We start from the raw sequence: 230,686 nt of genomic DNA, 5'->3' as shown, positions 1-230,686 counted from the left end.
AACCCTCGAAACACTAATTCTTCTGTGAATCCAATCCAAACTCCTAATAAAAGAGTCGGCACACTCGCTGAAATCCATTTGCGCCAGTTCTCGAACTTCCAATGCAGCCAACCGAGTGCCGTTTGAATGCCAAATAGAATTAAGATTCCAACGACTCCGATCGCGAATCCAGTTCCAACCGAGGCGAAAAGATTCGCATTCAAATTAATTCCAAAACTAGAAAATGGAACTCGTTTGAGAATCGCAACGCCCCATAGAATCAGTGGAGCAAGAATATAAAGTGAAGCGACTAATGGTAATTTCTGTTGTAACTCTAGCGGATTAAACGGCTTCCATTTGACCCAGATCGAAATCGGAATTGCGATCGGCAACCAGATCAAACCCCAAGCCAAAAAGAAGATTCCTATCTGAACAAATGCAGGAGTTTGTGAGAAAGCGTTAACAAACTGAACTGCATCGATCGAGATAGGAAACTGGAGATTCAAAAGAGGAGCGATCATTCGGTCTCTTCTACTTCGACTGCGCCATTTTTACTGGCTTTATCACCTGTAAGTTGAACCAAGTGAATGTGCTTATAACCGAGCTTAATTTCAAACTCATCGCCGGGTTTTAGACCCATTGCTTTTGTATAAGCGGCTCCAATGACAATTTGCCCATTCTGATGGACACTCACGCGATAAGTCGGTTCACGTCCGCGACCGTCTTTTGTCCCTTCGGGATCGAGAGGAAGCCCTTTCGCCACCAGCAAGGCATCATAAAATTCGGTCAAATTGACGCGGGTTTGATTGTTCTTCGTAACAGTGTAATAGCCACATCGCTTTGCCGTTTCTCGGCGGGGCAAATGTGACAGTTCTTTTACTTTTTGAAGTAATGCCTTCCCAGTTAAAGGGGCGGTTGCAGGTTCGCTCATCTGCTACAGAATATCCCTACGATTTCTGAAATGGGTATTAGCGTCAATCTTTAAGTTTGACTTAGTAAAATATATCCCTAAACGCTTGTTTTTGCACAGTGATTTTGAAGAATTCTGTTTAAGATTAATCTTTTCGATTAAATCTTACACTTCGTCAATGAACGGCTTCTCGATCGCAATTTCGTTTGTAAAAGATCGATCAATCCTTCATCGTCAATGTGCGAAAACAGCAAAACTTATCAAGAAGAAGTCGCAGGATTTTTCAATTGATTTCCACACGTTCAGCTATAAAGCGCAATGTTAAACTAAGGGTCAGTCGATGTAGCTCTTTTTGGGTGGATGATCCATGCAGGTCGTATTTAAGATTGTTCGGCAGAACGAAAATGCTGTGCCACGAGTCGAATCGTACTCGCTGGATGTGGAACCGGGAAATACGATTCTGGACTGTCTTAACCGGATTAAATGGGAGCAAGATGGGACGCTGGCATATCGAAAAAATTGTCGGAATACGATTTGCGGAAGCTGCTCGATGCGAATTAATGGTCGATCGGCACTTGCTTGTAAGGAAAATATTGGCAGCGAAGTGGCTCGATTTGCTCCGGATGCGGAGATTCCAGAAATTACGATCGCACCGCTCGGAAATATGCCCGTGATCAAAGATTTGGTCGTGGATATGTCGAGCTTCTGGGCGAATTTGAAAGCGGTTGATCCGTATGTGAGTACTGCATCTCGTCAAGTTCCAGAACGCGAGTTTCTTCAGTCCCCAGAAGAGCGCGACAAGCTGAATCAGACTGGAAACTGTATTATGTGCGGCGCGTGTTATTCGGAGTGCAATGCGCGTGAAGTGAATCCGAATTTTGTCGGACCTCATGCACTCGCGAAAGCGTATCGGATGGTCACGGATTCGCGGGATGATTCCACAGTCGATCGATTAGAAAAATACAACGAAGGAACGAGCGGAGTCTGGGGCTGTACTCGCTGCTATTACTGCAATTCGGTCTGTCCGATGGAAGTCGCGCCGATGGATCAAATTGGCAAAATTAAGAACGAGATTTTGCATAGCGATATTGTGGATGAAAGTCGATCGATTCGTCACCGCAGAACTTTGATCAATCTGGTGAAACAAGGGGGCTGGATCGATGAACGGCTCTTTGGCTTGAAAGTTGTTGCAAATAACTTCAGAGATTTACAAGGCTTGTTTAGTCTTGCGCCGCTGGGAATTCGGATGATTCAGCGACGGAAATTTCCGCTCTCGTTTGAGAAATCAGAGGGAACAGATACGGTACGATCGCTAATCGAATCTGTCCAAGCTTTTGAAGCACAATCGAAGAAATAAACTTATGACTGCTGAAACTCCGAAACCCGAAACTCAAGAACCCAATGAGAAGCAACCTGCTTTTGGTTGGACACCTTACGCTGAATTGATCAATGGACGTTTTGCCATGATCGGATTTGTGGCACTGCTAATTTTGCAGTTTGTCACTCGCCAGGACTTCTTTACTTGGCTTGGATTCTAAACTCTGTATCTCTCGAAATCTGTGAGTTTATCAAGGTAAGCACCAAGCTCGGACAGGGCAGACAGCTTTGGATCTCGTCGGCAAATCGCATGATATTGGCGATCGAGCTTGCCTTCAACTAACCAAGCTGTGCCATCAAAGCAGCCTTCAAGCGGGTCATCCTGGATGGGTAACGAAAAGAAGAGCGACTTCAATTTTTGAATCAGCGACTCTAGCTTGTGTGCCTTGCGACCTGTGAGCAAATACGCTGAGTGGTGGAGTCGGGGAGGATCGAAGAAGGTCTGAGTACGATCGTGTTCAGACCATTGACTGTGCTGTTGCCACTTGTGCTGTAGCCACCAGCATTTCTCGGTTCTTTTGACCAGGAATGAATACGGCGAACTACCCAAGGCGGGGCACATCAGCAGTCGAAAGACTTCAGCCGATTCGATCGACAATAGAGGCAGTTCTCCAAGAGCTTGCAAATCCGCTCCATATTTAGCAGTAGCGCGATCGCCAAACCAAGACTCCGGAAAGTAATTCAACGCTGACATAAAACTCGCATCTCCTTTGTTCACGAAGCACTATCTCTATTAGATAAGTCGGCAATCGTGAGACTGAATCATGACCTATAAGCATTGCCTCAGTTGTTTAGGAACACTCATTGGATCGCTGATCCTCTTGATGTACGGATTTGCTGCTTACCAGGCTGCAAATTGGGGGATAGCAGTGGAGACTCGACCTGATTTTGCCAAGCAGACAACGAACGTGATTACTGTCTCAGGCAATGATGGTCTTGCCAGTTCGATGTTCGTATTGACTGTTGTAATTCTATGGATTTGTAGCCTCTCCATTGGTAATGTACGGTTTTCTGAAAGGATTTGGAGAACTCCGCGATCTCGCCCGCTGACCATTAGCGTTGCGTTGCTGATCTCTTCAGGGGGCTTTGTGTACTTTGGGCATAATGCCGATTTTAGTTGTGAGCGTAGCAAATCGATTTGTACCCTGACTAAGACTGGGTATTGGTGGTCAGAAACACAGTCATTCTCGCTGCAAGAACTGAAGGGCGCTTATATCAAAACGACAACAACGCAAGATAGCGAAGGCAATCAGAACAATACCTATGATGTTGCTGTTGTGATTGCTCAGACAGAGATTCGCTTTCCTCATCATACAAACCTGCCTGAAGCACAAGAGATAAGTGAGCAAGTCAATCAATTTATTCAACAGTCCACACAGGAATCGTTGCAGGTGAATCGACGCGATCGATCCGGCGCGATTGCTATTGCGATCGCGCTTGTGATAGTTAGTTTTATTACGTTTCGACTCGGCAGCAAATCAGGAAATGCAATCAACTAAATCGCCCTGTCCAACATCGCTAAGAGGGTGTTTGAAAAGTATAGAAAGTCTTCTCGCTTCGTTCTCGTTCGCCCCGGACTGGAAGTCTACTGTGTACACACAAGTCCTTTTCGCTTCGATTGAATCGGCTAGTGCCCCCTAAATCCCCCATTCTGGGGTAGGGCTAATTCATTATCTCAGCACGCTAGTTGAAACTACCCACTTTAGTGGGAGACTTTAGTTGCTACCCACCTCCCGATAGCTGGAAAAGGGAGGCGTGATAGGTTTGAAAGAAAAACCATCATGAGTGACCAACCCGCCCGGCAACCACACAGTCACCCGCTTAAATGCCCATCTGGTGTGGGTGACGAAATATCGATATCCGGTACTCAAAGGTGAGATCCAGAAGCGGTGTCGAGAATTGATCATCCAGATTTGTGATGCGGAGGACGTGAAGATCCTCAAGGGGTGGTGAGTAAGGATCATGTGCAGATGCACATCGAGTATCCGCCGTCAAAATCTATCAGTGACATCGTGAGGCGGATCAAGGGTTGCACGTCGCGATTGCTACAGCAGGAGTATCCAGAATTGGAGAAACGATACTGGGGCAAGCACTTTTGGGCGATTGGATATAGGGCATGGAGTACGGGTAATCTGACGGAAGAGCTAGTGCCGGAGTATCTGGAACATCATCGAAATCCATCAAATCAGGATCACGACAATTTCATGCTGGAATGAGTTAACTTGGGCTTTCAGCCCTAGAGGAACCTATGCACTGAAAGTGCGTAGTTGTTTAGTCTGCAAGAGCGATCGACATATTTCCACTCTTGATTTTTAGCCAATGTGAATACAAGAACATCCTTTATTAAAACAGATCGATTTGTGGCGGATTGATTCAATTCAACCTGGATGACTAGATTTATAAAACTTAGAATATTTCAATCAGAATTCTCAGAACAATGGGCTTCTACTCTATCGGTAACGTCACAATTCCTAACCAAAAATCTTTCACTCGTTGAACCCCTTGATGCAGTTGCTCTTGATTCTGCGGTTTGATCACGTAACCATTACCTTGCAGCGCATAGCTATTAAAAATATCTTCCTCAATTTCTGATTCGTTCAGCAACACAATCGGAATTCTTCTAAGCTGTGAACTAGAACTTAATTCTTCTAAAACTCTACGACTTTTTTCTGTCGGCAAACTGAGCAACACAAGATTCGGACGTTCAGCCTGTGCATACTTGCCACGGCGATGGAGAAAGTTCAAAGCTTCTGTGTCATCTGAGATCGCTTCCACTCGACACAATACAGAATCAGATTGCAGCGCAGTTTGAATCAGAACAACCTGCTCCTGGTTTTCTTCGATGATCAGGATAAAGGCTTCTGCTGAAGAGGGTTCCATGTTGAATTTGTCGATCGCTAACTTTCTTATTGTGTGGCTAAAAGTGCCAATCTACGGAAACGCAGTATTCTAGTTAAGTTTTCTAGCTTAATGAATTCGAGATGGCGATCGAAAAACCCTCCAGACGAATCCAGAGGGTTCTTAATCTATTTCACCTTAAGGCTTAGAAGACTAGATCTTACGAGTAGACGCATCATCGATCACAGGGCGCCCTTGGGTATCGATATCCAATTCCTCACGACGGATTTGCTCTTCAGAGCTAACCACATCTTGATCAACGACCTTCTTCACGCGGACTTCTTCACGGACAAAGGCTTCTTTGTGGATATCGGGAGTTTCTTCATAGACTTCCATGCGAGCAACTTCACCTTCATGGAACGCATCTGCGCCCACCGGAGTTGCTGTCATATCGGTCGAAGCAACACGCTCCACTACGACGCGCTCTTTCTCGATCGGCACAGACACACGAGCCGTTTCGGTCTCTACATGCTTAGCAACCGTGACTTCACCTGCTTTCATCCGACGCTTGTTCGCGATCAGACGCTCTTCGTACAAACGAATGCGATCGTCATGGTGATCCATCTTGTACAGGTCACGATCCAAGTCGTAGTTGTAATCGGTTTCGGTGTACATCGGAGTTGCTGCTGCTGCACCCGTTTCAACGGTTCCCATCGAAGCTGCTCCCATCGAAGAACCTGTGTATGCAGTTCCTTCAGCGTCTAATGCAGCCGAATTTTCGAGTGGTGCAGTGGTGTAAGGATCAACCGCCATACCTGATGCTACGCCGCTGGTTGCACCAGAACGATATACGTTCCGGACTTGCTCTTCACCGTGATAATCCATTTTCAGATCATCCGTGAACTCAGGCAGTTGTTCCACTTGTGATTTCGTCAAACCTTGAGCATAAACGCGACGAGCACTGTAATCAATCTGAGCACGACCAATCGGCAACAAGACTTTCTTACCGAAAATCCAAGCGCCAGTGCTGATTACGAGATAGCGAAAACGCCCTTCTTCGTCAACAAGCACATCGTTCACAGAACCGATCTTATCGTCGCCGTTGTACAGATCTAAATCCTTGACATCATCGCCATCGAAATGATTGCGGTAGTCGGGATCGAAATCTTTAATTCTGTATAAAGCCATCTTTTTATCTCCAAGTTTGGTGACAGCTTTAGCATAGAAAGTTAAATATTCTTTTCCCTCTTTCCAATGACTGAAACGGCGACTCTTTCTAATGAGGTAAATCCGCTACAATTATTTTTCTTGAGTTACAGAAAACGGTTTATTTTTTGATGAAAGATGATGTTTGGTTGAGCGCAATTAAAGAAGAAAAAGCGATCGCAATTCTCCGCGCTCCAAATCTGGAAATCGGCACTCAGATGGCAAAAACCGCGATCGAGGGCGGCATCTCACTGATTGAGGTTTCTTGGAACACCGATTGCGCTCCCAAATTAATTGAACACTTAAGATCTGTATTTCCGAATTCCACAATTGGGGTCGGTACAATTCTCTCGGTAGCAGATATGAAAAACGCGATCGCAGCAGGCGCACAATTCGCGTTTATGCCCCACACCGATTTTGATTTAATCGCAGTTGCGAAACGCCGAGAAATTCCAATTATTCCGGGTGCATTAACTCCAACGGAAATTTTAACGGCTTGGAATGCGAAATCTTCCTGCGTCAAAGTGTTTCCAATTCAGTCGGTCGGCTATGCAGACTATCTCAGAGCGCTACAAACTCCATTAGGTCATATTCCAATGATTCCGACTGGAGGAGTGACGATCGACAATGCTCGTTCTCTGATTCAAGCAGGCGCGATCGCGGTTGGAATCGGAGGCAGTTTGTTTACAAAAGATGCGATCGCATCTGAAAATTGGTCGCTGATTCAACAACAGATTCAAACATTGATGAACCGCTTACATTCTTAGTTGGATAGATTATGAACCACAAATGGATTGCTCCTTGTCTGATTGCGATGATGACTATCGCGAGTTCAGTTCGATCGCAAACTACTCCCCAAACTATCAAAATCGATTGCAATAATGCTCAAACTCAATCTGTGATGAATATCTGCGCGGCTCAACAAGCAAGCGCCGCCGATCGCAAATTAAACCAGGTCTATCAGAAAGCGATCGCAAAATTCAAGGGCACTCCGAACGAAAAACAGTTAGTGACGGCTCAACAGGCGTGGATTCAATTTCGCGATGCCAGTTGTACGTTTGAGCGCGATCGCTTTAAAGGAGGCTCGATCGCGCCTTTGATGTATTCAAGCTGCGTCACCGAATTGACTCAGGAGCGAACGAAAGCACTCGAACGCTACCTCACAGAATAAGCCCCTCGATCGCGCCACAATCCGTCAGAATGGCAATAGGGAACTCACAGGATTACCAGGCATGGACATTAAGCATGGATTTGTTGGCGCGATCGGAAATACTCCATTAATTCGCCTCAATAGTTTTAGTGATGAAACCGGGTGCGAAATTCTCGGTAAAGCCGAATTCTTAAATCCAGGTGGCTCTGTCAAAGACCGGGCTGCACTCTACATTATCGAAGAAGCGGAACGCCAAGGCTTACTCAAACCGGGCGGAACCGTGGTCGAAGGAACCGCAGGCAATACGGGCATCGGACTCGCGCATATCTGTAACGCGAAGGGCTACAAATGCCTGATTATCATTCCTGAAACGCAGTCTCAAGAAAAAATCGACTTACTTCGGACACTTGGAGCAGAAGTTCGGACTGTCCCTGCTGTTCCCTACAAAGATCCGAATAACTATGTGAGATTGTCAGGCAGAGTCGCTTCGGAAATGGAGAATGCGATCTGGGCGAATCAGTTCGATAATTTGGCAAATCGTCGCGCTCATTACGAAACCACTGCCCCAGAAATGTGGGCGCAAACCGATGGCAAAATTGATGCGTGGACAACTGCCACTGGAACGGGTGGAACGTATGCGGGTGTTGCACTGTATCTGAAGGAAAAGAATCCAAACATCAAATGTGTTCTGGCTGATCCGATGGGAAGTGCCCTCTATAGCTATGTCAAAACCGGGGAGACCAAATCCGAAGGGAACTCAATCACAGAAGGAATTGGGAACAGTCGCGTGACTGCCAATATGGAAGGTGCGCCTGCGGATGATGCGATTCGAGTAGACGATCGAGAAGCCCTCCGTGTCTTGTATCAACTACTCGAAAAAGACGGACTCTTTATGGGTGGATCGGTTGGAATCAATGTTGCAGCGGCGGTTGCACTCGCGAAGCAAATGGGACCCGGACATACGATCGTGACGATTCTTTGTGATGGCGGCAGCCGTTACCAATCGAAGTTATACAACCGCGAATGGTTAGCAACCAAAGGACTTTTACCGGATTAATCATGGAGCCTTGTCGCTTCGATGCAGTCCGCCCGGAAATGAATCTCCGGGCTAATGGGAGAAAGGAGGCTGAAGCCCCCTAAGAGTGCGATTTCAGCCCTCTTCAGAGGGGTTCCTTCCATTAGCCCGGAGATTCATTTCCGGGCGAAATCGCGGGTAAACGAACACACCAAAATTCACAAACTCCAATCGAATTTGTCAGCATCGCGGGTAAACGAACACACCAAAATTCACAACCCTCAATCATGACCACAGTGCGAATCTGCCAGCACAACTCGTGTCGAAAACAGGGTGCAGCAAAAGTCCTCAAAGCTTTTCAAACGCTTGCACCCAATGAAATGTCGATCGAGCCTTCTCAATGTCTAGGACAATGCGGCAATGGTTCAATGGTACTCGTCCTACCGGATCAAGTCTGGTATTGCCGCGTTTTACCCGAGGAAGTCGCCGCGATCGTCGATCGACATTTGATCCACGGTCAACCGATCAAACCTATGCTCTATCGCAAGTTTCACCCCGATCAAAACTAATTCCGTAATCTCACCAACGGTTTGATTGCACCAGAATTTCAAATCTTCGGCATAATGAACAAGCTGTTTTCAATCGACTCATGGATCGCTCTCTACCTCTGATTAAGTTTCCGGTTTCCTGGACATTAGTGTTTGTGATCACGATGGCACTGTTGTTCAATACACCGATCGCTCGAACGACAAAACCCTTGAGCGAACTCAAAATTACTTTGCAAATTTCAGAATCGACAGCAAACGGAGGTCGATCGAGACGTTGGCTCACACTGCCACTTTTGAGATAGTACAATCGAACAGCGCTGAGTTTTTCGGGCTGTATGCCTTACCGCTATCTTCTGTTTTACAAACCGTACAATGTGCTGAGTCAGTTCACGAATGATTCACCCACGGAACGATCGACCTTAAAAGACTTTATTCCCGTTCAGAATGTCTATCCGGTCGGACGGCTTGATCACGATAGTGAAGGCTTAATGTTGCTGACCGACAATGGAGCATTGCAACATCGACTCAGCGATCCGAAATTTCACCACAGTAAAACCTATTGGGTACAAGTCGAGAACATTCCGACAGAAAGCGCGATCGCACAATTACGAAAAGGCGTAACGATTCAAAATTACCGAACTCGACCTGCGATCGTTGATCGACTGGATGAGCCAGATTTACCACCGCGTAATCCACCGATTCGATTTCGTAAAAACATTCCAACCGCTTGGCTAGAGATTACTTTAACCGAAGGCAAAAATCGTCAAGTGCGACGGATGACCGCTGCGGTAGGATTTCCGACGCTGAGATTAGTTAGAGTTGCGATCGCGAAACTGCAACTCACGGGATTATCCCCAGGGCAATGGCGGGATTTAACCGATGAAGAAATACGTTTGCTCAGGCATATCTAAAGGAAGTGCAGGGAATATCTTCTGTATAATTAGCAATCAGAAACGGATTCGGCGCTGAGTGTCCTTCGCGGCAAACTGCTCATGAGTAAACCTGTAGTCATCTGTGTGGATGACGAACCTCTAGTTTTAGAAAGCCTCAAAATCGAGCTAAAGCGCGTTCTTGGAGATGCTTGCCTAATCGAGACCGCAGAAGGCAGCGAAGAAGCGTTAGAAATCTTTGATGAGCTTCAAAATAGCGGAGAATATGAAGTTGCTCTAGTGCTGGCAGACTACATTATGCCAGGACTCAAAGGCGATGAATTGCTAGAACATATTCACGATCGCTCTCCGCAAACATTAAATATCATGATTAGCGGACAAGCTGATCTAGAAGCTGTGAGCCATGCGCTACGAAGTGCAAGGTTATATCGCTACATTTCTAAACCTTGGACACCAGAGGATATTAATTTAACGATCGTTGAAGCAGTTCAGCGCTATCTCCAAGACCGCAAGATTGAAACCCAAGCAGAACAACTCTTTTCGCTCAATCAGTCTCTAGAGCAGCAAATCCAAGCAAGGACTCAAGAACTTGAACAGAAAATGCAAGAACTTGAGCAATTGAGTCGATTAAAAGATGAATTTCTCCATGCAGTTACTCATGATTTAAGAACGCCTGTAATGGGTAGCTTGCTAGTTTTTCGCAGATTACAGAACCAAGTTTCTGATCCGGTTGAACTGTCTCGCATCATGATCGATCGCATTATTGAGAGCAATCAGCGTCAGCTTAAACTTTTAGATTCTTTGTTAGCAGTTCAGCTAAATGAACATGGATTTACATTGTCGTGCGAACCGCTTGATCTGGCGAAATTGGTATGTGAAATTGAATTGGATTTAGAGCCGATTTTGTCAGAGAACCAAGTCACGATCGAGCATTCCATTCCATCTAATTTACCGCTGATTCAGGTTGACGGGTTCCAATTAAGACGAGTATTTGAGAACTTGATCACCAATGCAATCAAACATAATCCACCTGGAATCACTTTGAACCTTAGTGCAACTGTAGAAGATCAATTTCTCATTTGCAAAGTTGAAGACAATGGCATGGGGATTCCTGAGCAAGACTGTGAACGGATGTTTGAGCGATATCAGCAAGGGAGTCGATCGCGTCGATCGCTGGGTGTTGGACTTGGACTCTATCTCTGTCGGCAAATCATTCAAGCTCACGGCGGACAAATTGGGGTCATGAGTGCCCTAAATGAAGGTGCAAAGTTCTGGTTTACTCTGCCAATCTATGAAACATCCTCGACTTAGTACTGTTCTGATTGTTGCTTTTATTGTGCAGATTGCAAGTACAGTCGGGCTTGTAAGCTATTTCTCGTATCGGAATAGTCAGCGGTCAGTGAATGATCTGGCTACGCAATTGATGAATGAGAAGAGCGATCGCATTCAAACGTATCTCAAAACTTACACAGAAACACCACCGATCGTTACTCAACTTACAGCCAATGCAATCCAGAGCGGCGATCTTAAACTGAATAACTTAGAAGGCTGGAATACTTACCTATTCCAACAAGGTCAACGATTTGAAACCTTGTCTTATGTTTACTTCGGTTCAGTGCAAGGAGAATATGTTGAGTATCGGGGCTTTGGTAATCGACAGTTCAAATTTAATCAGCGTCGCGGCAAAACGCTTCCACCCGTAAAGATTTTTGACCTCAATGCTCAAGGAAAACCTCAGCGGCTCAGTTCTCAACGAGTTTTTGATCCACGTCCGCGTCCGTGGTACACCCAAGCTGCAAAAACCGGAAAACCAGGCTGGACGGACATTTATACCTTTGTCGATGTTCCACCCACTTTAGGCATTAGCTTTGTCCGTCCCTACTACGAAAATCAACAACTCAAAGGAGTCTTAGGAGCCGATTTTGTTTTACTAGGCATCAATGATTTCTTGCACCAAATCCAACCTAATGATGCAAGTCGAGTCTTCATTATGGAGCGCGATGGAAATCTAGTTGCATCTTCCTCCAAAGAACAGCCATTTGATGCGGAAGGTCGAAGATTAAATGCAAACGCGATCGCTGATCCTCTCACTCGCACCACTGCCCAACAATTACAGCAGTCTTTTAGTAACTTATCAGCGATTCGCGATCGTCAACACTTTGACATTAACTTCGAGCAAAAGCCTCACATTGTCGAAGTTACTCCAGTTACAGATGCTTATGGATTAGATTGGCTCATTGTTCTAGTCACTCCACAATCAAGCTTCATGGGACAGATTGAAGCAAACAATCGCACCACTGCAATTCTGTCTATGATTGCATTGTTAGCTTCGGTTGCAACTAGCACTCTAATGGCGCGATGGCTGTCTCGTCCTGTAAAGCGTTTGAGTGATGCCAGTCAAGATATGGCGAAAGGAAACTATGAACAGCAAGTAACAATTCGAGGGAGTCAAGAACTTGTTAAGTTAGCCCGATCGTTCAATTTGATGAGTCAGGAAATTCAGCGATCGCATCAGGAATTAGAAACTTATGCTCGATCGCTTGAAGCGAAAGTAAAAGAACGAACTCAGCAACTTGAACAAGAAGTCGAAGAACGTCAACGCACCAATGCCGAACTAGAAGCAGTGTTTAGTGCAATGGATCAGTTAATCTTTGTATTTGATCAAGATGGAAGACATCTAAAAATTCCTGCAAGTCGCGCCGCACACATTCTCTACAAACCTTTAGAGGGTCGGATCGGACGAACCTTGCACGATGTTTTTCCACAAGAGACTGCGGATCACTTTCTCAAACACATTCGACAAGCATTAGAAACACGATCGACCGTTGACATTGAGTATATGCTCAATGTTGAAGAACACCAAATTTGGTCGGATGCCAGCATTTCACCGATCGATGATAAAACAGTGATTTGGGTGTCCAGGGATGTCACGGAGCGCAAACAGGCTGAACAACAATTGAAGCAAAGTCATGATGAACTAAAGCAAACTTTAGATGAACTACGATCGACGCAAGCTAAACTCATCGAAGCTGAGAAACTCGCTGCATTAGGTCAACTGGTCGCAGGTGTAGCACATGAGATGAATACACCACTTGGAGCAATGCGATCGTCAATTGAAAATGTCTCACACTTCATGGAACATGATCTAGAAGCGATGCAAGCTCTTCCGCTAGACTATCAAAGCGATTTTTCTGCTTTAATTCAGCGTTCTAACGAAACAGCTTCAACCTTAGTCCATCTCTCTAGCCGCGAAAAGCGACAACTAAAACGAGCATTAACCAGAACATTAGAACAACACCAGATTAGTCCATCTGACTCGATCGCAGATACTTTAATCGATATTGGTGTCGTCGATCGCATCGAACCTTTCCTAACATTGCTCAAAGATCCGCATCGCGATCTAATTCTCAAAACTGCCTATCAATTTACCAGTGTTCAGCGCAGTGTTCAAACGTTGTCGATCGCATCGAATCAAGCCGCTCATGTCGTTCGTGCGCTAAAAACTTATGCCCGTCAGAACGTCGAAACTAAGCCAGTAATAGCAAATATCATAGATGGAATTGAAACGGCTTTAACGCTTTATCGCAATCAACTCAAACGCGGAATCGAAGTAGTTCAACACTATGATGAGATTCCTTTAATTGAGTGCTATGCGGATGAACTAAACCAAGTTTGGATGAATCTGATCCACAATGCAATTCAAGCAATGGACTATCAAGGACAACTCACGATCGCAGTTCATTCCGAAATGGATCAAATCCGAGTTGAAATCACAGACACCGGAGCCGGAATTCCGCCAGAGATTCAAGCCCGAATTTTTTCGCCCTTCTTCACCACCAAGCCAATGGGAGAAGGCAACGGGTTGGGATTATCGATCGTTCAACAAGTTATCGACAAGCATCATGGCTCAATCGATTTTGAAAGCAAGCCAGGGCTTACAATGTTCATAGTTTTATTGCCAATTCGACTCGATCGCTAAACAGAGTTATTAGACGCTTGGTATGACTACTTTGACGCTTGAAACAGAACCGTGTGCAGAACAAGTTACCGTGACTCGCGATCGTCTCATCGTCGATCTGGCAGATGGTCGAACTCTGAGCGTTCCACTCGCTTGGTATCCACGTTTGATGTATGCCTCTGAAGCCGAACGCCAAAACTGGGAAATTCTTGGCGATGGATATGCGATCGAGTGGTCTGATTTAGATGAGCATATCGGCATTGAAGGCTTACTTGCAGGACGACGTAGCGGCGAAAGCGAGAAATCTTTCCAACGCTGGCTCTCTAGCCGCTCTTCGGCAAATTAGCCTATATTCCTAAATTTTTCCGTAAAAAGTGTGGACAATCTTGAATTACACTTGTAGTATGTGATCAGCAGAATTTTACTGAGGACTATGACTCGTCTCATCTCGTCGCGCCATTCCAATCCGTCACCCTCGCACAGACCCCTGTGTGCGGCGTTGTCGCGGTTATGGATGGTCACGGGATTTGGACTGAGCGGACAAGCGATCCAGGTCTATGGCGCGATCGAGATTGATAGCCGCGAAGACGAAAAATTTAATCTAGACAACATAAAAAGCGGGTGGTGTTACCGTCTGACACCAATGTAAAGCAGCACATCAAGCCTTCGAGGTTCTGATAACCCCCGCTCAAACAAACTGAGACGGGGGTTCATTTTTTTGCCAATTTCAAGCAGGAGCAACGCATGTTAAAGCTCACCTACACCGAATTTGGACTGCACTTGGAGCGCGTCACCGTCTCTCTAGAAACTTTGGTGTCTCAAAGAGTGGTCTTAGCGCTACGAACCGGACAAACGCTGCATGTCGAGCCGAGCCGAGCCGCGTTCTTATTGTCGATCGAGGTTCCCGGTTTTGGCGAATTGGAAAAACTGATCCGGTTAGAGCGCGTCGCCTCTGTGTCGATCGCTCCTGTCGATGATCAGTTCGTCGAAGTCAGCGTTCAAGGTCATTGGGTGGCTGATTCGGTCGAGGCTCACTCTGGAATGTTTGTCACCGTGTTGGGCGATCGGACTGAGTTCTTCGTTTACAAATTATGGGAAGCAACTCAGTTACAAGCCTCCCCACTGGTGTGATCGTAAGTGGAAGTTCTAGCGCCCGATTCCTTTTGGTGTGATCTGAAGTTCCACTCTGCCATCTTCATTTCCTTTCACTGCAACTTGCTGAGTATCCAATTGTCCAGAAGCTTGAGGTCCAGCAATACTAAACGGTGGATTGTTTTGTTGATAGCTAACATTTCCATTGGCTTCAAATTGCTGAGTCGCAAGAAACCATTTCACGCGATCGGCACTCAATCGCGACTGATTTTTCTCCCCAACTCCCCGAACATTTCCGCTCAAATTCGCGACTTGCTGATCGATCTGCATATCACCTTGATTTGCGGTTAATGTCACTTGTTGGACAGAATTCACGATCGTAATCGGTTCACTCGCGGATAGTGTTTTCTGATCAATATTCCAAGCGAGTGCATTTCCGTTAATCTGCGTGTTCGATTGTTTTAGAGCAATTCGCGCATTCTGGCGAAGTGTCACAATTTTGGCTTTAAGATCAACTTCCGATTGATCCGCACTGCCCCGATCGGTAACTTGCTTGTTTTCGTAGCGATCGACTTGAATCGGTCGATCGCTATTAATTTTCTGGTCTTGAATCCGCCAGGTTAATCGTTCTCCTCGCATCTGAAGCGAAGGCTCTTTCACTTGTGCAACCACTTGCCCTGAAACTTCCACCCGACGCGCGCGAGTCAAGAATCTTCCTTCTTTGGCTGCGAGTTGAACTTGTTTATGATCGCCGTTAAATCCGTTCCGAATGATAAGGACATCTTCGGTCGGTCGCCATTCCACTTCATTTCCTTTCAGAACCGAATTGTCGCGAACATCGATCGCGGTAATTTGTCCCTTTAAAACGATCGATTTTCCGTCTTGCTGAATCTCGCTGCGTTGAGCTTCAATTTTGAACACAGGCTTTCCATCTTGGAAAAGCTCACCTCTCGGCTCTTGAACAGTCGCGTTTTTCTGATCTTTTGCATACACAGCCTGTTTCGCTGTCACCCGCCACCAAAGCTGCCCTTTATCATTGGCTTGCTCCAGGGTGACATTATTAAACGTCAGATTGTTATCAAACTTCTGTGCTTGAGTGTCTTTAGTTAATTGTTCAGCGGCGCGATTACCGCGATTTCCACAACCGCTTGCACCGATTAAAAGTGTAATTAGAGCGAGATTCAATAAAAGTGAGCGACGCAAGATAAAATCCCTCAAACCTGAGAACCAAAGAAGCATATCGAGATAAACCAGACGAAATTTATCTCGATATTGCTCCCGACTACTCTACTTTAAGGCGAATGCTCGTCGTCGTGTTCATCCATCAATCCGATCGTAGTTAACGGACGATACGTATAGCTCCGAGGCGTTTTCTGAATGTCGTCTTTGATCGTGTCGAGATCAATATAGCGATCGGCAACATTGATTAAGCTGTCACTGGTCATCGATCGTAAACTCACGACTTCCACGCGAACGCCGCGATAGCTGACTGCATTCACCGCGTATGCCAAGTCACCATCGCCGCTCACCAAAACGGCTGTATCGTAAGAACCGACAAGCGACATCATATCGACTGCAATTTCGACATCCAGATTCGCTTTTTTCGAGCCGTCTGGCAGTTGAACAAGATCTTTTGAAATGACGCGATATCCATTTCGTCGCATCCAAAGAAGAAACCCTTGCTGTTTTTCATTGGTGCGATCGACACCCGTATAGAAGAACGATCGCAGCAATCGAGAACCGGAAGTTAGGCGGACTAAAAGCTTGGTGTAATCGATTTCGATACCGAGTTGTAGCGCGGCATAAAACAGATTTGAGCCATCAATAAAAATGGCAACACGACCACGATTTTCTAGCACTTGTTCCGGCGAAAACACCGTCTCTGTTTCGTGATTCAAATGGTTCAACACAGTTGCTATCCTCAGATATTTTATGAAAGGTTTTGAACAAGAAAAAAGGAACGAACATTCTTTGCGCTCAGGTTGAACTTTCGACCGGGAGTTCGAGTTTTTGGAAGACAGGTTGAGGCTTTTGAAGTGCTTGTTTAGCTCGCAGTATTCCCCATCTTGATTGATTGGGGAAGGTGATCGAAACATCAATTAAACTAGCGTTATTAAAATCAACATCTAGTCCTAATTGTTGATAAACTGCACTGCTTGTCCGAGGAATAATCGGTGCTAAAAGATACGCAGCCAATCGGACAGATTCAAGTACTGCGTACAAAACTTCTTCAGCCTCTTGTTTTTTGCCTGCTTTATAGAGCGACCACGGCGCTTGTTCGTTGATAAATTTATTACCCAGCCGAATCAGTGTTAAAACTTCCTCGCACGCAGTATTAAATGCAAGAGAGTCGTAAGCTTTTGAAACTCGATCGCCTAATTCTTCTGCTACAGATCGAAGCGGATGATCTTCTGCAATTTCAACATCGGGAACCACACCCCCACTATTTTTATGAATCAGTCCCAAACTCCGATTCAATAAATTTCCAAATCCGTCTGCGAGGTCGGCGTTACACATATCGACAAAGCGTGTTTTATCAAACACGCCATCGCGCCCGAATTCAATTCCTTTAAGGAAATAGTATCGAAAAGCATCCACTCCATATCGATCGACGAGTGCAACCGGGTCGATCGCATTTCCGCTACTTTTTCCCATCTTCACGCCATCTTGCACGAGAAATCCATGCCCAAAAACTTTGTGCGGCAGTGGCAATCCTGCTGACATTAACATCGCAGGAAAATAAACCGCATGAAATCGCAAAATATCCTTACCAATGATGTGAACATTGAACGGATACCATTTAGAGATTGCATTTTCTAAAGTCGGTTCTTGGTCGGGATCTAACAGTGCCGTGATATATCCAAGCAGCGCATCAAACCAAACATAAATGGTATGTTTCGGATCGGCTGGAATCGGAAATCCCCAATCAAAATTCACTCGCGAGACAGAAAAATCTCTCAGCCCTTGACTGACAAAACTTAAGACTTCATTTCGACGAATATCAGGTTGGATAAAATCCGGTTGTTCTGCGTAAAGCTTTTCCAATTTTTCTTGATAGTTAGAAAGTCGAAAGAAATAATTCTCTTCGTCGCGCCATTCCACTTCTTTATTCGTGTGAATCGGGCAGCGATGATTTTCTAACAGTTCGCGCTCTTCTTTGAACTCTTCACATGAAACGCAATACCAGCCCTGTTGCTGACTGAGATAGATATCGCCGTTCTCCCAAACGCGCTGGAAAAATTCTTTAACGATCGCATGATGCCGTTCTTCGGTCGTGCGAATAAAGCGATCGTACTTGATATCCAATTGCGTCCACAGCCGTTTAAACCCGTCTACGACTAAATCACAATGCTCTTGTGGCTTGCGTCCTAAACTCTCGGCAGTCCGCTGAATTTTTTGTCCATGCTCATCGCTTCCCGTGACAAATCTCACAGGCTTCCCTAACAACCGCTGAAATCGAGCAACCGCATCCGCCGCGATCGTCGGATAAGCACTGCCGATATGGGGCAAATCATTGACGTAATAAAGCGGTGTCGTGAGAGCAAACGTAGATTTCTCTGAAGATAAACTCATAAATATGATGAAAATGACCCCTGTAAATTAATACATCAATCCGGGTAGGGGTTTAATGGATTTCTCGAAACTATCAGATTGAAAACCGCGATCCAAGGTAGAACACGTCTCTCATTCTAACCAGCAACGTTGTGCAAACGTCGCTCTGAAATCTTAAATTTGTCGTCCCGAAAACCAATTTTTCCAAGACTGCCTCCGTGTCTTCCACAATCTTGCCCTCTCTGAGAAACTGCCTGAATTTCTGTACCGATCAGGTCAAACCCAGCATTCAAGCTTGAGTAAGGTCACGAGATGAAAGATGAAGCTCCAATGAACTAGATGAATGAACGCTAAAAAGTACCGTAATTCTATGCAAGTCTTCTCAGCAATTCAAGCCAAATATACGGAGCATTCGTGCAAGTCTTGATTCGCAGTTCACAAACTGGACATACCAGAAAGTTCCGTACTTTTCCTCAAATCTTTGCCGTGATTCAGAACGAATAATGCAGGCATAGAGTTAGTCTGCAAGACAACAATCATGAAATTCATCAAAGGTTTCTGTTCAGTCGTCGCGATTTCTACGATCGCGGCTCTCAGCCAGGCTGGTTCCGCCCAAGCGATCTCGTTCAGTATCACTCGTGGGATTGCAGGTCCGAATGGTGTGATCAATCAAGGCGCATATTCCGATTTCTTGAACAAGCCTGGAACCAGAACAATCGATTTCAATTCCGGTTCTGCTCCTACTTCGGGTTTTGCCAAGTACACGTTTGAAAATTCCAGCATCAGCACTGTTCGTAAAGACAGATGGGCACCCGCAGGCGCGAATGGAGAGGTGAACGACAGTAGCTATCTCGCAGTTTTCCAAGGCGGCAAAGTGACGATCGACCTGAAGGAATCGCTGAACTACTTCGGCATGAACTGGGGTGCAATCAGTCCTGGAAACGTCTTCTCGTTCTTCAAAGGCGATCGCTTGATTCGATCGTTCTCGACCGCCGATGTGAATCCGGTGGCTCCCGTGAGAGCGCAACAGCATGGCGGTGAAGGAAATGGCTACCTGCATTTCTACGCAGACAACAAAGCGGACATCTTCGATCGCATTGTGATTACCCAAACGGGTGGCGGCGGCTTTGAGTCGGATAACCACTCGTTCCACATTGCCAGCTACGGTGATCCGAGAAAAGTGCCTGAGCCGACTGCGGTTCTGGGCTTGATGGCTGCGGGTGGTGCGTTGTTGCTGAAGCGTCGGACGCAAGCCCAAGTCGAAGAATAATTGCAATGGCTCGACAGATTTAGTGGCATTTAGAAACTCCCGTCGGTTGCACCTCTTGGTTTAAGGGGTGCTTTTTTACGTTGGGAAGTTGAAACGACCGCTTTACAATAAGGGTAATTTCCTAATGTGATTTGTATCTTTAGACGATGGTTGGCGGGAGCCGATCTAATTCATAAATAAAAAGAGATTGTTCTGCAATTGAGTGTCATAGAGTTCATGCCAGGTTTGAGTCCCCTTCAGGTTTCCCAGTTGATGCTGATGAGCGTGGGTACGCGGACGTATTCGTATCACTGCGATCGCGTTCCGAGAAATACTGCGTTGCTGGTCGTCAGCAATCATCGGAGCGTCATGGATGCAATGCTTCTCATGAGCGCGATTGATCGTCCGATTCGGTTTGCGTGTCATCACTATATGGGACAGGTTCCAGTGATGCGTGAGATCGTGTCGCAGTTGGGATGTTTTCCCTTGGAAAGCGATAAACATCGACAGAGTAGCTTTTTCCATCAGGCGATTAATTTACTGAAATCGCGGCAGGCTGTGGGCGTTTTTCCAGAGGGAACTTTGCCAATGGTGCAGCCACCACAGCCCAATCGAATGGGCGAATTTCATCGGGGATTTGCTCATCTGGCACTAAGAGCGCCGATCGACGAATTAGCGATTTTGCCTGTCGCGATTTCGCCGCAGCAAGAAACAATTAATTCTGCGATCCCGCTGAAAGTCTTAAGCTTCTTTGATCCCTCGGAGCCATTATTTGACCAAGAGGGCTGGCATCCGCTAGTTTTGTATCAGAGAGTAAATATACTCATTGGACACCCAATTTGGATCACGTCGGCTCAACGATCGGATTATCAAGGAAAATTCGCCAAGAAAGCGGTCGTTGAATTGGTCGATCGTGCCCAAACTGAAATTAAGACGCTGTTAGACCAAGGCTCTTTTTAGATCATGATTCAAAGTTCTCCTTGCTTCCTCACGCCAAAATCGCTCCGCCCTCAGTTCCCCTTGTTTGTGTTTTTGCCGGGAATGGATGGCACAGGGCAACTATTGAGAGCGCAAACGGCTGGATTAGAGTCAGGTTTCGATGTGCGGTGTTTGGCAATTCCGCCCGATGATTTGACGAATTGGGAAGATTTGGCGCAGCACGTGATCAATCTGGTTAAGGCTGAGGTGAAAGGAGATCCAGAACGATCGATTTATCTCTGTGGTGAATCGTTCGGGGGCTGTTTGGCGATGAAAGTGGCATCAATGGCTCCCGATTTGTTCGATCGATTAATTCTGGTGAATGCGGCTTCGTCCTTTAATCGCAGACCTTGGATCGGTTGGGGTGCAGCGATTAGCCGCCATTTGCCTCAGTTGCTTTATCAGTTGTCGTCGGTTTCTTTTCTCCCGTTGTTGGCTGCGTTTGACAAGATTGCGCCAATCGATCGACAAGCTTTAGTGGAAGCTGTCAAATCTGTTCCGCAAGCAACTTCGATTTGGCGAATGAACTTGCTGCATGAGTTTGAAGTTCCGATCGAAAAACTGCGATCGCTGACAATTCCAACTTTGATTTTGGCAAGCAGCAAAGATCGATTATTGCCCTCGTTAGTGGAAGGGTATCGGCTCAAAGCGGCATTTCAAAATGCTGAAGTCGTGGTCTTACCAGAGAGTGGACACACCTGCTTGTTAGAAACGGACGTGAACTTGTATCAGATTTTGAAAGAGCATGAGTTTCTGATTGAGCAATCATAATTTCGCGATCGCTTTGAGAACTTGAAGCAGTTGAATTACTCGATCGTCCTGGAACAAATCCAAGGTCGGCATATATTGATACGTAAATCCCTCCTGTTTGAGCAAATAGAAAAACTGATACGTTGCGCCGTTTGTGACTAATCCCCAAACTGAAGTCTGACGCTCTAAACTCTGATAAGCATACGCCAGCATTTGAGCAATTCCGGAAACTTCGGAGGCTTCGCCGTTTTTACTTTCGACCACGAGAACCCAGAGAGGAATGCGATCGAGCTTATTCACGGCAACAATGTCGAATCGCCCAGTGATATGAGTGTCTTCGTCTTCGATGTAAATGCGATCGATGTCTTCTTCAACGTTCAATCGGATCGGAGACTCGTTATATCCTGCCAATCGCAGCAACGGAGCGACAGAGAGAAAGCGAATTTGCCCTTCTGAAACTCGGTCTTCTGATAAGTAAGTTCTAAATTCGGTTTGAATCTTCGCTAACTCAGCCTGCTCGAATTCGGTTAGCGGCTCTAGTTCCAATAAAGGCGTGAACGAGCCGTTATACAGCGGTTGAAAGCCCAACAGTCGATGAACTTCCCCGCGAGATAAATTTCGAGCCTTTAAAACGGTCATTGCTTTTCCCTTTTTCAAATAGGAGCGCGATCGCGAATCTTACGATCGCGCTTCTATTCTTTATGATCCCTCAGACCGCAGTTTTTCTAAGACACCGCGATCCTCAAGTGTGGAAGTATCACCAGAGATCTCATTACCAGCCGCAAGATCGCGCAAGAGTCGGCGCATGATTTTGCCCGATCGAGTTTTCGGGAGTGCATCCGCAAATCGAATTTCACCCGGACGAGCGATCGCGCCAATTTCGTTGACGACGTGTTTTTTCAACTCTTTCGCCAAATCTTCACTCGGTTGATGCGTTCCTTCCAGAGTCACAAAAGCGACGATATCTTGCCCTTTAATTTCATCTGGCTTGCCAACGACTGCGGCTTCCGCAACAGCCGGGTGAGACACCAAAGCCGATTCGACTTCCATCGTGCCCAAACGGTGTCCAGCGACGTTGATCACATCATCAACGCGACCCATCACCCAGAAGTAGCCATCTTGATCGCGTCTTGCCCCGTCCCCTGCGAAATAGATGTAATTACCGTCTTTCGGTGGGATATGTTCCCAGTACGTTTTGCGGAATCGATCGGGATCTTTATAAACGGTTCGCATCATTCCAGGCCAAGGATGTCGAACGGCTAAATAACCGCCTTCATTCGCTGGCACAGAATTGCCATCTAGATCGACTACATCCGCCAGAATTCCAGGGAATGGCAGTGTCGCAGATCCGGGTTTTGTCGGAGTTGCACCCGGAAGCGGCGTGATCATGACTCCGCCCGTTTCGGTTTGCCACCAAGTATCTACGATCGGGCAATGTTCCTTCCCAATCACGCTGTGATACCACATCCAAGCTTCAGGGTTAATCGGTTCGCCTACGGTTCCAAGCAGTCGCAACGAAGACAAATCACGCGAGTTCGGATGGTCATCGCCCATTTTGATAAAGGCACGAATCGCGGTTGGAGCCGTGTAGAACACGGAGACTTTATGCTTTTGAATCACGTCCCAGAAGCAGCCCGGATTCGATCCGCGTGGCGCACCTTCATACATGACAGTCGTTGCACCATTTGAGAGCGGACCATAAACGACATAGCTATGCCCCGTGATCCAGCCCACATCCGCAGTACACCAATACACATCATCCTCTTGCAGATCAAAGATCCACTGAGCCGTCATGTGAGCGTAGAGATTGTAGCCGCCTGTGGTGTGAACAACGCCTTTCGGTTTGCCAGTACTGCCAGAAGTGTAGAGAATGAACAGCATCTCTTCACTGTCCATCGGTTCAGCAGGACAGTCGGTGGAAGCGTCTTTTTCGAGATCATGCCACCAAAGATCACGATCGCTGTTCATTGCAATTTCTTGCTCTGTCCGTTTTACTACCACGACTTTCTCAACCGCAGTCGTTCCTTCAGCCAAAGCCTTATCAACTTGTGGCTTCAAAGGCACGATCGCATCTTTTCGCCATCCGCCATCCGCTGTGACAACGACTTTCACTTCGGCATCAACTAATCGATCGCGTAATGCCTCTGCGCTAAATCCACCAAACACAACAGAGTGAGGCGCACCAATTCGGGCACAGGCTAACATCGCGATCGCGGCTTCTGGAATCATCGGCATATAAATGCCAACTCCGTCGCCCTTCTTGACTCCCAAGCTTTTCAGCACGTTCGCGAACTTACAAACTTCTTGATGCAGTTCGGCATACGTTAGAGTCTTCGAGTCTCCGGGTTCGCCTTCCCAAACGATCGCGGGTTTATTGCCCTTGGTTTCTAAATGTCGATCGAGGCAGTTATAAGAAAGATTAGTCTTGCCATTGACAAACCATTTCGCGAATGGCGGAGTGTTCCAGTCGAGAACGGTATCCCATTTCTCAAACCAGTGGAGTTCTTGTTCTGCCAATTCTGACCAGAACTTGAGCGGATCGGCTTTTGCACGATCGTAAAGCGCCTGATATTCTTCTAAACTCTTGATTCGGGCGCGTTGTGAAAATTCCGCACTCGGTGGAAACTGGCGGTCTTCATGTAGGATTGATTCGATCGTCGGTTGTGACATCGTTTGTATTTCAAAGTATCTAAGACAGAATCGGAGAGGTCTCCTTTCCAAACGATACTGGGTTCGCGAGCACGATCGATACAAATCAAGATTGAATTTCATTAAGAGAGCGATCGACAAGACCACTCTCTGACAGATTACGCTCTTCGTCGAATAAAGTGCGCCCAAACTTGCCCGTCAGGACCACAGACGCGATTCGTATAGTTATAGGGGTAAAGCAACTTGCGTCCCTCAGTGTTGGCATATCCGGTCAAAGCATCCCCCCAAGGATCATTCACAATAAATCCATCGGGCGTGTAACCAATCACGGTAACAATGTGACCATACGAGGTAAACCATCCACAGAGCACAACTGGACGACCATTGATCAACTCTTCTCGGACATCTCTAAATGTCCAGGTTGTACTAAAAGTGCCGTCATAACCGTAAGCATTGATCAGATTGGTCAAGGTATTGTGATTGATCTGCGACCCTTCCCCATCTTTGTTGAAGCACCACTGCAAGAGTTCATCCTCTAGTTGACCTCCCGATCGAGCGCGAGTGCCGAGATAATACATGCACATCGCGATCGCAGTCACATTACAAGTAGACCAATAAAATCGCGGATTATCCCGCTGCGAGAAGTACGGCACATTCAATTCAACCGTACCTGGAATCGGATTGAATGCACGATTGCCCCGACTCATTCTGACAAAATCCGGAAACACAAATCCTGTATTCCCAAAGTTCGGGAGTTCTTCATTGAGTGACACTTTGATATGTCCGCCTTGGATCATATAGCTCGACACACCATAGAACTGATTCGCGTTAAAGGTCGATCGCTCATCCGATTGAAGCTGCGATGAATCCACTGGACGCTTTTTGAAAATCGTATCCCGCAAGGCTGTGACAGTTAGCGCACTTGAATCATACGGAATTTCTCGACCATTGCGCTTGATCTGAGCATATTGCCAGAAAACAAACCCACGATTGCCAAATCCAGGAATCGGATCTTTCAACGTCACGCGAAAATGTCCATTCGTGCAGGCATATCCGGTAATTTGGAACACCTGACCTTCTAACACGTTCGTTCTCTGATTGGCTGCCAGCGTGGAAGAATCGGCGGGTGAAGTCTTCAGAAAATTGGTTTTTGTAATGAGAAGCTGTGCCGCTAAAGGAATATCAGGAACATCATCAAGTGAAAATCTGAGGATTTGAGGACCTTTGGAAAGCTGAACGTGATCCTCGAAGAAATAGCCGAAGTTCCCGATCGGTGCGATCGCATTTCCCAACTCTAATTTCAAATGCCCGTCGATAAACCCGTACCGTCTCACCGGATAGGTTTGCCCCGCTTTGATCAAGATTTTCTGCTGATTGTTTAAGCGAGCAGAATCATCGGTCGAAACTTTGAAAAAAGTATCCCGTAGGACTTTGAGCGTTAACTCTTGTCCAACTGTTAACGGATCGCGGCTCACCGTAATGTAAAACACGCGATTTTCGATCAGTTTATTGCTGGCATCAAATCCTCGCAGTCTGAGCCAACGCGCTCCGGGTGTGCTGAATCCTCGCGGCATTGAAACTTGCCACGTTCCATTATTCAGCGTCACTCCCAGATTCACTTTATCTTCTGCCATGACCGTGATGCGTCTGATGCGGCTGGCATTGTAACTACCCTTCAGCACGACAGGCTTATTCACTAAGACTTCCAAAGGTCCGGCATACGTTGGAGGCGCAGTGCCACCTCCAGAAGTGAGTTCGCTGATTTCGATCGTCGTATCAGTCATGCGTATTCCCTCATCGATCGTGAGCAAAGGTTGAAGCACACGGACGCACCCTAGTGTCCAAATGTGCCTCCAATATACTCTTGCTCCTTCGGCTGAAAAAAAGAATCTCCGATCGACAGACTTTTATTTTTGAACTCAAGGTTGCTGTAGTTTCCACAGTAACGGTGGCTCGATCGGTTGAAGCCGATGGTTTGCCGTTAGTGCTTTTTGCAGTGATTCTGAAGGACGGTACAAGAACACATCGCTAAAGCCCTGGGGAATGTTCGGTGCAGCATTCGATAAAACTTGAACCCGAACATCAGGGGCGAGTGAATGACTAAACGAAAGCAGTTTCACAAAATAATCGTCGGTGATCACAATGGGCTTTGTCGATCGATTCACGATCGATGCAAGCTGCCGTTCTGAATTCGCATCCGCTTTGTTCCACCAAAATTCCGAAGTTGTCATCAATCCGCAAGACATTAGCCCGATCGATAAAATAAATCCCATCAGACCAATCCAAACTTTGCGAAACCGCGCTGAATCATCCGCAATCCGAGTCGTGAATATATACGCAGTCGCAAGCTGGATTCCAACGTAAGCCAAGATCAGATAACGAGCTGCTCCAGAACGTGCCGCCCCAAACGCAAGATCTGACCCAAGCAGTAAAACGTATGGAACGGCGATCATTGCGAAAACGAACTGTTTTGGGGATTTCGGAGCCGATCGATAAAAGAAGAAAAGTACTAAACCAACAAAGACTAAAACACTCAGAAACACTGCTAAAAACATCAGAAAATACAAGCGTGGACTCCGCTCATCCAAACTAAAGTCAACAAACACTAAGCTGACGCTACGCAGTAGAGAGCGAATCAGTGCAGGAAGCGGCATCGGTAAACTTTGACCCGCCATTGATGGATGATGAGTCACTAACCCGAACCAAATCCAAGGAACAAAGAATAGCCATCCTGCGATCGAAGCGATTCCGAATGAGATCAAATTTTTGCTCAGTCGAAATCGCTCTTGTAGCAACACGTACACCGCATGAGCGATCGACACAAACGTAGTGAACAAATGCCCATACAACCCAACCGCGATCGATAACCCATACCAGAGCCAATTTAGTTTTGTCTGAGTTCGCAGTGCCCGCAATAACAGAGCAGACGAGAGCAACAAAGTCAGAAGCCATAAGCTAGTTGGACGCGCTTCTTTGGCATACAGGAGATGAAGCGGAGAAACAGACATAACCGCGATCGACATCCAGGCAATCTGACGAGACTCAAACAGTTCCAAACACAACCAATACAAGCAGGGAAAAGCCAACACACTAAAAATGGCGGACAAACTCCGAATCGTTGCGATCGAACTCCCGAAACTTTGTGTCCAAGCCCGCAGTAACACGAAATAGAGGGGAGTGAGTTGAGGTTCTTGGGTGGCTAATTGTTCGATCGTATGGAAGCTAGTATTTTCCGGTGCAGGCTGTTGATATTTTTGCAACTCTCGAACGGGGATCACTCGATTTCCTATTTGTTGCATCACTGCTGCATTACTGTATCCAGAAAGACGAAAAGAAGTAAACGCTTCATCTAACCAGTAAGGCTTAAGATCTAGATTGGTGAAGCGAAACAAAATACCGATAACGACGAGACAAATTGCGACGAACTTAATAATTTGTTTAAAGGTCGAGGAAATGGATTCCTCTGCAATCCATAAAATCTTTTGCGGACCTTGTTCTTCTTGAGGGTTAAAAGCCATTGATCTAACTTCCCGCTAATCGTTGATTCTCTCTACTTCGCGTCTATTACAGCACCCATCAGCTACTTATAATTTACGTGAATTCAACGAGTTTTCCGGAGCGGGAAAACGCAATGAAGTCCCTTTCAAACCTTAAGGTCTGGAAGGGACTATCAGATCAAACGACTAGCTCCTGAAGTAACCTGACTTAAACGCCTAACTGCTGCAAGATATCTGCCGCATGCGTATCCGTCTGAATCGTTGTGTAAACCTGAGCGATTTTGCCATCTGAACCAACCACATAAGTGACGCGCTTAGAATAGCCACCGCCATCAACATCATAAGATTTGGTCAAGGTTCCATTTGTATCCGCCAACAAGGGGAAGGGCAGATTGAACTTCTCGGTAAAGCGCTGGTGGGATGCCTCATCATCCATGCTCACGCCAAAGACGGGAATGCCTTTGCTCGTGTATTGAGCGTAATTATCGCGGAAACTGCAAGCCTCCTTGGTGCAGCCCGGTGTGTCGTCCTTGGGATAAAAATAGAGAACTACAGTTTGCCCCGCATAATCAGAAAGCTTGACTGTATTGCCATTCGTGTCTTTAACCGTGAAATCGGGGGCAGTGTCGCCTACATTCAGGGGCATAACGATGACTCCTAGAGAGTGTATTGAGCGTGTATTGAGATCGCGTTCCGTCACAAATTGTAATCTTTCTTCCTCTATGTTTTAACCATAAAGAATTCTAGGTGGATTTTTCGGATTTTTTCTTGGGGATTATCTTCATATAGCGAAAGAAATTAGATCCTTGCGTATAATCTGAGCAGGAAAGTTTATAAATTCTTGAGCTTCTGCTCTCAATCAACCTCCCTTTAGCAAGAAGAGATTAACCATGCCCAGAATTCTGGTGATCGATGACGATCCGGCGATCGCTGAACTTGTTGCCGTCAATCTAGAGATGGCTGGCTATGATGTCAGTCAAGCCGCAGATGGCACACGCGGACAAGCGCTTGCACTCCAACTCCAACCCGATCTGATCCTATTAGACTTGATGCTACCTCAAGTCGATGGCTTCACAATCTGCCAAAGAATTCGTCGCGATGAGCGGACTGCCGATATTCCGGTTCTGATGCTTACTGCATTAAGCCAGACTTCAAATAAAGTAGAAGGCTTTAATGCAGGCGCGGACGATTACTTGACGAAGCCGTTTGAAGTCGAGGAAATGCTGGCGCGAGTTCGAGCGCTGTTAAGACGAACCGATCGCATTCCTCAAGCCGCGAAACATTCGGAGATTCTCAGTTACGGTCCTTTAATTCTGGTTCCAGAACGCTTTGAGGCGATCTGGTTCGCTAAAACCGTCAAACTGACCCATTTAGAATTTGAACTGCTGCATTGTCTCCTTCAGCGGCATGGACAAACGGTTTCACCCAGCGAAATTCTCAAAGAAGTGTGGGGCTACGATCCCGATGACGATATCGAAACGATTCGGGTTCATGTCCGCCACTTGCGAACGAAGCTCGAACCCGATCCCCGGCATCCGAAATATATCAAAACGGTATACGGCGCGGGATATTGTCTGGAATTACCGAGTGAAAGCGTCTCGATCGAAGACGTGCAACTTGCAGGCTAATCATTTTTCGAGCCGAATCGCGTACCACTGCAAATACTCACCCGGAGCCATTCCAAGCTCACAGGTCGTGTCGATCAGATAGCGAACTTGGGCATCAATTTCGCCTGCTTGCTTTATATCTGGAGGTAAGTCATCCTGTCGCGTTGTGAGAATCGATCGTAGTTTCTCACTCAGTTCCGCCGCTGTTAAGATTTCTTCAGGTTGATTCGTTTCGAGGACAACAAAATGCTCCTCATCGTACATAGTTGCCGCAGACATGAGACTGTTAAAGGGAGGTCAAGGACATTCTCATTCTGGCACTCTTGCGACTCATTGAAGAGAAAAATCATCCAGAAGTCAGACCCCGATCGCTTCATGTGCGTGATATCCAAGAAGTATTCTATTTCTTGAATTTCTATGCAAACGGCGCATTTAATCTTTAATCCGGTGGCGGGTCAGGGAAACGCAGAGCAGGAACTTGATTTGATTCAACGCCGCTTAAGTGAAAAATTTGATTTAAAAACAAAACTAACTTCTCCCGATCGCGATGCCGATGAACTGGCAGCAGAATCCGTCAAAGAAGGTGCAGAAGCGATTTTCGTTTCAGGGGGAGATGGAACCGTTTCGGCTGCTGCCAATGCTGTGATTCGCACTGGAATTCCTTTAGGTGTGATTGCGCGAGGAACTGCGAATGCGTTTGCAAATGCGCTCTCGATTCCGACCACGGTCGAGGCTGCCTGTGAAACGATCTTGAATCAGCAAACGAAAAGTGTTGATGTCGCTTTTTGTAATGGTCGCCCGATGGTCTTGCTGGCTGGAATTGGATTTGAGGCGGAAACGGTTCGATTGGCGAATCGAGAAGCTAAAGATCGATTTGGAATTTTGGCGTATGTGATTGCAGGTCTGCGTCAATTGCGAAATCTGGATCACTTTGAAGCAGAAGTTGAAACCGACGATAAAATTCTTTCCTTTACCGCTTCAGCGTTGACGGTAGCGAATGCAGCTCCAGCGACTTCGGTTCTCGCTCAAGGTCCCGCTGGATTAGTGGTTGATGACGGCTTGTTGGATTTAACGATCGTCGCTCCCTCGAATCGCACGAGCGCGATCGCAGCGACGTATCATCTTCTGCAATCTGCCCTGAGTGGCAATCCGGCTGAACGGGACGACATTGGATATCTACGATCGAGACGGTTCAAAATCACGACCAATCCAGCGCAGCGAGTCGTTGTTGATGGGGAAATGGTTGGGACAACGCCGATCGAGGTTGAATGCGTTCCATCCGGTCTCACTGTGTTTATGGAAGATCCAGAAGCGAATATTCCGACGGAAAAAATTGACGGTTTGCCAGATTTGGTCGTTGAAACTAAAGATTCGGCAGTGTAACGATCAACAAGCCAATTTAATCCTTTATAAAGAAAGAGGGAATTGCTGTGCAGCGATTCTGAAAAATTCGTAATTTTGGCTGTTTTTACTTGCCGAACTACGAATTACGAATTACGGATTGGCAAATCACATGGCGGTGAGTCTCGAATGGATTGTCGGAGGTACGGCGCTGATTGCAGCGATCGCGCACTGTGTTGCGGTTTGGCAGCGTTGGCGATCGTCTATCGATCTGGAATCAGACCAAGCGATGCAAGAAGCGCTCTGGCGACAATCGATCGCCGTGGAAGCCGCGCTGGATGGAATTGCGATTCTCAGTGAGAACGGAAGACTGCTGTATCTCAACGATGCTCACTTAAAAATGTTTGGGTATAGCCGCACCGAACTGATCGGGAAAAGTTGGGAAGTGCTGTACTATCCCGAAGAAATCGAGCGTATCGATCGAGAAATTCGTCCTATTCTGAAGCAAACCGGACAATGGCGCGGTCAAGTCGTCGCCAAACGTCGAGATGGCAGTACCTTTTTTGAAGAAGTTTCGCTGACTCGTACCGAAAAAGGGATTATTTCAGTTTGTCGAGACATCACCGAAACAAAACAAACTGAGATTCGTCTGCGGATTTTGGAACGTGCGATTAGTGCCAGCAGCAACGGAATCATCATCACTGACCCCACGCAGTTGGATAATCCGATGGTCTTCGTTAATCCAGGATTTGAGCGCATGACAGGCTATTGTGCTTCTGATGTCATCGGAAAAAATAGCCGAATGTTGCAAGGGGCAGAAACCGAGCAAGATGCGCTCGATCGATTACGTGGCGCATTTAATGAAGGCGAAGATTGTACGGTCACACTCCGCAACTATCGCAAAGATGGGTCGTTGTTTTGGAATGAACTCTCGATTTCGCCTGTGCTAGATGCCGAAGGACGAGTCACGCACTATGTTGGGATTCAAACCGATGTGACTGAGCGAATTCGCACTGAACAAGCCCTTCAGCTTCAGATTCAACGCGCTTATTTACTCAAACAAATCACGCAAGATATTCGCCAAAGTTTAGACACACAGGAAATTTTCCAAACCACGGTAACGCAGATTGGGCGAACCTTTGGTGTAAATCGCTGTTTATTACACACTTATTTAGAAAGTGCGGAAGATGCGATCGTGTCTGAATCCTCGCAGCTTAGTCCGACTTTTCCCCAAATCCCGATCGTGGCGGAATTCCTCGAACCCGGTTGGGATTCGATGCAAGGCGCTCACATTCCGATTCGGGGCAATCTGCACGTTGAAGAATTGCTGAAGAGCGATCGAGCCATTTCCTCTCCGGATGTCTATACCGATTCCCGTCTCTCGCTCGCGGCTCCTCTATGCGAACAAGCACAATTGAAATCGATGTTAGCGGTTCGCACCTCGTATCAAGGTGTTCCAAACGGGATTATTGCGCTCCAGCAATGTGATGCGATTCGAGACTGGACGAGCGATGAGATTGAACTGCTCGAAGCAGTCGCGGATCAGGTGGGAATTGCGATCGCTCAAGCTCGGTTACTCCGACAAGAACGGCTCCAACGGGAACAACTGACTGAGAAAAATGTCGCGCTCGAACAAGCGAAACACACCGCTGAAACTGCCAATCGTGCCAAGAGCGAATTTCTTGCAACCGTGAGCCACGAAATTCGGACTCCGATGAATGCAGTGATCGGTTTGACCGGACTCTTGCTCGATATGGACTTGACGGATCAACAGCGCGATTTTGTCGAAACGATTCGCAGTAGCGGCGATTCTTTGCTAACGATTATCAACGACATTCTCGACTTCTCGAAAATCGAATCTGGAAAGCTTGATCTTGAACAGCAACCGTTTGATTTAAGAGCTTGTGTGCGGGATGCGATCGAGCTTTTGAATGCCGAAGCGATCGAGAAAAATCTCACAGTGACCTCGCAGATCGATCCAATGATTCCAGATACGATCGTGGGTGATGTCACTCGACTGCGGCAAATTCTCGTCAATCTCATCAGCAATGCAATCAAGTTCACACCACAAGGAGCAATTTCAGTCAGTGTTAAACTGAGTTCCTCGAATCCGGGTAACTGTCAAACGACTGGACTTGCTCACTGTTCCAGGCTTTCAAGACAGACCTTTAAGCTCCTATTCACTGTGAGAGATACTGGAATCGGCATTCCTCCAGCGCGGATGGAACGACTGTTTAAATCGTTTAGTCAAGTGGATTCCTCTACCAGTCGGCAATATGGCGGTACAGGATTGGGACTGGCGATCAGTCGGCGGCTGAGTGAAATGATGGGCGGTACGATGTGGGTCGAAAGCCAAGGCGCGATCGGCGGTTGTCCTCCGAAAGAGTTTTATCCAACACAATTGACCAATTCTGGTTCAACGTTTTACTTTACGCTGTGTGCTAGTGCGGCTGAACTGAAATCACCTACGATCGAGCCAACTTTATCGATCGAAGAAACCAACTTTCATCCATTGCGAATTTTGCTGGCTGAAGATAATGCTGTCAATCAAAAGGTCGCGCTCCATCTGCTTTCACGGTTGGGATACCGGGCGGATGTTGCTGGCAACGGTTTAGAAGTCTTAGCGGCACTAGATCGCCAAGATTACGACGTGATCTTGATGGATGTGCAAATGCCCGAAATGGATGGACTAGAAGCGACTCGGCAGATTGTCCAAAAATTAAATCATCCCCACATCATCGCCATGACTGCGAACGCGATGGAAGGCGATCGACAACTCTGCCTAAATGCCGGAATGAACGATTATTTAAGCAAGCCGATCCGGATCGATGCGTTAAAATCTGTTCTCAGTAAATGTAGCCCTGTTGTACGAACAGTACACTCAAGCAACGCCGATCCAATAGAGTTGCCCCCTGCTCTAACACGATCGTCCGTAAGCGTTGCTGCTGGATTTTCGACCGTGCGTGACTTTACCCACGATCGCGGTTGTTCTGCCTTGATTCAGCGATACCTCAGCGATACCCGCATCTGGCTCGACCAGCTTAAAAGCGCGATCGATCCACTCAACGAGCAGGCTTTACATCAAGCCCTGCAAGCTTTGCGATCGAGCAGTCTTCAAATCGGACTGAGCGCGATTGCTTCTTCCTGCGATGCGTTGGAAACCTGCCTACGTCTGGGAACGCTAGATCAAGTCCCTCACCAAGTCCATCAACTCGAAGCCGAATACGATCGCGTTCAAGCTTCGCTACACCTGGAACTTCAGCAATGTCAGAGATAACGCCCTCTTTCCATAATCCTCCCCTGATTCTCGTCGCGGATGATGATAAGACGATGCGCCTCAGTGTGCGTCAAGCGATGGAGCAAGATGGGTATCAAGTGATTGAGGCAAATGATGGAGAATCGTGTCTGGCGACGTTTGCACGATCGCGTCCTGATGTCGTGTTATTGGATGCGATTATGCCTGCGATCGATGGTTTTACGTGCTGTCGGCGTATCCAAGAATTGAGCGGAGCAAGACGAACTCCAGTGCTGATGATTACGGGGCTTGAAGATCAAGATTCGGTCGATCAGGCGTTCGCAGTCGGAGCCGTAGATTACATTACCAAGCCGATTCACTGGGGCGTGTTGCGGCAGCGCGTGAAACGACTCATTCAGCAAGTCAGACTATATCAGCAGCTTGAAACGGCGAATCATGAATTGCAGCGGTTAGCCGCGATCGATGGATTGACTCAGTTAGCAAACCGTCGCCGCTTTGATGAATATCTCCAACAAGAATGGCAGCGGATGTTGCGCGAACAATTATCGCTGTCGCTGATTCTCTGTGATATCGATTTCTTCAAGGCTTATAACGATACCTATGGGCATCAGGTGGGCGATGATTGCCTCAGACAAGTGGCGCAAGTGATTCAAAGTTCAGCAAAACGAGCGATCGATTTAGCAGCGCGATATGGCGGTGAAGAATTTGCGATCGTCTTACCGAATACTGACCAAGAAGGCGCGATCTTAGTCGCACAAGACATTCAGACCGGAGTGAACCAGCTTGGAATTGCTCACGCTGGGTCTAAAGTGTGCGATACGGTGAGTGTCAGTTTAGGCGTATCGAGCACGATTCCAAGCATCATCACTTCGCCAGAGATGCTAATCAATGCCGCAGATAAAGCACTGTATCAAGCGAAAGCTGAAGGACGCGATCGCTATTGTGTATGTCTCAGTTAGCCTTCCTTAGAGGGTGTTTGAAAAGTATAAAAAGCGGTTTTGCTGCGTTGCCAGTCCGCCCGGAGATTCATTTCCGGGCTAATGGAAGAAACCCCGCTGAAGCGGACTGGGAGAATCATTCGGAGTTCTTAGCCCAGTTGAGTGGGCTTCCCACGATTAGCCCGGAGATTCATTTCCGGGCGGGTGAATGCGATCAACGATTACTTCTCAAACACCCTCTTAGGATCGTGAATTAAATCAGTCCGGCGAATAGAATTCGCGACGATACAAACGAAGTCCGCCCCACGCGGACTAACAGCCAGTTTCTTAACCCGCAACGGCGGGTTTTGTCTGTGTAGCTGTGAATTCTATTCGCCAAGCAAACGTTCGGAGTGATTAAATTCACATTCCTTATGATAAGAATCGCGAATTTGCTTCAATTCACTTAATTGCTGTTCAACGATTTGCAGCACTTGATTGAGTGCTGGAACCATGTCAGGCTGAAATTGATCCACCATGAGCGGTGTCGTGGTTTGGGTATGACTGTGAAGCTCGTCCATTTTTTGTCGCAACTTCTGAGCAATACCGAGCGCATCACGGCTGAGAGTCGTTAATTGCTGTTTTTGGTAAAACTTCAGGGCTGCACCTCGAAGAACTTGCAGAGTCGCATATTCGCCATCGGGAGAGGGCATGATTCGCAATCGCAGGAGAACTCGATCGCGCTGATACGATCGCTCAATTTCCACCTGCTGCACTTGAGTGACTGGAGCAAGCGGCAAATGTGTGAGTTGTTTTAATTCGTCTAAAAGGGCTTGAAATTTTGAAAGTGGAACGGATTCGATCGCAGCTTGCAGCACTCCATTTTGGCTCCAGAGAATACGACCGTATTTTTCTTGTCGCTCAAAAAAGAGCCGTCCAATTCCGTTTCCGAGTACTCGTCCTAGAAGTTCTTGAATGAGGCGAGAAGGTGGAAGTTGACTCAAAAGTGCGATCGGTTCTTCAGCATAACGAGTGCTAACTGATAGACATGGAAGGGTGCTGTGAGGATCGCTGATGGTGTCTTGAAGCGATCGCGCTTCCGGTTTGTGGCATTCTTCCCACTCTAATTCGTCTGGACTTTCGACGACTAAGGTTTCCTTGCTGTGCAAATCTGGTTTTTTCTGTGGCTCTGACGGTTTCGGAGGAGTCGGAGTGGGACGATTTTGACTGTAATTTAAGTAAGTGGTGAGAGTTGTGTGGTGTGTTTCTGAAGAGAGACTTTGAGGCGCAAGCGAATAGTTTTGATAGCCGACCATTCGACGAGCGTAATCGAGTGCCGCCACATCATCGAGCATCACCATGCCTAACTGTAGAGTAGTTCCTTCGATCGATAATGGCAGAATCTGATGATACAAACAGGCTTCAAACGGCAAAACGCGATCGATTAGTTGAAAGATTTTTTCTGTGTCCATGTGCGGTGCTAACCTCTGGGATCAAGTGTTTACCACTGATCCCCACTTCAGAGCGAGATGTTGATAGTATTCCCATCGGTGAAAATCTCTGTGCATGAAAAATAAATTGGCATTCAACTTAACGCATCGAAAAGATTCAATGATCGTGGTGTTTCTGCATGGTTTTCTGGGAAGTCGTGCAGAGTTTGATGAGATCGTGGATCAGTTCTCGTTTTCCTGTCTCATGGTCGATCTTCCGGGTCATGGCGAAACTCGTTTCTCTGATGAGTACACAATGGAAAATACGGCAACTGCGATCGTGGATTTGCTAAACGAGTTGGAAATTTCTCAAGTTAATTTAGTCGGCTATTCAATGGGAGGACGATTAGGACTGTATTTGGCGTTGAATTATCCAGAGCGATTCTCAAAAGCAGTAATCGAATCGAGTTCGCCTGGATTGAAGACTGAGCAGGAACGCTTAGAAAGAATTGAGTGCGATCGCATTTTAGCAACGCAAATCGAAACAAATTTCGATCAGTTTTTAATCAATTGGTACAATCAGCCGCTATTTCAATCGATCAAAGCGCATCCGAAGTTTGATCAAATGCTAAAAGAACGATTGCGAAATGATCCGATTGAAGTAGCGCGATCGCTACGAGAAATGGGAACGGGAATGCAGCCGAATTTATGGGAGAAACTGCGATCGCATCAGAATCCGTTGTTGCTGATGGTTGGAGAATACGATCGAAAATTTGTCGCGTTGAATCAAGAAATGGTGTCGCTGTGTGGAACGGCAGAATTATCGATCGTGCCTGATGCGGGGCATAACATTCACTTTGAGGAACCGGAAGCGTTTGTCGATCGGATTACGAGTTTCTTTCAAGCATCGTAACCCCTCGCTCTAAGCCACACGCTGATTTTAACCACAAAAAAGCAGCCCCATTCCTGAGACTGCTATCAGACCACACAGTAAACTTTTTCGCGTTAGCACCACGCTGCTTCCAAATCTGTTTCCGGCAGCAGAATCATCGTCTCAAAGCCGATTCTGCCCATTTCCGGTTCTTCTCCCATTTCCATCTCAACCAAATACGACCAGCGACCCGCATCCGCGTGAAACTCTCGTACTTTTCCCTCACCCCCAATGAAGCGAACAAACTGATCGGGGCTAAATCTCGGCATCGTCATTACAGAAACCATAATCCTGTGTTCCTTGCACTTGCTTCTTTTCCTTACTTCAACGATCGCTGATCCAATTGCAGACAGAATAACTAAAGCTTTGATTAAGATATCTCCCCCATTCGGGTAAATCTCAGGGTGAAATCCGTCTTCCTTGAGAATTAGCGCGATCGGTTGTTTGGTATGATGCAACGAAACGAACAATGCGAAGGGAAACGCTACAGTCAATGCTGACAACCCTACTTTCAACACTCAGTATTTGGGATAAAACAAGCGGAACTTGGATCAATGTGGCAACAGTTTTAATGGGTTGCACACTCGGATTGCTGTTACAAGGCAGTTTGCCAACTCGAATGCAGCGCATCATTACACAAGGATTGGGATTGTTAACGCTGTTTCTTGGGGTGACGATGGCATCGAGCTTACTCAAGGTCAAAATCGGCGTGATTGATGGCGTGATTATTGGACTGTTCGCGATCGTCATCGGTGGCTTGCTGGGTGAATGGTGGCAGATTGAAGCTCGATTACATTCCATTGGCGATCGAATTAAACGAATGGTAAAAGGGGGCGGCAGTTTTACTGAGGGATTTGTCGCGGCAAGTTTACTGTTTTGCGTGGGACCGCTCGCGATCGTCGGAAGTTTGAACAATGGATTGGCAGGAAACAATACACTGTTATCGATTAAATCGGCAATGGATGGATTGGCATCGATCGCATTTAGTAGCAGTTACGGAATTGGCGTTGTGTTTTCGATTTTGCCGATCGTACTTTACCAAGGAGGATTGTCGATCGCGGCAGGATTACTTGCTCAGTCATTACCCGATCCAGCAACGGCTCCAGCGGTTCTCTTAACTTCTGGCGTAGGCGGATTAATGGTAATGGGATTGGGTTTGAACCTGTTAGAAATTGCACGATTAAGCGTTGCTGCATTTTTGCCGGGATTGCTGCTTGCACCGTTGTTTTGTGCAATCATCGAACGATTGGCGTAATCAGAAACGGTAATATATCCGTTCATATAAAAGATTCGCTATCTTTACATTTTGAGAATTTGATCTAATTTTTTTAAGATTTGCTACCAAATCTGAAAATGTCTCTATAATTAACGACGATAGTGATAACAGCATCGATATCACTACTATTGCAATCAGATGAGCATCAGATCGATCACGGTTAAACGTCGATCGATTCGCCGAAAGTTTTTGTTTCAAATCCCAGAATTGGGAACACATAAACAAAGTCTGCATCCTGTAATTTGATTAGGAGGAACATAATGGCAGGAACGAAAAGAAGATCACCCACATCAACGCTAGTTTCCAAAGATTCAATCAGCAGCGCATCGACTGCACTTCAAGATTTGCCCGAAAAACCGAAGGAAATTTGGTCGCTGAGAGAAGCCATTCATCTGCTCAAAGATCAAATTACTCAAGCGCTCGATCGCGGTTACAGCTATAGCGAAGTTTCCCAAATGCTGTCATCGAAGGGCGTTGAAATTAGCCCCTCGACGCTGAAGTATTATCTGTCCTCAGCCCGTAAAGAAGATGGAACGAAATCTCGCCGTCGTCGCCGCACGTTAACCATGACCGCTGAGGCACTTCAGAACGGTTCGGATGCACTGGAAACCGAAACGCCAGAGAAAGAAGACAAGCCGAAGAGAACGCGATCGGCTGCAAAATCCAAAACGGATACAAAGTCACCCGCAAAATCGAAGGCAAAAGCAACCACTAGCCGGAAAAAAGCTGTTAGTTAGAGACATTTCTGAATTCGATCGACATTCGTGCTTGGGTTGATTCGGGTGTCGATCGTGCTTTTACTGCGATAATGAGCGCAGATTTTTTGCTGTGTTCAAACTATGGTTCTAGATATTTCCCTGCCAGAGAGCTTGGATGCTTTCTGGATGCCGTTTACTGCAAATCGTCAGTTCAAATCCCAGCCGCGTTTGATGGCATCTGCCAAGGATATGCACTATACGACTGTCGATGGTCGAGAGGTGCTGGACGGAACAGCGGGACTTTGGTGCGTGAATGCGGGACATTGCCGCGATCGAATTGTGCAAGCGATCCACGAGCAAGCCGCAACACTGGATTTTTCGCCCACGTTTCAAATGGGGCATCCTGGACCGTTTGCATTAGCCGATCGATTGGCAAAAATGCTTCCCGGAGACCTTGATCATGTCTTCTTTGCGAATTCTGGCTCAGAGGCAGTCGATACCGCGTTGAAGATTGCGCTCTCCTATCATCGAGTGCGGGGAGAGGCAAGTCGGACTCGATTGATTGGGCGAGAACGGGGATATCACGGGGTTGGATTTGGCGGAATTTCGGTTGGGGGAATTGCACCGAATCGGAAGTTTTTTGGCAGTCTGTTGCCGGGAGTGGATCATCTGCCGCACACGCATAATTTGGAGCAGAATGCGTTTAGTCGGGGACAGCCGAACTGGGGCGCACATTTGGCAGATGAATTAGAGCGAATCGTTACCTTACATGATCCTTCTACTATTGCCGCTGTGATTGTCGAACCTGTTGCGGGATCGACGGGGGTACTGATTCCACCTGTGGGATATTTGGAGAAATTACGATCGGTTTGCGATAAGTACGGCATTCTGCTGATCTTTGATGAGGTAATCACCGGATTTGGCAGATTGGGACGAGGATTTGCTGCGGAATATTTTGGCGTGATGCCGGATCTGATCTGTGTGGCGAAAGGGATTACAAATGCAGCGGTTCCGATGGGAGCGGTGTTTGCCCGATCGTATATTTACGATGCGTTTATGCACGGACAGGAAAACGCGATCGAGCTATTTCACGGTTATACCTATTCGGGGCATCCGTTAGCGTGTGCGGCAGCGATGGCGACGTTGGATATTTACGAAGAGGAGCAATTATTCGATCGAGCACGTGATTTATCGCCGTATTGGGAAGAGGCGATGCACTCGTTAAAAGAATTTCCTCATGTGATTGATGTGCGGAATTTGGGAATTGTGGCGGGAATTGAACTGGCATCGATTCCAGGACAGGTGGGAGTTCGGGCTTACAATGCGCTGGTGAAATGTTTTGAACAGGGATTGCTGATTAGAACAACCGGAGACATTATTGCGTTATCACCGCCGTTAATTCTGGAGAAACAGCATATCGATCAGATGGTCGATCGATTAGGTAGTGTTTTGAAACAATTAGCGTGATCACACAACTTGATACAAAAATCGGAATGTTGCCCAACTTGCCATATCTAAAGCGAATAGATCAGGTGTGTTAATTGATGTATTACTCGCTTGATGCAAATCCTGTAGAACAGCTTGGGCAACATCAAGAAAATTCGGAAGCGATCGCACAAATCCCGCACTCGTTCCAAGTAATGCCTGTGTTTGCTGAAATGGAGCGCGGCTGCAAATCAGGTAAATTTCGGACAATCCCGCAGGGGCTTGAACAATCCAATCAGTCAGCAATCGCGGAATCGTTACAGTTTCATTTGCCGCGATCGCGGTTTGCGATTGATCGTTTTGCATTGAATTAAATACAACTCCCGATCCCCGATTATCAAATCCTAAAATCACATAATGAATTGGAGCCAAATCACGATTTTCAACGCGAAGTCGAATCGGAGTGCCAATCGGAAACGATAATAATTTTCCATCTGATGGAATCACTTTGATCGAATCAGGAGGAATCTTCTCGGTTTGTTGAACGATCGCATTAGAATCTGCAATCTCGATCGAAGCCTGAATCGCCAACTCAGAAGTCGTGGAATTGCTCGTTAGATTCAGAAGTTTCGCACCTAAAAGCGTTTGCAGGCGAGGAGTTAACCGACGAACTGCTAATTTCACCGCTTCACCAGATTCGCCTGCGGTTCGTGGAATAGCATCTCGCCCTTGCGAAAATAATCCATAGCCAGCAGGCGGAATTGTGCCCTTCATCGCATCAGGATTGAGGGCTGCAACTTGAGTCGTTTCTTCTACTTTGCTGAATAAATAATCTGCGGGTTGTTCTCCCGCGATCGCAGCAGAAATTTTCGGCAATCCTGATAAGGCACTAATCGCATCCACGCGCTCGACTCGATTTAAGTTTGCATCAACCGCGATCGCTAATCGAACATCTTTTGGGAATGCGCGAATCTTTTCTCGAACTCGTTGTCCGATTTGTAAATTTGGCGATTCAGTCAGCGATCGCGCTTTTGCAACTAATCCATTCCGCTCGAAGATTTGCAACAGTTGATCAGAATTTTCAACTTTGAGAACTGCACCAGAGCTATAGGTTTCTAGCACTTCGGGAGGGATGCCTCCGAGCCAGAGTTGCGCGATTTTGCCACTGTCCTCGATCGCGGTAATCACGCCATCCGCAGCGGATTGAATCGCTGCAACTTGATACGGTTTCAAGGTCGGTATCTTCGACCCAGGCTCCGCCTGACCGCGGCTTTTTTGTCCCATTAAAACGGGCTGTTGTTTCGAGTCAACGCGCTTGGCGATCAATTCCGAAGCTTGGCGTAAATTTACTCGCAGTGTCGTAGACGGAATCGCTTGCCACAATTGTTGAGTTAACGCATACGTGAACAATCCCGCAGTAAATCCATTCCAAGGCGATTCCGTGGCGAACTGTTGATCGTTTGCAGCCGAGAGAACGACTCCGGGAAATTGTCCCGATCGCCATTGCACTCGTGTTTGAATGCGATCGAGTCCAGTTTTTGCAAGTAATTTCTCTTGAAATTCAAGCTCACTCGGAATCAATTGGGAAGCTGGATCACTAGAACGCGATCGCAATCTCAAATTTCCACGCTGAGAATAACCGGGATAGAAGTATCCTGCATCGAGAACGGTTGTTACTTGAGAAGTCGAAAGCGATCGCAGCAATAACAGTAACGTGTCTTGAGAAATTGCATTTGCGATCGCGCCAGCGTGTGCCAGAGGCATCGCGTCTTCTTTGGGATCATCTGCTGTTAATAAAACAGGCTGAACATCGTCTGGAGTTGTTCCTAGTTTTTGCAAACTACCGAAACCGCTGAAGTGAAACACGACAATATCGTTTGATTTCGCTTGTTGGATCAGATGTTCTGTAAAAATTGTTTCGATTTGCGATCGTGTTGCTTGTTGATTTGTGAGAGTAATAATGTCACTCGGCTGAAATCCAAACCGATGGATCAACAATTCTTTCTGTAATTCAACATCTGTAATACAACCACTCAAACTAGCGTTGTGATATTGATTGATTCCGACGAGAAAAGCGAGTTTGCGAGAAGTCGGTTCTGCCAGAACTTGAGACGCACGAGACAGGAGGAGTTGATTCGCTCCCCAGGCTCCGCAAAACATTCCGGCTGCTTGTAATAGCGATCGACGTTTCATATCCCGATCCCGCGTCTCCCTTGTTCAGATTAGCAGGTGAAGAATCTTACCGCATAGTCAATCCCGACACTTATATTTTGTTTAATTTTTCCGAGTTCGAGAGAATTCAATCGGTACACTTCCGGTGGCGTGTGTATCATGATAGTCGCTTACGGGTGTTAGGGAGAATATTGAATGAATTTACCTTTCGTTTTAGATGTCGCAATTGGTTTAGTTTTTACCTATCTAATCTTGAGTTTATTAGCTTCCGAGTTGCAGGAATTGATCGCCACAGTCCTGCAATGGAGAGCAAAACATCTAAGAGACTCGATCGAGGTCTTGCTTGGTGGTGGCATCAACACACCCGAAGAACAGCGCGTCAAAGATTTAGTGGGGCGATTGTATGATGATCCACTGCTGAGAAATGTAAATCAGGAAGCTAAAGGTATCGTGGCGCAAGGGTTTCGTCGCATTACCCGCGTTCTGTTTCCTGGCAATCGTCCTGGATCATTTGGCAATCAAGCGTCTGGTCCTTCTTACATTGCGCCAGAAACATTCGCGACTTCTTTGATCGAACAATTGGGAGTTACTTCGATGGTCGATAAACTCTCTCAAGTGCGATTTGAGAAGTTTGTAAACCGGATTGTCGGTCACTATTGGGTGAATGAATTTGGAGAGGTCGGATTGCCTGCTGATGATATGTTCGAGAGCGGTTGGGAACGAGGCGCGATTCGAGAGATTGCTGCAAAATCGAATCAAGTCAGCCTGGGCGCGGATCAGAACTTTCGTGTGTTAGTGGAAGACTATCATGACATTCTCAGATCCTATCAGTCTGGGGAAGCCAGTTTAGCAACCAGCATTGAACGCCTCGGAGAAGGGTTAGACGCTTACATTGCAGCTTGTACCAACCTCGATCAAACTTCACCCGATACAGTGCTGTATGTACGACGCTTGCAATCTTATAAAGCGAGTGTGTTTGGACAGAACAACGATCGAGCCGCGCTCTCTGGAGGTCTAAAGCCGAGTGTTGCTGAAATTGCTGAACTGGTAAATCAGGGAACATCAACCCATCAAGAAGTTGCGGGAGCTTACGATCGAGTCGCAAATCAAGCCCGTCCGATTGATGCTCAAGTGACTGCTTCTCTGCAATCTCAGATCGAAGATTACCGCATGGGACTTGATCCGAATGCTCCAGATCAGCCGACAAAATTTGAAGACTTAGACTATGATTTGCAGCAAATTTTCCTTGCTAATGCACTAAAAGATCTCACCACCGAAGAGCGGCAACTCTACGAAGAGTATCAATCCTACAAAAAGATTCGCAATGGATTGAGCCGACTGCCGGATTCTGTGAAGGAGAGTATGTCGATTTTGGCAAGACGAGCACAATCGCGAGTTGAAAGAACAGAAAACGAAGTGAATCAGTTTCGCGATGAAGTTGCAGTTTGGTTTGATCGATCGATGTCTCGCGCTTCGGGTGTGTACAAACGGAATGCCAAAGGAGTCGCGATTTTGATGGGATTGTTCTTAGCGGCGACCACAAATTCCGATACCTTCCATATTTTCAATCGGCTTTCTAGTGATGATAGTTTGCGGCGAATTGTGACAGAACGAGCCAGTCAACTGAATCTAAATGCTGAGAATTCGCCTCGATTTTCTGCCCAGCTTGAGAACTTGAAAAACGAAACGGATGCGGTTCTGCGTGAGATTTCCTTTCCGATTAGTTGGAATTCCAGCAACATTGGACGACAGTTAGGCTGTCCAAGTAGTGCGATTTCTGCAACTCCTCTACAGGGTGAAGCTCCGACCGAGGCGAATCAACTCAAAGCACAGTGGGACAATTTATATCGAGGCTGTCTTAATACAGATCAGGCTCCCACGGCTCCAATTCCCGTACAAGTCGCGCAAATTATGGCGAATCGTCCATTGGGTGTGCTGCGGATGTTTTCAGGTTGGGCAGTGAGTGGAATTGCGATCGCGATGGGTGCGCCGTTCTGGTTTGATTTGCTCGGTAAGCTGGTGAATGTTCGGAATTCGGGTGGAAAACCGAGACCAGCGGGGGGAGAAGAACAGAGAACGAATTAGGCTGAATGGGATCGGATAATCGATCCCATTACAAAATCATTTTTTCCATTGCGGTTTGCAACTCTTGTGTCAAGTCAGAAACCGCTTGTTTTGCAGCCCGACGATTACTTTGATAAATGGGAAAGCGATCGCTAACCGAAATCGGATCGCCAACGGTGACTAAAACCGATTGCTTTCCTAATTTTGGTCGTTTAAACGCATTGCCGCCTTTGATTCGGGCAATCATATCCCAGAGTAAAAGCGTCGTTTCAGAAAAGCGATCGATAGACGGTTTCTCGATCACATATTTGCCAGTCACTGCGACAAAACTTTCGACTAATCTCATGTGCCAAATTCTCAGGCGGGCTTCTTCAGCAACGCGATCGGCAAGTCCTCGATCGACAGGCGATAATTCATCCAATTTTAGATCTTCCCGGAAAATCAAATCCCAAGCGGCTTGTTCTAATCGACGACAGCGATCGATCACGTTGCCTTTCGGCGGCGAGTTGAAATACTGTTCAGCTACAGTCAAAGCTGAATTGAGAAGAATCTCAAGCCGTAGCGCTAATCTAGCGTTCGGTTCAGCGTGTTCAACGGATGGTAGATCTTGGTGATAGAACTTTCGATAGAATGATTCCATTACCGTTAACATGTGTTCTGCGATCGCATAAAGTCTTCCATAGCGATCTGGATTCTGCGGTTTGATTCCAGCATCTACTTCAAGTGAATGCAAAAGTTGATCGACTTGTTTCCAAGTTTGTTTCACATACTGATATTGAATTCCAACTGGAACAATCACAACTTGTTCATTTCGGTTTTCTTTTTGTAAGTCTTCTGCACACCAAAATCCCATTTGTGCGATTCCAGGTTCTAATGGGCTGACAATCTCGTTATGTCCATTCGTTGCACCTTCTGGGGCTGCCATGAGTGGAAATTGTCCATGTGCCAGAAGGTTTCGAGCCGACTTCAAGCCTGTTCGATCGAGCTTTCCCCGATGAATTGGAGTGCCGCCTAGTTTCGAGTACATCCAGCCGATCGACTCACCTGCCCAGAGCGGAATTCCGCGATCGTACATGAAGTGAGCGTGAGTCGGAGAGTTCAGCCGAATTCCCATCCGTCGAGCCGTTCGCGGTAACAGATAGTGCATCAGATACATCATGCTAAACGGATCATCCGCGCTGGGATGACGAAACGCCAGCAGCAATCGGATTTTTCCCGCTTGGAATTGCTGGTATAGTTCTGCAAGTTGTTCAACGTTCACCGCTTCAATTCGAGCGATCGAGGTTTTCCGCCGCATCCAGACCGGGAGAATTGATCGGGCAACTCTCAGAACGTTGGGATTGAAATCGGGCGGGATAAATTCGAGCGGGGGTTGAACGAATTGAGAAGGGCGCGGCACGATGAGAAGCTCCAGAAACGTGAGAGATGTCAGTATCTTAAAGTCGAATTTTTAGGTTGATCACGATCGCGTTACAGATTGAAAAGCGGATCAGAAAATAAAATTCAATTTCAGTTCCCATCCGGTTTCGGTGTGAATTAGCTCGATTTGACGGATAAATTCCCTAAAGTAAAAGCGGCGTTCTGCTTCAGATAAATCGAGCCAAAATTGCGGGATCGAAACGGTTTGTGCGATCGCTTTGAGATTCACGGGTGGCAATTGAGAAAGCTTAGTTTGTAATTCTGCAATTTCGCTGCGGAGTTTGTACGATCGTAAATCTGCTGTTTCTGTATCAAGAATTCCGGTTTCGATCAGGGGCGGAATTTGTTCTAAGACTGATTGTTTTTGTGCGACCGCGTTCTGAATATTTGATTTAATTGCATCAATATCAGGGGTTCCAGCTTCCGAAACGGCACGAGGTAAGTCTTCGCAAATTTTATCGATCGTGCATTGTAAAATTTCTTCGTAAGCGATTGATTTACATTGTTTCGGGCATTGCATCGGACGTAGATATAAGTATTCTTTTTTGCTTTTCTTTCGCGATGTCACTCGTGTAATGGTCATGCCTGAATTACATTCGCTGCAACTTACTAAACCTGCCAGAGATCGGGGCGCACTCGCAGTTCGTGAGGGTAAACGACGATTTCGACGCAGTAATCGATCGATTTGTGCAGCTTCATCGCGTGACAAAATTGCGGGATGAGTATCGGGAATCGTTTCGCCTGTCTGATACTCCAAATCGCCCCGATAAACGGGATTTGTGAGCCAACGTTGTCCAGTTGAAACAGAGATTTTTTTAGCGTATTTCTTTTCTAGAAATCGAACTGCACCGCGTAGAGATCCATAAAGTAGGAAATGATCGAAGAATTCTTTGACTACCGGAGCAGTAGATCGATCGAGAATATATCGATTTCGACTGCGACGATATCCGTAAGGAGCTTTTCCTGGTGGTGCAAGGGTTTTAATCCGATTTCGGGCATGACCTTGACGGATTTTTCTACTTTTTTGATTGTGTTGTAATTCTTGTAATTGTTGAAGTGTGATTGCTGATAGTTCTTCTGATCCTGTTGTGATCACTTCAATATTGCGAGATTCGAGTTGAGATAAGCGATCGTGAATTTCTGTGATCGAGTCTCCCAGGTCTTCCAATCGTCGAATCTGCAATTGAACGGATTCATTTTCGCTGATCAATTGTTTTAATTGAACGCGATCGCTGCCAAAATCTTGATAAACGCGATCGACTTTCAAATCCGTTGTATCTGGTGTTATTTCCAGCAATGGATCACTGTAGAGATAAGCAATCACGTTCATGTTGTGATTTACGCTTCCCCTAGTTCAATAATATTATTGTCAGGATCTTTCACGAACAATGCAGCCCGACCCGATGCGCTTAATTGAAACTCACAGTTGTGCATGATGAGTTGCTGTTTTGCTGCTTCCAAATCTGCGACCGAGAAAGCTAAATGTCGATTGCGTCCCCATTTTTGTTGGTTCTGAACTTCTGAGGATTGAGCAGAATCAGCAATGAGATGAATTTGAAACGATCCAAGTTCGTACCAAGCCCCTGGAAATTTCAAAACTCGATCGATCTTTTGCAATCCCAAAACTGTTCCATAGAAATGCTCGGACTTGTCTAAATTAGAAACGACGATCGCGGCGTGTAAAAATTGCGTGAGTTGCATGATTGCACGTCATTCAATGTTTCGTTTCAGTCTAGCGCACACCCCCAGACAGAAGTTAACCCGCAAACAAAGCGATATATTACATTCCGCTGATACTAAATCGTCCTATGAATCCTCTCAAACATAAAGAACTTCTACGAGGCATTCTCGCTGTTGCATTAGTTATTGTTGGGACTACGCACTTTCTCGCACCTCAAGAATACGCCAAGATTGTGCCGCCTATCTTTCCAGCATTTGCTTCTGTATATGTCAGCGGATTCTTTGAGATTTTAGGCGGTATTGGTTTGTGTATTCCTTATGCCAGTGTTGTAGCAGCTTGGGGATTAATTTCGCTATTCATCGCGGTGTTTCCTGCAAATATCTATTTAGCTTTGCATAGTGATATTACGCTGAATAATATTCCTCACAGCCCATTGTTTTACTGGTTGCGATTACCGTTTCAGCCCGTATTAATTGCGTGGGCATATTGGTATACTCGCAACCCGCAAGATCAAAGAGGGGCAGAGAAAATCGCGAATCAATGGCAAACGCTCGATCGATTAGTTGAAAAGAAATAGTTTAAAGAATCTTCTCCAATCCATAAATAAGCGATTTCAAGGGAATCACTTTCCGAATCGAAAGCAACACTCCGGGCATATAACAAGTGCGATCGGTTGCATCGTGTCGCAGAGTATAAATCTGTCCTTGTGCCCCAAAAATAATCTCCTGATGCGCGACGAGTCCTGGCAATCGAATACTGTGAATCCGAATTCCTTCTTCCGCCTGTGCGCCTCTTGCCCCAGTAATTTTCTCGGTTTCAGACACGATCGCTTCGTTATACGTCTTGCCCATTTCCGCTAACATCTGCGCTGTTTGTACTGCGGTTCCACTCGGTGCATCGGCTTTCTGATTGTGATGCAACTCAATAATTTCAACGTGATCGAAATATTGTGAAGCTTGAATCGCGGCTTGCTGCATTAGAACAACCCCGATCGAGAAATTCGGCACAATCAAACAGCCCGTACTTGCTTTATCTGCGAATTCTGCCAAATCTTGAATCTGTCCTGCGCTTAACCCCGTTGTTCCAACCACCGGACGAACTCCGTAAGCGATCGCAGAACGGACATTTCCATAAACCGCATCTGGATGCGTCACATCTACAACAACGCCCAGTTCTTTTTCCTGAGACAGCATCGCCATCATCGACTCATACTCATTGGTGACAGGCACTTCGAGCGCCCCACAGCCGATAATTTCGCCAATATCCTCCCCCTGATAATCGGGATTTCTTGCGATCGCGCCAATCAGATTCATGTCTGGCGATTGTGACACCGCTTTAATAATTTCCCGACCCATTTTGCCCGTCGCACCATTGACCACGACTGGAATTCGACCTGCCATCGCTCGTCCCCAAATTCAGCTTCTCTATTCTGCCACTCCCGCTTCATGTCACAATAGTAAACGCGAATTAAAACAGCTTTACAGTTTCAGGACGACCCGTGACCTTTACGACACAACCCACATCACAAAACGGACGATCGACCACCGCTCCCGCTCGACGGCGGGCAGTATTTCCCTTTACTGCGATCGTTGGACAAGAAGAAATGAAATTGGCGCTTTTGCTCAATATCATCGACCCCAAGATTGGCGGCGTGATGATTATGGGCGATCGCGGAACTGGAAAATCGACCACGATTCGCGCTCTGGCGGATTTGCTGCCGGAGATCGATGTGGTTGCTGATGATCCATTTAACAGCCATCCGAATGATCCGGAATTGATGGGCGATTCAGTGCGGCAATTGCTTGAGCAAAATGCTGATGTGCCTGTTGTGAAGAAAAAAGTGATGATGGTCGATTTGCCGCTGGGTGCGACTGAAGATCGCGTGTGCGGCACGATCGATATTGAGAAAGCTTTGTCTGAAGGTGTGAAAGCCTTTGAACCGGGACTGTTAGCGAAAGCAAATCGCGGCATTCTCTATGTCGATGAAGTGAACTTGTTAGATGATCACTTGGTCGATGTTCTGCTCGATTCCGCTGCTTCTGGCTGGAATACCGTTGAGCGGGAAGGAATTTCGATTCGACATCCAGCAAGATTTGTTCTGGTTGGATCAGGCAACCCGGAAGAAGGTGAGCTTCGTCCGCAATTGCTCGATCGATTCGGAATGCACGCCGAAATTCGCACTGTAAAAGAGCCTGTGCTGCGAGTTCAAATCGTGGAACAGCGCACCGAATTCGATCAAGATCCTGTACCGTTCTTAGAGAAGTACGAGCCGCAGCAAAACGATCTTCAGCGTCAGATTGTGGATGCTCAGGAACGCTTGAAAGGAATTGCGATCGACTATGATTTGCGGGTCAAAATTTCGCAAATGTGTTCTGAACTTGATGTCGATGGATTGCGTGGTGACATTGTGACAAATCGGGCTGCGAAAGCGTTAGCGGCTTTAGAAGGTCGGACTGAAGTGACCGTTGATGAGATTCGTCGCATTGCGCCTTTGTGTTTGCGTCACCGTTTGCGGAAAGACCCGATGGAATCGATCGATTCTGGCTACAAGGTTGAGAAAGTCTTCGATCAAGTGTTTGGAATGGAAGCGTAGTTAAGAAGGTGTTTGAGAAGTATAAAAAGCGGCTTTGCTTCGTTGCCAGTCCGCCCGGAAATGAATCTCCGGGCTAATGGAGGAAACTCCGCTGAAGCGGACTCAGAACACAATCCGAAGTTCTTAGAGGGCGTTTGAAAAGTATCGTTTCTTGCGCTCATCCGCCCCTCGACTGAAAGTCGGGACTAATCGAACGAAGTCCGCGCTCCGGGACTAAAATCGAGTCAGAGCAGGGTTTCCAGTCCTTTTCAAAGGACTTCGCACTGTTAGCCCGGACTTGCAGTCACGGGCGGGTGAATGCCACGATCGATACTCTTCAAACATTCTCTTAGCCCAGTTTAGTGGGCTTCCCGCGATTAGCCCGGAAATTCATTTCCGGGCGGGTGAATGCGATCAACAATTACTTCTCAAACACTTTCTAAAAAAATGCCGAGTTCTAAATTCCTCGGCATTTCTAGTAAAGTCGCTTCGATCGAGAGGATAGTCATCTTGACTGTCCCTGCTCCTCTAAACGGTTTGAAACTTACAAACTAGCGGTCTTTCCAGTTTGAGCCTGAGATGGAATCGCCTGAACTCCGGTATATCCCATCTCACTCGCCAATTCCCGCAGCAACGAAATCTGTTGCTCAAACTCCAATCCCTCAATCCGCTTCAACAGATTACTAATACCCTCCGAAGCTTCATATTCCGCAGGCATTCCCACCACAGATTCGCCCATCGCGACTGCCCACACATACCACACCAATAACTGATTATTTTCTTTCAGCGCACCATAAGCACGAGAATATTCAGTATCCGTCCGATTTACAATATCGCGCATCACTTGAAGCTGATCCTGATGCGACAAGTTATAAAAATCACCCAACAAAATTGGTGCTAACTCTGGTTCTGCTGCCTGTGGAGCCGCAGGCGTGATCGAGTCGCCCATCTTCTCATAAACGTAATACAGCAGTGCCAACTGATCATCGGCAGAAAGCTTCTTAAAATCATCGATCGTACTCTGAATGTCTTCGCCCAAATACTCGGACGGATCGACGTTCTGACTTGCAGACTGGGGCATCGAACTTTCTCCATAAAAAACGCCATACAAGACGTATCAGGCTTTACAGATTAAAAGCGCCCGTCTCCAGACCGACTTCGAGATCTAACCTCTGGATGAACGGCTAAATCTGTCTTTCGATCGCTGATCCCCAAGGAAAAAACCAGTAAGGTAACAGCACAAAAGATAGGAGAAATTATTATGTCTGAAATTAATACAGAAGCTCAAACGCATGATGCTCAGTTAGTCGCTGAAGAGATTGCAGCAGGCGATCGACCCGCTCCGAAAGTGGATGTGTCGGCTGACTACGAAGCGGCTCAAGAATTCAGTACGAGCAGCATTGATGACACCGGAAAAGGTCAAGAACTCGCAGAAGCTGCAACTGCTCCACAATTTGAAGTGCATTCCGCAGAAGAAACAGAACTCCCCGCTGATCATCTTGCATCAGAGCCGACAGGCGATCCAGACCTCTACCGCGATATGGCGAAAGAAGTGACTCATGGTTCAGGTGCAACTGGAAATGTCGATGATGACCTGATGAAAAAAGCACTGGAACTAGGAAAACCGGGAGAACATTAAGCTCGATCGAGGTTTTTGATCGCCCGATCGCTGTTGAGTGTAAACAATGCCAACACCGATCGAGACTGTTACCACGATCGCGAAAATGATTCCAACAATCCAAGGAAGCTGATTGTTCGGCGATTTTGCTGGAACAATCAGCGCTTTGATTTGATTAATGTTGTGTGTTGTGAAATCAATTGCCGTTTGCTCTTTTAGCTCAGTTCTCAACACTAAAGCGTCTCTGAGTGTGTCGTATCCGGTTGTCACTTCTTGCTGACAGAAAGCGAGCGTGCCTAATTGATGAAGTGCCCAAGCTTCAGTCGTTTCGTCTTCAAGTGCCCAAGATGCAGACAAACTCCAGCGTAAAAGCTTTGACCAACTTGCCCAGAGTTTTGCACTTGCAAATGCACCTTCTATCGATCGAACAATTTCAATGACTTCTGAAAATCGCCGCTGATTAGCTGCCCATTGCACTGTCACCATTAACAGTTCGCGTTCCTCAACAATTCGGTCGGGTTTAGATCGAATCCAATCAAGAACATACGCAAGAATTTTTTCCATCCAGCTTTCCGAAATTCGATACTGTTTCCAAAGCTTGTATCGTCCCTGATCGACTTGAATAAATGCTAAATCTGAAACATTTGTAATCGCTGTAATCTGTTCTGCTGTTAGCGAAATTCCAACTGTTGCTAACAATTCAAAAACAGCATTCTCTTGTTCAGAAACAGAGCCAAGATTTGCTTCAGGATCAGAAAGCTCGATCGCAGAATTCGCTTGAGAAAACCGCCGCACCACAGACGCGATCGCAAATCGACTTTCTGGTAAAACTCGCTGAAGTTGCTCTAGTTCTGCTGCCGTTAAGTTTGGATGATTGAGCAGAATTAAGGCTTGTCGATCGCTTAATTTCGATCGAATTTCTGCTCTGGAAGGCTTTACATCAGATGGAACGTGATACAACTGTTCAAAGATAATTTGTAGAAGATCTTCCAGCGGATCAGATTGTTCTAGATACAGAATTCCATCTGGATAAATTGCTTGAAGTTCAGATTGTTGAGACAGCGATCGTAACAATTCGATTTTGGCAAATCCCAATCCATAAACCTCGATCGATTGTTTTGCCATCAAAGCTGATAGCGCTTGAGAAATAGATACTTCTGGATTTGAGAAAGACGAGTTTGGAGAAATTAACTCAAACGATCGTTCTTTTACTGGAATGCCTTGCAAAATCGCGCCATACTCAGAGCCGATCAGCAATTCGCACTCCTCAAGAATCAAGCGAACTACGATCGTCTCGCCCAGTGCCGTCTCAATTGTGCTGAAAAATGCAGAATGAGACATAACCAGCACCGTCAACTCTGCGATCGAACTTCAAACTTTTCCCAAGGCGAACTTATGATAAGCCAACCCAGTAAACCCTGTCCAGCGTAGAAATCCTCTTTAATTCAACGATCGAGATTGTGCCACAGCGAACTCGATCGAATTCGAGGGATTTGCCGGATCAGAATTGACTCGTGCCAACGTCGCCAAAAATTCTGTAATGTTCTCAAACTGACAATAAACTGAGGCATATCGAATACAAGCGGCTTCACTTAACGGTTGCAATTCTTGTAAGACTAATTCACTAATTTCGCTGCTTAAGATTTCCCGATTCGTGCGCTGTTGAAGTGCAGATTCGATCGTACTCACCATCGTTTCAACTTGTGCAGTTCCGATCGCGGTTCGTTCACAAATTCTTGTCAGCGATCGCACCAGTTTTTCTCGATCGAATCCTTCACGATTGCCATTTTCTTTCACCACTACGAGCGGCGCAAATTCCACCCGTTCATAAGTTGTAAACCGATGATTACACTTGAGACATTCTCGCCGCCGCCGCACACTTTGACCGCTATCAGCAGCCCGCGACTCCAAGACCCGGTTTTCCATGTTATGACAAGCAGGACAACGCATAAATTTTGTCGGTGAAGATCAGACACATCATACAGCTAGTGTAGCAGCTCTGATTATTTTTTTCTTCTGCGCTACAGGCAGGGGAAAGCGGGGTACTCTTTACCTAAACTTCATCATATCGCGCAAAACTGATCGATCGCACACCTCGAACTGATCACGATCGTGTCTTGCTGCGATCCAAATCACATAAATTCTGGGCACTCCCGTTAGAAATCCAGTGATCCGGGGCAACTTTACTAAAGCGAACCTTGTTAGTTTGTTCCCTGAACTCGCATCGGTTCCAGCCCAAACATGAAGTCTCTGTAAGTTTGTGTCTGGGCAAATTTCACCATAGGTTGGCAACTGGCGCATGAAATCTCGTGATACTCAGAAGCAAAAATTGCTGGTCGTCGATGATGAACCGGATAATCTCGACCTCCTCTATCGCACATTTTATCGAGAGTTTAAAGTACTGAGGGCAGAGAACGGTCCATCAGCACTCGATATTCTTGCTCAAGAAGGCGATGTGGCAGTCATCATCTCTGACCAGAGAATGCCGATGATGAGCGGTACAGAGTTTCTCAGCCTCACTGCCTCTAAATATCCAGATATTATTCGGATTATTTTGACGGGTTATACCGATGTTGAGGATTTGGTCGAAGCGATCAACGCCGGGAAAGTTTTTAAATATGTGACGAAACCTTGGAGTGATAGCGAATTGCGCGACGTGGTAAAAAGCGCGATCGATACTCACACGCTTTTGAGAACCCGCACTGAAGAACTTCGCCGCACTCTACAACGCGAATCGCTCCTGAATGCGGTCACAAGTACGATCCGAAGCGCTCTCAGCTACGACGAAATTCTGCAAACGATCGTCGAAACGATCGGCAAAAATTTCGAGGTCAGTGGCGCGATCGTTTGTCCGTTCCGCGATGGTGAAATCCAGGATCAAACCTTTACCTATTGGAACGCTGCAACTCCTCAGCCTGATTTGGCTTCAACGATTTGGGAAACGTACCAAGTCGAAGCAATTCCAGATGTGCAACAGTACGATCGCATTCAACAATTTGACGATCGACAAGCCGCATACTCTACGGCAGATATTCGATCGACCTTAATGGTTCCACTGATCTGTCAGCAGGAACTGATCGCGATTCTCGCTCTGCATGAATCTGGAAAAAGTCGCACTTGGCAACAAGAAGAAATCGATCTAATTCATACTGTTGCGGATCAAGCTGCACTCGCACTTTCTCAAGCTCACAACTACGAGCAAGTTCGCGCCCTGGCAAAGCGGGAAGCTTTGATTAATACGATCACGACTGCAATTCGATCGAGCCTTGATCCCCAAGAAATTTTTGCCGCAATTACTCAGCAACTTGGACAAGGCTTACAGGTCGATGGCTGTGCGCTTTCGCTCTGGACAGAGGACGATAGTTTTGTTCAATGTGTGGGTCTGCACGATTCGAGTTGGGGCGATCAAAAACCTGCTGAGGCACTCTTACCGCAATCCAGTGTGCCGATCGAAGGCAATCCCGTTCTAAAACAATTAGTCGCGACTCAACAACCGATTGTCTTAAACGATCTCACTCAACACACAGAGTTCAATGTTTCAGAGTTTCGCACTCCCGCCCGCGCTTTATTAGTGGTTCCGCTGATTACAGACGGCAAAATTATCGGTAGCATCTCGCTCAGACAAAATCACCAAGCGCGAAACTGGCAAGCTTCAGAAATTCAATTAGCTCAATCAGTAGCGGCTCAAGCAGCGATCGCGGTTCAACAATCGCGCCTGTACCAAACCACCCGCCAACAAGCTGAGAAACTCTTACAACTTGATCGACAAAAAACCGAATTCTTCCAAAACATTTCCCACGAGTTCCGCACACCATTAACGCTGATGGTGGGTCCACTCGAAGGAGCCGTTTCTTCTGGTCAAGGATTATCTCTAGAACAATCGACGATCGCGCTTCGCAATTCTCGTCGTCTACTGCGATTAGTGAATCAATTACTCGATCTACAGCGCTTAGATGCAGGAAGAATGCAGCCCAAATTCCAATCGTGCAACCTAGCAGAATTTGTCAATCAAATCGTTGAAACCTTCCGCCCCTACTGTGAAAAGAAAGGCTTAACTCTGATTACACAGTTGGAAGCCTGCCCAGATGTCTATCTAGATTTAGAGAAATTTGACAAGGTTCTCTACAACTTGCTCTCGAATGCAATGAAGTTCACGCCTGCGGGTCAAACGATCAGCATCGCACTTGAAGCGATCGACGATCGATGCTGCCTGAAAGTTCGAGATACTGGAATTGGAATTCGTGCAGATCAATTGCCGCATCTATTTGAGCGATTCCGTCAAGCTGAAGGCTCTGAAAACCGCAGCTTTGAAGGAACGGGGCTGGGATTGGCGCTCGTGAAGGAACTTGTCGAACTTCATAGCGGCGAAATCAACGTCGAATCGACTTATGGACACGGCACAACGTTTACGATCGATCTAAAACTTGGTGCGGCTCACTTACCTTCTGATCAAGTGGTCGATGCTCAAAGTGAAGTTCAGACCAGTCGAGCAGCAGTGGAACTGGCAGATTTAGAAGTCGAATTGCAAGACGATCGCGAGTCTGACCCTGCACCCGCGATCGAATTTTCGATTCACGAAAATCAACCTAGAATCCTCGTCGTTGATGACAATCCAGATTTACGCTCTTATGTCTCTGGAGTCCTGAAACAACAGGGTTATTTAGTTTGGACGGCTCGCAATGGTGCAGAAGGATTTGAACAAGCGAAAGCCCACCATCCTTCTTTAATCGTGACCGATTTAATGATGCCGATCGTATCGGGTTTAGATATGATCCGCATGATCCGCGCTCAAGAAGACCTCAAAGGAACCCCAGTTATCTTACTGACTGCAAAAGCGGATGAAGATACTCGCCTCGAAGGAGTCGAACGGGGAGCAGATGCGTACTTAGCAAAACCGTTTAACGATCGAGAATTACTGGCAGAAGTTCGCAATCTACTTTCACTCAAAGAAAACGAGCAGCGAGTTTCCCGAATCAATACCTATCTCACAGAATCAGTCCTGAGTCGATTCCTCCCGCCCACTTTAGTAAAACGGGCGGCTCAAGGTCAACTCACGCTTGATCTGCGTCCTGAACCTCGGATGATTACGGTGCTGTTCAGCGATATTGTCGGCTTCACTCAGCTTTCAAACACTTTACGATCGCGCCGTGTTGCCGAGCTATTAAATGAATACCTCAATGCGATGACCCGCTGCGTATTCGATAACGGTGGCACAGTCGATAAATTCATGGGCGATGCGATTTTGGCACTCTTTGGCGCACCCGAAGAATTGTCTCCCAATGAGCAGGTGAGACGTGCGATCGCGACCGCCCGTCACATGTATCGCACACTCGATCAACTGAACGCCCATTGGGAAAGTCAGGGCATTGATCGGGTTTCTTTCCGCTGTGGCATTCACCAAGGAACGGCAGTGGTTGGAATGTTTGGGGGTGAAGAGCGATCGGATTACACAGCGATCGGTCCGAGTGTGAATATTGCGGCACGATTGCAGGAGGCGGCGGCTCCCGGATCGATTTTGATTTCTGCGGCAGTGGCGGATTATGTGGATGAGGACAATATTACTAAGGAGAGTCCGTTGAAGTTGAAAGGGGTTGATGAAACGGTTCTGACGTTTTCGGTTAGCCCGTATTTGGATCAGGTTCTCACTCGGCAATAATTAACGCAGTTCGGGTTAAGAGGATGTTTGAGAAGGATAAAAAGCGGCTTTGCTGCGTTGCGAGTCCGCCCGGAGATTTATTTCCGGGCGGGTGAATGCGATGAACGATTGCTTTTCAAAAACCCGCTAAGAAGCGCTTGACGAAACAAGGCAATTTCTTATTCCGAACTTGTGTTATTTCAAATCCAATAATCCTTCTTCTTTCAATTTCGGATTAAATCGAATTTCGGCTTGAACATTTCGTGCTTTCAGTTGAGCCATAATTTCAGCCTCGACACGACGAGCAACGTTTTTTAGTGTCTTGATTTGGGTGAGTTCGTCTGGAGCCTTCTCGTAAGTCGATCGCTCTTCATCGGTCATCAACGGTTTCACCTGAATCGGTTGTGTCCACTTTGATTCATCCTCCAGGGGTGAGCCATTTTCGGTGAGCCAAGTGGTGCGAATCGTTTCGAGAATTGTGCGGCTGGGTCGATCGACAATTTGAACTTTCACCCAGTAACAATCGGAAACGCATCGAACTAAATGCTGTCTCAAACTCAGAAAGACATCTCTTGAAAAGCCAATATATTTTAAGGTTTGAGTTTGATCAAAGATGGCGTAAATTCCAACTTTGCCTTGAAATTGTTCAAGAAGTTGTCCCTCTGGATTGATAAAAGGCAGGAATTCCAAATCGGTTAAGGCGGGAATGTCAGTCATGAAAATCGGCGAGTGCAGTGGATCGATCGTAGTATATTGGGCATTGCCGATGCTTGCACCGCGCTCCGCGTTCGCCAAACTTAACGATGAGTCACTCGAATTCTGTTCAAATTCCCGCTTGTGCTTGGAAACGTTCGATCGGGCAAGGTTGGGAAAAGCCTTATACGGTGAGATATCCGAGCAATTTGGATGATGGAGCGTGGCATGGTGCGCCCCTTGGCGGATTTGGGGCAGGATGTATTGGTCGATCGTCAAAAGGTGATTTTAATCTGTGGCACATTGATGGCGGCGAACATATTTTTGAGTCGATGCCTGCTTGTCAGTTTAGTGTGTTTGAACAGGTTGGAGAACAATCACAAGCTTATGCACTGACGACTGATCAAACATTGGAGAATTGGCGATCGTATCCTGAAAATTCTGGAACTTACAGCGCATTGTATCCGCGTAGTTGGTTTCAGTATGAGAATGTCTTTCAAGCTCAATTAACGTGTGAACAATTTTCCCCGATCGTTGCCAATAACTATCAAGAAACAAGCTATCCGGTTGCAGTGTTTCAATGGACAGCACACAATCCCACAAATCAGCCCATTACGCTGAGTATTCTGCTGACTTGGGAAAATATGGTCGGATGGTTTACGAATGTACTCAAATCGCCGGAAATTCGCATCAGAGAGGATGGTAGTCCGGTGTATGAATATCAGCCCCGACTGTATGAAAGTGCTGGTAACTTCAATCAACTAACTGGCAATGAGCAACAGTTAGCGATCGTCATGTCTCGCACTGTTGAACAACCAAAAGAAGGCGATGGACAATGGGCGATCGCAACTTCGCTCAATCCGTATCTTTGGGAAGTTTTCTACAACACTCGCTGGAATCCTGAAGATGGTTCTGAACTCTGGGAAAGCTTCTCGCGGGATGGATCATTGCTCGATCGAGACGACGAAACACCATCAACCGGAGAACGAATTGGAAGTGCGATCGCTGTTCGATTCACGCTTAAACCGGGTCAAACTCTACAAATTCCCTTTGTTCTGAGTTGGGACTTTCCGATCACAGAATTTGCTGAAGGGGTGGAATATTTTCGTCGCTACACCGATTTCTTTGGTCGCACTGGTCAGAATGCTTGGTCGATCGCTCGAACTGCTCTGAAGCATCATCGAACCTGGCAAGAAAAGATCCAAGCTTGGCAAGCTCCGATTCTCGATCGAACTGATCTACAAGATTGGTTCAAGATGGCATTGTTCAATGAACTCTATGATCTCACTCAAGGGGGAACGCTGTGGAGTGCTGCCGATGAGCGCGATCCAGTCGGTCAGTTTGCGGTGTTGGAGTGCATTGATTATCGCTGGTATGAAAGCTTAGATGTGCGACTCTACGGTTCTTTTGGATTGTTAATGCTCTGGGCAGAACTAGAAAAATCGGTGATGCGATCGTTTGCTCGTGCCATTCCTCAACAGGACAATCGTACTCGTGTGATTGGTTACTACTATACGATCGGTGCAGAAAGTCCGATGGCGTTGCGGAAAGTCAAAGGTGCAACTCCGCACGATTTGGGCGCACCGAATGAGCACGTCTGGGAGAAAACGAACTATACCGCTTATCAAGATTGCAATCTGTGGAAAGATTTGGGATCTGATTTTGTGCTGCAAGTCTATCGGGACTATCTACTAACAGGTGCAACTGATACCGAATTTTTAGCAGAATGCTGGGACGCGATCGCAGAAACATTACTCTATCTCAAACAGTTTGATTTAGATGGTGATGGCATTCCCGAAAATTCAGGCGCACCTGATCAAACCTTTGATGATTGGCGCTTACAAGGCGTGAGTGCTTACTGTGGAGGACTCTGGATTGCAGCACTCGAAAGCGCGATCGCGATTGGCAAAATTCTCGATCGACCCATTGATCTCTATCAGTCTTGGTTAGCTCAATCTCGCACCATCTATCAAGAGAAACTTTGGAATGGAACTTACTATCGATTAGATAGTGGTAGCGGTTCTGATGTTGTCATGGCGGATCAACTGTGCGGACAGTTCTATGCTGGATTGTTGAACTTACCTGATATTGTTCCGATCGAGTGTGCTGAATCTGCTCTGAATACGGTTTACAATGCCTGTTTTGTGCGATTTAGCGAAAAAATGGGCGTTCAGATTGGAGCCGCAAACGGCGTTCGTCCGGATGGCTCACCCGAAAATCCGAATGCGACTCACCCACTAGAAGTTTGGACAGGAATTAACTTTGGGATTGCGGCATTTTTAATGCAAATGGGAATGAAAACGCAAGCTTGGACACTAACGGAATCCGTTGTCGATCAGATTTATGGTCACGGATTGCAATTTAGAACACCAGAAGCGATTACGGCAGCAGGAACCTTCCGAGCGAGTCACTATTTAAGAGCGATGGCAATTTGGGCGATTCTGTTGATCTATGATCAACCTTGACATGAAACTGCCATGTCAAATTCGGGCAATCCGTGTACACTCAACAGACGGAATTAAAAATATCTTAAATTCCGATCAACGTGCGATTCGCAAGATAGTATCGATCGAATCCCTTGTGTTCCAATGAGTAACGCTCCCACAATCTCACGTAAGTAGAACGACACGAATGAAACGAATATCGCGATTCCTGGCTTTTCTGTTAGGGTTCATGTTAGTCATGTTACCTATGAGCAGCGATTGGGTAATGCCCGGAATTGCTCAATCGAAACCCGCTCAACGCCCAAATGCTGAAGTTGACAGATCGCAGCTTCGCCCTTTTGATGAGGTGATCAAAGACATGAAGCCCCTCAAAGGCTTGTTCACGCTCTATCAGAACGAGAAAACGGGAAGAGTGCTGATGGAAATTTTGCCGGGTCAACTCGATCGCAATTTCTTCGCAGCAATGACGCTCGAATCTGGAGTGGGGGAGCGCGGAATCTATAGCGGTTTGCCGCTTGGCGATTTTCTCTTTACTCTGCGTCGTGTTAACAATGGGATTCAGTTTGTGGTTCCAAATCTGTTCTTCCGAGCGGATCAAGGAATTCCGATCGAGCGATCGATTCAGCGATCGTTTAGTGATTCAGTTCTAGAAACGTTGCCGATTCGCAGTATTCACGCAGAGCGCAAGAGCTTTCTCGTTGAACTCAATCCGCTGTTGCTTTCTGACCTACCTGGATTGATGCCGACTCTATCCGAATCTCTGGGCGGCTCGTACAATCTGGAGACAGGTAGTTCTTACTTCGATCGCATTAAAGCCTTTCCAGAAAACGTTGAAGTAGAATCAGTCTTTGCATTCACGGGTAGCGGCAACGGCGATAGTATGCCGACCTATATTGCAACCCTGCCGGATAGTCGAGCTTTTAGCTTGAAAGTGCGCTATAGCTTGTCTCAATTGCCCGAAAATAATGGGTATCGTCCTCGATTAGCAGACGATCGCATTGGTTACTTTATCACCGCTTACAAAGACTATACGACGGACACTTCCAGACGACCGTTTGTTCGCTACATCAATCGCTGGAACTTGCAGAAGAAAGACCCATCTGCCCCACTTTCGGAGCCTGTAAAACCGATTGTTTTCTGGATTGAGAACAGTGTGCCGCTAGAGTACCGGGATGCGGTTCGCGAAGGGACTTTACTGTGGAATCGTGCCTTTGAAAAGATTGGGTTTAAGAATGCGATCGAAGTGAAACAAATGCCGGATAAAGCCGATTGGGACCCGGCAGATGTCCGCTACAACACGATTCGCTGGTTCAATACGAATGATGCCATCTTTGCAATGGGACCTTCGCGAGTGAATCCGCTCACAGGCGAAATTCTCGATGCAGATATCATTGTTTCCGCTGACTTTGCTAGAGCATTGAAAGAAGACTATCGCACCTTGGTGGAACAGAACCAAATGCGCTCGGCTCCCTTTGTTGCTCAACTCACGGGCAATCCGAACCTCTGTAACTATGGGATGGCGGCTCAAGCAATTCGCAAACAAGCAAAGACTGAGCAGAAAAAAGCCGCTCCTCGATTGCGGTTTGGTTCGCATCTAGGGAACTATCAAGACCTTTGTTTTGGAGTGGATACTGCCAAGCAATTTGCAGTCGGGAATATGTCCATGTCCCTGATGCAGAATGTTTTACCCAGTAGTCCTGAGATGAAAGCTTTTGCTCAGGAATTTATGCGGAATCTGATTGCTCATGAAGTGGGACATACATTAGGATTGCGGCATAATTTCCGGGCAAGTTCAATGCTCAAACCTGAAGAGCTAAACGATACTTCGATTACTCAGAGCAAAGGACTGACTGGATCAGTCATGGACTATGCTCCAGTAAATTTAGCACCGCAGGGAACTAAGCAAGGAGACTATTTCTCGCACGTGATCGGACCTTACGATGAATGGGCGATCGAATACGGCTACACGACTCTCGATGCTAGAGTTCCTCAGGCTGAACGTCGCGAACTCGATAAAATTGCTCAACGCGCTCCGCAACCTGAACTGACTTATGCAACCGATGAAGATCTAACTTACCTTGATCCGAAAACTAATGTCTTTGACATGAGCGGCGATTTGCTGACTTATACAGAATGGCAGCTAAAGAATGCTCGTGAAATGTGGAATCGCGTTGATCAACGGTTCCCATTCCAAGGGGATAGCTTCAATGAAGTTCGGGTCGCGTTTAATGCAGTGTTCGATTACTACTTCCAGTATTCAACTTTTCTGAGTGAATACATTGGGGGACAGTTCTTTAATCGCTTCAAAGCGGGCGATGCTCAAGGACGATTGCCATTTGAATCTGTGCCGATCGATCAACAGCGTCGTGCTCTAGGACTCATTCAGCAGTATGTGTTCAGCGAAACCCCTTTCCGCTTTTCACCAGACTTTCTGAATAAGTTAGCACCGTCTCGCTGGTCACACTGGGGAACGAATCCAACCGCGAATCTAGACTATCCGATTCACGATAACATTCTATTTTTGCAAAGCTTTGCGCTGTATTCGCTGCTGGACTACGATCGTTTAGCACGTTTACGAGATTCAGAACTGAGAACACAAGCTGGGCAAGGATTAACCATTCCCGAACTGTTTGATAGTCTGCAGTCAAGCATTTGGGGCGATGTGATCACTCCACAGGACAACCTCAAACTATCGGGTTTACGGCGTGCCTTACAGCGGCAATACATGGAAGCAATGATTTCGATGATGTTGCGGCAAGCCGATGTTCCTGAAGATGCTCGAACGGTGGCAAGATATGAACTAAAACAGCTTCAAAAATCTATCGATCGAGCTTTACGCCGAGTCAATGAGAAGGAGGTTTACACCAAGGCGCATCTGGAAGAAGCTCGCGATCGGATTGGAAAGGCATTGGAGGCACAATTACAGTCGCAATAGGTCGAGTGCTAGGTGTAGGGCTAATCTCTTAGTTCTCTACTAAGGATCGTGAATTAAATCAGTCCGGCGAATAGAATTCGCGACGATACAAACGAAGTCTGCCCCACGCGGACTAACAGCCAATTTCTTAACCCGCAACGGCGGGTTTTGTTTGTGTAGCTGCGAATTCGATTCGCCAAGCAAATGTTCGGAGTGATTAAATTCACATTCCTAAGCAAGTTTATTGCGGTGATTGCCTTCCTGCTCTTACCGCCGTGTTAATAAACAGTAGGCTTGAGCAAATCAATCTTTGATTCCTCCCCTATCTGGAAAAACTCCCTGTACACACAAGTCTGAATTGCCTCGTTTGAGTCGGCTTGTGTGGACACGGTAGCTCATCGCGCAGAGGCTGAAGCGCTTGTCCTAGCTCAAAGTGATACTGAGGACTTAAGCCAGGTTGAATGGAGCGATCGAGCGTTGAGCCGCACACATCATCACCAGTGCCCCCTCTGCTGAATTCGGATTGACCCCACTTAGCCACTGCGCCAAACGAATGTTCCACGAAGAGCGTCCCCACTTGCCTTGCAGCACCTCTGCTCCAACTGTGCGGTTATGTGGAAAGAGCTTGATGCTAAAGCCCATCGGCTCCAAGGTGCTGTAGAAAAACTCAGGGGTGACACCATCACCTGGACTGTGATGCACCTCGGTCGCCACCATCCACCGTTGTTCCTCGCTCGTCGCATGTCCACCTCGCTTTATCCAGCGATACAACGGCAGACGAACCTTCCAGAGCCAGTGCGCGATCGCGGTGTTCCTCCACATCGTTTGCTGTAGATCATGGTCCGTGATCAACAATCCACCTGGGCGCACAATTCGAGCCGCCTCTCGTAACACTTGCTGCATATCATCACAGTGATGCAGCGTACCGTTAATCACAACAATATCGGCAAATTCAGAGATAAACGGAAGATGTTGAGCATCAGCAAGAACAGGTGTATAGCCAAGTTCAGCCGCAATCTTTAGTCCGCCGTGAGCAACATCCACCCCAATTAATTGATTCGGTACTCCACAGCGATCGCGTAATGCTGCGAACACATTTCCTGGACCACATCCAATATCGACTACAGTTTTATGCTGCCAAGAACCTGTTATGGCAAACCAACGGTCTTGAAATTCGCGATCGCGATGCACTGCGTCTAAATAGCTCTTTGCCCATTCGGGCTGTCCGAAATAGTAAGCATTCGCTTCGAGTCCGGGTGAAGGATGGTCAATCGGGAACGATAAAATCCCGTCTTTCCAGGTTGCAAAGAGGTGTTGATCAGCAGTGATAAAGGAAGCCAAACTGTTCTTGGTCAGCATAATCTGAGTTGTTCAAGCAATCATTAAGGACAGGCGATTTGAGTAAAGCAAGGTTCTTTCGGTAAAGGTTGCTTTGCAGCGATCGTCGTATAGGCGGGAATTAATTGTTGTGCGATCGCGCTCCAGGAATAGCGTTCTTGAGCAAGTTGATGTCCATTGTTGCCCAGTTTCTCGCGAAGTGTGGGTTGCACTAACAATTGCTCGATTGCCCAGGCTAAAGGCTCAACTGCACCTTCTACGACGAGTCCTGCATCGGCTGCTTCAATCTCTGGTGCAATTTGAATACCAGGTGTAACCACGACAGGTAATCGAGCACTCATCGCTTCAGCAACCGCAATTCCAAAGTTCTCGGAGAACGATGGTAAGACAAACAAATCTGCACCCTGCAATAAGCAATGTTTCGGTTCACCTAATACTAGACCAGCGAAAGTGATTCGATCGTTTAATTCTAAAGATTCAGCCAGTTCGCGTAGCTTTCTCACGTATGCTGGATCTCCATCGCCTGCAAAAATTACATGAAACTGTGATCCCTGCGCCGCAAGCGAATAAAGCGATCGCAACAGTAATTCAGGGCGCTTTTTGGGATGTAGACGCGATAGAAATAAGATAATTGGGGTTTGTTGCGGAATTTGGTATTTCTGATGCAGCTTTGATCGAGCATCTTTAATTTCCCGCATTGAATTCACGCCGAGTGGAAGCGTGAGGGTCGGTGATTTAATTCCAAAATTCCGCACGTCTTCGACTTCAGAAGACGCAGTACAATGAATTGCAGCGGCTCGATCGAGGTTATGTCTTTCAATGAGTGCGCTGTAAACTTGCTTTTTTACTCGGCGTTGTGCCAATGCCCAAGGGGTTAGCTGTCCCATTGTGCGAACTGTATAAGGCACATGATACCAACGTGCGATCGCGGCGGCACAAGTTGGCGCATAGCAAAATAGGTAGTGATTATCTAGCACATCATAGTTCGGAATATGCTGCCATAGCCAGCTCGTTGCAGCAGGTGAGAATAAAAACTCTTTTAGTGCTGGACGTTTGAACGGCATAAACCAAACCGGAACCGTTGCTCCATCTTCTCGAAAGCGGTAGTTGACTCGTTGATTGACTGGAACATCAAGCTCAGTTGCGCCATCATGGTTTGTAGTCATAATCTCAGCTTCCACCCCTAATTGCTGCAATGCCCAAACTAAATTCATTGCAACCTGTGGTGGACCCCCCATGCTTGGACTCAGTGAGGGGATCACGTGCAGAATCTTCATTTTGTTTAACCGGGTCTAGAAGTTAACGACGATCGAGCATCAATCTGATTACCGAATTAGCCCGCTTTTGCGAGCAACAATTAGCCCAATCACAGGCAACATGGCAGTTGTGAGCCAGAACATACTCCGCATTGTGATTGAACCAGCAAAAAAACCGAGCGCGTAAACGACCATTGCATAGTCCGACTGTCGTTGTAATACCAGCCGATTCCACCAATTTGCCAGCGCTCCCAAGAACAAAGAAGTGCCAATCACTCCCAGAACGCCTGCCATCATATAAGCTTCGCCAATGTAGGTAGTAGCAAGCGTATAGCCTTCTGCTCCTGCAATTTCTTCAATGCTCACGCTTAGTCCTTCTGGCTTACTCGGCAGAAACACTCTAGGAATCGGTTTGATGAGCGACCAAACAAGAATTTCACCGCCAAGATAGTCATGACTTGAAGGAATTGCATCTGCAACGATACCGAGAGAACCTAAGTTATAGTCTACTGAAAGGGTTTGTCGAACAGTATCACTGGCGTAGACTCGATTATCAAGATAGTTTCGCAAGCCGATCGTTCTAAATTCCAGCATATGATAAGAACCATAGGCTGCAATCCAGAAGGTAAGAATGAGCGGGAGAATTGTATTAATGAAATTGTATCGCGGTAGCGTTAGCAAATAACCAACAATGAAGGTCGCAAGATAGGCGACAAAAACATTTCGAGTTCCCCCAGAGAAGCCTTGAAACATCGTTAACGCAAAAACCGCAAGCAGTATAGTCTGTTGGTAGAGCGGTATGGAGCGACGACGATTCAGCAATACGCCGAACAACGGTGGAATTGCGTATCGGAGTAAGCCTAGCTCAATAATCAGACTATTTGCACCGCCTAGCCTTCCTCGACCCCACGGTTCAGTAAATCGCGCCCCCATCATCGCATTGATCATTTTGAAGATATCAAACTGAACGGACAGAAGCATATAGAAATAGCCCAGTGTCGCTGAGATCATTACCACTCGAAAGAGAGTACCAGTCGAGATATCTTCAAAGTTGAGCCACGGCGATCGCATCGGTTGCGGTTTGATCAGATGACGACCGATCGCAAAAGACGCAAAGGCAACTAAGACGAGGGAGAGCGCATGACGAGTTTGAGCAATCGTTAGGAAGGTATTGAACTCTTCTTGAGGAAAGAGGAATTCAGCCAGAATGAGGTAGTAGAGGGAAATTAGGCAAAGCAAATCGGTGCGAAAAAGATTTCGCAGTCCTCGGTTGCTGTCAAGATAGACACTAGCAATTAGTCCTACTGCAACCGGGATCGCTGCGGCTCTCGCAATTAAGGCAGGTTGATCCGATGGCGATTGCATTCCCATGAATCCCAGTGCTATGCCACCCAGCAAAGCTAAAGTTGCTGCACTAGAAGCAGAGGGTGGAAAATGTTCTGCTTCTGAGTAGAGGTCTTCCGAAAGATCGCGAGAGAGTGACATAGAACAGAACTCAAGCAGGAGTGTGTGTGAGTACGGGAGTTGGGGGATGGGGGACGACCTGCTCTAAGAGTTGAACAAGTTCTGCGGCTTTGACAGTCCAAGTTAACTGATGCTGAATCAAGTGTTGGGCTTGTTGTCCCATTTTGAGTCGTGTATCATTTTCGCTGAGCATCCGATCGAGCGCGATCGCAGTTTCCTCAAGATTTTTTGGTGGTACCGAATAGCCGTGAACAGTGTTGATCATGACATCATTAATGCCACCATCGTTGCAGCAGATAATCGGTTTCCCGGCTGCCATTGCTTCTAGATAGACCGTCGCAAAAGGTTCATCCCACCCGACTAAAGCAAAACAATCTGCCCAAACCATTTCTTGCAGCACTTCGGCATGGGGCTTTCTTCCAACCAGTTGAACTTGGTTGGTGACATCGTATTGATCGATCGCTTGTTGCACTTTCTCGGCATCTGGACCATTTCCAATAATCCGCAGGACTGCATCTGGATGTTTAGCAGCAATTCGGCAAAAGGCTTCGATTAACAATGGAACCCCTTTTCGTTCAGCGAACAGTGCACAAGCAAGAAGCACTTTTTTGTCTTGAAGTGCGGTCGGGCGGGGAGTGTTTAGAATCTGTTTTGATGGAAGATTCACGCCGTTGTGGAGAGTCAGAACGCAAGTTCGAGGAAAAAGCGATTGTAAGTCCTGCTGCATCGGGTTGGAAACAGCAAGTAGCAGTGTTGCTCGATCGGCTGCCGTTTGCATCGCAGCTTTGCGCTGTGGATAACAATCAGCATCACGAATTTCATCGAAGTCATGGTCGAGCGTGACGATCGGGGGACGAATTGCTTCGGGAAGTTGGGCAGCAATCCAACCGTTTGGTAACGTTTGATGGCAAAGCAACACATCGGGCTGAAAGTCTTGCACGAGGCGACACAGGTTGTGCTGAATTGACTTCCAGGCAAGTTTTAGATAGGGTCCGGGATTGCGATGTGCCCACGTTTTGAAGGGCGGCACTGGATAGTAGAGCCAGCGAGGATAGACGGCACGAACCGAGTTTGACCAAACGAAAGTATCGGGACAGTTAGCGTAGGCTTTTGCACCAGGAGTCAGTGCGATCGCGCTTGGTAGCCAAGAGGTCGGAGAAACAACTAAGAGTTCGATGTTTTGCTGGGATAGTGCTTCGGCTTGAGAGAGCGCCCAAGTTCCCATGACAGGATTATCGGGTTTGGGGAAGTAGGAGGCGAGTAGGAGAACGCGCAGACGGGGGGTAGTCATGCTAGGACTGCGATCGAGAAGCAGTTGAGAAACGTTAGAAGTCGGGCAGTTTGAGCGAACGTAGTCTTTCTGAATAAAGACTCATTCTATGTATATTTAACGACACCAATTTTAAGAATCAGGACGATTTGAATACTCGACCTCAATTTTTTTTGCTTAGTCAAAAAGTCTATATTCAGTCTAATCAGCCCAGGGAGGAGAACCGAAGACACACGCTCTCCGTTTCCGTGTTCAAGACGGTAGTTCTAGGTAAATGGGTGTGATTAAATACAAGTTCGGTGAGTCTTCTAGCTGCAATCAAGCGGGTAAAAAACTACTCAAATTGTGCCGCTAAATTAGATATGCAACCGTTTGTTTTAAAGAGAAGAATCGGTTGCAAATGCAATTAGCGGCACAAAGATCGGAGATCAGCCAAGAGGCTAAATTAGCCTACCGCCTGAGCTTTCTTGCGTTTACGGAAGGTGACAACACCCATTCCAATTAATCCAGGCAATAGTGCAGGAGTCGGAACTGGGGTTGCGTCCTGAATGTAGTAGACAGAAGCGTGAGAAAGAGCCTGTGCTTCTTCTTTACCCTGTGCTTCTCCTTTACCCTTTCCTTGACTCTTTCCTTTATCACTTCCTTTGTCGTTGACACTAACACCAAGAGTATTCCAATCAATACTACTCAAGCTTCCAACACCCTTCGGAATGTAGTAAATGCTGAACCTTGTGCTTGCCTTTAAGCTAATTGCCAAGGCTGTTCTCGCCCGATCGATAGGACTTCCAAAAGTAATCCGCCCTGATGTTGTGTTGAGACCACCTGCATTAAACTTTAATGCTCCTACAACAGTATTAGCTGTTTGGTCATCTTTTCCACCGAACTGCCACTTTGTGAGTCCATCAAACACACCTGTTGCCAAAAGTTTAGTCGCTAAATCCCCAATTCCTCCATTCGTGACATCGTTGTTGTAATTGGATTTCTGCAAATCGTAGGAGCCGATACAGAGCGTAGCTCCAGTAACTGTTCCAGCCGCACAAGAAGGAGAAGTTTGTCCAGGAGCCGCAGGCGTGAGAGATCCTACTGAACTACTCCAGTTGGTGATGCCTAAAGCGTAGGCAGGCGAAACATGCGAAAGGGAGCCAGTAAGTGCTCCTACTACGAGAAGACCGATTAATTTTTTCATCGAGCGATTCAATCTCAAGAACAACAATTGTGGTAGAGCGCCAGAATTGTGTTCAACTCATTGGCAATCTTGCTGAGTCAAACAAGTTGCCGCATTTGATTTAACTGTCCTGAAATCCCTGATTGCGATACAGAGCTAAACTCGATTATTTCTTTGAAAATGCGAGTCAGCCTATATGTAATATATTTTACATGAACTACTAAAAAGTAGCCAAGAATTTCCGTAGAAAAGTGGAACAAACAAAAGCAGGAGGACTTGCATTGCTCTAGATGAAACCTAAATCGAGAGCTGTGAAAAGACATTACACCACTGTTTTGCTCCTGCCTCCGGAGTCCAATCTACAGCTTTGCGTCGAGAACTATCACTGGCTTGCTGAATTAGATCTGGCGATCGTACATACGTTTCAAGGGCATTGTAAAGCGCGATCGCATCTCCCGCTGGAACAATCACACCATTGATCCCTGGTTCAACTAAATCAACCGCTGCTCCCACCGCATCGGAACAGATAATTGGCAATCCCGCACCTAATGCTTGATTGACGACCACCCCCCAACCGTCATAGCGGCTCGGCAGCACAAATAAATCCGCTTGCTCAAAAAACTGTGGCAAAAATTCAGGATCATGAAAGCCTGCATATTCAACAGCTTGTTTTGCTTCAGAAGAGAGCGATCGCATCATTTCAGGCAGTTCCGCTTCTCGTCCAACAAGCAATAATCGTGCTTGAGCGCCAGATTGAATTAATCGATCGAAGGCTTGCAGCAATAGATCGACTCCTTTGCGCTCGATCATCTGACCGCAGAAAAGAATCGTGATCGGTTGGCGAGGGCGCTCGATCGAACTTTGAAACGCTGACAGATTGCAGTAGTACGGAATGTTGAAAATCGGATGCTTAGGAAAGCGATGTTTGTAGTCTTGTTGGGCGCGAGAACCAATTGCCGCGATCGCACGACATCGATTCAATGCGGCTGAAAAAGTTTGCTGCAATTGTCCTTTGATGCCACTAGACTCTCCGACCATCTTTTCACCCCAAAAAATGCAGGGAACTCGATCGGCATAAAACCGCAGAATCAGTTGCGACATCAGGTTTTGATAGCCATTCAGAACAACAACATCAACATCTTTCAATCTTGGAAGATGCCAATTAAGATGGAATCGCGACAGTCCCCAAGTTAGATGAAATCCTGGAAGTACAGCTTCGTAAGCTTGAATCGGCTTCTCAGTCCAGGGCGAATCTGCACAGCCAGATTCAAGATAGTACACCTGTAAATCAATCTCTGGACAGCAAGACAGAGCATAAAACAAATCGCGCTGATACGGAGAAGGCACGATCGAATAAACAACAACCTTAAGCAAATCCAAGTTTACTGCTCCTTCGCGTCGAGAATCTGTTTGATCATTGGATAGCCGCTGAGATACATTCGGTGGCGCACATTGCCTACAAAATGCCGGATCTTGATCAGTCGATAATCGGCATCCTTCTCCCAAAACAACATGCCTTGATTGTTCACTACATACGATTCCGTCGGTAAGGGATTCGCATTCGCCGCTGTCATCAACACATCACAAATCGTTTGTTCAGGAAAATAGTCAGGAACATCCAACGACCAACCTTCAAGCAAAGTATTGCACAACTCAAGCGACAAAGAGTTCTGAGGAATAAAGAGCACTCCGGCATTGAAATTTTTGGTGAGTGACAGAGAAAGTTGCTTTGCTCGTTTTGCGATCCAGTCAGATACACAGAAGGCATTCTTCTCTACAAAATAGCAACCCGATCGAGCCTTGATTTGCTCAATGATTTCGTCGGGAGTTTGGAACACAAGCACATCCGGATCAGAAAAAAGGATATCCCGCTCGTATTGCAGCGCGAGTTTTAGCATGAGCAGCTTACCAAATTTGTGCAATCGGTAAAAGTTATCGATCGCACGATAAGACCGGACAGCAGAATATTGAACACAGGCTTCGACACTCTCGATCGTTCCATTCGGAAATAACTTAGAAAATCTTCTGCGCTCAACTTGGGTCACGTCACCATCCATCACCACTCGGAGGGCTGGTTTTTCTGCCAGAAATTTGAGCCAGCTATAAGCAGTCCACAGGGCTTCAACAAAGGTTTTATGCTGCGTCAGGATCACTAACAGTGTACCTTCGGTGGGTGTGTGAATCGGCGGTAAGCAATGAATGTAGTTTTTAATCGGATAGGGAAAGTTTCGCTGAACTCGCATGACTTGAGTTCCGAGTTGCTTTCTCACAGCGGGTGGGATGGTCTGAATCATGAGTGCGTTCCGAGTAAGGTTGGATTGAGCGATTTGAGTTGATGTGAAAGTTGAGTGAATGTCTGTTCAGGATTAGACCGTGTAGCTTGAGATAAGGTAGCAAGCTGTGAAGGTCGATCAAGAAACGATTCCAACACAGTGGCGATAGCAGTTCCCGACACTTCAGGCAAGACTTTTCCACTGATGCCATCGCTCACGACTTCTCCACAGAACTTTGAGACAATCAGCGGAAGTTTCCAAGCTTGGGCTTCGAGCTGTGTCAGTCCAAACCCATCCGAAAGTGTCGGAAACAAAAACACATCTGCTTGCTGATAGTATCGATCGGTCAGACTGCGAGGAACGCCATTGATCCAGCGAATGTTTAGCTGTTCGGTGGCAGGTGGCTTAATTTCAGAAGCTCCCACAATCAAAAATTCAACGGGTCGATCGCGCAATTGTTCCGCTGCTTCTAAAATGGCTGCAATTCCTTTGCGTAAAATGACTCGTCCGAGAAATAACACGCGCAAGGGACGCTCTGAGGAAAACCGAGTCGGATAAGTTCGCTGAAACGATTGAGCTTCGAGCGTAGGACGATACACTAATGGAACGACTCTAATCTTGTCTGCGTTGATTCCTGCTTGGATGAGAGCTTGCCGCGACCACTCCGAATTCACCAGAATACAATCTGCGATCGCACATTCTTCTCGCCAATTGTCCCAATACGAAGGCGGCACAGGACTCCAACTTGGAGAGAGTGCTGGATATCGCTGCTGTTCTGCTTTCACGATTTGTTCTTCAACGATTCCAGGATCAATCTGTCCTAAAACTGTGTACCAACCTTTAGATTTTGCATATTTCAGCAAGTCGAGAGCGGCATAGCTATACGCAAAAAAGATCGGGCGAGCTCCCTGCGGTGGATGCTTGCGAAGCTGTTGTAAGATTTGATGCTGAAACCAATGATTTCGAGCAATCATGTCATCCCAGGACGTTGTTTTTTTCAGTTTTTGCCTGAGTTCAAATTGAATCAGCGAAGTCGTCATCGAATCAATCGCCGCATCTGATAAATCGGGATGATAGCGATCGCGCAAACTCCGCAATTGTGGAATCGGGATGGACTGAATCCTCGATCGTGGAGTCACCCAAGCATCGGTAATCAATCTCGCTAACTGTCCAGACTGATGCAGAGCGCGAGGAATAGCATAATGCTCACGTGCACCGAGTTGGCAGCAAATCCAGGGGGAAGGATTCATAGTGTCCGGTTTGGCGAAGATGAAGGTAAGAACTGAGCGATTGAGCAGAAACCGTTTGACGGTGCTGTTGATGCTGATAAAGCGTCTGAGGGATGGCGATCAAGCCTGCTAAAATTCCGGCAAATCGTTGATGTCGAATCAGCCACAAGACGCGATTTAAGGATTGTGCGATCGCAAATCCCCAATAGTTCGACGGATAGCGCAGATAAGCCAGCAATGCCCGATTGGTAATACTCGCTGCTGTAATTCTTGGATTGAGATGATGCCCTAAAGCGGTGTTGTGAAACACTCGCAACCAAGGACTTCTGAGAATTCGCCATCCCAAATCGTGCAACCGTAGCGATAGATCAACTTCTTCCATGTCGTAAGCAACCGGAAGCTGAACATATCCCCCAGTTTGAAGAAACACAGATTTGCGATAGGCGCAACCACACCCCACGAAATCTGCAACCCACTGAGCAACAGAATCATCAGGCGCGATCGTTTCATTTTGATGATAGATAGCTGATCCAATCACCGCGACATCAGGAAATCGATCGAACAATTGCAGCAAGCGACTGAAGTAGTCTGTGTCGATCGGATAAGAATCATCATCAAAACTGGCGACAATTTCGTGTTTTGCTTGGGAGATTGCGCGATTGCGTCCACCACCGGGACCGACTTGGCTTGGACTGCGAATAATTTTAATGTTCTGAAGATGTGCGATCGCGGGTTCTGTGACGGCATCATCTCCATCAATATGAACAATAATTTCGCTCGGTCTAGGCTGACAAGCTGAAATTTTTTCGAGTGCTTCGATCAACTGATCCACACGATTGTAGGTTGGAATCACCGCCGTGACCGGACAAGACTCTAGATTTAGCACTGTTTTATGGGTTCTGAAGGTTGTCGATATCGAATCACTTTTGCTGGAACTCCAACCGCGATCGCGTTTGCTGGAATGTCTTTAGTCACAACACTTCCCGCACCGATCACGGCTCCATTCCCGATCGTGACTCCTTTGAGAATCGTCGCATTCGCTCCGATCCAAACGCGATCGCCAATGTAAGTTGGTTGAGAAATTAAAGGCTGTGCCAGTGGGGGCAGGTTCGCATCAATGCCGTGATCATGATCGGTGATATAGCAACCGGGACCGATCGCGCAATCTTGCCCGACTACGATCGACATCGAAGCATCTAGCATGGTGTGGCGATTGATATAAGTTCTCGCACCAATGTAGATTTTGGGTCGCTCCAAATTCTCGCCGCTACACAGTAAGGTGACTCCCCGATCGATCGAACATTCTGGCTCGAATTCTATCTGGTCAAAATTGCGGGGAATCTCGATTTGATTCAGCCAAACATAGCCTTGGAATTTCACACCCAGGCAGCGGTAGTAAAGATTGCGCCAGCGGCTTCTCAGTGCGCTAGTGATACGTTGGATCATGTCGATCGTTCCACAAGATTTCTACCAATCCACTCCATTTCCCACCCAGTAACGCAGGCAGCGATCGCCATCCTTGTCGAGTTGAAAGCGATGCCGCAATTTCAAATAGCTGAAGAACGGTCAGTTTAAGATAGTCCTGAAACTGTCGCCGCTCTAGAATTTGCGTCATTACATAATGGCGGTTAATCAACTCCATTCGCGCAAGAACACCCCGATCGCTTTTATGATCTCCAGGCTGACTATCATGAAAAATTCTCGCAGTCCGCGCGTTCACTAACTTCCACTGCCTTCCCACATGTAGCGAAAGGGTGACATCTTCCATCAATGAGTAGCCTGTGAACAATGATGCAAACAAAGGATTCGGCAGGGCAGCACGACGATAAAGCGTACAAGTTGTATTGAGCCATTCAACGGGGACAATCTCTGGCAATGTGGGATCATCTTCGGGCAGAAGATTCAACGCAGGACCAATACACCGACCTGCATAGCTCTTTTGCGCCTCACCGTTGAGAAATTCAAACAATGTGCGACTAATTCGACCTGGAGGTAAGTAGCGCTGATTTGTGATCATTGCATTTACACCGCCGATCGTAGGAGCGCTTTGCAAAGCTGCCCACAGTCGCGCCAAGCAATCCGGTTCCAGCAAAATATCATCATCCATCAACCAAATCACGTCTTTGGTAGCATGAACGATCGCTTGATTGCGTTGGGTTGCGGCTCCAATTTCGGTCGCTTTGTAGTAGCGAATTTGAGTGTTTAATCCTGGAATCTGACTCGTACATAACTGTTGAGTTTGATCATCGATCGAGCCATCAACCACGATCATTTCGACGGGTTGAACCGATTGTTGAGCCAAACTATGTAAGGTTTGAGAAAAGGCAGCCGCCCGATGACGAGTGGGAACGATCGCGGAAATGGGCAATAACATGGTTAAGAAGGATTCGGGGTGAGCGTTCGACGGAGATGAGCAATCCTTTCTGCGATCGCAAATCCAAATCGCTGATAGATCCATTGATAGTTTCTCGGTGCTGCCTGTCCGGTCGGGATAAAACTGCGATCGATGCGCTTAATTTTGGCAATGACTTGATTCGCCCAAGCTCGATCGGAAAGCCAGATAGTTCGTGCACATTCAAACCGCGCCTGATTGATTGCATTTTGTCTTAAAGCCGTCAGCTCTCTGGTGCTCTGTAAATGAGCTTCAGCCGCATCGAGAATTGCAAAACGCTGTCGAAACACTTCGGACTTATCTTTTTTGCAAACGGTGGTTTCGCTCCATTGCCGATAGATTGATCCTGCTGTGGAACAGTATTGAAAGCGCTTTCCAGCTTTTAACAATCGCAGATAGAGTTCATGTTCTTGGCAACAAGGCTGATCGATCTTCCAGCCGCCGACTTCAACGATCGCGCTTTTTTTCCACAACGGGCTTCCGGTTTGCGGTAAGTACCATCGAGCTAACAAAACCCAAGGATCATGCGGTTCAGGAATCGGCACTATCTCTTGTCGTGGCGGTTGACTGTCCCAAAACTCAAAGATGCTCGGACTATAAATAATGTCCGAATCAGCAATTTGAGCTACTTGGTCCGCGACCTTATTCGGCTGCAAATAATCATCAGCATCAAGATATTGCAGCCATTCCCCGGTACTGAGTTCTAACAATCGATTCCGAGCCGCATTGCCGCCCCGATTCGGTTGTGTCTCCCATCGAATGAGATCGCCATAACTTTGAATGATCTCCAAGCTGCGATCGCTCGATCCATCATCGACCACGATCACTTCGATGTGCGGATAAGTTTGGCTGAGAGCGCTCTCGATCGCGCTATCAATCCAGCGATCGGCGTTATAGCAGGGAATGAGAATGCTAACTTTGGGAAGCATCATTACAAATCCGTTGATTACACACAAGCTTGATTGACTCGATCGAGCTTAAACTGCTCTAACTTGAGCATCACTTTTTCAGTGAGTTCATTTTGTTTTGATACAGAACTCAACTGCGGTTTAGCGGCTTGTTTTAGATATGCCATCTGCATCCGAATCAACTGATAATCGCAGTATCGCAGAACTCCTTCTTTACCCGGACGACTTGCAAATCGCTGAATCGTAAATGGGCTGTAGGAAAGGCTAACAGTGCTTAACCAATCGTGCCACTTAAAGTCGAGAATGTCTTTTTTGGTTTTTACAGCAACCCAGGGCACTCGAATTGCATCGGCAACGATCGCACCGTGCATCGCCTCAGTTAAAAGAACTTCTGAACGATCGATGTCTGACAGAATTTGCTCGATCGGAGCAGTCGGACTAATGTAGCGAATTCCTAAGCTTTCGCAAATCTCTTGCCAAATCGCTCCATTAAAAATCGCTTCGTGATAGTGCGGCATATAAGACCAGCTAAAGGTCTTTTGCTCAGACGGAGTGTAGAAATTGCGAACTAAGATTGCAGGGTCGGTTAACGCAAAAGTTGAATCAATCTCTAGCGCTTTAGCTGACAGCAAGCCGCGTACAAAGTAAATCTTCCAAGACGAATCTACGATCGGTGATTCACCATATCCCACGCCAGAGCCAAACACAACTTTGAAAGCATTTGGAAACCGCCGATGGAGACGCTCATTTAACAGCGTCCCAATTCCTACGAAAAGTGTGTCATCATTCCTATCGAGAACATCAGGTAACAATCGATCCCACAACCAAGGATTGAGATCATCACCAAAATTTCCGATCTGATGTTCTCTCGACTTGCCATCAAAATAGTAAAGTTTCATTGTTGCTAGAGATGATAAAGCCTTTAAAGCCACGCTTCTAACTGTAAGTCGTAGTCTCCCACCTGTTCTGAGGGATAGCGACCTGCTTCAACTCGCTGAATAATCTGCGGCAAGGCTTGAATAAACGCAGCACCATGATCGGCAGGGTGAACTGTCCAAGCTTGAGAAGAACTGAGATCGGCTCGGATGTATTCGGTTTCTTTCATCCGATTCGACACCATAATCTCAAAGTTCTGTAGTGCACTCTTTTTGGTGTAATAGCTCAGAAGTCGGCGCTTCCAAGAGAGCCACTCTGGTTTGAGCGGTAAAAGTTGAGCAAGACGACGACGATCGACTAAAAACTTCCGGCTGGTAAAATCTTTAAATCTGTAGAACCCACGCGGGTCATGCTGATACTCGACTCCCCGCTGCTTGAGACTTCCATCTGGAGTGGGTGGACCGGATAACGGCGATACAAATACGATGCTCGGATCTTGCTCAAAAACATTAACGGCTTCTTGTATCCAGCTAAACTGCGGTTCTTGGTGCAATAGCATATCACTGTCAAAGTGCAGCACATAATCGCCTTTGACTTGTTCTAGAGAGAACATATAGCCATAAATGGGTGCTCCACGGTGATTGTGAGTTTCGCGCAACAGTCGCCCAAAGTATTTTTGGTATAGCGGCTTGCGAATCGACATCGAGTAGTCAATCTCAACGATGCGATCGATGATGCCCATTTGCAAAAGCTGATTCGCCCGATCGCGCAGGTCTTCAAATGAACCAATCCCCGGACGATGACGAAACAAGCTAGACAACGGAGCAGTTTCGAGAAATAACACTCGTTCAACAAACTCAAACTGACAAGATCTCACCAGATGCGGAATGGTCTGCATCATGAACGGAATATCGGTTCGAGCAACGGTAATCGAGAGTGAGCAAGTCGGTAAATTCATAATTCAGCTAGAAAGAGAAGGATTGCAATGGTGTTATTTGAGCGTTCCACTCGCTTGTTTCAATTTCATTCCAGTCGAGCGACCTGCTAAAAAGACCGAGCGTTGCAGGCGAGATTGCTGACACCATGTTTCATATTCAGGTACAACATGATTGTTTAGCACTTCTAGCCATCGTTTCAGGACAGCGGGAGCATCGATTTCGGTACTCCGAAGTTTGCCGTTATCAATCATTTGTTGTCGAAAGGTTGAATCGTCTCGAAGCTGTTTCAGCGCAGTCAAAACTTCTGCGGGAGAACTTGCTTTGAGATAGTCAAGATCGCTTTTCCATTCTTGTCGAAAGGCTGAATCTTGTCCGACGATCGCAGGCACTCCAGCCATCCAAGCATTATGCAGCTTACTGGTGGGTTTGGAAGGATGACCTTGCTGATCAAAGCTCCAAATTGCAACGATCGCATCAATTTGGCTGTAATCATGCCATTGTTCGGGATCAGCGATGGTCCGCCAGTTTAATCCCATCGATCGCAGTTCTGCTTCCCAATCTTCAGTGCGTAACTCTGCTGCTAAATTATGTGCCCGTCCCACATAAGCAATATTTTCAAACCGATCACCTCGATTGCGATCTCGCTGAATTAAACCGGGTTGAGACCAATGCTGAATGTAGACGCTTTTGCCAGGAAAGAAGAATCGATCTGTTCGTGGGATATTTTGCGAAGCCGTATGCTGAAGATTTTGAACAATATGTAACTGAGCAAAAGGATGCCGCGCAACATCAGAAACGATCGCTACAACGAGTTGATTTCTGCTTGGTATCAGATTGAGCGGAAGATAGTTACTGACTGCGATTACTATTCCTTCCTTTGGCACTTCATTTACCAGTTGACAAGGAAACCCTGTCTGTTTGAGATAGAGATAAGTTTGTAAAATCCAGCTATGTTCCCCTCCACCGTTGTGAACTGATGGCAGCGCATCGAGTTCGGGGATCACTGCTGGATAGTTTTTAGGACTGAGATAGAAGTAAATCGGCGGCATTCCCATAGTTCTGGCTTCAGTTTGGTACGGTTTAGAATCTGCGAACAGGACATTGATAAAACTGCTTCGTACTCCGACCGATCTCGTTCCAATCTAATCGATCGCAGGCTTCTATCGTGTTTTGACTCAACTGCTCTAAATCAGTATGAAGGCTTTGCTGCATCGCTTTGAGCAATCCTTGTTTTTCATCAGGACAAAACAGAAGTGAATTCGCATCGCCTAAATACTCGGAGATGCTACCGATGCCTGGAGCAATCACCGGGACACCGTAGGACATTGCTAGAATGAGACTGCCTGAGTTCAGAATTTTCTTGTAGGGTAAAACGACGATCGAGGCTGCACTAAAGAATAAATGAATACGATCGTCTTCGATAAATTCGGGAATCAACACCACATTTGGAAGCTCTGCAATCATGTGCTGTAGCTTCTCGGCATACGCTGGGCTTGCTTTTCCTGCAATCACAAGCGTACAGTTGGCAAAGATTGATTGATTCTCCCGCCAGGTTTCTAGCAGCGTTTCAATGCCTTTGTAGGCTCGTAACAATCCCAAAGTTAGAAAGAGCCGTCCATGCGTTGGTAAGTTGAGCTTTTTTCGTGCTTCAAGCTGGCAAATTGCAGGTGGGTAAACATCTCGATAATGCCCATGAGCAATCATGACAGCTTTGGACTGATCAAAATGAAACTCCTGAGCCAAATCCTTGAGGGTTGCCTGGTTTAACACAATGATTCGATCGACTAAGCTGGCTAATTTTCGCCGCACCCATTGTTCTAAATTGGGAAAAGCTGCCTCATGGCTCAACCGATTGTGAATCGTCCAAACTACTCGAATACCTGATCGTTTGACCAGCATCACATCAATCAGAAATTTCGCTGCGTAGAGAGTGCGGATAAAGCGAGACTTACCTTTGATAAACGGCGAAATCCAGTGCAGATGCAGGACATCAATCTCTGAGGAAGGTTGAATCGTTTCGCGAAACAATGGCAAAATCCGTCGATAGCCTTGCGAAAAAAACACTTTCGTTCCCTGCACCTCTAGCGATCGAGCAAGAAGATCTTGATAGGGATTCACCGATCGACAATCTGGAACTATTAGAACGCGAAGTGCTTTCTGTCCAGAAGTTAATTTGAGAGTAACGGATTTAGTGTTTAAGGAAGTCATGCTGAACCAACTGGCGAATCCCTTCGGAATACATTAAGTGGCGAATTTTACCGACGTAGTGGCGGCAAGGAGAATTTCCGATGTCTCCTTCTAGATGCACCGCATATTCGGCAGGTAGAAGCTCTGTCCCAAACCGAGAGCTACAAAGGGCATACAAAGTTTGTTCAATCCGCCAAAAATGTCCGATCGCATCGGGTAATCCCAAAAATTCCTCGATCCAGTCAAAATTGAGAGAGGCTTTATGAATCAATCCAAGACCGGAATTAAAGCGATCGATAAGTTGGACGTTACAGTGTTCTAGAACCGTTTTCGGTTCAACCGTGTAAGCGCTTGCAGTATCTGCATTCACACTATTGAGCGAGTAATCCGGATCTTCAATTCGCCTTAACAGTTCTGTTGGCTCTTCAAAAAATAGAACATCGCTATCGAGCAGTAACATACGATCGCTTTCTAAGTACGATGCAAAATCAAAGACTTTAGGCGATAGCTGATTGGTTTTGCGAAACTCTAGACAGCGGGGATAGGCAGCTAATTCTTGTAAGATTCGTCGATCGGCACTGGAACGATCGATTAATCGAGCATTCGGAAAGTGTTGTTTAAGTGCTGTGATCTGTTCAGTTCCTAAAGTTCCATCATCGTGAATACAAAGCGCATAGCGGCGATGTGAAGCTGCATAAAACGACTTCAACGCCCACACGAGATTGAGCCAATCTTTTGCCGAAGTTAGGACATGAATTTCGCACTGGAGATCATCGGTTTGAACGATCGCTTCAGTTTGCAGGATCTTCGGACGAACCACATCGCGCCAATATGCTGTTCCTAGCCCATGCTCATATTTCTGTCTTAGATTGAGAACTAAACCGCCAATTGACATCATGATTCCCTTATCCTGCTGTTGTTGTCCCGACCATTTGTTTGAGGAAGCGTGCAACCTGCTGTTTGACCGTTTTGGGTGAGTTTGAGCGTGCTGCATTCACGGTTGCGGTGAGTTGGATTCTCAATTGTTCACCTTCGGATCGAAGTCGATCGCTGACTTGAAGAATTCTTGTAGTAACTAACGCCTGATCTTGCATCAACTTTTGTAGCTTCTCTTCGAGTTGATCAAACTGGTCAAACTCAAGCCCTAAGTCTTCTAGATTGTGATCAGCGAGTAGTCTTCTTACTTTGTCGTCGTACAAAATGGCGATAAAAGGAACACCAATTTGTAGAGCAAAAATCGCAGCATGAAACCGAGTTGCAATCAAACATCGACAGCGGTAAAGCGGCTCGATCGAGAATTCTTGAGGCACAGGATGAAATCCCAAGGTGCGAAAAAGATCCGCATCGTGATTTTTACCAAATCTCAGCGGGAATGGAACAAGATTCTCGATCGCGCTAAACGCCTCTTGCCAATCAAGCGGGTCGTAACCTTGTGGATGCTTCGATGCAATGCTCAGCGCGATCGATTGATCCATTTGTGCTGAATCTCTCAATGGATAAGGAATCATCCAAGTCAGATCCGGCATTACTTTCGCTTTGGGATGACAGTCGAGAAGAGCATGACTTTTGCGATCGCGCACTGCAAAAATTTCAGCATGCTCAACCATCCACATTAATGCTGGCTTCAGATTGGCGTTGAGTTCATTAATTCCCAATCCCACCACACCAAACGGTTTGTTGCTTTTGGTGAGCCAGTGAATTGTATCTGCCCAAATTCCAACTTCTGCCCAAACCAGTCCACCTCCCCCGATTAAGACAAAATCAAACCAGTCTAGATCCGGCGGAGTCTGGTTGTGCGGCAGTAGCACTACCGTATGAGGATACAAAGCGTGAACTAAAGCTTGTCCTAAGCGATCGTCTCCATAGTTGAGATGATGGTAGTAACCAAAAACGGCAATTTTCATCCAATTATTTTCATCCAATTAACTGTGAGGGCTAGGTGAACTCAGACGACGATGTTTGATCGCAAGCAGCCAATTCCAACAAGTAGCAGCGGTTTTTTCACCCACCAAGACGATGATGAGCGCCCAGTAGCTTTTCGGAGTGAGAGGATGGCTAAATAGGACTCTGAACAGATATTTCAAGCTCGATCGCCAAAATCCGGAACGATGTGCCAAAATTAACCATCGACAATAGGATTCATACGGAGAGTAGTAGACAGATGCGATCGGACAAGTCGGTGCAGGCTGCATTACACTACCTGGGTAGGTTTGGCAAAGCTTGTCCTGGATCGCTCTAATTTTCGCCTGATTGCGAGTGTGCGTGATGCTGCTTAAGTGCCACCGATAGTTTAATAATCGCTCCGGCAAGTTAGCTAAAGTTCCGATCTGCGAGAGTTTCAAGAACAAATCAATGTCTTCGTAATGATAGTCTTGAGTGTATCCGTCCACTGCTTTGACGCTCTCGGTTCGCATCATAACGGTAGGATGACACAATCGAGGACCAGTCCAACTTAGAAGCTCTGCCAAAATGGTGTCATGGTCTTGGCTAACTTGCGGTAAATCGATCTTGTCATTTTCTGGGTCAATGACGGTAATGGCAGTCCCCAGCACAACACAAGTCGGATGCGCCTCTAAATAGGCAACTTGTCGTTCAAATCGTTCTGGATGAGCAATATCATCAGCATCCATTCGTGCAATGTACTTGCCTTGAGCGAGACTCACGCCTTTTTGCAAGGTACGACACAATCCCATATTGACGTGATGCGAGAGTTGAACTCTCGCATCTTGCTGAGCAAATTGAGACGCGATCGCGAAACTTTGATCAGTCGAACCATCATCGAGCAGAATTAGTTCAAAATTCGAGTAGGTTTGTTTGAGGATGCTGTCGATCGCAGATTTTAGATATTTTTCTGCGTTGTAGACCGGAAATAACACAGAAACCAAGGGGGGCTGAATGCTCATAGCGTTTCGCCAATCTTTGCTAACGTTAGTTCTGAAAGCGCAAGAAAATCACGGCTGAGGTAAGGAAGCAAAGGCTTTACACAGGTTGCGGTCTGAGTTCCATAAATTGACCTGAGATAGAACAAAGAACTACTCAACGTCGAACAACAAAGCGCAATGTTTCCGTTTGCAAGTAGTAGCTCGATCGGGAATTTTTGCTCTGCGGTAAGCGCGATAATGTGATCCGAAGAAATCTGATCGGTGATATCTGGCAGGAGTGGATGACGCGATCGTGGATGTTCTTTCCAAAGAATCATATAGCCTTGATCTCTGGCTTGCTGCATTGCTTCAGCGAAAACATTCACTTCCGCTTCTTTTGGAAACGAAGAGAGATGGCTTAGATTCGACCCCAGAAACAATGCAACTTTTCGATCGGGTTTATCTTGGTAAAAATTGCAGTTGAGCGTGTGATAAAGATGTGAAAAAACTTGCTGGAGCAGTTCAGGTTGAAAATATTCGGTTGGAACTTGCCGGAATGGTTCTGAGACTTCAAGCTGTTGTCCGAGAACCGAATAGAAGGTTTTCACTCGACTGAGATGCGATCGCTTTACACCCGTCATCCAGTTTAATTCTCCTGAAACAAGCTGCTGCATCCAAAACAGCGAAGTCAAGCATGATTTTTTGGGGGCATCAAGCTGAATTTTAGGCAAATTGAGCAGATATTGAGCAGGCGCATAGGTATGCAGTCCATCTTCGTACAGAACTAATTGAGCCGATGAAAATAAGTCAGCAAACAATCGCTCATCTAGAAACTGAAGCTTACACAGCCAAAGTTCATCGACTTGAGCAGAATATGCGAGACCCAATGCGTTCAGAATCGGTGAGATTGAGGATTGTGAACGCTGCCGCTCTTCAGCATTCCAAGAACCGGGCGACCATTCAATCGCGATCGCACTTTTCCAGTTCCAAAAGTTTTGACATTGCTTCAGTACGAAATCTGCGAGTTCAAAATTACCTGTTTTGCGAGTGTAAACCACAAGGAAATCTTGATACTCTGAACCGGGATGTTGCGATCGTTCTTGCCACATCCCAGCCGTCACCATACAGAGTTGCCAGATACCATTCACCAATGCAATTCGCGTTTTCATAGCCAAGGCTCTAACTGCTCAAGTGCGAACCAAAAGCCCTCACCTTCGTTTTTGTGTCCTTGCCAAATTTCTGGAATAAATGATGCTTGGGGAGCCGTTTTATTGAGATCTTCAGCTAAGGCTGGAAAATCAATCTCGCCTTCGTGAATTTGAAGTCCTTCCCCATCAATCCCTTGAGCATCGGCAACATGAAGATGAGCGACATAGGGACCGACTTGCTCGACAAATTGCTTAAACGACCATTTGTGATGGGTGCAAGCAAGCTTAGAGTGGGACACATCTAGACAGATTCGATAGTTGTGCGTTTGGCAAAATTCAGCAATGTCTTCAGGGGCAACAAACAAATTGTGGTGGCGTTGCCCTCCAAAGTGCCACGGGAACGGCGGCATGGTTTGAGGAATGATTTCGACACCCGTTGCATCGAGTTGAGCAAGACTGTCTTGTAGGAGATCATATCGCTGTTGGCGCTGCGATCGCGCCAGTGGTGCATCGATCGTAAAGCCGCCCACATTGGTCACAATACAAGGACGAGTGGCACGTTTGAAATAAGGTTTCAGCGATCGCGTAATGTCGATGACTCGTTGAAGTTCCGCGATCGACTGTTGCCGATAGTCCGAATCAAGCGAACAGAGATCGAGCAAATGATCCCCAGCAAAGAGTTCCGGCGCATGAACAACAAAGTCTAAGTCGTGGGGAGCATCAAAGTATTGATTGATGTCTTGTTCTAAGTCTTTGTAGCTAAGATGAAACTCTAGCAGCGTGAGGTTCGTTTTTCCAATCAGGCGTTTGAAGTCGTGATAGCGCACAGGAAGACCCCAGGGACGCTTAAAATCATACGATCGAGCTTCAACCCGAATCGCATCCAAGTCGCTTGGGAAAAAGAAATCTCCGGGTTTGAACGATCGACGCGCTGTTTGACCAATCAATTCCGATTTGCGATTCGGTTGTAGTCCCCGCCCTGGACTTTTAACTTCGATCATGTCTGCTGTGATTACTTGCCCTGGTTCTATAGCACAATTGATCACAAGGCTTTTGGCTAACGTTTCCCGGTTCATCAGTTCCCCTTGACTGAGGTGACGTTCTGAACCATTACCCATCGAAGACTCAACTTGACGAATGCCTTCCACTAGCATCGCAAACTCATCTGGAAGCAAACTAACCTTGTGATCGTTGCCTTCCATGTTTTTATCTAGCGTGAAGTGCTTTTCGATTACTTTTGCACCTTTCGCCACTGCCGCGATCGCGACATAAATGCCGCGCTCGTGACCGGAATAACCGATCAGACAATCACCGATTTCTTTTAAGCGATCGAGATAGTTCAGATGCACGTCTTTGAATGGAGCCGGATACGTCGAATTACAGTGCAATAGAACATACATCGCTCCCAGACGCTTCAATAAAGCAGCGGCTTGAACAATTTCTGCTTCGTCTGACATTCCTGTGGAGCAAATCAACGGCTTTCCAGTTTTTGCTAGCGCCGTTAATAAATCATGATTTGTCAAATCTGCCGAAGCCACTTTATAAGCTTCCATGCCATAGTCTTCGAGCACAGCAAGACTTTCTAAATCCCACGGCGTACACATTGGGATAATGCTCTTAGCTTTGCAATAGTCGAAAGCCTCGAACATTTCTGCGGGTGTGAGTTGAAAGCGCGAGAGTAAATCGAGCGTATACTGTGAGCCTAAATCTTCACTCACATCATTCGCGTTTCCAGCGTTGTGATAGAGCGCTTTCATGTCGCGCATTTGGAACTTGGCGCAGTTCGCACCTGCCAAGACTGCTTCATCGATTAACTGTTTGGCTAGATCTAAGCTGCCATTGTGATTGTTGCCGATCTCAGCAATGATGAACGCTGGGGAATTGGCATCGATCGTGAAGTCGCCGATTTGAATGCTGTCTTGTTTGCGACACGCGATCGCAACTAAACGCCGATTCTGATCCAGCAGCGGAATGAATTCGATATCCTTAGAAAAGTAAGACTGTATCTTTGCTGGATCTTCGGTGTGGTCGGCAAACTTAAACGTCTTATTGGTAATGCGGGAAATCGGTTGATTGAGGTTGATATTGTCTTGCGTGACTAACCAGCGGCGAAAATCACCATCAGTTAATACGCCCTCTAGCTCACCGGATTCTGTAACTGAAAAGATAATGCGGCTTTTGTTGTCGCTGATTTTCTTCAGCGCGTTAATGATATCGTCTTCCGCGAAGACAATATACTTGGACAGATTTCTATCGATGATCATTGGGGTTGTAACTGTTGGGTGAGCAGAAATTCGATGTATTCAAAATCAGCGATCGAGTCAATCTCCCAGCTTTGCTCTTCACGCATCACAAACAGGGAAATTTTGCCGCCTAAACGATTCCCTAGTTCTTTCAACACCCACGGCTTGAAGATGTAGATCGAACCGTTCTCCATAAACTGCGGATTCATGTCTTGGCGACGTTGACGGTTGCGATAGTCATAATTAATCGATTTTGCGACACCATCCACTTGCTCCCAGAGAAATCGATGGGTTGGAGTGACCGATAGCAATGAGTCCGATTGCTCAGAGCGTAATTGCTCGATCGCTCTGTCTAAATCGGCTCCCGTTCTCAAGGGCGAAGTGCATTGCAGAAAAACAATCAGTTCGGGTTGAACTCCTGATTGTTCAATTTTGGTTAAAGCGTGTAACAATGCCGATTCTGAAGAAGCAGTATCCCCAGCAATTTCAGCAGGACGATCGATAATTTCTGCACCGTACTTTGAGGAAATTTCTGCAATCTCTGGATCATCAGTGGAAACATAAACGCGATCGACAAGCTTTGATTCTTTTGCATCTAGGATTGAATGAGCAATCAAAGGAACATTCATCAAACAACGAACATTCTTTCTGGGAACTCCCTTTGATCCTCCACGGGCTGGAATAATTGCTATGTTCGTCACTGAACTACCTCGTTTATCTGAGCGCTTCATCGATCAAGTGTTGCCAGCACTTCTGTGGGTGAGCAAGTAATATTCTTGAGGACTCGAAACACATCAGGGCGAAGATGCTGGTTTTTGATTTCTTGCCGAAGCAAACTTGCAGGAATACATCTCTTCTCAAGACCTGCTTTTAATAATGAGAAGAAAAACAATTCCTGCTTTGGATCGGGATGCTTCTGATAAAGTTCAGGTTCGCCATGAAGCAGAATGTTTTTCATTCTTCCCAACATCTTTCTTCGGCTGTTTTGGTTTCTGACCTTGAGTAGTTTTTGCAGCCGTCTCTCTTGGATTTCATCTTTTCTAATGTTGTCCATGTTCTTAGCTTTGAAAGGTAGCCCAGTCTTCCAAGGCTGTGTAATTTGCCGCGTGTTGTGCAGTAGCTTAGTTTGCTTGGTCAACGTATCATAATCATTCCAGACTTCATCTAATACGCCGATGCTGCTTGGATCTTCTGTTTTCAGAGCAATACAGTCCTGAATATCAACTTCAGCATTAAATATCTGATCGACCAGATTTTCCCATTTCCAATGCTTTAGTTTCTCGCAATCCAGCAGCATTACACTAGAGTTGTATCCTTTCTCTCTACCGAATTTTCGACTTAAAATTGCTTTGTCGCCCATGTCTTGAATGAACAGTTCATAGATATCTGAAGTGGCGAAAATGTCTGGGTCAGTCAAAATTGCTTTTCCTTGGTAACCCATCAACTGAGGGACTAAGAACCGAAGCGGAAGAAACGACTGAGGAACATCTTTATACCATGCGGCTTCTTTGCCAAATCGAATACAGGTTTTTCCGTGTTTTTGCAATAAATGGGGGTAATCTTCTAGCTGAATGATGCGAATATCAAACTGTTCGAGATGGGTTGAGGCATAGATATGGGAAAACGCTGCAACTTGAGCAGATACAATCTCATGAGCGCTGGTGTGGATGAATAGAACAGGTTTCATTGGATCAACATTGAATCGAAGTATAGATCGAACTGCTTAGGAGATTTATCGAAAACAAATTACCCGCTGTCTTCGGCTTCGCTCAGTCAGCTAGAGATCGCGCCCTGAGCGAAGCCGAAGGGCAGTCTTTCAAGCGGTAAGCTCTTTCGTAGAAATCTCCTTAGTCGCTCACAATATCCCAGGACCTTGGTTGATAAAAGGCAGAGCGATTCATTGGATACTGACTCTCTACAACAAAATGAAAGCTCTCAACAAAATCTAAGGTTGAAAGCAAATTTTGCTTGATGATAATCTTTGCGATGTAAACACCTGGTTTTAGACAAAGAAACGGCATCTTAATCTGTAGCTCATGCGTTCCTGGATGGATCGTGAAAAACTTGTCTTCAGCAGCACTATCGATCGATAAAACAATGTCGCCTTCTCCGCCTTGCTCAGAAATCAGCAGGTACAGATTCACTTGTTCGAGTTTCTGGTGCGCTTGACATTTAACACAGAAACTCATTTCCATTCCAGTCATCAAAGTTTGTAAGATTTTCCCTGCTGAGTTCTTGAAAAAGAGCGACGTGATATCTAGTCCGTAGCTATTTTGCCGAGATTTTGCCGGGAGATGAATGCAGTTAATTTGTGTTGGGGTTGATTCAACAAATAAGTCTCGCTCATATTGATTGATAATTGAACTCACACTACCTTGATCAACCAATTTTCCGCCTGATAGATAGACCGCAGTTTTACAAGAGGTAAAAATAACTTGAGAATTATGAGCAACTAGAATAAAAGACACACCTTTCTCACGGAGTTTCGCAAGTCTTCGGTGGCACTTTTGGCGAAATCTAATGTCTCCGACCGCTAACACTTCATCAATTAGCAAAATCTCCGGTTCTGTATGAATTGCACTGGCAAATCCTAACCTAGCTGCCATTCCAGAACTATAAGTCTGCACCGGAGAATCGATCGCATCTCCAATTTCTGCAAACTCAACCACACGATCGAACCGTTGATCAATCTCTTCTTTGGAAAGCCCCAAGATCGACATATTCGCATAGATATTTTCGCGCCCCGTCAAGATCGGGTTAAATCCTGCTCCCAATGCAATCAGCGGTGCAACTCGTCCTTTGACGTTAACAGACCCAGCATCCGGTTTAATCAGACCTGCAATGATGCGAAGCAAGGTTGATTTTCCGCTGCCATTTTTTCCCACGAGTCCCAAGGCTTCACCGCGTCGGAGTTGGAAGCTAACATCTTTGAGTGCCCAAAACTCTTTGGGTCTTAGCTGGTGGCTTTCTTCACGAAATCCAAGCAGATCGCTCGTCATATCCTGAACACCATAAAGCAACGATCGCTTTAAGTCCCGACAAAATCGCTTCGATACATTATTGACTGAGAGCACAACATCGCGATCTCGCACTTGAGATTGTTCTGGAACCACTTTTTCGATAGCTTTCATGCTGAGTTATGAGCTAATTCTTTCAACAACATAGGGAAGAGCAACGCGATACATCACCCAAGCGAGTAGTAATCCCACGATCGCAATTCCACTCACAATCCAAAAGCCTTGGGGATTTGACAAAATGCCTGTGGTTGCTAACTCTCGTATCGTCACTAACAAGGGCGTAACCGGATTCAGATTCACGATCGTGGCAAAGTTACCGGAAGTCGGAACTGGATAGACCACAGGCGTTAGAAATAACCAAGGTCCAGCGATGAGCGGAATGATTTTGGCAAAGTCGCTGTAGAGTGCCGCCAAAGGAGCGAGAAATAGCCCGATCGCGGTTCCGAGGCATACCAAATGAATCAGTGCAACCGGAGCAATCAACACGCTCCAACTGACCGGAATCCGAAACCAGAGAAAGACTCCGATCAATAAGATGAGCTTGATGCCGAAGTTGAAGAAGACTTCACCAAGTTTGGAAAGCACGATCGCTTCACGCGGAAAGTTGATTCGAGCCATCATTGATTTTGAAGCGGAGACGGCTTGAATCGGTCCGTTTAGAGCTTCTAGAAAGGTTTGCCAAAGCGCCGTACTCAGCATCACATAGGCAGGATAAGGAATGTCTGTTGTGCCAATGTTGAGGACTTTAGAGTTTGCCGCGAAGGTGAATCCTAAAGCAACAATAATCGGGGGGATAAATGCCCAAGCAATACCAAGAAAGGATTGACGATATTGAGCGCTGATGTCTCGGACCAAGAGCCGCCATGCTAACTCTCGTGAGGCAAGTAGGTCATACCACATCTTTTGCAGAAAGATCGGTCCGGGTTGGCGAATCCAACTGCTCGATGTGTAAGTGATATCGAATCGATCGCGGATTGAGGATTTAGAGGAACGCGGTTTGGTGCGCTTCATTGAGAGGGATAAAGAGAGGGGCAAAGACGGGTAAGAGTGGAATCAGGTGTGATGTCAATTTAGTCACACGTTCTCTGTCATTCGACCTTCTAGGAGCCAAAAAACTGACGAGAAGGTTACGGTGGAGAGGCTGAGATCAAGCTGACCATCAAAGCCCACTCCTGGAAATGAACGTTAGCTAATTGTTTGAGCAGATTTCGTAACTTACAACATCCATGTATTCTTTACAACTTCGTAGACTCGGATCAGGAGGAAAATTGAGATTTTCTAAGCAATATTGCGATCGACATTGCTAAGTTTTTTACACGTCGCCTTCAGTCTTAGCTTGCAGATTTGCGTTTCACGATCGCCATTGCAATGTAGTAATAGATCGTGAACAGAATCGTCGAAAAGATTTGTCCTCCCCAAGGACCATGCCAAAACTCAAACGAAGATCGTCCCCAATAAGCCTCAGATGCTGCAAGTAACATAATTCGAGGTACATTTGCGACGAATGCTAGAACAATCCCGATCGCAATCATTAGTGTGATTTTGATTGGACTTTGTTTAAGAAACAATCCCAGCACGAAACTAGCAACCGCTAAAATCGATGCCATGTCAAAGCCGCTACAGCCCCAATTCACATCGACCGTTTTACCTGCCAGTGTGATAAAGGTTCCGTTCTGAATCGCAGGATGACCGATCAAATTGAGTCCCCCAGATCCCCCCCATGCCATAAAGTTTTCGAGCATTCTGGGCGGGGTGAACACTTGCCACAGGGATTTTGCAACCGCAGTCGGTTGGGGAAATAGTCCGAGTCCAATCAGCGCGATCGGTAATGGATAGCGACGAAAGAAAGGCAGTCCCCAACTGCTTAGCGCAATTCCAATCAGAATCAGGATGAGGATCAATCGCTGTGCCCATTCCGAGAAAAAGCCCAACGGGGATAAAACCATTCCACAGCCGATTAGAATGTGTCCGAGTAAGCGATCGTCTTCAGAGGCTTCGAGAACTTTAATTTGCTTTCGTTGTTGCCAAAGACGATAGCCACCAAGTCCAAGCATGATTGCCATCAAACTACTTGCTGAACCGTGAAAGGATCGAACAATTAAGTTGAACAACCAGACCGGAAAATAAGCAACGCCAACCAGTATTCCTCCTGCAACGAGACGAGTATGTGCGGTCTTATTACTGATTCGCCAGAGATCATGCGCGATCGCTTTTATCTTCAAAGAGTTGATCGCGCTTGCTTTTTGCCAGTTCATGATGATACCTTCAAACCGCAATTAATTCTTGCGGCTGAGTTGCAGTCCAATTCGCCCTAAACCGAGTAATCCTAAACCGACCACAGCTAAGTTTCCAACGGTCGAAGCGCCTGTTTTGATTACCGTTCGTTTAGCATTTTGCTTGATGGTTGAAGCTTGCCCGTTCAGTTGATTGGAGACTCGCTTAATGTCTTCTAAGGTGACATTTGCACCGAGCGCAGTTGGATTGGCTTGAGCATTTCGCAGTTGGGTTTGCAGTTGGGAGGCTTGGGAATCGATCGTGGAAACGGCTTGCTGTTGTAAGGACAAGGTATCGCTGATCGCAAGAAAGCAAGACAGTAGATAGATCACACCGATCGCTAAACTAAAGGTCGATAACTGTCTGAGCCGACGACGTGCGCCAATGCTGCCAAAAATGGTCAGTGCAACTCCCAGAATGAGAATTAGACTTCGATCGCTAAATTGTTGCAGAAAGCCGACGCGCCATTCGATGTTGCCAAGTTGGGGAGGAAGTAGCACGATCAGCATATCGATCGCGAATCCAACCAAGCAGACAAGCCCTACAACTTGAGCGATACCTTTACCTGTGGGAGCCGATGAAAGTTTCTGAGGTGCGGTGGAAAGAGAAGCCATAAGAGATGAAACCGATAAACAGTGGAGTGTGAAGAGACGAACTTTGATAGTGCCGCTCTGAGAAATGCAGAAGATTTGTACATTCTCAGAGCAGCAAATTAGAAGAAGACTAGACGAATTAAGCCTTGACTTCTACCGTTTCTGGTTCTGCTTCAGTCGATGCTTCACCTTTGCGTTTGCGAAGAGCAGCAACACCGAAGCCAATCACACCCGGTAAGAGTGCTGGAGTCGGAACCGTTTGCACCTGAACGTTAGCCGTCCCTTGCAAAGACTGACTGACTTTGAGAGTACTAACCGTCGCTGTGCCAATGGTCTCATTCGTATTGTTAATCCCAACAGCACGTAATGTTCCAGTCAGCGGCGATTCAGTCGTTCCAGCAAAGTTGAACACATTGTTTCCTGTAAAGCTACCTGTGAAAGTGGCAGCATCTAAGTCAAAGAACACGGATCGACCGGCTAAAGTCAATCCACGGATGAACTCAGAAGTCGCAACAGAGGTAAATGTAGAGGTACTGCTTACCCGATTCAGAGTCAAGTTTTTGAGAATTGGAGTTCCCGCTAAGTCAGTCAATTCACCTTGTTGTCCCGACAGCGTGAATGTGCCTGTGTCAAACTTGACTGTAAATGTGTTGTTATTGATCCGTTGTCCGGTGATTCCTGTCCCGTTGACGACAAAGCCACCAGGAGCGAGACTGAGCGCATGAGCAGGTGCTGTGAAAGCAGGCATCGCTACAGCACCACCGATCGCAAGCACGCCTGCAACCGCAGCATTTAAACTAATGGATTTGAGACTCATTATTTTTGCTTACCTTAGTTGTGAAAGGTTTCCGTGAATGACTAAGTGAACTAAATTCGCTATCAAAGATCGAAGGAGTAGAGGTCTACTTCTATTCAGGTCAACGAAGGCAATTGATCGAAATCATGTTTCACCTTCGACTCCAGGCAGAGTAACTGAGTTACTGAATCTCGATAGCGTGATGCACGGGTGGTAGAAACAAAACACCTGATCCTCTGGGTGGAAACCACGAAGCGTTGCTGATTTCCTTGCCTGAATTCTAATCAAAAATTTTACATAGATCTAAGTTAAGCCATCCCTGAATTTACTGAGCTACTTGTTGCAAAAGACGATCGCACAATGATGTAGTCGTTCAACCTCAAGAATGCTTGAACTCGTCACGAAACCAACCATCCTGAGCGCTTTGGTGATATTGCTCCGATCGTCCAAGCAGTCATTACCGTGACAACACTGAAAGACACGAGCGTAATTTCACTGAAACGAATTACGCGCTTCATCAAGTCAATCCGGACAAACTGAGCGGCGTAGCGTAAAAAATTTGACCGTTGTTGCCTGAGTTCGAGCAGCTTCACAGAGGAGCTGACCCAAGACTGTAGAATCGATCGTATTAGCAAATCAAACCAACGTGAAATCATGAGAGTTCGGGGGCGAGAATCGACAACGTTAAATACCCTGAAACTCGATCGTAAAACCGCTTTGTCGAGTGGTAATATGCTGGACTCTAAAGAGCTTGACGAGCGGATAGATGCTTGACAGAAGGCACTGCACCAAGTTGAAAAATCCCAAGATTTTCTAAAGTCACGATCGCAGGAAATCATCTAATTTCAATTCAGTATAAAGGAAATTATTTGATACTGCTGATGACGAGAGAAAATTTTATCCAGATTTTTCGCTCCGTGATTTCACAAGTGCCAACTGAAACCAGTATACGGATAACCCCTCGAAGTGATCCACGATCGTGTTTTTACACACTCTTTCTTTATTTTTGCCCAGTCTTTGTAAGCAATCAGTGAAGAGACAGCGATTCTACGTGGCTAAACCGCATTACAGCAGGAATCTTCATCACTCACCCACAACGGCTCTACGCCAATTCCAATCAGGATTTTCAGCAAAAAAATCTCCGTATCCGTATTGATCACGACTCATGTTTTTACGTAGGGAGTCCTGATTCTATCAGCAAAGGATGTATAGATTAGGTAGTGACTTGCTGTTATCCTCTTTGCCCTGATACCCCGATGCGCCTCCTCACTCTGATACAGCTTTCTACCGCCGCAACCTGCCCGGTTTTGTTGCTCACTCTTTCTAAGGTAGAGAGCCAGCCTGTCAATTCTGCCGATTCCTCAAATCCTAAGCCCGATCAACCGATTCAAGCCAAACGTCCTGCTCCAACGATCGCAACTCCAATTCCGACGTTTGCCACCCTGACTCCGTTTACCATTCCGCAATTTAGCTCACCACGCATCACTCCAGCGCCCAAAGTGCAAGCAGATTCGCCTCAAACAAAATCCGCTGCAAAACCCACTGATCCATTAATTCGGACGAATTTTACCTGGGATGAACTGGTTGAGCGCTCTTTACCTGCCTCAGTGTTAAACCGCCCTGCCTCCAAGCCGAAACAGACTCAAACTCCAAAGCGCGTCGCAGCCCCATTACCCACCCTAACGCCCCCTGCGATCGCAACTCCAGTCGAAACCCCAATCCCGATCGAGACTCCCTACGTACTCGGAACCGGAGACACAATTCAACTCACCGTCGTGAACGTGCCAGAGTTCAGTGGACAGCAGCAAGTCGGAACCGATGGCTCAATCATGCTTCCGGTGATCGGTCGAGTCGGAATTGCAGGAATGAGTGTCCTAGAAGCCGAAGCCACGATCGCCAAACAACTCTCCCGCGAACTGCGTCGTCCTCGAATCTTGCTCACGGTGCTCAAATCGCGACCGCTGCGAGTGGGCATTGCTGGAGAGATTAAGCAGCCCGGATTCTATACCATGTCAGCCGCAGATGCGATTCAAGCTCCGAGTATTGCACAGGCGATTCAGCAAGCAGGAGGAGTAACGCTCTCAGCCAATCTGCAACGGGTTGAAATTCGGAGACGCGATCGCGAAAAAGGCGTACAGAAAATCGTTGTCAATCTTTCAGACATTGCTCAAACCGGAGATCTCAGTCAAAACCTTGCACTGCGCGATGGGGACTCGATCTTTATTCCGACTGCGGATAGTATCGATTTAGCCGCAATGGGACAACTTGCAGAATCGAATCTTGCCACCACCGGACAAGTAATCAATGTAGCGCTAGTGGGTGAAATTCTGCGACCTGGAGCTTACAAGATGGAAGGCAAAGAGGGCGGCAGTCGTCCAACCCTAACGCAAGCAATTCAGCAAGCAGGTGGAATCACAACCGATGCAGATTTACGCCAAGTCCAAGTGCGACGGCTCACCCGCAGCGGCAAACCTCAGTTGATCACGCTGAATCTGTGGCAATTGATTCAACAAGGCGATCTCAGCCAAGACTTACTCCTGCAACCTGGAGATACGATCCGTCTAGCAAAAGCGCCAGAAATGAGCGCTGAAGAACTGATTCAACAAGGAAATGCAAACCTTTCACCGACCGCAATTCGCGTCAATATCATCGGTGAAGTCAAAGGAGGCGGAGCCGCGCAACTTCCGCCAAACTCCACATTGAATCAAGCGATCTTGGCGGCGGGTGGACTCGATCGACGTTCCGCCAAAACTGTAGAACTCATTCGCCTTAATCCCAATGGAACCGTTATGCGTCGATCGATTCGCATTGATCTCAGTCGGGGCATTGATCCGGTCAACAATCCGGTACTGCGAAACAATGACGTGATCGTTGTCGGTCGATCTGGTTTAGCAAGGTTCTCAGATGGGGTTTCTGATCTGTTATCACCGATTTTCCGTCTGCTTCCACTCCAATTCCTGTTCTGACATGATGCACCCTTCCCAGTCGAACTCGCTATCTACCACACGCAACGGCAGCACCCCTGTTAAACCTCCTGCGGTTTCCCCACCGGGTTCTGATCCGAACAAAGATGAAAAAGATTTTCGGCAGTATCTTCAAATGGTACGGAGACGATGGCTTGCGATGTCTACGGTCGGCATCGCTGCCTTGTCGTTTTTTGTTTGGAGAACTTTAACTACTCCGTCAGTCTATCAAGGTGGCTTTCGATTGTTAGTCGAGCCGATCAATCAACCGAACCGCAATATCTCGAATCTCACAGGCGATCGACCTGCTTCTGAAGACTATGACTATGACACTCAGATTCAGATTTTGCAAAGCCCTGACCTGCTGGCTAAAACAGTCGAACAGTTAAAACCGTTGCAGCCTCAGCTTAGCTATGGACTGCTTCGGAGTGGGTTAACCATTAAGCGCGTTCCTCGAACCAAGATTCTCGAAATTCAGTACCAAAGCGGCGATCCGGGTGAAATTCGTGCAGTTTTAGAACAGTTAGTCAAAGACTATTTAGCTTACAGCGTCAACGAACGGCAAACCGATCTCAATCTAGGACTAAAGTTTGTTGAATCGCAAGTCACGACGGCTCAAGGTCGAGTTGATCAATTGCAGCGACAACTTCAGGCATTTCGCCAAAGCTATCAGTTAATCGAGCCAGATAGTGCGGGGAGTCGAGTGGTCGAACAGAGCGACCAGGTTAAACAACGTCGATCGACCTTAGAGCAAGAAATTAGAGGGGTCAGATCTTCGATCGAGAGTTTACGCGGCGAAACAGGTGCCATCTTAGCCCTGCAAAACAGCCCGACCTATCAAGCTCTAGTTCAGCAACTCCAAGGAATCGAATCGAAAATTGCTTTAGATACGACTCGGTTTGGCAATGAAAGTGCTGCGATTCAGGATCTCAAAGACAAGCGAGAAAATCTACGGGTATTGTTGCGGGAAGAGGCAAAGAAAGCCGTTGGACTGAAAGCAGCAGAACTGCTCACCCAACTTCAAGGATTAGAAACCCAGCAGCAAGCTCTGATTACCTCAGAACGATCTTTGAATCAAGAGTTTCAGCAACTTCCGATCCTTTCACGACAGTACACCGATCTGCAACGAGAATTGAAGATTGCAACTGCGAGCTTAGAGCGATTTTTAGAGACTCGTGAAAAGCTACAAGTTGAATCTTCTCAGAAAAAGCTTCCTTGGCAAGTAACGCAACCGCCCTCTACTCAAGCAAGTTTAGTGTCTCCAAATGTGAGTCAAGATTTAGCCACTGGTGTAGGAATGAGTGTAGCACTGGCGATCGGGGCTGCTTTGCTTTTAGAAAAGATTGATACGAGCTATCGCAATCTTGGCGATCTGAGAAAAGCCTCTAGTGTGCCGATTCTCGGTCAGATTCCGCATGAGCCAATGATTCAGACTGAGCGTGAATGGCAACTATTCCCGAAGAGGGGAATTAAAAAGTCGAAAAAAGGCAAAAAGAAGCGGCTCAAACGCCTCGAAGATCGAGGAACGGTTCTGTCTCTGCCGATTACTTCTTTTCATGAAGATGCTGATCCAGAAGATGTTTCTGAGTTTTCAGAAGCGTTTAGGATTCTCAGAGCCAATCTCCAGCAATTGAATCCAAGCCATCCTGTAAAGTCGATCGTGATTAGTTCTCCGGTTGTGGGCGATGGTAAATCGACGGTAGCGCTTTATCTTGCACAAACGATCGCGGAGATGGGGCAGCGGGTGTTGCTGGTAGACGGAGATTTTCGTCGATCGCAGCTTCAGAAAGGATTGCAATTACCTAGCGCTCAAGGTCTGAGTGAAGTCTTGCTTGAGAATGTCGAGTTGCAAGAACTGATTCAACAACCGTTTGCCGATCTGCCCTTTCATGTGTTGACGAAAGGCAGCAACGTTTCTAATCCGGTGCGGGTATTGACTTCTCCTCGAATGCCTGAGCTAAAACAGGACTTAATGCAGTCGTTTGATTTTGTGATTTATGATGCGCCGCCCCTGGATGACATTGCGGATGCAATGTTACTCACGCCGCATACCGATGGCTTGCTTTTAGTGGTTCGGCTCCAAAGAACAGAGCGAATGCTTGTCACCAAGACTTTGGACAATCTTACGGTTTCTGGCATTCCTGTTCTAGGAATTGTCGTTAATGACATCTAACCCGAATCCTTTATCGGGTGAATGCGTAATATATCTGTACTTATTTCAGTTAGGACACTTCGAGATCGCCCCCCAGCCCCCAAGTTTCTACCGTGTACACATAAGTCTCTTGCACTTCGTTGTGGTCAGATCGTGCCCCCCAAATCCCCCATTCTGGGGGACTTTGAGCCAGAGAAATTTCTAGAATTCTAAAGCGTTTTCTATCTTCAAAGTCCCCCAAATTTGGGGGATTTAGGGGGCTGAAGCCGATTCAACCGAAGCAAAAACGACTTGTGTATACACAGTAGACCCCCAAATTTGGGGGAGCAAGAGTCTTAAGCCCCCAAATTTGGGGGTTTGGGGGCGACTTCGAGGATGTCTTAATCTAAACTTCTACTGCTATACCAAATCAATCTTTGATTGCAACACAGAATGCCCAAGCGAATTCTATTCGCCAAGGCATTCGTAGCAGATATTTTTCACTCTGGTATCAGAGACATCACTGTATGTTTTCTACCGTAGTGCGATCGCTCTCCCAAAACAGGAACTGTTGCCCACCAATCAGGAAATCGCTTTCAAAAATTAGGAAATCGCTCTCCCAAATGAGGAACTGTTGCTCACCAATCAGGAAATCGCTTCCAAAAATTTGGGAATTGCCTTCCAAAATGAGGAACTGTTGCTCACCAATCAGGAAATCACTTTCAAAAATCAGGGAATTGTCTTCCAAAATGAGGAACTGTTGCCCACCAATCAGGAAATGATGCTCCAAAACGGTTAATTGTTGGCTCGAATTAGTCCTCACCCTCATTCACAGGGTTTGAGAGCAGGTCGTATAAAAGCGCGATCGCTGCATTATCTAATTCCCCTTTGCCCTGAGCAATCAGCGAATCCATTAACGCGGTCACTTGACCACTCCCCAGTAAAGGCACTCCCACTTCTCGCCCAGTCTGCAACACAATGTTCATATCTTTTCGGTGCAAATCGAGCTTAAATCCAGGCTGAAAAGTTCCGTCTAAAATTCGCTGCCCGTGAACCTCTAACACTCGGCTTTGAGCGAATCCACCAAGCAAAGCATCTCGAACTTTTGCAGGATCAACCCCTGATTTTTTCGCTAGTGTGAGCGCTTCTGCAACAGCTTGAACGGTCATTGCGACAACAATTTGATTGCAAGCTTTAGTGACTTGTCCGGCTCCTGCTTCTCCGATGTGAACAATGTTTTTTCCCATTGCTTGCAGGACGGGTAATGCTCGATCGAAGGCTGATTTCTCTCCGCCTACCATGATCGATAACGTTCCTTGTTGTGCGCCAATATCACCTCCAGAAACCGGAGCATCAAGCGATTGAATTTCGTGTTTTTGAAGTTCCGAGTAGATTTTTTTGGAGGTCGCAGGCGCGATCGTAGACATATCGATGAACAACATTCCCGATCGCGCTCCAGATAAAACGCCGTTCTCGCCTAATACAACCGACTCCACATCGGGAGAATCGGGAAGGCAGGTGATCACAATATCGGATTGTTCAGCAACTTGTTTGGGAGAGATTGCGGGCGTTGCGCCTTGGGTAGCGAGTTCGTCGATCGCAGTTATCGATCGATTAAACACAGTCACGCTATATCCCGCTTTTAACAAGTTTTGCACCATTGGTTTCCCCATGATGCCAAGTCCGATGAATCCGATACGTTCCATGTGATTAAATGTGTTGGTTTAAGCGATCGTAAACAGTTGCAAGAGCGGTTTCATCCCCAACATTTCCAGGAAATAGAACGACAGGCAAATTCGGGAATTGAGGATGGTCTTCTGCGGTTCTGACCATCGAAACGCCCGCTAAAACTTGCCCCAAGAGTCGAGCCGTTCTGAGTGCTAGTCCTTTACTGAGAGTATCGTTTGAAGTGATGCCCCCTTTGCTGATCAGAAAACCAATATCGGCTGGAAGACCTTGCAGAATATCCATTAATAATGTTGAAACGGATTCGCCAAAGTTCAATCGAGTTTGGGCATCTTCAAAAGTTAGCTCTTTGCGACTGGTATAAACGACAGGCGTTTTTCCAGCGTTGTGAATTTCGTTGATTTTGTCGATCGCACTCTTTAACAATTCATCATGAGCCGCATCTGATCCAACCAATTGCGCGACTTCGATTTCAACGCCAACCGTTCCCGGAGCTTCGAGCAATTTCTGTAATTGTTCAGTCGTTTTCTTCACATGAGAACCAACGATTACGGCTCCAGGCTTACCTTCTCGCACATATCTTGCCATTTCTGCTTGTGCGATCGGTTGCGCTCCCAAGTTCGCCAGTGAAGTTAATAAACTTGCGGCACTTCTAAATAAAAATCGTTTCCCTTCGGCTGCAACTGTCATCACATCAGATGCAAACCGATCCATATCTGTTTGCGTTTCCGAATCAACCACGCAGCATTGGTTATCGTGTAGCTTTTCTAATCTGGATTGAATGCTCGATCGAATATCGGAGAGCAAAAATCGCTCAACCTGATCCGCCCGAATTCGACCCTGCGTTTTCTCTTCAACGTAATCCGGTAAATAACTGTGCTGATAGCCAAACACCGAATCTTTTGCAAACTCAGTTTCGTGAACCGGAGTATCAACCCCGTTAACCTTTAAATAGTGAATGCTGTCGCGTGTCGTGCGTCCACCTTCAAAAAATGCAGGAACAAGGAAATGAGCATCGAACGAACCGAGTTCTTCCGCGATCGCATCGGTTTCGATCGGGTAATGTCCTCTCAAAGTCGAATCCGATCGACTCACCACCAGAAAATCTTGAACCGATTCTGCCGCGATCGCACTTTTCAAATTACGGCAAACTTCCTGAGTCACCGATTTTGCAGCTTCGGGAGTCATCGCTCTCGTATTTGTTAGCACAAAGAAAATCGGCGCTTCATCTCGCAATCCAATTCTCAAAGTCTCAACATCCCACTGCATGAGAAGCAGGCAACTATGAACCGTTTGCGACCCCGTTGGATCATCATCAAGCACAATGATTTTTGGTTGCATCGTTCCTGCCTCTCAGCGCTATACATCGCTCAATCTACCAGGAAACGGCGATCATGAACGATACGACATTACCGCTGAAGCTGTCTAAGCCCATTGATAGCATTTTGATGCAGTCGAGAATTTCCTGAGTTGCGAGTTAAGTCGATCGCTTTTTGATAATCCGCGATCGCATTCGTCCGATCCCCCATTGCGGCTCTCACTCGCGCCCGATTGTAGTAAGCGATCGGATCATTGGCATTGATTTGCAAAACCTGGTTGTAATCGTCGATCGCGCCTTGCCTATCTCCCATATCAAAGCGAAGATTGCCGCGATTTCCATAGGCTCCAATGTATTCGGGATCAAGTTCGATCGTTTTAGTGTAGTCCGCGATCGCGCCTTTCTTGTCGCCTGTTGCCGCTCGATCGATGCCGCGATTGTAGTACGCATCTGCATAATCGGGCTTCAATCGAATCGCTTGTGTGTAGTCTGCAATTGCACCTTTCCTGTCTCCTAACCCCGATCGCGCATCGCCTCGATTCAAATAAGCCAGCGGATCATTCGGATTCAGCTTCAAAACCTGCTCATAATCTGCGATCGCGCCTCGATAATCGCCCAGTCTCGATCTTGAATTGCCTCGATTCCCGTAAGCTGCAAGAAAATCGGGCTTCAACCGAATCGCTTGAGTGTAATCTGCGATCGCGCCGCGATAATCACCTCTCTGCTGTTTTGCATACGCTCGATCGAACAACTCACTTGGACTCAGTTGAGAAGCAGAAATCGGAGAAGTGGCTGCAATTGTGGGAAATGAAGGAGCTACCGCAAATACCCCGATCGCGAAGATGAATGGAATCGATTTTTTGAGAGTCATCAGTCTTAAGTATGTAATTTACGCACAGCCTAACTCACGTACATCGAAATCCCATTAAGTACGTTTTCCTAATCGCAAAAAATCCCCAGCCTTCGAGAGACTAGGGATTTAAGAAACGAAAAGAACTCAACTATTTGCGAATATCTTTCGCCATCTTACGGAACATATCCATATCTGAAGCTGCTTTTCGACGTTGAGCCGCAGCATCCTCGATCGGAGTCGTCGATTCCGATTCAGGCTTCGGAGCCACAATTTCGACTTTCGCTTGTCCTGGAACCACTCGACCCATTGCCGAAAGCTCTTGGATGTACTCCTTCTCTTCTGGGCTATCTAAAGTTTTAGGAAACGTGCGGCGAATCTTCTTGGAAGCCTTCATGTACTCCAGATTGCCATACGTTTGAGCATCAGTCGCATCTAAAAAGAAAGCAGAATTTTCCTTGGGGGCACGAGCAGGTTTCTCTCTTTTCTCCTGTTTTGGAGGTTCTACAGAAGCGGAATTCGTTGCCTCGTCAGTTGATTTCGATTTTGAAAATAGTCCTCGGATGAATCCGGTCATAAGTCTCCTAACCGCTGCGCGTCGCATTAATCTTAATGATGTTAAATTTTATCAAATTTATGAGTCCCATAGTGTTGTTTTTATTGCGCTTTCGATTGTTAGAAAAAGTTGAGAGATTCTGCTCCCACAAAGAAAATCTGTGACAATAAAAACAGATAGGAACTCTCATCAAGTTCAACAAAACTTAGAGGAGATTTGAAAAGTAGTCGCTCATCGCCTCAATCGCTCCTCGAATGGAATTCGGGGCTATCGGTACAAAATCGATTAAAACCGACTGAAAAGGGTTCTATTCCTCGCTTCCAGTCCCCTTTAGTGGACTTTTTCCCGATAGACCGTGATTTCCAATCACGGGCGGAATGAGATCGCAGCGAAGAGTCTTTCTATACGTTTCAAACATTCTCTTAGGACTCGCCACAAATCAGACCTTCTTTCGATCGAACGATATCCAGAGACCGAGGTTTTCTGGAATCGCCTTCCATACAGTTGAAGCTATTAATACAACACCTTGTTGATCGACCCGCTCCGCTTATTATCTGCTGGAGGATACTTTTATGTTTGCAAAAGTTGGAATCACCCTTGCTTGTCTCGCTACCGTTTCGCTCGCAACTCCAATTCGAGCCGAAAATCCGCAGCACGTTCAACGACTCATCACCACGGGCGAATGTTCCGGGTGTAATCTCGCGGGTGCAAATTTGAAGGAGATCCATGTTCTGGGGGCTGACCTGCGGAACGCAAATCTCGAAGGCGCAAATCTTACGGGTGCAAACTTAGAAGGTGCAGATTTAACGGGCGCGAATTTGAAGAACGCTAATCTCACAGCCGCTTACCTGACCAATGCGACGCTCGATCAGGCAAATCTGACAAACGCAAATCTGTCTGCCGCAAGTTTGATCAATGCTCAAACTTTGGGGGCGATTCTAGATGGCGTTAACATCCAGAATGCAGAAGTCTATGGGAGTGGAATCGCTGCGGGTGGCGAAGATCGTTAACCGCCCCAAACACGATCGAGCACCATTTGCGGTGTGATATCTGCCATTTTTCCAGTGGGAGATTTGATTGCTGTAACTCGATCGCTCTTCGGTAACAGTTTCTCTGGATCAGTTGCGCCAAAGAGTGCAAGCGTAAACGTTTGAGCCGCGATCGCAATGTGCATCGGTGCACTATCGGTACACATCATCAAGCTTGCACCTGCAATCATTGAAACTAACTGACCAATATTTTCGGGTGAAGTCACTTTAATTCCAGGACATAACGCCGCGATTTGAGACACGATCGCGGAATCTTCTTCACCTCGGATTAGCACGATCGGTAAATCTGGCTGCTTCTGCTGAAAGTCCTGAACAATCTTCTGCCAATTTTCTGCGGGGTAAATCTTGTCGATTCCTTTGCGTTGCGAGAGTTGGCTTGCACCTGGATGAATCAGAACATAGCGACCATCTTGCAATCCGAGGCGTTTCCGTTCCGCGTCTGACCATTCAAGATCTTTAGCTGGAACACTAATCGCAACATCAGAAAGCGCTCGTTTGATACCCAATCCTTTCAGCAGATCGTGATACATCGCTGCTGCATATTGATCAGAATTGAGCGGAACAGTTTTAGTAAAGAACGTTTCAGCCGCAGAACCACTCGCATATCCGATTCGAGTACCGATTCCAGAAAGCCACAGCAAGAAGCCAATTCCCCAACGTTGACCGAGTGCGATCGCAATATCGTATTCTCGATCGCGCAAAACTCCGAGCAGATTACTCCAATCGGACAAGCTATTTCTACCTTTGAAATCAAACAAAATCGTATCATTCACCGATTTAGAAATCCGGTATGCGCCCTTTGCTCTAGGTTCAACCACCACATCGATTTGAGCATCAGGATAAGTGGCTTTTAGATCGTCCAGGGTCGGAAAAAAAAGGATTTGATCGCCGATTCCACCTGGAACGAGGGCAAGAATTCTCATAAGACTTAAATATTACGACGCTGCAATTCCGCCCTTATTTTAAGGGAAGAAATCCGCCAAAGAAACTCCGCAATGATGATAAATTCTGTTCGATCGACGAATTTTGAGCAAAAACCAAATAAAAAGCCCTCAGTAGAGAGTTTCTACCAAGGGCAATTTCGCTCAAATCAGGTTCTAGCCGACTGCGGTTGCAGAAAGCGCAGATTCCTTCAACAGAGTCGCCTTATCGGTTTGTTCCCAAGGCAGTTCCAGATCGGGACGACCAAAGTGACCATAAGCCGCCACGTCTTGATAGAAGCGACCACCACGATCGCCGGGAAGCGTCCGCAGTCCGAAAGTTTGAATGATTCCCGCTGGGCGCAGTTCAAAATGCTTCTGAACCAACTCCAACAGAATGTCATCGCCAACCTTTCCAGTGCCGAAGGTTTCGATCATGATGCTGACCGGACGCGCAACGCCGATCGCATAACTCAACTGCACTTCGCACTTGTCCGCCAAACCTGCTGCGACAATGTTTTTCGCGGCGTATCTTGCGGCATAAGCAGCACTGCGATCGACTTTCGTGGGATCTTTTCCAGAGAACGCGCCGCCACCGTGACGGGAATATCCACCGTAGGTATCAACGATGATTTTCCGTCCGGTCAGCCCCGAATCTCCTTGAGGTCCACCGATCACAAATTTTCCAGTCGGGTTGACTAAGAAACGAGTTTCGCTATCGGGTTTGATGTCGATATCCGCGAAACAAGGCTCGACAACGAGCGCCCAAAGATCCGATTTGATCTTTTCTTGAATCGCAGCATCGTCGGTGATATCCCCGATCGTTGCGGTGTGCTGAGTCGAAACCAGAATCGTATCAATTCCCACAGGTCGATCGTCTTCGTAGAGGACGGTGACTTGCGTTTTGCCATCTGGACGTAAGTAGGACAGTTGACCCGTTTTACGAACGGCAGCGAGTTTACGAGAAATGCGGTGAGCCAAACAGATTGGCAACGGCATGAACTCCGGAGTTTCGTTGCAGGCAAACCCAAACATAATGCCTTGGTCGCCAGCCCCGATCGCGTCGAGTGCTTCTGAGCTAAGATGTTCGCGGCTTTCTTGAGCGGTATCAACGCCTTGAGCGATGTCCGGGGATTGTTCATCAAGCGCGACCATCACAGCACAGCTATTCGAGCTAAACCCGTTTTCTGCACCTGTATAGCCAATTTCAGCAATTTTCTTCCGAGCGAGGTCGATGTAGTTGACGTTTGCTTTCGTGGTGATCTCACCTGTAATGAGAACCAATCCAGTGTTTACAACTACTTCCGCCGCCACCCGACTGCTCGGATCTTGGCTTAACAACGCATCCAAAATCGTATCCGAAATCTGATCACAAATCTTGTCTGGGTGTCCTTCAGTGACGGACTCAGACGTAAAGAAATAACGACGGGACAAGGGCAATCTCCTTTAATCTCGTGATTTGACCTGTAACAGTTAGCCTGCAATACAGTTGCCGGAATTATATCACTCGGCTTCCGGCGGCAACTTCAACGTCAGACGGAGATTAAACCAAAGGATGATTTTTTTCTTCCACCTCACGAAGGGAATGCCGAGGATCTTGATGCTGATCTACGAGCGGCATCCTAGCAATATTACGGAGGCAAAGACTATTTTCTTGGAGACATCTTCACCGAGTCTTTGAAATTCCAGTCTTTGTTTTGGTTTTAGCTTATTCTTCCGGGTCGTTTAGTTGCTCACCGAGGAGTCGATCGAATTCCGTTTTCACCAGTCGATAACACTCACACGAGGCATTTTCCAAGCCTTGTCGATCGAGAATCCGAATCCGTCCGCGACTATACGTAATCAATCCCGCTTTTTGCAGAATCGCCGCGACGACGCTGACACTCGCACGACGGACACCGAGCATTTGAGACAGCAGTTCTTGAGTGAGAAAAAACTCATTGGTCGTGACGCGATCGTGACACATCAATAGCCACCGACAGCAGCGCTCTTCCACAGAATGCAAGCGATTACAGGCAACCGTTTGAGAGAGTTGGCTAATTAGCGCTTGGGTGTAGCACAAGAGCAATCCGTACAGTTGCGTTCCAGGGGTCACTTCCCGTCGAAAAGCATCCACCCTCATCCGCATTCCATCCCCTGCGACTTGAGCAATTACTTGCAGAGAAACCTGCTCCACTCCTAGCAAGACGTGAATGCCTGCCATGCCTTCATTTCCGAGTGTCGCTGCCTCGACCGTTTCGCCCTCCTCTGTGATCGTCACCATTGAAATTACGCCGTGATTGAGGAAATAAACATAATCGACAGGTTGATTCGGCTCGTACAAGACGAACTTGAACGGCAAAGTGACAAACTCCAAATGTGGCGAAAGTCGATCGTACTCTTCCTGAGATAGGGCGCGGAGGAGCTTATTTTGAGTAGGACGAGAACGATTTTGAGGCATGAAAGCCAAGAGACCCAGGCGACACAAACCCACTCAGACCGAATCCGAATGCGGTTTCTAAGGTATAAGTCTTGTGTCACCGTTGTCTGTCCCTTACCGTACATAGGGTCTAGGGGGCTTCGTCGAACGGTCGATCGAACTGCGATCGCAAAATTTGATAACACTCACACGCCGCTGATTCCAATCCAGCACGATCAAGCAGCGTAACCCGTCCCCGCTGGTGATGAATCAGTCCCGCTCGTTCCAATGTCGTGACGATTTCACCGATACGATCGCGTCTCACTCCGACCATCCGAGCCAGTAATTCTTGCGTCAACGATAGCTCTGGAGTGCCGACGCGATCTTGCAAGAGCAGCAACAAGTAACAGCAGCGTTCTTGCGTCGAATGCAGATGAGTACAGGTCAGATTTTGAGCAATCTGGCTCATCAGCGTCTGAACATATCGCAGCAGGAAGGTTTGCAGCGATCGGTTGATGACGAGTTCAGCTTGCAAAGTCGTTGCCGAGATGCGAAGGGCAATTCCGGGAATCTGCACGATCGATCGCATGGGAATGCGTTCTGTGCCCAAAACCAGCGGAATGCCAATCATGCCTTCATTGCCGATGACAGCGGTTTCCACTTCTCGCCCGCCTTCCATCAGATTTAGATGAGCAATGACCGCTGTGGTGGGGAAATAGGCGTATTCGATCGCTTGGTTCGGCTCATAAAGGATTTGTCCAAAGGTTAGCGTAACGGGTTCTAGTAGCGGAGTCAGACGCTCGTAATCGCCTGAAGGAAGTGCGGTTAGGAGTTGGTTTTTAGGCGGGGACATGGCTTGCAGGAGCCGCCGTAGACTGTTTGCCGAATGGCAAGAAACAGAATCGGAGAAGTCTCTGGTCATGGGTTAAGGCTCAACAAGAGATGCTCGAACGGTCGCCCAGAATAATCTGGAAGCAGAGCGTTTTGCGCCTGTTGTTTACAAAAAATGCTTCAGTGAATCTGCCCGCTATCGTATCGCAATCTCTCTACCCAAACGCTCTATAGTTGGGCAGAATTGGAGCATAAAGGGGAATTTACCCTTCTGTCTTTTGGTAGTGATTGAGACCTTCACGAAGTGGATTGCGGAATTAGCTCCGTAATGGTGCTGTAGAGTAGTTCAAGGTCGATCGGTTTGGGTAAATGGCGCTGAAATCCAGCATCAAAGGCTTGTTTGCGTTCGTCTTCATCGGCTGATCCAGTGACCGCGATCGCAGGAATGGTAATGGAGCGCGATCGAAGTTCCTGCAAAAAACTAAACCCATCTGAGTCGGGCATGCGAATATCACTAATTACCAAATCAGGCTGCCAAGTGGACAAAGCAGCAAAGGCAGATCGAACATCTTCCGTCGCAACGACTTCTGCTCCTTCAGCTTCGAGCGCAACGATCATCATGTCACGAGAATCTCGATCGTCTTCAACCAGTAAAATTCGCAAACCTTGCAGGGGCAGAGCTTCCATACCAATATTTGAGCCAATAAGGGGAACCCACAAAAGAGAAAGAGCCGAAGTCCGATAGACCTTTTGCACGGATCGAGGATGCCCACCGAATTCTATTCGCCAAGGCATTCATGCAGAAAGTCCATAAGGAGTAAGGCAAACTTGCTGCCATCTGATAAACCCTATCGAGCCAGCCGAATTCTTGTCTGTACGGTTTCGTACACAAGCTCTAGAAATCCGTCTATTGACGGATGGAAAGGTAAAAAGTACGTGAACTACGGAATTGCAACAATCACTACAGTGATATTGTCTCGACCTCCGTGATCTTTAGCAGCATTAATTAAAGCAGTGGCTGCTTTTTCACAGGCTCGAATGCCTTTTAAGTGAGTCGCAATAATTTGATCTGTCAGTTCTTCTGTGAGTCCATCGCTACATAGTAATAAGCGATCGCCGGACTGTACGGAGAGCGATCGAATCTCAACTGAATCTAAATCAGGTCGCCCTAGACACTGTGCCAAAACGTGTCGCATCGGATGAACTCGTGCCTGATCCGGGGTCAGTTCGCCCAGTCTCATTGCCCGCGCCACCCAGGTATGATCTTCGGTAATTTGCTCTAATTTGGCTCCCCGCAAGCGATACAGCCTCGAATCGCCAATGTGAGTGTAAAGCGGCTGTTCATCGCGGAAAATTACTGCCACTGCGGTCGTTCCCATGTCTGCCCGCTCTGGATTCATCCGCTGATCTTTCAGGATCGCCTGATTCGCCTCTAACACAGCTTGTTTGAGCAGCGTTTCCGAATCAATATCGGTCTCCCACTGCTGCATGAGAAAGGCTTGCATCGTCTCGATCGCGATGCGACTGGCTTCCTGTCCGCCAGCATGACCACCCATGCCGTCTGCAACGATGAAAAATCGTTCATCTGGATCGACAGCATAAGCATCTTGGTTAACCGATCGGATCAATCCCGTGTCAGTCATCCCAGCGGTAAAAAAGCGTTTCATGAGTGTTAAGCGAATCGGGGTAGACAGCGTTGAAGCCGAATTACATCTGCTTTAAATTCAATTATTCACATCTCACTCGAAATCACACCAGAATTTAAGGCATTCGATCGTATCGATCGAGTTTCATCATTAATCGAATCAGTGCAATTCCACTCACTACAGCCGCGATCGCAACAATTCCGGCAACCCAAAAAAGTTGATTAACCAGCAAAATTGTCGAGGAAATTGTAAAAGCGCAAGTGAGCAGGGTGTAATTCGTTCCCATGTTCACGCCGCTCATTTTGCGAAGAATGCGATCAGTTTCGGTCGATCGAACTCTCACGCGCAAGTCTCCCCGCTCCAACTTATCCAAGGTGTCTTCGATTCGACGCGGCAAGCCGAAGGCAGTACTACTGACTTGCACAGCTTGTCGGCTCAATTCGTTTAACAATCCACCATCCGGGGAGTTTCCACTATTCGTCATAAGCTGCATTGCAAATGGTTTTGCAACCTCCATAAAGTTAAATTCTGGGTCTAGCCCTTTGCCGACTCCTTCCAGCGTTGAGAAAGCTCTCATCACAAACGTGAATGTTGCGGGGAATCGGAACGGTTGATCATACGCGATTTCGTACAAATCGTCACTAATCGCGTTCACAGACTGGTCTTCAAAGGGTTTGTCCATGAAGTTGTCCAGCATGAACTGAACAGATCGACGAACCGGACCCATATCATCGGTTGGAGCCAGCGCACCCAGTTCGACAAGGGATTTAACGACGCGATCGCCATCTTTTTGAGCAATTCCAAAAAACGTATCGAGTAATCGATCGCGGGTGATGGGTTTAATCTGTCCCATCATGCCGAAATCGTAGAAAATCAGCCCACCATCTGGATTGACGGCAATATTTCCTGGATGCGGATCAGCGTGAAAGAATCCGTCATCTAAAAGCTGATGGAGATATGCTCTTGCACCGAGTTGAGCGAGATTTTTGCGATCGAGTCCCGCCGCTTCCAATGCTTCATAGTGACTAATCTTGATTCCCGGCATATATTCCAGCGTCAGAACACGCGGAGAGGCATAGCGCCAATACACTCTCGGCACGTGAATCCAATCGAATCCCCGGAAATTTCGTCGAAACGTATCCGCGTTTCGTCCTTCATTCAGATAGTCGATTTCTTCCCACAGAATCTTACAGCACTCTTCGTAAATCCCAATCCAGTCGCGCCCTTTGCCCCACTCTGGATGGTTTTGAAAATAGCGAGTAATCCCTTTGAGAATCTGTAAATCGATTTCAAATAACTGTTTCAGTGCGGGGCGTTGAACTTTTACGACAACTTCCTCACCGGAGTGCAATTGAGCGCGGTGAACCTGTCCCAAACTCGCAGCCGCCAGCGGAATCGGATCGAAACTGCGATAAAGTTCCTCGATCGATTTGCCTAGATCCACATGAATGATGTGCGCGACCTGCTCGTAACTAAATGCAGGCACACGGTCTTGGAGTTTCGTCAATTCCTCGACGAACTCGCTGGCGAACAGATCTGCCCGTGTCGAAAAGAGTTGTCCCAGCTTAATAAAAGTCGGACCTAAATCGAGCAGCGTTTCTCGAATCCAAATCGCTAACGATCGTCGTCGAGCCGCCTTTTTCGCATCACTAATGCCGCCTTTGTAGCTCCAAGGTTTGTTGTAGAGCCACCGCGATCCCATTAATTTCAGCACAAACGACCAGATATCAAAGAATCGGCGGTTGCGCGAATATTTCTCCTGATTCCAGCGATACGACTTATTGGAATATAAAGTTTCAGGAGCTTTCCGCCGCCGAGGAACAGTTCGGGGCGCTCCATTCAACTCAGATTCATGCGGGTCAGTATGCTCAGGAAGACGCAAGGGATTCACCTTTTCGGGATCGTTCACAGGTTCGGAGACAGAATGCTCTGTTGATGCCGCTGGGCTGGAGTCATTGGAAGAAACAGACACGCGATTTCTCAACTAAAACTGAATTTAAAACTTTAGAAATAGAAAACTTATTGGCTCGATCGTAGTCGGTAGCGCTGAAGTTCAGACCGCAATTGGGCAATTTCGGCTCTCAAATCATCGATCGTCGCTTGCAGATCGCCCCCGGTTTGTAAATCCAACGGCACGATCGTGGTTGTCGTCGTCGTTTGGGTCTGAGTCGAGACCGAGGCTTCTCGTTCTGCTCGTTCCATCACTTCTTCGACGAACTGACGTAGGTTTTCCCGCTGTTCCGCATCAAACTTGCCCAACTCGCTCAGAGCATCAGTGACCCCGGCTTCCAGCTTTTCATAAGCAATTTCAGCGATCGCTCGACCCACAAAAAAGGCATGAACTAATGGAGTACTCATAAAATCTTTACCTAGCGCTGCCTGAATTATAGCGTGAGCCGCCCAGAGGACAAGTCAGCCGCAAGCGGAATATTCATTAGGGCGTTGAAATGGGCGGAGTGGGTTCGATCTCACGAGTACTCGGTCTAGTGGGAGCAGGAGTCACCGGAACAGGAGTTACAACAGGGGGCGCGATCGATTCAGGCGGTTCGATTGGGGCAAGCTCGATCGGGGGTTCAACTTCTGGAGACGGTTTCACAGGTCTTATCGGTTGAATCGGCTCAACTGGCTCAACGACTTGCCGACGAGGGCGAGTGTAATTCGGCAGGGGTTCTTCAACTTTGGGCAGAATGTCACGAGGTCGATCGACTTCAGGTTCGATCAAAGGCTGCGGTACTTTGTCGGTTTTTGCACTGCCCGATTCTAGGGGCAGATCCTTCAAGGTGTTGTCACTCGGACTGAGTGTGCCCTTCCATTCCTTTTCTGAAAAAGACTGGATCGGTTGCAATATCGTGGTTCCACCAGGAGATTTGGCAGCACTGATTCGTAGCGCCATACCAAAACCGAGTCCGATCGCACCCGCAGCCGCCATCGTGAGCATCAAAACTTTCGGCAGTCGGGGACGGGGAGTGACGATCGAGACTTGGGCAGGAGGCGTGGAAAGTTTCGGGGGCGGCGTAGGCGCTGGCGCGGGTGGATTCGTCGATCGTCCATTTTGAGTCACTGGAAAGGGCGCAAGTGCAGGTTCTACAGATTTCGATCGACCGTTTTGTGCAGGCGCGGGAGGAACACTCTGCACAATATTGTTAGCTGGCACTAAATGATTCGCTGCCATCAACGGCAAAGTCGTATTTGGCAACAGACGCAGCCAATCATCGACGGTTTGAAGTTGCCATTCTGGATCGCTTGTCAATCCTCGGAAAATGGCTTGCTTGGTGGCAGGACTCCAAGAATATTGCTCGAACGAAAGAGAGCCATCTGGCGGCTGTCCGGTGAGCAGAAAATGAAGGGTTGCGGCTAGGGAATAAAGGTCGATCGAGAATCGGTTCTCTCGGTTCCAATCCGGATTCGGTGGCAGAAATCGATTGGATTCATTAGGAGTTGCTACTGCCAAATCATGCGCGAATCCGAATCCAACTAAGATTCCTAAATTGGTTCCTTGACGACGCACGATCGTTTCCGGTCGAATATTGCGATGAATCAGTCCATTGCGATGCGCGACACTCAAGGCTGAAGCGACTTGGCGCATATAGTGAATGGCTTCAGCTTCGGTGAGATTTGGAGCGTTGCGGGTGGAAACGCGATCGTACAAAGTTTGACCCGGTATATAGTCCATGACTAAAAACGGCAGTCCGTCTTCCTGGAAAAAGTCGAGGACGCGAACAATACTGGGGTGCTGACAGCGAGCGAGAAGGCGAGTTTCTTCAGTGAAGCGGGTTTTGAGTTGGGGAAAGCTTTGGGTGATTTGTAGAGAAGGATCGATCGTTTTAATCACGATAGGTTGCTGGAGCAGCGTTTGAGTTGCGAGATAGGTTGCTCCCAGGCTTTCCTGCCCTAGCACTTGATTCAGTTGGTATTTCCCATTCTGAAGGGTCGCTCCCATCTGTAGTTTCATCCTGGCGGCTCCTGCACACGATCCAGATTATGCTAACCCCTTCGCGACACTTTCCCAACATTCCGGATAGGTTTAAGGGATAGAAAATTCAAATCTATGCAGTTAGATTGAATCGTGACCAGTGAAAAGCTTCGAGTTGAGAATCAGGTTTTCCAGTGAGAACCAGTTGTGCGATCGCATTCGCCGTGATTGGAGCTAATAAAATTCCATTTCGGTAGTGTCCCGTTGCTAAAGTCAAATTCGCAAATGGACTAGATCCAAGAATCGGTAACTCGTCTGGAGTTGCGGGACGAAACCCGTACCAGGTTTCCTCTAGTGTAAATCCTTGAATTGCAGGATAAAGACGAATGGCAGCAGATAGTAATTGATGAACGCCGATCGCGGTATTGCCTGCTTGAAATCCAACAGTCTCACTCGTTGCACCAATCACAATTCGTCCATCTTGGCGTGGCACAATGTACGATTCTTCACCATATAGAACTTGTTTGAGCGGTAAATCTTCAGAGCTAACCGATAGCATTTGTCCTTTTCTCGGAAATACCGGGATTGGTATTAGATCCTCCGACCAAGCTCCGGTTGCCAAAATGTAGCGCTCGGCTTTCCAACTGCCTTGATTCGTTTCAAGCTGCACAATGTTGGAATCTGAAACAAATCGATTGACGTGAATTCCAGTTTGAATTTCAACGCCTAGTTCTTGTGCTGCCATCCATAGCACTTTTGCTAATGCGCGATTATCGACTTGAGCATCTTCGGGAAACCAAAATCCGCCGACCACTTCATCGCTCAAATCGGGCTGATAAGTTAGTAAAGAAGCTCGATCGAGCATTCCTTGAGCAATCTGATACCGAGGCGCGAGAATTCCACACGCCCAATAGCCCGCATGCATTCCGGTGAGCGATTCTAACTTGTGAATCCAATCCGGATAAAGAGCGCGACTTGCAAGACACAGATCGAGCATCGGACTCGGTGGAATCTCTTCAGCTTGAGGGGCGATCATTCCCGCAGCAGCGTGGGTGGCGGCTTCAGAGAAATCGCGAGACAGAATCGTGACGGGAACGCCTTGGGATTTTAGCTCGATCGCGATCGAGAGACCGATGATTCCGCCGCCGATAATCAAGATCTCGCGCATCTCGGTCATGTTCTACCAAGCTCCCGGCACAACTGGGGCAGCAGGTCGAGTGGACGCTCCAGATCCGGCTCCAGATCCGTTTCCAGCGCCCGTTCCAGGATTTTGAGCAACTGTTCCGGTTCCAGTGCCCGTTCCAGGTGTGCCAAGGTTTTCGGTTCCGGTTCCGCCACCCGTCTCAGGATTGAAATTGGCAATGCTGGTCCGGGTTTCATCAAAATTGGTGATCAGGGGACGATCGGGGGGAATTTGGGCATTGGCTTGGTTGCCAATTTGGTTCGTTGTGCGATCGCTAAACGGCAATGCTCCTAAAGTTCGTAACAACCAGAGAAGCGCAATCCCCACTAATACGCCGCCAACAAGTCTTCCATTTCGATTCATAACAGTTTGCCTGATAACGTTCTGATGTTAGAAAGCCCGATAAGATCGCCTTTTTCGTCAAGTATACCGATTAGGTTTCAGGTTTCCACTGTACTGTATCCTCTTGTCCCCAAAATCCTCCATATTTTGTCACGCGAATATTATCTAAAACGCGCACCTGGCAAGCTAAGCGGCGAGATTTTTCCGAGTTGTGCGGTGGCAAAGAGAGTCGAGCCTTTTCGCGCCAGTCCATTTCAGAAACATCGCCTTCGATTTCGACAGAACAAGTGCCACAAGTGCCAATCCCTCGGCAGTTAATCACGGTTGCATTACCGTTGTACAAATCGATTCCATTTTTCAGCAAAACTTGACGTAAATTTGCACCCGATTCACATTCGATCGTTTTTCCCTGAGCTGTAATTGTCGGCATTCCTGCACCTCATCATTACGATTTGCGAATTGCGATCGCGTTGTTTCCCTCAATCTTTCACAATGAAAGACTGTCTTAATTTCTACAATAAAGCTTTAGAGTCAATCGCATCATGGCTCCGATTTTTTTGTCAATTTACGATACAACGCTGCGAGATGGCGCTCAACGGGAAGGCATTTCTTTCTCGGTTGAAGACAAAGTTCGGATCGCACGTCAATTAGACCAGTTAGGCATTCCGTTTATCGAGGGCGGATGGCCCGGAGCAAATCCCAAAGATGTACAGTTTTTCTGGCATCTGAAAGAGCAACCTCTGAGCCAAGCCGAAATTGTCGCGTTCTGCTTCACTCGCCGTCCGGGAAAAACTGCCGCAACTGATCCAATGTTGCAGCCGATTTTGGCAGCGGGAACAACCTGGATCACGATCGTTGGAAAGTCCTGGGATTTGCACGTGACCGAAGGACTGCAAACAACGCTGGATGAGAATCTAGCAATGATTCAAGATACGATCGCTTATCTCAAACAGCACGATCGACGAATTATTTACGATGCTGAACATTGGTTTGATGGCTACAAGCACAATCCAGAGTACGCGCTGAGAACTTTAGAAGCCGCGATTTCAGCGGGTGCAGAATGGATCACACTCTGCGATACCAATGGGGGAACACTGCCGCATGAAGTCGATCGAGTTGTTCGTGAAGTGATCGAAGCCGTTCCCCCAACTCAGCTTGGCATTCACACGCACAATGATTGTGAACTAGCAGTTGCCAATGCGATCGCGGCTGTGAATGCGGGCGCAACAATGGTTCAAGGAACGATCAACGGCTACGGGGAACGCTGCGGAAATGCAAATCTCTGCTCTGTCATTCCCAATCTGCAATTGAAACTGGGCTACCAATGTTTACCCAGTGAGCAGCTAGCGACTTTAACTCAAGTCAGCCGAGTCGTCAGCGAAGTCGCGAACCTTGCACCCGATGATCATGCTCCATTCGTAGGATTGTCTGCATTTGCTCACAAAGGAGGGCTACACGTTTCAGCCGTTCAGCGCAATCCGATCACTTATGAACATTTGCAGCCAGAGTTAGTTGGCAACAATCGGCGAATTGTCATTTCAGAACAGTCCGGAATGAGTAACATTCTGGCAAAAGCTCGATCGCTTGGTTTCAATCTCGATAAGCACGATCCAACTTGTCGGCAGATTTTAGAATCGCTCAAACATTTGGAGCAAGATGGCTATCAGTTTGAAGCCGCAGAAGCGAGTTTTGAACTTTTAATCCGAGACGCATTAGGCGAAAGAACTGCTCCATTTGAAGTGCGCGGTTTCCAAGTGCATTACGACATGATGGCTGAATCGGCTCCGACTCGGAGCTATTGTGGAACGGCTCGATCGCTTGCCACGGTGAAAGTTGCGATCGCACATCAGGAAATTCTCGAAGCCGCTGAAGGGAATGGTCCTGTTTCTGCGTTAGATGCCGCTCTAAGAAAAGCCCTGATCAATGCGTATCCTGAAATTGCAACCTTCTATTTGACCGACTACAAGGTGCGAATTCTCGACGGTGCGGCTGGGACTTCCGCTAAAACTCGTGTGCTGGTTGAGTCAAGTAACAGTGTACAACGTTGGGCAACTGTGGGAGTCTCAGGAAATATCCTAGAAGCATCTTACCAAGCGGTCGTGGAAAGTTTAGAGTATGGGCTATTGTTGCAGCACTGTGCAAAAACAATGCAACCCTGCTAGAAATTCATTTGTAAATTGTTTGCACTGTTTAGATACATTTGGGGGCTATCTATAAAATTGACATATCGACGACAAGGAAATGCAACTCGATTAATGCAAACTACGATCGAGTCTCTTACTTTATACTTCTCAGTCAGGGCAGCCCGTCTACGAAAAACTCAGCTTTCGGATCAGCAATGAAATGTCCCTCAAGATTGACGAAATTCGATCGATTTAGCTTGTAGAAATAGATTAATAATTCATCCTGATCAAGGTACGGCAATCCGAATCAATGAAATGATGAAACGACTTGTTAAAAACAGAGAGAAGTACGCTAACATTAGGAACTGAAACGGCAGAGTACCGTAAGAGACAGACACCTCCACAGTGACATGTGTTCGATCCGGTCGGTTGCAAGAAACATTTCCACAATTAATTCACAATCTAAATTTTGGTAGATGAATGGTATGAACCTACAGGTCGCCCATCCGATGGAAAAGTTGCAGCGTCAAGTCCAAAAATTGGTGGACTCGAAACTGCTGAAACCTACTGACAGTCTTTGGAAGATTGCGCTGCTGTATGGCGATGATTGGAGCTACTGGAAGCAAGAACTCGAAGCGTTTGAGTTCTCGATGAAAGATCCGGTCAGCGAACTGTTAGCAGTCGATAGCTGGGAAGAAGATTAAGTCACAGAACCGGGGGATTTCTCCCGGTTTTTGCCATGATGATTTCGCAGATTGCAGATCAAGTTCGATCGCATTCTCATTTCCTAATTGCGATCGCTGGTTTCGGTGGTTCAGGAAAGAGTACGCTTGCCAAACAGCTTGCTCAAGCATTGGGACAGACTGAGATTGTCTCGATCGACGAATTTTGGCTTCCCGATTGCAATGTGCTTTCTGAAGACTGGATCGTGTTCGATCGCGATCGCTTAAAGCATCAAGTTCTGATTCCAGCGAGCCAGCGACAAGACATTTCTTATCAAGTGTTTGATTGGCAAACAGGCAAGTTAGGAGACTGGAAATCGCTTCCTCGATCGAACTATCTCATCATTGAAGGCATTAGTATTCTGCATCCGGATTTGCTGCCTTATTATGATTTCAAAATCTGGGTTGATTGTTCTTTAGAATTGGCTCAAGCGCGAGGACTGAACCGGGGAAAAACCGAATACCAGATTGATGAATCCGAGATTTGGATCAATTGCTGGACACCCAACGATCGAGCTTATTTTGAGAAGTATCGACCTGACTTGCAAGCCGATTACCTCTACTTCAACTGATCGAGATTCGGGCGAACCTTGGCGCGGATTGCGATCGCGGTAATGTTGTCATGTCCGTTGTACTGATTTGCCAAATCGATCAAATTACTCACACTCTGATCCAAATTGTTCTGCGAACTCAGCATCGGATCAACATGACTTTGCCAATAAGTTTCAAGCAAATCATTATCAGTCAGTCCATCTGATGCTAGTAACAGCACCATATCTTCGTTAATTTCAAAAAATTGCACATCTGGATTGACAAAGTATTCATCACGCGGACCCAATGCCTGTGTGAGTTGATAAGCGTCCGGACGACCATAAGCAATATCCGGTTCTACACCACGTAGAATCTCACGCTGTCCTACTTCATGATCGAGCGTCACTTGCTCCAATCCCTGCTTGCGAGTGTAGCGGTAGAGGCGACTATCTCCCACATGAGCAACCGCAGCCTCAGTATCGTGAATCAAAACCATCACTAAAGTCGTCCCCATTCTGCCACTGCCCGATCGCAGTCCTTCCTGATTCACGTTATAAATGGCTTTGTTCGCCTGTTGAATCGCATTCCGAATTACATCAGCAGAAGGCAGCTTTGCGGGATGAATTCCCCCATCCATATCGCGCCAGTACTGCCGAAAATAGGTTCTCAGCGTATCGAGTGCCATTTGGCTGGCAACTTCGCCACCTGCATGACCGCCCATTCCATCACAAAGCACATACAAGCCTCGTGCCTGAATCACTCGATTGGAAGGAGATTGCACTTTATCAATTTGCGTATCAATCCCAAAACAATCTTCATTATGATCGCGCTGTCGTCCAATATCCGTCCGTCCAGCCTCTTCAAGACTGAACAACTGCATCGGTAACACAACAGTCGGCATATCGTCGCTGTCGTGATCCGGTTCAGCAATCACCGTCACAACTTGTTCAGGGGATGATTCGGAAATAGGGGCACTGGGAATTTCGGGCGATTGCGGGTCAGACATGATCTCAGAGTCAGTAAAGTCGGTTTGGGTATCGTAAGCGATCGCTTTGAGTCGCGATCGAAGTTCGTCAAGGGTGGAAACAGATTCAGACCGCAGATCAGCGATCAATATGTGTAAAGATGCAGATTGCGTTTGAGACAGTTGAGCGAGAAGGTTCTGCCAGATTGTACCCAAGTTTTTTAGCGTGGGCGCAGTGGTTTGGTGGGGAATCAATCGCTCTAAGCACAGGAGTTGATCTTCGTCTAATCGCAAATTGCGAGACTCTATTAGACTGTGACAGAGGTTGTAGGGTTCCAGCGCTTCCCAAATATCGATCATTTCGTAAAACCAGTGGAGAATTTGCAGCAGTGGGATGCTTTTACTGGTTTTGAGAAAGTCGCTCAGAATTGTGAAGTGCGATCGATCTTCGAGAATCAAGATATCTCGATCTTCGTCCTGCCACGCATTCAACAACAGCGGCAAAATCTGGAGTAAGTAAGGCTCTAATTCGAGATAAGGAACGGCGCTATCCGGTGGCGTGTCAATAATTGCAGGTTTAAGCGGTTCTCGATCAAGGACTTGCCAAAGTGCGCCAGACGAGTCGAGGACTTGATAGCGGGGATCGATCTGGAGGGCATCAGACGGCTTCGACATCCAGAGCGATCGAGTCGTGCCCGTGATCGTTCCGCAGTTCGAGCATTTGTACGCACTCCAATCGACCAGATCACCACAATTTGCACAGGGTTTCTCAAAGAGCGAAGTTCCGCAACTCTGACAAAATCTATGATCTTCTGGATTCTCAAATTGGCATTGAGGGCAGACCAACATTCCAACTTCCTCAGTTCCCGATCGGGGAGTTTTCACAATGTTACGCAGATTCAGCAAGACGATCGCAATCTTTTCAGGCGGTGTAGCAATCTTAGCTCAGGATTGGGGGTTTGAAGAGTGGGGAGTGGGGGGTAGGGAGTGGGGGGTAGGTTGACTTCTAGTGCTTTTTCGATTTCTACTTCCCACTCTTCAAATCCTACTCCCCACTCCCCACTCCCCACTCACTTTTCCCTTAATCCTTTAAAATGTAATCCAGCTTTTTCACAGGCGATTAGATTTCATGACTACTGCTGCTCCCGCTAAAACTCAGTACGAAGCGATTATCGGTCTCGAAACTCACTGTCAGTTGAATACCGAGACGAAGATTTTTTCGGATAGCTCAACTCAGTTTACGACCGATCCCAATGTCCATATCGATCCGGTGTGCATGGGGATGCCGGGAGTCTTGCCTGTTCTCAATCAAAAGGTATTGGAATATGCAGTCAAGGCAGGACTCGCCCTAAATTGCCAAATTGCCCCCTATAGTAAGTTCGATCGCAAACAATATTTCTATCCAGACCTTCCGAAGAATTACCAAATTTCGCAATACGATTTACCGATCGCTGAACACGGCTGGCTAGAAATCGAAATCACCGACGATAAAGGGAAGCCTTTGTTGGATGAAAACGGCAAAGCCAGAACGAAACGCATCGGTATCACTCGCCTGCACATGGAAGAAGATGCAGGCAAACTCGTACATGGAGGCAGCGATCGACTGTCAGGTTCGACTTATTCGCTAGTCGATTACAACCGGGCTGGCGTTCCTCTGTGCGAAATCGTGTCAGAACCGGATATGCGAACCGGACAAGAAGCCGCTGAATACGCTCAAGAGTTGCGCCGAATCATGCTCTATTTGGGTGTGAGTGACGGCAACATGCAAGAAGGCTCACTTCGTTGTGATGTCAACGTCTCAGTGCGTCCGGTTGGGCAAGAAGAATTCGGTGTCAAGGTCGAGATCAAAAATATGAACTCGTTTAGTGCGATCCAAAAAGCGATCGACTACGAGATCGAACGGCAAACTGCTGCGATCGAGAATGGTGAAAAAATCATTCAAGAGACGCGCCTCTGGGAAGAAGGAGCGCAACGCACGATCAGTATGCGAATCAAGGAAGGATCGAGCGATTACCGTTATTTTCCTGAACCGGATTTGGGACCGATCGAGGTTGCTCCAGAACAATTAGAAGAATGGCGATCGCAGCTTCCCGAATTGCCCTACCAAAAGCGTCATCGCTATGAGGAAGAGTTGGGATTATCCGCCTACGATGCGCGAATTTTGACCGACGATCGAGCCATTGCCGAATACTTTGAAGCCACGATCACCGCGAAAGCGAATCCGAAACTGGCTGCAAACTGGATCATGGGCGATATCAGCGCTTATTTGAACAATGAGAGGCTGAGTATTACTCAACTGGCACTCAAGCCTGAAACGTTGGCAGAACTGATTGGATTAATCGAAGACGGTACGATCAGCAACAAGATCGGGAAAGATGTCTTGCCAGAATTGCTGCAAACGGGCGGATCAGCGAAGGAATTGATCGAGAAGAAAGGCTTGATTCAAATTTCCGATGTGGGCGCGATCGAATCTGCGATCGATGCCGTTCTTGCTGCCAATCCAACCGAGCTAGAACAGTATCGAGGGGGCAAGACCAAGCTCCTTGGATTCTTTGTGGGTAAGGTGATGAAAGAAACCGGAGGACGGGCAGATCCGAAACTCACGAATCAATTGTTGGCGAAAAAATTGAACGGTTAATGTAATTGGGTTGGGCGATTTGCTCAACCCAATTTTGATTCCATGAAAGTTGCATTTTGGCTGATTCCATCCGATCGCGATTTCTATCAATCTCTAATTCACGATCTTGCTCAACGCTACAATGCGCCGATCTTTCAGCCGCACGTAACGCTTTACAGCGGCAATTTTGAGCGCGATCGAATCCTGGAATTTGTTCAAACATCGATCGACATCACCCTAGAAATCGATCGCATTCAATATTCTGATCAATTCACCAAAACGCTGTTTATTCAGCTTGTCCCGAATCCACAATTAGAGCAATTAAGCCAATCGATTCAAGCATTTTTCGGCTCATCGTATTCACTTGATCCGCATTTGAGTTTGATTTATGCACGATTAGACGAAGCGGAACAGCGATCGCTTTCTCAACAAATCCAACTACAGGATCAAGCCATTCACTTCGATCGATTCACTTTGATCGAGATTCCATCCAAGCCCCAAACCCGCGAAGATGTCGAAGCTTGGCGCGAAATCACGTTATAGGAGCTTCTTGCGAGTCCGCTTCGGAACGGATAAATTGTAAGACGAATGAAAATCTTCCTGAACCTTGTGAGTTAAACGGCGCGACACTTGACGAACCACTTGGCGAAGAATGCGATCGCCCGTCTTTTGAACTAGCGACTCCGGAAGAGCATGAATAAATCTCGGAAACTGAATCGCCACCTTCAAATCAAGTTGCCACTGAACTTGAGTCATTTTTGCTGTGGGATTGCTCTGGCTTGCGTGTTCCACCAACTCTAGGGCAGCCTGAAAATCGACCTCATATCCCTGAGTCACATCCCCTGGAACCGGAACCGTTTCAATTCGATACACGCCTTCTTGCTGCGGCAATAGATCTAATCCAATCTTTGGCTCGACATCGTACCCGAACGCACCGAAGTGACCAATGATCAGCGCATAGCTATTTAGCCCGATCGATTCTACGTGCATCGGATGAGCGCACCGATGAAACCAGTCCTGATGCACATCAAGGTACTGCGCCACGGTTTTGGCATCCGCATTCATTTCCATAGAGTCAATGAATTGACTAGAGAAAATCGTTGGCTCATTCAGCAGACTCTCGACAGGCTGATGAGGCGTTCCACTCGGATGAGCGGCATCCGGGCGAACAAGATTAGAACTAGCGAAATCCGAAGGATCGGTCGGTTGCGATTGCATTCACTCTCTTCCGTTTGCCGTGGTCTAGGTCAAGGTTCCCTAAAGGATACAGATTGGCTCCAAATTCAGCAGAGGGGACTACTGAAAGTTTATTGAATCAATATCTTTCTGCGGAAGGTTTGAGGGTTGTATTTTATGTTACAAAAGTTAAAATAGCTTCGTCTTGTATCTTACTCTGTACAGCCTGATTCTGGAAAGTTATAGCAAAAAATTTCAGCGATCGAGCGGGATCAGTTCTTTCTTGTGCGGGATGTAAAGTGAAAAGAAAGCACGAAAACTGTAAACACTGATTTTTAGGGATCGCGTATGAAAGCATTTGTCGCAGGGGCAACGGGTGAGACAGGTCGGCGGATTGTTCAACAACTAGTCGATCGAGGAATTCCTGTCCGGGCATTGGTGCGGAATGTGGAAACGGCTCGATCGATTTTGCCAACAGAAGTCGAGTTAGTTCAGGGCGATGTTTTGCAAGGATCACAGCTAATCGGTGCAATGGGCGATTCGACGGTCGTGTTTTGTGCAACCGGAGCAAGACCGAGTTTTGATCCCACTCAGCCGTACAAAGTCGATTACGAAGGCACAAAGAATTTAGTCGATGCCGCAAAAGCGAAAGGGATCGAGCATTTCGTTTTGGTTACTTCGCTTTGTACTTCGCAACTTTTTCACCCGCTGAATTTGTTTTGGCTGATTCTGGTCTGGAAGAAGCAAGCAGAGGGATATCTTCAGAAGAGTGGATTGACTTATACGATCGTGCGTCCGGGTGGCTTGAAAAACGAAGAAAACGAGAATGCGATCGTCATGTCTTCGGCTGATACGTTGTCTGAAGGCAGCATTCCCCGCACGAAAGTGGCTCAAGTCTGTGTCGAATCGGTATTTGATGCAAACGCACGAAACAAAGTCGTGGAAATTGTTGCGAAACCCGACGCGGCTCCTAAACCGTTCTCTGAACTATTTGCACAAGTCGCTTAAGAGGATGTTTGAGAAGCAATCGTTCATCGCATTCACCCGCCCGGAAATGAATCTCCGGGCTAATCGGGGAAAGCCCACTAAACTGGGCTAAGAACTCCGTGTTGTGCTCCTAGTCCGCTTTAGCGGAGTTTCCTCCATTGACCCGGAGATTCATTTCCGGGCGAACTCGCAACGAAGCAAAGCCGCTTTTACCCTTCCCAAACATCCTCTTAGGAGATTTCTACGAAAGAGCTTACCGCTTGAAAGACTGCCCTTCGGCTTCGCTCAGGGCGCGATCTCTAGCTGACTGAGCGAAGCCGAAGACAGCGGGTAATTTGTTTTCGATAAATCTCCTTAAGGCAAAAACCGATCGAGTGCCGCCTTTAATTCTTCGATCTCTGCATCGATATTGCCTTCTTGGGCGGCACGAGCCACACATTGTGATAAGTGCTCATCTAAAATCATTCGCGCTACTCGATCGAGTGCTCCTCGAACCGCTGCAACTTGAACCAACACATCTGGGCAAGCTCGATCGCTTTGTACCATCGTTTTGATACCGCGAATATGCCCCTCAATCCGTGACAACCGATTGATCACTCGGCGGACCGATTCTTCGCTGTGAACGTGCGGATGAGCCGGATCGTGCTCATGTTCGTGAATCGGCTCAAGGTCGCGAGGTAGATCTGAAGTTGCCATCGTCTCGATCGTGCTTAGGTGAGTGTTACTGATCTTAGTGCTTTCTTACCGAAGGTGGGGAAATGTCGGGAAATCTCTACAGAGCAAGTTTTTGTTTTCACCCGTAGGATAGGAATAATGGCTAAACAACAAGGCTATGCGGCATTTCCACGGGTGATGATTTATGCAACGCTCTAAGATTTTCAATCATTTTCGCCGACTGCAATTCGCGATCGTCACAGTTGCGATGTTGTTCGGTTTGATGGCTTCCCCAAAAATGGCTTCAGCAGAATCGACCGCTGAAATTGCTCAGGCTCCAAAAGTGATCGAGCGCGGAAGTTTTGTCGCTGAAGCCGTTCGGAAGATGGGAACAGCAGTCGTGAGAATCGATACAGAAAAAACGGTAACTCGACGGGCAAATCCGATGCTCGAAGATCCCTTGTTCCGGCAGTTCTTTGGAGAGGACTTTTCCACGATGCCGCGATCGGAAACTTTGCGCGGTCAAGGTTCAGGATTTTTGATTGATAAAAGCGGCGTGATTTTAACCAATTCGCATGTGGTGAATGGCGCGGATAGAGTGACCGTGACGCTGAAAGATGGGCGTGTACTTGAAGGAAAAGTGCGCGGATTTGATGAAGTGACGGATTTAGCAGTGGTGAAAATTGACGGGAAAGATTTACCTGTTGCGCCATTGGGTGATTCGGATCAGGTAAATGTCGGAGATTGGGCGATCGCGGTTGGAAATCCGCTCGGACTCGATAACACCGTCACTTTGGGAATCGTGAGTACCCTTCATCGATCGAGTGCCCAAGTTGGTTTAAGCGATAAGCGATTGGACTTTCTGCAAACCGATGCGGCAATTAATCCAGGGAATTCAGGTGGTCCATTGTTAAACGATCGAGGTGAAGTGATCGGGATTAACACCGCAATTCGCGCAGATGCAATGGGAATTGGATTTGCTATTCCGATTAATAAAGCGAAATCGATTAAAGATGCTCTAGCGCGAGGTGAAAAGATTTCGCATCCATATCTAGGCGTTCAGATGACGACACTTACGCCTGAGATTGCAAGACAGAACAATAGTGATCCGAATTCTGCATTTGAAGTACCCGAAGTAAATGGCGTGATTGTCGTGCGAGTGTTACCGAATTCGCCTGCTGCGATCGCGGGAATTCGTCGTGGTGATGTGATTACAGAAATCGATGGCAAACCAATCACAAAAGCAGAGCAGCTTCAGGAATTGGTTGAAAGCACGAAGCTTGGTCAATCTCTGAAAGTTCAAGTTCGACGCAATGGACAAGTGCAGCAATTAGCGGTGAAGCCTGCGGAATTGCAAAACGCAAGCTAAGGTGAACTCTCAGGAATTAGGCGGAATATTGCTGTCTAATTCCTAACTCTGCAAGCTAAAACCAAAATGGGCGTGAGATTAGAAAAACTCAGCCTTGTTTATTAAGAATATGAAAATTGCTCATCTGAATGCTTAAGAAAAATTACAGTCAATCTATCGATCGACAGAGAACCGGAGTGCTGACTAGGTTCTGAATTAAGATTTGTTAGAAAGTCTTAACTTACATTACTTTATAATTTGAATCTGAGAGAGGCTGATACTGTTAAGAAACTCCAATCATATAGATAAGGAAACAGTAGTATGCAGACCTCTAAAAAGCACTTGGGTGAATCGTTTGCGCTGGTGATGTTGTTGGCGACTGCTTGCGCTGGATTGGTCGCGATGATGTCGCACATGCAGTAGTTTCTGAAGTTTCACTTTACTTAATTTCATAAAAAATGGGCAGAAGCATTTTCAAGTTGCTTCTGCCCTTTGCTTTTTTCAGCATGAATAAGGACGATCGCAGATTCACGATCGTCCAGTACCAGAGATTTCATTACGCCATGCTATTTTCGATCGCCCAGCGAGCTAATTCAGTGCGGTTATGCAATCCGGTTTTACCAAGCATATTACTGACGTGACTCTCGATCGTTCTTTGACTTACATTTAATTCTTCTGCAATTTCACGGTTCGCCATGCCCCGCGCTACAAACTGAACCACTCTTAATTCAGTCGGCGTTAACTCCACATCGAATGGGACTTGAATCTTTGGTGCATTATCGCCGCCTTTGGCATCCTTATGTTGGATGAGTCGGGAGGCTTGCTTGAGCGAAGATTCCACCTGTGCGACTAATTCTTCTGGCTCGAACGGTTTCACCATGTAAACATCCGCGCCGATATTCAAACCCTTGACGCGATCTTGGCTTTGACCCTTCGCGGAAAGAAACAATACTGGAATCCAGCTTGTCTTGGGATCTTGACGGATATTGCTTACGAGTTGATAACCGTCCATTTCTGGCATCATCACATCGCAAATAATCATGTCTGGCACATCTTGCTCCAGAACCTCCAGCGCCTCCCGCCCATTTTCTGCGGTTACGACTTCATACCCTCGAAACTCCAGATAATCTTTAACCAACAGAATTAGGTTAGGGTCATCATCAATCAGCAGCAATCGTCTGTGATTCCCTGAACTGGTTTCCTTCATGCTGTGCTACTCGCTCTGCCTGAATCTAAATCAACGTTGACACATGACTTAAGCTATTCTACGGATTCTGAGGGGTCAGAGTCTCGTATTTTGGCTTGATTGGACGGGTTACTCCGGATTACCAGACCTGAATTTGATTCAAGAACTGGAAGAATCCAGATTTCTGTCTATAGGTCACGAGTCATTATATCCGACTCGTCAAGAAGTTAAACTTTTTTCAGATGAAGTTGAGACATTTTACTTCGACAAGTTTCAAAGAATAGTTACCTATTGAGTTTGACAGTGTTTAAACAAGGACAGAAATTACGCGGGAGTCATTGGTTTTGGCGATTATAAACCGTTAATTCTGTGGACATTTGTTCAGATCACTCTATCTGAGATTTAATGGATTTTTAGTCAGAAATAATACGATCTTTGTCTTTTTCAGAGTTGATTTGGGGTTCAGGTAGCGGGTGTCTCAAGAAGGCAAACTCTTCCACAATTTGATTGCCAATCAGATGCTCTTGGATGATGCGTTCCATCACCTCCGAGGTGACGGAATGATACCAAACGCCATCTGGGTAAACGACGAGAACGGGACCGCGATCGCAAACTCTTAAACAATTTGCTTTGGTACGAAAGATACAGCTAGGACGCTCGGTAGTGGGGGTGTCTAGCTTTAATTCGCGCAGTCGTTTCTTGAGATAGTCCCAAGCTTCAAGTCCTTGTTCTTGACTGCAACACAAAGGTTTTGTTGGGTCAGCGCAAATGAATAGATGTCGATCAATGCGATCGAGTCCCAAGGTTTTAACACACTTAGAAAATGAGTCGGAGGCAGTCATAAATACACGAGATACGGAGAAATTGCGATCGCGAAACTTCTACTAAAAGTCAGATGCAAATAGAACCCTGAATCAGCAGGATAGAAGCCATCTCAATCCGATTAGAAAACTTCTGAATCAATGCTACACCGTAAAACTATCCACCCACCGAAACGTATTTACCCACACGATCCTTGGCGTTGGGTTGAGACGCAATTCTATCCGGAGTGTCTCGCTCAGATGGAGACGCTGTTTTCTACGGCGAATGGTTATTTAGGAATGCGGGGGGTGTGCGAAGAAGGTGATCCGGTCGCGCAGAATGGCACATTTATTAATGGCTTTTACGAGTCGTACAAGATCGAGTACGCGGAAGAAGCGTTCGGATATGCGAAGACCGGACAAACGATCGTGAATGTAACGGACAGTAAAATTATTAAGCTCTATGTAGATGATGAACTGTTCTATTTACCGACTGCGAAATTATTAAAGTTCGAGCGGGCGTTGAATATGAAGACCGGAACGCTCGATCGAGAAATCATCTGGGAGACTCCTGCCGGGAAGCAATTGAGAATCCGATCGCAGCGATTAGTTTCTTTTGTCGATCGTCATGTAGCTGCAATTGACTATGAAGTAACTTTGCTTAAAGGTAATGCTCCGATTATTCTTTCTTCTGAAGTGCGGTATGAAGCAGAAAATAGTCAAGGTAGCAGCGATCCACGAAAAGCAAAGACGTTTAGTGAACGAGTTTTATTACCGCAGAATCATGAAGAACTTGAGCAGCGATTGATTCTCAGCCACAAGACTCGGAATAGTGGAATGACGATCGCGTGTGGTATCGATCATCAGTTTGAATCCGATTGTGAGTACAGCTACACCCATGAATGCTCTGAAGACTTGGGCAAAGTAGTCTTTAGTGTTGGAGCGAAAGAAGGTGCAACGATTCGACTAACGAAGTACATGACTTATCATGCTTCGGATCGGTATGAAAGTGAAGAATTGCACGATCGTGCTCGTCGAACGCTCGATCGAACAATGAAACGCGGCTTTGATGCACTATTAAAGAACCAGCGTGAGTTCCTAGATGATTTCTGGTATCGCAGTGATATCGAGATTGATGGTGAGCCAGATCATCCCGACGAAACACCGGAGCTATTACAGCAAGCTCTGAGATTTAATCTGTTTCATATCTTGCAAGCTTCAGCACGATCGGAAGGAGCAGGAATTCCATCAAAAGGATTGACCAGCCAAGCTTATGATGGTCACTATTTCTGGGATGCAGAGATTTATGTCATGCCATTTTTGACTTATACGGCTCCGTCTACTGCAAAGAACCTCCTAATGTTCCGCTACAGAATGTTAGATAGAGCAAGAGAACGTGCCAAAGAAGTCAGCCAGGAAGGTGCATTGTTCCCGTGGAGAACGATTAATGGTGAAGAAGCTTCTGCGTACTATGCAGCAGGGACAGCACAATATCACATTGATGCGGATATCATGTATGCTCTGAAAAAATACATGAAAGCGACTCAGGACGATGAGTTTCTGTGTGATGCTGGAGCAGAAATGCTGGTGGAAACAGCGCGAATGTGGTTTAGCTTGGGATTTTTCTCGAAGCGCTCAAACAATCGATTCTGCATTCATGCTGTCACTGGACCTGATGAATATAACACTGTAGTTGATAACAATACTTACACGAATTTAATGGCGCGGGAGAATCTTTGGTATGCTGCCAAAGCCGTTCGAGAACTATCTGAGAACTATCCCGATCGCTTTGAAGCCCTAGTCACTAAAACAAAGCTTAAACTATCCGAAGCAGACAGTTGGCAACGAGCCGCCGACAATATGTATTTTGCATTTGATGAACAATTAGGAGTTCATTTACAGCACGATGGCTTTTTAGAGCAGGAACCTTGGGATTTTGAGAATGTACCTGCCGATAAGTATCCCTTGTTATTGCATTTTCATCCCTTAGTCATCTATCGGCATCAAGTGATCAAGCAGGCGGATATTGTACTTGCAATGTTCTTGTTAGGTCATGAGTTTTCCCGCGAACAAAAGCTGCGAAACTTTGAATACTATGATCCGCTGACTACCGGAGACTCTTCGTTATCAGCTTGTATTCAAGCGATCGTAGCAGCAGAAATTGGCAAGACAGAAGAAGCGATCGACTATGCTCGATATGCGACTCTCATGGATTTAGCAGATGTAGCAGGCAATGTTAAAGATGGCTGTCACATTGCTTCAATGGGCGGAACTTGGATGATTCTGGTCTATGGATTTGCAGGATTACGAGATTCTGATGGTAGTTTTGAATTCCATCCACGCCTCCCAAAAACTCTAAAGCGTATGAAATTTGCCTTGATTGTACAAGGACAGCGCTTAGAGATTGAGATGACTCATGACAAAGCGACTTACTTGCTCAAAGAAGGCGAGAAATTGTCGATCGAACACCAAGGCGAAGAGATTATCCTCCATTCTGGTGAACCGATCGTGTGTGACATCAAGCAATTTGATCAAGTCGAAACCTGTATTGAGGATCAGACTATGTAAACAGAGACGCGATCGACATCTTAAATCCAGGTAGAAGCGAGCTTGTAATTTCATCTTCTGAAAACAAGGTTGCAACCAGAGACAATGCTGCCGATTCTCGACGGTAAACTTCCATCTGTTGAGCTTGCCAATCGATAATCCAGTACTCCCGCACACCGCGAGAAGAGTAAAGACGGAGTTTAAGTTCGCGATCGCGTCTAGCATTCTCTGCTCCAGGCGAAACTACTTCTACAACTAACTCTGGAGCAGCTATTAAATGTCCTGATTGATCTAATCCTGCTGCCAGCCGTTCATGGCTAATCCATACAACATCAGGAATTACATTATCAGCCTCTCCAAAAATCAGTCCAGGCGTAAAAGATGCTTCCCCTAACTGAGTTTCTAAAGACCACTGATCAAGTCTTGCATAAGCTCGACCCGCTGCTTTCTGATGTCCCCAATGCGGCGCACGTGTCACAAGCAATTCTCCATCAATGATTTCATACCGTCGATCGTCGAACGGCAGTAACTCTAAATCCGCGATCGTCCAACGCATCCGCTCTGTGATTGGCTGGTTCATACTGTACCTCGCAGGTCGCATTAGTTTGATTGTAGCAAGCACCTAAAACAAAAAATATCGCTGCGCCATCGGTAGAACGGTCGCAGGTTCACAGGTTAGAAGTTCTCCGTCCGCCCGAACCTGATAAGTTTCGGAGTCTACTTCCATGTGAGGCATCGCGTCGTTTAACTTCATGTCACGTTTGGTCAAGCTGCGAATTCCAGATACAGGAACTAATTGCCGCTTGAGATTGAGCGAATCGAATCCACCTTTTTTCAGAGAGACTTGGGAAACGAAGGTTAGAGAGATTGGCGCGATCGCATTTCCAAAGCTACCAAACATCGGACGCATGTGAACGGGCTGCGGTGTTGGAATACTTGCATTTGCATCCCCCATCTGCGACCAAGCAATCATTCCACCTTTGATCACCATTTCTGGCTTCACGCCAAACATCGCAGGTCGCCACAAACATAGGTCTGCTAACTTACCAACCTCTACAGAGCCAACATGATTCGCAATTCCATGCGTGATTGCTGGATTGATCGTGTACTTAGCAACATAGCGTTTTGCTCTGAAATTATCATTACGATCGCTATCTTCCGACAATGCTCCCCGCTGCACTTTCATTTTGTGCCCAGTCTGCCACGTCCGAATAATCACTTCCCCAATGCGTCCCATCGCTTGAGAGTCAGAAGACAACATACTAAACGCACCAATATCATGCAGAATATCTTCTGCCGCGATCGTTTCCCGTCGAATCCGCGACTCTGCAAACGCCACATCTTCAGGAATGCTCGGATCGAGATGGTGACAGACCATCAACATATCTAAGTGTTCATCCAACGTATTCAAGGTGTAAGGTCGCGTTGGATTGGTCGAAGAAGGAAGCACATTCGCTTCACCGCAGACTTTGATGATATCTGGAGCGTGTCCGCCACCTGCACCTTCCGTATGATAAGTGTGAATCACACGATTCTTGAAAGCTGCGATCGTATCTTCCACAAAGCCCGCTTCATTCAAAGTATCAGTGTGAATTGCAACTTGCACATCATAGTCATCGGCAACACTGAGGCAAGTATCGATCGCGGCAGGTGTCGTTCCCCAATCTTCGTGCAGCTTCAAGCCCATTGCACCCGCTTTAATCTGTTCTTCGAGCGCATCTGGTTGACTAGCATTTCCTTTGCCTAAAAAACCTAAGTTCATCGGGAAAGCTTCAGCCGCTTGTAGCATCCGATGAATGTACCAAGGTCCTGGAGTACAAGTCGTTGCATTTGTTCCGTCAGCGGGTCCCGTTCCACCACCAATCATCGTAGTAACACCGGATGCGATCGCAACTTCAATCTGCTGTGGACAGATAAAGTGAATGTGCGTATCAATTCCACCTGCTGTGAGAATCATTCCTTCACCTGCGATCGCTTCGGTTCCCGGTCCAATAATGATGGTTACATTATCTTGAATGTAAGGATTTCCAGCTTTCCCGATCGCGCAAATTTTTCCCTCTTTAATTCCAACATCAGCTTTAACAATCCCCCACCAATCGAGAATCAGCGCATTGGTAATCACTGCATCGACCGCGCCATCTTCATTCGTAATCGGAGACTGTCCCATCCCATCGCGAATCACCTTACCGCCGCCAAATTTGACTTCATCGCCGTAAGTAGTCAAGTCTTGTTCAACTTCGATGATCAGTTCAGTATCAGCAAGACGAACTCGATCGCCCACTGTCGGACCAAAAGTTTCGGCATAAGCGCGGCGATTCATGCGATAGCTCATAAGGCAACCTCGGAAAATTCTCGGTTGTTTATTATCAGATGAATTTTGATGAGTTGCGGGAGGCTTTAGGATTTTGACGGATTTTGGAATTGTCGATTATGAGATAATTACAGTAATTACAAGTTACTAAATCTCATGGCGCGAATCTTTGAGGGATTGCTGGACGTTGCATTCCACATTATTTTCATTGAGCCTTACATTGATCCAAACGAATACGAAGGCGTTGACTTAGAAGCTGCTTTTCGGGGTCAGATAAACGGAATTTGTGGCGCAGCTTCTCTAAGTAAGATGCTCTTGATGACAGGTCTGCATACAGGACCCGTGAGGTTTACGAAGATTATTGACTTACTTGCGGAAGTGCAATTGGCGGGAGAAGATGCCGCAATCCTGATTCACATTGAGGCGCAAGCTTCAGCCGAGGCTAATTTCACAAGGCGAATGTTTTTCTACTTCGCAAGGTTGTACCAGAAGTATCTTCAGCGAGTGTACCCAATTGTAGTCTTTTCGTTTGATGATCCTTACCGTGAAGAACCCCATCACCATATTGTGGAGTTTCCGAATCTGAAAGTTTTAGAGTTCAATTTTGCTTCTGTACAACTCAACCGCCTGAATTGGCGGGATTTTCTCAATCAACCAAATCCAGTTGCAGCAGCATTAATGTCTAAGATGCGAATTGCTGTTGAAGATCGTCCCAGAGTAAAGGCTGAGTGTCTTCGAGTGTTGGCGACTTTAAGGCTTGATCCGGCTCGTATACGTTTGATTTCTGGGTTTGTTGATACTTATCTGAAATTGAACGCTCAGGAGCAGCAAGCTTTTCAATCTGAGATTGCTAGAATTGAACCAGTTGAGCGCGAGGAAATTATGGAAATTGTCACGAGTTGGATGCAAGAAGGAATTGAGCAAGGGAAACGAGAAGGTGAACTTTCGCTTGTGAGCAGACAGCTAAATAGCTTGTTTGGTGAAACCCCTACCGCACTTCAAAACACGATCGACAATCTCTCTGTTGAACAATTGGAATCGCTTGGGTTAGCACTAATACGATTCACAAAGTTAGAGGATCTAGAAATCTGGCTACAAGAACATCAAGACTAAGGCACAATCAATGATCAAAATAAAATCTGCTGCATGAATTCCCTCTGAAGAGAACCATCCATGCAGCAGAAAGTCGATCGATGAATAAGGTTATTCGCGAACTGCTAACATTGCAAGACCGAGAGCCAGTAGTGCATTTACGCCTAAATAGCTTCGAGCGACAATGCTAGTACCGAACCATTGCATCTCTGGAGCAACGACAGCACTCACCGCTAAACAAGCTGCAACTCCGAAACCAGAACCGATCGCGAACCATTTCAAAGAGGGATGCCCCAAGAAAATCGCCAATAGCAGGAATGGAATCAGCACACTCGCAGAAATTGGATTGAGCGCATCAGAATTTAGCAGCGTTCCAACCAATTCGGGAATCGAGCTACCGAGAAGCCGTAACGGGAACTGAGGCAGATTCGCGACAAAGATGCCACGGAAGAAGAACAATCCACAACTGCCAAAGAGCAAGCCCCAGAACAGCGACCCGCCACCTTGAGACGGATTGCAGAACACAAAAGCAAGTCCAACTGCAACTCCAAACATTAAGAGCTTTAATCCAAGGTTGAAGGCAGCACCATCAAACCAGATGCGGGTTCCGAGAAAACCGCTCCAAAGTTTGGGCGAGAACCACCAGAAGAAAGAGCGTTCTTTGAGCGCTAAGGTTACTGCACCTTTCGCATCCAGCTTGCCTGCACCAAAGAAATTTTGCGGATCATCTTTGACTGGGATTGCAGATTTCTTCAAGACTTGCTCGATTTGGTCTGGCTTATGCACCCCGATCGAATGAATCAAAGCCGCGACACCCGCCACGTGTGGGGAAGCCATACTGGTTCCTTGCAGATATTTGAACACCGACTCACCAGAATCAGGGGCGATCGTGTTTTGCAAAATTCCACCCGGAAGCTGTGCATAAAGCACATACGATCCGCCTGGGGCTGCAATATCAACTCCGCCACCGTAGTTCGAGTAGAAGGTTTTCGCTTGTAACGCATCATAAGCAGAGACCGCAATCACATGCGGGTAAAGTGCGGGATATTCTGCTGTGCTCCGATTCGCGTTTCCAGCCGCCGCAACGATCGTGACATCTTTGCTGTGAGCATAGTCGATCGCTTCTCGCATCAATTTACTATCGCCGCCACCTCCCAAACTCATATTGATCACGTTTGCGCCATTGTCTGCCGCCCAGCGAATCGCTTCGGCAATGTCCGCTGTGGTTCCACCTCCACGGGCTGAGAGGACTTTCAGCGGCATTAAGCTAGCTTGATATGCGATTCCTGCGACTCCAATTCCGTTGTTTGTCGATTGAGCGATCGTACCTGCAACATGAGTTCCATGTCCGTTATCGTCGATCGCTTCAGATCGATCGTTGACGAAATCATAGCCTTCAACAAATTTGGTTTGCTTGAGATCGAGCACTTGACTGATACCCGTGTCGATTACAGCAACGATCGTGCCTTTCCCTTTGCTATGTTTCCAAGCCTCCTCGACGTTGATCGTTTTGAAATTCCATTGTTTCTCGTAGTCTGGATCGTTCGGTGTCGCGGTTGTTTTGTAGATGTAGTTTGGTTCAATGAATTCGGTGTACTTCTTGAGTTCCGAATTTTGCAGTTTGCGAAGCGTTGTACGATCGCCTTTCAAGATGAAAACGTGATCCGCTTCAGAGAATTTGCTGTTAAATTGAGCAGCGGCGTTGTAGGTAGATTTGATTTCGCCCAATTCACGATCGAGTTGTGCTGCACTCAGATCGTCGCGAAAGTCGAGCACGATCGAGTCGAATGCGCCTTGTTCGGCAGCAAACGTCTGAAAGGTCAGGACTGAAAACAAAAAGCTACACACGCAAAGTCCAACGAACAATAGACGGCGCATCATAGGCAGGTGAAAATTGTAGGATAGATTCTCCTAAAGTTCCCTGTACGGTGCTTAGAATTTGCTTTGAGCTTGTTGGTAGTTGATCAACGCTTTGGTGTATCGAGCCGTTGGATGCTCTGTGTTTGGCGCAATCTTAGAATATTTCTGTAAACAGAGTTGAGCCTCTTTCAGATTGCGAGTCATTGCGAATACCCAGGAGAGTTCAGCGTATATATCAGCGGTACATTTACGATCGTGTTTCACCAGCGTCAATACATGGCGGTAAATGTCGATCGCGCCTGTGAAATTTCCTTGAAATTGCAATAGATCCGCGTGAGCACAGTGGCGTTTTACAGCAATCATTGGCTCGTCAGCGGGTGGAACTTGATAAGATGCGATCGCTTGCTCTAGACTATCGCGCCACGGTGGGAGCAGGATCAGCGTATATGTATCGGCTCCAGTATTTCGTCCAGCGGGGCAAGACGTTCCATAAGTCTCAATTTCTTGTTCGTGCGAACCTTGAGATTCAAAGACGATCGCTAAATTTGTTCGGGCTGCCCAGTAGCTTGGTGCAAGTTGTAGAGCGGTTTGGAAAGAGTCGATCGCATCAGAGAATTGCTGTTGTTGATAGTAAATCACTCCCAGATTGTTATAAGCTTCTGCACAGAATGAATCGAGCAGTAGAATTGCCTTAAACAAGGTTGCTGCTTGCTCCGGTTGATTGTCCTTGTACTCGATCATTCCTTGCTGAAACAAGAGATCAAAAGCTGCAAGTTTGGTATTTTGTTGTTGCTCTGAATGTTCTTGTGATTGTTGCTCAAGGCGTTGTTTTGCAGATTGAATAAAGGTTTGAAGTTCATGAACAAGCCAGCGCTGCTCTGCACTTGAAAGATGTTTGCCAAATCTGAAGTAATCTCTGGTTATTGTTTTGATGAAAACGATCGACTGTCCTTGCCAATCTTTTCCAAGCGCAACCGTCTCAATTTGAGGAATTTCATGAGTCACAGTTTGATAGAACTCAAATGCTTTTGTCGTTCCTTGTAGTGATGTGATTTGATCGACGATCGTTAAAGTTCCTCGAAGCGTTATTGATCGATCAGTAATGGCAATCAAGGTAGGCTTTAAGAACAAATGAAACTCTTGAATCAGAAAAGCAGCAACTAAGGGAATTGTGCCAACCAGTGCCAACATGAACCAGGCATACAATAATGAACCGCCGTGATTTAATTGACTATTGGAAATGAATTGAAAGATTGTTAGTGCAGCAATCACATAACCGCTGGATAGAGCGATATTGCGGCGGAGTGTTTTCAGTTTCTCAGGCTGGTAACTATCGCTTGAGAAGTAGATTTGCAGAGTACGATCGCTTTTCAACAACGAAATCTTAGAGTTGCGCGGACGTTGAGGAGTACGATCGACATTCCGATCAACGGTTGTCCGACCCTGTAGCGCGAGTAATGCCGCTGAAGCATTCGGAAATCGATCTTCTTCTGCGGATTCAATACAGCGCTTTAGCCAGCGTTTGAAGTTTGCAGAGAGTTCTAAATTGTTCGGAATTTGTAGCTCAAGATCGTCGGTTTGCTGTAATTGAATCGGATCTTTGCCTGTGAGTAGAAACAGTAACGTGGTTCCTAACGCATAGAGATCAGTCGCGAGGGTTGCTTTACCTCGGAACTGTTCGGGAGCCATATAACCGAGTGTTCCGACCACTGTACTACCCCCTGTTACAGTTTGGCGATAGGTATCTTGAACTGCACCAAAATCTACGAGATAGATGTTTCCAGCGCGATCGCGCAAAATATTCTGAGGTTTGATATCTCGATGCAAAATCGGCGGCAAAAAGGTTTGTAGATACATCAAAATGTCGAGAAGTTGAGCCGCGATTGCACTCACGGTTTCCTCATTCGGTCGCCAACCTTTAGCAATCCATTCAGCCAATGTTTTACCCGGAGCAAGCGCTTGAACAATACAAAATAAGCGATCGTCTTCGGTATCAACCTCAAACGAATCCAAATATTGCGGGATTCCAGGATGATTCAATTGTTTGAGCACCCGCACTTCTCTTTCAAACAAATCCAATGTTTTCCAATCAGAAGTTTGGCGGAGTGAAACCACTTTCACAGCAACGCATTGTTTCGTTTCAAGGTCTTCAGCTTTGTAAGTTGTTCCAATGCCGCCCTGTCCTAATGTTTCTAGAATCTTGTAGCGCGGATGAATGATAGTTGTGATGGTCATCTCTTATTTGGCTCCTCGTTGTAGCAGTTCTTGACGAATCCGGGGTCGCTCCGCAGCAAACATCAATCCAGATAAATTCCGTCTCGCTTCACCAGGGGCGCGATAACTTAGATCCGCTTGTTGAATTAATGCGATCGCAACTTCTTCTCGCGCCTGTTCCATCCCGACAAATCCACCAAAGCTTAAACAGCCTAAAAGTGGAGTAATTCCTTTCGTATTCGGTTGATTGACGTTTGCTCCTAGCCGTATCAGTTGCCAAATCACTTGAACATCATTGTTTGATTCCACTCGGCTTGATAGAAAATTAATCAGTGTATCGCCACCTTGATCCATGACATTAACGTGCGGTATCAATTGAAAAATTTCCTGCGGTGATAGATACGCAAGCGCAAGCTGATAAAAATGAATTTTGCTAAATGTTTCAGAACTGAGCTTTTGTTTGTTCGCGATCATTGTCCGAAAAATTGCTGGATTTCTAGCTTCTAGTGCTCTGCGGGTGATCTCGAATGAAGCACTATCATCAATGGGAACATTGCCCGAAAGAGTGTGAGCAAAACTAAGCCAACCTTTCTCGGTCGCTTGCTGAACTAATGTTTGGAGCAATTCCTGTTTTTGATTTTCGGGAAGCGATCGACGATTGACATAGCTCACAAAAATCCGAGCATTCTCCTCAGAACTCACATAGTTCAATGCAGTCTTACCCGCTTTATCTTTGAGGTTGATATCAATCCGATTCAGCGAAAGTAAGTATTCGAGAACTTCGGGTTTTCCTTGTGCTGCACTATGTAGCGGAGATTGACCTAATCGATCGACAACTTGTAACCTTCCACCTTTTGCAAGAACGGATTTAAGCTGCTTTAAATCACCGATCGCATAGTAAACCAATGTTCTACCTGCGGAATCTTTGGCGTTTGGGCTGCCTCCTTTGGTTAGATAAACTTCAAGAGTTAGTTCTCTTAAACCGATCGCATTGTAAGCCGATTGAGTTAGTCCCAATAGATTCACAACTCGGTAGCGTTGATGATCTGCAAATGCAGATAGTAAGAGAACGCTTAAACCTGTAACCGCGATCGCACCAAGCAATTTCTTTTGAGAGTATTGTATGGCAGGCTTTTGGAGTTGAGCGATCGCAATTCCCGCAGATGGAAATCGATCTTTCGTTGCAGGCTCTAATAGTTTCTCTAACCAATCTGCAAAATGATTCGAGAGTTGAAGCTGCGATCGAAAATCAATTTTTAGCTTATGAACAGGTAAATCTGTGGGCGATCGACGAGTCAGCAAAAATAGCAAAGTTGCACCTAATCCATACAAATCAGTCCCAGCAACCACTTGCCCCCGAAATTGTTCTGGAGCCATATAGCCATAAGTTCCAACAACAGTACTTCCTCGCATCAAAGTATTGTGATAGGTACTTCCAACTGAGCCAAAATCAACTAAAAAGATCTGACCATCTGCACGACGAATCAAGTTCTGAGGCTTCAAATCGCGATGAAACACAGGCGGATTCAGTTGATGCAAGTAATCGAGAATGTTCAGAACCTGAAGCGCGATCGCACTAATTTCAACTTCCGTACAACGCCCCCCTTTTTGCACCCAATCAAACAATGATTGTCCATTTGCAAGTTCTTGAACCAGATAAAAACTACGATCGTGCTTTCGATCAACAACGAAATAGTTCAAGTACTTCGGGATACTCGGATGATCTAATCGTTGAAGAATCTCCGCTTCCCGTTCAAAAAGCTCGATCGCTTTCCAGCTTTCCGCCTGCCTAAGAATCAGCGTTTTAATCGCCACTTGTTTCTGTGTTTTCTGATCTTTCGCTCGATAGGTGATTCCCGTCCCACCTTTACCCAAGCACCCTAAAATCTGATATCGCTGCTGAAGAATCTCACCGGGCTGATGAACCATAGCCAAAACCGTAACACTAAAGCGATCTCAGAATTCCCATCCAATCGAGTGCAATACCTTGTCAAGTGATTTTAGGCTGAAGGGCACACTATAAGCGTTCTTCACCTGATAACCCGATGAACGATAGTGTTAGCGTAATTTTAATGACGATCGCGGCTTTTGTGATTGTTCTATTGATCGGTACGATCGCAGTTGCAATTACAATTTGGTCAATTCACAACGGATTAGTTGCAAAAAAGAATGATGTTGAAAAAGCATTTTCTAGCATTGATGTGTTGCTCAAAAAACGGATTGATTTGATTCCAAATTTAGTGGCATCCGTTCAAACCTACATGAAGTTTGAGCAGCAGATTTTAACCGAAGTGACTCGGCTGCGATCGCAAGTCATGACAGGCGGAGCGACGCGCACCGATCGAATGGAATTAGAAAATCAGATTTCTCGATCGCTAAATAACATTCTAGTCACGGCTGAGAACTATCCTGAACTCAAATCCAACAGTCAATTTGTGCAACTCCAAGCCGCAATTTACGAAACCGAGGAGCAACTTTCGGCAGCAAGACGCTTTTACAATTCCGCTGTCACTGAATACAACAATGCGATCGAGATGTTCCCTAGCAGCTTAATTGCATCCTCAATGAACTATCAACCCAGACGTTTATTTGTCGCAACAGAACAAGAGCGTCGAAATGTGAATGTCAATGAATTATTCAACCGATAATCACATGACAGACCCCAATTTTCCACGGCAAAGGCAAGCCAAGCGCTTATCACCTGAAGAAGCTCAATCAATTTTTGCACAAGCTAACAAGCTCACCAGACTACGACAATACGAAGAAGCAATTCCAATTTTGGAGCTATTTTGCACTCAAACGGATGAGACGTATCCTAATCACTATCAAGCAAAAATGCTGTTAGTGAAAGCGTATCAACATCATCACAGCTTGGAACAAGCGATCGCACTTTGCCAAGAGCTTCTCAACTCCGATCACACGGTTGCTCAACTTTGGGCACGAAGTTATTTACCAACGATCGCGCCTGAGCCTGTTAAATCAGAGCCAGAACAAGCGGAAGTTCAAGAAAAAGATTGGAGATTACCGAAGCGATCGCTACAAGATTTCAAAGAGTTCTGCCGCCAATATTTGGTTGCTTACTTGCAAGAAGTTGAAAAAACGAGAAAGGCTGTTATACAACCGCTACAGATTGTGACGGTAATGCTAGCGTTCGTAATTGGACTTGTGGTGAGATTCACACCTGCTGCGCTGGATAATGCGATCGTGTCAAGTCAACGCTATTGCGCTCCAGTTGTACAAACAGCACCAACACGCCAAAGTGACAAGGAAAAGATAAACATTGGAGAAGCAACTAATGATTTTGTCGCTAAACTCGATGGCTATTCTCGACAAAGCGTAAAAAGGTGTAAAAACGACTTTATTCCACTCTGGTTACAGAACGGAGTCCGGATCATGTCATTTGCTTTGCTCGTGGTTGGAGTCGCTTGCTTTTTGTGGGTTGCATTCTACACTTCTTCTACTGAAGCCTATGGACGAGGATTTCAACGGGCAATTATCGAAAGTATTATCTATTTTCTTGATCCGCAAGAAAACCTTAATTATTTTCGAGGAAGTAACGATGCTGCTGTTTTATCTGCACTTCAACAAAGTCGCTTGTTTAATGGCATCGGTAAGTCGGTTTACATGAAACAAGATCACTGTGTTGCTGGGAAATTGGGGCAAATCAGTTTGTTTTTCTCAGAGGTTACGTTTCAGAAAGAACTTCCTCACACTTGGATTACGCAAGGATACGATTTTCTCTGTGGGCTTGGTCGTCCGGGTGGCTCTATCTTTTCAATTTCAACGTTAATCTTTTTGCTTTTATCGATCGTGCGCGGTACACCTTACTGTCTGGGTCGAATTGCAAAAGGACAACGCATCGATTTTGAGCATTTTCGTACTGAAATTGTTCTGAATGCTGTCTCTCGCCAACCTATTTTTAAGGGAATGTTTTTCATTTCCGACTTCAATAAGTCATTTCGCGGAAAAACCATCATTCTTCCAAATAATCTCATTTCAAAAGTGAAATTTCTGAATCAACATCACGGTCAATCTGTAAAACTCGAAGACCCTGAATTTAACAAATTCTTTTCGGTTTACAGCAATGACCAAGTTGGAGCAAGATATGTTCTTTCAACTTCGATGATGCGTCGAATTGTTGATTTTAGAAAGAAGGCAAACCGAGACATTTTGATTTCGCTAGTCGATAGTCAGCTTTATGTCGGCGTGCCTTCTGAAGAGGATTTATTTGAGCCGCGATTGTTCAAAACTATGCTCAGTTTTAATCCAATGCGGGAGTATTTTGAAATGCTGCAATTGATGATGTCGATCGTTGAAGATCTCAACCTCAATCAACGCATTTGGAAACTCTAAACTCTCGCCGGATCGCTAAATCGAATTTTGAGATAGTCGTCTTCCATCTTCGCGCCACTCGGCTGCAACGCTGCTAATGCCTGCGGTAGAACCAAATTGCGGCGGTGATTACCAATTCGGACATTCAACTCATCGCCCGTTTTACTTAATTCGATTTGAGTCTTTTCGATTCCCGGCAGATATAGCTCTAAGCTGTACTGATTCTGCTCTTGAACTACGCGCAAAGTCGTTTCTTTGTAGTACACCTGCGACGGATCTTCACCGTTCGCATAGAGCGTTTCTTTTAATCGATCGAGCGCTTCCAATCCACACATCTCTTGCGAATACAACGGCACTTCTTTGATCGGCAACGGCGAGAAATTATCATGAATTTCCTGACGATATTGCCGCTGATTCTCTTTCCATTGTTGGAAAAATGGATCAGAAACCGAATCCGGAATAATCCGATTTGCAACGACTAAATCAGTTGCAACATTGTACAAACTCAAATAAGCATGGGCGCGAAGGGATTCTTTAATCACCATCTTTTCAGGATTCATCACCAGCCGCACTGTGGTTTGAGTCGGATCGGTGAGAACTTTCTCCAAAGCTTCAATCTGTTCATAGAATTCGTAAGGCGCGTCCATCACTTCTTTGTCTGGAAGTGAAAAACCAGCGATCGGGCGAAAAATCGGTTCAACCAACGGACGCAATGCAACCGAAATTCCCTGAAACGGCTTATAGAATTTCCGCATATACCAGCCGCCCACTTCCGGCAAACTCAGCAATCGTAACGCCGTTCCCGTCGGAGCCGAATCAATAATCAGCACATCAAATTCGCCTTCGTCATAGTGCCGCTTCATCCGCACCAATCCGAAAATCTCATCCATTCCCGGCAAAATCGCCAATTCTTCCGCCTGCACCCCTTCCAATCCCCGCGCCTGCAAAACCTGAGTAATGTAGCGCTTCACCGCTCCCCAGTTCCCCTCAAGTTCCATCAGCGCATCGAGTTCAGCCCCCCAAAGATTCGGGCGAACCTGTTTCGGCTCATGTCCCAGTTCCAAATCGAAACTATCTGCTAGTGAATGTGCTGGATCAGTACTCAGAACCAGCGTTCGGTATCCTAATTCAGCACAGCGGAGTCCGGTTGCAGCCGCCACCGAGGTTTTACCGACACCGCCTTTTCCCGTCATTAGAATTACGCGCATGGTCATCGAGTCCTACCTGAGAATTGCTTTACATTCGTTAACTTGATTCTAGCGTTTTTAGATATTAAAAACCCCCGAATCGGTAATCGATCGAGGGTCACACCAAGGCAGTTCTTTGAGGGTAGGCGTAGAAATTCCCGCAAATTCCTATGTCTGTAATTATACGATCCTTTCTGTAGATTTACGCAATCTACACATTAAATCGGAACAGCATTACATCGCCATCCTGCACAACATATTCTTTTCCTTCACTGCGAACTAAGCCTTTTTCCTTCGCCGCGTTCATCGATCCATTATTAACTAGATCTTTATAGGCAACCGTTTCTGCCCGAATAAAGCCCCGCTCAAAATCGCTGTGAATCACTCCAGCCGCTTGAGGAGCCACCATTCCAATTTTGATCGTCCAAGCGCGAGTTTCTTTGGGTCCAGTTGTGAAGTACGTTTGAAGCCCTAGAAGATTATACGTAGCACGAATCAGAGATTTTAATCCGCCTTCTTCCACTCCCAAAGAAGCCAGAAAATCTGCTCGATCGTCTTCCGGTAATTCCACTAATTCGGATTCTACTTGAGCAGAAATCACGACGACTTGAGCATTTTCTTGAGCGGCAACGGCTCGAACTTGCTCAACCCATTCATTTCCCGTTGCCAAGTCTTCTTCTGAAACGTTGCAAGCATAGATTACAGGCTTCCGAGACAACAAGCCTAGAGGTTTGATCAAGATTTCCTCTTCTTCGCTCATTGAAACTTGACGAGCAGACTTACCTTCATTCAATGCAGCACTGAGACGCTCTAGAACTTCAACTTCTTGTTGAGCCTCTTTATTCGATCGAGCTTGTTTCCGGCTGCGATCGATTCGCCGATCGATTTGATCCAGATCCGCCAATCCAAGTTCTAAATTAATTATTTCAATATCGCGGACTGGATCAACTGAACCCGCAACGTGAATAATGTCATCATTCTCAAAACAGCGAACGACATGAACGATCGCATCCACTTCTCGAATGTTCGCTAAAAACTGGTTTCCTAAGCCTTCACCCTTTGAGGCTCCCTTTACTAAACCTGCAATATCGACGAATTCGACTCGTGCAGGAATCGTTTCGGCAGATTTCGAGATTCCGGTTAGGACGTTTAAGCGATCGTCAGGAACCGCAACCGTTCCCACATTTGGCTCGATCGTACAAAAGGGATAGTTGGCGGCTTGCGCTTTGGCATTGGCGACAACCGCATTAAATAAAGTAGATTTTCCAACATTTGGCAAGCCAACAATCCCAGCTCTTAGCATGGTCAATTATTACGGGTAAAGGTTAAGGTACACAGGAACCGGAGTCGCGATCGCCTTGGATTCTAGAATCGTGTAAACCATAGATTATCCTAGCTAATTATTTGACCTTCTTAAGCCAGAAACTCGATCTCGCCTTGACCTCTGTTTCTAGACAGCCCTAAAAAGACAGCGAAACCGCTTTGCAGAGAAATCCGTAATTTAAACAATTCTCTTCAGTCTCGCCGTTATCCATCTATTTAGGAGCCGATCGATGATGACCTCCCCCCGCTCAACTTGGACACCGACATCGACTGTAACCGGGCACACCGGAGAATCCCTCCCCTCAAATCTTGTTTTCTTTGTGCCACCGCCGCCCGAAATTGGTCAAATTCGCAGCGCCTACTCGACGCTCGAAACTGGCAAATCCCCGATGCAAATTGACTGGTACTACATTCAGAACACGCTATTTTCAGGACTGTGTTTTGCCTTTCTTGCAGGACTGTTTACGTGGCTTCCGATCGCGCTTTTGTTGCCAAGATCGATGCGGGAACAAAGTTCAACGTATGCGACGATCGCAGCCCTAATTGTAAGCGGAATTGTACTTTGGCTGATGCTACGTGGCGGATTTAAACTGCCCGTGGAATGTTCCTATGTGGGTGAACAGGGGGTTGCTCTTTATTTTTGGAATACGAAACGATCGGGCAATCAAAATAGCGTTCTGGTGTTTCGTCAAGCCTCTGAACTGCGAACAGGCGGACTACGCCAATACTACGGTAATACTTATATGCACACGCTCTTCTGGTTCAAGTGGACAAATGAACAGAATCAGCCTGTGTTCGAGATGTCTGGGGTGCATCAAACCAAAGAGGGCAATCCGCCTCTGAAGAACCGCTATCATTTTGCGATCGCGGCTGAAGCAGCTTGGAGTCTGTTTGCACTTGAACGTGCGAAAGCGACTTTAGCTCACGGTGGCGCAGTCCGGTTCCCCCTGCTTGGCACTAATGCGTTAACCGTGGGAAATGGCTTTTTAGAAATTGTTCAACAAGAAATGACGGAGAGAGTGACCACCTCAGAAATTGACCGATTAAGCATTTCTCAAGGAGTCGTCACCCTGAGATTAAAGGATGCTAAGTCAGGATTTTTTGGGTTGGGGTCAAGCGGAATTTATCGCTTTGACTACACAGATATTGCAAATGCAAAACTATTTCTTCTGCTGTTCGGGGCACTAGTTGGAGTGGAATCGTAAATCGCGATTCAAAGCGATTGGGTGAGAGAAATCAAAGCATACTGGATCAGTATCATTGGGAACCTCCGAGAAACCCTGCCGTTCCACGGCGGGGAGGTAGAGGAGCGTCAAGCAAACCGCTCGATGCGGTGCAGGTTGACAATCTCACAGAACCAGCGCGACAATGTGAGACATGGTAGAACAAGCGTTCCGATACCGATTTTATCCAACGACTGAGCAAGAACCTTTGCTGCGTCGCACGTTGGGCTGTGTGAGGCTTGTCTACAACCGCGCTCTGAATGCGAGAAGCGAAGCTTGGTATGAGCGACAAGAAAGCCTTGACTATGTTCAAACCTCTGCTTTGTTGACTGGGTGGAAAAAGCAAGATGACCTCCAATTTCTGAATGAAGTGAGTTGCGTTCCCTTGCAGCAAGGATTGAGACATTTGCAAAAAGCGTTCTCGAACTTTTTTGCTGGACGGGCAAAGTACCCGAACTTCAAGAAGAAGCGGAATGGGGGAAGTGCCGAGTTCACCAAGTCTGCGTTCAAGTGGAAAGAGGGACAGGTGTTTTTGGCAAAGTGCAAAGATGCCTTGCCGATTCGCTGGAGCCGTCAACTTCCCCAAGGGTGCGAACCCTCGACCATTACCGTTCGTTTGAGTCCAAATGGGCGATGGCACGTTTCGTTGTTGGTGGACAATCCCCATGTCAAACCACTGACACAGGTTCAGAAATCGGTCGGGCTGGATCTCGGAATCACCAGCCTGATTGCGACCAGTGACGGCGAAAAGATTACCAATCCTAAGCATTTTGAGCGACTGAGAAAGAAGCTCAAACGAGTCCAGAAAGCGCTTTCTCGCAAGCAGAAAGGCTCGAATAATCGAGACAAAGCGCGGTTGCAGGTTGCACGAGTGCAAGCCAAAATCGCGGATTCTCGCAAAGATTTTCTCCATAAACTGACCACTCAACTGATTCGTGAAAATCAAACGATTGCGGTTGAAGATTTGGCGGTGAAGAACATGGTGAAGAACCCGAAGCTGGCGTGGCAGATTGCCGATGCCGCATGGGGAGAGTTGGTGCGCCAACTCGAATACAAAGCCAAGTGGTATGGTCGGAACTTGGTGAAGATTGACCGTTGGTTTCCTAGCTCGAAACGCTGTGGAAGCTGCGGTCACGTTCTCAATTCGTTGCCGTTGAACGTGCGGGAATGGGATTGTCTCAACTGTGGGACACACCATGACCGGGATATCAACGCTGCACGAAACATTTTGGCGGTGGGACACACCGTTGCAGTCTGTGGAGCGAACGTAAGACCTAATCAGCATGAGTTGAAAGGGCAGTTGCGAAAAACCAGCAATGGAAGGAAGCAGAAACCTAAGTCGTGAGTCTTAGGAATCACCGTGGCTTCAGCCCGGTGAGGATGTCAACAAGTCTCGTCGCCAGCGTTAAAAGGAATGATTCACGATCGACCGCTATTTAAGATGTTGAAGCGGTGTGCTCAACGCGGAAATGCTGCTTTTCATACACCCGGACACAAACAAGGACGAGGAAGCCCGATCGAGTTACGAGAATTGTTAGGCGATCGGGCTTTACGAGCGGATTTACCCGAATTGCCCGAACTCGATAATTTATTTGCGCCTCAAGGTGCGATCGACGAAGCCCAAAAACTCGCAGCAAAAACCTTTGGAGCCGAGCAAACTTGGTTTCTAGCAAATGGCTCGACCTGCGGAATCATTGCGGCAATTCTCGCCACTTGTAATTCAGGCGATAAGATTCTTCTGCCTCGAAACGTCCATCAATCCGCGATCTCTGGATTAATTCTGTCGGGCGCAGTTCCGGTATTTTTGCCGCCTGAGTACGATCCGATTCTTGATATTGCTCACAGTGTTACGCCTGAAACGGTTGAAACTGCTTTAAAACAGCATTCAGATGCCAAAGCAGTTTTGGTGATTCATCCGACGTATTACGGCGTTTGTGGAGATTTGAGCGCGATCGCAGATCTGACTCATGCCGCTGGAATTCCGCTGTTAGTTGATGAAGCTCACGGCGCACATTTCGCCTTTCATTCCGATTTTCCAATTTCTGCGATGTCAGCGGGTGCAGACCTTACTGTTCAATCGACGCATAAAACGTTATCAGCGCTTACACAGGCTTCAATGCTGCACGTTCAGGGGATGCGGATTGATCGCGATCGCATTTCTCGTTCTCTTCAGTTGGTTCAATCCACTAGCCCAAATTATCTTCTCCTTGCGTCCCTTGATGCTGCCTGTGCACAAATGGCAACTGAAGGCAAAGATCTGATGAGTCGAACCTTAGAACTTGCCGATCGAGCTAGATCCCAGATCGAATCTGTTTTAGAATTTCCAGGCTTTGCTATCGATCGAACTCGTGTCACCGTTACCGTTTCTCATCTCGGTATGGATGGATTTACTGCTGATGAATTGCTGCAAACCTTTGGAGTGACAGCGGAATTTCCATCGCTTCAGCATCTAACATTTATTGTAAGTTTGGGAAATACAGAGACGGATATCGATCGACTCGTTGAAGCAATCGATCGTCTTCCAACAAGCGATCCAATTCCTCAAATTCCAGCAAAATTCGAGCAATCTTTCTCAATTCCGCCCCTTTCGCCGCGAGAAGCGTTTTTTGCCGCATCTCAATCTGTGCCGATCGAGAGCGCGATCGACAAAATTAGCGCTGAACTGATCTGCCCATATCCGCCCGGAATTCCAGTTCTACTACCAGGGGAAAAAATTACGAAAACCGCGATCGCACAACTTCGATCGGTTCTCGAAGCAGGCGGATTCATCAGCGGGTGCAGCGATCCGACTTTGAATCGATTAAAAATCGTTTCCTGAACCACAATAGAAATAAGCCCCTGTTCCGCTGAATTGTCTATGCCTTCTCCTCTTTGGTCGTATGTCACTCCTGGAATTCCTGATGATTTGTTTGAGAATCTGCCTGGAATTCCGATGAGTCAGCGTGAAATTCGGTTACTGCTCCTGTGCCAATTGCGACTCAAATCGAATTCAGTGCTGTGGGACATTGGAGCGGGAACGGGAACGATTCCAGTCGAAGCGGGGCTGCTTTGTCCTCAAGGAAAAATTGTCGCGATCGAACGAGATGAAGAGGTCGCCTCGCTGATTCAACGGAACTGCGATCGCTTTGGAGTCAAAAACGTCGAAATCATTGAAGGCAGCGCTCCGGAGTGTTTGAAAAATCTGAAGCAAATGCCCGATCGCGTTTGTATCGAAGGAGGTCGATCGGTGAAAGAAATCCTCGCGGAAGTTTGGCGATATCTCAAACCTCAAGGTCGAATCGTCGCGACTGCGGCAAACTTAGAGAATCTGTACAAAATTTCCGAAGGTTTTGCAGAGCTTCAAGCTCGGAATATTGAAGTCGTACAATCTGCGATTAATCGGCTCGAAACCCGTGGTACTAGCCAATCCTTTGTTGCAGTCGATCCAATCTTTGTCCTCAGTGGTGAAAAGCTAGAGTGAAAATTCATGCGGCACTCTGATAAAGTGATCCAAATGACGCTTAACCTTCTTAACCTGAATCTAACTTTGAGCCATGCGTTTTCAGTCGCGGGTTGAGAAAAGGACAGTTAGACCAAGTTTCTCGTTATGAACTCTGAAAACTCTATGCCTTGGTCTCGGATTCTCAGTGGCATTATCGCGATCGCCGTCGCTCTGATCGTGTTCTTACTTGGCGGCTGGTATTTCACAGCCTTCTTTGCTGTGATCATTTATCTTGGACAGCTAGAGTATTTCGAGCTTGTCCGCGCCAAAGGAATCGCTCCCGCTGCGAAAACGACGCTCGTGGTGACACAGATTCTGCTCTTCGTCTCGAATCTTAATCCCGATTTGGCGGATGCGATCTTCCCAGTTGCGGGCACGTTAATTTGTTTCTACCTTCTATTTCAGCCAAAATTTGCCACGATCGCAGATATTTCCGCCTCGATTATGGGTCTGTTCTATGTCGGATATTTGCCCAGCTTTTGGATTCGACTGCGATCGCTAGAACAAGCCGACATGAGCAATCTTCCGCTCGATGGCTTCTGGATTACGTCCTGGCAAGGATTGAACGCGCTTCCTCAAGGTTTGACACATACTTTACTTGCGTTCGTGTGTATGTGGGCAGCCGATATTGGAGCCTACACGGTCGGGCGTTGGATTGGTCGAACTCGCCTGTCTGATATCAGCCCGAAAAAGACCGTCGAAGGCGCAGTATTTGGAGTGTCTGCTAGTGTCACAGTTGCCGTGGTCGGTTCGTGGTATCTCGATTGGTCAGGATGGCCCATCACTGGGGTTTCACTCGGCTTGCTGGTCGGAATTGCCAGTTTGCTTGGAGATTTAACCGAATCGATGATGAAGCGCGATGCAGGGGTCAAAGATTCAGGGCAGTTGATTCCGGGACATGGCGGCATTCTCGATCGAGCAGACAGCTATGTATTTACCGCACCGCTGGTGTATTACTTTGTAACTTTGGTTCTGCCGTTACTGCCGCATTCTTGAAAAACTGAGGCGTTCCGTCGTAGAACTCAAGCTCGACTTGTCCAAAACTGAGACGATCGCCCGAATGCAGTCGCGAAATCTCTCGAACTCGTCGATCGTTAATAAACGACCCGTTATAGCTGTTCAAGTCCACGAGATAAAACTCACCCGGTTCGAGGAGTTGGATAGCGGCGTGATAGCGCGACACACAGTGATCAGATAACACGATGTCACAATCTGTGCTGCGCCCAATTCGCCAATTCTGTTGATTCTGTAGCCAGAAGTGAACCATGCCGTCCGGAAGATGCAATACCAAATGAGGGCGACAATCGATCGCGGTTGGAATGTCGTCGTCCGATCGTTCCGAAACACGCTGTGAAATCAGTTGTCTCGATCGTAGCGCGGCAAATTGAACGTAGGATTTCCAAGGAATCATAGCGGGATTTAGATCGTGAGAAGTCATGATGCGAGAAAGTTCCAGTGCGCTTGGGGAAGGATCGTCGCCATTTTTCGGGAGAGCTACTTTATTGGGTAGTGTACCGACTTGGGGTTGGATTTCTCGATCGTCACGCTAGAGAATTCAGCGAAATTTCGCCAATTGGCAACGGCTCCCAAAGATTTTACTCTGGAAGTTAGTAAATCGTTTAAGTTGGGTACGCTTCTCGGACTTTAAGCAGGCAGAACGATGAGTTTCCCTTGGCAGGTGACTTTTTCGGGATCGATCGCTAATTCATGAATTTCCGTCTCATCGCCCAAATTAAAGGTATAGCCATCCAAATCTGAGAGCGGCAATCCTCTTTTTGCTGTGGCATGAGGCAACCATTGAGGATTGACTAACTTTAATAAGTTCGGAGCCGCGAGAGCGAATCCGGTGCGAATTGCGATCGGCGTTTCATTCCCACTATCCGAAACCAGTGTTGCGCCTAAAACAACTTGCTGCGATCGCAATTGAATCGTGAGATTTTGCAAATTGAGATCGCGATCGCTACTGATCCCTGCTGCCCCCGATCGCAAAAGTGTTTGGAGAAATTCCGTCACGCCTGCTTTTAGTAACGGTGCTTTGAGCGAGGTGTTTAAGTCAGATTCCTCTAACAAGACTGATCCCTGAATTCGGATGGGTTCTAATAGCTGGAGCGGTTTACCCCGCACGATTTGACCCGCATTCACTCGAATATTTTGTCCCGTCAGTTGAATCTGATTTAGCGCTAAGCCTTGATAAATCGCGTTTTTGGCAGAAATCTCAAGCTGTTCGATGTAGCCCGATAAGATTTGTCGATCGCCCGCTGTAATTTCGACGTGCAAATCTTCCACGTGTTCGACCTGGGATCGCAGCCACAACCGAACTGCGGGCGCGAGTACTTTACTAATCAATCCACTTCTTCTGCCTGTCGATTCTTCCAATTCAGTCGGTTCTCGATCGCCCAAAGTCATACGTCGTTCGTGAAGGATAGTTTACAGAAGTGTACAGGAAACCGATTGCTTCTCCTAATGTTAGGAAATCTTGATATAAAGCCTCAAGACGATCCCAACAGGCGATCCCAGATTGCTAAAATTGTCATGAAAACATGACACAATGATCCCTGAATAACCTGAAAATTCGTAGAAACTTGATTAATCAAGCCTTTTGACCCCTTGATCGATTTGAAAGTTTCCTGCACGATATGAAGCATCTTGCGATCCCCAAACTTCAGGAAAGCTTGGAGTTGGTGATCCCCTGACCGCGAAATGCGATCGTTCAAGATGCCAACCGCTTGAGAACGGACACACGAATCACGGAGAAGTGATATGGCTACAGAACGTCCCCCTCTCACTGAAATGACGCTTCGCCAGCTACGTCGAGTGGCAAGTGAATATGGCGTATCTCGCTATAGCCGGATGCGGAAAGATCAACTGCTCGCATCGATTCAGGAGATTGAACGGACTCGATTTTCAACCCCGACCCCGACCCGTACCATAGAGGCACAAGAAGCTGTGGAAGCAACCAAATTCGACGTTGGACAAGATGACCCTCAATTAGACACAGTTGGTAGCGCAAACGTACTCGCGACTGTGGATGCTGACTTGATCGATCTCCCGGAAGGATACGGAGAAAGTCGGATCGTTTTGATGCCTCGCGATCCCCAATGGGCATATACATACTGGGATATCCCGAACGAACACAAGCAAGAGTTACGCCGCCAGGGTGGACAGCAGTTAGCCCTCCGCGTTTATGACGTGACGGATATTAACTCCGACACTCAAGCTCCACACAGTGTGCAGGAATACCCCTGTGATGAGATGGCGCGGGAATGGTATTTGCCCGTTCCGGTAAGCGATCGCGATTATGCGATCGAAGTTGGGTATCGTACCGCTGATGGTCGCTGGCTCGTGTTAGCTCGATCGGCTCCGGTGCGCGTTCCTCCGGTCTACCCTTCTGACTGGATTGAAGATCATTTCATCACTTTGGCTTGGGAAGAAGACCTGCGCGGAAAGACTGTTGCCGAACTGGTTCCTCCAAGCCGCAAATCCACGATGGCAACGGGCGGCATCCAAGGCGGAAACGCGATTTACGACGAAATCTTTGGTATGGCGCAAACTACCGAAGCAATGCGAATCGCGGGATCACTTTACGGTTCGATGCAACAGTCTGCCGCAGCACCGCATCTCGAAACGATTAGTTCCTATGTGTTCCCGTCGGGTGTCGGGATGTGGGCACTACCAACGGCTTCAGGTCTAAATATGTCGGGTGTCGGATTCTCAGCTTCTGCACCTCCCATTCGTCCTCGTAAGTTCTGGTTGATCGCGGATGCGGAACTGATTGTTTATGGTGCAACCGAACCAGATGCAACAGTCACGATCGGCGGTCGTCCGATTAAGCTCAACCCGGATGGAACCTTCCGTTTCCAAATGTCATTCCAGGATGGATTGATCGACTTCCCGATCATGGCAGTAGCGGCGGATGGCGAACAGAATCGCGAGATTCACATGAAGTTCGAGCGGGAAACGCCTGCACGTCGGACGAATAGCAAAGAAGAAGCTGTAGAAGAATGGCTGGCTTAAATTAATCGGTGTCAGATGAGATGAAATCGAGCGTCTCATCCTACATTTGAGTTCTCCCTTCCATCCTGATCAAGCAATTGGTCAGGTTTTTTTTGGGATTGATGGGATTAAATTAAAGTTGGGGTAGCGAGTTTTACAGTCGGTTCACCCACTAATGATTTGTGCTCTATAGATTACGATTATGACTTTAGAAGAATTAACTTCGACGCTGAGTGAATTTTTCGGTGAGCAGGTTCAGACGTTGGGGGCAGGTTCGTTTCAGGTGGAAACACCGCAGTTTCGATTGCTGATCTTGTTATCGGATGATCAATCTTGGTTACGAGTCTTGTTGCCGATCGCACCTGCTCAGGATGCGGAACCGTATTGGGAACAGCTTTTAGAAGCAAATTTTGATCTGACTCAAGAAACTCGCTATGGGCTGCATCAAGGCGTACTCTGGACGGTGTTTCAGCATTCGATGAGCGGTTTGTCGACCAAGGATCTCCAATCCGCAATTCAAAGACTGCTTTCATTGCAGCAAAACGGATTAGATGAAGTTTTTAATGCGTTTGTGGAAAAGCGAATTCGTCAAATTGTTCAAGCCGCAAAACGACAAGGACAATCTTTAGAGGCAACGATGCAAACGCTCGATCGCTTTTATCAAGAGGGAATCATGGGCGATTTGGCGATGGGATCACAATCTCGATCGGAAACAATGGAGGCTTGGCAACGACAGTTAAGACGACTTTGGGATGAGGTGGAACCGTGAATTTAGTCGAAGCACTGCGCGAAGATTATGCGCGATTTCCGAAGAATCAGAGTTATGACTTGTATGCGGCGGATGTTTTTTTTCAAGACCCGATGAATCGGTTTCGGGGAGTCGATCGATATCGCGGCATGATCAAGTTTATTGAGACAGGATTTCTGAATGTGCAAATGGATCTTCACTCGATCGAGCAAATCGGTGATCAAATTCAGACTCGTTGGACATTGAGTTGGAATGCCCCTCTACCTTGGAAGCCACGAATGGCGATTTCAGGTCGGAGTGAATTGACGGTGAATTCTGAGGGGCTAATTTCTTCGCACATCGATTACTGGGACTGTTCACGATTGGATGTGGTGAAACAGATTTTTAATTCGAGTCAAGGGTAAGGAGCGATCGCTTACTCGAAATCGTCTGCGGCTCCTGGTTGATTCAGAAAATCTTCAGGTGATTTTGCGGCAGGTGGAGCAGGAGATGGATTAAAATCTGGTGCTTTCGATTTTGGCGTTTCCGATTCTGTTGGTTTTTGTGTGTCTGTGACCGTTGTTGCTGTCGTAGCTGTTGGCGTTGGAGTTTTTGCCTCCGCAACGTTGATGATGCGTTGCCAGTTGATATCTCCAGACGGTTGAATCGTGACTTGAATTGTATCGTTTGGTTTTGTGGTGGGTTTTGTGGAATCAGCAGAGATAGGTTTTTCTGTAGCTTTGGGTTTGTTTGCAGATTTGAGATCGCGTTTAATCAATTGGCACTCAAAGGTTTCGCCGGGTTTTACCGATCGATAAGTAGTCGCTTTGCCACAATCGATCGAGGCTTGTCCAATTTCTTTTGTCAGTCCTTGCTCGAATTCGGTTTGAAGCTGCGCCATATTAATCAAACCTTTGACACTGGTGGCTTCCCAGAAAATGCTGCCTTGGGCATCTTGTTGTTTGACTGAAATCGGGAATCCTGCACCCGAATCGAGAACGCCAACACACTCAAATTCTTTGCCTGCTTCGGGCTTGATATTGTCTGGGCAGATTACCGATTTAATCAAAGTTCCGCCTTGTTTGGTGATGCCGTCTTTAATCGTAGCTTCAATGTTAGCGGCATCGAGTGATTTGCCGCAGCCGACTAAGGAAATGAGAACGAGCGGGAGAATGAATTTGGATGGATTGAGATAACGCATACGCTAACGTTTGGGTAAACCGATTCGGGAATCTAGATTTAGAGATTGGGAAAGTCTCAACAAAATGATTTCTGTATTGTCGATGCCTGGGGGTCGTGCGATCGAGAACGGATAATTGTTATCGTTCGCCACCAAAATGGTATTGGAATTGACCACGAGAACATCCTCGATCGTTTGAAATGGAAATCGAAACTGTGTCTTTTCATCTCGGTAAAGATCGTTTGGATCTTGGATATTGAGAAGATCGACGATTTCTTGTTTCTCGATCGTTTGATCTCTGTCTTTCTTAGTCAGATCAATTTTGTATATCTTTTTGAATTTCGCTTCATCACCTTGTTTATTATCTCGCTCAATTACTAAATATTCATTCTCGTTAATCACAGTCATGTCACCTGTAGCATTGTTCGGGTCTTCTAATTTGTAATATCCGGCAATGCCTTGAAATTCTCCAGTCGTTGCATTCACCTTATAAATTCTGAGTAATCCATTTGGATCGCCTTTGACTGAGCCTTCGAGCATTAAATACAGGATTGTACGATCGGGATTAATTGCCATCGATTCAAATCCTCTTGAACCCGCTAAATTTGGCTCACCATTCGGATTTTGAGGCGATCGTACAGTGCCACCGCTCGGATTCGGAGTCGCGATCGGGGCTTGCAGTAATTTTCCATCGCGATCGAAATGCAGCAAATACGGACCGAATTCATCCCCGATCCAAAACGATCGATCCTTAGCAATCACAAACGATTCGGGGTCAAAATCTGCGCCTGTTAAAGTGCGATCGCTCTTCGTTAGCTTAAAGGGAACTTTGCGATCGGGATCGGCAAGCTGAACCAGGCTGATCAATTTCATCGTTCCATCTCCACCTTGACCGCGAAAACTCGGTTCCACGCGATAGAGCCTGAGTAAGAAATCTGAGCTATTGTCTTTCGAGCCGAAACCGTTGTCGGCTAAGAACCAGAACGAAGAGCGATCGGCAAATTGAACGCCGCTAAATCCTTGAAGCGGTTGTCCCTTGAATGGACCTGTGCGACCGTTCGCAGAAATTCCTGCACCTGCATCACTGCCCGGAGCAAAACTATCCGCAGCTAATGAAGCAAATCCGATCAATGTTGCTTGACTTGGATTTGCAGAGAGTTGGAGCGCGAAAAAGACGCTTAACAATGCAATTGCTAAACATCCGATCCAGCTTTGGTAAAACGGTTTTCTCATGTCGATAGCATTCCATAACAACGTTAAGATATGACGATCGAACAGGAAACAAATGGTTAAGCGTCACTAGACTTCTTACATGAATCCGAGATGCCAACCGAACAGAATTCGGAACTAAACAGACAAAATGTGCTGCTCAACTCCCTACGGTGAGAAACTCGCTTGCATAAAGGCATTCACGCAAGCAATCTATTGTTCGGCATTCAGGAACTGTTTTAACTTGTCTAGCATTTCCACAAGCTGCGAAATTAGTATTGCTGCTTGTGATAGGTCGTCTTTGAGCGCTTGTTGCTCTAGGGTTGAAGCGATCGCTTGCATTTCGTATAATCCGACATTCGCACTTGAACCTTTTATATGATGGGCAGAGCGCGAAATAGAGATTGCATTTCCTGACTCTAAAGCTGTTTTTGCGGAGCTTAAATGCTGTTGGGTATCTTCCCAGAAGATCTGCAATAATTCGCGTTCAAAATCTGTATTTCCATCGGAAATTTGATGGAGATGTTTCCAATCGATCGCTAAATTCATCTGTTGTTTTACCGCTTGCTGCTCTAACAATTCACTCCAATAGGTTAACTTCTCACTCAGCTTTTCTTTTGAGATTGGCTTACTTAAATAATCATCCATTCCCGCTGCTAAACATCGCTCTCGATCTTCTAGCATTGCATTTGCTGTGAGTGCAATGATCACACTCTGACGCTGAGATTGTTGTTCTCGAATCGCTCTTGTGGCGGCATACCCATCTAGAATCGGCATCTGGCAATCCATCAAAACGAGATTATAGGGAATTTGATCTAGCATCTCGATCGCTTCTTTGCCATTCGCCGCAACATCCGCAGTGTAGCCTAAATGTTTCAACTGGTTTAAGGTGACTTTTTGATTCACAATATTGTCTTCAACCAATAGAATTTTTAGCTTTGAATTTGCTGGATTTGAGACGGTTTGAACTGGAGTAATTGTTGATTTTGTAGGCTCAGTTGGGGACATCGTACTCATGATGCAATCGAGCAATCTTGACTGTTTCACGGGCTTGATCAGATACGCAGAAAACCCTAATTCTGCCATCCGTTTCGCGCCACCCCAGCGATGAACCGAAGTCATCATGATTAATTTGGTCGAAGCTAAATCGGGATCGGATTTAATTTGAGAACCGAGCGTTTCGCCATCGACTTCGGGCATTTGCATATCGAGAATTGCCAGATCGTAAGGTCTTCCTGAACGGGCACGATCGCGTAATTTTTCTAATGCGATCGCAGCATTTTCCGCTTCATCGACTTCGATTCCCCAAGCTGAAACTTGGTAACGAACGATCGTGCGATTCGTTTCATTATCGTCAACGACTAATAATCTTAATTGGCTTAGATCGAGTTCGATGGCGGATTTTGGTTGAGGCAAAACGCGATCGAGTTGCTTTTCAAAGGTGAGCGTAAACCAGAATTTTGATCCGGCTTTTGGTCTACTTTCAACACCAATTTCACCGCCCATTAATTCAACTAACTGACGCGAAATTGCTAATCCTAATCCGGTTCCACCATATCGACGAGTCATCGACGCATCCACTTGAGCGAACGGATGGAATAAGCGAGATTGCGCGTCTTCGGGAATGCCGATTCCGGTATCGGTTACAGAAAATGCGATCGTGGCTGAGGTCTGCGTTTCAGACTCTAAAACTGCTTCGATGATTACTTCGCCGCGTTTAGTGAATTTAATTGCATTGCCGACGAGATTGGTGAGAATTTGCCGCAATCGACTGACATCACCGCGAAGGTCGATCGGTAAACCGTGGTGAATTAAAGTGCCAATCTCTAAGCCTTTCGCAAATGCCGCAGGTGCAAACAAATCCGCCACTTCTTCAATGCAGGAAGCCAAATTAAAATCGAGCGCTTCTAGCTCCATTTCTCGCGCTTCAAGTTTTGAGAAATCGAGAATCTGATTGATCAACGTCAGCAAATTATCGCCACTTGTACGAATCGTTTCAACAAAATCTCGCTGCGTCGAATTCAGTTCAGTATCGAGCAATAATCCGGTCATGCCTAACACTGCATTCATCGGAGTCCGAATCTCGTGGCTCATTGTCGCTAGAAAAGTACTCTTCATCTGAGAAGCCCGTTCTGCTTCGGCTCTGGCTTGCTCTAGTGCTAGATTCTGTTCGGCTAACGTCGATCGCTGTTCTCGTTCTTGATCGAGTAATCGAGCTTGCATTAGCGCGATCGCAACCTGATCCGCCAACTGCGTCAGAAATTCAACTTCAAAACTTTGCCATTGACGCGGACTCTCACACTGATGCGCGATTAAGAGTCCCCAAAGCTGCGGTTCTGTCTCATTGTCCTGATTTTGGAGAATGGGAACAACGAGATTGGCTTTGACCTGAAATTGTCTGAGTAATCTTTGATGACAAGGAGTTAATGGTGTAATTTCAACATCATCGATCGCGGTTGTTTCGCCTTGCTGATAACGTCTCCAGGAACCTTCCTTGAAGCAAGTATCTTCGATGTGTTCACCTAGAGCCGAAATCCAACCTGCTTGCACTGATTCGACTTCAACGACTCCATTCCACTCTTCATCAAAGCGGTAAATCACCACACGATCGGCTTGCAAAAACTGGCGCACTTCTGCCACGGTCGTTTCGAGAATTTCTCTGATGTGCAGCGATCGACGAATTCGTAAAGTAATTGCTGCGAGTAACTGCGATCGAGCATTCTGTCTTTGCGATTCTTCTTCTGCTTGTTTGCGCTCGATAAATTGTCCGACTTGAGCCGCGATCGCGACCATCATCGTTGTCATCATTTCTTCATCGGGCGGCTGCACTCGGTGACTAAATAAAGCAATTACGCCAACCGTTCCATCGCAGCTAATGATCGGACAACCCATTGCGGCATGAAGTCCAACCTTGGCGGCAATGTGCGATCGTAAAAACAATTTGTCGTACACCACATCGCTCATCCACAGCGGCTCACCACTGCTCCAAACTCGTCCCGGCAAGCCATATCCAGGCGCAAAAACCCACGATTGCGAGGAGCTTTCAAACTCAGTAAATTGTCCTGCCAACCTGCTCCAATGCGCCGTACAGCGAATCACATTAGCAGTTCGATCGGCAAGCCATAGTTCGCCAAAATCCCAGTTCGCATGTTCACAAATGGTTTGCAATAGTCGGGGAGTGGCTTCGTCTAAAGTGGCAGATTCGGCTAAAACTCGTGTCACAACGTGTTGAAGCTGTAACTGGAGTTGCATTCCGGTCGATCGCAGTTGTCCTGCTGATTGTTCTAGCTCTCGAATCTGGCGACGTTGTTCGAGTAGACTAATCGCTTGCTGACAGAGCGATCGTAATGCGGTTTTCTGAGCCGTATCTAAGCTTTGTGGCACGTAATCCATCATGCACAATGTTCCAAGTGCGTACCCATCGGAATCGATCAATGCCATGCCTGCATAGAACCGAATCGGGGGCAGATTAGATCCCAGGGGATGCGTGATAAATCGCTCTTCTCCAGATGCATCTACGACGACTAAAACATCAGATTGCGTCAGCGTGTGATTGCACATCGATTTGCGGCGGGGCATTTCGACCACATCGAGACCGACTTTGGCTTTGAAAAATTGTCGATCGACATCGATAAAACCGAGAAGCGCGATCGGAACCTCACAAATCTGAGCGGCTAACTGCACCAAACTATCAAATGCCGCTTCGGGTGGGGTGTCAAGAATGCCGTACCCATAGAGGGTCGTCAGCCTTGCTGCTTCTTGTTCAGGTGATGCCATCATAGAATTCTACTGGGGGCAACAGGCATTCCTTTTCTTCATAGCAGGTCTAACACTGCTCGATTGTATTAATCGTTGCACCGCTGATTCATTTTAGTCCCGCAATAACCAGGTCAGGATGCCCAAGAGAGCGATCCAAAATGCCCAGGTGGGAACCTGAAGATAGGTCAATACTTCTGAAGGAAATAAGACAAGCCGCACGGTGAGTAATCCCAGAAATAGTAGCACAGTCAAGATTCCGATTAGCATATTGCCCGCTGTTGATGTTGAGATCTCACGAAAGTCAGTTTCACGAAGCGGACACTTTATCTAGTGCGCCAACGTCTTCGATCCTACAATACGATTTTATAGCCGTACTTATTTCAGTTAGGACACTTCGAGATCGCCCCCCAGCCCCCAAGTTTGGGGGAGCAAGAGTCTTAAGCCCCCAGAATTGGGGGTTTGGGGGCAACTCCGAGGAGGTCTTAATCTAAGCTTCTACTGCTATAGATCGATAAAACATAAGTTTTTTCAACAGAAATTAGGTTCGATTGGAGAGGGGTTTCTAAATGATTCGATATATACAATCACTAACAATTTGGGGAATCGGATTATCAATGGCAATTTCGCTTCCTGCCATTGCACAACCCGGCAACTTTAAGAGTATGACACTGGATAATCAAACGACTTCAGGCATGATGATGGGATCGACTGGAGGAACAACTTCGCTGCCTGCGATCGTGGGGAATAGCGATCGACAAAAACAGAAGTGTCTTGGCTTTGGTGATCCGTCTCCGGATCATACGTTGGTGCTGAAACGTCCGTTTTCTTCGTTGTCGCTTCGGGTGGATAGTGGGGGAGCCGATACGACTCTGCTGATTTCGGGACCGGGGGGAGTTCGCTGTGCGGATGCGGGCGATGCTGGCGGCGATGTGCGATTGCAGCAAGACACTTGGGAACCGGGAACTTATCAGATTTGGGTGGGAACAGTTAGCCCCAATACGAATCGAGATTACCGCCTGATTGTGCGGGGAAATTAGCGATCGCGTTCATCACTTTGGCGACACTTTGCTCGATCGATTCGGCTGCGGTCGAGCAGATAATTTCTGGATTTAATGGCGCTTCATACGGATCATCAATTCCGGTGAATCGCTGAATTTCTCCGCTTCTTGCTTTTCGGTAAAGTCCTTTTACGTCGCGCTGTTCACAGACGGATAAAGGTGCATCGACAAAGACTTCGACAAATGAGCCGATCTGCTGTCGGACTGCTTGCCGTGCGGTGCGATACGGTGAAATTGCAGAGACGAGAACAATCACATCGTTGCGGGTGAGTAGATGCGCCACGAATCCGATGCGCCGAATATTTTCGATACGATCGCTTTCGCTAAATCCCAGTCCTTTCGTCAAACTTTGCCGCACTAGATCGCCATCTAAATGTTCAACTTTCAAATCTTGCTCAATTAGGTTCTGATAGACAGCTTGGCTGATTGTAGTTTTGCCTGCGCCGCTCAATCCTGTAAACCAAACCGTTAAACCTTTCTGAGCGATCCGCGATTCAATGAATTCAATCGGTTGAAGCATATTAATTTCTAGCGTAGTTCTGATAATCGATCGTGGAAACCGTGTGAGATCTCAGTCTTTGATAGTATTCGTCGATCAAAGCTACACCTGTTTCGGTCATGGCTTGGTGATGATGGTGAGAGGGATCAATCACAGCCGCAGCTTGATCAATCAAAGTTCGATCGAGATTAAAGTGTTCCGCTAATTTCTCGGTTTCGGAGTGCGGATTGATCATCAAATCTTCGTAGCTCAAGAAATAGACTGGCAGATCGCGAGTGAAATAGGTCGCTGCTAAGTTCAACTGCAACCAGAATCGTAAATGTCGATCGACCGTCCAACCTTCCCAATTGAGAAACAGCGATTGATTCGATTTGAGAAAGCTAGACGGAGAGCGAAACGCAAGAATCACATTCAAGCTGTAACCGAGTTCAGTCAAAACGCGCTGCCAAACTGGAAATGTTAGGGAAAAGCGGGGATCTTTTAGACCGATCGAGGTTGAATTGCCCCATTCTTGAAGGATTTGGGATTTTAGATTTTGCTCAAATTCGGTGAACTGATTGCCTTCCCAATCTTGTTCAATCGGTAGAAAGAAGTCTGTATATCGATGCCCTAGAGCTTGAATCAATTGATTATTCGCGTCGTTAATCCATTTCAGTTCAAAGAAAATTGGATTGTGTCCCGCTTGGAGAAAGTGTTGCTCTGAGCCGAAATCGATGCCAAATTTTGAGAGAACGTGACTGGTGACGGATGTACCGCTGCGTTGTGCGCCGAGAATGAGAAACGCTGTTTTCATGGGTCAGAGCGATCGCAAAACTGATTTTCTCTCAATATTGGGCACTGCTGGAATCTCTACCTCACTCTGTGGGATTAAATTTTATGCCCTGAGTGCAAATATGATTGAAAATTTTGCGTTGATGAAAGTCTGTCGCTGCGATTCAGTCCGCCCGGAGGTAAACGCTCCGGGCTAACAGGAGAAAGGAGGCTGAAGCCCCCTAAGAGTGCAGTTTCAGCCCACTTCAGTGGGGTTTCTTCGATTAGCCCGGAGCGTTTACCTCCGGGCGAGATAGCGGATGAACAAACACGCCAAAATCCACAAGCACTAAAATTAGTTCCCTGATCCGATCGCATCTTTCAAACTCGAAAAGTTCGATCGCTCTAACCGTTCTTCTAATCCCTGCAAAATTCGCTTTACCATTGTTGGACCTTCATAAATCCAACCCGTGTAAACCTGAACTAAACTGGCTCCAGCGGTGATTTTTTCCCAAGCGTCGTCAGCAGAAAACACTCCTCCCACTCCGATGATTGGTAAGCTGCCTCCCGTTTGTTTCCAGATCGATCGAATTACCTCCGTTGATCGCGCTCTCACAGGAGCACCACTAATCCCGCCTGCTTCTTCGCTGATTGGATTACCGCGAACCGTTTGCGTTTTTAATCCATCTCTGCGGATTGTGGTGTTCGTTGCAATGATTCCAGAGAGTTGATAACGCTGGGCGAGATCGACGATCGCAGAAATATCTTCCCATTCCAAATCGGGTGCAATCTTGACCAGAAGCGGCTTTTCGGATTGATTCTCAGTTTGAAGTGCTGAGAGAATTGGCTCTAATTGATCCGTGGCTTGAAGCGATCGCAATCCGGGCGTATTCGGAGAACTCACGTTTACGACGAAGTAATCACCGAATGATTTCAACAATCGGAAACTACCCAAGTAATCGTCTGCGGCTTCTTCAAGTGGAGTAATCTTCGACTTGCCTAGATTGATCCCGATCGGGATTCCTGAATTTCGATGTTCGAGACGCGATCGTAATGCAGCCGCGCCCTGATTGTTAAATCCCATTCGATTCAGGGCTGCAAGATCTTCTGTCAATCGGAACAATCGAGGCTGAGGATTTCCGGGCTGTGCATGAAACGTCACCGTTCCCAATTCTGCAAATCCAAAGCCAAAACTTGACCAAATATCTGCTGCGACTCCATCTTTATCGAATCCTGCTGCAAGTCCGATCGGGTTCGGAAATGATAGCCCCCAAAGGGATTGAGCCAATTTTGGAGACTCATAACCGTAGAGATGATCCACTTGCGATCGCAACCAGTCGAGCGAATTCAACCAAGAGAGCGATCGTAAAGTCTGAACGTGCAGCCACTCCGGGTCAGCCTTCAAACCCGAAAACAGCACCGGACGAAGAATCGATCGATAAAAATCTGACACAGGAAAAATCAAAGAATCACAAGGGAGCATCGCTACAGTAGCGTATTTTGAGCCGCGATGACCGAATTCAACTCGTGCGAAACTCAATCCCTCCGGGCACTCTAAAAAACGAGTCGGCATGTCCGCCTGACACAAAAGAGCTATTCCCCCGGCTGGTTAAATGGGTCACTCGAAAGAGACAACGCAATCTGAACAACAACTTATTGCCCTCGGTCGCGTCCTGCAACGTCTGCGAGAGGGCGATACTCCTGCGATCGAATGTATCTACGCTTATTTCACGACTTGTTTTGGCTTTGATCTCGTTTGGATTGGATTGTACGATCGCTCTGAACATCGCTTGTTTGGGAAAGGCGGTAAAAGTCCGATCAAAGATGCACCCTTGCTTAAACAAAGATTTTTACTCACCCCAGGCGATGTTCTCGAACAAGTTGTGATTCAGCAGAACCCTTTAACGCTGCCTGATCTGCGGGAAGAACAACGGGCAAATGAATGGCGAAAATTTGCCGAAAAAGCGAACATTCAAGGCACGATGATTTTCCCGATTTTGCTGAAAGATCGGTGTTATGGAGTCGCAATGCTTGGCTCAAAATTGTGGGCAAATTTTCCGAAACCGGAAGAGCAAGCATTAATTTCAATCGCTTTAGGAGAATTTGCGGCAACGCTAGAACTCGCAGAAAAAGAATGGAAGCGGCAACAGATCAAACCACTCGATCGACCAATGCTCTCAATGTTGTCAGAACTGCGATCGCTTCCTAATTTTGATCGTCGTCTCGATCGGGTGATTGATCAAACTCAGGCTTTTGTTCAACCTGCTCGAACGAGTGTGTATTGGTTTGAACGATCGCGGCGGTACTTTTGGCGCAGAGCAACGAATCAGAAAGGGACTCGATTGATCGATGATTCATCGGGCTTAACCGTTCAGGAAATGAGCGGCTTTTATCAAGCACTACAAGCGGATCAGGTTATCGCGATCGGGGAATCGATGGGCATGATCAAAGCCGAGATTACCGTTCGAGTGATGGAATATATTCGTGCTCGATCGCTGATTGCGGCTCCGATTTTGTACCAGAATGAACTACTGGGATTTTTGGCAGCCGAAAGTGATGAGCCGAAAGGTTGGCAAGACGAAGATAAGCAATTTATCAAAGCGGCGGCACAACTGATTGCGCTCGTGTCACCGCTCGAAGGCATGGAAGACACGATCGGACAAGTCAAACTCGATCAGGCACTCACCGCGAAAATTGCTCAAGCCATTTACAGTACAGGCGATGGAGTTTCTGCGCTTCAGAATGCCGCGAATTTGTTGAACCAGCGATTGAATGTCGATCGTGTTCTCGCGCTAGTGTATGACACGGATCATGATGCGTTTGAAGTTCGATATCAAAGCCAGCCAAAATACAAGCGCCCGTTACCTGCTTGGTTTGCTTCACTCAGTCCGATCGACTGGCAAATGTTGGAAAAACAATCGAACGCGATCGCAATCGAGAACTTAGAAGATGATCTGCGGTTTGCAGCTTGGCGAACTCCACTTTTAGAAATGGGAGTGCGATCGCTGTTGGTGTGCAACACTGCCCCGGAGAAATCCGTGGAAAGCTTGATCATTTTGGCAAATGAAGCGCCTCGATCGTGGAACCATTCGGAAGCAGAATTTACGAAAATTGCCGCCCAGCAGATTGGGATAGTGCTTAGACAGTGGCGACTTCAGCAACAAAACGACCAACAACAGAAGGTTTATCAAACCATTCAATGGGGCTTAAACACAATTCAGCAGACTCAACATTTAGATCTGTTGGAAAAATCTGCATTGCAGTACATCGCCCAAATTTTAGAAGCACCGATGGCAGTTTTAGTGGCTTGGTCAGCAGGGCGACGAGTCGGACGAATTGTGCAATCAAATAGTGAGCGAAAATTCAACATTGATCCAGTTTTGAAAGTCTCGATCGAGACGGATATCTTTCTGCATCGCGTTCTGGGTCATGAGGGAATTTTGTCTATGTCGATCGATGAAATCCCGATCGAAACTCGCCAATGGTTGAACGCTCCTGGAATTGGTCAACTTTTAGCCATCACCCTCAGAACCGCTCCTGAACATGAACCGACTGCGGTTCTACTTGTTGCAGACAGTTTGGGACGACAATGGCTCGATCGACATCTCACCGTTTTGAATACGCTCGTGGCTCAACTTGCTTGGTCACGACGGCATCTGATGGTTTCCGAAGCATTGAAACGCGATCGCGATCGATTAGAACGACTCAGTTGGTACAAGCACCGACGCTTAGAAGATATGTATCGATCAGTAAAATTCAGCGTTTCTAAACTGAGCGAACTTTCACAAGACGCGAAACAAGCTCAATTCGTGCGGCAGATCGACGACGCGATCGAACCTGTCCGTCAAGTCATTCGCGATGAACAATGGCAATTAACCGTTAGAAACGAAACTGTTCAAATGATCGGACTCGTGAGACGCGCACTCGATCGCATCGATCACTTACTCAAACAGCGGCAACTCTGGTCACAAGTGCATCACGAAATCAATCCCATGATTTTTGGAGACATTACCAAAATTGAACTGGTCTTGTACGAACTACTACTGATTGCCTGCCAGAGAGCAAAGCCAGGAGGACGAATCGATATCTGGTGTCGGCAATTAGACGAGCAATGGATGGAGATCGCGATCACCGATGATGGCACGATCGAGCCTCGGTTAATCGAAGACCTAGAAGCCGGACGAGCCGTAGATCTACTAGCTCCATCGACTTTGGATAAACCCCCCGGACTGCACCTTGCGATCTGTCAAGCCCTAATGCAGCAAATGGGATCGGAATTCAACCTTTACAAACTCGACGATGGGCGCATTATGAGCCGATTAGTACTACCGATCGGGTGAGATCACGGAAATTCGATACTTTCGTCTTCACAACCTAAAACAACCGATACAATGTTCGCTTAAAGGACGAATCGGTGCGTTCAAATCGTGTGAGGGTGATATGTCAGCGGCACTTAATTCCAAACGATCGAGAAAACCAGCAGTTTCGGTGCGGCAATTACCGAATCGAGAACAGCCGCCTCAGTGGTTACGATCGCTGCTCCTGACTCAGCAAGTTTCCGTATTTGCCACATTTGTACTAGCCGGAGCCGTTCTTGCGGTCTATGGCTGGACGGTTTATGCTCAACAGCTTTGGGGCAAAGAATACAGCCGTCTCGAACAATTACGCCGCAACGAGCGTCAAATCACAGCGAGCGGAGAAGTCCTGAAAAACCAAATCGCGAATCAGTCCAATCGTCCGGGTTCCACGCTAGTTCCACAAAATCCCGATAGTCTGATTTTCCTCAAACCTGCTCCCGCTCGTCCCGAAAAGCCCGTTAGTGCATCTTCGCAATCCTCGCCCGTTGCGCCTCTAGGATATTAATCATGTCAAAACGAGGAAAGCCCACCTCCTCACCGCGTCGTCCTGTCGCCAGTTCTACCCGTCCTGTGAGTCGATCGAACTATTTATCGATCGTGGAACAGTTTCGCGATCGACTGTTTTCTGCTCCAATGACCGCGCAATTAATCGAGCGATTTCGGACTGCACAAGCGAAACCAAGCGCTCGTCGGCTTTTTCTCGTTTGGGTGATTCTAGTTAGCGCGATCGTACTTCTAACGCTGAATTTGGTTCGCCTGCAAGTCTTTCAATCAGCGGATCTGCTCAAACAAGCTCGTGCCCAACAGACGACTTTTTTGCGTCCATTCGTGCCGCGTCGTCCGATTACCGATCGCAGCGGGAATGTTCTCGCGATCGATCGTCCGGTCTACACGCTTTATGCTCACCCGATCGCATTCAAAGAACCCAAAACCGAGATTGCAACCCAACTTTCTGAAATTCTGGGTAAGTCTGCGGGTGAATTACTAGAACGATTCAACTCAGCCGAAAGCGGAGTCCGAGTGGAATATGCTGTCCCTGAAACCGCAGCCGATCGCATTCAGAACTTACAAATTGATGGGCTAGAACTCGCTCAACAACAACAACGACTTTACCCGCAGCAGAATCTAGTTGCAGATGTCGTTGGATATTTAGATGTCGATCGCGTTGGGCAAGCGGGAGTCGAATACACGCACAAGAATCTATTAGAACGATCGGTAAAATCGGTGCGCCTCAGTCGGACGGGAGCGGGAGTGATGATGCCCGATCGACTTCCGGGTGGATTTTTACAGATGGATAACTTGCATTTGCAATTGTCGATCGACAATCGGGTTCAACGAGCCGCGCTTGATGCACTTCAACCGCAACTGAAAAAATTCAACGCGAAACGAGGTGTCGTGATTGCGATGGATGCGAAAACCGGAGAAATTCGGGCAATGGCATCTGATCCCTCTTACGATCCGAATCATTTCTATAAAGCCAATGTTGAGCAGTTTAAGAATTGGGCATTGACGGATTTGTATGAACCCGGATCGACGTTCAAACCGCTCAATATTGCGATCGCGCTTGAAGCAGGAGCAATCAAACCGGATCAAGTCATCAATGATGAAGGTGCAATTCAAATTGACGGATGGCCGATTCAGAACTTTGATTATTCGACCGCAGGCGCACGCGGACCCAGCACAATTACTCAAATCATGGAGCATTCGAGTAACGTCGGGATGGTGCGAATTATTCAGCAAATGTCCCGTCCGACCTATTATTCCTGGTTAGAAAAGATCGGATTAGGCAAGCCAACGGGAATCGATTTACCATTTGAAACTGCTGGACAGTTAAAGGATCAGAAGACTTTTGCAGAATCTCCGGTGGATGCGGCAACCAGTTCTTTTGGTCAAGGTTTTTCGTTAACAGCACTACAACTGGTTCAACTTCAGGGCATTCTTGCAAGTGGCGGTAAACTGCTCACGCCGCATGTCGTTCAAGGCTTGTTTGATGAGAACGGACAACCTTACTGGCAAGCAAACTCATCCGACTTTAAGCAAATCTTTTCACCGCAGACCGCTCAAACCGTTCTACAAATGATGGAATCGGTGGTAAAAAATGGAACTGGAAAAGTAGCTCAGATTCCGAACTATCGAATCGGTGGGAAAACTGGAACTGCACAGAAAGCAGGACCTAACGGCGGCTATATCGAAGGCGCGAAGATTACCAGTTTCGTGAGCATTTTCCCGATCGACAATCCCAAATACGTAGTGGCAGCCGTGATCGATGAACCGAAAGGCGAAGATGCGTTTGGATCGACTGTGGCAGCTCCGATCGTCAAAGCGGTCATGGAAGCTTTGATCGTTGCCGATAAGATTCCGCCAAGTGTAACTGAACCTGTTGCATCTCCGAGTCCAACTCCATAAATCGATTCATATTATCTCGGATTCAGACTGCACTAATGCTCAAACACATTCTGATACTGCAAAATATCAAGTTGAGCAAACACAGGTAAAGCTTGAAAACACTGTTCTGCCAGTTCCAATCGTTCCTCACGCTCTAGCATTTGAATGAGTTTCGATCGAGCTTCGATCAGATACCGCACATCATTCGCCGCATACTTGAGTTGTGCCTCAGATAAGTTCATTGCGTTGCCCCAATCTGAGCTTTGAGCGCTCTTATCCAGTTCCACCCCAGATAATTCCTGAACCAAATCTTTTAATCCGTGACGGGGCGAATAAGTGCGAATCAGCTTACTCGCAAGCTTGGTACAGAAAATCGGAGTGACGTGAATTCCCAAGTGGTAGCGTAGCGTTGTGATATCGAATCGGGCGAAGTGAAAAATTTTCGTAACCTTCAGAGTTTCAAACAACTGTTTCAGGTTTGGCGCTTCAGTTTGTCCTCGCTCGATTCTCACAACGGTCACACGATCGCGTTCATCACAAATTTGAACTAAACATAAACGATCGCGGATTGGTAGAAGCCCCATCGTTTCCGTATCGACCGCGATCGCGCTCATCGATTGGTACTGCTCAAGAAATTCGGGAGTGAGATCGCGATCGCAAATCTGAAATTCACGCGGCTGCATAGCAAGTGAGTCATTCTACAACTCACGTATCTTACACCTGCGGTTTATTTACGAACAAAATCTTGCGTGAAGTAATATTCGCCCATTGCGCTGATTCCGATGCCGATTCCGGTCATGCTGAAATCGCCTTCGATATTTTCACGATGCTTTTGGCTTCTGATCCACGCATCGATCACTTTTCCAGCCGGATCACGTTTGCTGATGATCCAGCCCACATTTTCTCCCGTTCCACGAGATTGAATCGCAGCACTGAGGGCTTTGGCGCGTTTCTCGAATCCTTGGTGTCCGAATGGAACAATTTTCTTCGCCATGTTGCGGCTGTGTTCGCGGGCTTGGTGGGCGATCTCGTCGTTCCACACCATCGGACGCAAGCCTTTGGAGGCGCGATATTGGTTGATTCGGTTGAAGACGGCACGTTCCATTTCAACGATCGAACTTGCATCTGCCATCTGGAATGAAGGCGTTCGAGTTGTAGTCAGTCCTGGAGATGCAGTCTGGGCTTGGATTGGAATCGTGCTGCCGATGAGTCCGGCAAATACAATGCCAAGCGACATTGCCAAGGTTTGCACGGATTTGCTGGATGTTTGTTTCAGCATTACGTATCTCTCCTGGGTGTGAAGTCTCGATGAAGACGTTAACCCGATCTCGCGAGATACGCAAGTCATGTTCGATACTATTTTTTCAGATAAATTACGTAGAAAATTCTATATACCCCAGTGTGCTTAGTTTTTAGCTGCTTTAAAAAAAATCTAATTACGTCCTAATTTCTTTACAAATCCCGGCTTATCTGTATTTTCTGGCAGAATTCTATTCCATAAATGGTGAAATATCGGTGAAATCGCAAATAGAGATTTTCGTTTATTAGTAGTTTGAATAATTAGGCTAAATCGCTAAATCGACATATAAATTTAGCAACGTGTCATTCCTGACTCAGTACGGACGTGGGAACGGGTTCAAAAGATTCGTTCCTTGGAACACGTGAATACGATCGACGATCACGCCTCCCCGTTGCAGCGGAATTTCTCCCAACTTGGTGAATTTTTCAAAGTACGGTGCGAATTCTGCGGCGGAATCTTCGCGAGTCTGAAATTCGTCTGTAGTTATATAGAGCGCAGTTTTGCTAATCCATTGTTCTGCGGTTGACCAGTAAGCGAAGCCGCGTAAATCTTTGCGATCGAAACAAGTAATCGGAACTGAATCGATCGGCATGATTGACATTGCAATATGTCCAGCCAGATGGAATCGATTGCTGAAAACGAAATCCGCGTTTTTGAGAGCGGTGACTAATTCGGGCGATCGATTCAATTCTCGTCTCAGTTGCCCGACATCGATTAGCTGAATTGAAGCATCATTTTTAGGAGCAACGACACCACCAAGGATTGCATATTGACTCGGTTTTTGCAGGGTTCCAAGTACGATGTGGGACAAAGCAAGCAGCATTAAAGCGGTGACTGCGATCGTTGATCCATTCAGCCAGCGTTTGAGAGTTGTCGATCGCCAACGAGACGCATATAAACCGAGTAATGGCGTAACCGCAAAGAATCCCGGCATTGTCCAACCGGGTAGAATCTGCTGATAACCGCCAATGATCGTAAAAATGAGAAATACCGGAGCAGAATTCCAAAGAATGAATGAGTGAATAGAATTCGAGAACTTCGATCGAATAACCGCAATGATTTCTCGAATGCTGATGAACCAAAGTGGGAATCCAAACGTTGGAAATAAATATAGTGAAGCCATTAATGCAACGTTAAACGCGCTTGAAACGCTATAAGTGCGATCGGGAACGCTGCGATTTCCCTGAAACACGAACGAAACCCACTCGTGCTGGCTATTCCAATACAGTACAGGTGAGAATGCAATTAGAAATAGTAGGAAACTTAGAATTGTCCAAGGCGATCGGAACACTTTCCAATGCCGCCGACTGGTGAGACAAAATCCGAGCAATCCAAATCCGAGTAGAAATCCGTGATACTTTCCTAAACACGCTAAACCGACGAGCAAACCGATTAGAGCAATTCTGTACGTGGGCTTGTATTCGGAGTTTCGAGGGAAAAACTCGATCGCACCAACCCAAAGCGTTAACGCCCAAAAAAACATCAACGGCGAATCAGGGAGCGTAAACGTTCCAAAACCGAGTTGAAAGATGGGAATCACAGACGCGATCGCTAAAGTGATCAATCCCACGCGCACCGAGAATAAATAAACTGTTGCTCGATATAGAAAATACAACGTGAATGGAAACAGTAAGAGACTGCCCAGACGAATACTAAATTGAGTGACATCGCCCGTAAGCCAAATTCCGATCGCAGTCACTAGAGCAACTAATGGCGGATGATCAAAATAACTCAAGGCAGGATTCAGCGTGTAAATGTAGTAATACGCCTCATCAAATCCTGGAGGCAACCAGAACGCGATAAAACTACGAAACAAGAATCCTGCGAGTAGAATTGCAAGCACTTGTTGATTGGTTCGGTTACTCCACCATTTCGATCGCATAAGACTTATTTCACCGGGCGAATTGGAACCCGCACGAGTAGGTATTGACTATATTGTTGAAGCGGTTGGTACTGATTTAGTTTCAATCCCGTCCCCTGTAAGGCAGTCTGCGTTGTAATTAAGAGAATCGATCGGACTTTTCCTTCTTTTCGCAACTCTTGTAAATACGGTTGAATCAATCGAGTGCGATTAATAAAAGTGATCGGTTGACGAGTATAAAACACCAAACTCGGTTTCTCAAACGCATCAGTCCCCATCACGATCGGTTCATTCGGTTTTCGATCCTCGATCGTACCTGCGGCAATTTGACGAAGCGGCAGTTGTCGAACCGAATCAATTACGCCAACACCAGGAGTAATAAAAAAGAGAATAAATGCAGCAAAGGCAACGAGATTCACTGCCCAATACCAACGCAATCGTCGCTGGATTGCCAAAATTAATCCAGCGATCGCGGCTGTGATCCAAATTGATGCACCAATATGTTGTAATCCGGTTTGTTGCATTCTCAAACCTAAATTGGGCATCGCTGGATCACGATTGAGCCAATTCGGACTGTAAAAAATACAAATCCCAAGTGCGATCGAAATTGCAATGCTGAAATAGACAGTAAATTTAAGCCAATTCGATTGACGTGATTCTGAAAAATGATGCACAAACCACAATGTGACGAGAATCGCGGCTGCCGGATAGAGCGGTAACGTGTAAGTAATATATTTGGTAACAGCGATCGTAAAAAAGATCAATACAACTGCAAACCAGACCAGCGCAAACTTTCCAAAATGCTTGGATCGTTCTCTCTGCTTCCATTCCGATTGAGTTAAAACATAAGTAATTGCAGCAGGTAAACAGAGCGACCAAGGGAAAAATCCGCCCAACACAATCAGTAAATGGTAGTACCAAGGTCCCGAATGCTGATTCACGACATTCGTAAACCGCTCAACGTTATGCACTCCAAAGAATGACTCAATAAATGCATTCCCGTTTTGAATGTAAGCCAGCACATACCAAGGAACACTCACGAGCAAAAAGATTCCTGTTCCCCGAATCGGTTTCATCTCGCGCAGAACTTCGCGCAATTTCCCCGCCCAAAACAGAAACAAAAGCACGATCGCACTCGGCAATACAACTCCAACCGGACCTTTCGTTAAAACTGCCAATCCCATCAAGATATAAAACGCTCGATACCAGCCCCAACTCGATTCAACATAACCGAGAAAAAACGCCAGCAAAGATCCACCAAAACAGGCACTCAGCAGCATATCCGAGTAGCCCAATCGCCCAAAAAATAACGTAATTAAATTCAGAGCGACGATCGCTGATCCAAGATAAGGCGCAATCTTCGAGGGCACTAATCGCCGAATCGCATAGAAACAGAATCCGACTAGAGCCGTTCCCGCGATCGCAGAAGGCAACCGAGCCGCCCATTCATTCACCCCGATCGTCTTAAACCCGATCGCCATCAACCAATAAATCAGCGGTGGCTTATCAAACCGAGTCATCTGATTGAAGTACGGCGTAATCCAGTTCCCCGTCACCGTCATCTGTCGCGCCGCCTCAACGAACAGTGGCTCTGTTTCGTCCACCAATCCGATGCTGCCCAACTGATTAAAAAACGTAATTCCGCCCAACGCCAGCACCCAAACGATCGCAAAAACAAAGTCGAGGATTGTCGATCGTTTTTTCTCTGTCACGTCACTCTGATCGCTCATACGCTCAGCCCAAGATCAAACCATGCGGTAGTTTGACACGGAACGAGCCACTTGAAAAGCCGCAGTTAAGAGGGGGTTTGAAAAGCAATCGTTCCTCGCGTAAATCGCCCCTCGAATGGAATTCGGGGCTATCGGAACAAAGTCTGTTTTAACAGACTGAAGAACTTACTACAACGAGCTTTCAGTCCCCTTTAGGAGATTTATCGAAAACAAATTACCCGCTGTCTTCGGCTTCGCTCAGTCAGCTAGAGATCGCGCCCTGAGCGAAGCCGAAGGGCAGTCTTTCAAGCGGTAAGCTCTTTCGTAGAAATCTCCTTAGTGGACTTCACTCCGGTAGACCGTGATTTCCAATCACGGGCGGAACGCAACGAGAGCGAAGAATCTTCTCATACTTCTCAGATATTCCTAAGATAAAGACGATCGCAAAATCTCTCGAATCCGCGCTTCAACCGTCTCGGTTTTCTCTAACATCGATAAATGTCCGCAATCGGGAATTTCTAGAACATTATCAGCACAATCTCCAAACAGCGGGTGGAAACTGGCTAAATGCCGAACATATTTTGGCTCCATCACTGTGTCTTTCGCGCCAGCAATAAAATAGAGCGGCTGAGAGAGTCGCGCTACAACCTGCGGTAAACGATGCACTTCGGCTTCTGTCGTCGAATCTAAAAGTGTTCCGATCGCTGCTTCTGGATCAGCGCTGACAAAATCAATCACCCGTTGCCGACCCCACGATCGCTCGATCGCGCTCACCACATTTGCCCGCGTGAATACCAAATCTAAACAAGGCACTTGCGGCAACCATTTCGGGCGCAGTTTCACCATTTGTTGTCCTGCCGATCGAAACCGTTCAAACGCTTCTTTAAGATAAATTCCGCCGCCAGAATTCAGACAAATCACGCCTTGGATCTGTTCTGGCATTTGATCCGCTGCCCACAGTGCCACGTAGCCACCCAATGAATGCCCAATCAGCCATGCTTTAGAAATCTGTAGCTCTCTCAGCAGCATTCCTAAATCTCTGGCATAAGAGAGTAAGCTGTATTGCGCGATCGCGGTTTGAGTCGCGACTGCAACCGTTCCAGAGTCGTGCATCTTAGAAATTGGCGCGTTCCTCTGAGGCTGGGACTGACCAAAACCCCGCAAATCATAGGACAAACACTGATAATCACGAGACAATAGCTCGATCAAAGGTTGCCAATAATTGCGACTCAGCATCCAACCGTGGACGAAGACGAGAACTTCAGGATTTGAGGTGGGAGCCGTCAGATCGTAGACGTGGGACACTCCCGAAATAGGAAGATTAGGCATAATCCCATCCTACCGTAAGGGATGGTACGGTTAAATGTTCGCTGAAATACTCCCTACTTCAATCCAACTCAAATCGCTGTAAGCTGGATGTAGCTTCTGTGTGACTTGTTGCCATGACGAAATCCGACTCTCCGACTCTCCGAGAAATCGCCAGCACGTTTCGATTTGCAGGTTGGTTTAGCTTCTGGTTTCAGCTAGTACTGGCAATTATTTCTGCTGTGATTTTGCTGTTTGCATCGGTTTCGGTGCGGAATCCAGGTGGAAATAATCCAGGAACCGGAGTCGGAGTCGTGCTGACCATCTGCGGAATCGCGATTCTAGGGTTCAATATGTTCTGGTCGCTGACAAAATATGTCGCGATCGGGCGACGACTGAACGCAGAACCCGCAGCACGACCGAAAAAAGCGGAGGCGATTCAAACCATTCGGATCGGATTAACTGCCAGTCTGATTGGAACGTTTTTGGCACTCTTGGGGACGCAAGCGATCGTAGGGCTACTCGCAACAAAAGCATTGGGTCAAGGTGTCGGTGGATTCATCAATGTTGATCCAGCCAGGTTTATTCAACCGATCGATATTTTCATCGTTCAAGCCAGCGCTAACGTGATTTTGGCGCAGTTCGTAGCGATTTCGACTTCGCTCTGGCTATTGAACAAAATGAGCAAACAATAATTTAACGCGCCATCCAATCGAAAATCTGATTCAGTTGGTCGATCGAGACAAATCCATATCGCCATAACACCATCGGCAAAGTGCCACGCTCTTGTTCAGAGTGGCGCAGAGCGAGTTCAACTAATTCGTCGGGAACGGCTAACTCTTCTTTGAGATAGCGAATTAACTGCGAATCCGTCGGCTCACGCTCTCCTAACTCACTTGGCGGCGGATCACTGTGGATTTGCTCATTCGTTTCTGAAGATAAAACTGCCATTTAGACAACCTGTATAAGATAATTTGCTGAATTTCAGGGAGTTTATACTACCACTAAAAACTAGGGTAAGTATTGCACACAACTGAAAAATCATAGTTAAGAATTCTGTATTCATCGTTATAAGACTAAATCGCAGTTTCGATGTCGATCGAAAGTCGCAATCTAAGTCTTTATCCGTAAAAACACGGCTAATTTGAGCGATCGAGTTAATTAGATACGGATGCTTGATTTGAAGAGCGTGTCGGACAAATGGCGGAGACGGTCTTGACTAATTGTTCTGGTTCTACAGGTTTAGAAAGGTGTTGCTGGAATCCTGCTGCGATCGCTTGCTTCTGGTCATAGTCCCCGACATACGAAGTGAGCGCGATCGCAACGATACCGCCCCCTTTCTCTGGAGGAAGCGATCGAATTTTCTGAATCAGTTCGTATCCATTCGCTTGAGGCATTCCAATATCGCAAACGAGTACATCAGGAATTTCTTGGTCGATTGCCGCGATCGCAGCTTCGGCAGACTCGGCTGTTCTCACTTGCGATCCTGCTTCACTTAGAACAAATGCAGCATAGTCACGCGAATCGGCAGTGTCATCAACGATCAAAATTCGTAGTCCTTCTAAAGTCGAATTTCTCGAAGCAGAGGCTCGTTCGGGTGCATTGACCGGAACCGCTGCTCGGAGTGGCAATCTCACCGTGAAAGTCGCTCCAGTTCCTTCGCCCTTACTTTCCGCCACGATCGTGCCACCGTGAAGTTCGACAATTTGACGACTGATTGCCAGTCCCAATCCTAAACCTCCAAACCGGCGAGTATTGCTACTGTCTTCTTGCCAGAATCGATCGAAGACACACTCTAATACTTTTGGATTAATGCCCTTGCCGTTATCTCGAACAATGATTTTGGCGTGACTCGCATCTTCATTGGTTAGAGAGATTTCCACCTGTCCACCTTCAGGCGTAAATTTCACCGCATTCGAGAGCAAATTCCATATCACTTGTTGTAACCGTCCTGCATCTCCCAAGACCTGTCCGACTTCAGCTTCGAGTTTTGTTTCAATCTGAATTTGTTTCGCTTCTGCCGCCAGAGCAACGGTATCGATCGCAGATTTCACAACAGTCTTCAAATCCATTGCTGCCGTATTCAGCGTCAATTTCCCGCGCATAATACGAGAAATATCTAGTAGATCCTCAATTAACTGAGATTGCAATTTGGCATTTCGCTCGATCGTGTCGAGTGCCATTGTCGTTTTCTCTGAAGTCAGTAACTTTTTCTGTAGAAGCTTTGTCCAACCCAAAATCGGATTTAGCGGCGTTCTCAATTCATGAGACAAAACGGCGAGAAATTCATCTTTCACTCGATTCGCCACTTCAGCTTGTTCTCGTGCCCGTTGCTCTCGCTGCAAGGCTAATTCCCGCTCTTCCTGAATCCGTTTACGCTCGATGATTTCGGCTTGGAGTTGTTGATTTGTTTTCGTTAATTCTGCTGTGCGTTGGGCGACTAATTCCTCAAGCTGATCCTGATACCGTTTCAGTGCGGTTTCGGCTTGACGACGTTCCCCAATTTGGACTTGCAACGCTTGGTTTGCTAACTTCAATTGAGTTGGACTTGGAAGTGCGAGGGCTTTCGGGATTAAGGGATAAAGCTCGATCGCAGTCAGGACAGAAACCATTGCTGTAATCGCTTTGACCGTACCAGAAATCCAATAATCTGGATGCCACAATGTCCAAATGTCTAAAAGATGTCCCGTACCGCAGGAAACAATGAAAGCTCCGAACAACAGAAAAATCCAGTTAAATGGCAGATCCTCACGTTTTCGCACGAAGAATACGATCGCGAGCGGAATCGAATAGTAAGACAGTGCAATCAACGCATCGCCTGTGATGTGCAGCCAAACCAATCCAGTCTGCCAGAGATAACAATGCCCGTGAGGCATATAAGAGCTTGAATCAAAAAAACGACTCCAGAATTCGGTCATGATGCTGCGAATTGAAGGTTAAAACGGCTGGGCTTATACGATGATAGCGAGAGGCGTTGTCACCTGACTGTCTCTTAAAATGCCAATAAATAGACCTTAAAGCAGAGGTCTCAAGTTCGACTATTTGCCAAAAGACAGATTTCAATTTGGGATTTGTTGTCGCTCTCGGTTCTGTGCGTCAGAATGAGTCGGACAGAGAGAAATCGGTGAGCCAATCATGCGGCAGTCTAAAGGATGGAAATTTGCGCTTTCTGCGATCGTGACCGCACTGTCGATCGCGAGTTTTAGTCGTCCTGCGTCGAGTGCAGAGCGTGTCTTTCTGTCGTATGGCATTTTAGAGCGATCGATTTCTGTGTCTGCGCTTGAAACGTATGCTCGAACGGGCGAACTCGATAGCGATCTCTATGTCTATTCGCAGTATGTGAGTCCGCAACAACTTGAAACGTTACGAAGAGCATTGCTGACACGAGCGACGATTGATCCAATCGCAGTTTCACAATTTCTCTACACGCAGCAAGGTGAAATTCTCCTGCGCCGTTTGGGACAAGTCATTCAACCCGAATCACGTGATACCGGATTTTTCGCGATTCGAGGAGCATTAATTCTAGCTGCGGCTTCTCCAGAAGGATTAACACCGCTAAATGTTCTGCGGAAATTTCCCACTCGTGGATTGCGAGTCGATTTACAGCGGAGTTTGCAGATTGCAGATGATTTTGGCGATTTGATCAATCGAACCACTCGTGCCACACAAACGATCGCTGAACTGGCGCGGTTAGATAATACGACATTGCCTCCGATTGTTCCTGATCTAGCAGCCCGTGGACCCTTTGGATTTGAAAGGCAGAGTTTGAGACTTGTGGATCGATCGAGAGCGTTCGTTCAAGCATTAGGACGAGAGCGCGTTTTTCCGATGGATGTTTATCTGCCGTTTGCCCGTCGTCAGCCCTTACCTGCCTCGATTCCGGTGATCGTCATCTCGCATGGGTTGGGTTCCGATCGCGGTACATTTCGCTATCTTGCCGAACATTTGGCTTCTCATGGGTTTGCGGTCGCGGTTCCTGAACATCCAGGAAGTAATGCCAAGCAGCTTCAAGCTTTGGTGGCAGGTACGGTAAATGAAGTGACGAGTCCGAGTGAATTCGTCGATCGACCTTTAGATATCAAGTACGTTTTAGATGATCTTCAGCGCAGAGCGAGTTCTGATCCGCGTTACAGTCGCTTGAATCTCAAACAAGTCGGTGTAATTGGACAATCTTTTGGTGGCTATACTGCAATGGCACTGGCGGGAGCTTCGATCAACTTCCAACAATTACAGCAATCCTGTCAGCCTACGGAAATCGATCGAACGTTGAATCTTTCAATTCTTCTACAATGTCGTGCTTCTGGATTGCCTCCGATTAACTACAATTTGACCGATCCGCGTGTGAAAGCGATCATTGCAATCAATCCAATTTCGAGTAGTGTCTTTGGACAGGCTTCAATTGCTGACATTAATGTGCCAACCATGATCGTGGCGGGAAATGCAGATACAGTCGCGCCTGCGTTACCTGAACAAATTCAGCCATTTACTTGGTTGCAAACTCGCGATCGCTATTTAGCAGTCATCGATCGAGGAACACATTTCTCGGCTCTGCAAGAAGGCGATGCTCAGGGCGTTCCAGTTCCGCCTGAAGTGATTGGTCCGAGTCCAACTTTGGCGCGTCGTTATGTGAATGTGTTGAGTTTGGCGTTCTTTCAAACTTACATTGCAAATCGATCGAACTTCCGCCCGTTTTTGTCTGCGACTTATGCCCGCGACATTTCCCAGAATCCGTTACCGTTAAGTCTGATACAGTCATTGACTGTGGCGCAGTTGAATCAGGATTAAGCTTGTGGATGGGTTTCTAAATCTCAATAAACCGTTTGGGTTTACCTCGCATGATTGTGTGGCGAAGGTTCGACGGATTTATCAATTGAAAAAAGTGGGTCATGCGGGGACACTTGATCCAGCCGCGACGGGAGTTTTACCGATCGCATTAGGTCGTGCAACTCGATTGTTGCAATATCTCCGTCAGGATAAAGCGTATCAAGCCACAATTCGCTTTGGGGTAACAACTGCAACGGATGATTTGGAAGGCGAAATTCTCACACAGCAAGCGGTTCCAAATTTGAGCTTAGAACAAATTCAAGAAAAGTTACCGCTGTTTCAAGGTGTGATTCAGCAGATTCCACCGAACTATAGTGCGGTTCAAGTTCAAGGAAAACGATTATATGATTTAGCGCGATCGGGACAAGCGATCGAAGCTCCCATTCGCACTGTTGAGATTTTTAAGTTGCAGATTCTAGAGTTTCGCTCCGGTGATTTTCCAGAGCTTGATTTAGCGATCGCGTGTGGCAGCGGGACTTATATTCGCTCGATCGCCCGTGATTTGGGTGCAGAACTTGGAACCGGAGCGACTTTAGCAAAGCTACTCAGGACTGCAAGTAGTGGATTTGAATTGTCGGAAAGTTCATCGATCGAACAGCTTCCCGTCCCTTTGGTCGAACCTGAATCTGCATTGCTACATTTACCGGAAATCGTTCTAGAAAACGATTTGGCGCGTCGTTGGTGTCAAGGTCAGAAAATCGCACTGAATTCGGAGCAATTTGGAATTGTGCGCGTGAAGGATGAGCGATTTTTGGGAATTGGAGAAGTGCGATCGGACAATGTACTCGTTCCACAAATGGTGTACGAACCTGTTTGATCAGAACAATCATTCTTACTGTGTATAGAATTGGCGCAGTCTTGCGATAGTGTAAACAAAGATTGCGCGGAATTAAATCGAATGGTTGCTGCTGTTTCTCTTCAAAACGTTTACAAGGTTTACAACAAAGTCCCAGTCGTAGATGGACTGTCTTTTGAGATTCAAGCGGGCGAAATGTTCGGGCTATTGGGTCCGAATGGGGCAGGCAAATCGACCACGATTCGGATGTTAACGACCTTGACTAAGCCTTCTGATGGGCAAATTCAAGTGGCGGGATTCGATGTGGTCAATCAGCGATCGCTCGTCAAATCCCACATTGGTGTAGTGCTTCAGCAAATCAGCATCGATAGCGATCTAACCGTTTGGGAAAACATGGAATATCACGGACGCTTGCATCACATTCCAAATCCGCAGCGTCAGAAAGATATCAATGAAGCGCTCGAATATGTGGAATTAAGCGATCGACGAAATGATCCAGCCAAAACGCTCTCCGGTGGTATGAAACGCCGCCTTCAGATCGCTCGTGCTTTACTTCATAAACCTGAGATTCTTTTCCTAGATGAACCGACCGTCGGACTTGATCCGCAGACTCGTCGCCGCTTGTGGGAAATTATCCGCACGTTGAATCAGCAAGGAATGACGATGCTACTAACGACGCACTACATGGATGAAGTCGAATATTTATGCGATCGTATTGGCATTATGGATTCTGGCAAATTAATCTCGCTTGGAACGCTGGAAGAATTACGCCAGCAACATGGGAAAGGCATTCTGATGAAACAATCCGGTGAACATTGGGATTACAAATTTTTCCCGACGGTTGACGATGCCAATCATTATCTGGATCAGCTTTCAGATAAAACGGGAATGATGACTCGCCCCTCAAATTTGGAGGATATCTTTGTCGAACTGACTGGACGGAACCTGGATTAGAGCAAGTTCGATAGATTGTTCGTATGGTGGCATTTCCGGGAATCACCCCGTAAATCCGCCATTTCTAGTGTGTACACATAGGTCTCTTGCACTTCGTTGTGGTCAGATCGTGCCCCCTAAATCCCCCATTCTGGAGGACTTTGAGCCAGAGAAATTTCTAGAATTCCAAAGCACTTTCTATCTTCAAAGTCCCCCAAATTTGGGGGATTTAGGGGGCATTAGCCGACTAAAACGAAGCGAAAAGCTCCGTCGAATTAATTCCAAAAGCAAACTGCCAACCCGATTAGGAATTGGCAGTTCACCTAGTATTCACAGAGATTTATGGGTTAGAGCCTTTAAATTTGCTGGCTCCATTTGATCTGTAACTAGAATCTCAGATATCCTCTGGAAATCTTAATTCTCTAACCTTTTCTTTAGATTTGATGTTTGTGCGGAGTCAAAGTCGCGCCCAGTGCTTGAGACAGCCAAATCTCGATCGCATGAACCGGATATTTCCGCGCCACTTCCGCCGCCGGATCAACCATCGGTTGCACCAGAATCGTGAACATTCCTAACCGATTCCCCGCCAACACATCCGTAAATAAGCGATCGCCTACCATTCCCACTTGTTCAGGCGGTAAATTCATCGCTTCCACAGCCCGTCTTAGCTTGCGGCGCGAAGGCTTTCCTGCACCCGTAATGTAATACGGCACTTTCAGCACATCGGCAATGCGCTTAATCCGATTCTCGCTGATATTATTGCTCACGAGCCAAATTTGGGTAATCTCCCGAACTTGCTCAACCCACGGTAGAAGTTCCGCCGAAATTTGCGCTGTCGTAATGGGCACAAGGGTTTCATCCACATCCAGCACCAAACCGCGTAACCCACTTTGCTGAAGCAGTTCCGGTGTTAATCCAAGGATCGTCGTATCGAGAAGAAGATCGGGTTGAAGAAGTTTGCCCCAAGACATGGTGAAAGACTCGTGAGAGTGAACAATGAAAAAGCCTATTTATTAGGGTAAGCGCTGCATTTAGTTAAATCAATCACAATTTGACGTGCTGTGACAATTTGTTTATATCTTTACGAAAGTTTGCTCTAAACCTAAAGAACAGTCTAGAGCGATCGCGTCTCGAATTCGTAACTCAAAAATCACTGAAACCTATCGATTTTTTACGGGTTGTTCCTTTTGCGCTTGATTATCAATGCGATCGCGAATTTTCCCTTGCGCCGATTCGTGTTCTGCCAAGGTCCGACTAAACACATGAGAGCCATCGTACCGCGCCACGAAGTAGAGATAATCCGTCTGTTCCGGCTCTAAAGTGGCTTTGAGACTGGCAATTCCAGGAGCCGCGATCGGGGTCGGTGGCAATCCTGGAGTCACATAAGTGTTATACGGCGAAGGAGTCGCAACCTGAGCATAAGTTAAGGGATTCTCAGGTGTTTGCTGCACTCCAAGCGCATATTCGACCGTCGGATCAGATCCCAACGTCATATTCTTTTTCAACCGATTGTGGAACACGCCCGAAATCCGATTGCGCTCATCTGCAATCACCGCTTCTTTTTCGACAATGCTGGCAAGCGTCACCCATTGCAGCAGAGAAAGGTTCGTTTTGCCGCGATTCTGGTTATAAATCGGAAGCGCCACTTGCTCGAAACGGCTTAACATCTGACGGACAACTTGTTGAGGTGTAATCTCTGATCCGGCTTCAATCTGATACGTATCAGGATAAAGAAACCCTTCTAGGAAAGGCAGATTCGGAGGCAGCCAAGGATATTCCGCATTCGGAACTTGGCTCGCAGCATTGAGAAAATCTTGGGCTTTGAAAAATCCTTGTTTCTCGAAATAGTTTGCCATTTGCTTGAGCGACCAGCCTTCGGGAATGGTGAAACTGCGTTGCGCGACTTCGCCCTTCCAAATTTTTTCTGCGATCGCTTGCAAACTATCCCCGGTCGAAAGCTCATAATTCCCCGCCTGGAAGCCGCCATCGGGATTTTGCCACATCATCCACCGTGCCCAAACTTCCCAAGCTCTTGACGATCGAATTAATCCTGCCGCTTCTAATTCCTGACCAATTTGTTGAGCCGAAGTCCCTTGTGGGATTTGAATTAAAACTCGTTTCCCTTGATCTGAAGTGGTCTGTGCAATCGGAGAACTCGCAAAACTCCACCACGCTTGAGCACGCCAAGCAGACAGACCGAGTGCAGCCCCGACGAGAAACAGAAAGAACGATAACCTCGCAACACTTTTCGCGATTTTCATCTGAACTTAAGGTGAAGAACTAGCAAAAGTTTTTGCTCAGAACAAATGGTAACGAAGTTTGTGAATAAGTCAACCGATATAAAAATCAATCATGAATAAAATTTGCGATCGAGGGGATCACGACCAATTCAGGATTGTAGCTTCATTTTTAGATAAATAAAATATTTTTGGAGTCGGTTGAATTCGAGTATTCAAGTTTACCGACTCCAGATCGAACTATTCCATTTCATCAAAGAGTTGATCTTCGATCATGGGCAACATTGGCTCAATTTTCTTAAGCTCTTCTTGCGATAAAAGGTGCGGCGTTCCCTCGTCATCGAGTCGCGCCAAAATAAAATACGGATCAAGCGGGGTATAAATCGCGTATTCCTGTTCTTCGTGCCAGAAACTTGCCAAAAGCTGAAGTTCTTCCTGATCGTCATCCGAATCAGATTCGACTCCTGCCCAAGCTTCATCGTCGTCGAGATCCGGCAAATCGCCTTCCACCGTCAAGACGACAGCGGTTTGCTTCAGAGCCAAATTTTGCTCTTCTAACACGGCTTTTGCGATCGGAAATACTTGATTGAGTACTGCCTGATCTTCGACCAATACTGCTTCATCCTCGTCGCCATTTTCTTGCCAAGCGAAAATCTCGATCGGCGAGTCAACGGGAAGTAACAGCACATATTCTTGGTCTTCCACGTCCAAAGAATGCTCGATGAAGCAGGTGAGGGTTGAACCTGTTTCATCGGTCAGGGTTACGGTTGGAGCATCCATGCTGTTAATGCTGTCTTCGTCCATTGGACTCTCTCTATCTCAACTTACATAAAACGAATTTCAGAACGTACCGAGACCGAGAGTTCACGATCGCGGTTTGCCCTCCCAAAAGTATCTCGTAGAATGTGTACTTTTTCTCAAAGCAAAGCCGTCAAGCGTCTAATAAACCTCATCGTGCGATCCAAGCGTAAGGAGTAAAATTTCCTCGACTGCGGTTTCTGGATTCTCTACGAATTGAAAAATGATGCGATCGCTGTAATTAATCGAGCAAGACCAACAATTCGACAAGTCGCCTTTGAGCTTATGCGTTCCGAGCTTTGGATCGAACGGATCGATCGCAAGCTGTTCTAAGGTCTGCTCAATTTGTGTTTTCATTTGTGGATTTTGCCGCAATAATCGTTTTAACTTGCGGCTGAAAGCGTTACTCCAAACAAGCTCCATTAATCGTCTAACTCCGCCATCAGTTCGGCAACTGAACCACGACGAACTTGACCTTCTGCATAGGCTTGTCTTGCGTCGTGAACTTCCTGAACCAAATTTGCTCGACGTTGCTGGCTCAAGCGTTTTTCGACGATATCGATCAAAATCTCCTGCGCGTCAAGCGGTAATGCTTCTACAGTTTCGAGGGCTTTTTGGAATTCGGAAGTTTTGACGGTTTCTGATCGAACAGACTGTGTTTCCATAAAATCGCGTGAATGTCGATGAATGCGATCGTAAGAGATTTCGCTATCATAGACAAACTAACCAGTTCTGCAACCTAAGCAATGTGAAGAATCAGAGTAACGATGCTGAATGGTATTTGAACGATCGACGCACACGAAAATGGATCGTTCAGTGCGGACTCTGCCAAACTATTGGTTATTGCGCGGATGCTCCTGAACAGTTTTTTGGACGTACTCTCCTGATCAAGCATTTCAAACCGATGGCATTAGATGAAATGGGTGCTTGCGAGGATTGTAGAGAAAATCTGAAACAGCGTAGAAGTTAAACCATGATGCGCTGAATGCGATCGCGCTTCCTTCTAAAATGGTCGATAGTTCTTCTAATATACGAGTATGCTTTCGACGTTTGTAATCACGTTGCGAGAAGGAGTAGAAGCTGCGCTAGTGGTCGGGATTGTGCTGGCGTATTTGAGCAAATCGGGTCGATCGAGCCTCAATCCTTGGGTTTATGGTGGGATTGCTTTAGGCATTGTGGCGAGTGTTGCCGTTGGAATTGTGTTTATTTGGACATTGGGCAGCTTAGAAGCTTCTAATCAGGTTTATGCACCTGTGTTCAAACCGCTGCTAGAAGCGATTTTTGGATTAGTTGCGATCGCGCTTTTAAGCTGGATGCTGATCTGGATGACGAAGCAAGCGAAATCCCTTAAAGGTGAAGTCGAACGCGAAATTGATCAAGCAATGCAAACGAATGGCGCTTGGGGCGTGTTTGGATTGATCTTCTTTGCAGTGCTGCGAGAAGGGTTTGAATCACGCAAGAGGTCTAATCTACAAAAGCGCTAAGATCAACAAGATTGTTGTGATAGAAAGCTCTGATGATATCCAATTCTTTTAACCGTGATGAAAATAAAACGATGGTTCAAGACCATTTGAAACAAATCGCGCTTCAACTTGGACAGCCTCACGATACTGCCGCAATTCAGCAACTCTACGAATCGGCTGAAGCGCTAGTGAGTCAGCTTGATCCAGATCCGCTCACTCTGGCGCGACTGGCTGGCGTATTGCTCGTGTATCAATTACCTGATACCGATCGAGACGAAGTGAAATGGTTCAAATCTGAGGTACAAAACTGCGAAGATGTTGAAGCGATCGAAGATCTGATTGATTCGATTTCTCGACCTGATTCTCTGTGATTTCGGAGGCTCCCGATGCAATCTAATCTGAGTTGTATTGCAGATTCCAAATTTTGCCCATTTTCTGATATTCCCGTTGAGCGGCTTGCAAAAGATGCTCCATTGTGATTTTGTGCTCTGATGCAGCAGCTAAGAAAGCGGCTCTGGTGACAATGTTTTGAATCTCAGCGCCCGTAATCTCAAAGCATTGTGCGATCGTGTGAATATCGATATCAGAACTGCAAGGAATTCGGTTTAACAGGAGAGTTTCCCACAGCCGAGCGCGATCGCACAATTTAGGCGGCAAGAATTCGACAATAAACCGAATCCGACGGATGAAAGCAGGATCAATGTTGCTGTAAAAATTCGTGGTTAAGATTGCAAGACCTTGATACGCTTCTAGCTTTTGTAGAAGGTAGCTAATTTCTAGGTTGGCGTAACGATCGTGGGCATCTTTGATTTCCGATCGCTTGCCAAATAGAGCATCAGCCTCATCAAACAATAAAATAGCATTGGAGTGAGTTGCAGCCGTGAAAATTTGGTTCAGGTTTTTCTCAGTTTCACCAATGTATTTGCTTACAATTTGCGCGAGGTCGATGCGATAGAGATCGAGTTGCAGGTCTTGAGCAATCACTTCGGCTGCCATTGTTTTTCCGGTTCCTGGCGCACCAAAAAAGAGCGCGATCAGTCCTTGGCGAGTCGATCGACGTTGCCATTGTTCGACGATCGGACGATAGTGAATTTGGTTACAGAGTTCTTGTAAGAGTTGAGATTGAGCATCAGGCAGAACAAGATCTTCCCATGAGTACCTCAGTTCGACTTTTTGAGCTAGGGTCTTGAGGGCTTGACTGGACTGGGTACGAGCAGCAGCGAAAAGTTCTTGTGCAGTCGGTTCGCTGGATTGAAAAGCAGTGATTATCGCGTTTGAAATCTGTTGGGCTGTGCATTGAAAGCGATCGCTAAGTGCATCAAGATCCGCTTCAGAGATCGTGATTTTTGCAGTGGCGAGTTCGGTTTGCCAACAGGCTCGACGTTGAGCAAAGTCTAGTTCAGGAAAGACAATTGTGAACAGCGAGATCGCTTGTCCTGTCCAATGCCAAGGATCTTCTCCAGATAGAATGATCAATCCTGAATGTTGTGCGAGGGTTTGAATCCAATCAGGAGAAGCAGATTGTGGGAAGTCTTTGAGGTAGAGAACGGCGGATTGGAAGTAGGCTTCGCGGCAAAGGCGTTGTAGATTTGTTGTCTCATTCCAGGTGACCGCAATCAGGGGAGCTTGCTTGAGTGCAGCGATCGCTTCGGCGGTCTTGTGCTGGAGTGTACGATCGCGCCCTTGGAAATACAATCGCGTTGGTCGATCGACTAAAGTTCTCAGTCTATTTTGTACTTCCACAGTTAGCGGTAATGTTTTAAGCTGAGTGGTTGGATAGCTCAGTTGAACATTTGGAATGTCTGAATCGAGTCCAGGTTGTCCGAGCAGAAATCGCACGACTTGACTATCAAGCTGTAGTGTGTGAGCTAATAGAGTCGTGTTTGGATCTGCGACAAGATGTAGGAGTTGATGTTGGATGAGTGGTGCGGTACTGGCAAAATGAATTCGTCGATCGAGCTTTTCGACAGCATTAGCACAGAGTAAATTGAGTGCGAGATCGACGGTAGGACGATTGAGGCGAACATCGTCTTGTAAGTAGGCATATAAGCGATCGTAACGTCGATCGAGTTCGGGGGCGAGTGCGATCGCGATAATTTGTAGATCGAACTCGGATAGCTCAAAAATCTGCATCAGTTGAGCTATCCGAGAATCCGGAGCAATTGAATCAGCGATCGTTTTTGGAGATTCAGAGGGATCAGGGAGATCCAAAACATGCTGATAGCATTCTTTATCAGTAAGCGATTGCACAGCCTTCATCATCTTACCTAATTGTTGGTCTAAATTCGTTAGTAAAGGTAATATCTCACTTAACATAGGGTTAGGATCAACAGTATACACTTGATAAACCAGCTTTCAGAAATGACTACTATTTGCCTTACCAGAACTTAGGCGGGGGCGGGGCGGTTGTCATGTTTCTTGCAGCTATATCTGAATCTTTGAGATACTGAAGCAATTTACTTTTGTTTACTTTTCTACTAAGCGGACTCATCATTTTGGTGAGTGGTGCAAGCCGACTTGACTGATAATCATTAATCCGATTCTCTAAAATTGTATTTATAGGTAAAATCTGATTTGTAACCGGATCAGGCGCATTGTTGCCGGGGATAAAGAGTCCTTCCACTGTTTTCTCTACTTCCTCGCTCACTGAATCAAATACATTCGCTAATTGAACTTGACCCTGCGGAACAAGCCACATTGCAGCCCTTACATTCTGAATAATAGAAGCATCGACGTTGAGTGGAACTTCAGCGTTTGTATCGATGTAGCGAGTAAAGATTTTAGCTGCTTTTTCATAAGTTGGACGAAGTTTAAATTTCTCTATGTCATACAAAAACAAAATTGAGTCACCAGCATAAGGTAGAACTGACCACTTTAGAACAATATTAGCAGTATCATCTGACCGCAATTGTGCTTTAACATGATCGGCTGTACTAATGGTAACTCTTTGAATAGTTTGCCCAGTTCTTTCTGCTGATTGTTGTACTGTATGAGTTAGCTCGTGAGCAATCAACTGTTGTCCTTCCTGACTATTGGGTGCGTACTCACTCTGACGAAAGAACAAGTTCTGCCCTGTCGTAAATGCGCGGGCACTCAGGGCAGTGTTTAACTGATGTGCTTGCTCACCTGTATGTACCCGCACTTTACTAAAGTCCGCTCCTAACGCTTCTTCCATTGATTGACGCAAATTTCCCGGCAAGGGTTGACCTCCGCCCTGTGAATGCTGAATGCTTTGCTGAATTTCAGTAGAAACTGGAATTCCACTCGTTGAAGCTGATGTAGTTTGATGCCCGATCAAGGGCGCGATCGCATCAGGATGATTCACCGATCGCACTGCCGCCTCTGCCATTCGATCGGCTTCTTGTTCGTGAATATCTCCGGGTTGTCCTAAAGTCAGCTTTGCCTGTACCCGCATGGGTGACTTTAGCTCGTGCGAGAGTCCGCGAAAGGTTGGTTTCGCTAGAGGTCGAGTTGAGTGCGATCGCTCACTTTGATGATTGAGATCAGATTGTTCTGGCTCAGTCGATCGAGCTTTAGAAGGTTGAGCCGTTTTGTCTTTGGGTTGATGGGTGTGATGCGCTTTCATGTTGGCTTCTGGGTTAGATAGAGTTTTCGAGATGGACAACGATCGCGGTTCTAGTCTTTCTTCAATTGTTCAATCTGTTGTTTTAAAGACTGATTCTCTAGTTTGAGGTCTTCAAACATCTGCTTCAGTTCGAGAATTCCCTGAACCAGTACCGCATTTAGCTGAGACAGATTGACTCGCTTGTATCCATCATCACCTTTCGAGACCCAATCGGGAAACACTTGTTCCAAATCCTGAGCAATGAACCCACTTTGTGAGGCTGACAAAGAGTGCTTGAGTTGAGACCGATAGTGCAAAAAGTCAGCATCATGTTGCTCATCCCGAAGCGGGTACTGTTCAAATTTCTGATCTAGCTCCTTCAAGAAATAATCAGGATCAGTCCAAGCAAAAGTCACAGGTTTCAATTTACATAACTGAGCTAAGGCATCCCCAATCGGCTGAATGTTCTTCTTTAGGTTCAGATCAGAAGGCTTAGCTAGAGCAGTATCAGGGGTATAGCCACCCTCCTGCCTCCACCATTTGTCGTTACCTTTGTCGTCTTTACCTGCGCCTGAATTGGCGAGCCAAAATCTCTTTTTTGAAATGATATTTCCGTCTACATACAGATCACCAACGATGTGCGTTTTCCATTCGGGATTTATCGTTCCGATTCCGACATTGCCAGATGGCATCAATGCAATATGATCCGTGATATCATCCACAAGCTGATTGACACCGTCAGCAATATCATTACCAACACCCAATTCCAGGACTGTTCCTTCTTTTGTACCCGGTCGAGCATAGTAGCGTAACCAAGCAACATCACCAGTGCCCCCTTTAGGATTTGGCGTAAACGTAATGCCTTTTGCGGTACCTGCTGGCACGATTTCGCGACCAGCACTATCCTTGCCGAGAATGGGATCCTCTTTCCCGGATGTGACGACGATTCCGCCTCCGGTCATTGTAAGCCCTGCTTCCAGCGTGGCACTGTTCGCCATCACGCTCCCATTTACCTTCAAATTACCTCCGCTGACTTCGAGCCGCTCAGTCGGAGAGGTCGTTCCAATTCCCACACTGCCAGACGGCATCAAGGCAATGTGATCTGTAGCATCATTGGCAGTACCCAGTTCCAGGACTGTTTGTTCTCCTGTCTTTGATGGAACATAGTAGCGTAACCAAGCAACATCACCAGTGCCAATGCCAGGATTTGGCGTAAACGTAATGCCTTTTGCGGTTTCTGCTGAGACCGTTGCCCCGGCAGCATTGCGGAGAATAGTCTCCTCTTTCCCGGATGTGACGATTATGCCGCCTCCGGTCATTGTGAGTCCTTTCAGCGTGGCACTGTTCGCTGCCACGTTCTCGCTCACCGTGGCATTGTTCGCCATCACGCTCCCGTTTACCTTCAGATTACCTCCGCTAACTTCAAGCCGCTCAGTCGGAGATTGTGTTCCAATTCCCACAGTACCATTCTGCTGAACGGTAAGCTGCCAAGCGTTGCCATTCCAAAGTCCTAGCTTGTTGATCGAGTGTCCGCCAATGAAGCGATCGTTAGCGATGTGAAGTCCACCGTCATTGTTCGCAGATTTCAACCGACCATTCACAAGCAGGTCAACGTTGGTTCCCCCTTGACCCATGACGTGTAATCGAGTCTCAGGCGATAGCGTGCCAATTCCTAAGTTGCCGTTGAGGGTTAAATTGCCACTGAAAATCGCTCGATCGCTGTTTCCGTCTCCGGCTGAACGAAGCGTGAGCGGTTTGCCTGTGGGAACTGGAAGCTGCAAGCCAGAATATTGACGCACGGTTGGGTCAACGCTCACACCATCCTTGGTAATCGTTAATTTTGCCAGTGGAATGCTGTTGGAGGGAGGACGATCGAGCGGGACAATCTCAATCTGCGGACACTCCTCAAACCGAGTATGACCCCCTTCTTCGGAATCAGCTTCTTGTTCAGCAAACGATACGAAAACGATCAGTTCCGTCTTTTCATTCGGTTGCTTGGTACTTAAAGATTCAACATCGAGTTCAAAATAATCTTGCTGCTGGCGCAACATTTGCTGCTTGTTGTAGGTTAATTTCTGATCGAGCAGAATCTGTTGTCCGGTTGGGTCGATCGCACTTCCTGGATAGAGTTGTACTCTGTACTTTAGCGATCCTTTTTGCATGGTTAAACCATCAAGAATGCCAGCAACAAACAGCGATCGAGCAGGACGACGGGCGCGATCGATGTGATATTGCTGATCTTCGACAAAATCTTGAACTTTGAGATACTGCCCATCAAAATACCGCACTCGCTTACTGACATAAGGCGGCTGCTCATAGTTCACGATGTCGCCCATCGACTGATCATTTTTGTCGATCGCTGGATTAGATTTAGATTTTGGATCGGGCATTAGATTATCCTCTCAGAGTGTTAATTGAAGTTAGTCAGTTGTCGTTGTCGAACCTAAAACGGTGTTATTGAGATGGTCTTTACGATTACCAATTCGCAGTAGATTCTTTTTCAACTCAGTTCCAGACAATCCTTTTTGCCTTAAATATTGCTCAGAAACAAGCTGCATCGTGGGCATTAGAATGCGTAGCCCATAGTAAGTATGCGCGGGTTTCTCTTGATTGATAATCGCTCTTGCAACGCGCTGCTTCGTGTTGAACTGCTCCAAATCGCGACTGGCTAGCTTTAACTGCACTTGGAAATAATGAGCAGGTTGATCAAACTCATCAATTCTGACCGCCTCATCCGCACCAAGATAAATTTTCAGCAGTTGTTCTAGACCTGCCTTAGTTCCTCGCAGGCGATACAGTTCAACCATGCGGCGAATTAACTCACGCTTCGATTGATCTGACCAATCTTCTCGCAGCGTTAGTCCCACCCAATTCGCCAGCCAAGGCAGGAATTCTTCGGGCGCTCGATCTGGATTTGGATCAAAATTGAGGTGTAACTGGCTAATCGAGTCTTCAAGGCTGCGTGGATTGGGAAGATTCGCCGGTCGATCGAGATCGGTAGCAGCAGGTAATCCCGATAGTATCTTTTCAAACGCCAGTAAAAACTTTCCTAGCGTTTCATCTGCTTGGAGCAGACTGGGAAGATAGGTGACATAACGACTGGTGTTCATACAAATCGCACCCCCTTGAATTCAAGCGTTGAATCTTCTACCGCGATAAGTTCATCGGGTTGAAGTTCAATTCGCGTTAGGCTCGTAACTTTGCCACCTGGTAGCGTTTGAGCAGGTAAGTTCACATCTCGATCGAAGGTCAGTTTACCAACCGTAGAGTCAATTTGATCAATCGAGACCCGATCTTGCTTATTGTTTGCTTCAATTCGTACCACATCCCCGATCGCAAATCGAGAGACATCATCAATGATCATTTCACGAACTGTTCCTCGAACGATCGAGGAGGTGACTGCCCCTGATCCTTGAATCATTAGCTCGTCAATGTAGTCAATGCCAGGAATTTGATCGAGAAGCGCATACACATCCGCAATGTAGAGACTCCGCCCGAATGGATAGCCTTTTCCTTCCCAGTAAGCACCAGACGAAATCGGATCAAAGTAACTGACAAGAGCTTGCTTTGCTGCTTGAATGACCGTTGCGCGATCGCTGCCATCTTGTAGAATCAATTGTCCTTGAATCTTCACAGGTACATAAGTCGGCGCAACGATATGATGGCGGGTAGTTAGCAGGCGGCGATCATCGAGCCAACAATATAGCGATCGCTGCAAGGCTTCAGATAGCACTTTCGCATCATCACCAGCAGGAATCACGACTAAACTAATATGTCCTGGTGCTGGCGTAGTACGGCTCTTTTCTAGATTGAAGTTCGGAACACATTCAACCCGCTGAATATTTGGCAAGGTTGAGTCTGGTTTTTCGGTACGCCAGTTGTCTAAAACTAATTGCTCAAAGTCTTCACAGGTCACAGCCCGATACCGTTGCCGCATCTGACTAAGCGTTGTGCGAATGCGTTGTTGAAGTGCATTATGCCGCGCTTGCGGATCTGCAATATGGGGCAATTGTTCGTCCACGAATTTCAGCAAATCTCCCCGCTGTTTCTCGCTGGTTTGCAACAATGTCAGAAAGGTTTTATAGCTCTCATCGGTAATTTGATTCGTTCGATAGAGCGTCATTTCAGTAAGCCAAGCGAACAATTCAATCAGAATGATGCCGCTATCGGTTGGATTGTGATCCGTCCATTCTGGACATTCGATCGGAATGCGTCTAATGGCTTCTGCCACTAAATCAGCATAAGTTCGATCGTCAAGATTAGGTAAGGGAAGTGCCATAAATTTTAGTGATCAAAGGAAAGCTGAATAGTATGAGTACCGGAGTAAATGAGGCTGGTTGAAGTCACGCTCGTACTAGAACGAATCCGCAGCGATCGCACTAAGCTCACGCCTTCGATCTGATTCAACACCGCATAGAGATCCGATCGCTGAGGTTGCCGTCCAAATGCCCATCCACCCGATCGACCTGTCAGCGGATGTAAAAAGGCAGTGAGGGCTTCGAGCGCTCGTACTCTCACTGCATCGGCTTGCTCTAGTGACACCGGAACCAGTTCAGCGACAACGGAGACTTCGACCCAATTGGGAGCCGCAATGTTGAAGGACAGCGTTGCAACCGCACGTTTTTGTAGTTCACGACGGACACGATCGAGGAGTGCTAAACTCGGCATCGGTTGAGCCGCATCACTGTACGGCACAATTAATACGGTTACGGCTCCAGGGGGACGAATCGAATCCTTTTCGGTCTGGGTGAGGTCGCGGGCGGATTCGTGACGAGCGCGATCGCTTTGATTGTAAGTATGAGAAGAGAGCCAAAGCTGATCATTGAGCGGATCGGCGCTCGGCATCAGAACTTTCACACGAGCAATCTCTGCTGAACTGCCGTAAGTTAAATCTTCAATGTCTTGTTCGGTGACAGCTTTGTTCTGATGACGTAAAATGCTCGCTCCGCGCTGTTTAACGCGATCGATTGATTCTGAGTCAATCCCGCCACCTGAAGGTTCAAGATTGGTGACTCGATCGACATAGGGTAGTGTCGTTTTCAGTTGAGTGATTGTTTCGATCGCGCAGTTTCCAGTTGCACCTCCTCCTGTGCGATAAATTGCCATGCGGAGATTGTTCCGTCCTCGTGGGGGCACTTGTCCGGTCTGTCCATCTCCAAACCGGATCTCGCCGCTCTGAGCATCTAATAGATAATGTCGATCGTTGGGTTTAGAACTATAAAAGTCGGACACCGCTTGCCAAGGAACCCAAACTCCTTGAACTTGTCCAGTGGCATCGGTCACGACTTCAAGCGGTTCATTGCCCCAAAGTTGAGCGATCTCAGCTTGTTCTTCCACCGTTGGCAATTGAAGTTCGCGCACTTCTAAACGTTGACCTGCTAACACAGGCGATTGACTGGTACGAAAGTGTTGATCGGGATTGCCATTACTTGATCCTAAAGGTTCCTGAAGGACTGTAGTTGCCTGACTTGCCCAGATGGTGTTAGTCAGAATTCGGCGCAAACGGGGTTTAATGCGATCGCCTTGTTTCCAAATGACTCGCAGCCAGTAGCAGGTTTTTCCAAATTCGCAGCTTGGTCGCAGATCGGGTGGAGCAATAAACTGGACAATTCCCCGTTCTGAAAATGCTTGGGTTTCATCCTGCACTGGTAAATTCATCCAAGTTGATGCCCCGACAGAATACTGCCAAGCAAGTTGTACGGGAGTTGGCTCAACATTGATCGTGTCTCCAGGATGCAGCGGATCGACCTGAAAATAAAGCTGAATCAATCGATTCGGAAACGGCTGATCAAAGCCTAGATACAACGTGGGTGCGGTATTTGGATCAGATGGAATCACTGGAATGGGATCAAGCTTCCAGCCTTGAGAATAGAGGAAATTGTGATACAACTGCGATCGCTCAATTGCAGCCAGCGGTAAGGCATAGTCATAGGTATCACTTAAGGTCAAAGATTTGATCAGCGGCGGCGAAAAGGTTGGGTTCTCATATTTGTAGCTTGGAAAGGTTTTGGTATCTGAAGACGTGTCTTTTGAAATCGAGGCGGGTTTTCCATAGTCACCGCTTTCGAGTCGTGCCCGTATCCAATAAGCAACTTCACCATTTATCTCGGTTAACTCAACTGAATCAGGTAGATCTAAGGTAAAGCTGCCACCTCCAGTAAAGTTAGCAATATTAGGCGCAGAAACCGTTACTTTGTGCCACTCTGTTCCTGTCCAAGCTTCCCACGCAACAACTGGTTTGCTAATCGCTGTAGAATCCGGATCTTGTTGCAGTGCAATTTTGACCGTAATGTTGGCGATGGGATGAGCAAAAGCAGGACAACTTAGATAGAGTGCATCTTGCAATCTTGGCTCTTCACCAAACGGATAAAAGTCCTGATTTAAGGCGATTCGATTGGTATTAAAGAAGCCATGAGTGGGCGGTGTGAATGTTGAGTTGCCGCCTCTAACCTGAACTGTTGTTTGAATCGATGCGATCGCGTTTAATTGTCCAAGTTGCTCTGCGCTCAAAATTCCTTGAAACCCAACACGCAACCAATGTGCAGTGACACCGTTAACCGATGTTGCTTGAAGCGAGTCATTGAGAATAAAGCGAATCCCATTCCATGCACTTGTGTTTTGCCACTGACCGTTTTGCCACGTTCCTTTCGTGCCTTCGATCGCTGTCCATTTTTCACCATTCCACACTTCCCAACTCAGCCCCGGATCACGCCAGAACGCAGTAACTTCTGAAAAGACCAACGTTACCGATTGTCGGTCTGATCGGGTCAGTCGATCATCCTGTGCAAAATATAAATAGTCTCGCAGCGGCTCATACGTTTTGAGCAAGATTGGATCAGTGCTAAATGCGCGAAATGATTGTTCTCCAGGTTCTTTTGAGAGTGCGATCGCGCTTTGATCAATCCAACACTGGTGTTTCACATCTGCTAAAACAACCGCTTGTAACTGTGATTTAATCACAATCAAGTCTCGATCCGTTTCAAACAGAGCTTCCTCTACCCCCTTCTCGGTCGGTGGAGCCGCAATACGAGTCCGAGCAGGAACAAACGCTTCACTCGGACTATTCGCAGCAAGCGTAAAGGTTAAGGGCACTCGTGCGGGTTGGGGTGGAGCAAGCTGAGTCCCAATCAGATCGAGGAAAGCGAGGAAATGCTTATCGAGAGATTGATTGACGCGATCGCGCACCTGAGCCGCCATGCGACCAAAAATCCGAATCAGCGCCAAGCCAGCATCCGCTCGATCGGGATGCCACTGAGGAGTATAGTACTTCGCCAGTTCGACGATTTGGGCGATTAGTTCTTCATCGGTACGCGAATCAATTTTGGGCGGTTGCATGACGCACAGTCCTTAGTTGAGATAGAACGGGTAAACCAAATTAAAGCGATTGTTCGTTGTGCGAACGCGATAGTTAATTTGAATCAACAGCCGATTGGGAGAATCGCGATCGACAGTCGTTTGAACATCGAGAACATCAATCCGTGGCTCCCAATTCAGCAGGGCTTGTTGTACCTCGTCTTTGATTCGCCCGATCGTGGTTGCATTGGTCGCAGCAAAGACAAGATTGTGAATGCCACAGCCGAAATCGGGACGCATCAATCGTTCACCTGGTGCGGTTCCTAAAATCATCCAAATCGATTGGCGAATGCAGTCTTCGTCCTGTGCAAGTTCGATGCGACCTGAACTGAAGCCAAGAGGCAGTTTGAAGCCTGAGCCTAAAAAATCACTACTCATGTTTCTTATCCTCCAATCATGACAGTGGCAGGTGAACCCCCTGGAGCGATTGATCCATGTGGTGGCGGTGATTCGCTACAGGTTTTCACCGGATCACCAATTCTTGCCACGGCTTTCCCTTCAATCTTGACGGTTTTACTACCGCTGATAATTTCCGTTTGATTGTTCGGTGGATTGACAAATCCGAGTGGAGCCGTTCCAGGTGGCGGCAGGGGTGGATGAGCCGATGCCATTCCTTTACTGCCTTCCAGTGCTACAAATTTGCCACCAATCTTTACCTTTGTACTTAGACTTTGATTGATGGTTGCCACAAAAGGATGCGGCACTGGAGCCGCGATCGGGGGTGCTGGAGGTGGCGGCGGTTTTCCCTTGACCTGGTGAATGCAAGATGTGGTGACTAAATCCCCTTGGGTTGCAGCAGGTTGTCCCATGTTGATTCCTTAATTGAGATTGATCATCGCGCCTTGAATGTCGATCGTGGCATTGGCTTCGATCGACATCGTTTGAGCCGCAGAAATCTTGACTTCACCTTGCGAATTGAGTTCAATGCCATTGCCGCTCAACGTTACCTTACCTGTGGACGATTGCAGGGTTAGATCGCCTTCTGCCGTAATCTCGATCGTATTCTCTTGAACTGCGATCAGAATGCGATTGTTGCCGCTCTTAATCTCGATTTTTGCTTCGCCTTCAGTGTCATCCAGCGTAATTTCATGCCCACTGCGAGACTTAATCAATCGCTGATTGTTATTGCCATCTTCGTTCGTAGTGGGAGGACTATCTTGACCATTCCAAAGCGCTCCTAGAACATAGGGGAATTCAATGTTACCTTGTTCAAACGCGACTAACACTTCATCGCCCACTTCTGGCAGAAAATAAATCCCTTGATTCGCACCTGCCATCGGTGTCACGACTCGCGCCCAGTTGCTCTCATCCTCTTCCGAAAGCCAAGGTAACTTCAGCTTCACCCGTCCTAAACCCGCTTCATCTTGATTGTTAGTCACTTCGCCAATCACTACGCCATAATGCTGCGAGCTATCCTGCTGAGATCGCTCCGAAGCCGAATTAAACGAAGACCATAAATTCATGTTGATCATGCTGCACTCCTAAGTCCCTTGAACTCTGTTTGATAGCCTGCGCTGCGTGAGTAGCGATGTTCGACCGCAGCAAGATAGTACAATCCACTAAATCGCGTCCCGACTCCTTTAATCTCGATCGTTTTCCCCACGCTCAGTTCTGGACTTCCTCGGCACACTCCAGTTGCCATGTTATAGAGCAATCGAATTTCTTCTAGCTTGCCTTTCGCAAAATTCTGCGCTTCTTCTGCACTTTGTACAGGCAAATCAACGACTGTGTAGGTACTTGCTCCAAACTCTCGTCGTACTGCGATCGCGCCACTGGTCGTACCCATCGGTTCAGCTTCGTCGTCCGCTGACACTTCGGTAATCGTTACCCCTTTCTGCTGCGCGTCCCAAGATCGAACTGCGATCGCACTTACTTGATTCAGCGTGGTAATCCGAGGAAAGAACTCTAGCAAGTCTTTCTTCCACGTCAAGGTTTTTACTTTCAAAGAAGCGGTTTGGCGGGGACGAATGTGTAACTGCATTCCATCTACTCCAATCTCATACCCGATCTTCTGAGCGTGGGTCTGCAAAAACTTCCAATCACTTTGATTCGACTGAACTAGGTAGGGAATTTGAACCGGATGCTCTGGACACACGATCGATAAACCTTGCTCTTGAGCAATCTGACGCATAATTGCTGTAGGAGTCATTTGGCGAAAGGTGCGCGTTTTTTGTCCCCGCATTAAACGATGCCGCACATCGTAACCTTGAACAATGAAGACGGGACTTTTTCCCTGTTCAAATTCTGGCTCTAACCCCGTAATTTCGCCTTCTAGAACCGTTGCAACCTGGCTACCATAGCCGAGTTGAACTTTTACCTGTGCGCCACAGTCAAACAGCGGATCATCAATCCAAGTAAATTGACTACTATCCAAGTCCCATGTATTAAGGCGGATTGAGAAAGCACTCACACCATCAAGCTGCTCCGAAACAGTGACTTCTTGAATATCCGCGATCGCTTTCGTGGGCAAAGGAGTATTGCCGATTTCGAGTCTAACTTTAGGGGACAGGCTAGCAGTCGGATTGAGCATCGTTACCTCTGAGCAGTATTGGGATTGAGGGGCGGAACAGTCAGACGCTGACCAGGAACAAGTTGACCACGCGGATCATGGAGGCGATTCGCGATCGCAATGACGCGCCAGAGTGCGGGATCGTTGTATTCTTCGGCGGCAATGCTGCTAAGCGTTTCGCCGCGTTTAACAATCCGAATCGGATCATCGATCGGGTTAGCAGCTTTCTCTTTTTGCTCTGAAGGTTGCCATTGTTCAAACGAGCATTTCAGTTCCGCACGAATGGGCACTCCGTCCGGGCGAAACCGTGTATATTGAATCTCGATTTTTTCTAGAACACCTTGAAAGAGATCTTCGTAAAAGCCCCACTGGAGCTTGCACAGAGGCGGACGGGGCGGATTGCCATACTCGCCTTTTTTCTCAGTTAAGGCAATAATTTTGCGCGTATAGATGCGGACATCTGTTGCAGTTCCGACTGCAAGCAATCCTTCTGCGATCGCTTGTCCAGTGCTGCTAAATTCTGCACTCATTAACCCGGTTGGGCGCAGTCGTGTGGTTGGCAAACTGGTGTCAAAAAACAAATCTAAACTTAAACTATCAGAGTTATCTGCTGCAACTAAGGTATCTTTCTGTTTCTCCCAGCCGACTTTCGTAATGGAAATACTGCTGGGATTAAATAGTACGAAGATCGGATCTTCCTCTTTGAACGTAGGATATTTTCGTTCGACTAGAATTTGTAGTTTCGCTAACTCCACGGCATTCTTCCTCGGCGTTCTTGTTCAATCACCATTCGTCGCGCTAACTTGCGTTCAATCTGTCGAGTTAAATCATCAAGATCAATCTGGGGTGCTTCAGGAGTTGGCGCGACCCCTTGCGGGTAACTCAAAGAGATCGTAGTTCTGCTCTGAGTTGGCTCAATCGTTCGATGTTCAATGGTTTGCCTAGTCGATAGAGTGGATGATTTGAGCGATTCTATTGAGTTCGATGTAGAAATTGTTTCGCGAGGCATAGGATGAACAAGCGGAACACTAGAATCTATTGATCGAGCAAATGGAGCAACAACCAACGGAGAAGGACGGTCTTTGAATTCCGGTTGTAATTGTTTCGCAAACACGACTGGCGGAGGGATTGTCATCGGAGCTTGATCAGCTTTGAATAACTGCACTTTCTCAGGAGAGACAACTGGAGCAATTGACAGAGATTGATGCTCCTCGAATTGCTGCACTTTCTCAGGAACTATCAATCGATCGACATTCTCAGGAACTATCAATCGATCGACAATTGTTGGCGGAGCTTGATCAGGTAGCATTACAGATGAGCGCTCTGGAGTGAACTGGTCGATCGTAGAAGTTCGATCGAGCATAGAACTAGAAGTGGCTCCCGTCTCAAACTTTGCTTGAATGACTGTTGATCCAGCAGACGAAGCAGGAATCGATCGAACAACTGGAGTAGCAGCTTTAGAACTATTTGCTGTTCCAATGTGAGGTTTAGTCATCTCTACTTTAGAACTGTTCGCTGTAGTTCTAATTTGAGGCTTAACTATCTCCGCAATCGATCGAGACTCAGAAACAGGTCTATCTACTGCTTCTGATCTTGAAGGCTGGGCATAAACAATCGGAACAGTATTAGATTGCTCGATCGTGCTATGTCGTTTGAATGTATTGAGTAGAGATAAGCGATCGCCCAATTGTTGAGTGCGAACCGCAATTTTCTGAGGCATGGACAAATCAACTACTCCGGGACGCTGGGCAGTCCGTAAGAGTCGCTGAATTAGCACTGGATCGATCGAGGTTTGCCACTGAAGATCAAACATAAGCTCAAAAAATCATGAGGAGAGAATTGCTTGGGAAAGTGGCGCAGCAGGAAATTTCTGAATCCCTTGATGCACCAGTTCAAATTCTTCGATCGCAATCTCATCGCTACTCGCATCAAAGGCTGGACCCGTCCATTTCACTGGATACGCATTCAGAAAATTCCACCATTGCACCGGGCGTTGTTGTCGATCGAGCAGCAAAATCGTACCGCTGTGCTGAACAATCATGCCTTGGGTTGCCGCCCAATACCAACGCCAGAGCAAATCATTATCCGTTAGCCCACGACTTAGCACGATATTCGAGTAGCTCGTGGTTTCTGGGAACTGATGCACAAAGTTATTGACTCCTCCTTCCTCGTAGGATTTCATTGTGATTGAACTCTCAAGCCCTTTAACTGAGCTAAATCCACCCACGACTAAGCCACCCACTTCTACCCAGAAATTACAAGCAGAGTAAGGATCGTGAGGAATGCCGAGGATCGATTTAATTGCAGTTACCCCTGCATTATTGATTTGATTAACCATGATTTGATTCACCACGATGCACTTGAAGTGGATTCGTTCATACGCTGATTAATCTGTGCGACTTCTGCGACCCATTGCTGACGTTCACGATGATCCATACTCATGATGTTGTCGTAATTCCAGTGCAGATAGTAAGCCAGATAAGCTACCTCTTCGCGGAGTCGATCGCAAGGGTAGCGGACGACTCCCCCAGCGGCTCAGTTTCTACCTCAAATTCTCCTTGACAGTGTGGACAAGCGACTGCAAATCGACGATGCCCGACTTGATTAATCCGCTGATAAAGGTCTTGCAAGTACACTAAATCGGCAGAGAACAAACCTTCGAGTAGTTTCGGATTCAGTGCAGGCAATGTTCCTAACTGCGTAATGACTCGCGATAGCAAAATCAAAATTAAGTAACCTGGATTTGCCTGCACACGCGGATCTCGTAACGGTGCAATCTCATCGAACGCTGTTGCTAACCGCATTGTTCCTTCTTGGTGCAAAGTTCCCTCTGCATCTCGGAATCCATAAGGTAGCACAAACGAAAATTCAGTTTGTGGTAGCATCGCTTCTTCTCTCTGTAATCAAATCTACGACCATTTATCGATCGTTACGCCTTCATGAGCCAGTTCTAAAGTCTCGATCGCGAACGCATCGGATTCCGCATTGAACTCATCCGCAGACCAGCTTATGGGCCAGCAGTTGATCAAGTTCCAGCGAATTTTCTCAACGCCTGTATCGTCCATCACGACGATCGATAAATTACGTCGATTGGCGTTTCCACTTGCAAGCTGTGTGCGCCATTTCCACAGTTCATCATTGCTCGTGATGCCCCGCTTTAAGGTGATGTTGTCATAGCTCACTAAACCTGGAATTTTGCGCTGTGTGAGTGGATCAGTCCCTTCCCGGTAAGTTCCAGCCTCCTGACTCGATTTCAAACCACTACAGCTTTGAAAGCCTGCATGAATGATGCCATCCCACTCAACATAGAAGTTGTAGACTCCATACGGATCGCGACGAACAACAGATGCCATTGTTAAATTCTCCTAGATGAATAGTTCAAGTTCTAGCGACGACTCCCGTTTCTCCTTGAATGAATCGCACTGTGATGAATTCATTCGGCATGATTGGGGCTAGTCCAATTTCGGTGATCACTCGTCCCGCTTCTCGATCGGCGATCGTATTGGTCGTATCATTGCAGCGAACATAAAACGCTTGTTCAGCAAGACCACCTTTCAGCGCTCCTTTCTGCAACAGCGATTCGAGATACACTGTTAGTTCCCGTTCAATCGATCGCCACAGTCGAAAATCATTCGGTTCAAATGCAGCACTCGCTAAGTTGAGATCAATCCAGCGAAACAGCGTAATGAACAATCGCCGCACACTGATGTAAAACCAGTCTGGATCGCGACTAAGGGTACGAATGCCCCAGACCCGAATGCCGCGACCCGGTAACACTTGCAGACAGTTCACGCCAGCGCTCACAGTTCCATAGTTTGGATTGAGTTCTCTAAACTGCTCTGGCGCGATCGTATAGCTCAAATCGATAATGCCTTCCACGACTAAATTCGCAGGTGGCATGTGTACCCCCGAACTACGATCGCGTTGAGCATACAATCCAGCAATATGACCACAAGGTGGCACAACCTCCTTGCTAACGAGCTTTACCCAAGGTGCGTAAAGTGCCCCATTAGAACCAGCATTAGAACTAGAAAGCTGTGACTGTTGATCCTTGATTTGCCCGATCGAGTCATTCACTGCATCTAAAATTGCAAAACGATTTCCCAATCGATCGCAGTGTTCTAAGACCAGTTGCTGAAGTCTAATGGCTTCAGCAATCGGTAATGTTGCTAGATCAGGCGCACAGACTAGATCGATTTTGTCCAAGCTTTCTAGTTCTATCAATGCGTTACTTAATGCTTCCTGACTCAACTCAGCGATCGGTAGGACATAGCACCACTGCCCCCCGTTCTCAAAGAAACCCCGTACTGCTGCCGCCAGCAGAGTCTTGGAAGAAGCTGCAAAGTACGAAGCAAATTCTGTCCAAAGTTTGAGCGATCGTAAACCGCTCTCCTTCGCTTTGGCAACTCGTCCCAGAAAGACTGGAACTCCTGTCACCAAAGCAGGTTGCACTGTTGGAAAGACTTCTTCGCGAATAATACCAGGAACAGAATAGTTTGCTTGCATCGAGCGACCCTGTAAAACTAGCGATTTTCACCAGACCATTGACTAATACGGAACACCACAAACTCAGCAGGCTTCGCAACCGAAACCCCGATCACAGTCACAACTTGACCATTCTCCCGCAAGTCTGGTGGATTTGTTTCTGCATCACACTTCACAAAAAAGGCTTGTTCTGGGGTATCACCAAACAATGCACCACTTCGCCAAACCGTCAGCAGAAACGCATTCACATTGCGACGAATCTTTGCCCAAAGTTCCGGTGTGTTCGGTTCAAACACTGACCATTGCGTTCCTTCATCGATCGACTCTCGCAGATAGTTAAACAATCGACGCACACTAATGTACTTAAAGTCCAGATTGGCATCTCCACCGAGCGTCCGCGCCCCCCAGACGCGAATATTGCCATTCACATTACGGATACAGTTAATCCCCTGTGGATTCAAGCCATCTTGCTGCGATTTGCTCACGTTATACTTCAGTCCCACTGCCCCCAAAATGGCTTCATTTGCTGGAGCTTTGAACACTCCCCTCTGACCATCAACCCGCGCATAGACCCCAGCAATGTGACCACTAGGCGGCACATAGATATTACTATCCGAGGCAGAATCATAAACTTGCAGCCACGGGAAGTAGAGCGCAGCATAGTCAGAATTGAACGGCTTAAGCGCATTGATCGAAGCAGCACTACTCAATGTCACCTCTGCTCGACTATCTAACACCGCAACCCGATCGCCCATTTTTTTACAGTGATCATTCAGTTTGCCATGCACTACCGCGTCCCCTTCTTGTGAATCAATCAAACCCGGAGCCGCCACGATCGCAATTTCATCGATCGCTTCAAACTGTTCCAGCGCACCATCCAATTCAGCAATGCTATTCACCCACACAACAAAGCAGCGAGTTCCTCCATTTCTAAAGAATCCAAACACTGCATGAGCAAGAGTGCGCTGTTGAATATTGCTATTGGAAAAGTCTCCAAAAGCATTCTTAAACTCTGTAAAATTCGTACACAGTTGCACTTCTCCCGCAGGACTCGATCGCACGATCCGCGAATAATCAGCAACAATCTCGCTCTCACTCTCAGGAGCTTTTGCAAACTGAATTCGAGACTCTCGTTTCTGTGCATCCTGCTGGAGTGTTACCTTAACGTTGCTGCCCTTCACCTTGACTTCGACATTCGTGACCGGATACGCACTCAGCTTAAAAACCGTTTTCGCTCCATCTCCAACCCCAACTTTTTCACCTGTAACATTCGCAAGCGGTTGTATATATGACTTTGCATCATTGGTCTCCTTGACGATCGCAAGCGGTTTAGTCTCTTTACTCGCAGTCGCCAATTCACTAATCACGCCAATAAAACCCGCTGTGCTGGTTCCCACACCTGCGATCGGTGCAGACCCCGAAGGCACTTCTTCAACATAAACACCAGGAGATAGATAAACAGTCGGCATAGGAATTGCTCCAAGCTAAACATTAAAGCTCAACATTAAACAGTGCATACCCCTCAATTTCGGCTATTTAATAGCTCAAATTGATCCAGGTTGCTCCAACTTCGCGATTTACCACAACAGGCACAGGATTCTGTGCATTACTACCCTCAGAAGACGAGAGTTGAATGGTGTAGTGTCCAGTGGGTAAATCAATGAAATAAAACCAGCCATCGATCGCAGTGTAAGTTTGATCGAAGCGTTTCGCTGACGTTTCCCAGTCAGTTTTGTAAAGGCGTTGCAGTAGCGATCGCTTTGCCTTTAAATCTTCAGGCATCTCAATCAGTTCAACTTTCACGCGATGCAGCGGCATCTGGTTTTGATCGCTCACTCGACCTGCGATCGCAACTTGATGAGAAGTTGTTTCTCGTCGAATTTCCATCGTTACTGCACCTAGACTTTAGGTTGGCTGACCAATTGTTGACCTGTCACAAGAGCAACAGTCATTCCGGTATCCTCGATCGGAACTGCGATTGTTACCGTACAACTTAAAAAAGCTTTAGGTTTAGCTCCAATCGCTTGCCAAAACTCACCAAAGCCTTGAAGCAAACTGGGGCGCATCGAAAGGAGACGTACAGGCAGTTCTTGTTGCCGCAGCCTCCCCTGGAGGAGGGTAGTCGGAATCGATCGATAGCGCAATAGCACCTGCATCACTTTCCCTAACAAGAAATGCTCCGCCTGAATTGCATCAGCGGTTTCAGTCGCCCAAGCAGTGATGAGATAAGAGCAGTCGATCCGCACAGAGGGGCGTTTAATTAAAGCTCTGTTTTCTTGGCGATCGAGCGTTGAATCAGTGCGCCGAAGCTCTAAATTTTCCCGCACATCATATAGAAAAAGACCGATCGCGGGGGGTTGAACATTAACCCTGAATTCACTATCCGGTGAAGCGAAGCTAATTCTGATATTTTCCGTCTGGGTAGATAGCTCATGCGTCAAAAACTCTCGTAGAGTTGCATCTACATCCTCTAACATTCCGTTTCCTCACCCTGATGCCTGTACTTGCTCAATGTTGATAGCGTACTAGCAAAAATTAAACTAATTTGAATGCTAATAAAATTTCACAGATCTTTAAGTTCGTGCAGGATTGTGTAATTTTACACAATCCTGCACGAACTTAGCTCTCTTCCTGATTTCGATATAGCGGCAGCAGCACATTAAACACCGATCCTTCCCCGATTCGGCTCTTAACACTAATCGACCCGCCACAGTGTAAAAGAAGCTTCTGCACGATCGTTAATCCCAATCCCGCACCGCTCATGTCCTCATCTGTCGATTGCCGAATCCGATAAAACCGATCGAAGATTTTCGGAATATCGTTCTGGGCAATGCCAATTCCAGTATCCCGAAACTCAAGCTGGACATAATCCCCTTGCTGTTTCGCTTTCACCCAGACTTGTCCCCCACGCGGCGTAAACTTAATGCCGTTGTGCAGAAGATTAATCACAATCTGTTTTAACCAAGTCGGGAAACACGAAATCGCAGGTAAATTCTCCGGAATCGTATACGCCAATCGCACCCCTTTTTCTTCGGCTAATGGCTGATACGTACTCACCACGCCCGGAACCACATCCATTAAACTAATTGCTTGAACTGTGGTTTGTTCTGCCATTTGATCCAAACTGACTAGATCCAGCAGGCTTGTAATTAGCGAACTTTGTCGATCGCATTCCCTTACCAGCAATTCCATATACCGCTGCTTCTGGGTCGGCTTCAAGCTCGGAGAATTTAGCAATGTCAACGCTGTTTTCATATTCGTCAGCGGCGTTCTTAATTCTTGCCCGACATTGTGCAAAAACTCATCTTTTAAGCGAATCGAGCCTAGTAACTCGTCATTCTGAAGTTGGAGCAAATTCGCCATTTCAGCTTGACGACGATGCGTAGTTGCTCGTTGCCATAGATCTTCTTGACGCTGGATATGTTTAGTTAAGATTTGATTAGCTAGAACTGGATTAAACGTCTCAAATTCAGGCAGCAATTCTGACCTTGAAGCCAGCGGTTGAAGTTGCGCGATCGCAGTCCGCACAGTCACCGGATCAATCACCAGATATGCCATTAGCGCTTGTTTCTTCTCAGGCGCTTCTTCCTCGATCGACGACAGCGATTCGACTTCACGTGCTACAAGTTTCGCCCGATGTCCTACGAGCAACCCACAGAACTGTTTTGACCAAACGATGAAAAAATATTCTCTTCTTAGAGCACTATCGGGCGGCAATACGATCGAACTTGGTGAATACAAAGATTTCAACTCAGTCCCTTCTGGAACTTCGTCTGGCTGATTTTTGAAACAGAACACTTGCTGTTGGGGCGGCATCTGATCAAGATAGCGATCGAATTCGGTTTGCCATGCCTCTCCTTTCGGTAGTTTTACCCAAACTGAGGCAGGCTCACTCTGATCAATCAACAAGTCAATCAAACTACTCATCATCGCTTTGAACGTTACTGGGCTAACGTGCATTGCCAAGGCGGATGAAGTCGAACCCGCCACCAGTTCATATAAAGAAATTTCGGAAGTTACAACTGAGGTCATACCGAGGTGCTACGGAGAAAGGGTAAAGAACACTGCTATCACGATCAATACGGTGTGCCCTTTTATATCTATCCGCAATTTGAGTCAGCAAATCAAAATTTTTGACCCATTTTCAATCTATTTCTAAAAATAAACCGGAAATTACGTAGAAGAATTGATCCCGACTTGGGAATATCGATTTTCGCCTTCTCTCGATCGCAAGGCTGAAACTTTTCTATGCACAATTCAGCCTTTTTATCAATGGATTTTTAAAAAGAGCGGACATAATGTGTACATAATCGGTGCGGTTAGAGAAAACTGATCATCGAAGTCGTTTCACTGGAGAGCAAAGCAATGGCTGGACAAATGTGTTGGTTAGCGGGACTGGGTGGCGGAACGAAGATTCTCCACCTGCGCGAACAACCTCACCAACCCTGGACACCCTATACGTCGTTTCCACAGTATCGCGTCCCGGATTTGCAGATTCGCGGCGCATCCAAGGGCTGGACGACCTATCAAAAACTACGAGAAATAGGCTGGACGCTGATTGCCAGTGATCAAGCGTATGTGAAAACGGTTGCACCTGTTGAGCGGTATTAGTCAGGGACGGGTGGTGAGGGCTGTCTTTCCGTCACCCGCGTCGTTGTTTAAGAATTTTTTGGAGCCGCCACGGTTAAATAGATTCCGCCCAGTACTACAAGAAACGCGATCGCGTTTCCCAAAGTAATCGTTTGCCTAAACAACACGACTGCTAATCCTGCTGCAATCATTGGAACTGCTAACAGTGCTACTGATACTAATCCTGCTGAAAATTTCTTCAAGCTGTAAGTTAGCAATCCATGTCCTGTCACTTGAGTAATCAATGCTGCTGCTAGTACTGCTAATCCGCTTTCAATCGAAGGGGGCAACAATGAAGCACCCTTAAATAGCACTAAAGGTAGTAGTAAAAAACTCGCGATCGCGCTTTCGCCCATTGCAATTACAGGAGTTGCAAATCGAGTTCGCAATTGTTCCACGATCAAAAGTTCGATCGCGATAAATACGGCTGAACCCAGTGCTGCTACATCTCCCCAAATTGTGTCAGGATCTAAGCTCAAATCGCCTGCACCGATCGCGATCGCCCCAATTAAAGCAATCCCTAACCCGATCCAAAACTGCCGACTAAATTGCTGTTTCAGAAACAACCACCCGCCAAAAGTGGTAAAGATAGGCATCATGTGAGTGAGCAAAGTTGCATTCGCTACCTGAGTATGAGCAAGTGACCAAGCGAGTAGAACAATGAATGCAGCAAAACTAGCTCCTGCTCCTGTGAGTAATCTAACTTCACGCCAGCTAATTTTCTCGATCGACTTCTCTTCTTTTGTTGTAATCGCTCGAATGCTATTCCAAACCGTGAATACGACTGCCGCGATCGCAACTCGATCGAGTGCAACTTGATTCGCGCTCATTTCTTGCGTGGCAATTTTCATAAAAATCGATCCACTGGCTAATGCAAAGAGCGCGAACACTAACACAAGTGCAGAAAGAATCGATCGAATGCTGATATTTTGCGACCAAGAAGATTGAACCGCATCAGTGGAAGGCTGAGTCATACTTTGAGGAAATTAAGCGATCGCTGCTTTCAAAGTATACAGATTCACTTTAATAAATGCTGCTTTGCCCAGAGTGCCGCTTGAACGCGATCGCGCACTCCCAAATGACTCATAATTCGAGTGACATAGTTTCTCACGGTTCCCTCGGTCAAAAATAGTACTTGAGCAATTTCTTGATTGTTTTTACCTTGTCCGATTAAGCTCAGTACTTCAATTTCGCGATCGCTCAAAAGATCTTCGACGGCTGCTTGCGATAGTCGATCGCTGGGTTTCATTTGAGCAAACACTTTTGGCGCGATCGAGGGACCAAGCTGACTGTACCCTAGATAAACGGATCGAATCGCGATCGCAATCTGCTCGACGGGCGTATCCTTGAGCAAATAGCCTAATGCGCCTGCTTTCAAAGATTGTTCAATATACTCATCATCTTCAAACATGGTTAGCACTAGAATCCGAATCCAAGCATATCGCTGATGAATCTCACGAGTTGCAACCACGCCATCACAAATCGGCATCCTGACATCCATCAACACAACATCCGGCTGAAGTTCGCAAATTAGTGTCAGAGCTTCCTTTCCATTCGCAGCTTGCCCAACGACTTGCAAATCTGACTCAAACGAAAGCAGTTTTGCAAGATCCTGGCGGAAGATAGCTTGATCATCAACAATCAGGAGACGAATCATAGCGGAATGGTGATCTGAATTTCTGTACCGGAGCCTATCACACTCTGGATCGTGAATGTTCCGCCGAGGAGTTGTACTCGCTCTTCGATGCCTTTCAACCCAAATCCAACCTGTGGAAGTGCTGGATCGAAGCCTTGACCATTATCTATTAACTTCAGGCAGAGTTCTCGATCGTTGAACTGACTCTGCAATTTTACGATCGATGCATGAGAATGTTTTTGAACATTGATCAAACCTTCTTTCACAATACAAAACAGATGATGACGAGCAGACAAAGGAAGTACAGGTAAATGAAGCTCCCACTGAACGTTTAAATTTTGATGTCGCAATTGTTCCATCAGATGGGTGAGTGCCTGTGTTAGATCAAAATCAGACCGTCGAATAATTTGCAGCGATCGCTTAACTTCCGTAATGCTCTGACTCGCCAACAGTTTTGCCATATCTACCGCTTTTGCTGCTTCAATTGGATCGCGATCGCGCATTGCTTGAGCAACTGCAAGCCGAGTATTCAAATCTGTTAGCAGATGCCCCAACGAGTCATGAATATCACGGGCAATCCGCGTTCGTTCTAGTGTTGCAGCTAACGTCTCGACCTGTTGTGCTAACAGTTCTGCTCGATGGCGGCTTTTGCGTTCTGTCATCACTACTAAACTGAGATAAACCACAAAAGCAAGAATCGCGAAATAAGTAACCGCATATTGCAACATCCAACGAACAATCTGAAGCGAATTCGTTTGAGGCAATTGCAGCACTGTCCAGAAATACACAGCAAAATTCAGCAACGTTACTGTGATAATTGTTCTAATTAAACTTTTACGCTCTAGCAGAAAACAGCTTTTTGCAATGTAAAAATACAAGAACAAATCCCATTCCAGGCTCATCAATCGAATCGCCAACACCAACAGAAATCCGAATGCAAGATAGATTTGCTGTTGCCATCCCGATCGATGAGTTGGAAAGCTCCAACTCAGAACCAGAAACCCGCTCAGACAACCCATGATTTGCCAAAATTCAGCGATCGAGCCTTTCGATAAGGTGTCAAATCCATAGACCGAAAAGAAAGCAACAACTAAGAGCCACTCGATCGCTCGTAACGTTTTGCGAAAGGTGGAAGAGAAATTTAACACCAAATAGCTGTCTTGAGACACAGAATTGATAGAGGTTTTTTTACAATACGCGATCGCGGTACACAAAAAAATATGATCAGTGTCATCGATCGGATTACTCAAATGATGACACTGATCACTCGTTTTTAGCAGGTTGCTTGTTTACACTGCCTCTCGAAGTCTTTCCTCAAGAGGTTAAGATGCTGCGAGCCTGGTTATTAACGCTTGACGTTTTGATCCGAATTGGATTGATAAAGCTGCCTCCAGACCCCCCAGAACAAGCTTCTGATTACGATAACAATTAGCTAAAACCAACCTGAACTTGGTTCTCAATCAGTTGAACTGCAAACGTGCGAATCGTAACAGTCGAATCGTCGAAACATTCACCTGTTTTGAGATTGAAGTTCTGCTTGTAAATTGGAGATGCTACTTTCGGGATTCCATTGCGATCGCCCACAATTCCACGAGAAAGCACGAATGCTTTGCTGAATGGATCATAGTTGTCGATCGCATAAAGTTGATCTTGTCCGACTCGGAAAATCGCGACTTGTTGATCATTGACTAAAGCACAAACTCCGGTATTCGGCAGAATGTCTTCTAGGGTGCAAACAGTAATCCAAGTGGTTGCAATAGACTGGGAAAATTGCATAGTTAAATCCGGTGAAGGGTCAGAAAGTGAACTTACGATCGGGTTAATGAAAACAATTGCCGTTCATGTTCATAAATTGGGCGATGTTGTCCTCGTTCTTCGACTTGAACAATGTTCGGATCTGGATCATCTGAGTTGATGAAATGTCGGAAACGCCGGATTTTTGCCGGATCTTCGATCGTCGTTTTCCACTCGCAAGCATAGGTATTCACTTGATGTGCCATTTCTGCCTCAAGCTCTGCACAAATGCCCAACGAATCATCAATAATGACTTGCTTCAGATAGTCCATTCCACCTTCGAGCTTATTAAACCAAGTTGCAGTTCGTTCTAAGCGGTTTGCAGTGCGAATGTAGAACATTAAGAAACGATCGATATATCGAATCAATGTTTCCTTGTCCAAGTCTGCTGCAAGTAACTGTGCGTGTTGCGGCTTCATTCCACCATTGCCACAAACATACAGGTTCCAGCCTTTCTCAGTTGCAATGATACCGAAGTCTTTGCTTTGAGCTTCTGCACATTCGCGAGTACAACCCGACACCGCAGATTTGATTTTGTGCGGAGCGCGTAAGCCTCGATAGCGTAGTTCAACCTCGATCGCTAAACTGGTCGAATCTTGCACTCCAAATCGACACCAAGTGCTACCCACACAAGATTTCACAGTTCTAAGTGCTTTTCCGTAAGCATGACCCGATTCAAATCCAGCATCAATCAACTGTTTCCAAATTAGCGGTAACTGTTCAACTCTTGCACCAAATAGATCAACTCGCTGCCCGCCTGTAATCTTGGTGTACAGTCCAAATTCTTTCGCAACTTGACCTAATGCAATCAATTGATCGGGTGTGAGTTCTCCACCCGGAACACGCGGAACGACAGAGTAAGTTCCATCTCGCTGAATGTTAGCAAGGAAAGCATCATTCGTGTCTTGTAAGCCTGCGTGAGTTGGTTCGAGAATGTAATCATTCCACGCGGATGCCAGAATTGACCCGATCGCAGGTTTGCAAATTTCGCAGCCTTGACCTGTTCCATGTTGCTGAAGGAGTTGATCAAATGTTTGGATTTTCTGCGATCGCACTAAATGATAGAGTTCCTGCCGCGAATAAGCAAAATGCTCACACAAATGATTCTTAACTTCGATTCCTGCTTTCTTCAGTTCCGATTTTAGTAGGTCAGTGACTAACGGAACACATCCGCCGCAGCCTGTTCCAGCTTTAGTACATTGTTTCAAGCTACCAATATCAGTCAAGCCCTGATTCCGAATTGCATCACAAATGTCTGCTTTGGTCACATTGTTACAGGAGCAGATTTGAGCCGTATCGGGAAAGCTATCAACGCCCATCAACGCTGAGGAACTACCATTGCGCGGCGGAATGATCAAATCTTCAGGATGTGGCGGTAAAGTGATTTGATTCTGCACCAACTGAAGTAAGTTGCCATAAGCAGAAGCATCACCGACTAGAATTCCGCCTAGTAGTGTTTTTCCAGATTGATCGATAACCAGCTTTTTGTAAGTTCCTTGAATGGAATCTACGATCGCGATTTCTTTCGCTCCTGGTGTCTTCGCAAACGCATCTCCAAAACTCGCAACATCGACCCCCAACAATTTGAGCTTAGTAGACATATCCGCGCCTGTGAACTGATTCTGTCCACCACACAGATGATCCGCTGCCACAGTTGCCATCGTGTAACCCGGAGCGACTAAACCATAAATGCGATTCTGATAAAGGGCACATTCCCCGATCGCATAAATATCGGCATCCGAAGTTTGACAGTTCTCATCAATGACAATTCCACCCCGCTCCCCAACCGTCAAACCGCACGATCGAGCCATTTCATCTCTCGGGCGAATCCCCGCCGAAAACACGATCATGTCCGTTTGCACTTCCGTTCCATCCGCAAACAGCATTTTGTGAACGCGCCCATCTTCGCTCACAATTTCCGTCGTCGATTTGTTCGTGTGAACCGAAACCCCGATCGCTTCGATTTTCTGTTTCAGCAGCGCTCCACCCGCATCATCTACCTGAACAGGCATTAATCGCGGCATAAACTCCACAACGTGCGTCTCCAGCCCCAAATTCTTCAACGCATTCGCGCATTCCAATCCGAGCAGACCGCCCCCAACAACCACGCCAACTCGACATGATTGGGCGTAGGCTTCGATCGCTTCGAGATCGTCGATCGTGCGATACACAAATGTCCCTTGCGTCTCCCTGCCTTGAATCGGCGGCACAAATGGAAACGATCCGGTGGCAAGAACGAGCTTGTCATAACGAAGAGTGACACCTTGAGCAGAAGTAACGGTTTTGTCAGTGCGATCGATCTCGACTGCCTTATCCCCAACATAGACCCGAACATTATGCTTTGCATAAAAATCTGGCTCAACTAGGGACAAATCTTCTGCTGTTTTCCCCGCAAAAAATCCGCTGAGATTTACTCGATCGTAAGCCATCCGCGATTCTTCACAGAACGTGATCAAATTCCATTCCTCTGATCCGTTCTCGATCATCCGCTCCAGGAATTTGTGACCGACCATGCCATTCCCGATCACAACTAAATTTTGTTTCGTCATACAAGCTAGTCTGCCGCTGCGTTGCCAGTTTCAGCCTAGGAGATCCCATAATTCATTTTGTAACTTTGCTTACAGAATTTTTCACATTATGAGCGACTTGCATGATCACAATGCGATTTTCGGATTGTATAGCCGTACCTACTTTAGTTAGGACACTTCTAGAAAGCCCCCCAGCCCCCAAGTTTGGGGAAGCAAGCGTCTTAAAGGGTGTTTGATAAGTAATCGTTCATCGCATTCACCCGCCCGGAAATGAATCTCCGGGCTAATCAGGGGAAGCCCACTCAACTGGGCTAAGAACTTCGTATGACTCTCTTAGCCCGCTTCAGCGGGGTTTCTTCCATTAGCCCGGAGATTCATTTCTGGGCGGACTGGCAACGCAGCAAAGCCGCTTTTTATACTTCTCAAACACCCTCTTAAGCCCCCAGAATTAGAGGTTTGGGGGCGACTCCGAGGATGTCCTCATCTAAACTTCTACTGCTATGAATTCGCCACAGGAACTTCCCAACAAAAATCGATCGCTCCGAAGAACGATCGATCCTTTCATTCAATCATTAGAACTATTCGCGGGTTGCTGGCGCTTTCTGTTGAGCCGCTTGTTGCGCTCCCGGTTTTGCCAGTGCAGTCCGCTCCAAGAAATTCAGCGCTCGTGCATACTGCGGATCTTGGGGCGTTCCAATCAGCCTCGGATTGGTTGCCAAGAATTTCTGTTGAGCATCCGAGAGATCCACTTTCACGTCCGGTGTGACTCCCTTTTGGCTAATATCAGTTCCATTCGGAGTGTAGTAATGTGCGATCGTCACTGCCAATCCCGATCCATCCGAAAGCGAATGAACCGATTGCACCAGCGCTTTACCAAACGTCTGACTTCCCACAATCGTGGCGCGTTTGTTATCTTTCAGCGCTCCTGCCAAAATTTCACTCGAACTTGCCGATCGACCATCGACGATCACTGCCACGGGTAATTTCGTCAGTTGTCGTCCACGTGCATAAGCGGTATCCCCGATTCCTTGACGATTCACCGTTTTGACGATCGCGCCTTGGTTTAACCACATCCGGCTAATATCGATACTCGCTTGCAGCAATCCACCCGGATTTCCACGCAGATCGAGCACGAACGCATCAACTTTCTGATCGTTCAGGTTGCGGATCGCCCGCTCCATCTGTTCAGACGCATGACTGCTAAATTCCGACAGACGAATGTATCCGATTTTGTTCTTGCCTTCCTGTTTGACGCTGGCACGAACCGCTTGCAGTTCAATCCGCGCACGAGTCAAAGGCAGATCAAAATTCGCTGCACCTTCTCGTCCGATTTGTAAGGTAACTTTTGTTCCCGCTTCTCCACGAATCAGGTTCGAGGCATCTTCAACGCTCATGCCCTTCGTAGATTTGCCGTTAATCGCAAGAACGCGATCGCCTGTTTTGATCCCTGCCCGAATCGCTGGAGAATTCTCTAGCGGCTCAACCACGGTTAACACTTTCGTTTTTTCGTTTTGTTCGAGACGGATACCAACCCCAGAAAGCTCTCCGGAGGTTTGATTCGTCAGGGCTTCAAACTGTTTCGGGTCCATGAAGCGGGTGTAAGGATCATCCAGCTTCTTCAGCGCATCTCGGAGAGCCGTATACGCCTGTTGCCGCGAGGAATATTCTCGACCGAGCAGCGATTGTCGAACCGCTTGCCAATCATTTTTATTAAAAGTGCCATCCACATACTCGCGGTTGACAATTTGCCATGCCTCATCGAGAACAGATTTCGGGCTGTCTTGGAGAGCCGCTTTCACCGATCGATCGGCGGTCAGTACGGTTCCGGTAGCGGTCGCCGCAATGACACCACTACAGAGAGCAACTTGGAGCAGCGAAACACGTCGGGTGGGTCGATTCATTGAGTGTAGAGGAAACGAGGAGTGGACAGTTTGTAATCAAAAATCACACCTGCAAACAGGGTGACACAGATGAATTTAAATTTGACGGAAGATAAAATAATCAATGGGGTGGGGATAAGGAAAATTACTAGAACCCCAGGAACTAGCTACAAGGTACACAGTACTATTCCGGATAGCGTGACAGTTCTAGGACAGTTAATCAAGTGTCTCTGAGTATAAAACCAGCCATATAGACTACTATGACTTAGTTTCCGTCGGGTGATTGCAACCTTTAAGACAATCTAGCGGAATTTGGGCAAATTGTTCTATGGTTTCGGACTGAGTTTTATTAAGCTTCGTTAAACAAGGGGTTCTCGATCGTGATTTTGAGCGTTAAACGAGCGTGGGCGGGTTGGGTTGCACAGGGAATGATCGCATCGATCGCGCTTGCGGGCGTGATTGGCATTCAAATCGATCGGCTCAAACAACCGTCTATTTCGCTTGAAACTCCGCAACAGGCAGAACAACAGGAACGGCTGCGGCTCAATCTTCTCAGTAAGATGCCGACCTTCGGGTTTGATAATTTGATGGCGAATTGGACGTTTTTGAATTTCATTCAATATTACGGGGATACTCCTGCGCGGGAAGTGACAGGCTTTTCTCTGAGTTCTCAATATTTTGACCTGATCACGCGCCACGATCCCCGCTTTGTGGAAAGCTACTTATTTTTATCGGGAACGGTGTCGCATCAGTTAGGCAAGCCAGAACTTGCGCTGGAATTGATGAAACGCGGAACGGATGCCTTGTCTCCTCAGATTCATCCAAAAGCGTTTTCGGTGTGGCGATGGAAAGCGATGGATCAGATTCTCTTATTGGGAGATTTGCCGGGAGCCGCGAAATCGTTTGATGCAACAGCAAATTGGGCGGCTCAATCCGAGGAATACAAGCAGTTTGCGCCGAGTTTTCAGGAAACCGCAAATTTCTTGAGAACAAATCCTGATATTGGCTGGGTGCGGTTTCAGGCTTGGTCTTTAGTGTATCAAGATGCAGATGCGGCAGGAGATAAACTGACCCGCGATCGAGCAAAACGGGAGTTGCTGAAATTGGGCGCGATCGAGCGACAAAACGAGAACGGCGAGACAGTCTTTATCGCACCTAAAGAATTACAGCAACCAAAACCGCGTAAGTAGGCACTACTTAAGATTACCTAGATGGGTACTGTGGTTCGTTAACCCTGTGAACCACAATTTAAGCAGACGGGAATACTAATCAAAATCTAGTCATCTAGGAGAAATCTACATGCCGACTCAAGAAAAAGTTCGTTTGAGTATGCAAGTTGTGTTTAGCTCAATTATTCTTTGTTTCTGTTTGTTTAAGCTGTCGAATCCAAATGATAGCCAATCGAGTGCTTTGTATTGGGGTGGAGTGACGAGCGTTCTGGCTTGGTGGATGCCTTCACCGGGTGGCAGTTCCTCGCGCAATTCTGCTTCGGTTAGAGCAGATGAAGTCAACGCAGTTCACATCGAAAAGATCGAATCTGTTCCTCAAATGAATGGTGTCGAATCTGTGCCCCAAACGAACGGCTCACATAATTAACTGATCGATTATTCGGTTGGCTTGTGATTCGTAACTGCCTCCGAACAAATTAAAGTGATTCAGAATGTGATACAGGTTGTAGAGCGTTTTTCGTCTCTTGTAACCTGCATCGGTTGGATAACTCTCTTCATAGCCCCGATAAAATTCAGCGGGAAAGCCCCCAAACAATTCGGTCATCGCCAAATCTACTTCTCGATCGCCCCAGTACGTTGCTGGATCGAAGATGACAGGCTCCCCGGATTGCATCACCGCCGCATTTCCTGACCATAGATCTCCGTGAACGATCGACGGTTTCGGTTTGTGATCCGCGAGTAATTCTGGAATTTGCTCCAGTAACTTTGCGCCATTCCGAAACTGTCCCCCGTTCCGCGCTCCCAATTCAAGCTGATACCCGATGCGATACTGAGTAAAAAATTCCGTCCAGTTCGATGTCCAAGAATTGATCTGAGGCGTTGATCCGATCGTATTATTCCGTTCCCATCCGAATGCCGTTGATTTCTGATACTGGTGCATTCGAGCCAGATTCCGTCCCATGTCTGCCCAAGCTTGCGAGCTTCCCCGACCCAAATCAAGCCATTCGAGAACGATATAAGCTGAACTTTCTGAAATTCCAGTACAAATCGGTTTCGGAATTCGGATCGCTTCTGCTTCTCTCATGTGTCGTAAGCCGATCGCTTCCGCTTCAAACATGGCAAGCTGATCGGCTCGATTGAGCTTTACAAAAAATGTGAGAGTGCCATCACTGATTCGATAACCCTGATTGATGCAGCCACCACCAACCGAACGTCGATCGCGACTTTCAAACGATTGATCGATCGCTTGACTAATCTGAGCATCAATCTGAGTCCACATCGGTTATTTTCCTGGCTTCACAATCACGCAACCGTAAGCGCTCGTTGGTAAATAAGTTTGAGCCGCTTTTTGTAAATCAGCACCGGACAGCGATTGAATGTAAGTCGGATAGTTGAAAGCTGGCTCTAAGTCGCCTACCAAAGTTTGATAATAGCCGTACAAACCAGAACGATCGCTTGGAGTTTCATTGCCAAACGTGAAATGATTTGCGACTTGGGTGCGAACGCGATCGAGTTCTGACTGATTCACGAACTCGGTTTGCAAAGATTTGAGGTGAGATGCGATCGCAGCTTCGACGACATCAATATTTTCAACAGGCAGTTGAGCCGAAACGCAGAAAATTCCTTGATGACGATAGCTCATATTGCTGGCAGATACGCTCGACACCAAGCCCCGTTCTTCTCGCAGATCTTTCACGAGTCGTGCAGTGCGTCCATGTCCAAGAATGCTTGCCAATCCATCCAGCGCATAAGTCTGCTGCAAATCAGACATTCCCGGAACGCGCCACAGCATCATTAATCTCGCCTGAGTCAGACTGGGATCAATATGTTCGTGGCGAATAATTTGGGTAAACGGTTGCTCTGAGGTGGGGGAATTGATTTGTGGCTTAGAAACAGTCGGAGGGATGGGAGAAACGCTTTCCTCGACAATGCGAATCAACTCATCGACGGGGAGATTTCCAACAGCAACGGCGGTCATCGATCGAGGATGATACCATTCGGCATGAAAATCGCGCATTTGTTGAGCGCTCAGATTCTCAATCACCGAAGCAGGACCTAAAACCTGTCTGCGATACGGCAAGGTTTCAAACGCCAGTTCGCTCATGTGCTGATACGTGCGGCGGCGAGGATTGTCATTCGATCGACGAATCTCCTCCAGTACAACAAACCGTTCCCGCTCAAAGCCATCATCAGGAATTCGCGCATTCAACACCACATCCATTTGCAGCGGTGCAAGAGTCGCAAAATCTTTTGGAGCAGTCGTGATGTAATAGTGCGTGTAATCCTGACTGGTTGCGGCATTCGTCACCGCGCCACACTGTTCAATCTGTTTTTCAAATTCGCCGCTCTGGAGTCGATCGGTTCCCTTAAACACCATGTGTTCGAGAAAATGAGCCATGCCATTGATTGCATCCGATTCGACGGCTGATCCGACATTCAGCCACACGTTTAAATTCACAGCATCGACGGGAATCTGTTCAGCGATGATCGTTAAGCCATTGGCAAGACGACGGATCGTAGGCGCGTTCAGTTTTGGCGATCGAATTAGCGTTGAAGTCATGGCATCTCGTGGCGTTCTTTACCTATCTTAGTGTTGGAAAAGTCATAATTCACACTTAAAATTTGTTCACTTTCCGCAAAACTCCCCCCTTCCGGTTTATCCGCTCAGTTCCGCAATTCTCTACAATAGAGCTAGAGCGTTAAAAAATGTTAAGTGATGCAGAGCAACTCAACCCGCAAAGTGGTCGTGGTCGGTGCTGGAATCGGTGGTCTGACGGCGGCAGCGCTGCTGGCTCATCGGGGTTATGAAGTTTTAGTTTTGGATCAGGCACTGGTTCCTGGCGGTTGCGCTTCAACATTTAAACGCCAAGGATTTACGTTCGATGTCGGTGCAACTCAGGTCGCAGGCTTGGAACCGGGCGGAATTCATCATCGAATTTTCTCAGAATTAGAAATCGATCTTCCTGATGCTACCGATTGCGATCCCGCTTGTGCTGTCTTCCTTCCGGGTGAAACTGAGCCGATTCGAGTTTGGCGCGACCCGGAAAAATGGAAAGCTGAACGCCAAAAACAATTCCCTGGAAGTGAACCATTCTGGCAGTTGTTAAACAATTTATTCCGCCACAGTTGGGCGTTTCAGTCCCGCGATCCAGTTCTGCCGCCTCGGAATGTTTGGGACTTGTGGCAACTCACGAAAGCGGTTCGACCGGATACGCTGCTGACCTTGCCGCATACCTTTTCAACCGTGGGCGATGCGCTTCGGGGTTACGGATTAGGTCACGATCGACGTTTGAAAACTTTCCTCGATCTACAACTCAAACTCTATTCCCAAGTTGATACCGATGAAACGGCGCTCTTATATGCCGCGACTGCGTTGAGTGTGTCTCAGGCTCCCCAAGGATTGTTCCATCTTCAGGGCAGTATGCAGGTTTTGAGCGATCGATTAGTCGAATCTCTCAAACGCGACAATGGCAAACTCTTGATGCGGCACACGGTCGAGCAAATTCACACCGAATCCGGTCAAACGAAAGGAGTCACGATTCGCAGTCAGAAAACAGGCGAATCTTGGTTTGAACCTGCCGATCACGTGGTCGCGAATGTCACGGTGCAAAACTTAGTCGAACTGCTTGGAGAAACTGCCCCGAAAGGGTATCGTCATCGAGTCGATAAATTGCCGCCTTCATCTGGCGCATTTGTCATTTATCTGGGAGTCGATCGATCTGCGATTCCCGAAGATTGCCCACCGCATCTGCAATTTCTCTACGATTATGAAGGACCGATCGGGGAAAATAATTCGCTCTTTGTTTCGGTCAGCTACGAAGGAGACGGACGCGCTCCCACTGGAAAAGCGACGATTATTGCTTCATCGTTTACCGATACCGGAGCTTGGAAAAATACCGAAGATTATGAGGGCATGAAACAGCGATATGCCGAAGAAGCGATCGACAAATTAGGACGCTATTTCACGCTGAATCCGGATACGATCGTCTATCAAGAATCTGCAACTCCGAGAACGTTCCAACGATTCACCGCACGAGCAGACGGAATCGTGGGCGGAATTGGTCAGAGAATTCCAACCTTTGGACCGTTTGGATTTGCAAATCGAACTCCCGTTCAAAATCTTTGGCTCGTTGGAGACTCGACGCATCCGGGAGAAGGAACCGCAGGAGTCAGCTATTCTGCTTTGACTGTAGTGCGACAAATTGAGGCGTTATCGTCTTAAGCCTTGTTGCCAGAGTGGAATCAAAGTTTGAGCTTGATCGTGGGCGGGTGTACCAAGAGGGATTCTTTGAGCGATCGCAATGGCTCCACCAGGATCAGCACTCGCTTGTGACATTGCCGTTTGTAAAAGTTGCTGGCTCCACTCATTAATTAGAGATTGAGCTTCCGGGCGCATCGGACTCGCGATCGAGACTCCATCTGCTTTGCGAATCGCTTCGGCGACTGAATCAACCGTACCGCCACCTGCGATCGATCTCGCATCCTGTAAAATTTGTTCAGCCGAAGCGTTCTCTTGATTCTGAACGGTTGGATCAACAGAAGGAGAGGGAGAAGGTTGGCTGAGTGCGCGTTCTCGATCGCGGATCGATTGAAGCTGACTCGCGTACTGTCTTCGTTTATCTGCGGCTTCTCCACCCAAAGCGCGTCGCGACGAAATCCGGCTGAGAATATCGATCGCCTGTTGTAACGAATTTGCATCCCCTCGATTACCAATTTGAGTCGCTTGGTCGATCAGCGGTCGATCTTCTTGGTTTTGAATATCGCTGGTAATCCGATCGATAATCTCTTGTGCTTCTTTCGATTTCGGATTAGAACTAGAAACTTGAGAAGCAGCCTCGATCGCGGCTTGGAGATCTTCTGGTCGATTCGATTGAGACAATTGACGAGCGCGATCGAGTTGTGCCATTTCGCCTTTCTCGGCTCTCCATCGGGCGATCAGTTGTTGAGCTTTGTTGTGAGATGGGCGATCTGCGCCGATTTTTTGAGCTTCAGCGATCGCGGCATCGTAATCTTCGGGTGCTCCATTCCAGACGCGACCCATTGCATTCGCTAAGATTTCAAAATCTTCGACTTCTTTTTGCAGATTCGCAGCGGCAGGAATTTGTTTAATCACATCGAGTGCCGTGGTCAGATCTCGTCGATCGAGGGCTGCTTCTGCCAGATCCAACATTTTCTTACCCGTATCCGCAAGAACTTCTTGCGCTCTCTGGTAAACGTAACTTTGATTATTGATGCTAGAAAGAAGTTTGATTGCTTCTGAGAAGTTCTGAAGTCTACCCGATTCGATCAGATTTTTCGCCTTCGCAATCTTGGTAATATCTTCGCGAGTGACGGTGATTTTATTACTCAGTTCTTGGTACTTCGTGGTTTGCCAGAATCGATTATCAATTGATAATAATCGCCCTGCTTCGGTCAATGCCGATCGCCAATCCTCTTTTCTCAGTGCGTCTTCTGCTTTGCGATACAGCGACTCTGCCGACGACCAGATACTTCTCCAACGCTTAATCTTGCCTTCCACTTGCGTGTGAGCCGTTCCGACTTTTGGAACCTTGTTTGCGGTGTCGATCGCTTCATCCAACTTCCCGTTTTGAAACGCTTCTTCGCCTAAATCGAGAATTTCCTGTGCCCAGAGTTCGATCAATCGTTTGGTTTCGTTGTAAAGCGGATGATCGGGTGGCAGGGTTTTGACAAGCTCGATTGCTTCGAGTAAATCCTTCGTAGTGCGCTTTCCGGCGGCAATCTCAGCGCAATGAATTCTTAGAGAAGCCGAGGCAAGGGGCCAAAAGATTGATGGACAATTTGGAACGGCAGGCAGTTTGAACAGAAATGCTAGAGATAGAGCGGTTGCGCTTCCGGTGACTGCAAGTGACAGCGCAATCAACGCCCGCCAATCGCTAAAGAGCCATTTTCTCGCTTTGTGAAATCGATCGAGTGCGATCGCCATTCGACCCGGTGTTGCTTCAGGTTGAGGACGTTCTCTCACCGCTTGAGCAGAAGGTTTTGGGATCGGCGGACGATCACTCGGTCTGCTAGGCGGTTTACGGTTCCGACGATTAGGAATGCCGCGATCTCTGGTCATAGGTGAATTTGAAACTGCAAAGAGAGCGATCGACGATTTCAAGGGATCGCGCTAGAAGCCATCCTACTCCCCATTGAGGAAAAAAATAACCCCAACTTGAGCAAGTTAATCATCTTTTCAAGAAATTATGAACCGATTCGGAACGGCAAAACCTTGAATCAGGCAGAATTGCGATTCCCAATGCCGATATGATCAGATTCGCAGATTTATCACAGGTGAGAACTCATGGGCGAATTAGAGGGAAAAGTCGCGATCGTAACGGGAGCATCGCGCGGAATTGGACGGGCGACCGCGTTAGCGTTGGCGAGTGAAGGCGCGAGCGTGGTTGTGAATTATGCGAGTTCCAGTGGTGCGGCGGATGAAGTGGTGGCGATGATTACTGGAAATGGGGGAACTGCGATCGCGCTTCAAGCGGATGTTTCTAAAGTGGATCAAGTCGATGCGCTAGTCGATGGCACGATGCAGAAGTACAGCAGAGTCGATGTTTTAGTCAACAATGCTGGAATCACACGCGATACGTTGCTCTTGAGAATGAAGCCTGAAGAATGGCAAGCCGTGATCGATTTGAACCTTACCGGAGTCTTTCTTTGTACCAGGGCTGTGAGCAAAATTATGCTGAAGCAGCGGAGCGGTCGGATTGTGAATATTACTTCGGTCGCGGGACAGATGGGCAATCCAGGGCAAGCCAACTATAGTGCAGCAAAAGCAGGCGTGATCGGATTTACGAAAACGGTTGCGAAAGAATTGGCAAGTCGCGGCATTACGGTGAATGCGGTTGCACCTGGATTTATTGAAACCGATATGACGAATGATTTGAAAGCCGATGAGATTTTGAAATTTATCCCGCTGAATCGGTATGGTAAACCTGAAGAAGTGGCAGAAATGATTCGATTCTTGGCGGCTTCTCCTGCGGCGGGATATATCACCGGACAAGTGATGAATGTGGATGGTGGTATGGTGATGGCGTAGAGGTATGGGGTGGGTCAGATGATGCCCGATGAGAACCCGATCGATCTTCAAGAATCTGAATCCTCGCTGAAATTATTTCCGCGATCGCCTGTTCAACTTGCGGTTTGGCAAGACATTTTTCTGGTGCATCATCGCCAACCCGCCTGGGAAATGCCTGAGAATCATCTGGTTCAACATATTCTCAGTATTAATATCGGAGCCGACCGCAAAATTGAACGGGTGATCGATGGACAATTTCAGCAAGAACAGTTTCTTAGTGGCAATGTCGCAATCTATCCTGCTGAGGTGAACTACTCGTTACGCTGGGAAAAAGAATCTGAGTTTCTGCTGTTGGGCATTGCTCCAAATTGGTTGAGTCAAATTGCGATCGAGCTTTCCGTTCCTGAAACCGTTGAGTTGATGCCGTTACTGTCCATTCACGATCCGTTGATTCAAAATTTGGCTTTGACTTTAAAAGCTGAATTGGATTCTCCGCAGATGGGTGGAAAGCTGTTGGTTGAATCGATCGGGCAAACTTTAGCGATTCATTTACTGCGGAACTATTCGAGCCATCGAACTCAAGAGCTTCCGACTTATCACGGTCTACCAAAGTATAAGTTGCAGCAAGCGATCGACTATATTCATGACTTTCTCGATCGAGAGTTGAGCTTGGCGGATTTAGGGGCGGTTGTGCAGATGAGTCCGTTCCACTTTGCTCATTTGTTTAAAGAATCGACTGGACTTGCCCCGCACCAATTTGTGATTCGATGCCGAGTAGAACGGGCGAAAGAGCTATTGCTTCAGAGTTCTCTTAGCATTGCGGACATTGCGGCTGAAGTAGGATTTGCTAATCAAAGTCATTTAACGCGGCACTTTAAGCGGATTGTGGGGCTGACTCCGCGTGAAGCTTTGCAGAAAGCAAATGTCGATCGCAAGAACGTACAAAACCCCGCAAAAACGTAGCATCTTTTTGAGTGTCATTGGATTAATTTGCTAATAGACTTCACCCAGCAAATTTCTAATGAAAGCTATCCAAGTCCAGCAATTCGGTACACCGGATGTCCTCAAGCTCGTTGAACTTTCTGATCCGACTCCTGCACCTGGACAAGTTGTGATTCGGGTTCATGCAGCGGGAGTCAGTCCGCTTGATACGTATGTTCGAGAGCAAAGTCACGGTGCGCCAACGCCTTCATTGCCCTACATTCCAGGATTTGAAGCGGCAGGAACGATCGCATCAGTTGGCGAAGATGTGACTCGATTTAAAGTGGGCGATCGCGTTTATACCAATGTGTTTATGGGCGCGTATGCGGAATTGCTCGTGCAAGATGCGATCGCGGTTTATCCATTGCCCGATCGCGTTTCTTTTGCTCAAGGAACCGCAGCAGTGAATTCTTATCCAACGGCATACTACGCTTTGTTTAATTTGGCGAAAGCAACTCCTGATTCAACTGTATTTGTACATGGAGCGAGTGGAGCCGTGGGACTAGCAGCGGTTCAGATTGCTCATGCAGCCGGAATGAAAGTAGTCGGTAGTGCAGGCAGTACTCAGGGAATGCAGTTAGTTGAGCAAGAAGGTGCAATGCTGGCAGTGAATCATCGAGAGCCAGACTATTTGCAGAAGGCACTTGAATTCACTAACGGCAAAGGATTCGATGTGATTCTAGAAATGAATGCGACTCAGAAACTTGCAGACGATGTTGGGCTGGTTGCGCCGTTTGGTCGAATTATTGTGATTGGTGGAACAGATGGAGCCGTCACATTCGATCCAACCCCGATTTTGTGGAAAGGTGCAAGCATTATTGGACTGTATATCGGGTTGGCATCTCCACAAGAACAAACGGAGATTCATGCGGCGATTTATGCAGGATTGGAGAACGGATCGCTACGTCCGCAAGTTGCAGAAGAATTCTCGATCGACCAATCTTCTCTTGCTCACGAAACGGTGAGAACGGCTCGAAGTGCTGGAAAAGTTGCCCTCGTATTTTAGGTGGCTATGATGCTGAACTATACATTGGACTATCTTTTCTCTTACCATTTGCGGCTGAATCCACCCGAAATAATTGGTTCTGTTCCTGATGGAATGCGGGCGAATGCTTATGTCGCGGAGGGAACCTTGAATGGCGAAAAAGTGAACGGAATTCTTAGGGCAGGCGGCGGAGATTGGATTGATATTCGTCCGGATGGAGTCGCGATCACTGATGTGCGAGGCACGATCGAAACCAACGATGGTGCATTAATCTATCTCGCTTACACAGGCGTGATGGATTTGGGCGAAGAAGGTTATTCCCAAGCGACTCAAGGACAGTTTCCAAAAACCGCTAAAATTCACACGACTCCGCGCTTGCAAACGGCTCATCCGAATTATCGATGGCTGAATCGCTTGCAATGTGTTGGAATTGCAGAAATTAGCTTTGAAACATTTGAGGCTGATTTTGATGTGTATGCACTGCGCTAATCGGGAGAAATCACAATGAAGATCGGAGTCATTGGAGCAGGCGGAATTGGAGGCACGATCGGGACTCATTGGGCAAAAGCAGGTCACGAAGTATTTTTTAGTTCTCGTAATCCAGAGAAGCTTTCGGAGTTGATCACCGGAGAGAACACTCACGCGGGAACGGTCGCAGAAGCAGCAAAGTTTGGAGATGTAATTTTGCTGGCGTGTTACTACTGGACGATCGATGATGCACTTTCTGCTGCTGGTTCACTGGATGGCAAAATTCTCATTGACGCGACGAACCCATATCTGCGCGAAGAGGGCAAGCTTCATCGCGTCCCGGATGCGAGTTCAGGACTAGAAATTGCTGCAAAACTTCCCAACACCAAAGTTGTGAAAGCTTACAACACACTCCCGACTGCGACTTTTGCAAATGAGGCACATCGGTCTGATCCTTATGCGGTGTTCTATTGTGGTGATGATTCGGAAGCAAAAGCGATCGTGGCTCAATTAATCACAGATAGTGGATTCGCACCTATCGATACAGGCAATCTTACTCAGGTGACGCATCAAGAACCGGGTGGCGTTTTATATAACCATCCGATGTCCGCAACCAAAGCTCAAAGTTTGTTACCTTCTCTACGGTGAAAGACGATGAAATTACGAGATAGAGTTCAGGAATTATTGGCATTTCAGCAAACGAATCCGACGGTGCAAGAGATTTACGATCGCTTCTACGATGAGAACGTGATCGTGCAAGAGAACTTACAGCCGCCGCGTCGGGGAAGATCTTTGAGTATCGATCGACAAAATCAAATGAATGCCAATGTGAAAGAAGTGCATGAAGTGAAAATTGGCGCGGTGTTAGTGGATGGTGATCGATCTGTGATCGAAACGCATTTAGACATCACAACAATGGATGGTTATCGCATCCGAATCGAAGAATTAGGCGTGCAAACGTGGAAAGATGGGCGAATCGTTCATGAACGCTATTTTTACGATCCGGTAAATGTCAAAGGGAAAGCGGAGGAGATTAATCAGCTTCACTAGAATCATTTCGGCTTAACGACTAACACCGAGCAAGGGGCATCTTCCACAATTTGACTACTGACCGAGCCAAGTAAGATCCGCTTCATTCCGGTTAATCCTCGGCTCCCTAATACGATGAGATCAGCGTTGTGGATCTTTGCAAGTCGTACAATTTCTTCGGCTGGATCGCCTGTGACAATTTCGACTTCGCTACTGCAACCTAATCGTTGTTGATAAAGATGCAATTGTTCTTCGATTTGCGTGTAGGGGAAATGTTCGAGATCGGTAGTGGGTCGATCGACAACAACTTCAACTTCGGATTGATTCGCCGGAACGACGTGAGAAAGAACGACCTTCGATCGCGCTTCAAGCTGCAATTCTTTCAAGGTTTGTAGGACTTGATCAGATAGCTCTGATTTTGCGATCGGAGTATTTGCCGTCACATCCAGCGCAACAAGAACTGTTTTCAGCATTGGACATCTCCTTGAAAGCGCACATCGAATACTTTGACTCTAACGTAGTCTTTCTGAGGTTCCAATTCCCTTAAGCTTCTTTCCGCCTTTCGGTTGCCGCAGTTCGTCCCAATTCCTTCTAGAATTTATAAACTGAATATTTCTGCCGATCCATGTCGAACGACGAACAAATTAGCCTATTTGATCTGCCTTCAGCGGAACCTCCAACTCAGAGCGGCTTTGACCCAGAGTTGATTCCAACGAGTGCGAAAATTCCAATTCCATCCGGCACCTATCAGACGATGGAACAGATGGGCGAACATTGTAATCGCTGCCATCGCTGTGATTTAGGAGCATCGCGGACTCATGCGGTGATCGGACGCGGCAATTTGAATGCACCGATTATGATTGTCGGTGAAGGTCCGGGACAGACTGAGGATGAGACGGGAATGCCGTTTGTGGGTCGATCGGGGCAATTGCTCGATCGGATTTTGGCATCAGTTCATCTCACGACTGACGAACATGTTTTCATCTGTAACGTGGTGAAATGCCGTCCACCTGAAAACCGTACTCCGACGACCGACGAGGCGGAAGCGTGTAAAGGCTATCTTGCTGAACAAATTCGCATG

Annotated in this window: 211 protein-coding genes and 1 pseudogene (2 of these 212 cut by a window edge); 76 read left to right on the top strand and 136 right to left on the bottom strand. The window is 46.8% G+C overall.

What is annotated here, in order from left to right:
- On the bottom strand, positions 1 to 500 hold the 5' portion of the coding sequence (locus tag ACQ4M5_RS04475; protein ID WP_430674404.1) for a CPBP family intramembrane glutamic endopeptidase. It extends 358 nt beyond the left edge of the window; 500 of the gene's 858 nt are visible here — the first part of the coding sequence; its start codon is at positions 498 to 500; the stop codon falls past the left edge of the window.
- Complete coding sequence (locus ACQ4M5_RS04470; RefSeq protein WP_430674403.1) at positions 497 to 910, bottom strand: AbrB family transcriptional regulator; 414 nt, start codon at positions 908 to 910, stop codon at positions 497 to 499. Before ACQ4M5_RS04470 ends, ACQ4M5_RS04475 begins: the two co-directional genes overlap by 4 nt.
- 346 nt (positions 911 to 1,256) lie before the next feature.
- Between ACQ4M5_RS04470 and ACQ4M5_RS04465 the strand changes: the two genes are divergently transcribed.
- Together ACQ4M5_RS04465 and ACQ4M5_RS04460 are read left to right on the top strand one after the other, a co-directional pair.
- On the top strand, positions 1,257 to 2,246 hold the full coding sequence (locus ACQ4M5_RS04465) for a succinate dehydrogenase/fumarate reductase iron-sulfur subunit (protein WP_430674402.1): 990 nt from the start codon (positions 1,257 to 1,259) through the stop codon (positions 2,244 to 2,246).
- A 4-nt stretch (positions 2,247 to 2,250) separates the two neighbouring features.
- Complete coding sequence (locus tag ACQ4M5_RS04460) at positions 2,251 to 2,427, top strand: chlorophyll a/b-binding protein (protein ID WP_430674401.1); 177 nt, start codon at positions 2,251 to 2,253, stop codon at positions 2,425 to 2,427.
- On the opposite strand, the gene ACQ4M5_RS04455 is transcribed toward ACQ4M5_RS04460, so the two are convergent.
- Complete coding sequence (locus ACQ4M5_RS04455) at positions 2,424 to 2,960, bottom strand: hypothetical protein (RefSeq protein WP_430674400.1); 537 nt, start codon at positions 2,958 to 2,960, stop codon at positions 2,424 to 2,426. The two genes, ACQ4M5_RS04460 and ACQ4M5_RS04455, sit on opposite strands and share 4 nt — an antisense overlap.
- Before the next feature lie 70 nt (positions 2,961 to 3,030).
- On the opposite strand from ACQ4M5_RS04455, the gene ACQ4M5_RS04450 reads away from it, so the two are divergent.
- Both ACQ4M5_RS04450 and tnpA read left to right on the top strand, forming a co-directional pair.
- A complete protein-coding gene (locus ACQ4M5_RS04450; RefSeq protein WP_430674399.1) occupies positions 3,031 to 3,765 on the top strand; it encodes a hypothetical protein in 735 nt (244 codons plus the stop codon).
- A gap of 286 nt (positions 3,766 to 4,051) precedes the next feature.
- A pseudogene (gene tnpA / locus ACQ4M5_RS04445) lies at positions 4,052 to 4,482 on the top strand (IS200/IS605 family transposase).
- A gap of 229 nt (positions 4,483 to 4,711) precedes the next feature.
- On the opposite strand, the gene ACQ4M5_RS04440 reads toward tnpA, so the two are convergent.
- Entirely contained in the window at positions 4,712 to 5,146 is a 435-nt protein-coding gene (locus ACQ4M5_RS04440) for a response regulator (protein WP_430674398.1), read from the bottom strand.
- Positions 5,147 to 5,317: 171 nt separating this feature from the next.
- Positions 5,318 to 6,292, bottom strand: coding sequence for a DUF2382 domain-containing protein (locus ACQ4M5_RS04435; RefSeq protein ID WP_430674397.1), 975 nt, complete (start codon positions 6,290 to 6,292; stop codon positions 5,318 to 5,320).
- A gap of 149 nt (positions 6,293 to 6,441) precedes the next feature.
- Here ACQ4M5_RS04435 and ACQ4M5_RS04430 point away from each other — a divergent pair, with 149 nt between their 5' ends.
- The 11 genes from ACQ4M5_RS04430 to ACQ4M5_RS04380 all read left to right on the top strand — a co-directional run bounded on the left by ACQ4M5_RS04430 (position 6,442) and on the right by ACQ4M5_RS04380 (position 15,002).
- On the top strand, positions 6,442 to 7,077 hold the full coding sequence (locus tag ACQ4M5_RS04430; RefSeq protein WP_430674396.1) for a bifunctional 4-hydroxy-2-oxoglutarate aldolase/2-dehydro-3-deoxy-phosphogluconate aldolase: 636 nt from the start codon (positions 6,442 to 6,444) through the stop codon (positions 7,075 to 7,077).
- A gap of 11 nt (positions 7,078 to 7,088) precedes the next feature.
- Positions 7,089 to 7,481, top strand: a complete 393-nt coding sequence (locus ACQ4M5_RS04425; protein ID WP_430674395.1) for a lysozyme inhibitor LprI family protein — start codon at positions 7,089 to 7,091, stop codon at positions 7,479 to 7,481.
- Between the two features lie 61 nt (positions 7,482 to 7,542).
- Positions 7,543 to 8,517: a cysteine synthase A gene (locus ACQ4M5_RS04420; protein ID WP_430674394.1), complete on the top strand. Its 975-nt coding sequence runs from the start codon at positions 7,543 to 7,545 to the stop codon at positions 8,515 to 8,517.
- Positions 8,518 to 8,666: 149 nt separating this feature from the next.
- Complete coding sequence (locus ACQ4M5_RS04415) at positions 8,667 to 9,044, top strand: (2Fe-2S) ferredoxin domain-containing protein (RefSeq protein ID WP_430674466.1); 378 nt, start codon at positions 8,667 to 8,669, stop codon at positions 9,042 to 9,044.
- Positions 9,045 to 9,124: 80 nt separating this feature from the next.
- Positions 9,125 to 9,325 (top strand): hypothetical protein, encoded by a 201-nt coding sequence (locus ACQ4M5_RS04410; protein WP_430674392.1) that lies wholly within the window; start codon positions 9,125 to 9,127, stop codon positions 9,323 to 9,325.
- Between the two features lie 33 nt (positions 9,326 to 9,358).
- Positions 9,359 to 9,934, top strand: coding sequence for a pseudouridine synthase (locus ACQ4M5_RS04405; RefSeq protein WP_430674391.1), 576 nt, complete (start codon positions 9,359 to 9,361; stop codon positions 9,932 to 9,934).
- An 81-nt stretch (positions 9,935 to 10,015) separates the two neighbouring features.
- Entirely contained in the window at positions 10,016 to 11,224 is a 1,209-nt protein-coding gene (locus ACQ4M5_RS04400) for a hybrid sensor histidine kinase/response regulator (protein ID WP_430674390.1), read from the top strand.
- Entirely contained in the window at positions 11,205 to 13,892 is a 2,688-nt protein-coding gene (locus ACQ4M5_RS04395; RefSeq protein WP_430674389.1) for an ATP-binding protein, read from the top strand. Before ACQ4M5_RS04400 ends, ACQ4M5_RS04395 begins: the two co-directional genes overlap by 20 nt.
- A 22-nt stretch (positions 13,893 to 13,914) precedes the next feature.
- Positions 13,915 to 14,217, top strand: coding sequence for a DUF2442 domain-containing protein (locus ACQ4M5_RS04390; RefSeq protein WP_430674388.1), 303 nt, complete (start codon positions 13,915 to 13,917; stop codon positions 14,215 to 14,217).
- 87 nt (positions 14,218 to 14,304) lie between these two features.
- Positions 14,305 to 14,520 (top strand): hypothetical protein, encoded by a 216-nt coding sequence (locus ACQ4M5_RS04385; protein WP_430674387.1) that lies wholly within the window; start codon positions 14,305 to 14,307, stop codon positions 14,518 to 14,520.
- Between the two features lie 95 nt (positions 14,521 to 14,615).
- On the top strand, positions 14,616 to 15,002 hold the full coding sequence (locus ACQ4M5_RS04380; RefSeq protein WP_430674386.1) for an alr0857 family protein: 387 nt from the start codon (positions 14,616 to 14,618) through the stop codon (positions 15,000 to 15,002).
- A 15-nt stretch (positions 15,003 to 15,017) separates the two neighbouring features.
- Here the strand turns inward: ACQ4M5_RS04380 and lptC are convergent, their stop codons facing one another.
- From lptC to metG, 3 genes are all read right to left on the bottom strand, one after another.
- The gene (gene lptC, locus ACQ4M5_RS04375) at positions 15,018 to 16,166 is read right to left on the bottom strand and encodes an LPS export ABC transporter periplasmic protein LptC (RefSeq protein ID WP_430674385.1); all 1,149 of its coding nucleotides are present in this window, start codon (positions 16,164 to 16,166) and stop codon (positions 15,018 to 15,020) included.
- An 89-nt stretch (positions 16,167 to 16,255) separates the two neighbouring features.
- Positions 16,256 to 16,873: an NYN domain-containing protein gene (locus tag ACQ4M5_RS04370; RefSeq protein WP_430674384.1), complete on the bottom strand. Its 618-nt coding sequence runs from the start codon at positions 16,871 to 16,873 to the stop codon at positions 16,256 to 16,258.
- A gap of 67 nt (positions 16,874 to 16,940) precedes the next feature.
- Positions 16,941 to 18,536 (bottom strand): methionine--tRNA ligase, encoded by a 1,596-nt coding sequence (gene metG / locus ACQ4M5_RS04365; RefSeq protein WP_430674383.1) that lies wholly within the window; start codon positions 18,534 to 18,536, stop codon positions 16,941 to 16,943.
- 517 nt (positions 18,537 to 19,053) lie between these two features.
- Here metG and ACQ4M5_RS04360 point away from each other — a divergent pair.
- The 3 genes from ACQ4M5_RS04360 (at position 19,054) to ACQ4M5_RS04350 (ending at position 21,513) form a co-directional block, all read left to right on the top strand.
- The gene (locus ACQ4M5_RS04360; RefSeq protein WP_430674382.1) at positions 19,054 to 19,785 is read left to right on the top strand and encodes a PEP-CTERM sorting domain-containing protein; all 732 of its coding nucleotides are present in this window, start codon (positions 19,054 to 19,056) and stop codon (positions 19,783 to 19,785) included.
- Positions 19,786 to 20,043: 258 nt separating this feature from the next.
- A complete protein-coding gene (locus tag ACQ4M5_RS04355; RefSeq protein ID WP_430674381.1) occupies positions 20,044 to 20,724 on the top strand; it encodes a lysophospholipid acyltransferase family protein in 681 nt (226 codons plus the stop codon).
- Between the two features lie 3 nt (positions 20,725 to 20,727).
- Positions 20,728 to 21,513 carry an alpha/beta fold hydrolase gene (locus ACQ4M5_RS04350; protein ID WP_430674380.1) on the top strand — a complete coding sequence of 262 codons (786 nt, stop codon included), beginning with the start codon at positions 20,728 to 20,730 and terminating at the stop codon, positions 21,511 to 21,513.
- On the opposite strand, the gene ACQ4M5_RS04345 is transcribed toward ACQ4M5_RS04350, so the two are convergent.
- From ACQ4M5_RS04345 to ACQ4M5_RS04325, 5 genes are all read right to left on the bottom strand, one after another.
- Positions 21,508 to 22,131: a hypothetical protein gene (locus ACQ4M5_RS04345; RefSeq protein ID WP_430674379.1), complete on the bottom strand. Its 624-nt coding sequence runs from the start codon at positions 22,129 to 22,131 to the stop codon at positions 21,508 to 21,510. The two genes, ACQ4M5_RS04350 and ACQ4M5_RS04345, sit on opposite strands and share 6 nt — an antisense overlap.
- Before the next feature lie 60 nt (positions 22,132 to 22,191).
- A complete protein-coding gene (acs, locus tag ACQ4M5_RS04340; protein ID WP_430674378.1) occupies positions 22,192 to 24,162 on the bottom strand; it encodes an acetate--CoA ligase in 1,971 nt (656 codons plus the stop codon).
- A gap of 137 nt (positions 24,163 to 24,299) precedes the next feature.
- On the bottom strand, positions 24,300 to 25,964 hold the full coding sequence (locus ACQ4M5_RS04335) for a C39 family peptidase (RefSeq protein WP_430674377.1): 1,665 nt from the start codon (positions 25,962 to 25,964) through the stop codon (positions 24,300 to 24,302).
- Between the two features lie 96 nt (positions 25,965 to 26,060).
- Positions 26,061 to 27,659 carry a glycosyltransferase family 39 protein gene (locus ACQ4M5_RS04330; protein WP_430674376.1) on the bottom strand — a complete coding sequence of 533 codons (1,599 nt, stop codon included), beginning with the start codon at positions 27,657 to 27,659 and terminating at the stop codon, positions 26,061 to 26,063.
- 187 nt (positions 27,660 to 27,846) lie between these two features.
- Complete coding sequence (locus ACQ4M5_RS04325) at positions 27,847 to 28,284, bottom strand: peroxiredoxin (RefSeq protein ID WP_430674375.1); 438 nt, start codon at positions 28,282 to 28,284, stop codon at positions 27,847 to 27,849.
- A gap of 244 nt (positions 28,285 to 28,528) precedes the next feature.
- Here ACQ4M5_RS04325 and ACQ4M5_RS04320 point away from each other — a divergent pair, with 244 nt between their 5' ends.
- Positions 28,529 to 29,266: a response regulator transcription factor gene (locus tag ACQ4M5_RS04320; RefSeq protein ID WP_430674374.1), complete on the top strand. Its 738-nt coding sequence runs from the start codon at positions 28,529 to 28,531 to the stop codon at positions 29,264 to 29,266.
- On the opposite strand, the gene ACQ4M5_RS04315 is transcribed toward ACQ4M5_RS04320, so the two are convergent.
- Positions 29,267 to 29,524, bottom strand: coding sequence for a chlororespiratory reduction protein 7 (locus tag ACQ4M5_RS04315; protein ID WP_430674373.1), 258 nt, complete (start codon positions 29,522 to 29,524; stop codon positions 29,267 to 29,269).
- A gap of 138 nt (positions 29,525 to 29,662) precedes the next feature.
- Here ACQ4M5_RS04315 and ACQ4M5_RS04310 point away from each other — a divergent pair, with 138 nt between their 5' ends.
- The 3 genes from ACQ4M5_RS04310 (at position 29,663) to ACQ4M5_RS04300 (ending at position 34,801) form a co-directional block, all read left to right on the top strand.
- Positions 29,663 to 30,628, top strand: coding sequence for a YegS/Rv2252/BmrU family lipid kinase (locus tag ACQ4M5_RS04310; RefSeq protein ID WP_430674372.1), 966 nt, complete (start codon positions 29,663 to 29,665; stop codon positions 30,626 to 30,628).
- Between the two features lie 118 nt (positions 30,629 to 30,746).
- Positions 30,747 to 33,863, top strand: coding sequence for a PAS domain S-box protein (locus ACQ4M5_RS04305; protein ID WP_430674371.1), 3,117 nt, complete (start codon positions 30,747 to 30,749; stop codon positions 33,861 to 33,863).
- A complete protein-coding gene (locus ACQ4M5_RS04300) occupies positions 33,851 to 34,801 on the top strand; it encodes a GGDEF domain-containing response regulator (RefSeq protein WP_430674370.1) in 951 nt (316 codons plus the stop codon). Before ACQ4M5_RS04305 ends, ACQ4M5_RS04300 begins: the two co-directional genes overlap by 13 nt.
- 347 nt (positions 34,802 to 35,148) lie before the next feature.
- Here ACQ4M5_RS04300 and ACQ4M5_RS04295 read toward each other — a convergent pair whose 3' ends face one another.
- Positions 35,149 to 36,231 carry a hypothetical protein gene (locus tag ACQ4M5_RS04295; protein ID WP_430674369.1) on the bottom strand — a complete coding sequence of 361 codons (1,083 nt, stop codon included), beginning with the start codon at positions 36,229 to 36,231 and terminating at the stop codon, positions 35,149 to 35,151.
- Positions 36,232 to 36,325: 94 nt separating this feature from the next.
- Between ACQ4M5_RS04295 and menH the strand changes: the two genes are divergently transcribed.
- On the top strand, positions 36,326 to 37,102 hold the full coding sequence (gene menH / locus ACQ4M5_RS04290) for a 2-succinyl-6-hydroxy-2,4-cyclohexadiene-1-carboxylate synthase (RefSeq protein WP_430674368.1): 777 nt from the start codon (positions 36,326 to 36,328) through the stop codon (positions 37,100 to 37,102).
- 92 nt (positions 37,103 to 37,194) lie between these two features.
- Here menH and ACQ4M5_RS04285 read toward each other — a convergent pair whose 3' ends face one another.
- Positions 37,195 to 37,614, bottom strand: coding sequence for a hypothetical protein (locus ACQ4M5_RS04285; RefSeq protein WP_430674367.1), 420 nt, complete (start codon positions 37,612 to 37,614; stop codon positions 37,195 to 37,197).
- Here ACQ4M5_RS04285 and ACQ4M5_RS04280 point away from each other — a divergent pair.
- The 3 genes from ACQ4M5_RS04280 (at position 37,614) to ACQ4M5_RS04270 (ending at position 40,561) form a co-directional block, all read left to right on the top strand.
- The gene (locus ACQ4M5_RS04280) at positions 37,614 to 38,375 is read left to right on the top strand and encodes a DUF554 domain-containing protein (RefSeq protein WP_430674366.1); all 762 of its coding nucleotides are present in this window, start codon (positions 37,614 to 37,616) and stop codon (positions 38,373 to 38,375) included. The two genes, ACQ4M5_RS04285 and ACQ4M5_RS04280, sit on opposite strands and share 1 nt — an antisense overlap.
- A gap of 281 nt (positions 38,376 to 38,656) precedes the next feature.
- The gene (locus ACQ4M5_RS04275) at positions 38,657 to 39,133 is read left to right on the top strand and encodes a hypothetical protein (protein WP_430674365.1); all 477 of its coding nucleotides are present in this window, start codon (positions 38,657 to 38,659) and stop codon (positions 39,131 to 39,133) included.
- A gap of 102 nt (positions 39,134 to 39,235) precedes the next feature.
- Positions 39,236 to 40,561: an aspartate aminotransferase family protein gene (locus ACQ4M5_RS04270; protein ID WP_430674364.1), complete on the top strand. Its 1,326-nt coding sequence runs from the start codon at positions 39,236 to 39,238 to the stop codon at positions 40,559 to 40,561.
- Here the strand turns inward: ACQ4M5_RS04270 and ACQ4M5_RS04265 are convergent, their stop codons facing one another.
- Complete coding sequence (locus ACQ4M5_RS04265; RefSeq protein WP_430674363.1) at positions 40,562 to 42,712, bottom strand: caspase family protein; 2,151 nt, start codon at positions 42,710 to 42,712, stop codon at positions 40,562 to 40,564.
- A gap of 174 nt (positions 42,713 to 42,886) precedes the next feature.
- Here ACQ4M5_RS04265 and ACQ4M5_RS04260 point away from each other — a divergent pair, with 174 nt between their 5' ends.
- Positions 42,887 to 44,776, top strand: coding sequence for a hypothetical protein (locus ACQ4M5_RS04260; protein ID WP_430674362.1), 1,890 nt, complete (start codon positions 42,887 to 42,889; stop codon positions 44,774 to 44,776).
- Positions 44,777 to 44,804: 28 nt separating this feature from the next.
- Here ACQ4M5_RS04260 and ACQ4M5_RS04255 read toward each other — a convergent pair whose 3' ends face one another.
- The 3 genes from ACQ4M5_RS04255 to ACQ4M5_RS04245 all read right to left on the bottom strand — a co-directional run bounded on the left by ACQ4M5_RS04255 (position 44,805) and on the right by ACQ4M5_RS04245 (position 47,875).
- On the bottom strand, positions 44,805 to 46,154 hold the full coding sequence (locus ACQ4M5_RS04255) for a 1-acyl-sn-glycerol-3-phosphate acyltransferase (protein WP_430674361.1): 1,350 nt from the start codon (positions 46,152 to 46,154) through the stop codon (positions 44,805 to 44,807).
- A 90-nt stretch (positions 46,155 to 46,244) separates the two neighbouring features.
- Complete coding sequence (locus ACQ4M5_RS04250) at positions 46,245 to 47,504, bottom strand: recombinase family protein (RefSeq protein ID WP_430674360.1); 1,260 nt, start codon at positions 47,502 to 47,504, stop codon at positions 46,245 to 46,247.
- Between the two features lie 8 nt (positions 47,505 to 47,512).
- Positions 47,513 to 47,875, bottom strand: coding sequence for a VOC family protein (locus ACQ4M5_RS04245; protein WP_430674359.1), 363 nt, complete (start codon positions 47,873 to 47,875; stop codon positions 47,513 to 47,515).
- A 107-nt stretch (positions 47,876 to 47,982) separates the two neighbouring features.
- On the opposite strand from ACQ4M5_RS04245, the gene ACQ4M5_RS04240 reads away from it, so the two are divergent.
- Entirely contained in the window at positions 47,983 to 48,432 is a 450-nt protein-coding gene (locus ACQ4M5_RS04240; protein WP_430674358.1) for a DoxX family protein, read from the top strand.
- A 1-nt stretch (position 48,433) separates the two neighbouring features.
- Here ACQ4M5_RS04240 and dapB read toward each other — a convergent pair whose 3' ends face one another.
- Complete coding sequence (dapB, locus tag ACQ4M5_RS04235) at positions 48,434 to 49,255, bottom strand: 4-hydroxy-tetrahydrodipicolinate reductase (protein WP_430674357.1); 822 nt, start codon at positions 49,253 to 49,255, stop codon at positions 48,434 to 48,436.
- 98 nt (positions 49,256 to 49,353) lie between these two features.
- Between dapB and bchI the strand changes: the two genes are divergently transcribed.
- Positions 49,354 to 50,448: a magnesium chelatase ATPase subunit I gene (gene bchI / locus ACQ4M5_RS04230; protein WP_430674356.1), complete on the top strand. Its 1,095-nt coding sequence runs from the start codon at positions 49,354 to 49,356 to the stop codon at positions 50,446 to 50,448.
- A 523-nt stretch (positions 50,449 to 50,971) separates the two neighbouring features.
- On the opposite strand, the gene ACQ4M5_RS04225 is transcribed toward bchI, so the two are convergent.
- On the bottom strand, positions 50,972 to 51,508 hold the full coding sequence (locus ACQ4M5_RS04225) for an orange carotenoid protein N-terminal domain-containing protein (RefSeq protein ID WP_430674355.1): 537 nt from the start codon (positions 51,506 to 51,508) through the stop codon (positions 50,972 to 50,974).
- 180 nt (positions 51,509 to 51,688) lie between these two features.
- Here ACQ4M5_RS04225 and ACQ4M5_RS04220 point away from each other — a divergent pair, with 180 nt between their 5' ends.
- Positions 51,689 to 52,066 (top strand): hypothetical protein, encoded by a 378-nt coding sequence (locus tag ACQ4M5_RS04220; RefSeq protein ID WP_430674354.1) that lies wholly within the window; start codon positions 51,689 to 51,691, stop codon positions 52,064 to 52,066.
- Here the strand turns inward: ACQ4M5_RS04220 and ACQ4M5_RS04215 are convergent.
- From ACQ4M5_RS04215 to ACQ4M5_RS04205, 3 genes are all read right to left on the bottom strand, one after another.
- Positions 52,043 to 53,386 (bottom strand): hypothetical protein, encoded by a 1,344-nt coding sequence (locus ACQ4M5_RS04215; protein WP_430674353.1) that lies wholly within the window; start codon positions 53,384 to 53,386, stop codon positions 52,043 to 52,045. The genes ACQ4M5_RS04220 and ACQ4M5_RS04215 overlap by 24 nt on opposite strands.
- 99 nt (positions 53,387 to 53,485) lie before the next feature.
- The gene (gene nrdR, locus ACQ4M5_RS04210; protein ID WP_430674352.1) at positions 53,486 to 53,995 is read right to left on the bottom strand and encodes a transcriptional regulator NrdR; all 510 of its coding nucleotides are present in this window, start codon (positions 53,993 to 53,995) and stop codon (positions 53,486 to 53,488) included.
- 99 nt (positions 53,996 to 54,094) lie between these two features.
- Positions 54,095 to 54,346: a hypothetical protein gene (locus ACQ4M5_RS04205; RefSeq protein ID WP_430674351.1), complete on the bottom strand. Its 252-nt coding sequence runs from the start codon at positions 54,344 to 54,346 to the stop codon at positions 54,095 to 54,097.
- On the opposite strand from ACQ4M5_RS04205, the gene ACQ4M5_RS04200 reads away from it, so the two are divergent.
- A complete protein-coding gene (locus tag ACQ4M5_RS04200; protein WP_430674350.1) occupies positions 54,345 to 57,701 on the top strand; it encodes a response regulator in 3,357 nt (1,118 codons plus the stop codon). The genes ACQ4M5_RS04205 and ACQ4M5_RS04200 overlap by 2 nt on opposite strands.
- A 174-nt stretch (positions 57,702 to 57,875) precedes the next feature.
- Here ACQ4M5_RS04200 and ACQ4M5_RS04195 read toward each other — a convergent pair whose 3' ends face one another.
- Complete coding sequence (locus tag ACQ4M5_RS04195; protein ID WP_430674349.1) at positions 57,876 to 58,475, bottom strand: GIY-YIG nuclease family protein; 600 nt, start codon at positions 58,473 to 58,475, stop codon at positions 57,876 to 57,878.
- 8 nt (positions 58,476 to 58,483) lie between these two features.
- On the opposite strand from ACQ4M5_RS04195, the gene ACQ4M5_RS04190 reads away from it, so the two are divergent.
- Positions 58,484 to 60,838 (top strand): GH116 family glycosyl hydrolase, encoded by a 2,355-nt coding sequence (locus ACQ4M5_RS04190; protein WP_430674348.1) that lies wholly within the window; start codon positions 58,484 to 58,486, stop codon positions 60,836 to 60,838.
- Between the two features lie 226 nt (positions 60,839 to 61,064).
- Positions 61,065 to 63,752, top strand: coding sequence for a zinc-dependent metalloprotease (locus ACQ4M5_RS04185; protein WP_430674347.1), 2,688 nt, complete (start codon positions 61,065 to 61,067; stop codon positions 63,750 to 63,752).
- 426 nt (positions 63,753 to 64,178) lie between these two features.
- On the opposite strand, the gene ACQ4M5_RS04180 is transcribed toward ACQ4M5_RS04185, so the two are convergent.
- From ACQ4M5_RS04180 to ACQ4M5_RS04040, 29 genes are all read right to left on the bottom strand, one after another.
- Positions 64,179 to 65,090 carry a class I SAM-dependent methyltransferase gene (locus ACQ4M5_RS04180; protein ID WP_430674346.1) on the bottom strand — a complete coding sequence of 304 codons (912 nt, stop codon included), beginning with the start codon at positions 65,088 to 65,090 and terminating at the stop codon, positions 64,179 to 64,181.
- A 23-nt stretch (positions 65,091 to 65,113) separates the two neighbouring features.
- Positions 65,114 to 66,346: a glycosyltransferase gene (locus ACQ4M5_RS04175; protein WP_430674345.1), complete on the bottom strand. Its 1,233-nt coding sequence runs from the start codon at positions 66,344 to 66,346 to the stop codon at positions 65,114 to 65,116.
- Positions 66,347 to 66,394: 48 nt separating this feature from the next.
- The gene (locus tag ACQ4M5_RS04170) at positions 66,395 to 67,810 is read right to left on the bottom strand and encodes a hypothetical protein (protein ID WP_430674344.1); all 1,416 of its coding nucleotides are present in this window, start codon (positions 67,808 to 67,810) and stop codon (positions 66,395 to 66,397) included.
- Positions 67,811 to 67,820: 10 nt separating this feature from the next.
- The gene (locus ACQ4M5_RS04165; protein WP_430674343.1) at positions 67,821 to 69,080 is read right to left on the bottom strand and encodes a glycosyltransferase; all 1,260 of its coding nucleotides are present in this window, start codon (positions 69,078 to 69,080) and stop codon (positions 67,821 to 67,823) included.
- Positions 69,081 to 69,504: 424 nt separating this feature from the next.
- A complete protein-coding gene (locus tag ACQ4M5_RS04160; protein WP_430674342.1) occupies positions 69,505 to 70,245 on the bottom strand; it encodes a PTPA-CTERM sorting domain-containing protein in 741 nt (246 codons plus the stop codon).
- 276 nt (positions 70,246 to 70,521) lie between these two features.
- Entirely contained in the window at positions 70,522 to 71,604 is a 1,083-nt protein-coding gene (locus ACQ4M5_RS04155) for a glycosyltransferase family 4 protein (RefSeq protein WP_430674341.1), read from the bottom strand.
- A 2-nt stretch (positions 71,605 to 71,606) separates the two neighbouring features.
- Entirely contained in the window at positions 71,607 to 72,518 is a 912-nt protein-coding gene (locus tag ACQ4M5_RS04150; RefSeq protein WP_430674340.1) for a hypothetical protein, read from the bottom strand.
- Positions 72,515 to 73,747, bottom strand: coding sequence for a glycosyltransferase family 4 protein (locus ACQ4M5_RS04145; RefSeq protein ID WP_430674339.1), 1,233 nt, complete (start codon positions 73,745 to 73,747; stop codon positions 72,515 to 72,517). Before ACQ4M5_RS04145 ends, ACQ4M5_RS04150 begins: the two co-directional genes overlap by 4 nt.
- A complete protein-coding gene (locus ACQ4M5_RS04140) occupies positions 73,704 to 74,612 on the bottom strand; it encodes a glycosyltransferase family 2 protein (protein ID WP_430674338.1) in 909 nt (302 codons plus the stop codon). The genes ACQ4M5_RS04145 and ACQ4M5_RS04140 overlap by 44 nt, the downstream gene beginning before the upstream one ends.
- On the bottom strand, positions 74,606 to 75,172 hold the full coding sequence (locus tag ACQ4M5_RS04135) for an acyltransferase (RefSeq protein WP_430674337.1): 567 nt from the start codon (positions 75,170 to 75,172) through the stop codon (positions 74,606 to 74,608). The genes ACQ4M5_RS04140 and ACQ4M5_RS04135 overlap by 7 nt, the downstream gene beginning before the upstream one ends.
- Positions 75,153 to 76,100, bottom strand: a complete 948-nt coding sequence (locus tag ACQ4M5_RS04130) for a glycosyltransferase family 2 protein (protein ID WP_430674336.1) — start codon at positions 76,098 to 76,100, stop codon at positions 75,153 to 75,155. The genes ACQ4M5_RS04135 and ACQ4M5_RS04130 overlap by 20 nt, the downstream gene beginning before the upstream one ends.
- A gap of 2 nt (positions 76,101 to 76,102) precedes the next feature.
- Positions 76,103 to 77,050 carry a glycosyltransferase gene (locus ACQ4M5_RS04125; protein WP_430674335.1) on the bottom strand — a complete coding sequence of 316 codons (948 nt, stop codon included), beginning with the start codon at positions 77,048 to 77,050 and terminating at the stop codon, positions 76,103 to 76,105.
- Between the two features lie 14 nt (positions 77,051 to 77,064).
- Positions 77,065 to 77,925, bottom strand: coding sequence for a polysaccharide pyruvyl transferase family protein (locus tag ACQ4M5_RS04120; RefSeq protein WP_430674334.1), 861 nt, complete (start codon positions 77,923 to 77,925; stop codon positions 77,065 to 77,067).
- Between the two features lie 23 nt (positions 77,926 to 77,948).
- Positions 77,949 to 78,860: a hypothetical protein gene (locus ACQ4M5_RS04115; RefSeq protein WP_430674333.1), complete on the bottom strand. Its 912-nt coding sequence runs from the start codon at positions 78,858 to 78,860 to the stop codon at positions 77,949 to 77,951.
- A 33-nt stretch (positions 78,861 to 78,893) separates the two neighbouring features.
- Positions 78,894 to 79,895, bottom strand: coding sequence for a hypothetical protein (locus ACQ4M5_RS04110; protein ID WP_430674332.1), 1,002 nt, complete (start codon positions 79,893 to 79,895; stop codon positions 78,894 to 78,896).
- A 25-nt stretch (positions 79,896 to 79,920) separates the two neighbouring features.
- Positions 79,921 to 81,048 carry a glycosyltransferase family 4 protein gene (locus tag ACQ4M5_RS04105; RefSeq protein WP_430674331.1) on the bottom strand — a complete coding sequence of 376 codons (1,128 nt, stop codon included), beginning with the start codon at positions 81,046 to 81,048 and terminating at the stop codon, positions 79,921 to 79,923.
- On the bottom strand, positions 81,029 to 81,925 hold the full coding sequence (locus tag ACQ4M5_RS04100) for a hypothetical protein (RefSeq protein WP_430674330.1): 897 nt from the start codon (positions 81,923 to 81,925) through the stop codon (positions 81,029 to 81,031). Before ACQ4M5_RS04100 ends, ACQ4M5_RS04105 begins: the two co-directional genes overlap by 20 nt.
- A 7-nt stretch (positions 81,926 to 81,932) precedes the next feature.
- Positions 81,933 to 82,931: a polysaccharide pyruvyl transferase family protein gene (locus tag ACQ4M5_RS04095; RefSeq protein WP_430674329.1), complete on the bottom strand. Its 999-nt coding sequence runs from the start codon at positions 82,929 to 82,931 to the stop codon at positions 81,933 to 81,935.
- Between the two features lie 18 nt (positions 82,932 to 82,949).
- A complete protein-coding gene (locus tag ACQ4M5_RS04090; protein ID WP_430674328.1) occupies positions 82,950 to 83,930 on the bottom strand; it encodes a glycosyltransferase family 2 protein in 981 nt (326 codons plus the stop codon).
- Positions 83,927 to 85,057, bottom strand: coding sequence for an alpha-2,8-polysialyltransferase family protein (locus ACQ4M5_RS04085; protein ID WP_430674327.1), 1,131 nt, complete (start codon positions 85,055 to 85,057; stop codon positions 83,927 to 83,929). Before ACQ4M5_RS04085 ends, ACQ4M5_RS04090 begins: the two co-directional genes overlap by 4 nt.
- On the bottom strand, positions 85,054 to 87,300 hold the full coding sequence (locus ACQ4M5_RS04080) for an N-acetylneuraminate synthase family protein (protein ID WP_430674326.1): 2,247 nt from the start codon (positions 87,298 to 87,300) through the stop codon (positions 85,054 to 85,056). The genes ACQ4M5_RS04085 and ACQ4M5_RS04080 overlap by 4 nt, the downstream gene beginning before the upstream one ends.
- Complete coding sequence (locus ACQ4M5_RS04075) at positions 87,297 to 88,010, bottom strand: cytidylyltransferase domain-containing protein (RefSeq protein ID WP_430674325.1); 714 nt, start codon at positions 88,008 to 88,010, stop codon at positions 87,297 to 87,299. The genes ACQ4M5_RS04080 and ACQ4M5_RS04075 overlap by 4 nt, the downstream gene beginning before the upstream one ends.
- On the bottom strand, positions 88,007 to 88,966 hold the full coding sequence (locus ACQ4M5_RS04070; protein WP_430674324.1) for a hypothetical protein: 960 nt from the start codon (positions 88,964 to 88,966) through the stop codon (positions 88,007 to 88,009). Before ACQ4M5_RS04070 ends, ACQ4M5_RS04075 begins: the two co-directional genes overlap by 4 nt.
- A 160-nt stretch (positions 88,967 to 89,126) precedes the next feature.
- The gene (locus ACQ4M5_RS04065) at positions 89,127 to 90,410 is read right to left on the bottom strand and encodes a polysaccharide ABC transporter ATP-binding protein (protein ID WP_430674323.1); all 1,284 of its coding nucleotides are present in this window, start codon (positions 90,408 to 90,410) and stop codon (positions 89,127 to 89,129) included.
- Between the two features lie 6 nt (positions 90,411 to 90,416).
- Positions 90,417 to 91,307: an ABC transporter permease gene (locus tag ACQ4M5_RS04060; RefSeq protein WP_430674322.1), complete on the bottom strand. Its 891-nt coding sequence runs from the start codon at positions 91,305 to 91,307 to the stop codon at positions 90,417 to 90,419.
- A gap of 320 nt (positions 91,308 to 91,627) precedes the next feature.
- Complete coding sequence (gene crtC / locus ACQ4M5_RS04055; protein WP_430674321.1) at positions 91,628 to 92,551, bottom strand: cyanoexosortase C; 924 nt, start codon at positions 92,549 to 92,551, stop codon at positions 91,628 to 91,630.
- 21 nt (positions 92,552 to 92,572) lie between these two features.
- Positions 92,573 to 93,184, bottom strand: a complete 612-nt coding sequence (hpsJ-C, locus tag ACQ4M5_RS04050) for an HpsJ-like protein, cyanoexosortase C-associated (RefSeq protein WP_430674320.1) — start codon at positions 93,182 to 93,184, stop codon at positions 92,573 to 92,575.
- A gap of 118 nt (positions 93,185 to 93,302) precedes the next feature.
- Entirely contained in the window at positions 93,303 to 93,980 is a 678-nt protein-coding gene (locus ACQ4M5_RS04045) for a PTPA-CTERM sorting domain-containing protein (RefSeq protein ID WP_430674319.1), read from the bottom strand.
- Positions 93,981 to 94,357: 377 nt separating this feature from the next.
- Positions 94,358 to 94,615: a hypothetical protein gene (locus tag ACQ4M5_RS04040; RefSeq protein WP_430674318.1), complete on the bottom strand. Its 258-nt coding sequence runs from the start codon at positions 94,613 to 94,615 to the stop codon at positions 94,358 to 94,360.
- Between the two features lie 600 nt (positions 94,616 to 95,215).
- Between ACQ4M5_RS04040 and ACQ4M5_RS04035 the strand changes: the two genes are divergently transcribed.
- Positions 95,216 to 96,925 (top strand): SLBB domain-containing protein, encoded by a 1,710-nt coding sequence (locus ACQ4M5_RS04035; protein WP_430674317.1) that lies wholly within the window; start codon positions 95,216 to 95,218, stop codon positions 96,923 to 96,925.
- Position 96,926: 1 nt separating this feature from the next.
- The gene (locus ACQ4M5_RS04030; protein WP_430674316.1) at positions 96,927 to 99,095 is read left to right on the top strand and encodes a GumC family protein; all 2,169 of its coding nucleotides are present in this window, start codon (positions 96,927 to 96,929) and stop codon (positions 99,093 to 99,095) included.
- Between the two features lie 478 nt (positions 99,096 to 99,573).
- On the opposite strand, the gene ACQ4M5_RS04025 is transcribed toward ACQ4M5_RS04030, so the two are convergent.
- The 5 genes from ACQ4M5_RS04025 to ACQ4M5_RS04005 all read right to left on the bottom strand — a co-directional run bounded on the left by ACQ4M5_RS04025 (position 99,574) and on the right by ACQ4M5_RS04005 (position 103,484).
- Entirely contained in the window at positions 99,574 to 99,876 is a 303-nt protein-coding gene (locus ACQ4M5_RS04025; RefSeq protein WP_430674315.1) for a hypothetical protein, read from the bottom strand.
- On the bottom strand, positions 99,866 to 100,759 hold the full coding sequence (locus ACQ4M5_RS04020) for a 2-hydroxy-3-oxopropionate reductase (RefSeq protein ID WP_430674314.1): 894 nt from the start codon (positions 100,757 to 100,759) through the stop codon (positions 99,866 to 99,868). The genes ACQ4M5_RS04025 and ACQ4M5_RS04020 overlap by 11 nt, the downstream gene beginning before the upstream one ends.
- 4 nt (positions 100,760 to 100,763) lie before the next feature.
- Positions 100,764 to 102,080: a four-carbon acid sugar kinase family protein gene (locus ACQ4M5_RS04015; RefSeq protein ID WP_430674313.1), complete on the bottom strand. Its 1,317-nt coding sequence runs from the start codon at positions 102,078 to 102,080 to the stop codon at positions 100,764 to 100,766.
- Positions 102,081 to 102,148: 68 nt separating this feature from the next.
- Positions 102,149 to 102,928, bottom strand: a complete 780-nt coding sequence (locus tag ACQ4M5_RS04010; RefSeq protein ID WP_430674312.1) for a tetratricopeptide repeat protein — start codon at positions 102,926 to 102,928, stop codon at positions 102,149 to 102,151.
- Positions 102,929 to 103,058: 130 nt separating this feature from the next.
- Positions 103,059 to 103,484: a hypothetical protein gene (locus ACQ4M5_RS04005; RefSeq protein WP_430674311.1), complete on the bottom strand. Its 426-nt coding sequence runs from the start codon at positions 103,482 to 103,484 to the stop codon at positions 103,059 to 103,061.
- 551 nt (positions 103,485 to 104,035) lie between these two features.
- On the opposite strand from ACQ4M5_RS04005, the gene ACQ4M5_RS04000 reads away from it, so the two are divergent.
- On the top strand, positions 104,036 to 104,473 hold the full coding sequence (locus ACQ4M5_RS04000) for a pentapeptide repeat-containing protein (protein ID WP_430674309.1): 438 nt from the start codon (positions 104,036 to 104,038) through the stop codon (positions 104,471 to 104,473).
- On the opposite strand, the gene ACQ4M5_RS03995 is transcribed toward ACQ4M5_RS04000, so the two are convergent.
- The 12 genes from ACQ4M5_RS03995 to ACQ4M5_RS03940 form a co-directional block, all read right to left on the bottom strand.
- Entirely contained in the window at positions 104,470 to 105,435 is a 966-nt protein-coding gene (locus tag ACQ4M5_RS03995; protein ID WP_430674308.1) for a glycosyltransferase family 9 protein, read from the bottom strand. The two genes, ACQ4M5_RS04000 and ACQ4M5_RS03995, sit on opposite strands and share 4 nt — an antisense overlap.
- A gap of 174 nt (positions 105,436 to 105,609) precedes the next feature.
- Positions 105,610 to 106,866: a methionine adenosyltransferase gene (gene metK / locus ACQ4M5_RS03990; protein ID WP_430674307.1), complete on the bottom strand. Its 1,257-nt coding sequence runs from the start codon at positions 106,864 to 106,866 to the stop codon at positions 105,610 to 105,612.
- A gap of 274 nt (positions 106,867 to 107,140) precedes the next feature.
- Positions 107,141 to 107,872 carry a Crp/Fnr family transcriptional regulator gene (locus ACQ4M5_RS03985; RefSeq protein ID WP_430674306.1) on the bottom strand — a complete coding sequence of 244 codons (732 nt, stop codon included), beginning with the start codon at positions 107,870 to 107,872 and terminating at the stop codon, positions 107,141 to 107,143.
- A gap of 109 nt (positions 107,873 to 107,981) precedes the next feature.
- Positions 107,982 to 108,752: a Crp/Fnr family transcriptional regulator gene (locus ACQ4M5_RS03980; RefSeq protein WP_430674305.1), complete on the bottom strand. Its 771-nt coding sequence runs from the start codon at positions 108,750 to 108,752 to the stop codon at positions 107,982 to 107,984.
- A gap of 206 nt (positions 108,753 to 108,958) precedes the next feature.
- Positions 108,959 to 109,348 carry a response regulator gene (locus ACQ4M5_RS03975; RefSeq protein WP_430674304.1) on the bottom strand — a complete coding sequence of 130 codons (390 nt, stop codon included), beginning with the start codon at positions 109,346 to 109,348 and terminating at the stop codon, positions 108,959 to 108,961.
- 254 nt (positions 109,349 to 109,602) lie between these two features.
- On the bottom strand, positions 109,603 to 110,328 hold the full coding sequence (locus ACQ4M5_RS03970) for a Stp1/IreP family PP2C-type Ser/Thr phosphatase (RefSeq protein WP_430674303.1): 726 nt from the start codon (positions 110,326 to 110,328) through the stop codon (positions 109,603 to 109,605).
- A 94-nt stretch (positions 110,329 to 110,422) separates the two neighbouring features.
- Positions 110,423 to 112,279 (bottom strand): ABC1 kinase family protein, encoded by a 1,857-nt coding sequence (locus ACQ4M5_RS03965; RefSeq protein ID WP_430674301.1) that lies wholly within the window; start codon positions 112,277 to 112,279, stop codon positions 110,423 to 110,425.
- A 47-nt stretch (positions 112,280 to 112,326) separates the two neighbouring features.
- Complete coding sequence (locus tag ACQ4M5_RS03960) at positions 112,327 to 112,665, bottom strand: DUF6825 family protein (protein ID WP_430674300.1); 339 nt, start codon at positions 112,663 to 112,665, stop codon at positions 112,327 to 112,329.
- A 76-nt stretch (positions 112,666 to 112,741) separates the two neighbouring features.
- Positions 112,742 to 114,259, bottom strand: a complete 1,518-nt coding sequence (locus ACQ4M5_RS03955) for a serine/threonine protein kinase (RefSeq protein WP_430674299.1) — start codon at positions 114,257 to 114,259, stop codon at positions 112,742 to 112,744.
- 94 nt (positions 114,260 to 114,353) lie between these two features.
- Positions 114,354 to 115,397, bottom strand: coding sequence for a glycine oxidase ThiO (gene thiO / locus ACQ4M5_RS03950; protein WP_430674298.1), 1,044 nt, complete (start codon positions 115,395 to 115,397; stop codon positions 114,354 to 114,356).
- Between the two features lie 3 nt (positions 115,398 to 115,400).
- Positions 115,401 to 115,766 (bottom strand): hypothetical protein, encoded by a 366-nt coding sequence (locus ACQ4M5_RS03945; protein WP_430674297.1) that lies wholly within the window; start codon positions 115,764 to 115,766, stop codon positions 115,401 to 115,403.
- A 70-nt stretch (positions 115,767 to 115,836) separates the two neighbouring features.
- Positions 115,837 to 116,175, bottom strand: coding sequence for a 2Fe-2S iron-sulfur cluster-binding protein (locus ACQ4M5_RS03940; protein ID WP_430674296.1), 339 nt, complete (start codon positions 116,173 to 116,175; stop codon positions 115,837 to 115,839).
- A gap of 112 nt (positions 116,176 to 116,287) precedes the next feature.
- On the opposite strand from ACQ4M5_RS03940, the gene cimA reads away from it, so the two are divergent.
- The 3 genes from cimA to ACQ4M5_RS03925 all read left to right on the top strand — a co-directional run bounded on the left by cimA (position 116,288) and on the right by ACQ4M5_RS03925 (position 119,162).
- Positions 116,288 to 117,907 (top strand): citramalate synthase, encoded by a 1,620-nt coding sequence (cimA, locus tag ACQ4M5_RS03935; protein WP_430674295.1) that lies wholly within the window; start codon positions 116,288 to 116,290, stop codon positions 117,905 to 117,907.
- 446 nt (positions 117,908 to 118,353) lie between these two features.
- The gene (locus ACQ4M5_RS03930; RefSeq protein WP_190378469.1) at positions 118,354 to 118,572 is read left to right on the top strand and encodes a DUF4327 family protein; all 219 of its coding nucleotides are present in this window, start codon (positions 118,354 to 118,356) and stop codon (positions 118,570 to 118,572) included.
- A gap of 35 nt (positions 118,573 to 118,607) precedes the next feature.
- Positions 118,608 to 119,162 carry a uridine kinase family protein gene (locus ACQ4M5_RS03925; protein ID WP_430674294.1) on the top strand — a complete coding sequence of 185 codons (555 nt, stop codon included), beginning with the start codon at positions 118,608 to 118,610 and terminating at the stop codon, positions 119,160 to 119,162.
- Here the strand turns inward: ACQ4M5_RS03925 and ACQ4M5_RS03920 are convergent.
- On the bottom strand, positions 119,150 to 120,970 hold the full coding sequence (locus ACQ4M5_RS03920) for a serine/threonine phosphatase (RefSeq protein WP_430674293.1): 1,821 nt from the start codon (positions 120,968 to 120,970) through the stop codon (positions 119,150 to 119,152). The two genes, ACQ4M5_RS03925 and ACQ4M5_RS03920, sit on opposite strands and share 13 nt — an antisense overlap.
- 244 nt (positions 120,971 to 121,214) lie before the next feature.
- On the opposite strand from ACQ4M5_RS03920, the gene gatB reads away from it, so the two are divergent.
- Positions 121,215 to 122,723: an Asp-tRNA(Asn)/Glu-tRNA(Gln) amidotransferase subunit GatB gene (gene gatB, locus ACQ4M5_RS03915; protein ID WP_430674292.1), complete on the top strand. Its 1,509-nt coding sequence runs from the start codon at positions 121,215 to 121,217 to the stop codon at positions 122,721 to 122,723.
- Between the two features lie 42 nt (positions 122,724 to 122,765).
- On the top strand, positions 122,766 to 123,245 hold the full coding sequence (locus ACQ4M5_RS03910) for a hypothetical protein (RefSeq protein WP_430674291.1): 480 nt from the start codon (positions 122,766 to 122,768) through the stop codon (positions 123,243 to 123,245).
- On the opposite strand, the gene ACQ4M5_RS03905 is transcribed toward ACQ4M5_RS03910, so the two are convergent.
- Positions 123,240 to 123,920, bottom strand: a complete 681-nt coding sequence (locus tag ACQ4M5_RS03905) for a DUF1997 domain-containing protein (RefSeq protein ID WP_430674290.1) — start codon at positions 123,918 to 123,920, stop codon at positions 123,240 to 123,242. The genes ACQ4M5_RS03910 and ACQ4M5_RS03905 overlap by 6 nt on opposite strands.
- A gap of 306 nt (positions 123,921 to 124,226) precedes the next feature.
- Between ACQ4M5_RS03905 and ACQ4M5_RS03900 the strand changes: the two genes are divergently transcribed.
- Positions 124,227 to 124,886, top strand: a complete 660-nt coding sequence (locus ACQ4M5_RS03900) for an NAD(P)H-binding protein (protein WP_430674289.1) — start codon at positions 124,227 to 124,229, stop codon at positions 124,884 to 124,886.
- A 333-nt stretch (positions 124,887 to 125,219) separates the two neighbouring features.
- Here the strand turns inward: ACQ4M5_RS03900 and ACQ4M5_RS03895 are convergent, their stop codons facing one another.
- Positions 125,220 to 125,561: a metal-sensitive transcriptional regulator gene (locus ACQ4M5_RS03895; RefSeq protein ID WP_430674288.1), complete on the bottom strand. Its 342-nt coding sequence runs from the start codon at positions 125,559 to 125,561 to the stop codon at positions 125,220 to 125,222.
- Positions 125,562 to 125,724: 163 nt separating this feature from the next.
- Between ACQ4M5_RS03895 and ACQ4M5_RS03890 the strand changes: the two genes are divergently transcribed.
- Positions 125,725 to 126,888: an HhoA/HhoB/HtrA family serine endopeptidase gene (locus tag ACQ4M5_RS03890; protein WP_430674287.1), complete on the top strand. Its 1,164-nt coding sequence runs from the start codon at positions 125,725 to 125,727 to the stop codon at positions 126,886 to 126,888.
- A 535-nt stretch (positions 126,889 to 127,423) separates the two neighbouring features.
- On the opposite strand, the gene ACQ4M5_RS03885 is transcribed toward ACQ4M5_RS03890, so the two are convergent.
- Positions 127,424 to 128,074 (bottom strand): response regulator transcription factor, encoded by a 651-nt coding sequence (locus ACQ4M5_RS03885; RefSeq protein ID WP_058996933.1) that lies wholly within the window; start codon positions 128,072 to 128,074, stop codon positions 127,424 to 127,426.
- A 392-nt stretch (positions 128,075 to 128,466) separates the two neighbouring features.
- On the bottom strand, positions 128,467 to 128,895 hold the full coding sequence (locus ACQ4M5_RS03880) for a (2Fe-2S) ferredoxin domain-containing protein (protein WP_430674286.1): 429 nt from the start codon (positions 128,893 to 128,895) through the stop codon (positions 128,467 to 128,469).
- Between the two features lie 120 nt (positions 128,896 to 129,015).
- Here ACQ4M5_RS03880 and ACQ4M5_RS03875 point away from each other — a divergent pair, with 120 nt between their 5' ends.
- Positions 129,016 to 131,421, top strand: a complete 2,406-nt coding sequence (locus tag ACQ4M5_RS03875) for a glycoside hydrolase family 65 protein (protein ID WP_430674285.1) — start codon at positions 129,016 to 129,018, stop codon at positions 131,419 to 131,421.
- Here ACQ4M5_RS03875 and ACQ4M5_RS03870 read toward each other — a convergent pair.
- On the bottom strand, positions 131,414 to 131,980 hold the full coding sequence (locus ACQ4M5_RS03870; protein WP_430674284.1) for a Uma2 family endonuclease: 567 nt from the start codon (positions 131,978 to 131,980) through the stop codon (positions 131,414 to 131,416). The two genes, ACQ4M5_RS03875 and ACQ4M5_RS03870, sit on opposite strands and share 8 nt — an antisense overlap.
- A 42-nt stretch (positions 131,981 to 132,022) precedes the next feature.
- Positions 132,023 to 133,732 carry an urease subunit alpha gene (ureC, locus tag ACQ4M5_RS03865; RefSeq protein ID WP_430674283.1) on the bottom strand — a complete coding sequence of 570 codons (1,710 nt, stop codon included), beginning with the start codon at positions 133,730 to 133,732 and terminating at the stop codon, positions 132,023 to 132,025.
- A 135-nt stretch (positions 133,733 to 133,867) separates the two neighbouring features.
- On the opposite strand from ureC, the gene ACQ4M5_RS03860 reads away from it, so the two are divergent.
- On the top strand, positions 133,868 to 134,824 hold the full coding sequence (locus tag ACQ4M5_RS03860) for an Rpn family recombination-promoting nuclease/putative transposase (RefSeq protein WP_430674282.1): 957 nt from the start codon (positions 133,868 to 133,870) through the stop codon (positions 134,822 to 134,824).
- A 90-nt stretch (positions 134,825 to 134,914) separates the two neighbouring features.
- On the opposite strand, the gene ACQ4M5_RS03855 is transcribed toward ACQ4M5_RS03860, so the two are convergent.
- Genes ACQ4M5_RS03855 through ACQ4M5_RS03845 form a run of 3 tightly spaced genes read right to left on the bottom strand, consistent with a single transcriptional unit; the run spans position 134,915 to position 140,806 of the window.
- Positions 134,915 to 136,684: a S8 family serine peptidase gene (locus ACQ4M5_RS03855; protein WP_430674281.1), complete on the bottom strand. Its 1,770-nt coding sequence runs from the start codon at positions 136,682 to 136,684 to the stop codon at positions 134,915 to 134,917.
- A 51-nt stretch (positions 136,685 to 136,735) separates the two neighbouring features.
- Positions 136,736 to 138,898 carry a protein kinase domain-containing protein gene (locus tag ACQ4M5_RS03850; RefSeq protein WP_430674280.1) on the bottom strand — a complete coding sequence of 721 codons (2,163 nt, stop codon included), beginning with the start codon at positions 138,896 to 138,898 and terminating at the stop codon, positions 136,736 to 136,738.
- Between the two features lie 3 nt (positions 138,899 to 138,901).
- A complete protein-coding gene (locus tag ACQ4M5_RS03845; RefSeq protein ID WP_430674279.1) occupies positions 138,902 to 140,806 on the bottom strand; it encodes a protein kinase domain-containing protein in 1,905 nt (634 codons plus the stop codon).
- Between the two features lie 116 nt (positions 140,807 to 140,922).
- On the opposite strand from ACQ4M5_RS03845, the gene ACQ4M5_RS03840 reads away from it, so the two are divergent.
- Positions 140,923 to 141,525 (top strand): LemA family protein, encoded by a 603-nt coding sequence (locus ACQ4M5_RS03840; RefSeq protein ID WP_430674278.1) that lies wholly within the window; start codon positions 140,923 to 140,925, stop codon positions 141,523 to 141,525.
- A gap of 4 nt (positions 141,526 to 141,529) precedes the next feature.
- The gene (locus ACQ4M5_RS03835; RefSeq protein ID WP_430674277.1) at positions 141,530 to 143,230 is read left to right on the top strand and encodes a DUF3137 domain-containing protein; all 1,701 of its coding nucleotides are present in this window, start codon (positions 141,530 to 141,532) and stop codon (positions 143,228 to 143,230) included.
- Here ACQ4M5_RS03835 and ACQ4M5_RS03830 read toward each other — a convergent pair.
- Together ACQ4M5_RS03830 and ychF are read right to left on the bottom strand one after the other, a co-directional pair.
- Complete coding sequence (locus ACQ4M5_RS03830; protein WP_430674276.1) at positions 143,227 to 144,423, bottom strand: TRC40/GET3/ArsA family transport-energizing ATPase; 1,197 nt, start codon at positions 144,421 to 144,423, stop codon at positions 143,227 to 143,229. The genes ACQ4M5_RS03835 and ACQ4M5_RS03830 overlap by 4 nt on opposite strands.
- A gap of 184 nt (positions 144,424 to 144,607) precedes the next feature.
- Positions 144,608 to 145,699: a redox-regulated ATPase YchF gene (ychF, locus tag ACQ4M5_RS03825; protein ID WP_430674275.1), complete on the bottom strand. Its 1,092-nt coding sequence runs from the start codon at positions 145,697 to 145,699 to the stop codon at positions 144,608 to 144,610.
- A 250-nt stretch (positions 145,700 to 145,949) separates the two neighbouring features.
- On the opposite strand from ychF, the gene ACQ4M5_RS03820 reads away from it, so the two are divergent.
- The 5 genes from ACQ4M5_RS03820 to ACQ4M5_RS03800 all read left to right on the top strand — a co-directional run bounded on the left by ACQ4M5_RS03820 (position 145,950) and on the right by ACQ4M5_RS03800 (position 151,419).
- Entirely contained in the window at positions 145,950 to 146,924 is a 975-nt protein-coding gene (locus ACQ4M5_RS03820) for a hypothetical protein (protein ID WP_430674274.1), read from the top strand.
- A gap of 172 nt (positions 146,925 to 147,096) precedes the next feature.
- Complete coding sequence (locus ACQ4M5_RS03815; RefSeq protein ID WP_430674273.1) at positions 147,097 to 148,287, top strand: RNA-guided endonuclease InsQ/TnpB family protein; 1,191 nt, start codon at positions 147,097 to 147,099, stop codon at positions 148,285 to 148,287.
- A 69-nt stretch (positions 148,288 to 148,356) separates the two neighbouring features.
- Complete coding sequence (locus tag ACQ4M5_RS03810) at positions 148,357 to 149,760, top strand: aminotransferase class I/II-fold pyridoxal phosphate-dependent enzyme (protein ID WP_430674272.1); 1,404 nt, start codon at positions 148,357 to 148,359, stop codon at positions 149,758 to 149,760.
- Between the two features lie 39 nt (positions 149,761 to 149,799).
- Positions 149,800 to 150,402 carry a precorrin-6Y C5,15-methyltransferase subunit CbiT gene (cbiT, locus tag ACQ4M5_RS03805; protein ID WP_430674271.1) on the top strand — a complete coding sequence of 201 codons (603 nt, stop codon included), beginning with the start codon at positions 149,800 to 149,802 and terminating at the stop codon, positions 150,400 to 150,402.
- Positions 150,403 to 150,528: 126 nt separating this feature from the next.
- The gene (locus tag ACQ4M5_RS03800) at positions 150,529 to 151,419 is read left to right on the top strand and encodes a phosphatidate cytidylyltransferase (RefSeq protein ID WP_430674270.1); all 891 of its coding nucleotides are present in this window, start codon (positions 150,529 to 150,531) and stop codon (positions 151,417 to 151,419) included.
- On the opposite strand, the gene ACQ4M5_RS03795 is transcribed toward ACQ4M5_RS03800, so the two are convergent.
- Together ACQ4M5_RS03795 and ACQ4M5_RS03790 are read right to left on the bottom strand one after the other, a co-directional pair.
- The gene (locus tag ACQ4M5_RS03795) at positions 151,358 to 151,861 is read right to left on the bottom strand and encodes an FHA domain-containing protein (protein ID WP_430674269.1); all 504 of its coding nucleotides are present in this window, start codon (positions 151,859 to 151,861) and stop codon (positions 151,358 to 151,360) included. The two genes, ACQ4M5_RS03800 and ACQ4M5_RS03795, sit on opposite strands and share 62 nt — an antisense overlap.
- Before the next feature lie 206 nt (positions 151,862 to 152,067).
- The gene (locus ACQ4M5_RS03790; RefSeq protein WP_430674268.1) at positions 152,068 to 152,829 is read right to left on the bottom strand and encodes an LmeA family phospholipid-binding protein; all 762 of its coding nucleotides are present in this window, start codon (positions 152,827 to 152,829) and stop codon (positions 152,068 to 152,070) included.
- Positions 152,830 to 153,183: 354 nt separating this feature from the next.
- Here ACQ4M5_RS03790 and ACQ4M5_RS03785 point away from each other — a divergent pair, with 354 nt between their 5' ends.
- The 3 genes from ACQ4M5_RS03785 (at position 153,184) to ACQ4M5_RS03775 (ending at position 155,568) form a co-directional block, all read left to right on the top strand.
- Entirely contained in the window at positions 153,184 to 154,437 is a 1,254-nt protein-coding gene (locus tag ACQ4M5_RS03785; RefSeq protein ID WP_430674267.1) for a DUF4912 domain-containing protein, read from the top strand.
- A gap of 181 nt (positions 154,438 to 154,618) precedes the next feature.
- Positions 154,619 to 155,185: a hypothetical protein gene (locus tag ACQ4M5_RS03780; protein WP_430674266.1), complete on the top strand. Its 567-nt coding sequence runs from the start codon at positions 154,619 to 154,621 to the stop codon at positions 155,183 to 155,185.
- The gene (locus ACQ4M5_RS03775) at positions 155,182 to 155,568 is read left to right on the top strand and encodes a DUF2358 domain-containing protein (RefSeq protein WP_430674265.1); all 387 of its coding nucleotides are present in this window, start codon (positions 155,182 to 155,184) and stop codon (positions 155,566 to 155,568) included. The genes ACQ4M5_RS03780 and ACQ4M5_RS03775 overlap by 4 nt, the downstream gene beginning before the upstream one ends.
- 11 nt (positions 155,569 to 155,579) lie before the next feature.
- On the opposite strand, the gene ACQ4M5_RS03770 is transcribed toward ACQ4M5_RS03775, so the two are convergent.
- The 4 genes from ACQ4M5_RS03770 to ACQ4M5_RS03755 all read right to left on the bottom strand — a co-directional run bounded on the left by ACQ4M5_RS03770 (position 155,580) and on the right by ACQ4M5_RS03755 (position 161,558).
- The gene (locus ACQ4M5_RS03770; RefSeq protein ID WP_430674264.1) at positions 155,580 to 156,344 is read right to left on the bottom strand and encodes a DUF4333 domain-containing protein; all 765 of its coding nucleotides are present in this window, start codon (positions 156,342 to 156,344) and stop codon (positions 155,580 to 155,582) included.
- Between the two features lie 3 nt (positions 156,345 to 156,347).
- A complete protein-coding gene (locus ACQ4M5_RS03765; protein WP_430674263.1) occupies positions 156,348 to 157,556 on the bottom strand; it encodes an esterase-like activity of phytase family protein in 1,209 nt (402 codons plus the stop codon).
- Positions 157,557 to 157,745: 189 nt separating this feature from the next.
- Positions 157,746 to 161,312, bottom strand: coding sequence for a GAF domain-containing protein (locus ACQ4M5_RS03760; protein WP_430674262.1), 3,567 nt, complete (start codon positions 161,310 to 161,312; stop codon positions 157,746 to 157,748).
- 90 nt (positions 161,313 to 161,402) lie between these two features.
- The gene (locus ACQ4M5_RS03755; RefSeq protein WP_430674261.1) at positions 161,403 to 161,558 is read right to left on the bottom strand and encodes a hypothetical protein; all 156 of its coding nucleotides are present in this window, start codon (positions 161,556 to 161,558) and stop codon (positions 161,403 to 161,405) included.
- 299 nt (positions 161,559 to 161,857) lie between these two features.
- On the opposite strand from ACQ4M5_RS03755, the gene ACQ4M5_RS03750 reads away from it, so the two are divergent.
- Positions 161,858 to 162,328 (top strand): hypothetical protein, encoded by a 471-nt coding sequence (locus ACQ4M5_RS03750; RefSeq protein ID WP_430674260.1) that lies wholly within the window; start codon positions 161,858 to 161,860, stop codon positions 162,326 to 162,328.
- On the opposite strand, the gene cysC is transcribed toward ACQ4M5_RS03750, so the two are convergent.
- The 3 genes from cysC to ACQ4M5_RS03735 form a co-directional block, all read right to left on the bottom strand.
- Positions 162,279 to 162,869: an adenylyl-sulfate kinase gene (cysC, locus tag ACQ4M5_RS03745; RefSeq protein ID WP_430674259.1), complete on the bottom strand. Its 591-nt coding sequence runs from the start codon at positions 162,867 to 162,869 to the stop codon at positions 162,279 to 162,281. The two genes, ACQ4M5_RS03750 and cysC, sit on opposite strands and share 50 nt — an antisense overlap.
- Position 162,870: 1 nt before the next feature.
- Entirely contained in the window at positions 162,871 to 163,641 is a 771-nt protein-coding gene (locus tag ACQ4M5_RS03740; RefSeq protein WP_430674258.1) for a sulfotransferase, read from the bottom strand.
- A gap of 312 nt (positions 163,642 to 163,953) precedes the next feature.
- Positions 163,954 to 165,171, bottom strand: coding sequence for a quinone-dependent dihydroorotate dehydrogenase (locus tag ACQ4M5_RS03735; RefSeq protein WP_430674257.1), 1,218 nt, complete (start codon positions 165,169 to 165,171; stop codon positions 163,954 to 163,956).
- A 40-nt stretch (positions 165,172 to 165,211) separates the two neighbouring features.
- On the opposite strand from ACQ4M5_RS03735, the gene ACQ4M5_RS03730 reads away from it, so the two are divergent.
- The 3 genes from ACQ4M5_RS03730 (at position 165,212) to ACQ4M5_RS03720 (ending at position 170,362) form a co-directional block, all read left to right on the top strand.
- Positions 165,212 to 167,938 carry a GAF domain-containing protein gene (locus ACQ4M5_RS03730; protein ID WP_430674256.1) on the top strand — a complete coding sequence of 909 codons (2,727 nt, stop codon included), beginning with the start codon at positions 165,212 to 165,214 and terminating at the stop codon, positions 167,936 to 167,938.
- Between the two features lie 100 nt (positions 167,939 to 168,038).
- Positions 168,039 to 168,461, top strand: coding sequence for a hypothetical protein (locus ACQ4M5_RS03725; RefSeq protein ID WP_430674255.1), 423 nt, complete (start codon positions 168,039 to 168,041; stop codon positions 168,459 to 168,461).
- A 2-nt stretch (positions 168,462 to 168,463) separates the two neighbouring features.
- A complete protein-coding gene (locus ACQ4M5_RS03720) occupies positions 168,464 to 170,362 on the top strand; it encodes a peptidoglycan D,D-transpeptidase FtsI family protein (RefSeq protein WP_430674254.1) in 1,899 nt (632 codons plus the stop codon).
- A gap of 32 nt (positions 170,363 to 170,394) precedes the next feature.
- Here the strand turns inward: ACQ4M5_RS03720 and ACQ4M5_RS03715 are convergent, their stop codons facing one another.
- From ACQ4M5_RS03715 to ACQ4M5_RS03695, 5 genes are all read right to left on the bottom strand, one after another.
- The gene (locus tag ACQ4M5_RS03715) at positions 170,395 to 171,024 is read right to left on the bottom strand and encodes a ribonuclease H-like domain-containing protein (protein WP_430674253.1); all 630 of its coding nucleotides are present in this window, start codon (positions 171,022 to 171,024) and stop codon (positions 170,395 to 170,397) included.
- A gap of 44 nt (positions 171,025 to 171,068) precedes the next feature.
- Positions 171,069 to 171,620, bottom strand: coding sequence for a CAP domain-containing protein (locus tag ACQ4M5_RS03710; RefSeq protein ID WP_430674252.1), 552 nt, complete (start codon positions 171,618 to 171,620; stop codon positions 171,069 to 171,071).
- Positions 171,621 to 171,954: 334 nt separating this feature from the next.
- The gene (locus ACQ4M5_RS03705) at positions 171,955 to 173,523 is read right to left on the bottom strand and encodes an ArnT family glycosyltransferase (RefSeq protein ID WP_430674251.1); all 1,569 of its coding nucleotides are present in this window, start codon (positions 173,521 to 173,523) and stop codon (positions 171,955 to 171,957) included.
- Positions 173,524 to 173,528: 5 nt separating this feature from the next.
- Positions 173,529 to 175,232: a glycosyltransferase family 39 protein gene (locus ACQ4M5_RS03700; protein ID WP_430674250.1), complete on the bottom strand. Its 1,704-nt coding sequence runs from the start codon at positions 175,230 to 175,232 to the stop codon at positions 173,529 to 173,531.
- 405 nt (positions 175,233 to 175,637) lie between these two features.
- A complete protein-coding gene (locus ACQ4M5_RS03695) occupies positions 175,638 to 176,540 on the bottom strand; it encodes an alpha/beta fold hydrolase (protein ID WP_430674249.1) in 903 nt (300 codons plus the stop codon).
- Positions 176,541 to 176,653: 113 nt separating this feature from the next.
- Here ACQ4M5_RS03695 and ACQ4M5_RS03690 point away from each other — a divergent pair, with 113 nt between their 5' ends.
- Entirely contained in the window at positions 176,654 to 177,211 is a 558-nt protein-coding gene (locus ACQ4M5_RS03690; protein WP_071837269.1) for a DUF3611 family protein, read from the top strand.
- A 1-nt stretch (position 177,212) separates the two neighbouring features.
- Here ACQ4M5_RS03690 and ACQ4M5_RS03685 read toward each other — a convergent pair whose 3' ends face one another.
- Both ACQ4M5_RS03685 and ACQ4M5_RS03680 read right to left on the bottom strand, forming a co-directional pair.
- Positions 177,213 to 177,467 (bottom strand): DUF2949 domain-containing protein, encoded by a 255-nt coding sequence (locus ACQ4M5_RS03685; RefSeq protein ID WP_430674248.1) that lies wholly within the window; start codon positions 177,465 to 177,467, stop codon positions 177,213 to 177,215.
- A 206-nt stretch (positions 177,468 to 177,673) separates the two neighbouring features.
- On the bottom strand, positions 177,674 to 179,434 hold the full coding sequence (locus tag ACQ4M5_RS03680) for an ATP-binding protein (RefSeq protein WP_430674247.1): 1,761 nt from the start codon (positions 179,432 to 179,434) through the stop codon (positions 177,674 to 177,676).
- Positions 179,435 to 179,651: 217 nt separating this feature from the next.
- Here ACQ4M5_RS03680 and ACQ4M5_RS03675 point away from each other — a divergent pair, with 217 nt between their 5' ends.
- The 3 genes from ACQ4M5_RS03675 to ccmA all read left to right on the top strand — a co-directional run bounded on the left by ACQ4M5_RS03675 (position 179,652) and on the right by ccmA (position 183,090).
- Complete coding sequence (locus tag ACQ4M5_RS03675) at positions 179,652 to 181,301, top strand: alpha/beta hydrolase (protein WP_430674246.1); 1,650 nt, start codon at positions 179,652 to 179,654, stop codon at positions 181,299 to 181,301.
- A 4-nt stretch (positions 181,302 to 181,305) separates the two neighbouring features.
- On the top strand, positions 181,306 to 182,157 hold the full coding sequence (gene truB, locus ACQ4M5_RS03670; RefSeq protein WP_430674245.1) for a tRNA pseudouridine(55) synthase TruB: 852 nt from the start codon (positions 181,306 to 181,308) through the stop codon (positions 182,155 to 182,157).
- An 81-nt stretch (positions 182,158 to 182,238) separates the two neighbouring features.
- Positions 182,239 to 183,090 carry a heme ABC exporter ATP-binding protein CcmA gene (ccmA, locus tag ACQ4M5_RS03665; protein WP_430674244.1) on the top strand — a complete coding sequence of 284 codons (852 nt, stop codon included), beginning with the start codon at positions 182,239 to 182,241 and terminating at the stop codon, positions 183,088 to 183,090.
- A 413-nt stretch (positions 183,091 to 183,503) separates the two neighbouring features.
- Here the strand turns inward: ccmA and ACQ4M5_RS03660 are convergent, their stop codons facing one another.
- The 5 genes from ACQ4M5_RS03660 to ACQ4M5_RS03640 all read right to left on the bottom strand — a co-directional run bounded on the left by ACQ4M5_RS03660 (position 183,504) and on the right by ACQ4M5_RS03640 (position 186,769).
- The gene (locus ACQ4M5_RS03660) at positions 183,504 to 184,040 is read right to left on the bottom strand and encodes a YqeG family HAD IIIA-type phosphatase (RefSeq protein WP_430674243.1); all 537 of its coding nucleotides are present in this window, start codon (positions 184,038 to 184,040) and stop codon (positions 183,504 to 183,506) included.
- 189 nt (positions 184,041 to 184,229) lie between these two features.
- Positions 184,230 to 185,330 carry an endolytic transglycosylase MltG gene (gene mltG, locus ACQ4M5_RS03655; protein WP_430674242.1) on the bottom strand — a complete coding sequence of 367 codons (1,101 nt, stop codon included), beginning with the start codon at positions 185,328 to 185,330 and terminating at the stop codon, positions 184,230 to 184,232.
- A gap of 216 nt (positions 185,331 to 185,546) precedes the next feature.
- Positions 185,547 to 186,110, bottom strand: coding sequence for a DUF3727 domain-containing protein (locus ACQ4M5_RS03650; RefSeq protein ID WP_430674241.1), 564 nt, complete (start codon positions 186,108 to 186,110; stop codon positions 185,547 to 185,549).
- A 135-nt stretch (positions 186,111 to 186,245) separates the two neighbouring features.
- The gene (locus tag ACQ4M5_RS03645; RefSeq protein WP_430674240.1) at positions 186,246 to 186,527 is read right to left on the bottom strand and encodes a type II toxin-antitoxin system RelE/ParE family toxin; all 282 of its coding nucleotides are present in this window, start codon (positions 186,525 to 186,527) and stop codon (positions 186,246 to 186,248) included.
- A complete protein-coding gene (locus tag ACQ4M5_RS03640) occupies positions 186,527 to 186,769 on the bottom strand; it encodes a hypothetical protein (protein ID WP_430674239.1) in 243 nt (80 codons plus the stop codon). The genes ACQ4M5_RS03645 and ACQ4M5_RS03640 overlap by 1 nt, the downstream gene beginning before the upstream one ends.
- Before the next feature lie 372 nt (positions 186,770 to 187,141).
- Here ACQ4M5_RS03640 and ACQ4M5_RS03635 point away from each other — a divergent pair, with 372 nt between their 5' ends.
- Together ACQ4M5_RS03635 and ACQ4M5_RS03630 are read left to right on the top strand one after the other, a co-directional pair.
- A complete protein-coding gene (locus ACQ4M5_RS03635; protein ID WP_430674238.1) occupies positions 187,142 to 187,588 on the top strand; it encodes an FTR1 family iron permease in 447 nt (148 codons plus the stop codon).
- Positions 187,589 to 187,659: 71 nt separating this feature from the next.
- Entirely contained in the window at positions 187,660 to 187,938 is a 279-nt protein-coding gene (locus tag ACQ4M5_RS03630; RefSeq protein ID WP_430674237.1) for a hypothetical protein, read from the top strand.
- 22 nt (positions 187,939 to 187,960) lie between these two features.
- Here ACQ4M5_RS03630 and ACQ4M5_RS03625 read toward each other — a convergent pair whose 3' ends face one another.
- The 21 genes from ACQ4M5_RS03625 to ACQ4M5_RS03525 form a co-directional block, all read right to left on the bottom strand.
- Entirely contained in the window at positions 187,961 to 189,883 is a 1,923-nt protein-coding gene (locus ACQ4M5_RS03625; protein ID WP_430674236.1) for an ATP-binding protein, read from the bottom strand.
- Between the two features lie 61 nt (positions 189,884 to 189,944).
- Positions 189,945 to 191,153: an eCIS core domain-containing protein gene (locus ACQ4M5_RS03620; protein WP_430674235.1), complete on the bottom strand. Its 1,209-nt coding sequence runs from the start codon at positions 191,151 to 191,153 to the stop codon at positions 189,945 to 189,947.
- A 50-nt stretch (positions 191,154 to 191,203) separates the two neighbouring features.
- Positions 191,204 to 193,522 (bottom strand): tail fiber domain-containing protein, encoded by a 2,319-nt coding sequence (locus ACQ4M5_RS03615; RefSeq protein WP_430674234.1) that lies wholly within the window; start codon positions 193,520 to 193,522, stop codon positions 191,204 to 191,206.
- A gap of 30 nt (positions 193,523 to 193,552) precedes the next feature.
- The gene (locus tag ACQ4M5_RS03610; protein WP_430674233.1) at positions 193,553 to 194,242 is read right to left on the bottom strand and encodes a phage tail protein I; all 690 of its coding nucleotides are present in this window, start codon (positions 194,240 to 194,242) and stop codon (positions 193,553 to 193,555) included.
- Entirely contained in the window at positions 194,239 to 195,411 is a 1,173-nt protein-coding gene (locus ACQ4M5_RS03605; protein ID WP_430674232.1) for a baseplate J/gp47 family protein, read from the bottom strand. The genes ACQ4M5_RS03610 and ACQ4M5_RS03605 overlap by 4 nt, the downstream gene beginning before the upstream one ends.
- A gap of 5 nt (positions 195,412 to 195,416) precedes the next feature.
- On the bottom strand, positions 195,417 to 198,467 hold the full coding sequence (locus ACQ4M5_RS03600) for a putative baseplate assembly protein (RefSeq protein WP_430674231.1): 3,051 nt from the start codon (positions 198,465 to 198,467) through the stop codon (positions 195,417 to 195,419).
- A gap of 12 nt (positions 198,468 to 198,479) precedes the next feature.
- Entirely contained in the window at positions 198,480 to 198,863 is a 384-nt protein-coding gene (locus ACQ4M5_RS03595; RefSeq protein WP_430674230.1) for a GPW/gp25 family protein, read from the bottom strand.
- A 5-nt stretch (positions 198,864 to 198,868) separates the two neighbouring features.
- Complete coding sequence (locus ACQ4M5_RS03590) at positions 198,869 to 199,294, bottom strand: PAAR domain-containing protein (RefSeq protein WP_430674229.1); 426 nt, start codon at positions 199,292 to 199,294, stop codon at positions 198,869 to 198,871.
- Between the two features lie 9 nt (positions 199,295 to 199,303).
- Positions 199,304 to 199,957: a phage baseplate assembly protein V gene (locus tag ACQ4M5_RS03585; RefSeq protein ID WP_430674228.1), complete on the bottom strand. Its 654-nt coding sequence runs from the start codon at positions 199,955 to 199,957 to the stop codon at positions 199,304 to 199,306.
- Positions 199,954 to 201,015 carry a phage late control D family protein gene (locus ACQ4M5_RS03580; protein ID WP_430674227.1) on the bottom strand — a complete coding sequence of 354 codons (1,062 nt, stop codon included), beginning with the start codon at positions 201,013 to 201,015 and terminating at the stop codon, positions 199,954 to 199,956. The genes ACQ4M5_RS03585 and ACQ4M5_RS03580 overlap by 4 nt, the downstream gene beginning before the upstream one ends.
- Before the next feature lie 2 nt (positions 201,016 to 201,017).
- Complete coding sequence (locus ACQ4M5_RS03575; RefSeq protein WP_430674226.1) at positions 201,018 to 201,749, bottom strand: LysM peptidoglycan-binding domain-containing protein; 732 nt, start codon at positions 201,747 to 201,749, stop codon at positions 201,018 to 201,020.
- Positions 201,740 to 202,807, bottom strand: coding sequence for a hypothetical protein (locus ACQ4M5_RS03570; protein WP_430674225.1), 1,068 nt, complete (start codon positions 202,805 to 202,807; stop codon positions 201,740 to 201,742). Before ACQ4M5_RS03570 ends, ACQ4M5_RS03575 begins: the two co-directional genes overlap by 10 nt.
- 12 nt (positions 202,808 to 202,819) lie before the next feature.
- Positions 202,820 to 203,332, bottom strand: coding sequence for a phage tail protein (locus ACQ4M5_RS03565; RefSeq protein ID WP_430674224.1), 513 nt, complete (start codon positions 203,330 to 203,332; stop codon positions 202,820 to 202,822).
- An 8-nt stretch (positions 203,333 to 203,340) separates the two neighbouring features.
- Complete coding sequence (locus tag ACQ4M5_RS03560; RefSeq protein WP_430674465.1) at positions 203,341 to 203,439, bottom strand: DUF6760 family protein; 99 nt, start codon at positions 203,437 to 203,439, stop codon at positions 203,341 to 203,343.
- A 38-nt stretch (positions 203,440 to 203,477) separates the two neighbouring features.
- Positions 203,478 to 203,879, bottom strand: a complete 402-nt coding sequence (locus tag ACQ4M5_RS03555; protein ID WP_430674223.1) for a phage tail assembly protein — start codon at positions 203,877 to 203,879, stop codon at positions 203,478 to 203,480.
- Between the two features lie 24 nt (positions 203,880 to 203,903).
- The gene (locus ACQ4M5_RS03550; RefSeq protein ID WP_430674222.1) at positions 203,904 to 204,347 is read right to left on the bottom strand and encodes a phage tail protein; all 444 of its coding nucleotides are present in this window, start codon (positions 204,345 to 204,347) and stop codon (positions 203,904 to 203,906) included.
- A 25-nt stretch (positions 204,348 to 204,372) separates the two neighbouring features.
- Positions 204,373 to 205,500 (bottom strand): phage tail sheath family protein, encoded by a 1,128-nt coding sequence (locus ACQ4M5_RS03545; protein ID WP_430674221.1) that lies wholly within the window; start codon positions 205,498 to 205,500, stop codon positions 204,373 to 204,375.
- A 17-nt stretch (positions 205,501 to 205,517) separates the two neighbouring features.
- Positions 205,518 to 206,948 (bottom strand): phage tail sheath family protein, encoded by a 1,431-nt coding sequence (locus tag ACQ4M5_RS03540; RefSeq protein ID WP_430674220.1) that lies wholly within the window; start codon positions 206,946 to 206,948, stop codon positions 205,518 to 205,520.
- A gap of 67 nt (positions 206,949 to 207,015) precedes the next feature.
- Complete coding sequence (locus ACQ4M5_RS03535) at positions 207,016 to 207,366, bottom strand: hypothetical protein (protein ID WP_430674219.1); 351 nt, start codon at positions 207,364 to 207,366, stop codon at positions 207,016 to 207,018.
- 11 nt (positions 207,367 to 207,377) lie between these two features.
- Positions 207,378 to 207,956, bottom strand: a complete 579-nt coding sequence (locus tag ACQ4M5_RS03530; RefSeq protein ID WP_430674218.1) for a DUF4255 domain-containing protein — start codon at positions 207,954 to 207,956, stop codon at positions 207,378 to 207,380.
- A gap of 142 nt (positions 207,957 to 208,098) precedes the next feature.
- The gene (locus tag ACQ4M5_RS03525; protein ID WP_430674217.1) at positions 208,099 to 209,511 is read right to left on the bottom strand and encodes an ATP-binding protein; all 1,413 of its coding nucleotides are present in this window, start codon (positions 209,509 to 209,511) and stop codon (positions 208,099 to 208,101) included.
- Positions 209,512 to 209,844: 333 nt separating this feature from the next.
- Here ACQ4M5_RS03525 and ACQ4M5_RS03520 point away from each other — a divergent pair, with 333 nt between their 5' ends.
- Positions 209,845 to 210,090, top strand: coding sequence for a hypothetical protein (locus tag ACQ4M5_RS03520; protein WP_430674216.1), 246 nt, complete (start codon positions 209,845 to 209,847; stop codon positions 210,088 to 210,090).
- A 47-nt stretch (positions 210,091 to 210,137) separates the two neighbouring features.
- Here ACQ4M5_RS03520 and ACQ4M5_RS03515 read toward each other — a convergent pair whose 3' ends face one another.
- From ACQ4M5_RS03515 to ctpB, 6 genes are all read right to left on the bottom strand, one after another.
- A complete protein-coding gene (locus ACQ4M5_RS03515) occupies positions 210,138 to 211,082 on the bottom strand; it encodes a DMT family transporter (RefSeq protein WP_430674215.1) in 945 nt (314 codons plus the stop codon).
- A 44-nt stretch (positions 211,083 to 211,126) separates the two neighbouring features.
- Entirely contained in the window at positions 211,127 to 211,765 is a 639-nt protein-coding gene (locus ACQ4M5_RS03510; protein ID WP_430674214.1) for a response regulator, read from the bottom strand.
- The gene (locus ACQ4M5_RS03505) at positions 211,762 to 212,913 is read right to left on the bottom strand and encodes a sensor histidine kinase (protein ID WP_430674213.1); all 1,152 of its coding nucleotides are present in this window, start codon (positions 212,911 to 212,913) and stop codon (positions 211,762 to 211,764) included. Before ACQ4M5_RS03505 ends, ACQ4M5_RS03510 begins: the two co-directional genes overlap by 4 nt.
- 259 nt (positions 212,914 to 213,172) lie before the next feature.
- Positions 213,173 to 213,520: a nitrite reductase small subunit NirD gene (nirD, locus tag ACQ4M5_RS03500; RefSeq protein ID WP_430674212.1), complete on the bottom strand. Its 348-nt coding sequence runs from the start codon at positions 213,518 to 213,520 to the stop codon at positions 213,173 to 213,175.
- 32 nt (positions 213,521 to 213,552) lie between these two features.
- A complete protein-coding gene (gene nirB / locus ACQ4M5_RS03495; protein WP_430674211.1) occupies positions 213,553 to 216,087 on the bottom strand; it encodes a nitrite reductase large subunit NirB in 2,535 nt (844 codons plus the stop codon).
- Positions 216,088 to 216,644: 557 nt separating this feature from the next.
- The gene (ctpB, locus tag ACQ4M5_RS03490; RefSeq protein ID WP_430674210.1) at positions 216,645 to 217,967 is read right to left on the bottom strand and encodes a carboxyl-terminal processing protease CtpB; all 1,323 of its coding nucleotides are present in this window, start codon (positions 217,965 to 217,967) and stop codon (positions 216,645 to 216,647) included.
- Between the two features lie 359 nt (positions 217,968 to 218,326).
- Here ctpB and ACQ4M5_RS03485 point away from each other — a divergent pair, with 359 nt between their 5' ends.
- Together ACQ4M5_RS03485 and ACQ4M5_RS03480 are read left to right on the top strand one after the other, a co-directional pair.
- Positions 218,327 to 219,136: a hypothetical protein gene (locus ACQ4M5_RS03485; RefSeq protein WP_430674209.1), complete on the top strand. Its 810-nt coding sequence runs from the start codon at positions 218,327 to 218,329 to the stop codon at positions 219,134 to 219,136.
- A 109-nt stretch (positions 219,137 to 219,245) separates the two neighbouring features.
- Positions 219,246 to 219,542 (top strand): hypothetical protein, encoded by a 297-nt coding sequence (locus ACQ4M5_RS03480; RefSeq protein ID WP_430674207.1) that lies wholly within the window; start codon positions 219,246 to 219,248, stop codon positions 219,540 to 219,542.
- Here ACQ4M5_RS03480 and ACQ4M5_RS03475 read toward each other — a convergent pair.
- Positions 219,531 to 220,394 carry a fructosamine kinase family protein gene (locus ACQ4M5_RS03475; RefSeq protein WP_430674206.1) on the bottom strand — a complete coding sequence of 288 codons (864 nt, stop codon included), beginning with the start codon at positions 220,392 to 220,394 and terminating at the stop codon, positions 219,531 to 219,533. The genes ACQ4M5_RS03480 and ACQ4M5_RS03475 overlap by 12 nt on opposite strands.
- A 3-nt stretch (positions 220,395 to 220,397) precedes the next feature.
- Entirely contained in the window at positions 220,398 to 221,675 is a 1,278-nt protein-coding gene (locus tag ACQ4M5_RS03470) for a M16 family metallopeptidase (RefSeq protein ID WP_430674205.1), read from the bottom strand.
- A gap of 156 nt (positions 221,676 to 221,831) precedes the next feature.
- On the opposite strand from ACQ4M5_RS03470, the gene crtD reads away from it, so the two are divergent.
- Positions 221,832 to 223,337: a C-3',4' desaturase CrtD gene (gene crtD / locus ACQ4M5_RS03465; RefSeq protein ID WP_430674204.1), complete on the top strand. Its 1,506-nt coding sequence runs from the start codon at positions 221,832 to 221,834 to the stop codon at positions 223,335 to 223,337.
- Here the strand turns inward: crtD and ACQ4M5_RS03460 are convergent.
- Complete coding sequence (locus ACQ4M5_RS03460; RefSeq protein WP_430674203.1) at positions 223,326 to 225,194, bottom strand: hypothetical protein; 1,869 nt, start codon at positions 225,192 to 225,194, stop codon at positions 223,326 to 223,328. The genes crtD and ACQ4M5_RS03460 overlap by 12 nt on opposite strands.
- 225 nt (positions 225,195 to 225,419) lie before the next feature.
- On the opposite strand from ACQ4M5_RS03460, the gene fabG reads away from it, so the two are divergent.
- From fabG to ACQ4M5_RS03430, 6 genes are read left to right on the top strand one after another with little or no spacing between them, the layout of a single operon-like run.
- Complete coding sequence (gene fabG / locus ACQ4M5_RS03455; protein WP_430674202.1) at positions 225,420 to 226,163, top strand: 3-oxoacyl-[acyl-carrier-protein] reductase; 744 nt, start codon at positions 225,420 to 225,422, stop codon at positions 226,161 to 226,163.
- Between the two features lie 18 nt (positions 226,164 to 226,181).
- Positions 226,182 to 227,105, top strand: a complete 924-nt coding sequence (locus tag ACQ4M5_RS03450; protein ID WP_430674201.1) for a helix-turn-helix domain-containing protein — start codon at positions 226,182 to 226,184, stop codon at positions 227,103 to 227,105.
- Between the two features lie 58 nt (positions 227,106 to 227,163).
- Positions 227,164 to 228,129 (top strand): NADPH:quinone reductase, encoded by a 966-nt coding sequence (locus ACQ4M5_RS03445; RefSeq protein WP_430674200.1) that lies wholly within the window; start codon positions 227,164 to 227,166, stop codon positions 228,127 to 228,129.
- A gap of 9 nt (positions 228,130 to 228,138) precedes the next feature.
- Positions 228,139 to 228,597: a DUF3237 domain-containing protein gene (locus tag ACQ4M5_RS03440; RefSeq protein WP_430674199.1), complete on the top strand. Its 459-nt coding sequence runs from the start codon at positions 228,139 to 228,141 to the stop codon at positions 228,595 to 228,597.
- A gap of 15 nt (positions 228,598 to 228,612) precedes the next feature.
- Complete coding sequence (locus ACQ4M5_RS03435) at positions 228,613 to 229,224, top strand: NADPH-dependent F420 reductase (protein ID WP_430674198.1); 612 nt, start codon at positions 228,613 to 228,615, stop codon at positions 229,222 to 229,224.
- A 6-nt stretch (positions 229,225 to 229,230) separates the two neighbouring features.
- Positions 229,231 to 229,626: a SnoaL-like domain-containing protein gene (locus ACQ4M5_RS03430; RefSeq protein ID WP_430674197.1), complete on the top strand. Its 396-nt coding sequence runs from the start codon at positions 229,231 to 229,233 to the stop codon at positions 229,624 to 229,626.
- Between the two features lie 2 nt (positions 229,627 to 229,628).
- Here ACQ4M5_RS03430 and ACQ4M5_RS03425 read toward each other — a convergent pair whose 3' ends face one another.
- Complete coding sequence (locus tag ACQ4M5_RS03425) at positions 229,629 to 230,078, bottom strand: universal stress protein (protein ID WP_430674195.1); 450 nt, start codon at positions 230,076 to 230,078, stop codon at positions 229,629 to 229,631.
- A gap of 152 nt (positions 230,079 to 230,230) precedes the next feature.
- Here ACQ4M5_RS03425 and ACQ4M5_RS03420 point away from each other — a divergent pair, with 152 nt between their 5' ends.
- On the top strand, positions 230,231 to 230,686 hold the 5' portion of the coding sequence (locus ACQ4M5_RS03420) for a uracil-DNA glycosylase (RefSeq protein WP_430674194.1). The gene runs 243 nt beyond the window's last position; 456 of the gene's 699 nt are visible here — the first part of the coding sequence; its start codon is at positions 230,231 to 230,233; its stop codon lies beyond the right edge, outside the window.

This window comes from Leptolyngbya sp. AN10, assembly GCF_050565645.1.
Taxonomy (GTDB): Bacteria; Cyanobacteriota; Cyanobacteriia; order Leptolyngbyales; family Leptolyngbyaceae; genus Leptolyngbya.
Note: the sequence above shows the minus strand (reverse complement) of the source record. Positions and strands in the feature narration are given on the sequence as shown.

What these genes read in the sequence shown, in the direction of transcription:
- ACQ4M5_RS04470 (WP_430674403.1), bottom strand. Translation starts at nt 910, where the DNA reads ATGAGCGAACCTGCAACCGCCCCTTTAACTGGGAAGGCATTACTTCAA.
- ACQ4M5_RS04465 (WP_430674402.1), top strand. Translation starts at nt 1,257, where the DNA reads ATGCAGGTCGTATTTAAGATTGTTCGGCAGAACGAAAATGCTGTGCCA.
- ACQ4M5_RS04460 (WP_430674401.1), top strand. Translation starts at nt 2,251, where the DNA reads ATGACTGCTGAAACTCCGAAACCCGAAACTCAAGAACCCAATGAGAAG.
- ACQ4M5_RS04455 (WP_430674400.1), bottom strand. Translation starts at nt 2,960, where the DNA reads ATGTCAGCGTTGAATTACTTTCCGGAGTCTTGGTTTGGCGATCGCGCT.
- ACQ4M5_RS04450 (WP_430674399.1), top strand. Translation starts at nt 3,031, where the DNA reads ATGACCTATAAGCATTGCCTCAGTTGTTTAGGAACACTCATTGGATCG.
- ACQ4M5_RS04440 (WP_430674398.1), bottom strand. Translation starts at nt 5,146, where the DNA reads ATGGAACCCTCTTCAGCAGAAGCCTTTATCCTGATCATCGAAGAAAAC.
- ACQ4M5_RS04435 (WP_430674397.1), bottom strand. Translation starts at nt 6,292, where the DNA reads ATGGCTTTATACAGAATTAAAGATTTCGATCCCGACTACCGCAATCAT.
- ACQ4M5_RS04430 (WP_430674396.1), top strand. Translation starts at nt 6,442, where the DNA reads ATGAAAGATGATGTTTGGTTGAGCGCAATTAAAGAAGAAAAAGCGATC.
- ACQ4M5_RS04425 (WP_430674395.1), top strand. Translation starts at nt 7,089, where the DNA reads ATGAACCACAAATGGATTGCTCCTTGTCTGATTGCGATGATGACTATC.
- ACQ4M5_RS04420 (WP_430674394.1), top strand. Translation starts at nt 7,543, where the DNA reads ATGGACATTAAGCATGGATTTGTTGGCGCGATCGGAAATACTCCATTA.
- ACQ4M5_RS04410 (WP_430674392.1), top strand. Translation starts at nt 9,125, where the DNA reads ATGGATCGCTCTCTACCTCTGATTAAGTTTCCGGTTTCCTGGACATTA.
- ACQ4M5_RS04405 (WP_430674391.1), top strand. Translation starts at nt 9,359, where the DNA reads ATGCCTTACCGCTATCTTCTGTTTTACAAACCGTACAATGTGCTGAGT.
- ACQ4M5_RS04400 (WP_430674390.1), top strand. Translation starts at nt 10,016, where the DNA reads ATGAGTAAACCTGTAGTCATCTGTGTGGATGACGAACCTCTAGTTTTA.
- ACQ4M5_RS04395 (WP_430674389.1), top strand. Translation starts at nt 11,205, where the DNA reads ATGAAACATCCTCGACTTAGTACTGTTCTGATTGTTGCTTTTATTGTG.
- ACQ4M5_RS04390 (WP_430674388.1), top strand. Translation starts at nt 13,915, where the DNA reads ATGACTACTTTGACGCTTGAAACAGAACCGTGTGCAGAACAAGTTACC.
- ACQ4M5_RS04385 (WP_430674387.1), top strand. Translation starts at nt 14,305, where the DNA reads ATGACTCGTCTCATCTCGTCGCGCCATTCCAATCCGTCACCCTCGCAC.
- ACQ4M5_RS04380 (WP_430674386.1), top strand. Translation starts at nt 14,616, where the DNA reads ATGTTAAAGCTCACCTACACCGAATTTGGACTGCACTTGGAGCGCGTC.
- metG (WP_430674383.1), bottom strand. Translation starts at nt 18,536, where the DNA reads ATGAGTTTATCTTCAGAGAAATCTACGTTTGCTCTCACGACACCGCTT.
- ACQ4M5_RS04360 (WP_430674382.1), top strand. Translation starts at nt 19,054, where the DNA reads ATGAAATTCATCAAAGGTTTCTGTTCAGTCGTCGCGATTTCTACGATC.
- ACQ4M5_RS04355 (WP_430674381.1), top strand. Translation starts at nt 20,044, where the DNA reads ATGAGCGTGGGTACGCGGACGTATTCGTATCACTGCGATCGCGTTCCG.
- ACQ4M5_RS04350 (WP_430674380.1), top strand. Translation starts at nt 20,728, where the DNA reads ATGATTCAAAGTTCTCCTTGCTTCCTCACGCCAAAATCGCTCCGCCCT.
- ACQ4M5_RS04345 (WP_430674379.1), bottom strand. Translation starts at nt 22,131, where the DNA reads ATGACCGTTTTAAAGGCTCGAAATTTATCTCGCGGGGAAGTTCATCGA.
- acs (WP_430674378.1), bottom strand. Translation starts at nt 24,162, where the DNA reads ATGTCACAACCGACGATCGAATCAATCCTACATGAAGACCGCCAGTTT.
- ACQ4M5_RS04330 (WP_430674376.1), bottom strand. Translation starts at nt 27,659, where the DNA reads ATGGCTTTTAACCCTCAAGAAGAACAAGGTCCGCAAAAGATTTTATGG.
- ACQ4M5_RS04325 (WP_430674375.1), bottom strand. Translation starts at nt 28,284, where the DNA reads ATGCCCCTGAATGTAGGCGACACTGCCCCCGATTTCACGGTTAAAGAC.
- ACQ4M5_RS04320 (WP_430674374.1), top strand. Translation starts at nt 28,529, where the DNA reads ATGCCCAGAATTCTGGTGATCGATGACGATCCGGCGATCGCTGAACTT.
- ACQ4M5_RS04315 (WP_430674373.1), bottom strand. Translation starts at nt 29,524, where the DNA reads ATGTCTGCGGCAACTATGTACGATGAGGAGCATTTTGTTGTCCTCGAA.
- ACQ4M5_RS04310 (WP_430674372.1), top strand. Translation starts at nt 29,663, where the DNA reads ATGCAAACGGCGCATTTAATCTTTAATCCGGTGGCGGGTCAGGGAAAC.
- ACQ4M5_RS04300 (WP_430674370.1), top strand. Translation starts at nt 33,851, where the DNA reads ATGTCAGAGATAACGCCCTCTTTCCATAATCCTCCCCTGATTCTCGTC.
- ACQ4M5_RS04295 (WP_430674369.1), bottom strand. Translation starts at nt 36,231, where the DNA reads ATGGACACAGAAAAAATCTTTCAACTAATCGATCGCGTTTTGCCGTTT.
- menH (WP_430674368.1), top strand. Translation starts at nt 36,326, where the DNA reads ATGAAAAATAAATTGGCATTCAACTTAACGCATCGAAAAGATTCAATG.
- ACQ4M5_RS04280 (WP_430674366.1), top strand. Translation starts at nt 37,614, where the DNA reads ATGCTGACAACCCTACTTTCAACACTCAGTATTTGGGATAAAACAAGC.
- ACQ4M5_RS04275 (WP_430674365.1), top strand. Translation starts at nt 38,657, where the DNA reads ATGGCAGGAACGAAAAGAAGATCACCCACATCAACGCTAGTTTCCAAA.
- ACQ4M5_RS04270 (WP_430674364.1), top strand. Translation starts at nt 39,236, where the DNA reads ATGGTTCTAGATATTTCCCTGCCAGAGAGCTTGGATGCTTTCTGGATG.
- ACQ4M5_RS04265 (WP_430674363.1), bottom strand. Translation starts at nt 42,712, where the DNA reads ATGAAACGTCGATCGCTATTACAAGCAGCCGGAATGTTTTGCGGAGCC.
- ACQ4M5_RS04260 (WP_430674362.1), top strand. Translation starts at nt 42,887, where the DNA reads ATGAATTTACCTTTCGTTTTAGATGTCGCAATTGGTTTAGTTTTTACC.
- ACQ4M5_RS04250 (WP_430674360.1), bottom strand. Translation starts at nt 47,504, where the DNA reads ATGAACGTGATTGCTTATCTCTACAGTGATCCATTGCTGGAAATAACA.
- ACQ4M5_RS04245 (WP_430674359.1), bottom strand. Translation starts at nt 47,875, where the DNA reads ATGCAACTCACGCAATTTTTACACGCCGCGATCGTCGTTTCTAATTTA.
- ACQ4M5_RS04240 (WP_430674358.1), top strand. Translation starts at nt 47,983, where the DNA reads ATGAATCCTCTCAAACATAAAGAACTTCTACGAGGCATTCTCGCTGTT.
- dapB (WP_430674357.1), bottom strand. Translation starts at nt 49,255, where the DNA reads ATGGCAGGTCGAATTCCAGTCGTGGTCAATGGTGCGACGGGCAAAATG.
- ACQ4M5_RS04225 (WP_430674355.1), bottom strand. Translation starts at nt 51,508, where the DNA reads ATGCCCCAGTCTGCAAGTCAGAACGTCGATCCGTCCGAGTATTTGGGC.
- ACQ4M5_RS04220 (WP_430674354.1), top strand. Translation starts at nt 51,689, where the DNA reads ATGTCTGAAATTAATACAGAAGCTCAAACGCATGATGCTCAGTTAGTC.
- ACQ4M5_RS04215 (WP_430674353.1), bottom strand. Translation starts at nt 53,386, where the DNA reads ATGTCTCATTCTGCATTTTTCAGCACAATTGAGACGGCACTGGGCGAG.
- nrdR (WP_430674352.1), bottom strand. Translation starts at nt 53,995, where the DNA reads ATGCGTTGTCCTGCTTGTCATAACATGGAAAACCGGGTCTTGGAGTCG.
- ACQ4M5_RS04200 (WP_430674350.1), top strand. Translation starts at nt 54,345, where the DNA reads ATGAAATCTCGTGATACTCAGAAGCAAAAATTGCTGGTCGTCGATGAT.
- ACQ4M5_RS04205 (WP_430674351.1), bottom strand. Translation starts at nt 54,346, where the DNA reads ATGCGCCAGTTGCCAACCTATGGTGAAATTTGCCCAGACACAAACTTA.
- ACQ4M5_RS04190 (WP_430674348.1), top strand. Translation starts at nt 58,484, where the DNA reads ATGAGTCACTCGAATTCTGTTCAAATTCCCGCTTGTGCTTGGAAACGT.
- ACQ4M5_RS04185 (WP_430674347.1), top strand. Translation starts at nt 61,065, where the DNA reads ATGAGCAGCGATTGGGTAATGCCCGGAATTGCTCAATCGAAACCCGCT.
- ACQ4M5_RS04180 (WP_430674346.1), bottom strand. Translation starts at nt 65,090, where the DNA reads ATGCTGACCAAGAACAGTTTGGCTTCCTTTATCACTGCTGATCAACAC.
- ACQ4M5_RS04175 (WP_430674345.1), bottom strand. Translation starts at nt 66,346, where the DNA reads ATGAAGATTCTGCACGTGATCCCCTCACTGAGTCCAAGCATGGGGGGT.
- ACQ4M5_RS04170 (WP_430674344.1), bottom strand. Translation starts at nt 67,810, where the DNA reads ATGTCACTCTCTCGCGATCTTTCGGAAGACCTCTACTCAGAAGCAGAA.
- ACQ4M5_RS04165 (WP_430674343.1), bottom strand. Translation starts at nt 69,080, where the DNA reads ATGACTACCCCCCGTCTGCGCGTTCTCCTACTCGCCTCCTACTTCCCC.
- ACQ4M5_RS04160 (WP_430674342.1), bottom strand. Translation starts at nt 70,245, where the DNA reads ATGAAAAAATTAATCGGTCTTCTCGTAGTAGGAGCACTTACTGGCTCC.
- ACQ4M5_RS04150 (WP_430674340.1), bottom strand. Translation starts at nt 72,518, where the DNA reads ATGATTCAGACCATCCCACCCGCTGTGAGAAAGCAACTCGGAACTCAA.
- ACQ4M5_RS04145 (WP_430674339.1), bottom strand. Translation starts at nt 73,747, where the DNA reads ATGAATCCTTCCCCCTGGATTTGCTGCCAACTCGGTGCACGTGAGCAT.
- ACQ4M5_RS04135 (WP_430674337.1), bottom strand. Translation starts at nt 75,172, where the DNA reads ATGATCCAACGTATCACTAGCGCACTGAGAAGCCGCTGGCGCAATCTT.
- ACQ4M5_RS04130 (WP_430674336.1), bottom strand. Translation starts at nt 76,100, where the DNA reads ATGTTATTGCCCATTTCCGCGATCGTTCCCACTCGTCATCGGGCGGCT.
- ACQ4M5_RS04125 (WP_430674335.1), bottom strand. Translation starts at nt 77,050, where the DNA reads ATGATGCTTCCCAAAGTTAGCATTCTCATTCCCTGCTATAACGCCGAT.
- ACQ4M5_RS04120 (WP_430674334.1), bottom strand. Translation starts at nt 77,925, where the DNA reads ATGAAACTTTACTATTTTGATGGCAAGTCGAGAGAACATCAGATCGGA.
- ACQ4M5_RS04115 (WP_430674333.1), bottom strand. Translation starts at nt 78,860, where the DNA reads ATGAATTTACCGACTTGCTCACTCTCGATTACCGTTGCTCGAACCGAT.
- ACQ4M5_RS04110 (WP_430674332.1), bottom strand. Translation starts at nt 79,895, where the DNA reads ATGGGAATGCCGCCGATTTACTTCTATCTCAGTCCTAAAAACTATCCA.
- ACQ4M5_RS04105 (WP_430674331.1), bottom strand. Translation starts at nt 81,048, where the DNA reads ATGACTTCCTTAAACACTAAATCCGTTACTCTCAAATTAACTTCTGGA.
- ACQ4M5_RS04100 (WP_430674330.1), bottom strand. Translation starts at nt 81,925, where the DNA reads ATGATGTCAATTGGCGGTTTAGTTCTCAATCTAAGACAGAAATATGAG.
- ACQ4M5_RS04095 (WP_430674329.1), bottom strand. Translation starts at nt 82,931, where the DNA reads ATGAAAATTGCCGTTTTTGGTTACTACCATCATCTCAACTATGGAGAC.
- ACQ4M5_RS04090 (WP_430674328.1), bottom strand. Translation starts at nt 83,930, where the DNA reads ATGAGCATTCAGCCCCCCTTGGTTTCTGTGTTATTTCCGGTCTACAAC.
- ACQ4M5_RS04085 (WP_430674327.1), bottom strand. Translation starts at nt 85,057, where the DNA reads ATGAAAACGCGAATTGCATTGGTGAATGGTATCTGGCAACTCTGTATG.
- ACQ4M5_RS04080 (WP_430674326.1), bottom strand. Translation starts at nt 87,300, where the DNA reads ATGATCATCGATAGAAATCTGTCCAAGTATATTGTCTTCGCGGAAGAC.
- ACQ4M5_RS04075 (WP_430674325.1), bottom strand. Translation starts at nt 88,010, where the DNA reads ATGAAGCGCTCAGATAAACGAGGTAGTTCAGTGACGAACATAGCAATT.
- ACQ4M5_RS04070 (WP_430674324.1), bottom strand. Translation starts at nt 88,966, where the DNA reads ATGAAACCTGTTCTATTCATCCACACCAGCGCTCATGAGATTGTATCT.
- ACQ4M5_RS04065 (WP_430674323.1), bottom strand. Translation starts at nt 90,410, where the DNA reads ATGAAAGCTATCGAAAAAGTGGTTCCAGAACAATCTCAAGTGCGAGAT.
- ACQ4M5_RS04060 (WP_430674322.1), bottom strand. Translation starts at nt 91,307, where the DNA reads ATGAAGCGCACCAAACCGCGTTCCTCTAAATCCTCAATCCGCGATCGA.
- crtC (WP_430674321.1), bottom strand. Translation starts at nt 92,551, where the DNA reads ATGAACTGGCAAAAAGCAAGCGCGATCAACTCTTTGAAGATAAAAGCG.
- hpsJ-C (WP_430674320.1), bottom strand. Translation starts at nt 93,184, where the DNA reads ATGGCTTCTCTTTCCACCGCACCTCAGAAACTTTCATCGGCTCCCACA.
- ACQ4M5_RS04045 (WP_430674319.1), bottom strand. Translation starts at nt 93,980, where the DNA reads ATGAGTCTCAAATCCATTAGTTTAAATGCTGCGGTTGCAGGCGTGCTT.
- ACQ4M5_RS04040 (WP_430674318.1), bottom strand. Translation starts at nt 94,615, where the DNA reads ATGATTTCACGTTGGTTTGATTTGCTAATACGATCGATTCTACAGTCT.
- ACQ4M5_RS04035 (WP_430674317.1), top strand. Translation starts at nt 95,216, where the DNA reads ATGCGCCTCCTCACTCTGATACAGCTTTCTACCGCCGCAACCTGCCCG.
- ACQ4M5_RS04030 (WP_430674316.1), top strand. Translation starts at nt 96,927, where the DNA reads ATGATGCACCCTTCCCAGTCGAACTCGCTATCTACCACACGCAACGGC.
- ACQ4M5_RS04020 (WP_430674314.1), bottom strand. Translation starts at nt 100,759, where the DNA reads ATGGAACGTATCGGATTCATCGGACTTGGCATCATGGGGAAACCAATG.
- ACQ4M5_RS04015 (WP_430674313.1), bottom strand. Translation starts at nt 102,080, where the DNA reads ATGCAACCAAAAATCATTGTGCTTGATGATGATCCAACGGGGTCGCAA.
- ACQ4M5_RS04010 (WP_430674312.1), bottom strand. Translation starts at nt 102,928, where the DNA reads ATGACTCTCAAAAAATCGATTCCATTCATCTTCGCGATCGGGGTATTT.
- ACQ4M5_RS04005 (WP_430674311.1), bottom strand. Translation starts at nt 103,484, where the DNA reads ATGACCGGATTCATCCGAGGACTATTTTCAAAATCGAAATCAACTGAC.
- ACQ4M5_RS04000 (WP_430674309.1), top strand. Translation starts at nt 104,036, where the DNA reads ATGTTTGCAAAAGTTGGAATCACCCTTGCTTGTCTCGCTACCGTTTCG.
- ACQ4M5_RS03995 (WP_430674308.1), bottom strand. Translation starts at nt 105,435, where the DNA reads ATGAGAATTCTTGCCCTCGTTCCAGGTGGAATCGGCGATCAAATCCTT.
- ACQ4M5_RS03985 (WP_430674306.1), bottom strand. Translation starts at nt 107,872, where the DNA reads ATGCCTCAAAATCGTTCTCGTCCTACTCAAAATAAGCTCCTCCGCGCC.
- ACQ4M5_RS03980 (WP_430674305.1), bottom strand. Translation starts at nt 108,752, where the DNA reads ATGACCAGAGACTTCTCCGATTCTGTTTCTTGCCATTCGGCAAACAGT.
- ACQ4M5_RS03975 (WP_430674304.1), bottom strand. Translation starts at nt 109,348, where the DNA reads ATGGAAGCTCTGCCCCTGCAAGGTTTGCGAATTTTACTGGTTGAAGAC.
- ACQ4M5_RS03970 (WP_430674303.1), bottom strand. Translation starts at nt 110,328, where the DNA reads ATGAAACGCTTTTTTACCGCTGGGATGACTGACACGGGATTGATCCGA.
- ACQ4M5_RS03960 (WP_430674300.1), bottom strand. Translation starts at nt 112,665, where the DNA reads ATGAGTACTCCATTAGTTCATGCCTTTTTTGTGGGTCGAGCGATCGCT.
- ACQ4M5_RS03955 (WP_430674299.1), bottom strand. Translation starts at nt 114,259, where the DNA reads ATGAAACTACAGATGGGAGCGACCCTTCAGAATGGGAAATACCAACTG.
- thiO (WP_430674298.1), bottom strand. Translation starts at nt 115,397, where the DNA reads ATGACCGAGATGCGCGAGATCTTGATTATCGGCGGCGGAATCATCGGT.
- ACQ4M5_RS03945 (WP_430674297.1), bottom strand. Translation starts at nt 115,766, where the DNA reads ATGAATCGAAATGGAAGACTTGTTGGCGGCGTATTAGTGGGGATTGCG.
- ACQ4M5_RS03940 (WP_430674296.1), bottom strand. Translation starts at nt 116,175, where the DNA reads ATGCCGACAATTACAGCTCAGGGAAAAACGATCGAATGTGAATCGGGT.
- cimA (WP_430674295.1), top strand. Translation starts at nt 116,288, where the DNA reads ATGGCTCCGATTTTTTTGTCAATTTACGATACAACGCTGCGAGATGGC.
- ACQ4M5_RS03930 (WP_190378469.1), top strand. Translation starts at nt 118,354, where the DNA reads ATGAACCTACAGGTCGCCCATCCGATGGAAAAGTTGCAGCGTCAAGTC.
- ACQ4M5_RS03925 (WP_430674294.1), top strand. Translation starts at nt 118,608, where the DNA reads ATGATGATTTCGCAGATTGCAGATCAAGTTCGATCGCATTCTCATTTC.
- gatB (WP_430674292.1), top strand. Translation starts at nt 121,215, where the DNA reads ATGACTACTGCTGCTCCCGCTAAAACTCAGTACGAAGCGATTATCGGT.
- ACQ4M5_RS03910 (WP_430674291.1), top strand. Translation starts at nt 122,766, where the DNA reads ATGAAAGTTGCATTTTGGCTGATTCCATCCGATCGCGATTTCTATCAA.
- ACQ4M5_RS03905 (WP_430674290.1), bottom strand. Translation starts at nt 123,920, where the DNA reads ATGCAATCGCAACCGACCGATCCTTCGGATTTCGCTAGTTCTAATCTT.
- ACQ4M5_RS03900 (WP_430674289.1), top strand. Translation starts at nt 124,227, where the DNA reads ATGAAAGCATTTGTCGCAGGGGCAACGGGTGAGACAGGTCGGCGGATT.
- ACQ4M5_RS03895 (WP_430674288.1), bottom strand. Translation starts at nt 125,561, where the DNA reads ATGGCAACTTCAGATCTACCTCGCGACCTTGAGCCGATTCACGAACAT.
- ACQ4M5_RS03890 (WP_430674287.1), top strand. Translation starts at nt 125,725, where the DNA reads ATGCAACGCTCTAAGATTTTCAATCATTTTCGCCGACTGCAATTCGCG.
- ACQ4M5_RS03885 (WP_058996933.1), bottom strand. Translation starts at nt 128,074, where the DNA reads ATGAAGGAAACCAGTTCAGGGAATCACAGACGATTGCTGCTGATTGAT.
- ACQ4M5_RS03880 (WP_430674286.1), bottom strand. Translation starts at nt 128,895, where the DNA reads ATGACTGCCTCCGACTCATTTTCTAAGTGTGTTAAAACCTTGGGACTC.
- ACQ4M5_RS03875 (WP_430674285.1), top strand. Translation starts at nt 129,016, where the DNA reads ATGCTACACCGTAAAACTATCCACCCACCGAAACGTATTTACCCACAC.
- ACQ4M5_RS03870 (WP_430674284.1), bottom strand. Translation starts at nt 131,980, where the DNA reads ATGAACCAGCCAATCACAGAGCGGATGCGTTGGACGATCGCGGATTTA.
- ureC (WP_430674283.1), bottom strand. Translation starts at nt 133,732, where the DNA reads ATGAGCTATCGCATGAATCGCCGCGCTTATGCCGAAACTTTTGGTCCG.
- ACQ4M5_RS03860 (WP_430674282.1), top strand. Translation starts at nt 133,868, where the DNA reads ATGGCGCGAATCTTTGAGGGATTGCTGGACGTTGCATTCCACATTATT.
- ACQ4M5_RS03855 (WP_430674281.1), bottom strand. Translation starts at nt 136,684, where the DNA reads ATGATGCGCCGTCTATTGTTCGTTGGACTTTGCGTGTGTAGCTTTTTG.
- ACQ4M5_RS03850 (WP_430674280.1), bottom strand. Translation starts at nt 138,898, where the DNA reads ATGACCATCACAACTATCATTCATCCGCGCTACAAGATTCTAGAAACA.
- ACQ4M5_RS03845 (WP_430674279.1), bottom strand. Translation starts at nt 140,806, where the DNA reads ATGGTTCATCAGCCCGGTGAGATTCTTCAGCAGCGATATCAGATTTTA.
- ACQ4M5_RS03840 (WP_430674278.1), top strand. Translation starts at nt 140,923, where the DNA reads ATGAACGATAGTGTTAGCGTAATTTTAATGACGATCGCGGCTTTTGTG.
- ACQ4M5_RS03835 (WP_430674277.1), top strand. Translation starts at nt 141,530, where the DNA reads ATGACAGACCCCAATTTTCCACGGCAAAGGCAAGCCAAGCGCTTATCA.
- ACQ4M5_RS03830 (WP_430674276.1), bottom strand. Translation starts at nt 144,423, where the DNA reads ATGACCATGCGCGTAATTCTAATGACGGGAAAAGGCGGTGTCGGTAAA.
- ychF (WP_430674275.1), bottom strand. Translation starts at nt 145,699, where the DNA reads ATGCTAAGAGCTGGGATTGTTGGCTTGCCAAATGTTGGAAAATCTACT.
- ACQ4M5_RS03820 (WP_430674274.1), top strand. Translation starts at nt 145,950, where the DNA reads ATGATGACCTCCCCCCGCTCAACTTGGACACCGACATCGACTGTAACC.
- ACQ4M5_RS03815 (WP_430674273.1), top strand. Translation starts at nt 147,097, where the DNA reads ATGGTAGAACAAGCGTTCCGATACCGATTTTATCCAACGACTGAGCAA.
- ACQ4M5_RS03810 (WP_430674272.1), top strand. Translation starts at nt 148,357, where the DNA reads ATGATTCACGATCGACCGCTATTTAAGATGTTGAAGCGGTGTGCTCAA.
- cbiT (WP_430674271.1), top strand. Translation starts at nt 149,800, where the DNA reads ATGCCTTCTCCTCTTTGGTCGTATGTCACTCCTGGAATTCCTGATGAT.
- ACQ4M5_RS03800 (WP_430674270.1), top strand. Translation starts at nt 150,529, where the DNA reads ATGAACTCTGAAAACTCTATGCCTTGGTCTCGGATTCTCAGTGGCATT.
- ACQ4M5_RS03795 (WP_430674269.1), bottom strand. Translation starts at nt 151,861, where the DNA reads ATGACTTCTCACGATCTAAATCCCGCTATGATTCCTTGGAAATCCTAC.
- ACQ4M5_RS03790 (WP_430674268.1), bottom strand. Translation starts at nt 152,829, where the DNA reads ATGACTTTGGGCGATCGAGAACCGACTGAATTGGAAGAATCGACAGGC.
- ACQ4M5_RS03785 (WP_430674267.1), top strand. Translation starts at nt 153,184, where the DNA reads ATGGCTACAGAACGTCCCCCTCTCACTGAAATGACGCTTCGCCAGCTA.
- ACQ4M5_RS03780 (WP_430674266.1), top strand. Translation starts at nt 154,619, where the DNA reads ATGACTTTAGAAGAATTAACTTCGACGCTGAGTGAATTTTTCGGTGAG.
- ACQ4M5_RS03770 (WP_430674264.1), bottom strand. Translation starts at nt 156,344, where the DNA reads ATGCGTTATCTCAATCCATCCAAATTCATTCTCCCGCTCGTTCTCATT.
- ACQ4M5_RS03765 (WP_430674263.1), bottom strand. Translation starts at nt 157,556, where the DNA reads ATGAGAAAACCGTTTTACCAAAGCTGGATCGGATGTTTAGCAATTGCA.
- ACQ4M5_RS03760 (WP_430674262.1), bottom strand. Translation starts at nt 161,312, where the DNA reads ATGATGGCATCACCTGAACAAGAAGCAGCAAGGCTGACGACCCTCTAT.
- ACQ4M5_RS03755 (WP_430674261.1), bottom strand. Translation starts at nt 161,558, where the DNA reads ATGCTAATCGGAATCTTGACTGTGCTACTATTTCTGGGATTACTCACC.
- ACQ4M5_RS03750 (WP_430674260.1), top strand. Translation starts at nt 161,858, where the DNA reads ATGATTCGATATATACAATCACTAACAATTTGGGGAATCGGATTATCA.
- cysC (WP_430674259.1), bottom strand. Translation starts at nt 162,869, where the DNA reads ATGCTTCAACCGATTGAATTCATTGAATCGCGGATCGCTCAGAAAGGT.
- ACQ4M5_RS03740 (WP_430674258.1), bottom strand. Translation starts at nt 163,641, where the DNA reads ATGAAAACAGCGTTTCTCATTCTCGGCGCACAACGCAGCGGTACATCC.
- ACQ4M5_RS03735 (WP_430674257.1), bottom strand. Translation starts at nt 165,171, where the DNA reads ATGCCGACTCGTTTTTTAGAGTGCCCGGAGGGATTGAGTTTCGCACGA.
- ACQ4M5_RS03730 (WP_430674256.1), top strand. Translation starts at nt 165,212, where the DNA reads ATGGGTCACTCGAAAGAGACAACGCAATCTGAACAACAACTTATTGCC.
- ACQ4M5_RS03725 (WP_430674255.1), top strand. Translation starts at nt 168,039, where the DNA reads ATGTCAGCGGCACTTAATTCCAAACGATCGAGAAAACCAGCAGTTTCG.
- ACQ4M5_RS03720 (WP_430674254.1), top strand. Translation starts at nt 168,464, where the DNA reads ATGTCAAAACGAGGAAAGCCCACCTCCTCACCGCGTCGTCCTGTCGCC.
- ACQ4M5_RS03715 (WP_430674253.1), bottom strand. Translation starts at nt 171,024, where the DNA reads ATGCAGCCGCGTGAATTTCAGATTTGCGATCGCGATCTCACTCCCGAA.
- ACQ4M5_RS03710 (WP_430674252.1), bottom strand. Translation starts at nt 171,620, where the DNA reads ATGCTGAAACAAACATCCAGCAAATCCGTGCAAACCTTGGCAATGTCG.
- ACQ4M5_RS03705 (WP_430674251.1), bottom strand. Translation starts at nt 173,523, where the DNA reads ATGCGATCGAAATGGTGGAGTAACCGAACCAATCAACAAGTGCTTGCA.
- ACQ4M5_RS03700 (WP_430674250.1), bottom strand. Translation starts at nt 175,232, where the DNA reads ATGAGCGATCAGAGTGACGTGACAGAGAAAAAACGATCGACAATCCTC.
- ACQ4M5_RS03695 (WP_430674249.1), bottom strand. Translation starts at nt 176,540, where the DNA reads ATGCCTAATCTTCCTATTTCGGGAGTGTCCCACGTCTACGATCTGACG.
- ACQ4M5_RS03690 (WP_071837269.1), top strand. Translation starts at nt 176,654, where the DNA reads ATGACGAAATCCGACTCTCCGACTCTCCGAGAAATCGCCAGCACGTTT.
- ACQ4M5_RS03685 (WP_430674248.1), bottom strand. Translation starts at nt 177,467, where the DNA reads ATGGCAGTTTTATCTTCAGAAACGAATGAGCAAATCCACAGTGATCCG.
- ACQ4M5_RS03680 (WP_430674247.1), bottom strand. Translation starts at nt 179,434, where the DNA reads ATGACCGAATTCTGGAGTCGTTTTTTTGATTCAAGCTCTTATATGCCT.
- ACQ4M5_RS03675 (WP_430674246.1), top strand. Translation starts at nt 179,652, where the DNA reads ATGCGGCAGTCTAAAGGATGGAAATTTGCGCTTTCTGCGATCGTGACC.
- ccmA (WP_430674244.1), top strand. Translation starts at nt 182,239, where the DNA reads ATGGTTGCTGCTGTTTCTCTTCAAAACGTTTACAAGGTTTACAACAAA.
- ACQ4M5_RS03660 (WP_430674243.1), bottom strand. Translation starts at nt 184,040, where the DNA reads ATGTCTTGGGGCAAACTTCTTCAACCCGATCTTCTTCTCGATACGACG.
- mltG (WP_430674242.1), bottom strand. Translation starts at nt 185,330, where the DNA reads ATGAAAATCGCGAAAAGTGTTGCGAGGTTATCGTTCTTTCTGTTTCTC.
- ACQ4M5_RS03650 (WP_430674241.1), bottom strand. Translation starts at nt 186,110, where the DNA reads ATGGACGAAGACAGCATTAACAGCATGGATGCTCCAACCGTAACCCTG.
- ACQ4M5_RS03645 (WP_430674240.1), bottom strand. Translation starts at nt 186,527, where the DNA reads ATGGAGCTTGTTTGGAGTAACGCTTTCAGCCGCAAGTTAAAACGATTA.
- ACQ4M5_RS03640 (WP_430674239.1), bottom strand. Translation starts at nt 186,769, where the DNA reads ATGGAAACACAGTCTGTTCGATCAGAAACCGTCAAAACTTCCGAATTC.
- ACQ4M5_RS03635 (WP_430674238.1), top strand. Translation starts at nt 187,142, where the DNA reads ATGCTTTCGACGTTTGTAATCACGTTGCGAGAAGGAGTAGAAGCTGCG.
- ACQ4M5_RS03630 (WP_430674237.1), top strand. Translation starts at nt 187,660, where the DNA reads ATGGTTCAAGACCATTTGAAACAAATCGCGCTTCAACTTGGACAGCCT.
- ACQ4M5_RS03625 (WP_430674236.1), bottom strand. Translation starts at nt 189,883, where the DNA reads ATGTTAAGTGAGATATTACCTTTACTAACGAATTTAGACCAACAATTA.
- ACQ4M5_RS03620 (WP_430674235.1), bottom strand. Translation starts at nt 191,153, where the DNA reads ATGAAAGCGCATCACACCCATCAACCCAAAGACAAAACGGCTCAACCT.
- ACQ4M5_RS03615 (WP_430674234.1), bottom strand. Translation starts at nt 193,522, where the DNA reads ATGCCCGATCCAAAATCTAAATCTAATCCAGCGATCGACAAAAATGAT.
- ACQ4M5_RS03610 (WP_430674233.1), bottom strand. Translation starts at nt 194,242, where the DNA reads ATGAACACCAGTCGTTATGTCACCTATCTTCCCAGTCTGCTCCAAGCA.
- ACQ4M5_RS03605 (WP_430674232.1), bottom strand. Translation starts at nt 195,411, where the DNA reads ATGGCACTTCCCTTACCTAATCTTGACGATCGAACTTATGCTGATTTA.
- ACQ4M5_RS03600 (WP_430674231.1), bottom strand. Translation starts at nt 198,467, where the DNA reads ATGCAACCGCCCAAAATTGATTCGCGTACCGATGAAGAACTAATCGCC.
- ACQ4M5_RS03595 (WP_430674230.1), bottom strand. Translation starts at nt 198,863, where the DNA reads ATGAGTAGTGATTTTTTAGGCTCAGGCTTCAAACTGCCTCTTGGCTTC.
- ACQ4M5_RS03590 (WP_430674229.1), bottom strand. Translation starts at nt 199,294, where the DNA reads ATGGGACAACCTGCTGCAACCCAAGGGGATTTAGTCACCACATCTTGC.
- ACQ4M5_RS03585 (WP_430674228.1), bottom strand. Translation starts at nt 199,957, where the DNA reads ATGATCAACATGAATTTATGGTCTTCGTTTAATTCGGCTTCGGAGCGA.
- ACQ4M5_RS03580 (WP_430674227.1), bottom strand. Translation starts at nt 201,015, where the DNA reads ATGCTCAATCCGACTGCTAGCCTGTCCCCTAAAGTTAGACTCGAAATC.
- ACQ4M5_RS03570 (WP_430674225.1), bottom strand. Translation starts at nt 202,807, where the DNA reads ATGTTTGATCTTCAGTGGCAAACCTCGATCGATCCAGTGCTAATTCAG.
- ACQ4M5_RS03565 (WP_430674224.1), bottom strand. Translation starts at nt 203,332, where the DNA reads ATGGTTAATCAAATCAATAATGCAGGGGTAACTGCAATTAAATCGATC.
- ACQ4M5_RS03555 (WP_430674223.1), bottom strand. Translation starts at nt 203,879, where the DNA reads ATGCTACCACAAACTGAATTTTCGTTTGTGCTACCTTATGGATTCCGA.
- ACQ4M5_RS03550 (WP_430674222.1), bottom strand. Translation starts at nt 204,347, where the DNA reads ATGGCATCTGTTGTTCGTCGCGATCCGTATGGAGTCTACAACTTCTAT.
- ACQ4M5_RS03545 (WP_430674221.1), bottom strand. Translation starts at nt 205,500, where the DNA reads ATGCAAGCAAACTATTCTGTTCCTGGTATTATTCGCGAAGAAGTCTTT.
- ACQ4M5_RS03540 (WP_430674220.1), bottom strand. Translation starts at nt 206,948, where the DNA reads ATGCCGACTGTTTATCTATCTCCTGGTGTTTATGTTGAAGAAGTGCCT.
- ACQ4M5_RS03535 (WP_430674219.1), bottom strand. Translation starts at nt 207,366, where the DNA reads ATGGAAATTCGACGAGAAACAACTTCTCATCAAGTTGCGATCGCAGGT.
- ACQ4M5_RS03530 (WP_430674218.1), bottom strand. Translation starts at nt 207,956, where the DNA reads ATGTTAGAGGATGTAGATGCAACTCTACGAGAGTTTTTGACGCATGAG.
- ACQ4M5_RS03525 (WP_430674217.1), bottom strand. Translation starts at nt 209,511, where the DNA reads ATGACCTCAGTTGTAACTTCCGAAATTTCTTTATATGAACTGGTGGCG.
- ACQ4M5_RS03520 (WP_430674216.1), top strand. Translation starts at nt 209,845, where the DNA reads ATGGCTGGACAAATGTGTTGGTTAGCGGGACTGGGTGGCGGAACGAAG.
- ACQ4M5_RS03515 (WP_430674215.1), bottom strand. Translation starts at nt 211,082, where the DNA reads ATGACTCAGCCTTCCACTGATGCGGTTCAATCTTCTTGGTCGCAAAAT.
- ACQ4M5_RS03510 (WP_430674214.1), bottom strand. Translation starts at nt 211,765, where the DNA reads ATGATTCGTCTCCTGATTGTTGATGATCAAGCTATCTTCCGCCAGGAT.
- nirD (WP_430674212.1), bottom strand. Translation starts at nt 213,520, where the DNA reads ATGCAATTTTCCCAGTCTATTGCAACCACTTGGATTACTGTTTGCACC.
- nirB (WP_430674211.1), bottom strand. Translation starts at nt 216,087, where the DNA reads ATGACGAAACAAAATTTAGTTGTGATCGGGAATGGCATGGTCGGTCAC.
- ctpB (WP_430674210.1), bottom strand. Translation starts at nt 217,967, where the DNA reads ATGAATCGACCCACCCGACGTGTTTCGCTGCTCCAAGTTGCTCTCTGT.
- ACQ4M5_RS03480 (WP_430674207.1), top strand. Translation starts at nt 219,246, where the DNA reads ATGCCGACTCAAGAAAAAGTTCGTTTGAGTATGCAAGTTGTGTTTAGC.
- ACQ4M5_RS03475 (WP_430674206.1), bottom strand. Translation starts at nt 220,394, where the DNA reads ATGTGGACTCAGATTGATGCTCAGATTAGTCAAGCGATCGATCAATCG.
- ACQ4M5_RS03470 (WP_430674205.1), bottom strand. Translation starts at nt 221,675, where the DNA reads ATGACTTCAACGCTAATTCGATCGCCAAAACTGAACGCGCCTACGATC.
- crtD (WP_430674204.1), top strand. Translation starts at nt 221,832, where the DNA reads ATGCAGAGCAACTCAACCCGCAAAGTGGTCGTGGTCGGTGCTGGAATC.
- ACQ4M5_RS03460 (WP_430674203.1), bottom strand. Translation starts at nt 225,194, where the DNA reads ATGACCAGAGATCGCGGCATTCCTAATCGTCGGAACCGTAAACCGCCT.
- fabG (WP_430674202.1), top strand. Translation starts at nt 225,420, where the DNA reads ATGGGCGAATTAGAGGGAAAAGTCGCGATCGTAACGGGAGCATCGCGC.
- ACQ4M5_RS03450 (WP_430674201.1), top strand. Translation starts at nt 226,182, where the DNA reads ATGATGCCCGATGAGAACCCGATCGATCTTCAAGAATCTGAATCCTCG.
- ACQ4M5_RS03445 (WP_430674200.1), top strand. Translation starts at nt 227,164, where the DNA reads ATGAAAGCTATCCAAGTCCAGCAATTCGGTACACCGGATGTCCTCAAG.
- ACQ4M5_RS03440 (WP_430674199.1), top strand. Translation starts at nt 228,139, where the DNA reads ATGCTGAACTATACATTGGACTATCTTTTCTCTTACCATTTGCGGCTG.
- ACQ4M5_RS03435 (WP_430674198.1), top strand. Translation starts at nt 228,613, where the DNA reads ATGAAGATCGGAGTCATTGGAGCAGGCGGAATTGGAGGCACGATCGGG.
- ACQ4M5_RS03430 (WP_430674197.1), top strand. Translation starts at nt 229,231, where the DNA reads ATGAAATTACGAGATAGAGTTCAGGAATTATTGGCATTTCAGCAAACG.
- ACQ4M5_RS03425 (WP_430674195.1), bottom strand. Translation starts at nt 230,078, where the DNA reads ATGCTGAAAACAGTTCTTGTTGCGCTGGATGTGACGGCAAATACTCCG.